Raw genomic sequence first — 230686 nt, forward strand, 5'->3', positions numbered from 1 at the left:
CGATGTAGAGGCCAAAAAAACGACATTGAGTCTTGATCTGGAAAGTCCGATCGAACAACTGCGACAAGATCAAGACGCTGCATCTACCGAACAAGCCACAAATGAAGCGGTTGCCCCGCCATTCGCCCAGATCGATAACGCAACCCCAGCGCCTACAGAAAAAGCAGAGGTCGAATCGACTCCTGCCGTCGCAGAAGAGCCCAAGGCTCCAGGTCATCGTGAAGTCCTTGTCGCCAAGGGCGATACTCTCTCGACGCTGTTCGAAAAAGTTGGCCTGCCAGCAACCGCCGTCCACGAAGTACTGGCCAGCGACAAGCAGGCCAAGCAGTTTTCTCAGCTAAAGCATGGCCAGAAGCTCGAATTCGAACTGACCCCCGATGGCCAGCTGAACAAACTCCACAGCAAGGTCAGCGACCTTGAGACCATTACCCTGACCAAGGGCCCGAAAGGCTTCGCTTTCGCCAAGGTCACCACCAAGCCGGTGGTCCGCTCCGCCTATGTCCACGGGGTCATCAACAGCTCCTTGTCACAATCGGCCGCTCGCGCAGGGCTCTCCCACAGCCTGACCATGGATATGGCGAACGTCTTCGGCTACGACATCGACTTCGCCCAGGATATTCGCCAGGGTGACGAGTTTGACGTGATCTACGAACAGAAGGTCGCCAATGGCAAGGTAGTAGGCACCGGCAACATCCTTTCTGCACGCTTCACCAACCGCGGCAAGACCTACACCGCCGTACGCTATACCAACAAACAAGGCTCCAGCAGCTACTACACCGCTGATGGCAACAGCATGCGCAAGGCGTTCATCCGTACCCCGGTAGACTTCGCCCGCATCAGTTCGCGTTTTTCGGCCGGTCGCAAACACCCGATCCTGAACAAGATCCGCGCCCACAAAGGCGTCGACTATGCGGCCCCACGGGGCACGCCGATCAAGGCAGCCGGCGATGGCAAAGTCCTGTTGGCAGGTCGTCGCGGCGGTTATGGCAACACCGTGATCATTCAGCACGGCAACACCTATCGCACTCTCTACGGCCATATGCAGGGCTTCGCCAAGGGCGTCAAGACAGGTGGTTCGGTGAAGCAGGGCCAGGTGATCGGCTACATCGGCACCACCGGCTTGTCCACCGGACCGCACCTGCACTATGAATTCCAGGTCAACGGCGTCCATGTCGACCCGCTGGGTCAGAAACTGCCAATGGCCGACCCGATCGCCAAGGCAGAGCGCCCACGCTTCCTCCAGCAGAGCCAGCCATTAATGGCCCGAATGGACCAGGAAAAGGCCACCATGCTGGCCTCGAGCAAGCGCTAAGCCATGGCGCTCTATATAGGCGTGATGTCCGGGACCAGTCTTGATGGGCTGGACATCGCCCTGATCGAGCAAAGCCCGGCGATCAAGTTGGTCGCCACCCACTACATCCCCATGCCCTCATCCCTGCGCGCCGAGCTCCTGAGCTTGTGCGCCAGCGGCCCCGATGAGATCGCTCGCTCTGCCATTGCCCAGCAACATTGGGTCCGACTGGCAGCCGAAGGTATCCACAGCCTCCTGCAACGCCAGCACCTGCAAGCCCGTGATATCCGCGCCATTGGTAGCCACGGGCAGACCGTACGCCACGAGCCGAGCCGTGGTTTCACGGTGCAGATAGGCAACCCGGCACTGCTCACCGAACTCACGGAAATCACTGTCGTCAGTGATTTCCGTAGTCGCGACGTAGCCGCAGGCGGACAAGGCGCCCCCCTGGTTCCTGCATTTCACGAAGCGCTGTTCGAACAACGCCCCGGCAACCGTGCGGTGTTGAATGTCGGAGGCTTCAGCAACCTGAGCCTGATCGAGACTGCCAAGCCAGTCGCAGGCTTCGACTGCGGCCCGGGCAACGTCTTGCTCGATGCCTGGATCCAGTTGCAACGAGGGGAAAGCTTCGATCGTGACGGTCAATGGGCGGCCAGCGGCCAAGTTGATGCCCCGCTACTGAAGACCCTGCTCAACGATCCGTTCTTCGCGACCCAGGGCCCCAAAAGTACCGGACGCGAAGTCTTCAATCTCCAGTGGCTGCAACAACATCTGGTACGGCACCCGGCAGTTCCGGCCGCGAACGTACAAGCCACCCTACTGGAGTTGACGGCCTTGACCATCGTCGAATCCCTACAGGCAGCCCAGGCCGAAACACAGGAACTGCTGGTGTGTGGCGGCGGGGCCCACAACGCAGCCCTGATGCAGCGCCTGGCGGCGCTATTGCCTGGAACCCAGGTCAACAGTACGGCGCTCTATGGTGTCGATCCAGACTGGGTCGAAGCCATGGCATTCGCCTGGCTAGCCCATTGCTGCCTGGAAGGCATAGCAGGCAATCGCCCCAGCGTTACTGGAGCCCGGGGCCCACGTATCTTGGGCGCGATCTATCCAGCTTGAGTGCCAGACAGCAAAACGCCGCAGGACCATGGGTCCTGCGGCGCTAGAGAAAGCTTTTGCTGCCTGACTAGATCGAGAACGAAGACCCGCAACCACAAGTAGTCGTGGCGTTAGGATTCTTGATCACGAAACGCGAGCCTTCCAGGCCTTCCTGATAATCCACCTCGGCACCTGCCAGGTACTGGAAACTCATCGGGTCGACAACCAGGCTCACACCTTCGCGCTCAACGATGGTGTCATCCTCGGCTACTTCTTCATCGAAGGTGAAACCGTACTGGAACCCCGAACAACCGCCGCCCGTAACGAATACGCGCAGCTTCAAGCGATCATTCCCCTCTTCATCGACCAGGGTCTTCACCTTGTGCGCTGCACCTTGAGTGAATTGCAAAGCCGTGGGGGTGAAGGATTCAACGCTCATGCTGACTATCTCCCGGCGTTACGCCGCCATACTGCGTGATGACGCGCATTATCCGCTTCTCCCAGAAAAGCGGTCAACTATTGTTACGGTATATCAATAGTCGTACAGCAATGCCCATGACGCAAAAAGGCCCGTCAAACGGGCCTTTTTCTCCAGCGCAGCAGCGACCTTAAGGCAGCATGCCCGCATGGGACAGGCCCAGGCGCTCGTCCAGGCCGAACAGGATGTTGAGGTTCTGCACCGCCTGGCCAGAAGCTCCCTTGACCAGGTTGTCGATCACCGATAGCACCACTACCAGGTCGTCACCCTGCGGCCGGTGCACGGCAATACGGCAGACATTGGCACCCCGCACGCTACGGGTCTCCGGGTGGCTGCCCGCGGGCATGACATCGACGAACGGTTCATTGGCGTAGCGCTTCTCGAACAGGGCTTGCAGATCGACCGACTTGTCCACGACGGTGGCATAAAGCGTGGAGTGGATACCACGGATCATGGGTGTCAGGTGCGGCACGAAGGTCAGGCCGACATCCTTCCCCGCCGCACGGCGCAGGCCCTGGCGGATTTCCGGCAGATGGCGATGCCCTTTGACAGCATAGGCCTTCATGCTCTCGGAGGTTTCGGAATACAGCGAGCCCACGCTGGCACCACGACCTGCTCCGCTGACACCCGACTTGCAGTCGGCGATCAGGCGGGACGTATCAGCCAGGCCGGCTTCCAGCAGAGGCAGGAAACCCAGTTGGGTCGCCGTTGGATAGCAACCCGGCACCGCAATCAGGCGCGCCTGCTTGATCTTTTCGCGATTGACTTCCGGCAAGCCATAGACCGCCTCGTCCAGCAGCTCGGGAGCGCCATGAGGCTGGCCATACCACTTGGCCCACTCATCGGCGTCTTGCAGGCGAAAGTCTGCCGACAGGTCGATGACCTTGGTTCCCGCCGCCAGCAGCTCGCCAGCCAAGGCATGGGCGACACCGTGGGGGGTGGCGAAAAACACCACGTCACAAGCGCCCAGGGTCTTGATATCCGGCACGCTGAAGGCCAGGCCGTCATAGTGACCGCGCAGGTTCGGGTACATGTCGGCAACGGCCAGGCCCGCTTCGGATCGCGAGGTGATGACCTCTACCCGTGCCTGTGGGTGTTGTGCCAACAGACGCAACAACTCGACCCCGGTGTAACCCGTGCCGCCGACGATACCGACCTTGACCATAAACCTTGCCCTCAACGAACCCACTGGAAAGCTGCCGATAATAGGGGCGGTAACCCCCTGCGACAACCGTCAAGGTGACGTATGGACGCTCTAGCCTCTACTATCGCGCCACCGTGAATCTGGGGGATAACCAAAATGCTCTATCTATGGCTCAAGGCCTTTCATATCGTCAGCGTGGTCTGCTGGTTTGCCGGCCTGTTCTACCTGCCGCGCCTGTTCGTTTATCACGCCCAAAGCGAGGACAGCATCAGCCGCGAGCGTTTCTGCGTCATGGAGCGCAAGCTCTATCGCTTCATCATGGGCCCGGCAATGATCGCGGCACTGGTCTTCGGCATCGGGCTGATCAGCCTCAACCCCGGAGCCTATTTCAGCCAAGGCGGCTGGATGCACGCCAAGCTCACCCTGGTCGTGATCCTGATCGGCTACCACCACATGTGCGGCGCGCAGGTTAAGCGCTTCGCCCGTGGCGAAAACGCCCGCAGCCATGTCTTTTATCGCTGGTTCAATGAAGTACCGGTTCTGCTATTGCTGGCTATTGTAATTCTGGTCGTCGTCAGACCGTTCTAACTCTATCTAGCTGCTTTCCCGGGGGTATACCGATGTCTCTGCCCGCTTTGCTCGAACAACGCTTGCGCCTGCCCGTGGTGGCGGCTCCGATGTTCCTGATCTCCAATCCAGAACTGGTCCTGGCCTGCTGTCGCAACGGCGTGGTCGGTAGCTTCCCGGCACTCAACCAACGCGAAAGCAGCGGTTTCAAGGCCTGGCTGGAGGAGATCGAAGCGGGCCTGGCCACCCTGGAGAATCCCGCGCCCTATGCCGTGAACCTGATCGTGCACAACAGCAACCCACGGCTGCAGGCGGATCTGGAAATCTGCATCGAGCACAAGGTACCAATCGTCATCACCAGCCTCGGGGCAGTCAAGGAGGTGGTGGATGCCGTACATAGCTACGGTGGCCTGGTATTCCATGACGTCACCACTCGCCGCCATGCCGAGAAGGCCGCACAGGCCGGAGTCGATGGCCTGATCGCCGTAGCCGCCGGTGCCGGTGGCCACGCCGGAACCTGGAGCCCATTCTCGCTGGTGGCCGAGATCCGCCAGTTTTTCGATAAAACCCTGCTACTGGCCGGCTGCCTGAACCACGGCCACGAGATTCTCGCCGCCCAGGTCCTCGGCGCCGACCTGGCCTACCTCGGTACCCGCTTCATCGCCACCACCGAGAGCCACGCCCCCCAAGGCTACAAGGACATGCTGTTGGGCTCACAAGCTGCCGATATCGTGCACACCGCCGCAGTCTCCGGGGTGCCCGCCAGCTTCATGCGTCAAAGCCTGGAGAACGCCGGCTTCGATATGGCCGCACTACAAGGCAAGGGTGAAATCAACTTCGGTTCCAAGCTCAAGCCCATCAGCGATGAAGCCAAGGCCTGGAAAACCGTTTGGTCAGCCGGCCAAGGCGTCGGTGAAATCGGCGACCTGCCCAGCGTCGACCAGTTGATCCAGCGGCTGGACAAGGAATATCGCAACGCCCTGGAACGCTCGGCACAGCTACCCAAACGCTGGCCACGATAACCAGTTCTCATAGTTTTTTGGCCAGCCAGGGGGCGCTGGCCTTAAACTACGTGTCTTTGCTGTAAGCCTTCATTTCAAGTGACAGGGATGCCCCCATGAGCGAAACCCGCTACAAAATCGTCTTCGACGGCACATTGTTGCCAGGTGTCGAAAAAACCACGGCACAACTGAACCTCGCCGAGCTGTTCAAAACCGACACGGCCGCAGTGGAACGCCTGTTCAACGGGCAACCGGTAGAGCTCAAGCGCGACCTGACCCAGGCCGATGCACAGCGCTATCTGGAAGCCCTGAAAAACGCAGGGCTCGATGCCCGGATCGAAGCCGAACCGACCCTGGAGCTGAGCCTGGAAGCGGTCACCCCGGCAGCTCCTCGTCCAGCCACCGTGGCGGACTCGCCTTATGCACCACCACAAGCCTCGGTCGGCGATGCCATCCCTCAATACGCGATGCTCAACGTCTTCAGTTTCGAAGGGCGCATCGGTCGCCTGCGCTACCTGGCCTGGACCCTGGTACTGACCGTCGCCTTGCTGGCCGTGATAGGGGTCGGCGCGCTGTTCGGAGCGATCACCGCGACCCTGCTCAACTCCACGCTGCTCATGGGGCTGGGCATTTTCGCCGGGGTAATCGTATTCATCGGTTTCATCGTCGTCAGCATCCAGATCAGCGTTCAACGCCTGCATGACCTGGGCTGGTCGGGCTGGCTGTGGCTGCTGAACTTCGTTCCCATCGTCGGCAGCATCTTCCCTCTGGTACTGATGGTCAGCCCCGGCAGCAACGTGGCCAACCGCTATGGTGCCCCGCCGCCGCCCAACACCACGGCAGTGAAAGTCCTGTCCTGGATGTGGGTAGTACTGCTGCTGGTGATCATCGTCGGCATGGTGGCCGGCGGCCTGAGCTCCCTGGAAGACCGCTATAGCGAAACCAGCTACAGCGAGTCCTACGACTCCAGCAGTGACGAGGCCGAAAGCGCTGCGACTGATGCAGCAGCGGCCGCCGCAGAAGCCGCCGAGGCCGCGAGCCCTGTAGAATCCGACGAAGAATAGACGCGTCCAAGCCTGCGACCCTCCCTGTCGCGGGCCGTCGGCCGTTGCGATGGAGAACTGCATGACCCGTTACGCTCTGATCACTGGCGCTTCCAGCGGCATAGGCCTGGCCATGGCCGAAGCCCTGGCCCGGCGTGGCCGCAACCTGCTCCTGGTGGCCCGCCAGCGTGATCAGCTGGAAAGTATTGCCCTGGAACTGACCCAGCGCTTCGGCGTCGAGGTTCTGTTCCGCGCCTGCGACCTGGGCGAACCCTTGAGGCTGTCCGGCTTCCTGCTGGAACTGGAAGAAGGCGACCGGCAGATAGACCTGCTGGTCAACTGCGCAGGCATAGGTACCAGCGGCCCGTTCCTGGCCCAGGACTGGATGACCGAGCAGGACCTGATCGAGGTCAACATCCTCGCCCTCACCCGCCTCTGCCATGCGTTGGGCAACAGCATGGCACTGCTGGGCGGTGGCCAGATCCTCAACGTCGCCTCGGTCGCGGCCTTCCATCCGGGCCCCTGGATGAGTACGTACTACGCCAGCAAGGCCTACGTCCTGCATTTCTCCGAAGGACTGCGTGAAGAACTGAAAAAGTGCGCGGTAAAGGTATCGGTGCTCTGCCCTGGGCCGACCCGCACTGGCTTTTTTCATAACGCGCACATGGATACCCAGAAGCTCAAAGACAGCAAATTGCTCATGAGCCCCGAGGAAGTCGCGCTGTATGCAGTACGAGCCCTGGAAAAGGATCGCGCCATCATTATCCCGGGGCGCTTAAACCGCTGGATGAGCCTGGCCAACCGCCTGAGCTCGCGCTGGCTGACCCGCAAGATCGTCGGCTACGTCAACCGGGCCTACTGCCCACGCTAGAGACCATCCGGGCTGGGCGCAGGGCTTGCGCCTGAGTAAACTCAGCCCGGACCAACCCAATGGAGAAACAGCTGTGGATACTCTGTTCACCAAGATCATCAACAGAGAAATACCCGCGAAGATCATCTACGAGGATGACCAGGTTCTGGCCTTCCACGACATCGCCCCGCAAGCGCCGGTGCATTTCCTGGTCATCCCGAAGAAACCCATCCGCACCCTCAACGACCTCACCGAGGACGACAAGGCCCTGGCCGGACATATCCTGTTCACCGCACAGCGCCTGGCCAAGGAGCAAGGCTGCGAGGACGGCTTCCGAGTGGTGATGAACTGCAATGAAATGGGCGGCCAGACCGTCTATCACATTCATATGCACGTCCTGGGTCAACGCCAGATGAACTGGCCTCCGGGCTGATCGACCCTTCCGGCGCCCTTTCGCCCAACCGAGGCGAAGGTGCGCTGATCCAGCGCAGGTTTCACCCCATCGATTGGAGTAAACTGGCCGCCGTAATACTTCCCGGAGATAAGCATGACTACCCAACGTCACTACTCGCCGATTGACCGCCTGCTGCTGCAAGCCGACATGGCCATGCGTACGCTGCTGCCGTTCAGTGGCCAACCTTATCGCCCGTCGCCGGCCATCGTGCAGCCGGAAGCGCAGATGAGTGACGAGGACACCCGGCACGTCGCCGGCCTGATGCGCATCAATCACACCGGGGAAGTCTGTGCCCAGGCGCTTTACCAGGGCCAGGCCCTGACAGCCAAACTGCCGCAGGTGCGCCAGGCCATGGAACATGCCGCCGAGGAAGAAATCGACCACCTGGCTTGGTGCGAACAACGCATTCGCCAATTGGGCAGTCATCCCAGCGTGCTCAACCCGCTGTTCTACGGTCTCTCATTCGGGATCGGCGCTGCCGCCGGCCTGATCAGCGACAAGGTCAGCCTGGGGTTCGTCGCCGCCACCGAGGACCAGGTCTGCAAGCACCTGAACGATCACCTGGAGCAATTGCCTGCGGAAGATGAAAAGTCCCGGGCCATCCTCGAGCAAATGCGCATCGACGAGGAACACCACGCCGAAACGGCCCTTGAGGCTGGCGGCTTCCGCTTCCCGGCACCGGTGAAGTTCGGCATGAGCCTGCTAGCCAAGGTCATGACCAAGAGTACCTACCGCATCTAAAGCCGCACTCCGGACACAAAAAAGGGCGCTTGAGCGCCCTTTTATTTTGTCCACGAAACCTGCCGGCGCTCAGCCCAGCTCGACAATCTCGTAATCGTGGGTAATGGCGACGCCCGCAGCGCCAAGCATGATCGAGGCCGAGCAGTACTTCTCGGCGGACAGCTCAACGGCGCGCTTGACCTGGGCCTCTTTCAAGCCGCGGCCCTTGACCACGAAATGCAAGTGGATCTTGGTAAAGACCTTCGGATCCTCGGTGGCACGCTCGGCCTCGAGGAAGGCCTCGCAGCTTTCAACTGCCTGGCGCGACTTCTTCAGGATGCTGACCACATCGAAGTTGCTGCAACCACCTACGCCCAGCAGAAGCATCTCCATCGGACGAACCCCCAGGTTACGCCCACCGGCTTCGGGCGGGCCATCCATGACTACCACATGGCCACTGCCCGACTCCCCGAGGAACATGGCTTCGCCAGCCCATTGGATGCGTGCCTTCATCGCCCAGACTCCACTGCTTTAAAAAAGGGTCGCCAGCTTAGCACAGGGTTTTGCACTGGCTGTGAGCTCCATCGTGATGCCAAAAGCAGCCCACATGTAAGAAAATTCTTAAATCTGCATGGGATGTGTCTGTTAAGCTGACGCCAAATGAATGGCGCATCGCCAGCTTTCGACGCCGATGCTTTCCGCCCCATAAGAAAACCACCCATACCGTGCAGGCTTTCCGGGATACAACCATGGTTGCCATTACCCCTACTCCCAAGATTAAAAATCTCGACAAGCTGCTGATGCATTGCCAGCGCCGTCGGTATCAGGCCAAAAGCAACATCATCTGCGCCGGTGATGTGGCCGATAGCCTGTACTTCATCATCAAGGGGTCGGTGACCATCCTCATCGAGGACGATGACGGTCGGGAAATGATCATCGCCTATCTCAACGCCGGGGACTTCTTCGGAGAGTTGGGGCTGTTCGAAGATCCCGGGCATGAACAGCTGCGCAGTGCCTGGGTGCGAGCCAAGGTGGAATGCGAAGTCGCCGAGATCAGCTACGCCAAGTTCCGCGAGCTGTCACAGAACGACCCCGACATTCTCTACGTCCTCAGCGGGCAGATTGCCCAGCGCCTGCGCAATACCACGCGCAAGGTCGGTGACCTGGCCTTCTTCGATGTAACTGGGCGAGTCGCCCGTTGCCTGCTGGAATTGTGCAAGCAACCGGACGCCATGACTCACCCGGACGGCATGCAGATCAAGGTCACCCGCCAGGAGATCGGCCGGATCGTCGGCTGCTCTCGGGAAATGGTCGGTCGCGTCCTCAAGGACCTGGAAGAACGCAACCTGGTACACGTCAAGGGCAAGACCATGGTGGTCTTCGGCACCCGCTAAACCGGCAGGAAGCCCCTGAGCATCTGCCGGTAGAGGCTGTCCAGGCGTGCGATCGCATCCGGGGCGGCAAAAGCCTCATGCAAGGCGATATGACTCTCGGCCCGACAACGCTGCTCCAGGCCGCAAGCCTGATTGAATGTATTGACAGCGCCCACCATCGACTCGCGCTCGTTCTCCAGCAGCAGCGCACCATGCACCAGGCCCACCGGCCTCTGGCCACCTTTGCTCTGGCGCCAGCGCTGGGCTGTACCGACCATCTTGCGGCCATCGAGATTGACGTTGAAGCGTCCGTCACAGAAGGCGCCGTCTACCTCTCCCAGCGAGGGGGTACCGCCCAGCTCACTGAGCAGGTCGCAGATCGGCTGGCACAAGCGGCGATAAGCGGTTTCGATCCGGCCCTGGTCCCCCTCGCTACGAGGCGGGGCATAGACCAATGCGATGTTCACCGTGGCGGCTGACTGAGGCACAGGCTCACCGCCGGTCTCGCGTAGCAAAACCGGCCAACCGTTAGCCTCCGAGGCCAGGCAGGCCTGTTCGAAACCGGTCAAGCGACTCAGGCGTCGAGGCATGACCAGCGCCCGATCGCTAGGCTGCCAGAACAGCAGGCCGAACTCCTGTTCGCCGGCACATACCTGGGCCAGCAGATCCTGCTCGGCCTGCAGGCCGGCTTCGACGCTAAGGGCAGTGGGTTGGATCATGGCAATGCAGATTCCTTGGCAATGGATATGAAAAAGCCGGCATCGCCGGCTCATTCATCGTCACAGTTTCAGTCCAGGGTCGACCCCGTGACCGGCAAACCACGCTCCGGGAAAAACAGGCGCTGCAACTCAGTACCCGGGTTCTCGGCACGCATGAAGGCTTCGCCGACCAGGAACGAATAGACATCGCTGATTTCCATCAGCTCGACATCGGCCCGGTTGAGAATACCGCTCTCGGTGATCACCAAGCGGTCGCGAGGAATCCGCGGCAGCAGGTCGAGAGTGGTTTCCAGATCGACATCGAAGGTGTGCAAGTTGCGGTTGTTGATCCCGACCAGCGGCGTATCCAGGGTTTTCAAGGCCCGTTCCAGCTCATCGCCGTCATGTACTTCCACCAGTACGTCCAGGCCAACGCCCTTGGCTACTGCCGCCAGCTCCGCCATCCGCACATCGTCCAGCGCAGCAACGATCAGCAGCACGCAGTCGGCACCCAGCGCCCGGGCCTCGACGATCTGGTACGGATCGATCATGAAGTCCTTGCGGATCACCGGCAGCTTGCATGCCGCCCGAGCCTGCTGCAGATAGCTATCAGCGCCCTGGAAGTAGTCCACATCGGTAAGCACCGACAAACAGGTGGCGCCGCCCTTCTCGTAGCTCCTGGCAATCTCGGCGGGAACGAAGTCCTCACGGATCACGCCCTTGCTCGGCGAGGCTTTCTTGATCTCGGCGATCACCGCAGGGTGCTTGAGCCTGGCCTGCTCTTGCAGGGCCCTGGCAAAACCTCGCGGGGCATCGGCCGCCCGCGCCAGGCTCTCCAGTTCGGCCAGGGTAGTGCGCGCGCTGCGCTCGGCAACCTCCTCGACCTTGCGGGCGAGGATCTTTTCCAGAACTGTCGGCACACTCATCCTTCATTCTCCTGCTTGAACACCGCGGTAAAGGCGCCCAGTTCCTCGAGCTTTTCCCGGGCCAGGCCGGTGTGCAAAGCGTCGTGGGCCAGGGCGACCCCTTCTTTGAGGCTACTGGCATGGTCCGCCGCATACAGGGCGGCGCCGGCATTGAGTACGATCATTTCAGCGGCCTTCTGGCCATGCTCGGTCTTGCGCCGCCCCAGGGCATCACGAATCAGCTCCAGGGACGCCGCCGGGCTTTCCACCACCAGGCCGAACAGGCTCTGGCTCTTGATGCCCAGGTCTTCCGGCTGCACCCAATACTCGGTGATCTGGTCGTTTTTCAGCTCCGCGACATAAGTCGGTGCCGCCAGACTGAACTCATCCAGGCCATCCTGGGAATGCACCACCAGTACATGCTTGCTGCCCATGCGCTGCAACACTTCGGCCAACGGCCGGCACAGGGCTTGGGTGAACACGCCCACCACCTGGTGCTTCACACCGGCCGGATTCGTAAGCGGGCCGAGCATGTTGAACAGCGTGCGCAGGCCCAGGTCCCGGCGCGGGCCGGCGGCATACTTCATGGCGCCATGGTGGGATTGGGCGAACATGAAGCCGATGCCGACGTTATCGATGCAGCGTGCCACCTGCACGGGCGTCAGGTTCAAATAGACCCCGGCCGACTCCAGCAAGTCGGCGCTGCCACTCTTGCCGGATACGGCACGGTTGCCGTGCTTGGCAACGGTGCAGCCCGCGGCCGACACCACGAAGGCCGACGCGGTGGAAACGTTGAAGATGTTGGCACCGTCGCCACCGGTACCGACCACATCCACCACACCGTCGAGGGTCTTGAGCTCGACCTTGTCGGCCAGTTCGCGCATCACCGATACGGCACCGACGATCTCGTCGATGCTTTCGCTCTTCATGCGCATGGCCATCATGAAAGCGCCGATCTGTGCATCGGTGCATTGACCGGTCATGATCTGGCGCATGACATCGCGCATCTCATCGGTACTCAGGTCCAGGTGGCCGACGATACGGCTCAGGGCAGTCTTGATATCCATGAAAAGTCCTTAGCGCGTGCCGCCGCTCTGTTTGAGGAAGTTGGCGAACAGCTCGTGGCCCTGCTCGGTGAGGATGGATTCAGGGTGGAATTGCACACCCTCGATATTCAGTGTCTTGTGGCGCAGGCCCATGATTTCGTCGACCGAACCATCTTCCAGCTGGGTCCAGGCAGTGACTTCAAGGCACTCGGGCAAGGTCTCGCGCTTGACCACCAGGGAATGGTAGCGAGTCACGGTCAACGGCATGTTCAGGCCACCGAACACGCCCAGGTCGCGATGGAATACCGGGCTGGTCTTGCCATGCATCACTTGCCGGGCCCGCACCACCTGGCCACCGAAGGCCTGGCCGATGGACTGGTGGCCCAGGCAAACGCCCAGGATCGGCAGCTTGCCGGCGAAATACTTGATCGCCTCGAGGGAAACGCCAGCCTCGGTCGGCGTGCAAGGGCCAGGCGAAACCACGATGCGCTCGGGCTTGAGCGCTTCGATCTCGGCCACGGTCAGCTCATCATTGCGCACCACCTTCACCTCGGCTCCCAGCTCGCCCAGGTACTGCACGACGTTGTAGGTAAAGGAGTCGTAGTTATCGATCATCAGCAACATAAGTGGAAACTCCTCAAGCCTTGGATGCGGGGGATTGTTCAGCCAGTGCCACGGCACGGAACATTGCTCGACGCTTGTTCAGCGTCTCTTCCCACTCCAGGGTCGGTACCGAGTCGGCGACGATGCCGCCACCGGCCTGCACATGCAGCTCGCCATCCTTGATCACTGCCGTACGGATGGCGATGGCGGTGTCCATGTTGCCGTTCCAGGCAAAGTAACCCACGGCACCGCCGTAGACCCCGCGCTTGACCGGTTCCAGCTCATCGATGATTTCCATGGCGCGGATCTTCGGCGCGCCGGACAGAGTGCCCGCCGGCAGGATCGCCCGTAGTGCGTCCATCGCCGTCAGGCCTTCCTTCATTTGACCGGTGACGTTGGAGACGATGTGCATCACGTTGGAATAACGCTCGATGACCATCTTCTCGGTGAGTTTCACCGAACCGATCTCGGAGACCCGCCCGGTGTCATTGCGGCCCAGGTCGATCAGCATCAGGTGCTCGGCGATTTCCTTGGCATCCGACAGCAGATCCTGCTCCAGGGCCTGGTCGGCTTCTTCGGTAGCACCCCGCGGGCGAGTACCGGCGATCGGGCGCACGGTGATCAGGTTGTCCTCGACCCTGACCAGTACCTCCGGCGAACTGCCCACAACGTGGAAGTCGCCGAAGTTGAAGAAATACATGTACGGCGTCGGGTTGAAGCAGCGCAGGGCCCGGTACAGGTCGATGGGCGCGGCCGTGAAGTCGATGGACATGCGCTGGGAGGGCACCACCTGCATGCAGTCACCAGCCAGGATGTATTCCTTGATGGTCTCCACCGCACGCTCGTAGTCGTCCTGGGTGAAACTGGAGCGAAACACCGGTTCGCCGGCAGGCGGTCGGTCCAGGTCCAGCCCACGGCGCGGCGCGATTGGCTGGCGCAGCTGCTCGAGCAGCTCTTGCAGGCGTGCCTGGCCAGACTCAAAGGCATCGTCCTGGCTCGGGTCGGCCAGCACGATCGTGTGCATCTTGCCCGCCAGGTTGTCGAACACCACCACGGCATCGGAGACCATCAGCAGGATATCCGGCACGCCAAGCGGATCAGGGTTCGGGCACTGGCCCAGGCGCGGCTCCACATAGCGCACACAGTCATAACCGAAATACCCCACCAGGCCGCCATTGAAGCGTGGCAGGCCGGCAATGGTCGGTACGTTGTAGCGCGCCTTGAATTCTTCGACGAAGGCCAGCGGATCAGCTACTTCGCGGCTTTCGATCTCGACGCCATCATGGGTCACGCTGATCCGGTAGCCGTGCACCCGCAGCACGGTGCGGCACGGCAGGCCGATAATCGAATAACGCCCCCATTTCTCGCCCCCCTGCACCGACTCCAGGAGATAGGAGTTGGGCTGGTCGGCCAGTTTCAGGTAGATCGACAACGGGGTGTCGAAGTCGGCAAGGGTTTCGCAGGCCAGCGGGATACGGTTGTAGCCGGCTGCTGCCAGGCGCAGGAATTCTTCGCGAATCATGGGATGCCTCGTGGCTGAGGGTCTAACAGTCAGGTATGCAAACGTGCCGGCAGGGCCGGCCAGACAAAAATCAGGCGCGCCAACGCCAACGGGCCAAGGCCTTGATGACTTTCATCCAGAGTTTGCGAGTGACCACCACGATGGAATTTCCAGAAGGGGATGGAACAGCGTCGGGCAACGTTATCTCAGCGGCAGGTTCTAAGCAACCGGGGATCAGCGCCCGCAGATCGTCGATCACCAGGGCTGGCGACTCCTCGGCGATAGGCCGCCCGTGGTTGTAGCCGTAGCTCAGGGCCACACACTTGACCCCAGCCGCCTTGGCCGCCAATACATCACTGCGCGAGTCGCCGACGAACAGCGATTGCGAAGCCGGAATACTGGCCATTTTCATGACGAAAAACAGCGCCGCCGGGTCGGGCTTCTTCTGTGGCAGCGTATCGCCGCCGATGATCCAGCGGAAATAGCGACCGATGCGCATCTGATCCAGCAAGGGCGCGACGAAGCGCTCCGGCTTGTTGGTGATCAGCGCCAGCTCGACCCCTTGCTTGTACAGCCACTTGAGGGTTTCCCGGGCACCGGGATAGACCACCGTCAGCTCGTGGCTCCCCTCATAAGCCGCATTGAACAGCTCCAGGGCATGCTCGGCCTCAGCATCATCGATCCCCTGGGGGTCCAGGCTATTGGCCAAGGCCCGGCGGACCAGCATCGGAGCACCGTTGCCGACCCAGTTGCGCACGGCCTCGACTCCCGCCGGAGGCCGCCCCAGCTTGAGCAGCATCTGATCCACGGCGGCAGCCAGGTCAGGCACCGAGTCGACCAGGGTGCCATCCAGGTCGAACATCACCAGCCGTGGCAGGTTCCCGCAGAACAGCTGCTCGAATGCACTCATGATCGAGCCAGCGCCAGCTCGGCGCGCATTTTCTCGATCACTTCCTGGTAGTTGGGCGCATTGAAGATCGCCGAACCGGCGACGAAGGTGTCCGCGCCGGCTGCGGCGATCTCGCGGATGTTGCCGACATTCACGCCGCCGTCGATTTCCAGGCGGATATCCCGACCGGAGGCATCGATCAGCGCTCGCGCTTCACGCAGCTTGTCCAGGGTGCCAGGGATGAACTTCTGCCCGCCAAAGCCCGGGTTCACGCTCATCAGCAAGACCATGTCGACCTTGTCCATCACATACTTGAGTACATCCAGCGGAGTCGCCGGGTTGAACACCAGGCCGGCCTTGCAACCGCCTTCGCGGATCATTTGCAGGGAACGATCCACATGCAGCGTGGCCTCCGGGTGGAAGGTAATGTAGGTGGCGCCCGCCTCGATGAAGTCGCCAATGATGCGATCCACCGGACTCACCATCAGGTGCGCATCGATAGGGGCGGTGATCCCATACTTGCGCAATGCCGCGCAGACCATCGGGCCGATGGTCAGGTTCGGCACGTAATGGTTGTCCATGACATCGAAGTGGACGATATCGGCCCCGGCGGCCAGGACATTGTCCACTTCCTCGCCCAGGCGGGCGAAGTCGGCGGAAAGAATCGACGGAGCAATAGCGAAGGGCTGCATGACGCACCTTTGTTGAGCAGAATCACGATGGCGCGCATTGTATACCTCATGCTTTGGAGCGCACACCGTAACCTCGATGATCAGTAGGCCGCTCGATAGATCTGCTCGATATCGGCGGGACTCAGCTTGCGCGGGTTATTGCGCATCAGCCGCTCGATACCCGCAGCCTCCTGGGCCATGCTCGCAAGTGCCTCCTCGGGCACGCCGAAACTACGCAAGCCCCTGGGTATCTCCACCGCGGCACACAGGGCACTCATCGCCTCCACCGCCCGGTCAGCGGCCTCGTTGGCACTCAAGCGCGCCGTACGCACCCCCATGGCTGCGGCGATATCCTGCATGCGCTCGACACAAGCCACCTTGTTCCAGGTCATGACATAGGGCAGCAGCAAGGCGTTGCTGCCCCCATGGGACACGTGAAAACGCCCGCCCAGGGGATAGGCCAGGGCATGCACCGCGCCCACTCCAGCATTTCCGAAGGCCATGCCGGCCATCAAGCTGGCGGTCGCCATGTCTTCCCGCGCCTGCAGGTTGGAAGGATTGGCAAAAGCCTTGGGCAGGGCCTTGGCGATCAAGCGAATGGCGCCGATGGCCAGGGAGTCGGTGATCGACGAAGCATTGAGTGAAAGGTATGCCTCGACAGCATGCACCAGGGCATCGACACCACTGGCTGCGGTCACGCTGCGCGGGCAGGTCAGGGTCATCTGCGGGCTGACCAGGGCCACGTCCGGCAGCAGATAGTCACTGACGATGCCCTTTTTCAACTGCGCGGCCTTGTCCGAGAGGATCGCCACGTTGGTCACCTCCGAGCCGGTGCCGGCCGTGGTGGGAATGGCGATCAGCGGCGGCCCCTTGCGTGGCACCTGGTCGACCCCGAACAGATCCTGCAAGGCGCCGTGATACCCGGCATAGGCCGCGACACTCTTGGCGATATCGATGGCGCTACCGCCCCCCAGGCCGATCAGGCCGTCATGTCCCCCTTCGCGATAGACCTGCATGCAGTCCTCGACGATGGCGATTTCCGGATCAGGCCGCACCCGGTCGAAAATCTCGTAGTCACGCCCTCCCAGGTGCGCCAGCGCCAGCCCCACCGTGCCGGACTCAAGCAGGATGGCATCGGTGACGATCAAGGGGTTATCCACATCCAGGCGGGTCAGTTCGGCGCCCAACTGTTCAATGGCGGTACTGCCGGTGAGCAGCTTATGGGCAATCTTGAAAGAGGAAATACTCATGTGCGCAGCCTCTTATATAAAGATGAAAGCTGGCACAAGCGTAGCTGGGGATTGCAAAACCGGGTCGCCGTGATGCCCGATCGGCATCACGACAGGGAAAGCCGGTGGTTCCTCGCTACGGCACGAGCCCTCACCATGGTCGGGCTGGAATGCCCCGCGCCCTTGCAGGCATCAGGCAATCCAGGTCCTTGGATGGAGCCATTGTGGTTTTCGGCGGCAACCAGACCCTTGCCGCAGATCAGGTTATCGCTCGGCCCAGGACTCAAACCTGGGCCGTACGCAGTTTTTCGCTGCGCCCACGCAGCCACTCCAGGGTCAGCAGCAGGATCACCGAGAAGGCGATCAGCAGCGTGGCCGCGGCGGCGATGGTGGGGCTGAGGTTCTCGCGAATACCACTGAACATCTGCCGGGGCAGCGTCGCCTGCTCGGGGCCGGCGAGGAACAGGGTCACCACCACTTCATCGAACGAGGTGGCGAAGGCGAACAACGCGCCACTGATCACCCCCGGGGCGATCAACGGCAGGGTCACCCGGCGGAAAGTGGTCAGCGGCGAGGCGCCCAGGCTGGCTGCCGCCCGCACCAGGTTGTGGTTGAAGCCCTGCAAGGTCGCCGAGACGGTGATGATCACGAACGGCACCCCGAGCACCGCGTGCACGATGATCAGCGACAAGAAGCTGTTACCCATGCCCAGCGGGGCGAAGAACAGGTAGCTGGCGACCCCGATGATCACCACCGGCACCACCATCGGCGAGATCACCAGGGCCATGACCAGCGACTTGCCGGGAAAATCGCCACGGGTCAGGCCGATGGCCGCCAGGGTGCCGAAGACCATGGCCAGCACTGTGGCCGCCGGGGCCACGATGATGCTGTTCTTCAGGGCGCGCATCCATTCGGCGGAAGCGAAGAAGTCCTGGTACCAGTGCAGCGAGAAGCCCTGCAGCGGATACACCAGGAAGCTGCCCGAGTTGAACGACAACGGGATGATCACCAGCACCGGCAGCACCAGGAACAACAGGATCAAGCCGCAGAGGATCCGCAAGCTGTAGAACCAGACCCGCTCGACGGGCGACATGTAGGGGCTCAGCATTTCGATTCTCTCCTTAGCTCAGGCGCAGGCGACTGGCGCCCACCAGCCAGCTGTAGATCAGGTACAGCACGATGGTCGCCAGCAACAGCAGACCGCCCAAGGCAGTGGCCATGCCCCAGTTGATGCTGGTGTTGGTGTAGAAGGCCACGAAGTAGCTGACCATCTGGTCGTTCGGGCTGCCCAGCAGGGCCGGGGTGATGTAGTAGCCGATGGCCAGGATGAACACCAGCAGGCAACCGGCGCCGACCCCGGCATAGGTTTGCGGGAAGTACACCCGCCAGAAGCTGGCGAACGGATGGCAGCCCAGGGAAATCGCCGCGCGCATGTAGGTCGGCGAGATACTCTTCATCACGCTGTAGATCGGCAGGATCATGAACGGCAGCAGGATGTGCACCATGGAGATGTAGACCCCGGTGCGGTTGAACACCAGCTCCAGGGGCTTGTCGATCACGCCCATGGCCAGCAAGGCGCTGTTGATCAGGCCGCCGGACTGCAGGAGCACGATCCAGGCCGCTACCCGCACCAGGATCGAAGTCCAGAACGGCAGCAAAACCAGGATCATCAGCAGGTTGCTCTTGCGCGCCGGCAGGTTGGCCAGCAGGTACGCCAGGGGATAGGCCAGCACCAGGCAGATGGCAGTGATCACCAGGCCCATCCAGAAGGTCCGGGCGAAGATATCCAGGTAAATGGACTGGTCCGGGGTCGCCGGGGCCAGCTCGCCCAGGTCGTCGATCCGGTGGTCCAGCGCCGCCAGCAGGTAGTAGGGGGTCAGGTTGCTGGTATTGCGCCGGATCGCCTGCCAGTAGGCCGGGTCGCCCCAACGCTCGTCCACCCCTTCCATGGCTTCTTTGTAGGATTCGGGCTCGGCCTTGAACGGCAAGGCGCGGGCAGTCTTGGTCAGTAGGCTGCGATAGCCGGCCAGTTCCATGTTCAGGCGCTTGGACAGGTCGCCCAGGCCCTGGTTCTTGCGAGCCTCGGCCAGGTCTTCGCTCAAGGCCTTGTAGGCGGCCTCGCCGGGCAGGCCACGGCCGTCCCAGGCATTCACGGCCACCACCGTGCGCGGCATGCCGCCGACCACTTCCGGGTTGCCGACGCTCTTGTACAGCAGCGCCACGATCGGTACCAGGAACACCAGCAGCAGGAACAGCACCAGCGGCGCGATCAGGGCCTGGGCCTTCCAGCGGTTGACCCGCTCGGCACGGGCCAGTCGCTGCTTGAGGGTCGGGCCGGCGACCGCGTCCAGGGGAACGGTGATGGTCATGACAAACTCCGCGAATCGATCTTTCGAATACACCACCGACAGGAGCGGGCCAGCCCGCCCCTGCCACTAGCGATGGTTACTTGGCCGCCCAGGCGTTGAAGCGCTGTTCCAGCTGCTCGCCGTTGTCAGCCCAGAAGCTGACGTCGATCTGCACCTGGTTGGCGATGTTCTCCGGAGTGGTCGGCATGTCCTTGAGGATGTCCTTGGCCAGCAACGGCACGGCCTGGGTGTTGGCCGGGCCATAGGCGATGTTTTCCGAGTAGGTCTTCTGCTGCTGCGGTTGCACCGAGTAGGCGATGAACTTCTTCGCCGCTTCGGCACGGGCCTTGTCCAGGCCCTTGGGGATGGCCCAGGCATCGAAGTCGTAGATGCCGCCGTTCCACACCACCTTCAGGTTGCTTTCCTTTTGCACCGCGGCGATCCGGCCGTTGTAGGCCGAGCTCATGACCACGTCGCCCGAAGCCAGGTACTGCGGCGGCTGGGCGCCGGCTTCCCACCACTGGATGTTGGGCTTGAGCTCATCGAGCTTCTTGAAGGCACGGTCCTGGCCATCCTTGCTCGCCAGTACCTTGTACACATCCTTGGGCGCGACGCCGTCGGCCATCAGGGCGAACTCCAGGGTGTACTTGGCCCCCTTGCGAAGGCCGCGCTTGCCCGGGAATTTCTGGGTGTCCCAGAAGTCAGCCCAGCTGCCTGGCGGCGCCTTGAGCTTGTCGGCGTTGTAGGCCAGCACCGTGGACCAGACGAAGAAGCCCACGCCACACGGCTGGATGGCGCCCTTGACGTAGTCTTCGCCCTTGCCGAACAGCGCCGGGTCGAGGGGTTCGAACAGGTCCTCGTCGCAACCGCGGGACAGCTCGGGGGACTCTACTTCCACCAGGTCCCAGGACACGCTCTTGGTGTCGACCATGGCCTTGACCTTGGCCATCTCGCCGTTGTATTCGCCGGCGACGATCTTGCCGTTGCCCGCCGCTTCCCACGGAGCGTAGAAGGCCTTGACCTGGGCCGCCTTGTTCGCCCCACCAAAGGACACCACGGTCAGGTCCGGTCCCGCCGCCAGGGCGTGCGCCGCCCCCAGCATGCCCAGCGTCAGGGCTGTGAGTTTCAGGGATCTCAGCATTTTATTGTGTTCTCCACGTGCAGGTTGGTGTTGCAGGGGGGGCGATCAATTCGCCTCTAGAAGCGGGTCGAGCGCACGAACGTGCTCGACTTGCCAGCCAAGCGGTACCACGTCACCCACCGCCAGCGCGGGATCGAGCTCGGCGATCGGCTGTTTCACGAAGAAGTCGCTCTTGCCGCAGACTTCCAGGCGTACCCGGACGTGGTCGCCCAGGTAGATGAACTCCGCCACCCGCCCGGAAAAGCGGTTGGCGCAGTGTTCGCTGGAACCGTTGAGGCTCACCCGCTCCGGGCGGATGGACAGGGTCACCGGGCCGCCGACCTGGCCGACGTTGACCGCCAATGCCTCGACTTTCTCGCCACGCCCCAGCTCCACCACGCAGCGCTCGCCGTCGTGGCTGTGCAGGCGGCCGCTGAGGCGGTTGTTCTCGCCGATGAAGTTGGCGACGAAGGTGTTCTTCGGTTCTTCGTAGAGGGTCCGCGGCGGGGCGATCTGCTGGATCTCGCCCTGGTGGAACACCGCCACCCGGTCGGACATGGTCAAGGCTTCGCCCTGGTCGTGGGTCACGTAGACCACGGTCACGCCCAGGCGCTGGTGCAGGTGCTTGATCTCCATCTGCATGTGCTCGCGCAGCTGTTTGTCCAGCGCCCCCAGGGGCTCGTCCATCAGCACCAGCTGCGGCTCGAACACCAGGGCCCTGGCCAGGGCCACCCGCTGCTGCTGGCCACCGGACAGCTGCGCCGGATAGCGCTGGGCGAAGGAGTCCAGCTGGACCATGCTCAGCACGCGCTTGACCCGCTCGCTGATGTCGGTCTTGCCCAGGCCCCGTACCGACAGCGGGAACGCCAGGTTCTCGGCCACGGTCATGTGCGGGAACAGCGCGTAGTTCTGGAACACCATGCCGATATCGCGCTTGTGCGGCGGCACATTGTTGATCGAGCGTCCGGCCAGCTGGATCTCGCCGGCAGTCGGGGTCTCGAAACCGGCCAGCATCATCAGGCTGGTGGTCTTGCCGGAGCCGGACGGCCCGAGCAGGGTGAGGAACTCGCCCTTGCGAATTTCCAGGTTGAGGTCTTTGACGATCAGGTTTTCGCCGTCGTAGCTCTTTTGCACACCACGAAAGCTGACCAGAACATCATTGGCCCCAGCGCTTGAATCGACCTCGCTCATACCCGCACCTTTTTGTTTTAGACGGCTGTAGGGCAAGCCTAGTGCAGCCCACAAGGCCCGGAAATCGGGGGGTAGGAGAGATTCGCCTCAGCCGCCTGGAAGGTCGCCTGTAGGGATTGCCCTACAAGAATGGCGGAAACAGACAAGAGCAGAGGCCAGCTTGAAGCAACAAGCCGCAAGAACAGGCAAAGGCCGGGAAGTGGCGATGTCGTAAACGGATATGCCCCGCCAATGCCTTGACCAGGACCATCGAGCTCGAGGCGTATCCATTGTGGCGGGGGAGCTGGCTCAGAGCAGCTTGTGTTCCATGGCGTACTTCACCAGTTCGGCCAGGGAGGTGACGTTGAGCTTTTGCATCAGCCGCGCCTTGTGGGTGCTGATGGTCTTGTTGCTCAAGGCCAGTTGCTGGGCGATGTCATTGACATTGGCACCCTGGGCCAAGCGCTCGAACACCGAGAACTCGCGCTCGGACAACAGCGAATGCAGTGGCCGGGCATCGGTGAGGCCGACCTCGAAGACCATGCGGTCCGCCAGTTCCGGATCGATGTAGCGCCCACCGGCGGCGACCTTGCGGATTGCAGTCAGCAGCAACGAAGGATCACTGTCCTTGGTGGCGTAGCCGGCGGCGCCGATCTTCAGGGCTCGGGCGGCCATCTGCGCCTCGTCATGCATCGACAGCACCAGGATCGCCGGCGGATCGCTCAGGGCGCGGATCCGTGGGATAGCTTCCAGGCCGTTCACCCCGGGCATGGAGATATCCAGCAGCACCACCTCGCAAGGCACCTGGCGCAGGGTCTCCAGCAGTTGCTCGCCATTGCTCGCCTCCCCCACGACCGTCAGGTCCTTGGCCAGGCCGATCAGTTGCTTGATGCCTTCGCGGACAATGGTGTGGTCTTCGGCTACCAGTACACGAATCACGCGGTTCTCCTCGTTATTGTTGTAGGTCCAGGGGCACACGGACGGTCAGGCTGGTGCCCTCCCCCGGCTCGCTGTGCAGCGCCAGGCTACCGCCCATGATCAGCACCCGCTCGCGCATGCCCACCAGGCCAAAGGAGGTCGGGCGCGTGGCCTTGGTATCGAACCCCAGGCCATCGTCGCTGATGCTCATGCACAACTGAGGTCCGTCCAGCACCAGGGACAGCTCCACAGTATGCGCCTGGGCATGGCGCATAACGTTGGTCAGGGCTTCCTGGAGAATCCGGAACAGGCCGATGGCCTTGGCGTCGCTCAGGCGCGGCAGGTTCTCCGGCACGTCCACCAGGCACGGAATCTGCGTGCGCGCCTCGAAACGCCGGGCCTGCCATTCAATGGCCGAGGCGATGCCGGCATCCAGGATCGGCGGGCGCAAGGCCGTGGCCACGTCCCGCACCAGTTGGAACAGTTGGGTGATCAGGCGCTTCATGCTGTTGAGGCGCTCATTCAGCCCAGGGTCGAGCTGGGCGTAGGCCAGCTCGCACATGGAGGTCTCCAGCTTGAGCACAGTGAGCATCTGCCCCAGTTCGTCATGGACCTCCCTGGCAATGCGGGCCTTTTCCTCTTCCCGCACGCTCTCCAGGTGCGCCGACAGCTCGCGCAGCTGCTCGCGGGAACTGGCCAGCTCCAACTCGATGCGCTTGCTCTCGCTGATGTCCCAGACGATGCCGTCCCAGACGAAGGTGCCGTCGTCCAGCTGCCGGGTAATCGCCTTGATCTCGGCCCAGCGCTGCTGGCCCTGGCGGGTGAGGATACGCCCCTGCCAGGACCAGTCACTGTCGGTGTCCAGGGCCTGGTCCTGGGTCTGGTGGTAACTGGCCTTGTCATCAGGGTGCACCAGGCTGCGCAGGCCCTTGTCCCGGTGGGCCAGCACCGCAGGCGAATAGCCCACCAGGGTCTGGCTGCCCTCGCTGATGTAGGCGAAGTCGATCTGCCCGCTGACCGGCGCCCGCTCCAGGCGGAACACCAGGCCCGGTACGTTGGCCGCGATGCCCTGCAGGCGCGCTTCGCTCTCACGCAACGCGGCCAGGGCGCGACGGCGCTCGGTGACGTCGGTGAGATAGACCACCAGGTACTCGCTCTGGCGAAAACGCAGGAAGCTCAGGGACACATCCGTCGGCAGGATGCTGCCGTCGGCCCGCACGCATTGAGTCTCGAAACTCTGTGCACCCTCCGCGCTGGCCCGGGCACGCCTCCAGAGATTGAGCCAGCGGTCCATGTGCAGGTTGGGCTCGAAATCGATCAGTGGCCGGTCGATCACCGCCCCCGGCGGATAACCGAGCATCTCCTCGGCGGCGCGATTGGCGTAGCGTATGTGGCTGTCCCAATTGACCCAGAGAATGCCCACGGTGCTCTGGTCGATGGAAAACTGGGTCAGGCGCAGCGCCTCTTCACTGGCCGCACGCAGGGCAATGTCTTCGCGCGCGGCCAACAGCCGTTGCTCCAGCCCGCGCTGCTGGCGCCGCTGCCAGAACACCGCCGCCAGGCTGGCCAACAGGCACAACGCCAGCAACAGGCTGAGACTACGCCAGTTGCCTGGAGACTCGCCCAGGCGCGAGTACTTGGGCTGCAACCAACGGTTATGCACCTGCTCCAGCTCCTTGGCCGGAATCGTCCGCAGGGCGATTTGCACGATGCTGGCCAGCTCCGGCCAATCGCGACGGGTGGCGACCCGCAGCAACTGCGGCAGACCGATATCCCCTACGACCGTCAACCCGGCGAACTCCGCTTGTGCCGATAAACGGCTGAGCTGGGCCTCATCCACCACCGCATAGCGGGCCTGCTGGCTGAACAGCAACTGCAACGCCTGGCGCTCCTGGGGCACGCCCTGCAAATTCAGGTTGGGGTAGGTCAGGCGCAGATAGTCAGCCACTGCACTGGGCATGCGCACCGCTACCCGGGCCTGGGCGTCGAGTTTTTCCAGCTCCACCGCACCGGAACCCTTCTGCTCCCCCACCACCAACTGCGGGACGCGCATGTAGGGATCGCTGAATAACCACAGGCGCAGCCCCGCCGGGGTCTGGGTCAAGCCCGGGGCCATATCGATCTCGCCATCGTGCAGGGCTTGTTCCAGCTGGGCCTGGTCGGGAAAGTTACGCCAGCTCAGCTCGATGCCCAGGGTCCGGGCCAGGGCCTGCATCAGTTCGACGTTGGCCCCGGACAACCGCTGCAGGCGCCGGTCGTATTGGGCGAAAGGCGCTTGCAGCACCAAGCCGACACGCAACTCGGGGTGCTGTTCCAGCCACTGGCGCAGCTCGTGGCCAAGCGGCGCGGTTGGCCCATGGGGCGCGGGTGCGGCCTTGCCTATCAAGGGAAGGCACAGGCAGCCGATAAGCAAAAGGCAGCGAAAGCGCATCATCCGAAGTCTCACACCCTGACAAATACTGACCAACCCATTAGGCTGCCGGAATTAATTCTGGCCTGGAATATCCGATGTCCCTTGTCCACCGCTCGGCACTGTCCGCATTGTGCCTGTCGCTGATCCTGCCTTGGACCTTTTCTGCACAAGCCGCCGATCCGGCTGAGCAGGCCAAGCCCACCGAGCCACAACCCGAGCAGCGCCAGCCGTTGCCCGAACGCAGCCTGGAAGAGGCCGCAGCCCTGGAGCGCCAGCTACCGGCCCAGGAACAACAGCAGTTGCAGGCTGGCGCCAGCAGCTTCCTGGCACTCTGGAAACCGGCCAATACCAGCGAACCCAAGGGCGTGGTGATCATCATTCCCGGGGCCGGCGAAAGCGCAGACTGGCCGCAAGTCATTGCGCCGTTGCGCAACAAGTTGCCGGATACCGACTGGGGCAGCCTGAGCCTGACCCTGCCGGACATGCAAAGCGAAGCAGCCCAGCCACGGATCGTCGAGACGACGCCTGCGCCGGTCGATACAGCCAATACCGCCAAGGACGCCAGCACCGAAGCCAAACCCATCGAGCAAGTCGCCGGCGGTGAAGCCGAGGTGGCCGATCATCCGGTCGCCGAAACCACCGAGGAGCAGGTCAAGGCCGACGCCGAGCGTATCTTCGCCCGGGTCGACGCGGCCCTGGCCTTCGCCGAACAGCAGAATGCCCGCAGCATCGTGCTGCTGGGGCATGGCACCGGTGCCTACTGGGCCGCTCGCTACTTGAGCGAAAAACAACCATCCCAAGTGCAAAAGCTGGTGATGGTGGCCGCACAGTCACCGGCCAATGGCAAACCGCAACTGGTGGAGCTGACCCAGACCTTGAAGTTGGCCACCGCCGACTTTTTCTATGTCGACCAGGCCTCCGCGCGCAAAGCGGCCCTGGAGCGCCTGCAGGCCAGCAAGCGCCTGAAGCACTCGAACTTCAGCCAGATTGCCCTCAAGGCCCTGCCTGGCAACAACAGCGCTCAGCAAGAACAGCTGTTCCGCCGGGTGCGTGGCTGGCTCAACCCACAAAACAGCGAGAGCTGAAGACGCCGGGCCGCTGCCGGACAGGCAGCGACCCTGGTGCATCGACCCTCAGCGAAAATCCCGGCGCTGGCGTACCAGCGCATAGGCGCTGTGCAGCTCCCGGGTCTTCTCCGTAGCCTCCCGTACCTGCTCCGGCGTAGCACCGCTGCCGGCGACCTTGTCGGGGTGGTGGCGGCTGAGCAACCGCCGGTAGGCACGCTTGATCTGCGCAGGCTCGGTGGTCGCCGCGACACCCAGCAGGCGTAGCGCCTCTTGGTAAGTCATGGCGCTTTCGACCGGATGTCTCCTGGCGGGACCATAGTCCTGGGCCAATGCCTGGATCTGCTCGCTGGTCCAACCCAGCCATTTGCCCCAGAGCTGGATCAGCTCGCGCTCCGCCGTACCCACTCGACCGTCGGCCCAGACCATGCGCCAGCAAGCACGCAACACGCCTTCGGCGGCATGGGGCTGCTCTCCCAGGCGACGCAAATAACCGCGCAGGCGGTCATTGCCCGACTTGCCCCGATTGAATGCAGCAATCGCCCGGCGTTGCGCGACTTCGCTCATCTCCAGCGAGCGCATCTCCTGGCGCGCCTGCTGGATATGCCCGTCGCCCACTCGGCCGTCGCTTTTCGCCAGGCGCCCAAGCAGTACGAACAGCAATTCATCGTTGCGCAGCGCCGGTCGACCACCCAGGCGCTCGCGTACATGGGCCCAGTTGTACAGTTGCAGGCGCCGATCCAGCGCCTGCCCCAATAATGCACCGAGCATGGCCCCCGGAATGCTGGCAATGGCAAAGCCCGCCCCGGCTCCTATCAGAGTCCCTGGCCACCACATATCAGCGCCCCGCTTGCAGCAGGTCTTCGACCTGCGCCAGGCGCTCGACGGTTCCTACATCGATCCATTGGCCGTGCATGTGCTCGCCGCTGACCTGGCCCTGGGCCATGGCTTCACGCAGCAGGGGCGCCAGCTTGAAAGCACCGCCAGCGCAATCCCGGAACAGTTGAGGATGCAGTACCGATATACCGCTGTAGGTCAGGGTCGCCGCTCCTGGCTGGCCATCGTGCAGCAGGCCGTTCTCCAGGCAGAAGTCGCCCCCCGTAGGGTGATGCGCCGGGTTGTCCACCATGACCAGATAGGCCAGGCCGGCCAGGGGGCGGCGCAGGGTTGCGAAGTCATAATCGGTCCAGATGTCGCCATTGACCACCAGGAACGGCTCTTCACCCAACAACGGCAACGCCTGGAAGATCCCGCCGCCGGTCTCCAGCGGCTGGCCTTCGGCCGAGTAACGGATGCTCAAGCCCCAGCGCTGGCCGTCGCCAAGAGCCGCCTCGATCTGCTCGCCGAGCCAGGCGTGATTGATGACGACCTCGCGAAAGCCCGCGGCCGCCAGGGCCCGCAGGTGATACTCGATCAGCGGTACGCCCGCCACCGGCAGCAAGGGCTTGGGCGTGGTCAGGGTTAAAGGGCGCATGCGCTCGCCCTTTCCAGCGGCCAGGATCATTGCCTTCATGCTTGGGCACCCCTTGGCTGCTCCAGGCTGCGCAGCAGTTGCTCCAACTCCGCCAGCTCGGGGCGACGGGCCAGAACAGCCTCTATATAAGCCAGGAAGCGGGGAACATCGGCCAGGTAGCGGGGCTTGCCGTCACGGTGGCAGATCCGCGAGAAAATACCGATCACCTTCAGGTGACGCTGGACCCCCATCAGGTCGCTGGCCCGCAGGAACTCCTCGAAGTCTTCCTGGACCGGGATACCCGCTCCCCGCGCCTGGTTCCAGTAGGTGTCCAGCCAGCCGCGCACACGAGGCTCCGGCCAGCTGAGGAATGCATCCTTGAACAGGCAGGTGATGTCGTAGGTGACCGGGCCGTAGACCGCGTCCTGGAAGTCCAGCACCCCTGGGTTCGGCTGGCTGAGCATGAGGTTGCGCGGCATATAGTCACGGTGTACCAGCACCTTGGGCTGGGCCAGGGCGCTGTCGATCAGCAGGTCGCTGGCTCGCTGCCACTGCTGGCGCTGTTGCTCATCCATGACAATCCCCAGCTCACGGCCGACATACCATTCGGGGAACAGCTCCAGTTCGCGGCGCAGCAGGGCGACATCGTAGCTGGGCAGTGGCGCGCTCATGGGCAACTGCTGAAACGCCAGCAACGCCTGCAATGCATCCTCGAACAACCCATCGGCATTGTGCTCGTCGATCACATCCAGATAGGTCTGGTTGCCCAGATCGTTGAGCAGAAGGAACCCGCGCGTCAGGTCCTGTGCATAAATTTTCGGCACGTTGATGCCGGAACTCGCCAGCAAACCGGCGATATCGACGAAGGGCTTGCAGTTTTCCTGGGGGGGCGGAGCGTCCATCACCACAAAGCTGCGGTCAGCGCCCTGCCAACGGAAATAACGGCGGAAACTCGCGTCGCTGCTGGCCGCGACCAATGTAGCCGGGGGGACTTCACCCCAGCCCTGTGCTGCATAAACGATCGCCAACTGCTCATCGAGCCAAACTTTCAGGTGTTGCAAGCGTACATCTTGGTCAGGCATTACAAGGGTCTCCGACGGCCCTAGCCGTCAAGCGGGTCATGCTTTATTATCCAGCATCTTTTTCAGACCATCGAGAGGCGTGCGGCCCACACCGCGGGCAGATGGCACGCAGGAAGCCCGGACTAATAAGATGGCATTGAAATCCCCCGCGTTTCGTAAAAAATTCCCGTTGCTGGTTACCGGCAGTTTGCTGGCCCTGCAACCTCTAGCCACTTCCTTCGTGGTCGCCGCGGAACAGTATGACTGCTCGGTCTCTGCGTCCGGCGGCTGGGCCTGTGCGCCAAAAACCAGTGCAGCCCAACTGCCTCCGCGCCCGGTCCATGACGCCAATGCCATCAGCTCCAGCGAAAGCGGGACTGCAGGCGAGGTTGCCGGCGACAAGCCGGTCCTGGTGACCGAAGCCAAGGGCCGCGGCCTGAAGTCCCGCAGCGCGGACTACAGCCACCTCGACTGGGTACCGCGCGAGAAGCTCACCGCAGCGCAACTGGCCGAGACCGGTCCTTACTGCTCTGGTGCCTATATCGAACCAATTCGTCCTGGCATGAATGATTCGACGAAGAAAAGTGATGCTCCGACCTTCATCGGCGCCAAGGCTTCGCGTTACCAGCAGGAGCAGCAGGTGGCGACCCTGGCCGGCGACGTGGTCATGCGCCAGGGCAGCATGCAGGTCGAGGCCGACGAGGCCAATCTGTACCAGGCGGAGAACCGTGGCGAACTGAGCGGCAACGTACGCATCCGCGACAACGGTACGCTGATGGTCGGCGACCACGCCGACGTGCAGCTGGACACCGGTGAGGCCAAGGTCGACAACGCCGAATACGTGATGCACAAGTCGCGGGTACGCGGTAGCGCGCTGTACGCCAAGCGTGCGGAAAACGCCATCATCCGCCTCAAGGACGGTACGTACACCACTTGCGAACCGAGCAGTAACGCCTGGCAGCTCAAGGGCAACAACATCACCTTGAACCCGGCCACCGGCTTCGGTACCGCGACCAACGTGACATTGCGAGTCAAGGACTTCCCGGTCCTCTACACCCCGTACATCTACTTCCCGATCGACAATCGCCGTCAATCCGGCTTCCTGCCACCAAGCTTCAGCACCGACAGCGATAGCGGCTTCACCCTGGTGACCCCGTACTACTTCAACCTGGCACCGAACTACGATGCCACGTTGTACCCGCGCTACATGGCCAAGCGCGGCATGTTGGTGGAAGGCGAATTCCGCTACCTGACCAAGAACAGCGAAGGGCAGTTCGGCGGCGCCTACCTGAACGACGAGAGCGACGATCGGCGGAAGCAGACCGACTCCGAAAAAACCCGCTACATGCTCAACTGGCAGCACAAGGGTGGGCTCGACTCGCGGGTGATGACCGAAGTCGACTACACCAAGATCAGCGACCCGTACTACTTCCAGGACCTGCAGACCGACCAGATCGGCGTGAAGTCCGCCGACTATGTCAACCAGCAAGGCGTCGTGACCTACCGTGGCGACAACTACACTGCACGCCTGAATGTACAGGCGTATCAGTTAGCTAGCGTCTCCAACATTACACCGTACGATCGGCTGCCACAGATCACCTTCAATGGTGCCTTGCCTTACCATCCACAAGGCCTGGACTTCACCTATGAAACCGAAGTGGTGCGCTTTGAGCGGGATCTGTTGAAAGGCAATTACTTCGATAAGGACGGTGGCCCATTCGTAGACGGAGTAGCCGTAGGCACTCCTCGACTGGATACCAACGTGGCCGGCCTGGCTCGGGCCAATGGCAATCGCCTGAACCTCAAGCCTGGCGTCAGCCTGCCGCTGAACTGGAGCTATGGCTACCTGACACCGTCTCTCAAGTACATGTACACCCAGTACGACCTAGACTTGGATAGCAAGGGCAAACAAGGCATTGTCGATGCTCGTAACTACGCAGCCTCGATCGGAGCCCGCTATGTCGGTGGAGACTACAGTCGCAACCAAAACCGCAGCGTACCGATCGCTAGCATCGATGGTGGCCTGTACTTCGACCGCCAGACCCAATGGTTTGGCAAGAACTACAATCAGACCCTGGAACCGCGCCTGTTCTATCTCTATGTTCCAGAGACGAACCAAGAAGACATTCCGGTATTCGATACCGGTGAATACACCTTCAACTATGCATCGCTGTTCCGCGACAACCGCTTCTCCGGCTCCGACCGCGTCGGCGACGAGAACAAGTTGTCCCTGGGCGTGACCAGCCGCTGGATCGAAGACAACGGCTTCCAGCGCCAGCGCATCAGTGTCGGCCAAGCCCTGTACTTCAGGGACCGTACCGTCCAGCTGCCGGGTATCGACTACCGTACCCGCGACGACGCCAAGTCCAACGTGTCGCCTTATGCTCTTGAGTACGAATACCGCTATAACCGCGACTGGCGCACCACTGCCGAGTACAACTGGGACCCGGACAGCCGCAGCCCGCGCTCCGGCAGCGCCATGCTCCACTACCAGCCGGAAGACAACCCGAACAAGGTGGTCAACGTCGGCTACCGCTATCGCAACGACCAGATCCGCTACGACCAGAACAGCGGTACCTGGAAAGTTGGAAGTGGCGACTACGGAGTCCGAGGCAAGCCTGGCTACGTGAAGGACTACTACAAGATCCAGCAGCACGACTTCTCGGTGATCTGGCCGATCGTGCCGCAGTGGAACGTCATCAGCCGTTGGCAGTACGACTACAACCGCAACCGCACGCTCGAGGCCTTCGGTGGTTTCGAGTACGACAACTGCTGCTGGAAACTGCGCCTGATCAACCGTTACTGGGTCAAGTACGACGAGTTCAGTCAGAACGCTCCGCAAAACGAAAGTGGCGACCGCGGCATCTTCCTCCAAATTGTTCTGAAGGGTCTCGGTGGCGTCATGGGCACCAAAGTAGAGAGCTTCCTCGACAAAGGCATCCAAGGTTATCGTGAACGTGAAGACCAAGCTTTCTGATTGTCTGCGCCCGCTGATGCTGGGCGCGCTGTTCCTGAGCATGAGCACTGCGGCCAGCGCTGCGGTGCAGTCCATCGACAAGGTGGTGGCGATCGTCGACAACGATGTCGTCATGCAGAGCCAGCTGGATCAACGAGTGCATGAAGTCCAGCAGACCATCGCCAAGCGTGGCGGTGGTGTGCCGCCTACCAGCGTCCTGGAACAGCAGGTCCTGGAGCGCCTGATCGTCGAGAACCTGCAATTGCAGATTGGCGAGCGCTCCGGCATCCGCATCACCGACGAAGAGCTGAACCAGGCCATCGGCACCATTGCCCAGCGCAACAGCATGAGCATCGAGCAGTTCCGCGCCGCCCTGGCCCACGATGGCTTGTCCTATGACGACGCCCGTGACCAGGTTCGCCGCGAGATGATCATCAGCCGTGTGCGCCAGCGCCGTGTGGCCGAACGCATCCAGGTATCGGAACAGGAAGTGAAGAACTTCCTGGCCTCGGACCTGGGCAAGATGCAGCTCTCCGAAGAACTGCACCTGGCCAACATCCTGATCCCGACGCCGGAAAGCGCCAGCTCCGAAGCGATCCAGAGTGCTGCCCGCCAGGCCATGGAGGTGTACCAGCAGCTCAAGCAGGGTGCCGACTTCGGCCAGCTGGCAATCGCCCGCTCCGGTAGCGACAACGCCCTGGAAGGCGGTGACATGGGCTGGCGTAAAGCCGCTCAACTGCCACCGCCCTTCGACCGTGAACTGAGTGCCATGGCCGTGGGTGACATTACTCAGCCAGCCCGCACTCCAGGCGGTTTCATCATCCTCAAGCTGGTAGACAAGCGTGGTGGCGGCAATCAGGTGCGCGATGAAGTGCACGTGCGCCACATCCTGATCAAGCCAAGCGAGATTCGCAGCGAAGAAGAGACCAAGCGCCTGGCGCAGAAACTCTACGACCGCATCAGCTCCGGTGAAGATTTCGCCGAACTGGCCAAGAGCTACTCGGAAGACCCGGGCTCGGCGCTCAACGGTGGCGATCTCAACTGGGTCGATCCGAACGCCCTGGTACCTGAGTTCCGCGAAGTCATGGCCAAGACTCCACAAGGCCAGCTGTCCAAGCCGTTCAAGAGCCCTTATGGCTGGCACGTCCTGGAAGTCCTTGGCCGTCGCGCCACCGACAGCACCAGCCAGGCTCGTGAACAGCAAGCCATGACCGTCCTGCGTAACCGCAAGTACGATGAAGAGCTGCAGACCTGGTTGCGGCAGATCCGCGACGAGGCCTACGTCGAGATCAAGCTGCCTGGCGCTGAACAGGCCGCGCAGTGAACCCCAGACGTTTTGCCCTGACACCCGGCGAACCGGCGGGTATAGGCCCTGACCTATGCCTGCTGCTCGCCTCGCAACTCCAGCCGCATCCCCTGATTGCCATTACCAGCCGCGACCTGCTCACCGAGCGGGCCGCGCAACTGGGAGTGGCCGTCAACCTGCTACCGGTGGACCCGAACCATCTACCGGATGCCCCCGCTCCGGCAGGCAGCCTGTACGTCTGGGATACTCCGCTGGGCAAGCCGGTGGTCAGCGGCCAGCTGGACCAGGCCAATGCGGCCTTCGTCCTGCAGACCCTGACCCGTGCCGGCCAGGGCTGCCTGGACGGGCACTTTGCCGGAATGATCACCGCGCCAGTACACAAGGGCGTGATCAATGATTCCGGGATCGCCTTCTCCGGGCACACCGAGTTTCTCGCGGACCTGACTCACACCCAGCAAGTGGTCATGATGCTGGCCACCCGAGGCCTGCGCGTCGCCCTGGTGACGACTCACCTGCCGCTGCGGGACATCGCCGATGCGATCACCAGCGAGCGCCTGGAACGGGTCACGCGGATCCTGCATGCCGACCTGCAGCAAAAATTCGGCATCGCCCAACCGCGCATCCTGGTCTGCGGGCTCAACCCCCATGCCGGCGAAGGCGGCCACCTGGGCCGCGAAGAAATCGACATCATCGAACCCACCCTGGAGCGTCTGCGCCAAGAAGGCATGGACCTGCGCGGTCCGTTGCCGGCCGACACTCTGTTTACCCCCAAATATCTGGAGCATTGCGACGCAGTGCTGGCGATGTACCACGACCAGGGCCTCCCCGTGCTGAAGTACAAAGGCTTCGGCGCGGCCGTCAATGTGACGCTCGGCCTGCCGATCATCCGCACCTCGGTCGACCATGGCACTGCCCTGGACCTGGCCGGCAGCGGCAGGATCGATACCGGCAGCCTGCAGGTCGCCCTGGAAACCGCCTACCAGATGGCCGAGAACCGTATATGACCGAGCAATACCAGCACCGGGCGCGCAAGCGCTTCGGCCAGAACTTCCTGCACGACGCCGGCGTCATCGACCGCATCCTGCGGGCCATCAACGCCAAGCCCCTGGACCGCATGCTGGAGATCGGCCCGGGCCAGGGCGCCCTGACCGAAGGCCTGCTGGGCAGCGGTGCACAACTGGACGTGGTGGAACTGGACAAGGACCTGGTGCCCATCCTCAACCAGCAGTTCGCTGGCCGGGACAACTTCAAGCTGCACCAGGGCGATGCCCTGAAGTTCGACTTCAACACCCTGGGTGCCGCTCCCGGCAGCCTGCGGGTGGTGGGCAACCTGCCCTACAACATCTCCACCCCGCTGATCTTCCACCTGCTGCATAACGCCGGCCTGATCCGCGACATGCACTTCATGCTGCAGAAGGAAGTAGTCGAGCGCCTGGCCGCCGGACCGGGCGGTGGCGATTGGGGCCGCCTGTCGATCATGGTCCAGTACCACTGCCGCGTGGAACATCTGTTCAACGTCGGCCCTGGCGCCTTCAATCCGCCCCCGAAAGTCGACTCGGCCATCGTGCGCCTGGTGCCCCATGCAGTGCTGCCGCATCCCGCCAAGGACCACAAGCTGCTGGAGCGTATCGTCCGCGAAGCCTTCAACCAGCGTCGCAAGACCCTGCGCAACACCCTCAAGGCGCTCCTGAGCAGCGCCGAAATCGAGGCCGCCGGCGTCGATGGCAGCCTGCGTCCCGAGCAGCTCGACCTGGCAGCCTTCGTACGCCTGGCCGACCAGTTGGCCGATCAGGTCAAGCCCGCCGCCAACTGACAATTACCGGCAAGCGACAGCGGGCAGAACGCCAGCCAGGATGGCTGGTCTACTACCCGCTACTTGACCTAGACTGACCGGCGTCAGCTTCTATCCCGCGTCCGCTTTGCTCTAAAGGCCCTTTGCATGTCCGATCCTCGCTATCAGGTCGACGTCAGCGTCGTCACCCACTTTCTGGCCGACCAATCGCAACCCGAACAGAATCGCTTCGCCTTCGCCTACACCATCACCGTCCAGAACAACGGCTCGCTACCCGCCAAGCTGCTGTCCCGGCACTGGGTGATCACCGATGGCGACGGCCATGTAGAAGAAGTGCGCGGCGCCGGCGTGGTCGGCCAACAGCCACTGATCGCCGCCGGCAAGAGCCACACCTACAGCAGCGGCACGGTGATGACCACCCAGGTTGGCAATATGCAGGGCAGCTATCAAATGCTGGCCGAGGACGGCAAGCAATTCGACGCCATCATCGCGCCGTTCCGCCTCGCGGTCCCCGGAGCGCTGCACTGATGGCCACCTACGCCGTTGGCGACCTGCAAGGCTGCCTGGAACCGCTGCAGTGCCTGCTTGAGCAGGTGGCGTTCGACCCTGCTCGGGATCGGTTGTGGCTGGTCGGGGATCTGGTCAATCGCGGCCCGCAGTCCCTGGAAACCCTGCGCTACCTGTACTCCATCCGCGACTCGCTGGTCTGCGTGCTGGGCAACCACGACCTGCACCTGCTGGCCGCCTGGCGCAATGTCGAGCGCCTGAAAAAGTCCGACACCCTGCGGGAAATCCTCGAAGCCCCGGACTGCGAGGAGCTGCTGCAATGGTTGCGCCAGCAAAAGCTGATGCACTACGACGAAGCACGCAAGACCGCCCTGGTACACGCCGGCATCGCCCCCCAGTGGTCACTGAAGAAAGCACAGAAATACGCCACCGAGGTCGAGCTCGCCCTGCAGGACGACAGCCTGTTCGAACCCTTCCTGGAGGGCATGTACGGCAACGACCCGGCGAAGTGGGACAACGACCTCAAGGGCATCACCCGCCTGCGAGTCATCACCAACTATTTCACTCGCATGCGCTTCTGCACCAGCGAAGGCAAACTCGACCTCAAGACCAAGGAAGGCCTGGACACGGCACCACCGGGCTACGCCCCCTGGTTCAGCCACAAGGAGCGCAAGACCCGGGAGATCAGGATCATCTTCGGTCACTGGGCAGCCCTCGAAGGCCAGAGCAACGAACCCGGGATCATTGCCCTGGATAGCGGCTGCGTCTGGGGCGGCTCCATGACCTTGATGAACGTCGACACCGGACTGCGCCTGAACTGCGACTGCGACGCCCATGGCCATGTGGCGCCCGCCTCCACCCAATCCCTGCCCGTCTGCTAGACGGAGCCGACCGACAAACCAGGAGTCCGCCATGAGCGAATTCAAACGTATCCCCCCCGAACAGGCCCAGGCACTGCGCGAACAAGGCGCCGTTGTAGTGGATATCCGCGACCCGCAAACCTATGCCCTGAACCACATCAGCGGCTCGGTGCACCTGGACAACCACTCCATTTCCGATTTCATTCGCGCAGCCGACCTGGATGCACCGCTAGTGGTCGTGTGCTACCACGGCAACTCCAGCCAGAGCGCCGCAGCCTACCTGGTCAGCCAGGGTTTCTCAGACGTTTACAGCCTCGATGGTGGCTTCGAACTGTGGCGCAACATCTACCCGGCCGAAATCGCCCAGGGCAACGCCGAATAATTTTTTTCTACCGCTCTAGCCCGTGATCTACGCGGGCTGACGCAACACCAGACGAACGGTAGCGCGCAACTAATCCGCCATCCGCCCTTGACCTCTGCGATTCCGAACTATCCTTAGCCACAGGCCATCCAAATCAGGGGAGAGCCGGTACACCGGCGAGCGGGTCATCGGTACTAGCTTTCAAGCTCGATAGCTTTGAAAGTGTTCTGGGGGGTAAACAGCAACTGGAACTTCATCAGTTGCATGCCAGCACTTGACTGACTGATCCGTAGCCGGCTCCACGTATCGAGCGAGGTGACGTCATGAGTATTTTTAGCCACTTCCAACAACGCTTCGAATCCACGCGCCAGGAAGAGTTTTCCCTGCAGGAATACCTCGAGCTGTGCAAGAAGGACCGCAGCGCCTATGCCTCGGCCGCAGAGCGCCTGCTATTGGCCATTGGCGAACCCGAACTGCTGGACACCTCGACCAACTCGAGGCTGTCGCGAATCTTTTCCAACAAGGTGATCCGGCGCTACCCGGCCTTTGAAGACTTCCATGGCATGGAAGAGTGCATCGACCAGATCGTTTCCTACTTCCGCCATGCCGCCCAGGGCCTGGAAGAGAAGAAACAGATCCTCTACCTACTGGGCCCGGTGGGTGGCGGTAAATCGTCCCTGGCCGAAAAACTCAAGCAGCTCATCGAGAAAGTCCCCTTCTATGCCATCAAGGGCTCACCCGTCTTCGAATCGCCACTGGGGCTGTTCAACGCCACGGAAGATGGCGCCATCCTCGAGGAAGACTTCGGCATTCCCCGGCGCTACCTGAACACCATCATGTCGCCCTGGGCGACCAAGCGCCTGTCGGAGTTCGGTGGCGACATCAGCCAGTTCCGGGTGGTGAAGCTGTATCCGTCGATCCTCAACCAGATCGCGGTGGCCAAGACCGAACCTGGCGACGAGAACAACCAGGACATCTCAGCCCTGGTGGGCAAGGTGGATATCCGCAAGCTCGAGGAATTCCCACAAAACGACGCCGACGCCTACAGCTATTCCGGGGCGCTGTGCCGGGCCAACCAGGGCCTGATGGAATTCGTCGAGATGTTCAAGGCGCCGATCAAGGTGCTGCACCCATTGCTGACCGCGACCCAGGAAGGCAATTACAACAGCACCGAGGGCCTGGGGGCGATCCCGTTCACCGGCATCCTGCTGGCCCACTCCAACGAATCGGAGTGGCACACCTTCCGCAACAACAAGAACAACGAGGCCTTCATCGACCGGATCTACATCGTCAAGGTGCCGTACTGCCTGCGCGTGACCGACGAGGTGAAGATCTACGACAAGCTGTTGTTCAACAGCTCCCTGGCCAAGGCCCATTGCGCCCCGGATACCTTGAAGATGCTGGCGCAATTCACCGTGCTCTCGCGCCTCAAGGAGCCGGAGAACTCCAACATCTACTCCAAGATGCGCGTCTATGACGGGGAGAACCTCAAGGACACCGATCCGAAGGCCAAGTCGATCCAGGAGTACCGCGACAGCGCCGGGGTCGATGAAGGCATGAACGGCCTCTCGACCCGCTTTGCCTTCAAGATCCTGTCCAAGGTCTTCAACTTCGACCCCCATGAAGTGGCGGCCAACCCGGTACACCTGCTGTACGTACTGGAACAACAGATCGAACAGGAGCAGTTCCAGGCCGAAACCCGCGAGCGCTACCTGCGCTTCCTCAAGGAATACCTGGCACCGCGCTACATCGAGTTCATCGGCAAGGAAATCCAGACGGCCTACCTGGAGTCCTACAGCGAGTACGGCCAGAACATCTTCGACCGCTACGTGCTGTACGCGGACTTCTGGATCCAGGACCAGGAATACCGCGATCCGGAAACCGGCGAGATCCTCAACCGCGTGGCGCTCAACGAAGAACTGGAAAAGATCGAAAAACCGGCGGGCATCAGCAACCCGAAAGACTTCCGCAACGAGATCGTCAATTTCGTGCTGCGCGCCCGGGCCAACAACAACGGCAAGAACCCCACCTGGCTCAGCTACGAGAAGCTGCGGGTGGTCATCGAGAAGAAGATGTTCTCCAACACCGAGGACCTGTTGCCGGTCATCAGCTTCAACGCCAAGGCCAGCAAGGAGGATCAACAGAAACACAACGACTTCGTCACCCGGATGGTGGAGCGTGGCTACACCGACAAGCAGGTACGCTTGCTGTCGGAATGGTACCTGCGGGTCAGGAAATCGCAGTAAAGCGGCAAGCGACAAGCCGCAAGCTGCAAGTCGTCCGGCGTCGGGCTCGAACCCGCGCCGCGGCTTGCAGCAGCGGTGGCTGCTCTTTCTTGCAGCATGAAGCTTGAGGCTTGCGGCTGCATCCAGTCACCGGAGGAATCATGAGCTACGTAATCGACCGACGCCTGAACGGTAAGAACAAGAGCACCGTGAACCGCCAACGGTTCCTGCGGCGCTATCGCGACCACATCAAGAAAGCCGTCGAAGAAGCCGTCAGCCGGCGCTCCATTACCGACATGGAGCATGGCGAGCAGATCAGCATTCCCGGGCGCGATATCGACGAGCCGGTGCTGCATCACGGCCGCGGCGGCAAGCAGACCGTGGTCCATCCAGGCAACAAGGAGTTCACCGCCGGCGAACATATCGCCAGGCCCCAAGGCGGCGGAGGGGGTGGAAGTGGTCGCGGCAAGGCCGGCAACTCCGGCGAGGGCATGGATGAATTCGTCTTCCAGATCACCCAGGAGGAGTTTCTCGAGTTCATGTTCGAGGACCTGGAGCTGCCCAACCTGGTCAAGCGCAACCTGACGGGCACCGATACCTTCAAGACAGTGCGGGCCGGGATCAGCAACGAAGGCAACCCATCGCGGATCAACATCATCCGCACCCTGCGCTCTGCCCATGCGCGACGCATCGCCCTGTCCGGCAGCAGCCGCGCCAAACTGCGCGAGGCCAAGGAGGAGCTGGCTCGCCTGAAACGCGAAGAACCGGACAACTTCGGCGACATACAAGAACTTGAAACAGAAATCGAACGCCTGAGCGCGCGAATTCATCGCGTGCCATTCCTCGACACCTTCGATCTGAAGTACAACCTGCTGGTCAAGCAACCCAATCCCAGCTCCAAGGCGGTGATGTTCTGCCTGATGGACGTTTCCGGCTCCATGACCCAGGCCACCAAGGACATCGCCAAGCGCTTCTTCATCCTTTTGTACCTGTTCCTCAAGCGCAACTACGACAAGATCGACGTGGTTTTCATCCGCCATCACACCAGCGCCCGGGAAGTGGACGAGGAAGAATTCTTCTACTCGCGGGAAACCGGCGGGACCATCGTCTCCAGCGCCCTGAAGCTGATGCAGGAGATCATGGCCGAGCGTTACCCGAGCAATGAATGGAACATCTATTCCGCCCAGGCCTCCGATGGCGACAACTGGAATGACGACTCACCCATCTGCCGCGATATCCTGATCAACCAGATCATGCCGTTCGTGCAGTACTACACCTACGTCGAGATCACGCCTCGGGAACACCAGGCCCTGTGGTTCGAGTACGAACGTATCGCCGAAGCCTTTCCCGAGACGTTTGCCCAGCAACAACTGGTTTCGGCCGGAGATATCTATCCGGTCTTCCGTGAACTCTTCCAGCGCAGGTTAGTGACATGACCGCCAGAGAGCAGAAACGCCAGCCCATCTCCACCGGCTCGGAATGGACCTTCGAGCTGATCCAGGCCTACGACCGCGAAATCAGCCGTATCGCGGCTCGCTATGCCCTGGACACCTACCCCAACCAGATCGAAGTGATCACCGCCGAGCAGATGATGGACGCCTATGCCTCGGTGGGCATGCCGCTGGGCTACCACCATTGGTCCTATGGCAAGCACTTCCTCAGCACAGAAAAATCCTACAGCCGTGGCCAGATGGGCCTGGCCTACGAGATCGTCATCAACTCCGACCCCTGCATCGCCTACCTGATGGAGGAAAACACCATCTGCATGCAGGCCCTGGTGGTGGCCCATGCCTGCTATGGCCATAACAGCTTCTTCAAGGGCAACTACCTGTTCCGCACCTGGACCGACGCCAGTTCGATCATCGACTACCTGGTGTTTGCCAAGCAGTACATTTCCCAATGCGAGGAACGCCACGGCATCGACGCCGTGGAGGATCTGCTCGACTCCTGCCATGCCTTGATGAACTACGGCGTCGACCGCTACAAGCGCCCTTATCCGATCTCCGCCGAAGAGGAACGGCGCCGGCAGAAGGATCGCGAAGAGCACCTGCAGAAGCAGATCAACGATCTGTGGCGCACCATTCCCAAGGGTGCGGACAAAAATAGCGACAAGGACAATGCGCGGTTCCCGGCAGAGCCCCAGGAAAACATCCTCTATTTCATCGAGAAACACGCTCCGCTGCTCGAGCCCTGGCAACGGGAGATCGTGCGGATCGTGCGCAAGATCGCCCAGTATTTCTATCCACAACGCCAGACCCAGGTAATGAACGAAGGCTGGGCCACCTTTTGGCACTACACGCTGATGAACGACCTGTACGACGAAGGCCTGGTCACCGACGGCTTCATGATGGAGTTCCTGGCCTCCCATACCAGCGTGGTGTTCCAGCCGGGATTCGATAGCCCCTACTACAACGGCATCAACCCCTACGCCCTGGGCTTTGCCATGTACCGGGACATCCGCCGCATGTGCGAAGAGCCCACTGAGGAAGACCGCCGCTGGTTCCCGGAACTGGCCGGCACCGACTGGCTGTCGAGCATCAAGTTCGCCATGAGCAGCTTCAAGGACGAGAGCTTCATCCTGCAGTACCTCTCGCCCAAGGTGATCCGTGACCTCAAGCTGTTCAGTATCATGGACGACGATCAGAAGGACGACCTGCTGGTCCCGGCCATCCATGACGAAAGCGGCTACCGCGTCATCCGCGAGACCCTGGCCGCTCAATACAACCTGGGCAACCGTGAACCCAACGTGCAGATCTGGAGCATCGACCGGCGCGGCGACCGCTCGCTGACCCTGCGCCACCAGCAACATGACCGCAAACCACTGGGAGAATCCACCGACGAGGTACTCAAGCACCTGCATCGGCTATGGGGCTTCGACATCCACCTGGAAACCCTGCAAGGCGACCAGGTGATGAAGACCCACCACGTGCCGCCCAAGAACGACCACGGCGAAAACGACTACGGGCGCCTGGACCTGGCAGTCATCCACCTCTAGGTGGCCCCACAAGCCTCCGTTAGGCCGCCACAAGGGGTATCCTGTCGCGCTAACGGAGGTTTTTTATGCGGATTTACAAAGTCGGCGGTGCGGTACGTGATCGCTTGCTCGGCAGGCCGGTTACCGATATCGACTGGGTCGTGGTCGGTGCGAGCGCCGAGGAAATGATCGACAAGGGCTTTCGCCCGGTCGGTGCGGACTTCCCGGTGTTCCTGCATCCCAAAAGTGGCGAGGAATATGCCCTGGCCCGGACCGAGCGCAAGAGTGGGCGCGGTTACGGCGGGTTCACCTTCCATGCCAGTCCCGAGGTCACCCTGGAAGAGGACCTGATCCGCCGCGACCTGACCATCAACGCCATGGCCGAGGACGAGCAGCAGGCCATCACTGACCCCTACAACGGCCAGAAGGATCTAGAAAACCGACTGCTGCGGCATGTTTCCCCGGCGTTCGCCGAAGATCCCCTGCGGGTTCTACGGGTTGCCCGCTTTGCTGCGCGCTATGCCGGGCTGGGTTTTCGCGTCGCGCCAGAGACCCTCGAACTGATGCACCAGCTCAGTCGTTCAGGCGAATTGCAGGCCCTGACGGCAGAACGCAGCTGGAAAGAGATCTCCCGCGCCCTGATGGAGGATCAGCCCCAGGTCTTTATCCAGATCCTGCATGATTGTAGTGCCCTGGCAGAACTGATGCCAGAGGTCGATGCGCTATTCGGGGTTCCCCAACCGGCGCTTCACCACCCGGAGATCGATACCGGGCTGCATACCCTGAGCGTCCTGCAACAAGCGGCCCTGCACCGGCAAGCGCTGAGCGTGCGCTGGGCCTGCCTGCTGCACGATCTGGGCAAGGGTGTTACGCCGCAGGAAGAATGGCCGCGGCACATCGGTCATGAGCAGGCCGGCCTGGAGCTGATCAAGGCAATCAACGAACGCTTCAAGGTGCCCAGGGAATGCCAGGAGCTGGCAATGCTGGTGGGCCAATATCACACCCACGCTCACCGCGCCCAGGAGCTCAAGGCCTCGACGCTGTTGGAGCTGCTGCAGAGCTTCGACGTCTTCCGACGCCCGCAACGCTTCGAGGAGTTCGTTGCTGCCTGCGAGATGGACGCACGCGGCCGGCTCGGCCTCGAATCCCGCCCCTACCCGCAAGCCGACTACCTGCGTGGCGCAGCCAGCGCCGCTCGTGCGGTAGCGGTGCAGCCCTTGTTGGAACAAGGCTTCAAAGGGCCGCAATTGGGAGAAGCACTGCGACTGGAGCGCCTAAAAGCACTCAAGGCCTACAAAGAGCAGTTCGCCCCTTGAAGACATGCGGACAAGGTTGCCTTGTCCGCATGGAATAGACCCCGGCCTAGAGGTCTGCCGGAGTCAATTGCACGCCACGCCACTCAAAAGCCACAGGCGCCAACACCTGGTCGATCTGCGCCTCTTCCCAGAGAGCCCCCAGGCTCTTGCCTGCCAGGGGATGCACTCGCTCTGGGGCCATCAGCGACAAAGGCCACAGCACAAAGGCGTTCTTCAGGATTTCCGCACGCGGCAAGACCAAGCCATCGAAGTTGCCGGTCAGGTCGCCGTAGAGCAGCACATCGATATCCAGCGGCAGCCCCTTGCGATCGGGGGCGTAGCGCCCGTTATCGGCCTCGATGAACTTCAAGCGACGATCCAGTTCGATCAGGGGCAGGTCGGTAAAAGCCGAGACCACCAGATTGAAGAATGGCCCGCTCTTGATTCCGACCGGTTGGCTTTCGAACACGGCCGAACAACGCATGTCCACCAGGAAGCCAGCCAATGCATCGAGTCCGGCCCGCAAATGGACTTCACGCTCGATATTGCTACCAAGTCCTAGAAATACCTGAGTCAGCGACATCCGCGCTCGATCTCCACGCCAACGCCCTTGGCGGCCGGGACGGCGCCGGGCTTGGTCAGCTTCAAATGCAGCCAGGGAATATTGAATTCGCCCATCAGCACCTCGGCCAGGCGCTCGGCAAAGGTTTCCACCAACTGATACTGGGCCTGCTCGGCAAACGCCTGGATCCGGGCCGATACGCTGGCGTAGTCCAGGGCCAGCGTCAGGTCGTCGCCAGCGGCGGCCGGGCGATTGTCCCAGGCAAAACTCAAGTCAAGGCGCAGGCATTGGCGAATGCCGCGCTCCCAGTCGTAGGCGCCAATCACGGTGTCGACTTCCAGTCCCTCGATAAACACTCTGTCCAAGCACTCTTCTCCGCAGCACGACAAGGGCGCAATGCGCCGTTAGAATCAGGGCGTCCTCGCCCGGAATAGTTAGCATGTTTTGGTCACTGGCGATTCTCGCCTACCTGCTCGGCTCTCTGTCCTTCGCTATCTTGCTCAGCCGCGTCACGGGCAATCCCGATCCGCGCATGAGCGGCTCCGGTAATGCCGGCGCCACCAACATGCTACGCCTGGCCGGCAAAAAGCTCGCGATCCTGACCCTGCTGGGGGACCTGTGCAAAGGCCTGGTCCCCGTGCTGATCGCCCATCTTGCCGGGCTGTCACTGCAACAACAGGCCTGGATCGGGCTCTACGCCGTGCTCGGGCACCTGTTCCCGCTGTACTTCCGCTTTCGTGGCGGCAAGGGTGTCGCCACCGCCGCCGGCATGCTGCTGGGGCTCTATCCCCCGGCCGCCCTGCTGGCCATCGCCGCCTGGGGACTGACCTTCTACCTGACCCGCACCAGCTCACTGGCCGCCTTGATCGCTACGCCCCTGACCCTGCCACTGCTGGCTTGGCAGGAACCCGAGGCGCTGTTGCCGATGAGCGTGCTCACGCTGCTGATCGTCTGGCGCCACCGCGGCAATCTACGCGACCTGTTCGCCGGGCGCGAACGGCATTTTTGAATCCCACCAATGAAACGCTTCAGCGGGCGATCTCGGCGCTGGGCCCTCACAAGGCCGACAATTGCTCCATGGGCCAGCGAGCCTGGACGCTGATCGCCAAGTCTTCCTTTTGCCCCGCCTGCAACCGCTGGCAGCCAGCGTAGGCAATCATCGCTCCGTTGTCGGTACAAAATTCCGGCCGGGCGTAGAACACATGACCCTTCATCTCGGCGAGCATGTTTTCCAGGGAAGCCCGCAAGGCCTTGTTGGCACTCACGCCACCGGCGATCACCAGGCTCTTGAGGCCAGTCTGCTTCAGGGCACGCTTGCACTTGATGGTCAGAGTGTCCACAACCGCCTGCTGGAAGGCGAGAGAGATGTCGCAACGGGTTTGCTCACCGTCGTCTCCAGCGCTGACGCATTGCTGCCAGGTGTTCAAGGCAAACGTCTTCAGGCCGCTGAAACTGAACTCCAGGCCTGGGCGGTCGGTCATCGGGCGCGGGAAGACAAAACGCCCCGGCACGCCCTGGGTCGCCAGGCGCGCGATCTCGGGACCGCCAGGGTAATTAAGGCCGATCAGCTTGGCGGTCTTGTCAAAAGCCTCGCCAGCGGCATCGTCCAGGCTCTCGCCCAACAGTTCGTATTGGCCGATGCCGTCGACCCTGACCAGCTGGGTATGTCCACCGGACACCAACAAAGCGACGAACGGAAACTGTGGCGGTTGTGCCTCCAGCATCGGCGCCAGCAAATGCCCCTCCATGTGGTGCACCCCCAGGGCCGGAATCCCCCAGGCAAAGGCCAGTGCCTGGGCACAGGAGGCACCTACCAGCAGGGCCCCCACCAGACCGGGACCGGCGGTGTAGGCGATGGCATCGATCTCTGTGGGCACGCAGTCGGCTTGCGCCAGGACCTGGCGAATCAGGGGCAGCATGCGCTTGACGTGGTCACGGGACGCCAGTTCTGGCACCACGCCGCCATAGACGCGATGCAGGTCGATCTGGCTGAATAGCGCATCGGCCAACAGGCCTCGCTCGCTGTCGTAAAGCGCGACGCCGGTTTCGTCGCAGGAAGTTTCTAATCCCAGTACTAGCATGGGTTTGCGCCTTGCAGGGGCTGAATTCGAAGGCGCGCATGATAGTCGCCACTCCCTCGCCCGACCAGCGGTTTTCGATCAGAGGCTTTGCATTCCTGGCGGCGAGGGGTTAACATCCGCAACCCTTAAAAACCGACGATCTTAGCCGCGATTTTTCACGACGAGAACGTTGACCCCGGTAATGAATGAAGGTAGCTCTGGATGCCAGCCGTCAAAGTTAAAGAGAACGAACCCTTCGACGTAGCTCTGCGTCGTTTCAAGCGCTCCTGCGAAAAAGCCGGTGTTCTGGCTGAAGTTCGTAGCCGCGAATTTTACGAGAAGCCGACTTCCGAGCGTAAGCGCAAAGCAGCTGCTGCTGTTAAGCGTCACGCCAAGAAAGTTCAGCGCGAACAGCGCCGCGCCGTACGTCTGTACTAATACACAGACGTTCGCTGCAAGCTTCTGCCAAGCCCGGCCTTCAGCCGGGCTAATGGCATTTGCGGATCATGCTTGATGCTTCACCGCCGAAGTCACCCTGGTGACCCAGGCAAATCTGCTTCATCACGTCAGACCTGGCTCTTGCCAGTGGTGCACGTCTTTTCTGACGAGCCTTCCAAGGCTACTGACGAGCACACCCTTACTGATTCCTGCGCCCAAGGCGCCCTCCCCGGTACTGGCCTGGTGAGCTTTGAAGCCCACTCGACGCTTGCTGCCGGAGCAACATCTTTCAGATACTCGAATACTGATTGAAGCTAACGTCAGTGGACGTTCGGCAGATACACTTCCCGACTGCGACCACGCCGAAGACCCGGGTCGAACCGCGCACGCCTCACGCCTCGCCCTAGATCTTTCGACGACATCGCCAGGGCTATTTTTCCCCGCAGTGATGACGAGAACGCCATGGCCGGGCTTATTCCCCAGAGCTTTATTGACGACCTTCTGAACCGCACCGACATCGTCGATGTCGTCAGCTCGCGCCTGCAGATCAAGAAGGCTGGCAAGAACTACACCGCCTGCTGCCCGTTCCACAAGGAAAAGACCCCCTCCTTCAGCGTCAGCCCCGACAAGCAGTTCTATTACTGCTTTGGTTGCGGCGCCGGCGGCAACGCCCTCGGCTTCATCATGGACCACGACAACCTGGACTTTCCCCAGGCCGTCGAGGAACTGGCGAAAACCGCCGGCATGGAAGTGCCGCGCGAGGAAAGCGGCCGTGGCCAGCGCAAGCCTCGCCAACCCACCGACTCGCCCCTGTACCCACTGCTCACCGCCGCCGCCGACTACTATCGCCAGGCCCTGAAAAACCACCCCGCACGCAAGGCAGCAGTGGATTACCTGAAGGGACGCGGGCTCACCGGCGAGATCGCCCGGGATTTCGGCCTGGGCTTTGCCCCTCCCGGCTGGGACAACCTGTTCAAGCACCTGAGCAGCGACACCCTGCAGCAGAAAGCCATGATCGATGCTGGCCTGCTGATCGAGAATGCCGAGACCGGTAAACGCTACGACCGTTTTCGCGACCGGGTCATGTTCCCGATCCGCGATACTCGCGGCCGGATCATCGCCTTCGGCGGCCGCGTGCTTGGAGACGACAAACCCAAGTACCTGAACTCCCCGGAAACCCCGGTGTTCCACAAGGGCCAGGAACTCTACGGCCTGTTCGAGGCCCGCAAGAACAATCGCAACCTCGACGAGATCATCGTCGTCGAGGGCTACATGGACGTAATCGCCCTGGCCCAGCAGGGCCTGCGCAATGCCGTCGCGACCCTGGGCACCGCCACCAGCGAAGAACACCTCAAGCGCCTGTTCCGCATCGTGCCCAATGTGCTGTTCTGCTTCGACGGCGACCAAGCCGGGCGCAAGGCCGCCTGGCGCGCCCTGGAGGCCACGCTATCCTGCCTGCAGGACGGACGTCGGGCGCGCTTCCTGTTCCTTCCGGAAGGAGAAGACCCCGACACCCTGGTTCGCTCGGAAGGCACCGACGCGTTCCTTGCCCGGATCAACCAGCACGCACAACCGCTGGCCGACTATTTCTTCCAGCAACTGATCGAGGAAGCCGATCCACGCTCACTGGAAGGCAAGGCCCACCTGGCAACGCTGGCAGCACCGCTGATCGAAAAGATTCCAGGGGCCAACCTGCGCATCCTGATGCGCCAGCGCCTCACCGAGATCACAGGCCTCAGCAACGAAACAGTCAATCAATTGGCCCACAATCCCGCGCCGCAAGCCTCGCCGAACTACGACGCAGGCATCGACTACGACGGCATGCCGGACTACGCCGACTACAATGAGCCGCACCAGGAAGCGTACGCCCCACAGCAGGAATGGACGCCGAAGAAGAGCGGCGGCAAGAAATGGGAAAACAAGCCCTGGGACAAGAACGGCAAGGGCAAGCGCCAGGGCGATCGCGACCAACCCCGCGCCCCGCGAACGCCTGCAACAGTGGAGCCGCCCATCCAGTCAGCCCTGCGAACCTTGCTGCACCATCCTCAGCTGGCAAAAAAAGTTGAAGATGCCGGGCACTTTGCCGATGACGACAACACCAATACACAGTTGCTGGTAGCCCTGATCGAAGCCGTGCAGAAAAATCCTCAGCTACGCTCTATTCATCAGCTGATGGCGCGCTGGCACGGCACCTCGCAAGGAAATCTACTTAACGCACTGGCGGAAAAAGAGTGGTTAATCGACGGAGATAACCTTGAACAACAGTTTTTCGACACCATTAACAGCTTGTCAGCTCGCCAACGCGAGCGTGTTTTAGACCAACTTCTCAGGAAATCGCGTCAAAGCGAGCTCAGCAGCGATGAGAAAAAACAGCTGGTTGAGCTTCTAAAACGCAATGTTCCCGCATCAAACCCGACCTCAACTGGCGCGTGAGGTCATAGCTCGGGTATAATCCTCGGCTTGTTTTTTGCCCGCCAAGACCTTCAGTGGATAGGGTGTTATGTCCGGAAAAGCGCAACAGCAGTCTCGCCTCAAAGAGTTGATCAGCCGTGGACGTGAGCAGGGTTACCTGACTTACGCGGAGGTCAACGACCACCTGCCGGAGGATATTTCAGATCCGGAACAGGTGGAAGACATCATCCGCATGATCAACGACATGGGGATCAACGTATTCGAGAGTGCTCCGGATGCGGATGCCCTTTTGTTGGCCGAAGCCGATACCGATGAAGCAGCAGCTGAAGAAGCCGCCGCTGCGTTGGCGGCTGTGGAAACCGACATTGGTCGCACTACCGACCCAGTGCGCATGTACATGCGCGAAATGGGTACCGTAGAGCTGCTCACACGTGAAGGCGAAATCGAAATCGCCAAGCGTATCGAAGAAGGCATCCGTGAAGTGATGGGCGCGATCGCGCACTTCCCTGGCACGGTAGACCATATCCTCGCCGAATACGCTCGCGTCACCAGCGAAGGTGGCCGCCTGTCTGACGTCCTCAGCGGTTATATCGACCCGGACGACGGCATTACCCCGCCCGCTGCCGAGATTCCTCCACCTGTCGACACCAAGTCGGCGAAAGAGGACGACGACAGCGAAGACGAAGACGGTGAAGCCTCCGAAGACGAAGAAGAAGCCGAAAGCGGTCCGGATCCGGTCGTCGCCGCACAGCGTTTCGGCGCCGTCGCCGATCAGCTGGAAGTCACTCGCAAGGCCCTGAAGAAGCATGGCCGCGAGAACAAGCAGGCTATCGACGAAATGCTGGCCCTGGCCGAGCTGTTCATGCCGATCAAGCTGGTACCGAAGCAATTCGAAGGCCTGGTCGAGCGCGTACGCAGCGCCCTGGATCGTCTGCGCCAGCAGGAACGCGCCATCATGCAGCTTTGCGTGCGTGATGCCCGCATGCCGCGTGCCGACTTCCTGCGCCAGTTCCCCGGCAACGAAGTGGATGAAAGCTGGACCGAGGCCCTGGCCAAAGGCAAGAGCAAGTACGCCGAAGCCATTGCCCGCCTGCAGCCGGACATCGTCCGTTGCCAGCAGAAGTTGACTGCGCTTGAGACCGAAACCGGCCTTAAGGTCGCCGAGATCAAGGAAATCAACCGTCGCATGTCGATCGGCGAGGCCAAGGCCCGTCGCGCGAAGAAAGAGATGGTTGAAGCCAACTTGCGTCTGGTGATCTCCATCGCCAAGAAGTACACCAACCGCGGCTTGCAGTTCCTCGACCTGATCCAGGAAGGCAACATCGGCTTGATGAAAGCGGTGGACAAGTTCGAATACCGTCGCGGCTACAAGTTCTCGACCTATGCCACCTGGTGGATTCGCCAGGCGATCACCCGTTCGATCGCCGACCAGGCTCGCACCATCCGTATCCCGGTGCACATGATCGAGACGATCAACAAGCTCAACCGTATTTCCCGGCAGATGCTCCAGGAAATGGGTCGCGAACCGACCCCGGAAGAGCTGGGCGAGCGCATGGAAATGCCTGAGGACAAGATCCGCAAGGTATTGAAGATCGCCAAAGAGCCGATCTCCATGGAAACCCCGATCGGTGATGACGAAGACTCCCATCTGGGCGACTTCATCGAAGACTCGACCATGCAGTCGCCAATCGATGTCGCCACCGTGGAAAGCCTCAAGGAAGCGACACGCGAAGTACTCTCCGGCCTCACCGCTCGTGAAGCCAAGGTATTGCGCATGCGCTTCGGCATCGACATGAATACCGACCACACCCTCGAGGAAGTTGGTAAGCAGTTCGACGTCACCCGTGAGCGGATTCGCCAGATCGAAGCCAAGGCGCTGCGCAAGCTGCGCCACCCGACGCGAAGCGAGCATCTGCGCTCCTTCCTCGACGAGTAAGCCCAAGACCCCCAGCCCTGCTGGGGGTTTTGCTTTTTGCCGCCCCTTCACCTTTCCCCGCCAAATACCCCGTCTACACTCGAAGCATTCATCCGCTCCATAACGAGACGGTTATGCCCAGACTGTCGGCCATGCTCCTGCTGGCGCTGCTTACCTGGACCGCAACGGCTGGCGCACTGACTCTCACCGACGAAGAACGTAGCTGGCTCAAGACTCACCCGGAACTGCGCCTGGGCGTGGATGCCTCCTGGCCACCTTTTGAGTTTCGCGACGAAGAAGGCCGCTACCAGGGCCTGGCGGCCGACTATATCCAGCTGATCCAGGAACGCCTGTCCATCAGCCTCAAGCCTATAGAACCTGCCAGCTGGACCGCCGTTCTCGAAGACGCCAAGCAAGGCAAGCTGGACCTGCTACCGGGGATCATGTCGATCCCCGAACGCCAGAGCTACATGGCCTTCACCCGCCCCTACCTCGACTTCCCCATCGTGATCCTGGCCCACAAAGGCGGGGCACAGCCCCGAAATCTCGATGACCTGTACGGCCTCAAGATTGCCGTAGTGGAGAACTACGCCCCTCACGAGCTGTTGCGCTCCCATCACCCGGACCTGAACCTGGTGGCCATGCCGAACGTCAGCTCGACCCTGCAAGCCCTGGCCACCGACAAGGTCGATGCCGTGGTCGGCGACCTTGCCTCCAGTGTCTGGAGCCTGCGCCAGCTCAAGCTCGAAGGCCTCTACGTCAGCGGCGAGACGCCCTACCGCTACCAGCTGGCCATGGGCGTGCCTCGGGACAGCAAGATCCTGGTAGGCATTCTCGATAAGGTCCTGGCCGATCTCAGCCCGGACGAAATCAGCACGATCCAGCAACGCTGGGTGGGCAGTGTGCTCGATCACCGGACATTCTGGCGGGACGTACTGGTCTATGGCCTGCCTGGCCTACTGCTGCTGGTCACCGTGCTGGCCGTGGTCATTCGTATCAACCGTCGCCTGAGCTCGGAAATCTCCCGCCGAGTCGCCCTGGAGCAGGAGTTGCGCAGCAGCGAATACCACTACCGCAGCCTGGTCGAAAGCCTCTCTGCCATCGCCTGGGAAGCCAATATCAGCGACTTCACCTACAGCTACGTCTCGCCCCACGCCGAGCCGCTGCTGGGTTACCCCCTGGCCCATTGGTTGATCCCCGGGTTCTGGCGCAACATCATCCACCCCGCCGACCTGACCCGCGCCCAGGCGTTTTGCGATCTGGCGGTACAATCCGGACGCGACCACAGCCTCGATTACCGGGTGATCACCGCCGATGGCCGCTGCCTGTGGGTCCGCGACATCGTCAGCCTGATCGAGCACGGCCATGAGCCGGTGATGCGCGGCCTGATGATCGATATCAGCGAAGCCAAGCACACCGAAGAGGCCCTGCGCCTGTCCGAACAAAAGTTCGCCTCGGTGTTCCAGCAGTGCCCGGACATCCTGGTCATCGCCCGCTTGTCCGATGGCTGCCTGCTGGAGGTCAACAAGGCATTCGAGGAACAGATCGGCCTGAGCGCCGCCCAGGTGATCGGCCAGACCGCCACCCAGCTCAACATCTGGGGCATCCCGGACGTCGGCCCCAGCCTGTTGCAGCGCCTGCAAGCCGGGAGTATCCGCAACCTGGAAATGTCCTTTCGGCGCCACAACGGCCAATTGTTCACCGGGCTGATTTCCGCCGAACCTTTCGATCTGGACACCACAGCGGCGCTGGTGGTGGTGGTCCGGGACATCAGCCAGCTCAAGGAAACCCAGCAGCGGCTGCAGACCTCGGAAGAAAAGTTCGCCAAAGCCTTCCACGCATCGCCGGACGGACTGCTCCTGAGCCGGCAGCAAGATGGCCTGCTGCTGGAGGTCAACGAGGGCTTCGGGCGCATCACCGGCTTCAACAGCGTCATGTCCCTGGACCGCTCGACCCTCGACCTGGGAATCTGGGTCAACCTCAACGAACGCAAGCGCATGCTCGAACTCTTGCAGCGGGACGGTTTCGTGCGTGACTTCACCTGCCATATCCGCCGCAGCGATGGCCAGATCCGCCTTTGCGAGCTCTCCAGCCGGCCGCTTCCCATCGGCGATGACGACTGCATGCTGACCATCGCCCGGGACATTACCGATCGCCAGCTGATGCAGGAGAAACTGCAACTGGCTGCCACCGTCTTCGAAAGCACCGCCGAAGGCGTCATGATCACCGACACCCAGCAACGCATCAGTGCAGTCAACCGAGCCTTCAGTGAAATCACCGGCTACAGCGAGAAAGAGGCCCTGGGACATACTCCGCGCCTGCTGGCTTCAGGGCTGCATGACAGCGCCTTCTATGCGGCGATGTGGCACCAGCTGACCCTGGAAGGACACTGGCAGGGGGAGATCTCCAACCGGCGCAAGAACGGCGAACTCTACCCCAACTGGCTGACGATCAACGCCGTGCGCAACCAGGAACAGCAGATCACCCACTTCGTCGCGGTGTTCGCCGATATCTCCAGCCTCAAGCACGCCCAGGCAAGGCTCGACTACCAGGCCCACCACGATCCGTTAACGGGCCTGCCCAACCGCACCCTGTTCGAAAGCCGGTTGCTGGCCGCACTCAATAACCAACAGGACAACGGCGGCCAGGGTGCGGTGCTGTTCCTCGACCTGGACCGCTTCAAGCACATCAACGACAGCCTTGGCCACCCCGTGGGGGACCTGCTGCTCAAGGGCATTGCCGTACGCCTCAAGGAGCAACTGCGTGACATCGACACGGTGGCCCGGCTGGGCGGGGACGAGTTCATCATCCTGCTGCCAGGCCTGCACCAAGCCAGCGACGCCGACCACATCGCCGGCAAGCTGCTGAACTGCTTCAACGCACCGTTCCAGGCCGGGGAGCACGAGTTCTTCATCAGTGCCAGCATCGGCACCAGCCTTTACCCCAAGGACGGCAGCGATGTCGCCACCCTGATCAAGAACGCCGATGCCGCGATGTACCGCTCCAAGGCCAAGGGGCGCAACCGCGTGGAACGCTACACCCGCGACCTGACCGCCCAAGCCAGCGAGCGCGTGGCCCTGGAACATGAACTGCGCCGGGCGATCGAGCGCAATGAACTGACCTTGTACTTCCAGCCCAAGATCAGCCTCCTCAACCACGAGCTGGTGGGCGCCGAAGCACTGATCCGCTGGCGCCACCCCAGCTTCGGCGAAGTACCGCCGGAACACTTCATCCCCCTGGCCGAAGAAAACGGCATGATCCTGCCAATCGGCGACTGGGTCCTGGAACAGGCCTGCCAATACCTGCACGACTGGAACCAGCGCTACGAGAACTTCGGACCGCTGTCGGTGAACCTGGCCGGCGCACAACTGCGCCAACCCAACCTGCTGGGGCGCATCGAGCAATTGCTGGACGACTACGACCTGCAACCTGGCCTGCTGCAACTGGAAATCACCGAAAACTTCATCATGAGCCAGGCCGAGGAAGCCCTGGAGGTCCTGCATCAGCTCAAGCGCCTGGGCGTGCAACTGGCCATCGACGACTTCGGCACCGGCTACTCGTCCCTGAGCTACCTCAAGCGCCTGCCCCTGGATTTCCTCAAGATCGACCAATCCTTCGTCCGCGGCCTGCCGGACGACCCCCACGACGTGGCGATCGTGCGCGCCATCATCGCCCTGGGCCGCAGCATGCAATTCACGGTGATCGCCGAAGGCGTGGAAAACCAGGAACAACAGACCTTCCTCACCCTGGAAGGCTGCGAACAGATCCAGGGCTACATCGTCAGCCTGCCCCTGGAAGCGGAGGAGTTCTGCGCCAGCTTCCTGCAGATCCGCGTTTCCGATTTTTCGGATAGCACAGCCGAGAAACCATCGTTATAATCCGCCGCCTACTGAGGGCCTATAGCTCAGTTGGTTAGAGCAGAGGACTCATAATCCTTTGGTCCACGGTTCAAGTCCGTGTGGGCCCACCATCTTCGAAGCCGCGCATTGCGCGGTTTTTTCATGCCTGAAATCTGCCTGCTTCACCCATGGCCACTGAATCGCCAGCTTAAATCCCGCTGTTTTCCCGCCGTCATATCGATGTCCAACCAGGACAAAAGACGCCTCGGGGTCTTTCACGATAAGAAAGGGATTTATCGATGGTTGAGATTACGCGCCGATCACTCATGGGGCTGGCATCCGCCCTGCCGCTGCTGTCACTGCCAGGCTGGAGCCAGGCTGCCGAACCCACCCCATCGTCGGTACCACCAACGGCCACCGATGTCCTGATCAACTTCAACGAGAGCCCCTGGGGCCCCTCTCCTGCCAGCCGCCAGGCCATGCAGCAAGGCATCGCCCTCAGCGGTCGCTATCCCTACAAGATCCAGTACCGGCTCAACGCGCTGTTCGCCCGCCAGCAGGGCATTCCCGAGGATCATGTGCAGAGCTTCTGCGGCTCCAAGGCCGCATTGCAGCACGCGGTCGTGGCTTTCACCCAGGACGCGAGCCTGGTCATGGCCACACCCTCCTACGAGGCTCCCAGGGAAGCTGCCGAGGGACGCCAGGCCAAGGTGCATGAGGTGCCGCTGGACGCCAACCACGCCCACGACCTGCAAGCGATGCTCGCCGTCGACCCGGCGCCGGGCCTGATCTACCTGTGCAACCCCAACAACCCCACCGGCACCCTGACACCACGCCAGGCCATCGAGCAGGCACTGACACGCCTGCCCAAGGGGGCGGTCATGCTGATCGACGAGGCCTACATCGACTTCTCCACGGCCAGCACCTGCATCCCGCTGGTCAAGGAGCACCCGCAGCTACTGGTGCTGCGCACCTTCTCCAAGATCTACGGCATGGCCGGGGCTCGCTTGGGGCTAGCCGTGGGCCAGCCGGCGCTGCTCGAGCGCCTGGAAACCTACGGCGGCTACAACGTGCCGGCGGCGTCGACCTTGCTGGGAGGGCTAGCCAGCCTGGAAGACCCGCACCTGCTGGCCGAGCGCAAGCGACACAACCAACAATTGCGCGACGCGACCATCGCCTGGTTGCAGCAACGCGGGTTCAACTGCACCGCCTCCCAGGCCAACTGCTTCATGGTCGATGTCCAGCGCCCGGCCCAGGACGTGGTGGATGCCCTGGCGGCACGCCAAGTGAAGATCGGTCGGGTCTGGGACAGCTGGCCGAACTGGGCACGGGTCAGCATCGGCGACGAGCAGGACATGCAGCGCTTTCGCCACGCCTTCGCCCAGGTCATTCCCGCCTGAGCCCGCGTCGCCCAAAGGCAGCTCCCGGCGACGAGCGGCGGGCCGTGGGAGACGCTAACATGTGCGCTCCCCGACCACCGCGCTGGAGCCCATCTTGTCCGATAGCCGTCCTCCCGTTCTCGACGAAGTCGACCGTCAGCTGATCGCCGCCCTGCAAATCAACGCACGCGAAAGCGTGGCGATGCTGGCCCGGCAACTGGGCATCGCCCGTACCACCGTGACCTCGCGCCTGGCGCGCCTGGAAAAGGCCCGGGTCATTACCGGCTATGGCGTACGCCTGGGCCAGCGGGTGATCGATGGCGGGTTGCAGGCCTATGTCGGCATCAAGGTCCAACCGCGCTCCGGCAAGGAAGTCCTGCGCCGCTTGAGTGGCATGGCCCAGGTCCAGCAACTGTGCGCGGTCAGTGGCGAATTCGACTACGTGGCCTGGCTGCGCACCGAATCCCCGGAACAGCTGGATCAACTGCTGGACCAGATCGGCAGTGTCGACGGCGTGGAAAAGACCACCACCTCGATCATCCTCAGCAGCAAGATCGATCGCGGGCATGCGCTCTAGGGCCTGGCAAGACTTCGTCAACATGCTCGAATAATTCGTCATATTGATAAATAACAATGCATAACGACGACAGTTTGCGTCTTATTTACGAGCACACCCCTCTCTAGAATGGCTGCCATCTTTTCCTATACTCAGCATTTCGCTGAGCCGCCCGCCAAGGTCAGCCATGAACAAGAACAATCGCCATCCTGCAGACGGCAAGAAACCGATCACCATCTTCGGCCCGGATTTCCCTTTCGCCTTCGATGACTGGATCGAGCACCCCGCCGGCCTGGGCAGCATTCCCAAGGCCCAGCACGGCGCCGAAGTGGCGATCGTCGGCGCCGGCATCTCCGGGCTGGTTGCAGCCTATGAATTGATGAAGATGGGCCTCAAGCCAGTGGTCTACGAAGCATCGAAAATGGGCGGCCGCCTGCGTTCGGAAACCTTCGAAGGCGCCGACGGCATCATCGCCGAGCTGGGTGGCATGCGCTTCCCGGTGTCCAGCACCGCCTTCTACCACTACGTCGACAAGCTCGGCCTGGAAACCCGTCCTTTCCCCAACCCGCTGACGCCAGCCTCGGGCAGCACCGTGGTCGACCTGGAAGGCACCAGCCACTACGCCGAGAAGATGGACGATCTGCCGGAAATCTTCCGCGAAGTGGCCCGGGCCTGGGCCGATGCCCTGGAAGACGGTGCACGCTTCTCACAGATCCAGGACGCCATCCGCGAGCGCGACACGCTCAAGCTCAAGGCCCTGTGGGACGAGCTGGTGCCCAAGTGGGACGACCGCACCTTCTATGACTTCGTCGCCACCTCCAAGGCGTTCTCGCAGTTGTCCTACCGCCACCGCGAAATCTTCGGCCAAGTAGGCTTCGGCACCGGCGGCTGGGACTCGGACTTCCCCAACTCCATGCTGGAAATCTTCCGCGTGGTGATGACCAACTGCGACGACCACCAGCACCTGGTGGTGGGCGGCGTCGAACAAGTGCCCCGCGGCATCTGGAGCCACATCCCGGAACAATGCGCCCACTGGCCGGCCGGTACCTCCCTGGCCAAGCTGCACAACGGCGCACCGCGCCCCGGCGTGAAGAAGATCGCCCGCGCCGCCGATGGCACCTTCGCCGTTACCGACTACTGGGGCGATACTCGCCACTACGCGGCGGTATTGGCCACTTGCCAGACCTGGCTGCTGACCACCCAGATCGAGTGCGAGGAAGCGCTGTTCTCGCAGAAGATGTGGATGGCCCTGGACCGCACCCGCTACATGCAATCGTCGAAGACCTTCGTCATGGTCGACCGGCCATTCTGGAAGGACAAGGACCCGCAGACCGGTCGCGACGTGATGAGCATGACCCTCACCGATCGCCTGACTCGCGGTACCTACCTGTTCGACAACGGCGACGACAAGCCAGGGGTGATCTGCCTGTCCTACTCCTGGATGAGCGATGCCATGAAGATGCTGCCGCACCCGGTGGAAAAACGTGTGCAGCTTGCGCTGGACGCATTGAAGAAGGTCTACCCGAAGGTGGACATCGCCGGCCACGTCATCGGCAACCCGATCACCGTCTCCTGGGAGGCCGACCCGCACTTCCTCGGTGCCTTCAAGGGCGCGCTGCCGGGCCACTACCGCTACAACCAGCGGATGTATGCACACTTCATGCAGGACGACATGCCGGCCGAGCAGCGCGGTATCTTCATCGCTGGCGACGATGTGTCCTGGACCCCAGCCTGGGTCGAAGGTGCGGTACAGACCTCCCTCAATGCGGTGTGGGGCATCATGAAACACTTCGGCGGCGCCTCCCATCCGGAGAATCCGGGACCGGGCGATGTGTTCAACGAGATAGGCCCTATTGCCCTGGCCGATTGAGCCACACCGGGGCCGGCCGACCCGGCGCCTGCAAAGGCGCCAAACGGGCTTGGCCCGAGCCTGTGGTAGCGGCGAAGATAGCCGCCACCGCAAGTCAGAGGAGTGAAGAACATGCGTGTCGCCCTGTATCAGTGCCCTCCACAGCCGCTGGACGTAGCCGCTAACCTGCATCGGCTGCAGCAGGTGGCCACGCAGGCCAGCGCAGTCGACCTGCTGGTGCTGCCGGAAATGTTCCTCAGCGGCTACAACATCGGCCTGGAGGCCGTCAGTGCGCTGGCCGAGCCCCAGGACGGCCCGGCGGCCCAACGTATCGCCGCCATCGCCCAGTCCACCGGGATGGCCATTCTCTACGGTTATCCGGAGCGCAGCGCCGATGGCCAGATCTACAACTCCGTGCAATTGATCGACGCCAGCGGCCAGCGCCTGTGCAACTACCGCAAGACCCATCTGTTCGGCGACCTGGACCATTCGATGTTCAGCGCCGGCGCAGACGACTTCCCCCTGGTGGAGCTCAACGGCTGGAAGCTCGGCTTCCTGATCTGCTACGACATCGAGTTCCCGGAGAACGCCCGGCGCCTGGCCCTGGCCGGCGCCGAACTGATCCTGGTGCCGACGGCGAACATGATTCCCTACGATTTCGTCGCTGATGTCACGATCCGTGCCCGGGCCTTCGAGAACCAGTGCTACGTGGCCTATGCCAACTACTGCGGCCAGGAAGACCAGATCCGCTACTGTGGCCAGAGCAGCATCGCGGCCCCGGATGGCAGCCGCATCGCCCTGGCCGGGTTGGACGAGGCCCTGATCATCGGCACCCTGGACCGAGCACTGATGAACGAATCCCGGGCGCTGAATCGCTACCTGGCCGACCGTCGTCCCGAGCTTTACACGGCGCTGGGCAAGCGCTGATCCCGGGATATCCGCTAGCATGGGCACCTCTCTGTCCTGGATGTGCCCATGCCCGCGCCGAACCACCCCCTGCCCCACCTGGAAACCCTGGCCAACGGCCTGCAGGTTTCCGTGCGCCATGCCCCTCACCTCAAGCGTTGCGCCGCAACGTTGCGGGTCGCCGCTGGCAGTCATGACGTACCACCGGCCTGGCCGGGCCTGGCGCACTTCCTGGAGCACCTGCTGTTTCTCGGCACCGAGCGGTTTCCTGCCGATCAGGGGTTGATGGCCTATGTTCGCGCCCAGGGCGGGCAACTGAACGCCAAGACCTGCGAGCGCAGCACCGAGTTCTTTTTCGAACTGCCGGCCAATGCCTTCGCCGCAGGACTGGAGCGCCTGTGCGACATGCTCGCCCGGCCCCGCCTGGACCTCGCCGAACAACGGCGCGAGCGCGAGGTGCTGCATGCGGAATTCCTCGCTTGGTCCCGCGATGCCACGGCCCAACGCCAGTTCGCCTTGTTCGACGGCCTGTCCGCGGCCCATCCGCTGCGGGCCTTCCATGCTGGCAATCGCTACAGCCTGAACCTGGCCAGCCCCGCCTTCCAGCAAGGCCTGCGGCAATTCCATGATGATTTCTACCAGGCCGGACAGATGACCTTGAGCCTGGCCGGGCCACAGCCTGTGGCCGAACTCAGGGCCCTGGCCGAACTTTACGGCGCAGGCTTGCCAGCGGGCCAACGCCGGGAGCAAGCGCCCCCACCGCCTTTGCTGGCCACTGGACCCAACCCTTATCAACGATTGAACGGCCAGCGCCTGGACCTGGTGTTCGCCCTTGAAGAGTTGCCGCAGGGCGCCGATACGGCGCTGGACTTCCTCTGTACCTGGCTGCAATCGGGCAAACCCGGCGGCTTGCTCGCCAAGCTCCAACAACAGTCACTGGCCCACAGCCTCAAGGCCCAGGCGCTGTATCAGTTTGCCGGCCAGGGGCTGCTGCACCTGGAATTGCAGTTGAACCAGGCAAGCTGCGAAGCGCAGCAACAGGTTCGCCAATTGTTGCTGGACTGGCTGGGGTTCTTCACCGCCCAGGGCGACTGGCCGCCATTGCGCGAGGAGTACGCCCTGTTGCAACAACGTCGCGTGCAGGTCGGCAGCGCCCTGGAACTGGCACGCCGGGATAGCAGCCATACCGCCCAGGACCTGGACGACTGCGGGCTTGCAGCCCTCAAGGCCTTGCTGCGGCAATTGCAGCCCCAGGCTGTGGACAGTTTCAGTGGCGATTGGCAGCTGCCACCTGCCAACCCCTTCCTGCGCAGCCCCACAGAGGCGCCCCCGGCGGGCCTGATTCGCGGACAGAGCAGCAAACACCGCGGGTTGCGCACCTTCGCCCAGGACCGTAGCCGAGGCCGACGCGAGCACTCGGCCCTGAGCTACAGCCAGGCATTGCCCGCCGATAGCGGCGAAGGGCAATTACTGTTGCGCTGGCGCCTGGCCACAGCAATCCCGAGCGGCTGGCACCAGCGCTTGCAGCGCAGCCTGGGGGCTCTGGCCGACGATTCCCGGCAAGCCGGGGTGGAGCTGAGCTTCACAGCCTCTGGCACAGACTGGCTACTGCAACTGCGCGGCCTGCACCAGCCCATGCCCGCAGTGCTGCAACAGGCCTTGCAGCAGTTGGCACAACCCGCGCCGGCGTTCTGGCAGGCAGGCCAAGGCAACGACGAGACGCCGCCAATGCCCCTGCGCCAACTGCTCAAGGCCTTCGCCGAACAACCCCTGCCCGACAGTGGCGAAGCCTTGACCGCCGAGGCCCTGCAAGCACTGTGGGACCAGGCCCGCTGGGACGGATTGGCGGTCGCCTTGCCGGCCCACATGCAAGATGCACTGGCCCGATCTCTACAACGAATGCCCGGCACCGCGGATACCCAGCTGAGCCAGGCGCTGCTGGCGCAAACCGGCCATGCCTGGCAGACGGTGTCCATGGACAGCGCAGAGCAGGCACTGCTGCTGTTCTGCCAAAGCCCATCGAGCCTGCTGGCCGACGAAGCGGCCTGGCGCCTGCTGGGGCAACTCTGCCAGACCCCGTTCTACCAGCGCCTGCGGGTCGAGCTGCAACTGGGCTACGGCGTCTTCAGCGCGGTGCGCCAACGCGATGGCCGCACCGGCCTGCTGTTCGGCGTGCAGTCGCCCAACAGCAGTCTCATCGAGATCCTGGGCCACCTGGAACAGTTCCTCCAGCAATTGCCCGAACGTTTGCAGGCTCTCGATGCCCAGGCCTGGGTCGAACAGCGCCAGGCCCTGGCCCAGCAGTTGCAGCCAGCCCAGCTGCCCCTGGAACAGGCGGCACAACTGCTGTGGCAAGCACGCCTGGCCGGCCATCCGTCGGACTATCTGCAACAACTGCAGGCCAGCATCGAAGCCCTGACGCCCACCGCGGTGATCCGGGCCGCCCAGCAATTGCAGCAGGCGACCGGAGGCTGGAAGGCCCTGGCCAACGGCCCTTGCCCGGGTTCGCCCTGGCAAGCGGCAACATGATCATTACCGGCGCTGTAATGAGCTTTCTTGAAGAATTGCGGACAACCCATTATGGGAATTTAGTAAGATAGCCGCCTAAGCATCTGAACATCTCCGCCCGGAGGTGGACTATATGTATAGGCAGCACCCGTCCCACCCACCTCAATGGAGCACTTTCATGACTTGGTCCAAACCTGCTTACACTGATCTGCGCATCGGCTTCGAAGTCACCATGTACTTCGCCAGCCGCTGATTTCTGACCTCGGTCGGAACATCCAGCGCAACGCCTCGGCCCGTCCGGGGCGTTTTCATTTTCAGTCGTCCACAATCTTCAAGTCACAGCCCAGGGAGCGTCCATGTTTGTCCAGATTCTAGGTTCCGCCGCCGGCGGTGGTTTTCCGCAGTGGAACTGCAACTGCGTGAACTGCGCGGGATTTCGCGACGGCAGCCTGCGCGCCCAGGCCCGTACCCAGTCGTCCATTGCAATCTCCGATGACGGGGTGAATTGGGTGCTGTGCAACGCCTCCCCGGATATTCGCGCCCAACTGCAGGGCTTTGCCCCCATGCAACCCGGCCGAGCCCTGCGCGATACCGGGATCAGCGCCATCATCCTCATGGACAGCCAGATCGACCACACCACCGGCCTGCTCAGCCTGCGCGAAGGCTGCCCGCATCAGGTCTGGTGCACCGACATGGTCCACGAGGACCTGAGCACCGGCTTCCCGCTGTTCAAGATGCTCAGCCACTGGAACGGCGGCCTGCAATGGAACCGCATCGAACTGGACCAGAGCTTCAGCGTGGCTGCCTGCCCCAACCTGCGCTTCACCCCACTGCCCCTGCGCAGCGCCGCACCGCCCTACTCGCCCCATCGCTTCGACCCGCACCCGGGCGACAACATCGGGCTGATCGTCGAGGACCTGCGCACCGGCGGCAAGCTGTTCTACGCACCGGGCCTGGGCAAGGTGGACGCGCCGCTGCTTCAGATCATGGCCGCCAGCGACTGCCTGCTGGTGGACGGCACCTTGTGGGAAGACGACGAGATGCAGCGCCGTGGCGTCGGCACCCGTACCGGCCGGGAGATGGGCCACCTGGCGCAGAACGGCCCCGGCGGTATGCTCGAAGTGCTGGAACAGCTGCCACGCCAGCGCAAGGTGCTTATCCACATCAACAACACCAACCCGATCCTCGACGAAGACTCCGCCGAACGTGCCGAACTGGTACGCCGAAAGGTGGAAGTGGCCTACGACGGAATGAGTATTGAGCTGTAGGGCCTATCCCCCACAAGCTCGGCCCCAGCGCCCTGGGGCCGTTTGCGCAACCGCGGGCCCGCCCGCGACCAGGCCAAGCCCCGGAGAACCCAGATGACCGACACCCCGCTGTCCCCCGCCGAATTCGAACAGGCCCTGCGCGCCAAGGGCGCCTATTACCACATCCATCACCCCTACCACGTGGCGATGTACGAAGGCCGGGCCAGCCGCGAGCAGATCCAGGGCTGGGTCGCCAACCGCTTCTACTACCAGGTGAACATCCCCATGAAGGATGCGGCGATCCTCGCCAACTGCCCGGACCGGGAAGTACGCCGCGAATGGATCCAGCGCCTGCTGGACCATGACGGCGCCCCTGGCGAGGACGGTGGCATCGAGGCCTGGCTGCGCCTGGGCCAGGCCGTGGGCCTGGACCCGGACCAGTTGCGCTCCCAGGAGCTGGTATTGCCGGGGGTGCGCTTCGCCGTGGATGCCTACGTCAACTTCGCCCGGCGCGCCAGTTGGCAGGAAGCCGCCAGCAGCTCCCTGACCGAACTGTTCGCCCCGCAGATCCACCAGTCGCGCCTGGACAGCTGGCCCCAGCACTATCCGTGGATCGACCCGGCCGGCTACCAGTACTTCCGCACGCGCCTGGGCCAGGCCCGGCGAGACGTGGAGCACGGCCTGGCCATCACCCTGCAGCACTACACCACCCGCGCGGGCCAGGAGCGCATGCTGGAAATTCTCCAGTTCAAACTGGACATTCTTTGGAGCATGCTCGACGCCATGAGCATGGCCTATGAACTGAACCGCCCGCCTTATCACAGCGTCACCGAGCAGCGGGTCTGGCACAAAGGGATCACCTTATGAGTTTCGATCGCAGCAAAACCCCACGCTGGCGCCCCGGCTACCGCTTCCAGTACGAGCCGGCGCAAAAGGGCCATGTCCTGCTGTACCCCGAGGGCATGATCAAGCTCAACGACAGCGCCGCCCTGATCGGTGGTTTGATCGACGGTGAGCGCGACGTGGCAGCGATCATCGGCGAACTGCAGGTGCAGTTCCCCGGGGTCGCCGAGCTCGGTGACGATATCGAGCAATTCATGGAGGTCGCCCGTGCCCAGCACTGGATCGAACTCGGCTGATTCCAACGTGCCCGCCAAGCCGGAGATCGGCCTGCCGCTGTGGCTGCTGGCCGAGCTGACCTATCGCTGCCCGCTGCAATGCCCGTACTGCTCCAACCCGCTGGACTTCGCGGCACAGGGCAAGGAGCTCGATACTGCCCAGTGGCTCAAGGTGTTTCGCGAGGCCCGGGAGATGGGCGCCGCGCAGCTGGGCTTTTCCGGCGGCGAACCGCTGGTGCGCCAGGATCTGGCCGAACTGATCGGTGAGGCGCGCAAGCTGGGGTTCTACACCAACCTGATCACCTCCGGCATCGGCCTCACCGAGCAGAAGATCAGCGACTTCAAGAAGGCTGGCCTGGACCATATCCAGATCAGCTTCCAGGCCAGCGACGAGCAGGTGAACAACCTGCTGGCCGGCTCCAAGAAGGCCTTCGCGCAGAAGCTGGAGATGGCCCGAGCGGTGAAGGCCCACGGCTACCCGATGGTGCTGAACTTCGTCACCCATCGGCACAACATCGACAAGATCGACCGCATCATCGAACTGTGCATCGCCCTGGAAGCCGACTTCGTCGAATTGGCCACCTGCCAGTTCTATGGCTGGGCCCAGCTCAATCGTGTTGGCCTGCTGCCAACCCAGGAGCAACTGGTGCGCGCCGAGCGCATCACCAACGAATACCGCGCCAAGCTGGAGGCCCAGGGGCATCCGTGCAAACTGATCTTCGTCACTCCGGACTACTACGAAGAACGCCCCAAGGCCTGCATGAACGGCTGGGGTAGCCTGTTCCTCACCGTGACCCCGGACGGTACGGCCCTGCCGTGCCATGGTGCCCGCCAGCTGCCGGTGCAATTTCCCAATGTGCGCGAGCACAGCATGCAGCACATCTGGTATGAATCCTTCGGCTTCAACCGCTTTCGCGGCTACGACTGGATGCCCGACCCGTGTCGCTCCTGCGACGAAAAGGAACAGGACTTCGGCGGCTGCCGTTGCCAGGCCTTCATGCTGACCGGCGACGCCAGCAATGCCGACCCGGTATGCAGCAAGTCGCCGCACCACGGGATGATCCTCAAGGCCCGGGAAGAGTCCGAAACCGCCACCCAGACCATCGAGCAATTGGCATTTCGCAATGAACGAAACTCACGCCTCATCGCCAAGGGTTGAACCCTTCAGTGCCAGCCAGGCCACCGCCGCTGGCGTCGACTTCGCCGAACTGCAACTGACGCCCCAGGGCCTGTTCTGGAATGAATATCGCCCAGAAGATGCCAGTTGCCGGATCTGGCACTGGCATCAGGGCCAGGCTCGTTGCCTGATCCCACCCGGCTTCAGTGCCCGCAGCCGGGTCTACGAATACGGCGGTGGTGCCTTCTGCATCGGCGCCGACAGCCTGCTGTTCGTCAACGACGAGGACCAGCAGCTGTATCGCCAGCCGCTGGCCGGTGGCACTCCCGTGGCGCTGACCCGGGGCGACTGCCGCTATGGAGATGTCCAGCATTACGCCGGCCAGGTCCTGGCCGTAGAGGAATGCGATGACCGCCATCGCTTGCTGGCCATCGATATCGAAACCGGGCACCAGCATCTGCTGGCCGCCGGTGCCGATTTTTATGCCGCGCCCACCCTGAGCCCCAATGGCCAGCGCCTGGCCTGGATCGAATGGGACCGCCCCCATCAGCCCTGGACCAGCACTCGCCTGATGCTCGCCGAACGCCAGGCCGACGGTCGCTGGGGAGCGCCGCGTTGCATGGCGGGCGACAACGCCCAGGAGTCGTTGCAGCAACCGCGCTTCGACCGCGATGACCGACTGTGCTGCCTCACCGATCGCCAGGGCTTCTGGCAACCCTGGATCGAGTCGGGCAACGGCCTGCGGGCCTTGCCCTGTGCAGCGGCGGACCATGCCCCGGCCCCGTGGCAATTGGGTGGCTGTACCTGGCTGCCCCTCGGCGAAGAGACCTGGCTGGCCAGCTGGACCGAAGCAGGCTTCGGCCGCCTCGGCTTGCACCGAGCGGATGGCTCGCACGATGATTTCACTGGCGACTACAGCCGTTTTCGCAGCCTGGCGGTGGATGCACACCACATCTATTGCATCGCTGCCTCGCCCATCAGTCCCTCGGCGGTGATCGCCATCGACCGCGAGACTCACCAGGTCCGGGTACTGGCCGGTGGCGTCGCCCCCTTACCGGCACACAGCATCAGTCGGCCGCAAACACTGTGCTACGCCAGTGGCGATGGCCAGGCCCATGGTTTCTTCTATCCGGCCATGAATGGCGTACAGCGCCCACCCCTGGTGGTGTTCATCCACGGTGGCCCGACGTCGGCCTGCTATCCGATGCTCGACCCTCGTATCCAGTTCTGGACCCAGCGTGGCTTTGCCGTAGCCGACCTGAACTACCGGGGCAGCACGGGTTATGGCCGTGCCTACCGCCAGGCGCTGCACCTGCGCTGGGGCGAAGTGGACGTGGAAGACGCCTGCGCCGTGGTAGCTCACCTGGCCGAGCAGGGCCTGATCGATCCGCGGCAGGCATTCATTCGTGGCGGCAGCGCCGGGGGCTATACCACCCTCTGCGCCCTGGCCTCGCGCCAGGTCTTCTGTGGCGGCGCCAGCTTGTATGGCGTCAGCGATCCCCTGGCCCTGGCCCGCACCACCCATAAGTTCGAAGGCGACTACCTGGATTGGTTGATCGGTGATCCCGAGCAGGATCGCGAGCGCTACCTGGCGCGTACGCCGTTGCTGCACGCCGGTCAGATCCGGGTACCCGTCGTGTTCTTCCAGGGCGAGCTGGACGCCGTGGTGGTCCCCGAACAAACCCGGGTCATGCTCAGGGCCCTGCAAGAGCAGGGGCTTGCCGCCGAGGCCCATTACTACCCGGAAGAACGCCACGGTTTTCGCAAGGCCGCAAACCAGGCCCACGCCCTGGAACAGGAGTGGCTGTTCTACCGCAAGGTGTTGCAGGCGCAGCACTGAATATCAGGCCCGCCTGGAGCGGGCCTGATGCTTTCTAGCGCTTGGCGATGATGTACACCGCATGCACGATACCGGGGATGTATCCGCACAAGGTCAACAGGATGTTCAACCAGAAGGCGCCGCCGAATCCCACTTGCAGGAACACGCCAAGGGGCGGCAACAGGATGGCGAAGATAATGCGGATCAGATCCATGGATGGCTCCAGACAGAAACGGCTCGGATGAGCCCTACCTGCAATCGACCCTGGCCTCTGGCCAGGGTTCAGCACAATTGCCAACCGGTCTATGGCCCGCTCAAGCGAGGACCTCGCCCCTGTGTTTGTGCACGGTGCCCAGCAGCTTGAGAGCCAGGCCACTGGGGGGGTATCGCCATTCGGGTCTGGAAAAAACAGAGACAAAAAAACGCCCCGTGCGAAAGATCGGACACGGGGCGATGCGTTATACCGCGAGACGGTTCAGGAATGCTGTTAGCGCAGGGTTGGGTGAGGTCCGGACAAATAGTCCAGCACCCGGAATAACGTCGGGGCCAGGCCGCTGCAATGAGGGATGCCAGCGAGGATCGCCTGGCGATCTTCGACACTCTCGGGGCCTGCATCCTGTTCGGCGCTCAACCACCCCTTGGGGCGCGACTGCAAGAGCGCCTCGATGCTTTGCAGGTCGCTCTGCAGCAAGCATTGCAAGCCAATGGCGCGCTCCTGCCAGATAAACCCCTGGTTGGCACAAGCCGCAGAGCGATACAGCGGCAAGGCGCCCTTGGGCAGATCGAAGCTCTCACCATGCCAATGGAACGCCATCAAGCGTTCCGGCAACGCCAGTCCCAGGGGCGAGTCCTGGGCGCTGGGGTACTTCTCCACGGGCCACCAGCCAATCTCGCTAGCAGCGCAGGGGCGGACCTGGGCGCCCAGGGCCTGAGCCAGGAGCTGGCCACCCAGGCCGATGCCCAGTACTCGTTTGCCGGCAGACAATGCCTTGCGCAGCAGGCGTTTTTCCGCAGCCAGCCAGGGCGCCTTCGCCTCATCATGGACACTCATGGGGCCGCCCAGGAGGATCAGCAGGTCGAAGCTGTCCAGTCGCGGCAAACGGGCATGGGCATGCAGGTGGCAGATGTGTACGGCCGTGGCTCGCTCCAGCAGCCACTGACTGATACGGCCCGGGCCAGCGGCCGGGGAATGCTGCAGGATCAGTACACGCATCAGACGGCCACTCCCTTGCGACATTGCAATTGTGCGGTGCGGACCCGGGCAAAGGCCCTGGACAGGCGCAGCAGCATCTCGTCGATATTGCCCTTGCTCACGGTCAGCGCCGGAGTGAAACGCAGGCAGTCCGGTTGCACGGCGTTGAGCAGCAGTCCTTCCTGCAATGCAGCCTTGACCACCGCGTGCGCCGAATCGTCTGCCAGGCTCATGCCCCAGAGCAGTCCCTGGCCACGGACCTGGCCCTGGGCGTAACGGCTGGCCAGGCGAGCCAGCCCCTGCCCCAGATACTGGCCATGGCTGCGCACCTGTTGCAGGAACCCCTGCTCCTGGAGGCAATCGAGCACCGCCAGGCCGGCCGAAGTCATCAGGGCATTACCGTGATGGGTGCCGTCGAGTTCGCCATGTTCGAAACAGCAGGCCTTGCCCCGGGCCAGCAGTGCCGCCAGCGGCACTCCACCGCCCAGGCCCTTGCCCAGGGCGATGATGTCGGCACGCACGCCATACAACTGCTCGGCGAGCAAGGTGCCGCAACGGCCGATACCGGTCTGGACTTCGTCGAAGATCAACAGGATGCCCAGCTCACGGCACAGCCGCTCCACGCCCTTGAGGTAATGCTCGGTGGCCGGTACGACCCCGGCCTCGCCCTGGATCGGTTCGAGCATGATCGCTACGGTTTGTGCGTCCACCGCTGCATGCAGGGCTGGCAGGTCATTGAACGGCACCTGGCTGAAACCCGGCAGGCGCGGTTCGAAACGATTGCCCGCGGCGCCACCGCCTGCCGCCGACAGCGCGGCAAAACCTCGACCATGGCAGGCCTGGCTGGCCGTGATGATCCCCGCCGCGCCACCACGATGGATCTGGCCCCACTTGCGGGCCAGCTTGATCGCCGCCTCGCAGGCCTCGCTACCACTGCCCAGCAGATAGGCCTGGTCGCTGCCGGTGCTGCGGCACAAGCGAGCGGCCAGTTTGAGCATGCCGCGGTTGTAGAACCCGGAGCCCGGGTTGATCAACGATTGCGCCTGGGCCGTCAGCGCATTGACCAGCACCGACGGGCTGTGGCCAAGGCTGTTGGCGGCTCCGGCCTGGGTGAAGTCCAGGTAGGTACGATCGTCGCTGTCCCAGAGCCAGGAACCCTGCCCCCGGACAAATACCGGCTGGGGGCGCTGGACGCTGGGCATCAGGCAATCGCTGGACAAGCTGTCGGCCATGGCGGCCGGGCTAGGGGCGATGGCCAGGTCGTCCAGGCTGGGCGGGGAGCGGCGCAGGCTGAACAGGTTCATGCCGGCAGCCCCTGGAGCCACATCCCAGGTCGGCTGGCAACTGGACGTTTGTCGCGGTTACCGAGCTGAGCACGGCCCGTATTTTTTGCCTTGCCTATGTAAATGCCATCGACCCGAACGGTACTCATCGCCTTGCGCGGCCCTGTAAGCCTTGTGAATAGGCGCTAGACTAGGCTTCCACGGGGCTTCGGGCCATTTCGATTTTTAAGCTTTTTCGATAAGAAATACTTATGGATTTTAAGCAACTGCGTTACTTCGTCGCGGTGTATGAAGAAGGCCATGTAGGGCGTGCCGCCGAGCGTCTTTCGATCTCCCAACCGGCGCTCTCCCAGCAGATCCGCCAGCTGGAACAGCACCTGGATGTCAGTCTGTTCGAACGCAGTAGCAAGCGCCTGTTGCCGACCCTCGCCGCCCATACCCTGTACAACCACGCACTGCCCCTGCTCGATGGCCTGCAACAGGCTCGCGAGGCCCTGCGCAACTTCAAGGGCCAGGCCCTGCGCACCCTGGCCATCGGCGTGCTGCAAACCGTGCACAGCAGCCTGGTACCACAAATGCTGGAACGGGTGCGCAAGGCCCAGCCACACCTGGTGGTGCAGATCTACGAATTGACCGGGCTGGAAATCGAACGGCGCCTGCTCAACGGTTCGCTGGACATCGGCATCAGCTATCTGCCACCGCGGCAACCGGGGTTGCATGGCGTTGCGCTGTACGAAGACGAGCTGACCCTGGTCATCCCCGAACAGCATCCCCTGCGCGAATTCAAGAAAGTATCCATGAGCCAGGCGGCCGAGCTACCGATGCTGTTGCTAGGGGAGGAATTCCAGATCCGCCAGATCTGGCAGGCACAACTGGCCAACCTGGGACGGCGTCCGCAGGTGCAAGCGGAATTGAATAATATGGCGGGGATTCTCGACAGCCTGCCTCATACCCGGCTGGCCACGGTCTTGCCGGGACGCTCCCAGCAGCAGCACGGCAACCGGGAATTGCTCTGGAAGCCCTTGAGCGAGCCCAGGGTGCCGCTGAAAGTCGGATTGGTGTGCCGTGACCTGCAGCGTCAGCAAGGAACGCTGGAATTGCTGCGTACGCTATTGGAGGACCCGCTGCATACCCAGGACGGACGCCTGAGTGGCCCGGCGCTGCCGGAAACCCTGGGCTGAAACAGCGAGAGGAAAAAATCCGGGCAAAAGAAAACCCCGCCGAAGCGGGGCTTTGCAGACTGTTTCCCTGACATCCATTTCACTCCACCATCCTGGCGGAATCCTACGTGTCCGTGTTGTTGCTTTGCGCTTCCTGCGCGACGTCCATGTAACGTAGATTAGCTGTACCCCTTATCCACCGATATGGGCGAACTGCAGCACGTGATGTAAGAGATGACTTACAGGCACTTTGCCCGATCAAAACTGCTCCGCAGGCAACAGGAACAGTGATTCGCTACCGGCCTTGACCGAAGCGCTCAGGGAATGAATACGCGGCAGCAGGCGAGCGAAGTAGAAACGCGCTGTTCCCAGCTTGCTGGCATAAAAATCATCGTCCTGCTCCTTGCCCAGGGCCGCCTTGGCCATCAGTGCCCACATGTAGGCATAGGCCGTGTAGCCGAATACCTGCAGGTACTCCACGGACGCTGCGCCAATCTCGTTGGAATTGGTCGCCGCGCGATCCAGCACCCAGGCGGTCAGCTCATCCAGGTTGTCCAGTGCCGCATTGAGCGGACGGACGAACTCATCCAGCGTGGCATCGGCGGTCGCGGTGAAGTGGCGGATCTCCTCGGCAAACAGCTTGTAGAACGCACCGCCGCTACCAACGATCTTGCGCCCTACCAGGTCCAGGGCCTGGATACCGTTGGTGCCCTCATAGATCTGGGTAATGCGCACGTCACGCACCAGTTGCTCCTGGCCCCACTCGCGGATGTAACCGTGGCCACCAAAAATCTGCTGGCCATGGACCGTGGTTTCCAGGCCCAGGTCCGTAAGGAATGCCTTGGCGACGGGGGTCAGCAGGGCCACCAGGCTCTCCGCACGCTTGCGGGTGTCGGTATCCTCGCTGAATTTGGCGGTATCCAGTTGCATCGCCACATAAGTGGAGAATGCCCGACCGCCTTCGTTGGCCGCTTTCATGGTCAGCAGCATGCGGCGCACGTCCGGGTGGACAATGATCGGATCGGCAGGCTTGTCCTTGGCTTGCGGGCCGGTCGGTGCACGGCTCTGCAGGCGGTCACGGGCGTACTCCACCGCGTTCTGGTAGGAACGCTCGCCAGTGGCCAGGCCCTGGATGCCCACCCCCAGGCGCTCGTAGTTCATCATGGTGAACATGGCCGCCAGGCCCTTGTTCGGCTCGCCCACCAGGTAACCCAGAGCCTGGTCGAAGTTCATCACACAGGTAGCGGAAGCCTGGATGCCCATCTTGTGCTCGATCGAACCGCAGCTCACCAGGTTGCGCTCGCCCAGGCTGCCATCGGCGTTGACCATGAACTTGGGCACCAGGAACAGCGAGATGCCCTTGGGACCAGCCGGTGCATCCGGCAGCTTGGCCAGCACCAGATGGATGATGTTTTCCGTCAGGTCGTGTTCGCCACCCGTGATGAAGATCTTGGTCCCGGTGATCGCATAGGCGCCATCGGCCCGTGGCTCGGCCTTGGTGCGGATGATCCCCAGGTCGGTACCGGCGTGAGGCTCGGTCAGGCACATGGAACCGGCCCAGACACCGGCATACATGTTCGGCAGGTAAGTGGCCTTGAGCTCTTCGCTGGCGTGGGCATTGATCGATAGGCACGCCCCGGCAGTCAGCATCGGGTACAGGCCAAACGCGAGGCTGGCGGAGTTGACCATTTCCTCGACCTGGGCCGATACCACCTTGGGCATGCCCATGCCACCGAACTCGGGATCACCACCGACCCCGACCCAGCCGCCCTCGGCGTAAGTCTGGTAGGCCTGTGGAAAACCTTCTGGAGTGGTGACCGTAGTATCGTTCCAGCGGCAGCCCTCTTCATCGCCACTGCGGCTCAGCGGGCCGATGCTCCTGGCGGTGACTTTGCCCGCTTCTTCCAGGATCGCCTCGACGGTCTCGGCATCCACCGTTTCTGCCAGCGCCGGCAACTGGCCCCAGAGTTTGTCGACCTCGAAGACTTCATTGAGGACGAAGCGCATATCGCGCAGGGGCGCTTTGTAGTCAGCCATGGCAAACCTCGCAAGATCTAAAGACAAGCGGGCCGGAGTGGGCCCATTTACGGAGAGTCGAGTGTACCCGAACAACTTTTGAGACACATAGGGTCATCTGGTGACCGTTTTGTAATTTTTAGTCAATAACTGGCAATAGCATGACAAGGCCGGCCGAGAGCGGGGCTTTTGACAGATGTGACCGTTTGTCTAACAGCTGAAAAGTGCTACCGGCAGACGGACCTTGGCCCCTGGCAGCAGTCGATGGAAATCAAGAAACGTTGGGGGCCGGCCTGGCCAGCGCACGGTGGTGCTGGGCGCACCGGCATCGGCGTTTGCGGCAACAGGTCATTGCAACCTACTGCCGCCATCCAGGCCTGCCAATGATCGTACGGGCGCTGAATACGCCGCCATCACCTAACCTGCGGCCGCGTCCATCCGCACTGCGCCGCGCCGGTTCTGCCCAAAGGCCATCACGCAGTTACGCCCCGCGCCCTTGGCGCTATAGAGCGCCTGGTCGGCAGACTTGAGCACTTCCTCGGGAGTCCGGTGCTCCATCAGCCGCTCGGCAACGCCGATACTGATGGTCACCGACACGCTGGAAGCCCCTGCGGCGCCACGGCGCTGGCGACCTTGCTGGTCGTCCTGGGGACGATTTTCCTGGTTGCGCAGCTGGATGTTATAGCCGGCGATGATCTCGCGGATCATCTCCAGGTGCGGCATGCATTCATCCAGGCTCTTGCCGGCGAACACCACGGCGAACTCCTCGCCGCCATAACGATAGGCCCGGCCGCCACCGGTGACCTTCGACAACTTGCTGGCCACCAGGCGCAGCACCTGGTCGCCTACGTCATGGCCATGGGTGTCGTTGAATTTCTTGAAGTGGTCGACGTCGGTCATGGCCAGCACGTAGTTGCGCCCCAGCCGCTGCATGCGTTCGTTCAGGGCTCGGCGCCCCGGCAGCCCGGTCAACTCATCCCGAAAGGCCATCTGGTAGGCCTCGTGGGCCACCGCAGAGGCAATCATCAACATCACCTGGCTGCACATGATGTTCAGGGTGAAGGGCAGGATGAACGTCTTGGGCAGCATCCAGAACAGCCCGAGCAAGCCCACCAGTTGTGCCGCATGCAGCGGCCGTGGGCTGCGCCAGTACTGGATCGCCAACAGCAGGAAGGCGGCGAAGAACACCGGATAGGACAACTGGATCAGGCTCATCCAGCTGCCATGCAGGGCTGGCCAGCGAATCTCTGCCAACCAGGCCAGCAGCGCCTGGGGATAACTTTGCTCCAGGCCCAGGGCCACGCTGCCGAAGGCGAGCAACACGGCGAAGCGCGCCACCATGTCCTGGAACAGATGCGTGCGCTCCTGCCAGGCAGCGAACAAACCGAACAACAAGGGCAGCAACAGGCAGCACAGGTGGAATACCACCGCGGCATCCTCACGGACCCGGCCATTGTCCCGGTAGAAGTCGGTCTGGGTATCGAGCAGGAAGTAGGCGATGTACACCGTGACCATCAGGAACAGCTCGCGCTGGCGTCGATACACCGCGCAATACGCCCCGCCGAGCAACAGCACCAGGGTCGGCAGCACGTTGAACAGCGAAGTGAAGAATACGTTGAGGTCCTTGACGTAGGCGGCCGCCAGCCCAGCAAGCAGAAGCAGTAAAGACGGAAGAAAGTGACTGAAACGTACAGCGGAAGAACGCGGCAAGGGTAAAACTCCAACCCGGCTTATCAGTAGATGGCATTGTGCCTTCATTACAGAAGTTAAGCACATGCGATGTGACAGGCGTCACATTGCCACCTCTGTAACGGCAGGGAATCGCTTCAGCTTAGCGTTTTAGTCGGGAATTTTTACCGAAGGTCCGCAGATGCAAAAAAGCCGCTCGCCCCGAGGGGCGAGCGGCTTCACAGTGGAGCCGGACAGGCTTAGTAAGCCAGGCCGAAATCCTCTTCCTTCATGTCCATCAGGTTGTTGGCGCCCGACAGCATGGTGGCGACATGAGTGCGAGTACGCGGCAGGATGCGCTGGAAGTAGAAGCGCGCGGTCTGCAGCTTGGCGGTGTAGAAGGCCTCTTCGGTGGTGCCGGCAGCCAGCTTCTCGGCCGCCAGGCGTGCCATGTCGGCCCAGAAGTAGGCCAGGCAGGCGTAACCGGAGTACATCAGGTAGTCCACCGAAGCAGCACCGACTTCTTCACGGTCCTTCATCGCGGCCATGCCCACTTTCATGGTCAGCTCGCCCCATTCCTTGTTCAGTGCCGCCAGCGGTGCCACGAATTCCTTCACGGCTTCGTTGCCTTCGTTGTTCTGGCAGAACTTGTGGACGATCTTGGTGAAGCCCTTCAGCGCCTCGCCCTGGGTCATCAGCACCTTGCGGCCCAGCAGGTCCAGGGCCTGGATACCGGTGGTGCCCTCGTACAGCATCGAGATGCGGCTGTCGCGAACGTTCTGCTCCATGCCCCACTCGGCGATGAAACCGTGGCCACCGTAGATCTGCACGCCGTGGTTGGCGGACTCGAAGCCCACCTCGGTCATGAAGGCCTTGGCGATCGGGGTCATGAAGGCCAGCAGGGCATCGGCCTTCTTCTTCTCTTCTTCATCCACACCGTACTTGACGATGTCCACCTGCTTGGCGGTGAAGTAGACCATGGCGCGGTTGCCTTCGGCGAACGCCTTCATGGTCAGCAGCATGCGACGTACGTCCGGGTGCACGATGATCGGGTCGGCAGCCTTGTCCGGTGCTTTCGGGCCGGTCAGCGAGCGCATTTGCAGGCGGTCGCGAGCGTATTTCAGGCCACCCTGGAAACCGATCTCGGCGTGGGCCAGGCCTTGCAGCGCGGTACCCAGGCGAGCGGTGTTCATGAAGGTGAACATGCAGTTCAGGCCTTTGTTCGCCGGGCCGATCAGGAAACCGGTGGCCGCGTCGAAGTTCATCACGCAGGTGGCGTTGCCGTGGATACCCATCTTGTGTTCCAGGGAACCGCAGCTCACGGCGTTACGCTGGCCGACAGAGCCATCGGCGTTGGGCAGGAACTTGGGCACGATGAACAGCGAGATACCCTTGGTGCCGGCCGGGGCGTCCGGCAGGCGAGCCAGTACGATGTGGACGATGTTGTCGGCCATATCGTGTTCACCGGCGGAGATGAAGATCTTGGTACCGGTGACTTTGTAGGAACCGTCGGCCTGAGGCTCGGCCTTGGTGCGCAGCATGCCCAGGTCGGTGCCGCAATGTGGCTCGGTCAGGCACATGGTGCCGGTCCACTCGCCGGTCACCAGCTTGGTCAGGTAGGCGTCTTGCTGCTCAGGCGTACCGTGGGCGGAAATGGTGTTCATCGCGCCATGGGACAGGCCTGGGTACATGCCCCACGACCAGTTGGCCTCGCCGACCATTTCGCTGACCGCCAGGCCCAGCGACTCAGGCAGGCCCTGGCCGCCGTGTTCGACGTCGTGGGCCAGGCTTGGCCAGCCGCCTTCGACGAATTGCTTGTAGGCTTCCTTGAAGCCGGTTGGGGTCTTAACGCCAGATTCACTCCAGGTGCAACCTTCCAGGTCGCCCACACGGTTCAGCGGCGCCAGCACCTGCTCACAAAACTTCGCACCTTCCTCGAGAATGGCGTCAACCATGTCCGGAGTGGCGTCCTGGCAAGCCGGGAGGCTCTGATAGTGCGCCTCATAACCAAGCAGCTCGTCACGAACGAAGCGAATATCACGCAAGGGGGCCTTGTAGTCAGGCATAGCGATAAACCTCTGCTGATGTAACCGGGAATGAACAACCGCGTTGAGTTTTTATAGCGGTCAAACAGTTGTTTGAAACATACGTTTACGCCCAAATCTTGTCAAGCGTCGGACAAATACCTTTCGTCATCGGCATGTAACACCCGCGTAGGCCAAGGCCCACGGCACTGCCATGAAGTGTAGAAGCCGGCTAGTCGGCAATCAGTCAGCGCAAGAATTCAGCCGAGGACATGGCATAAAGACAGGCATGAAAAAGCCCGGCCCCCGAAAACGGGGGCCGGGCTTCGACGAAAGGACAATCAGGCGTAGGTGTCGATCAGCGTACCGAGGGCTTCATCCGAGGCCTTGGCGACCTTGACGCCCAGTTCCACCTGGAACTTGCCGGCGGACATTTCCACCACGCTGCTGGCCACGTCCGACTCCTGGCTGCGGTCCACACCGCGCAGGCGGTTGACCTGAAGCTCCGACGACTGACTGCCCGCGGAGCGGTCGACAGCGGTGCTGGCAATCTGGCCAGCGGCTTGATCGACACGATTCTGCCCGGCCTGAATCGCGTTCAGCCCGGCGTAGAAAGCGCTGTTCCCGGAAATTTCCATGAGAGAACTCGACCTGGAAAATGAATGACGGGTGTCATTGAAGCAGACCCGTCAAGAAAACGCCCGTCAAAAACACTAATGGCCAAATGCCCTGCCATAGGCAAAATCTAGTCCAGCAGATCCAGTTGCAGGTGTTCGGCCACCGCCTCGGCCCCAGCCAGCCGGAGCCAGGGCACCTTACCCAGGCACGGCGCAGGAAGACGCTCGGCCAGGGTCGCCAGGTTCTCTTCCAGACGAGAGGTCTTCGGATCGACGATATTGGCCACCCAACCCGCCAGTTGCAGGCCGTCCCGGGCAATGGCTTCGGCAGTCAGCAAGGCATGGTTGATGCCCCCCAGCCGCACCCCCACCACCAGGATCACCGGCAACCCCAGGGCCATGGCCAGGTCCGAGAGATTGTCCTGGCCCGCCAGGGGTACGCGCCAACCACCTGCACCTTCGATCAGGGTGAAATCCGCGCCCTTGGCCAGGATGTGGCGCATGGGCAGCAGCAACGACTGCACCGTCAATGCCACGCCCGCCTCGCGTGCGGCCAGGTGCGGAGCGATGGCCGGCTCGAAGGCGATCGGGTTCACCTCCTCATAGCTCAGTGGCAACGACGCCTGCGCTTGCAACGCCAAGGCATCGGCATTGCGCAGGCCCTTGGCCGTCAGCTCGCAACCGGACGCCACCGGCTTGCCCGCCGCCGTGCTCAGCCCGGCCAGGCGCGCGGCATGCAGCAGGCCAGCGGCGATGGTGGTCTTGCCCACCTCGGTGTCGGTGCCGGTGATGAAATAGGCAGGACTCATAGTGGTTTCTCCAATACGGCATGGACTACCTGGTAAGTCGCCGGCAGCCCCTTGGCCTGGCGAAAGCCCTCATAGGCCGCGATCAACCCTGCGATCCGTGCCCGCCCAGTCAGGCCACCAGGGCGACCAGGATTGAGGTTGTGCGCGCCCAGGGCCTTGAGTTCATGGGTCAGGCTGCGCACGTCCGGGTAGTGCAGGACATGGGGTACCCGCTCCAGGCTCCGCACTCGCAAACCGCTGGCGTCGCACAATTGGCGATAGCGCTCGAACTCGCGAAAGCGATTGACGTGCACCTGCCCATCCACCTGTGCCCAGCTCTCGCGCAGCTCGTGCAAGGTGCCCACGCACAGGCTGGCGAAGGCCAGCACACCACCGGGCTTGAGGACTCGTCGCGCCTCGCTGAGCACCGCGGCGAAATCAGCGCACCACTGCACCGCCAGGCTGGAAAAGATCAACTCACAGCTGTCCGCCCGCAACGGCAGGCGCTCGGCGTCTCCCGCTATAAAATGCTCAGCGCCGCCCAGGGGCCTGGCATGCTCGAGCATACCCTCGGCAATATCCAGGGCCAGGCCCTGGCCATCAGGAAAGCGTGCGCCCAACGCCCGGCTGAAGTGCCCGGTGCCGCACCCCATGTCCAGCCAGCGTGCAGGGGCCCAGCCAATGGGCAAGCGCTCCAGCAATTGCTGGCCAACCGCTCGTTGCAACTCGGCAACGCTGTCATAGCTGGCAGCGGCACGGGAGAACGAGGCCGCAACCCGGCGCTTGTCAGGCAGGCCTGTAGGTGGGACGGGAACAGACAGGTCAGTCATCACCGGACTCATGCAAGAAAGCCTGGATCGCACCCGCCACTCCATGGGGGTCCTCCAGGAGAAAACCATGGCTGGCCTGTTCAATCAGGCCAACCTCTACATCCGGCAACAATGCCAGCAACTCACTCGCCGCCTCGGCAGGCACCAGGCCATCGAGCCCGGCGAACAGATGCAACTGCGGCCCACGAAAACCCTGCAAGGCCTCACGGGTGTCGAGCTGCGCCAGCAACTCCAGGCCAGCCATCAACACCTCGGGCTGGGTGACCGGCGCGCCACCGAGCAGCAACCGGGACAAACCTCGCGGATCGCCAGCACCCTGGGCGCAAAGCAGCGAGAAGCGCTTGAGGGTGGCACGCGGATCGCCAGCGCAGCCCGCCAGGAACCCATCGAAGGTCTCCCCGGCCATCGCGCTGGCCCAATGCTCATGGGCGACAAAACTGGGATTGCTGGCCAGGGTCAGCAGGCCGCAACAACGCTCGCCACGCCGTGCGGCCAACTCCGAGGCGAGCATGCCTCCCAAGGACCAGCCGCCCAGCCAGGCGTTATCGGGCAGGGCGTCATCGAGCTCATCCAGCCAGTCAGCCGGGTCGCTGGATACCAGTTCCGGCAACGGCTCGATCTCCACCCTCAGGTGCTCATCCAATCCTTGCAAGGCCGCTGCCAGGGGCTCCAGGGGTGACACGCCCAGGCCCCAGCCGGGCAACAGAATCAGTCGATCACGCATGGCTCGGTCCCGCCTGCCGTTCACTGAAGCAATCTGCCAATACGTCTAACAATAGCTGTACCTGACTTTCGCTGTGAGCGGCGGACAAGGTCACGCGCAACCGCGCGCTGCCGGCCGGGACCGTCGGCGGGCGAATAGCGGTGACCAGGATCCCGCGCTCGCGCAGCCTCTGCGACAGGCGCATGGCCCGGGCGCTGTCGCCGACCAGGATGGGCTGGATCGGAGTGAAGCTGTCCATCAGCTCCAGGCCGATCTGCTCGGCGCCCCGACGGAACTGGCGGACCAGGCTCGCCAGGTGCTCGCGGCGCCAGTGTTCGCTGCGCAGTAGCTCTAGGCTCTTCAAGGTGGCACAGGCCAACGCTGGCGGCTGGCTGGTGGTATAGATGTAGGGCCGGGCGAACTGGATCAGGCTCTCGATCAACTCCTCGCTCCCTGCGACAAAGGCCCCAGCGGTTCCGAAAGCCTTGCCCAGGGTCCCCACCAGCACCGGCACCTCATCCAGGCCCAGGCCGTAATGTTCTACCAGGCCCGCGCCGTTGGCACCCAGGGGACCGAAGCCATGGGCGTCGTCCACCATCAGCCAGGCGCCTCGGGCCTTGGTTTCACGGGCCAGGGCCGGCAGATCGGCCACATCGCCATCCATGCTGAATACCCCGTCGGTGACCACCAGGGTATTGCCGGTAGCCTTTTCCAGGCGCTTGGCCAGGCTGGCCGGATCGTTGTGCAGGTAGCGGTTGAAACGCGCGCCACTGAGCAGCCCGGCATCCAGCAGCGAAGCATGGTTGAGACGGTCTTCCAGCACCGTGTCGCCCTGCCCCACCAGGGCCGTGACCGCCCCGAGATTGGCCATGTAGCCGGTACTGAACAGCAACGCCCGAGGGCGGCCGGTGAGTTCTGCCAAGGCCTCTTCGAGGGCGTGATGCGGGCCGCTATGGCCCACCACCAAGTGCGAGGCGCCACCGCCCACGCCCCAGCGACTGGCACCGGCGCGCCAGGCTTCGATCACTTGCGGATGATTGGCCAGGCCCAGGTAGTCGTTGTTGCAGAACGCCAGCAATGGCTGGCCGTCGACCACCACTTGCGGCCCCTGGGGGCTATCGAGCAGGGGACGCTGGCGATACAGGTGTTCGGCACGGCGCGCAGCGAGGCGCGCGGCAAGATCAAAAGACATGCAGGCCTCGATGATCAAAAGATGAGCCGTCGCCTCTGCCCCTGGCCGCGACAGGTGTGCGAGATCGGGATGCACTCCTGATCCTCGCCCCCTTTCGGGTCGGTCGCGGCCTGTGGCAGCGGGCTACGGGTGGTCGGTCGCTCAGACGACAGCGTTGTAGAACTGCTCGCTGCTCTTTTGCTCCACCAGGGCCTGTTCGATGGCCGCCTGGTGCACTTCATCGGCATGCTCTTCGCGCGCTTCGGGCTGGATGCCCAGGCGGGCGAACAGCTGCATGTCCTTGTCGGCCTGCGGATTGGCGGTGGTCAGCAACTTGTCGCCATAGAAAATCGAGTTGGCGCCGGCGAAGAAGGCCAGGGCCTGCATCTGCTCGTTCATGGCCTCACGGCCAGCGGAGAGGCGCACATGGGATTGCGGCATGAGAATCCGCGCCACGGCGAGCATGCGGATGAAGTCGAACGGGTCAACGTCATCGGCATTTTCCAGCGGCGTACCGGCCACTTTCACCAGCATGTTGATCGGCACCGACTCCGGGTGCTCCGGCAGGTTGGCCAGCTGGATCAACAGCCCGGCACGGTCGTCCAGGGACTCGCCCATGCCCAGGATGCCGCCGGAACAGATCTTCATCCCGGCATCGCGCACATAGGCCAGGGTCTGCAGGCGTTCGCTATAGGTGCGGGTGGTGATGATGCTGCCGTAGAACTCCGGCGAGGTGTCCAGGTTGTGGTTGTAGTAGTCCAGGCCAGCCTGGGCCAGGGCCTCGGTCTGCTCCTGGTCGAGCTTGCCCAGGGTCATGCAGGTCTCCAGGCCCATGGCCTTGACCCCTTTGACCATCTCCAGCACGTAGGGCATGTCCTTGGCGGAAGGATGCTTCCAGGCCGCGCCCATGCAAAAACGCGTGGAGCCGATGGCCTTGGCCCGGGCAGCCTCTTCCAGGACCTTCTGCACTTCCAGGAGTTTTTCCTTTTCCAGGCCGGTGTTGTAGTGACCGGACTGCGGACAATATTTGCAATCTTCCGGGCAAGCGCCGGTCTTGATCGACAGCAGGGTGGAAACCTGGACCCGATTGGCATCGAAATGCGCGCGGTGCACCGTCTGCGCCTGGAACAGCAAGTCGTTGAACGGCTGGGTGAACAGGGCTTTGACTTCAGCCAAAGTCCAGTCATGACGCAAGGTGGCGGTGGTGCTGGCGCTCATGGGCGGTTCCTTGATTATGCTTGGCAGGCGGTGCGGGACAGGGAAAGTCCACAGCCGCAACACGGATGTTCGGCATATTTAAGGAAGCCGCCATGCACTGTCAACCAGAAAGAAAAGTACCGGTTTACATTTGGCTAAAAAACAAACAAACCTGTTTGCTCTGCGACGAACCCAGCGATTCAGCCATGGCCCTGTGCACGCCCTGCTTGCACGACCTGCCCTGGCTCGGGGCCCAGTGCCCGGTCTGCGCCCTGCCGTTGCCGGTCGCGGGATCGACCTGCGGCCAATGCCTGCAACGACCTCCGGCGTTCACCAAGGTCATCGCCCCTTGGCGCTACGACTTCCCGATAGACAGCCTGGTCAGCCGCTTCAAACACCATGAAAAGTGGCCTTTTGGCCGCCTGATGGCCGAGCTTCTCGGGCAGTTCCTGCATTATCGTTTCGACGAGGGGTTACCCCGGCCGGACTGCCTGGTGCCGGTGCCACTGTCCCGGCGCCGCCTGCGCCAGCGCGGTTTCAACCAGGCCGACATGCTGGCCCACTGGTTGGGTCGGCAACTGCAACTACCGGTCGAGCCACAGTGGGTCCGGCGCACCCAGGACACGCCTGCACAACAAGGCCTGGGGGCATGGGCTCGCCAGGGTAACTTGCGCCGGGCGTTCACCCTGGCAAGCGATGCCCAGGTCAGGGGCCGGCACCTGGCGCTGGTGGACGACGTCCTGACCACCGGCGCCACCGCCCAGGCCCTGGCTCGCCTGCTACTGGCAGCCGGAGCCCGCCAGGTGGACGTCTATTGCCTGGCCCGTACTCCCAGGCCCGAGGCCCCGGACTGACTTGACTCTCGTCGCTCAAGCCGCAAACTCCCAGTCCATCTTCCGTGCCCGAAGCGTCCCAGCCATGTCCCTGCCCACCCTGTTGACCCAACACATCGCCCGTCGCCCGCAGCGCATCGCGCTGTTGCAGCACATCGCCGAGCAGGGCTCCATCACCCGTGCAGCGAAAAGTGCCGGCCTGAGCTACAAGGCGGCCTGGGACGCCATCGACGAGCTCAACAACCTGGCCCAGAACCCGCTGGTGGAGCGCAGCGTTGGCGGCAAGGGCGGTGGCGGCGCCAGGCTGTCCGCCGAAGGTGAACGGGTCTTGCGCCTCTATCAGCGCCTGCAGGTGCTGCAGGCCCAGGTATTGGAAGCGGCTGAAGACGCCAGCGATTTCGACCTGCTGGGGCGCTTGATGCTACGCACCAGTGCGCGCAACCAGTTGCACGGCAAGGTCCATGAAATTGTCCCGCAGGGTTGCAACGACCTGCTCAGCCTGGAACTGCCCGACGGGGTCCAGCTCAAGGCGCAGATCACCCACGACAGCACCCAGCGCCTGGAACTGGCCCCCGGCACCGAGGTCGTGGCCCTGATCAAGGCGGGATGGCTGGACGTGCAGGCCGTCGGGGCCCCGGTAACAACTGGACACAATTGCCTCACAGGCACCATCGAGCGAATTCTCGATGCCGAGGACGGCCCTTGCGAAGTCCGGATCGCCCTGCCCAATGGCCAGGTTCTCTGTGCCCTGGCCGAGCCGCTGCTGTTGAAAACCCTGGGGCTGGCGCAAGACCGGCCGGTCCAGGTGCAGTTCTCCCCCTCCCATGTGCTCCTGGGAACTCCGCTCTGACCCTGGCCCCAAGCTCCCGGACGCCCCTTTTCAAGGTCTTGGGCCTGCAACAAATTCGTCATCGGTGCTCATTAAGGTGGCTGCAAAAACCCGCAGGGAGCCTGATATGAGCCTGTTAGAAGAAGACCAACCCACCGACCTGGAACAGATCGTCGGCCTCAGCCGCCGGGGCTTCATCGGTGCCGGCGCCCTGTGCGGCGCAGCCCTGTTCCTGGGCGGCAGCCTGCTGAGCCGCAGCGCCCTGGCTGCCGGTGTCAGCGCCGGCAACGGCCAACTGCTGGGTTTTGCCAGCATCCCCAGTGCCACCAGCGACACCATCACCCTGCCGCCGGGCTACAAGTCCTCGGTGCTGATCAGCTGGGGCCAGCCGTTGCACAAGAACGGCCCGGCCTTCGACCCGAGTGGCAATGGCACCGCCCAGGCCCAAGAAGTGCAATTTGGCGACAACAACGACGGCATGAGCCTGTTCGCCTTCCCGGATGACCGCAACCGGGCCCTGATGGCGATCAACAACGAATACACCAACTACCGCTACCTCTTCCCCCACGGCGGCCTGCCACAGTCGGCCGAGGACGCACGCAAGGCCCAGGCCAGCGAAGGCGTTTCAGTGATCGAGGTGCAACGCAAGAACGGCCAGTGGCAGTTCGTCCAGGGCTCGCGCTACAACCGGCGTATCCACGGCAACACGCCGATCCGCCTCAGCGGCCCCGCCGCCGGCCACGCGCTGCTCAAGACCAGCGCCGACCCCAAGGGCAAGAAAGTCCTCGGCACCTTCCAGAACTGCGCCAATGGCAAGACCCCGTGGGGCACCTACCTGACCTGCGAAGAGAACTTCACCGACTGCTTCGGCAGCAGCAACGCCGAGCACAAGTTCGACGCCGCCCAGAAGCGCTATGGCGCCTCGGTGGCCAGCCGCGACATCAACTGGCACCTGCACGATCCGCGCTTCGACCTGGCCAAGAACCCCAACGAGCTCAACCGCCACGGCTGGGTGGTGGAGATCGACCCTTTCGATCCGCAATCGACCCCGATCAAGCGCACCGCCCTGGGCCGCTTCAAGCATGAGAACGCCGCCCTGGCGCAAACCCGCGATGGCCGCGCCGTGGTCTACATGGGCGACGACGAACGCGGTGAGTTCATCTACAAATTCATCAGCCGCGACCGCATCAACCACCGTCATCCCAAGGCCAACCGCGACCTGCTGGACCACGGCACGCTGTATGTGGCGCGTTTCGATGCAGGCGATGGCAACCCGGACCACCCCAAGGGCCAGGGCCAGTGGATCGAGCTGACCCATGGCAAGAACGGCATCGACGCCAGCAGCGGTTTCGCCGACCAGGCCCAGGTGCTGATCCAGGCCCGCCTGGCCGCCAGCGTGGTCCAGGCCACACGCATGGACCGTCCCGAGTGGATCGTGGTCAGCCCCAAGGATGGCCAGGTGTATTGCACCCTGACCAACAACTCCAAGCGCGGTGAGGATGGCATGCCGGTGGGCGGCCCCAACCCGCGGGAGAAAAACGTCTATGGGCAGATCCTGCGCTGGCGCACCGGTGGCGACGACCATGGCTCGCTGAACTTCTCCTGGGACCTGTTCGTGGTCGCCGGCAACCCTGGCGTGCACGCCGGCAAGCCCAAGGGCGGCTCCTCCAACATCACCCCGCAGAACATGTTCAACAGCCCCGATGGCCTGGGTTTCGACAAGGCCGGGCGCCTGTGGATCCTCACCGACGGCGACTACAGCAACAGTGGCGACTTCGCCGGCATGGGCAACAACCAGATGCTCTGCGCCGATCCCGACAGCGGCGAGATCCGCCGTTTCATGGTCGGACCGGTGGGCTGCGAAGTCACCGGGATCGCCTTCGCCCCGGACCACAAGACCCTGTTCGTGGGCATCCAGCACCCGGGGGAAAACGGCGGCTCGACCTTCCCTGAGCACTTGCCCAACGGCAAGCCGCGGTCCTCGGTGATGGCCATTACCCGGGAAGATGGCGGCATCATCGGCGCTTGATCCAAGCGCGTGCCGAACCGGCGCCTGCCTCTGGCCGAGGCAGGCGCCATAGCGCCCTCCACCGGCCTGCCCGTCTGCGTTACCATGCTGGGCCGGACGCGGCAGCCTGCTGCGCGCAGGAGTAAGCATGTCGCACCCGTTTGATACCCTCACCCCCGACCTGGTCCTGGACGCCGTGGAAAGCATCGGCTTTCTCAGTGATGCCCGGGTCCTGGCCCTCAACAGCTACGAGAACCGCGTCTACCAGGTCGGCATCGACCAGGGCGAGCCACTGGTGGCCAAGTTCTACCGCCCCCAGCGCTGGAGCGACGAGGCCATCCTCGAAGAACACAGCTTCACCTTCGAACTGGCCGAGTGCGAGGTGCCGGTAGTGGCGCCGATCGTCCATGAAGGGCGCAGCCTGTTCGAGCATGCGGGGTTTCGTTTCGCCCTGTTCCCAAGGCGTGGTGGCCGCGCCCCGGAACCGGGCAACCTCGACCAGCTCTATCGCCTCGGGCAACTGCTGGGCCGCCTGCACGCCGTCGGTGCCAGCCGCCCGTTCAGCCACCGCGAGGCCTTGGGCGTGCAGAACTTCGGCCACGACTCCCTGGCGACTCTGCTGCAAGGCAACTTCATTCCCAAGAGCCTGTTGCCGGCCTATGAGTCCGTCGCCCGCGACCTGCTCAAGCGCGTGGAAGCCCTCTATCAGTCCACTACGCACCAGAACATCCGCCTGCATGGCGACTGCCACCCGGGCAACATGATGTGCCGCGACGAGGTGTTCCATATCGTCGACCTGGACGACTGTCGCATGGGCCCTGCGGTGCAGGACCTGTGGATGATGCTCGCGGGGGACCGCCAGGAACGCCTCGGCCAGTTGTCCGAGTTGATGGACGGCTACAGCGAGTTTCACGATTTCAACCCTCGCGAACTGGCACTGATCGAGCCGCTGCGGGCCCTGCGCCTGATGCACTACAGCGCCTGGCTGGCCCGGCGCTGGGATGACCCGGCGTTCCCCCGCAGCTTCTCCTGGTTCGGTAGCGAACGTTATTGGGGCGACCAGGTACTGGCCCTGCGCGAACAATTGGCGGCGCTCGACGAAGAACCCCTGCGGCTGTTCTGAAGCCCCGGGCGGGAACGGCAGGCCATGCACGGAAAAGCCAGGACAGGTATAGACAATTATCCTTACAATCGCGCCTTTGATAGTTGCCTAAGCAAGGATTCTCCATGCAAGCCGCCAACCCGCGCCGCGGGTACATCCTGGGCCTGACCGCCTACATCATCTGGGGTCTGTTTCCGCTCTATTTCAAAGCCATCGCCAGCGTGCCCGCCGTGGAAATCATCGTCCACCGAGTGCTCTGGTCAGCGCTGTTCGGCGGCCTGCTGCTGGTGGTCTGGAAGCACCCCGGCTGGTGGCGGGAACTGCGGGACAACCCACGGCGCCTGGCGATCCTGGCCCTGAGCGGCACCCTGATCGCCGCCAACTGGCTGACCTATGTCTGGTCGGTAAACAACGGGCGCATGGTCGAGGCCAGCCTGGGCTACTACATCAACCCGCTGATCAACGTACTGATGGGCATGCTGATCCTCGGCGAGCGCCTGCGCCGCCTGCAGTGGCTGGCGGTGCTGCTGGCGGCGGTCGGGGTGGCCCAGCAGGTCTGGCAGTTGGGCAGCCTGCCCTGGGTCTCGCTGGCCCTGGCGCTGAGCTTCGGTTTCTATGGCCTGATCCGCAAACAGGCTCCAGTGAAGGCCTTGCCGGGGCTGGTGGTGGAAACCTGGATGCTGGTGCCCATCGCAATGGCCTGGCTGCTGTTGCACCCGGACGCCAGCAGCGCCCATGCGGCCTTCTGGACCAGCTCAGAAGCCTGGTGGCTGGTGGCGGCCGGCCCGGTGACGCTGATCCCGCTGGTGTGCTTCAACGCCGCCGCCCGGGACCTGCCCTACACCACCCTGGGGTTCCTGCAATACCTGGCCCCGACCCTGGTGCTGCTCCAGGCCGTGCTGCTGTTCGGTGAGCAACTGTCCTCCAGCACCCTGGTGGCTTTCATGTTCATCTGGGCGGGCCTGGCGGTGTACAGCGTGGATGCCTGGCTGAGCCTGCGCGGACGTAACTGATCAATAAACAATCAATCATCTGCAGGCCACGTCCCCTGTGGCCTGCGGCGGTTCTTCCCAAGCTTATCCACAAGCTGGTCCCCGCCGTTTGTGCACAAGCCCTTGAAATTGCCGGTTTTTTGATCAATTCACGGGAAGCCGCGACACCCCTGGGCCAGCGCCGGGTCTCTACAGGTTATCCACAGGCGCATGCACGCTTTACTGGGATAACCCATCCAACGGCCCTCAGCCTTCGCTGCGCAGCACCAACTCCACCATCAGGTCGTCCGCCAGGGTTTCCAGGCGTGCCTGCAAGACCTCAAGGGACAGGGTCAGGGGCACTGCCAGGATGGCCTCGGCATGGAACAGCGGCTCGCTGCTCATGGGCGCCGGCCGCACTTCCGTCACCAGCCGCTCCAGATTGACCCCCTGCTCCGCCAGCAAGCGGGTGATGTCCCGGACAATCCCCGGTCGGTCGTTACCCACCAGTTCCATGGCAATGGGTTTCCAGGTGCAAGATTGCTCGATGCTGCTTTGCGCGATCAACACCCGGATGCCCTGGGCCGAAAGCCCCTGCAAGGCGTCCACCAGCTCATCGTAGGCTTCGGCCGGCACCGCCACCCGGAGAATGCCGGCGAACTGCCCGGCCATGCGCGACAGGCGGCTTTCCAGCCAGTTGCCACCGTGGGCGGCGATGCACTGGGCAATGCGTTCGACCTGCCCGGCCTTGTCCGCAGCGAATACCGTGAGAACGAGATGGTCCATGGCGCAGCCCTCTTTTACGGGTGGAAGAGCAATTATAGGCAGCCTCGCCAGCAGCGCCCGGTGCCCCTGGTCGAGGCCAGGCAAATGGACCGGTAGCCCAAAAATACAAATCGTGTACAACTTTTTGTATTTATATGGAACAATCCATCGGCTTTTTGCGAACACCAAGCTTCCCAGCGTGACCGCACTGCATTATTGAGTCGCGAAACGACGTATTTAGTCTAATTTTCACAACCGCAATTCATCATGTAGTATGCCGCAGCGCGCACTACATAATGTTGGAACGATGTCTGCCAAGGCTTGATCACAACCCCCGCAATCCCCGTCAGCAAGGCTCCGCCGTTGATTGGAAGCACCCAGCCGCCAGCGATGGCATGTACTGGTGATCAGGGTTGTGCTTTAAATGGCCGCCGGCTTCATTGTTAATTTGAAGAGCTGAAAAGCGAAATAGCTGAGCAGAGTGAGGCAAGCAATGACTGAACACGTTCAAGTCGGTGGCCTGCAGGTCGCCAGAGTCCTGTTCGACTTCGTGAACAACGAAGCCATTCCCGGTACCGGCCTCACCGCCGACGCGTTCTGGGCCGGGGCCGACAAGGTCATCCACGACCTGGCCCCGAAGAACAAAGCCCTACTCGCCAAGCGCGACGACTTCCAGGCCCGGATCGATGCCTGGCACCAGTCTCGTGCCGGCCAGGCGCATGACGCCGTGGCTTACAAAGCCTTCTTGCAAGACATCGGTTACCTGCTGCCAGAAGCAGCGGATTTCCAGGCGACGACCCAAAACGTCGATGAAGAGATCGCCCGCATGGCAGGCCCGCAGCTGGTAGTGCCGGTGATGAACGCCCGCTTCGCCCTCAACGCCTCCAACGCCCGCTGGGGCTCGCTGTACGACGCGCTGTATGGCACCGACGCCATCAGCGAAGCCGATGGTGCGCAAAAGGGCAAAGTCTACAACAAGGTCCGCGGCGACAAGGTCATCGCCTTCGCCCGCGCCTTTCTCGATGAATCCGCCCCCTTGACCGCTGGCTCCCACGTGGATTCGGTGAGCTACAAGATCGTTGGCGGCAAGCTGGTGGCAGGCCTCAAGGGCGGCAGCAACAGCGGCCTGCGCGACGATGCCCAGCTGATCGGCTACCAGGGCGATGCCGCGGCACCGACCGCGATCCTGCTCAAGCACAACGGCCTGCACTTCGAGATCCAGATCGACGCCGCAAGCCCCGTCGGCCAGACCGACGCCGCCGGGGTCAAGGATCTGCTGATGGAAGCGGCCCTGACCACCATCATGGACTGCGAAGACTCGGTCGCCGCGGTCGATGCCGACGACAAGGTAGTGATCTACCGCAACTGGCTGGGCCTGATGAAAGGCGACCTGGCCGAAGAAGTGGCCAAGGGCGGCAAGACCTTCACCCGCACCATGAACGACGACCGCGAGTACACCGGCGCCGACGGCAAGTCCGTGAAGCTGCATGGTCGTTCGCTGCTGTTCGTGCGTAACGTCGGCCACCTGATGACCATCGACGCGATCCTCGACCAGCACGGCAACGAAGTGCCGGAAGGCATCCTCGACGGCCTGGTCACCAGCCTCGCGGCGATCCACAACCTCAACGGCAACACCTCGCGCAAGAACAGCCGTACCGGCTCGGTGTACATCGTCAAGCCGAAGATGCACGGCCCTGAAGAAGCCGCGTTCACCAACGAGCTGTTCGGCCGCATCGAAGAGGTGCTGAACCTGCCGCGCAACACCTTGAAAGTCGGGATCATGGACGAGGAGCGCCGTACCACGGTCAACCTCAAGGCTTGCATCAAGGCGGCCAGCGAGCGCGTGGTGTTCATCAACACCGGCTTCCTCGACCGCACCGGCGACGAGATCCACACCTCCATGGAAGCCGGCGCCATGGTGCGCAAGGCCGACATGAAGGCCGAGAAATGGATCGGCGCCTACGAGAACTGGAACGTCGATATCGGCCTGAGCACCGGCCTGCAAGGTCGTGCGCAAATCGGTAAAGGCATGTGGGCGATGCCCGACCTGATGGCAGCGATGCTCGAACAGAAAATCGCCCACCCGCTGGCCGGTGCCAACACCGCGTGGGTGCCGTCGCCGACTGCCGCCGCCCTGCACGTGCTGCACTACCACAAGGTCGACGTATTCGCCCGCCAGGCCGAACTGGCCAAGCGCGCCCGTGCTTCGGTGGATGACATCCTGACCATCCCGCTGGCAGTCAACCCGAGCTGGACGCCGGAGCAGATCAAGAACGAACTGGACAACAACGCCCAGGGCATCCTTGGTTACGTGGTGCGCTGGATCGACCAGGGCGTGGGCTGTTCCAAGGTGCCGGACATCAACGATGTCGGCCTCATGGAAGACCGCGCCACCCTGCGGATCTCCAGCCAGCACATCGCCAACTGGCTGCGCCATGGCGTGGTGACCCAGGAGCAGGTGCTCGAAAGCCTCAAGCGCATGGCTCCAGTCGTTGACCGGCAGAACGCCGCCGACCCACTGTACCGCCCACTGGCCCCGAACTTCGACAGCAACATCGCCTTCCAGGCTGCCCTGGAACTGGTGATCGAAGGCACCAAGCAACCCAACGGCTACACCGAGCCGGTCCTGCACCGTCGGCGCCGTGAGTTCAAGGCCAAGAACGGCCTGTAACGGCGCAGCACCAGCAACAAAAAAGCCCCGGTCCATGACCGGGGCTTTTTCATTTCGGCTCGCTGCCCCCTTGGCGCTACAGCACCACGCCCAGCTCGTGCTTGACCAACGCCAACAGCTTGCCGGTGTCGATGGGCTTGAGCAGGAAGTCCACCACGCTCAGGTGCATGGCGGCGATGGCGTCGCGCACATCGGCATCGCCGGAAATGATGATGATCGGCAACGCCGCCCGTTCCGATTCACGCACCTGGCGAATCAGGTCCAGGCCACTGCAAGGTGCCATGCGCAGGTCGGTGATCAACAGGCCGATGGACTTGTTCGACTCGAGCATTTCCAACGCAGCCTTGCCACTGGCCGCGGTCATGCAACGAATGCCATCAAGACCGAGGATCTCCGAAAGCAATTCGCGGGCATCCTTGTCGTCATCGGCGATCAACACCCGCTGCGCCGGCAGATCGGGCTCCAGCATGACGGCACTCAGCGCCTCGCGCTCGGCATCGCTCAAGATATCGTGGTCGGACATACAGTTCTCTACAGGATCGAATCACCTAGCACAGTGGTCAGACATCGCCAGGCAGGCCTCCAATGTGCACTTCGTCGGAAAAATTGCCAAGAGCCTTGATCAGAGCTTTTTTGCATCGATGGCCTGTGGCTCAAAGCCAAATGTCCGGCCCCCGGTAGCCGAACCGGCCAAGCCCGAAGCAACGCGACCCAAGAGCACGGCAATAGCGAGGCGCCTCCTAGACTTACGTCCAATGGGCACCTGCCAGTCCCTGGGCCGACCATTGCCCTGATCCGAACACAACAAATCCAAAAAGCTTGCGGTAATCGTCATGAGTAAAGCGGACGCCTTCATCCAGGCAGGGAAGACCGCGGTGTTGCAGAACATCCAGGGCACTGTGCAGTTCCTGCAACGTTTCCCCCCTTTCAACCAGATGGAAAACCTGCACCTGGCCTATCTGGTAGAACAGTGCCAACTGCGCTTCTACGGCCCCGGCGACAGCATCATCAAGCCCGCCGACGGCCCGGTGGAGCACTTCTACATCGTCAAGCAGGGCCGTGTGGTGGGTGAGCGCACCCACGCCGCCAAGGGCAGCACCGAAACCACCTTCGAGATCACCACCGGTGAGTGCTTCCCCTTGGCCGCGCTGCTGGGCGAACGCGCCACCCGTACCGAACACCGGGCCGCCGAAGACACCTTCTGCCTGCAATTGAACAAGAATGCCTTCATCAAGCTGTTCGCCCTCTCGGCGGAGTTTCGCGACTTCGCCCTGCGTGGGGTCAGCAGCCTGCTCGACCAGGTCAACCAGCAGGTCAAGCGCAAGGCTGTCGAAACCCTCGGTACCCAATACTCGCTGAACACCCGCCTGGGCGAGCTTGCCATGCGCCACCCCGTGACGTGCTCCCCGGCCACGCCGCTGCGCGAAGCCGTGGCGCAGATGCATGAACAACAGGTAGGCAGCATCGTGGTGGTGGACGAACGCAAGGCGCCCCTGGGGATCTTCACCCTGCGCGACCTGCGCCAGGTGGTGGCCGACGGCAGCCAGGACCTCAACCAGCCTATCGAACGCCACATGACCCAGGCGCCGTTCTTCCTCAGCCCGGACCACAGCGCCTTCGACGCCGCCATCGCCATGACCGAGCGCCATATCGCCCACGTCTGCCTGGTCAAGGAGCAACGCCTGTGCGGCGTGGTGTCCGAGCGCGACCTGTTTTCCCTGCAACGGGTCGACCTGGTGCACCTGGCACGCACCATCCGCAACGCGCCGCGAGTGGAACACCTGGTGGCGCTGCGCGGCGAGATCGGCCAACTGGTGGAACGCATGCTGGCCCATGGCGCCTCATCGACCCAGATCACTCACATCATCACCCTGCTCAACGATCACACCGTGTGCCGGGTGATCGAGCTGACCCTGGCCGACAAGGGCGACCCCGGCGTGCCCTTCAGCTGGCTGTGCTTCGGCAGCGAAGGCCGGCGCGAACAGACCCTGCACACCGACCAGGACAACGGCATCCTGTTCGAGGCCCGGGACGCGGCCCACGCCGCCGAGATCCGCGGCAAGCTGCTGCCCATCGCCCAGCAGATCAACCAGAGCCTGGCCCTGTGCGGCTTCACCCTGTGCAAGGGCAACATCATGGCCGGCAACCCCGAGCTGTGCCTGTCCCGAGCCGAATGGGCCCGGCGCTTCGCCGCCTTCATCCGCGAGGCGACCCCGGAGAACCTGCTGGGCTCGAGCATCTATTTCGATTTGCGGGTGGTCTGGGGCGACGAGCAAGGTGCCGAGCAGTTGCGCCGCGGCATCCTCGACCAGGTGGCCGACAATCGCCTGTTCCAGCGCATGCTGGCAGAAAACGCCCTGCGCCAGCGCCCGCCGGTGGGTCGCTTTCGCGAGTTCGTACTGGCCAAAAAGAACGGCGAGAAAGCCACCCTCGATCTCAAGGTCCAGGGCCTCACGCCCTTCGTCGACGGTGCCCGGCTGCTGGCCCTGGCCAACGGCATCGGCGCCATCAACACCTTGGAGCGCCTGCGCCAACTGGTGTCCAAGCAAGTCATCGAGCCGCTGGACGGCGCCGCCTATGAAGAGGCCTACCACTTCATCCAGCAAACCCGCATGCAACAGCACCAGCGCCAGACCCGGGACAACCAGCCCTACTCCAACCGGCTCGACCCGGACAGCCTCAATCACCTGGACCGGCGCATCCTGCGCGAGTCCCTGCGCCAGGCCCAGCGCCTGCAGAGCAGCCTGGCCCTGCGGTACCAGCTATGAGCCTGTTCAACTGGTTCCGCCCTGCCGCCAGCGTCCTGGACAGCACCCAGCAACAGCGCCGCGATCGCCTGCCGGCATTCTCCCCGCTGGATGAGCGCAGCCTGCGCGAACAACGCTGGGTGGTGGTGGACGTCGAGACCAGCGGCCTGAACCTCAATCGCGACCAGGTGCTGTCCATCGGGGCCGTAGTGATCGAGGACGGGGCCATCGACTTCAGCCAGCAGTTCGAACGCACCCTGCAGCGCGAGGGGCACAAGCTCAGCCCCAGCGTGCTGATCCACGGCCTGGGCCCCAGCGCCATCGCGGCCGGCAGCGATCCGCTGGAGGCCCTGCTGGACTTCATGGAGTTCGTTGGCGACAGCCCGCTGCTGGCCTTCCACGCCCCGTTCGACCAGCACATGCTTGGCCGCGCACTGAAGGACAGCCTGGGCTACCGCTTGCAGCACGACTTCCTCGATGTGGCGGACATGGCCCCGCTGCTCTGCCCACAAGCGCCTATCCGCGAGGCCGGCCTGGATGACTGGGTCGACTGGTTCAAGCTACAGGTGGTGGAACGCCACCATGCCGCGGCCGATGCCCTGGCCACTGCCGAACTGGCGCTGATCCTGTTCAACCGCGCGCAACAGCAACAAATCCACAGCCCCTTGAGCCTGCAACAGCGCCTGGGCCAGTGGAGACGCCGCCGGCAGGCTCCCTCCTTCTAGGTTTCGCGGGTGAGGGAGCTCGCGACCTCACCGCAACCGGCCCCACCCCATGGATCGATTGCCGACCAGCGTCAATTGCGCCACTGTTTCGCCTCTGCCACAATCGCGAATAATTCTCGTTATTTGAAACTTCCCCCTGGTGATTCCCGTTGTCGTCAGTCCAAAGTCCCCGCAATGAGCTGGTTGATACCCTGTATCGCGACCATCGTGGCTGGCTGCTGGCCTGGCTACGGCGCAACGTGGCCTGTGCACAACGGGCCGAAGACCTGAGCCAGGACACCTTCGTGCGCCTGCTGGGGCGCGATGAGCTCAAGGCCCCCCGTGAGCCCCGGGCCTTCCTGGCGGCCATCGCCAAGGGCCTGCTGTTCGATCATTTCCGCCGTGCCGCCCTGGAGCAGGCCTATCTCAACGAGTTGCTGCTGATCCCCGAGGCCGAACAACCCTCGCCGGAAGAACAGCAAATGATCCTCGAAGACCTCAAGACTATCGACCGCCTGCTCGATAAACTGTCGAGCAAGGCCCGCGCGGCCTTTCTCTACAACCGCCTCGATGGCCTGGGCCACGCCGAGATCGCCATCCGCCTGGGGGTCTCCGTACCCCGGGTCCGCCAGTACCTGGCCCAGGGCATCCGCCAATGCTACATCGCCCTCTACGGGGAGCCGACATGACCCCCATCAGTTCCAAGCCGGTGTCCGCCCGGGTGCTGGACGCCGCCATTGCCTGGCAACTGTCGCTGGACGGCGGCGCCAGCGCCCTGGAGCACGAAGAGTTCGCCAAGTGGCACTGCGCCCATGAAGAACACGCCCGTGCCTGGCGCCAGCTGGGCATGCTCGACCAGCGCTTCAACCTGGCTCCGGGCCCGGCCCGCAATGCCCTGGTGCAATCGCGCGAAGGCCTGCGCCGGCGCGTGCGCAAGCTGGGCCGCGGGATCGCCAGCGTGGTGCTGGTGGGAGGCCTGGGGCTGTTCCTCGAGCAGCACTACCTGCCGCTGGACTACTGGCTGGCCGACCAGCGCACCGGCACCGGCGAGCAACTCATGCTGCGCCTGTCCGACGGCACCCTGATCAACCTCAATACCCACAGCGCGCTGGACGTACGCTTCGACGACAAGCAGCGGCGCCTCATCCTGCAGGAAGGCGAAGTCCTGATCGAGACCGGACACGGCGACAGTCGCCCGTTCATCGTCGAGACCCGCGACGGCCGGCTACGGGCCCTGGGTACGCGGTTCCTGGTCAAGCGCGAGGACCAGGGCACGCGCCTGGGCGTGCTGCAGTCGGCGGTGGCGGCGCGGCCCCAGGAAGGCCAGGACGAAAAAGTCTTCAAGGAAGGCCAGCAGGTGCTGATGCAGCGCGATGGCCTGCAAGCGCCGCAGGCCCTGGCCATGGGTGCCGATGCCTGGAGCCTGGGCATGCTGGTGGTGGACAACGCCCGACTGGGCGACCTGATCAAGGAACTGGGCCGCTATCGCCACGGCTACCTGGGTGTCGCCCCCGAAGTGGCCGACCTGCGCATCACCGGCAGCTTCCCGCTGCACAACACCGACCTGGCGCTCGACGCCCTGCTGCCGACCCTGCCAGTGCAGATCGAGCGACGTACCGACTGGTGGGTCAACGTCGTCGCCAAGGCCGATCCCAAGCCCTGACATCCCCTTTCCCGCCGACTCCAACCTGCCTTGGAGCCGGCGGGCGACTGCCCTTCTTTCGCAAATCTAAATTATTTTCAATTCGCCCTATCACTTTTCGAATCTCATCCGGCTCATAGGCAATTGCGAAACATTTCCATCCAGGAGCCGCCGTATGTCCCGCCCGCTAGACACCCTGTTGCGCCCCAGCCTGCTGGCCATTGCCATTGCCCTGAGCGCCCCCCTGGCCAGCCCGTTGCTGATGGCGGCCGAGCAGTCCTCCAGCGTGCGCGCCTACAACCTGCCGGCGGCGCCCCTGGCCAGCACCTTGAACCAGATCGCCAGCCAGGCCGGCCTGGCCCTGAGCCTGAATCCGTCCCTGGCCGCCGGCAAGACCTCGGCCCCGGTCCAGGGCCAGTTCGACGCCGCCGGCGCCCTGCGCGAAGCCCTGCGCGGTACTGGCCTGCAACTGGAGCACAGCGGCGCCGGCACCTACAGCTTGGTGGCTGCACCGGAGGGCGTCGTGGCCCTGCCGGAAACCAATATCAGTGGCCAGCAGGCCTATGAAAGTGCCTGGGGGCCGGTGGAAGGCTACGTCGCTACCCGTACTGCCGCTGGCACCAAGACCGATACCTCGCTAGTAGAGGCGCCGCGTTCGATTTCCGTTGCTACCCGCCAACAGATGGAGGATCGCAACGTCCAGAACCTCGACGACGCGGTGCGCTACATGCCCGGCATCGTCTCCGCCAGCTACGGCAGTGACACCCGTTACGACTGGATGCTGGTGCGCGGCTTCGAACCCACCCAGTTCCTCGACGGCCTGCCACTGCCACGGGGCGCGTACGCCAACCCGAAAGCCGAGACCTGGAACCTAGACCGCCTGGCCTTGCTGCGCGGCCCGGCATCCTCGGTCTATGGCCAGACGCCTCCGGGCGGCTTGCTGGACATGGTCAGCCGGCGCCCCAGTGCCGAAGCCAGCCACTCCATCCAGTTGCAATACGGCAGCGACAACTATCGCCAGCTCAACTTCGCCAGCACCGGCAAGATCGATGACGAAGGCCGGTTCCTGTATGGGCTCAGCGGTGTCATCCGCGATGCAGGGACCCAGGTCGACCACATCGACAACAAGCGCTACAACATCGCTCCCAGCCTGACCTGGAACATCGACACCGACACCAAGCTGACCCTGCTGTCGCAGTTCACTCGCGACGATACCGGCGCCACCAGCCAGTTCATGCCGATCGTGGGTACCAAGATCAAGTCGCCGCTGGGCAAGGTCTCCCACCACAAGAACCTGGGTGATCCGGACTACGAGTTCTACGACCGTACCTACTACGCCCTGGGCTACGCCTTCGAACATCGCATCAACGATGTCTGGCAGTTCCGCCAGAACCTGCGCTACACCAAGTCGGAGCTGTCCTTCCAGCAATTGACAGTGGGCCCTTACGCATACGCCCCAGTCGATGCAGAGGGCAACATGAATCGCATATCGACCAACGTCAACGAAGACATCGGCCAGTTCGCAGTGGATAACAATTTCCAGGCCGACTTCACCACCGGCGATATCAGCCATACCGTCCTGCTCGGGCTGGACCACCAGCGTTCCGACACCTCTTATCTGTCGATTTACGACGAGGTCAGCAAAACCAACATCTTCAACCCGGTCTATGGCCAGCCGATCGTGCGCCCGGCACGCTCCGGCGCCTTTTACGACTACAACCAGAAAACTGTCCAGACCGGCCTCTACGTGCAGGACCAGATGGCCCTGGACAACTGGCGCCTGACCCTCGGAGGACGTGAAGACTGGGTGCACCAGGGCACCACCTACTTCAACAAGAAGGACGTGACCAATACGGATCGCAACAAGAACTTCAGCGGCAACGCAGCGCTCAGCTATGTATTCGATTCAGGCTTCGTGCCGTACCTGTCCTATGCCGAATCCTTCCAGCCAGCGAGCAACGCCAGCGCCAACCCGCTCGAGTCGTACAAACCCACCGAAGGCAAGCAGTGGGAGCTGGGCATCAAGTATCAGCCGCCAGGCTCGAACACCCTACTGAGCGCGGCGGTCTACGACCTGACCCAGAAGAACGTCCAGGTAACCAGCATCGGCGCAGGTGGCCAGTCGATCACCAGCCAGACCGGCGAAGTGAAGGTCAAGGGCCTGGAGCTCGAAGCAGTCTCCGACGTGACCGACAACCTCAAGGTCATCGCCGCCTATAGCCTGGCCAAGTCCGAGATACAAAAAGGCATCTACAAGGGCAACCGCCTGCAACGGATGCCGAACCAGCAAGCCTCGCTGTGGGCCGACTACACCTGGCACGACGGCGTACTGGATGGCTTCGGCATCGGTGCCGGCGCTCGCTATACCGGCAACACCTATGGTGACGAGGGCAATACCTGGCTTGGCAAGGCCAACGCCTACACCGTGTTCGATGCCGCTGTGCACTACGACCTCGGCCGCCTGGACAAGAGCCTGAAAGGGGCGTCGTTGAAACTCAATGCCACCAACCTGTTCGACAAGGACTACATCTCCACTTGCGATGGGTCGTACTGTTACTTCGGCGATCAGCGCAGCGTGGTCGCCAGCGCCACCTACCAGTGGTAACCCGCTGAGTTAACGACCGGGCCGTCCGCCAGGACGGCCTTCGCGTGTCTGAAGGCTAATGAATGAAAAGCACAACCATCCGCCGCTGGTCCTTCATCCACACCTGGACCAGCCTGATCTGCACGGTGTTCCTGCTGATGCTGGCGCTCACCGGGCTGCCGCTGATCTTCCACCACGAGATCGACCACCTGCTGGGCAATGCCCCCGAGTTGCGGGAAATGCCCGCCGATACACCGCGCCTGGACTTGCAGCAACTGGTCAAGGCCGCCGAGGCCCATCGGCCGGGCGAGGTCCTGCAGTACTTCGGCTGGGAAGATGACGAGCCCAACGGCGTGACCACCATCATGGCCAAGACCGCCGGCACCGACCCCAACCTCTCCTATACCTTCATGCTCGACGCCCGTACCGGCGAGGCACTGGAGACGCCCTCGGCCAACGACGGCCTGATGATGTTCATCCTGCGCCTGCACGTGGACATGCTCGCCGAGTTGCCGGGCAAGTTGCTGCTGGCCTTCATGGGCGTGCTGTTCGTGCTGGCGATCGTCTCCGGCACCGTGCTCTACCTGCCGTTCATGCGCCGCCTGAAATTCGCCACCGTGCGCCAGGACAAGTCCCGCCGCCTGCGCTGGCTCGACCTGCACAACCTGATCGGCGTGGTGACCCTGACCTGGGCCCTGGTGGTGGGAGTGACGGGGGTGATCAGCGCCTGTGCCGACCTGATCATCGCCGCCTGGCGCAACGACAGCCTCGCGGCGATGGTCGCGCCCTATCGCGATGCGCCGCCGCTGCAAACGCTGGCGCCGGCCAGTCGCCTGCTGGACATCGCCCGGGACGCAGTCCCAGGCATGCAACCGGACTTCATCGCCTTCCCCGGCACGCGCTTCTCCAGCGAGCATCACTATGCAGTGTTCCTCAAGGGCGACAGCCACCTGACCTCGCACCTGCTGACCCCGGTGCTGATCGACGCCAGCACCCTGGAAGTCACTGCCGTGGCCGGCCGCCCCTGGTACATGGATGCCATGGGCATGTCGCAACCGCTGCACTTCGGTGACTACGGCGGCATGCCGATGAAGGTGCTGTGGGCCGTAATGGACGTGCTGACCATCATCGTCCTGGGCAGCGGCCTGTACCTGTGGATCGTCCGCCGTCGAGCCGCCAGGCCGTTACCGGAGGCGCGCCCATGAAACGCCGTCAAGCGAGCTTCTGGAAGGTCTTCGCCGCGCCCCTGGCCATCGGTCTGCTCAGCGCCGCCGGGCTGTTCGCGGCATTGTTGGGCGACGGCCTGTGGGACAGCCTGAGCTGGATCGGCCTGGGCCTGCCGGCACTGATCGCCCTGCGTGGCCTGTTCAAGCGCCAGGGCGCGGCTTGACCCCGGCAGCTGGGAAACCGCGCCACAGGTACATGGACAGCACCAGGCCGACCAGCATCACCGGGATGAACCCGTGGTTTTCCTGCAGCGCCTCGATGGCCACCAGCACGCTGAACAGTGCCAGCCCCAGCAACGGTACATAACTGGCCGCCAGGCCCCAGCGCCAGGGGCGGGTCACCCGGGCCGGGCCGCGCAGGCCCAGCAGGGCACAGCCCAGGGCCGGCAGCGTCAGCGCCGGCAAGGCCCAGTACCAGGCCATGTAGGCGAATGCCATGATCAGCTCCGGTTCGCCCTCGCCCTTGCGGCGAAACTCGTACTGCAGGGCCAGGTACACCGCCAGGGCCCCCAGCAAGGTCAGGGCCAGGCTGATCAGCCCGTGCCGAAGATAAGACCTGCGCATCCACTACTCCTTGTCCATAGCCCATGCACACCTGTGGCCTGTGCCACCGGCTGCGCTAAGATCCTCGGGCGAGAGCCTGTGCTCCCCTATCCACGAGGAATATTCATGTCCACCCCAAGCATGACGCTGTTCCACAACCCGGCATCACCCTATGTACGCAAAGTCATGGTGCTGCTGCATGAAACCGGGCAGCTGGATCGAGTCGCCCTGCACGACTGCCAGCTGACCCCGGTCAAGCCCGATGCCACGCTGAACCAGGACAACCCCCTGGGCAAGATCCCCGCCCTGCGCCTGGCCGACGGCCAAGTGCTGTACGACAGCCGGGTGATCCTCGACTACCTCGACCAGCAGCACGTCGGCAACCCGCTGATCCCCCGCGAGGGCTCGGCCCGCTGGCGGCGCCTGACCCTCGCGGCCCTGGCCGACGGCATCATGGATGCTTCGCTGCTGGTGCGCTACGAACTGATCCTGCGTGCGCCCGAACAGCAGTGGGAGCCATGGATCGAGGGCCAGCGCGACAAGATCCGTCGGGGCCTGGCAGAGCTCGAGGCCCACGCCATTGCCGAGCTGGCCAGCCACTTCGACATCGCCGCCATCAGCGTCGCCTGTGCCCTGGGCTACCTGGATTTCCGCCACCCCGACCTGGAGTGGCGCCAGGCCCAGCCCCGGCTCGCCGCCTGGTACGCCGAGATCAGCGAGCGCGCCTCGATGCTCGACAGCCAGCCGCGTTAATCGGTCAACCGGTCCGAACGGTAGCGGTGCCTTGCCATACGCACCGCCGGTTTGCCTAAGCCTGCCTGCTGGCGTTCCAGCCAGCAGGCATCCGGTACGAACAGTCCGGCAATCCGCAGCGCCAGGGTCTGCCCCAGGCGCTGGTCCTCACGCAAACCCAGCGACCTACTCACGGATCACCCCCAGGTCGAAGTGCAGCGGTTGCGCCTCCTTGCGCTGGCCAACGCCATACCAGTCCAGCTTGCGGGTCAGCACCATGAACACCCCCAGCAGGCCGAACAGCAGCAACGAGCCCATCAGCAGCGCGTAGTCCTCGGCGCTCAGCAAGCCGTAGAGCAGGCCGTACAAGGCAGCCAGGGCGCCTGCGAACATCGCGCCGTTACGCCAACTGCGCAGCACATGGCTGACATAGAAACCGATCAACCCCACACAGGCCGCAGCCGACACGCCATAGGCCAGCTCGAAGCCCAGGTGCTCGGACAACGACAGCAGCAACAGGTAGAAGAACGCCAGCGCCACGCCCACCAGGCCGTACTGTATCGGGTGCACCGCCAGGCTCTTGAGCACTTCGAAGAGGAAGAAGCCGGCGAAGGTCAGGCCGATGAACAGCAAGGCGTATTTGATCGCCCGGTCGCTCTTGAGGTACTGGTCCACCGGATCGATGAAACTCACGCCGAAGCTGCGGCTGTTGAAACCCTGGCACTGCGTGCCGGATGCGCAACGCTCCATGGCCTGTTCCAGGTTGGTGGAGAAGAACGAGGTCTGCCAGATGGCCGAGAAGCCTTTCTCGGTGACTTCCCGACGTACCGGCAGGTAGTTGCCGATGAAACTCGGGTGCGGCCAGTTGGCCGTCAGCAGGACCTTGCTGGTCTTGCCCACCGGCAGCACCGCCAACTGGCCGGTACCCTGCAGGCGCAGGTCGAAGGCGAAGTCCAGGCGACTGGCCTTTCTCAGGTCCAGGGGCGGCAGCATCACATGCACCCCTTCATCCAGCCAATTGACGAAAGTGCCCGGGGCAAAATCCAGGACCTGGCCGTTGAGTTGCAGTTGCAGGGCATTCTCGATCCCACGGATATCACTGATGCCCACGGCCAGGAATGGCTGGTCGAACTGGTAGTCGGCAAAATCCTCCTTGATCCCGTATTGCTCGGGCACCACGAACTGGCCGCTGATGTGGTTGTCGGCGTGGAACAGCCGCGCCTCGTAGATACCCCGGGCGCGCAGCTCGGTCTGGACCTTGCCGTCCAGCTCGAACTGCTCCGGCAGGAAGAACAGGCGCCCCTGCTCTTCGCCCACCTCCTGATAGCGCTTCTTGGTCTTTTCGTCGGTCTTCCAGGTGCGCACGGTCTTGCGGTAGTCCACCACCAGCACCGGGCCGCGAAGCTGTTGCTGGGTGCTGGAACTGCGGGCGATATCCTCGAGCACGCCATCGCGCAATTGCTGGCGTTCGCTGATCAGCCCGCTGATCATCAGCAGCGGTATCAGCAACAGCATGATCAAGAGGCCGATGGCCCCGAGCTTGAAAGTCAGATTGCGGTTCATGGGGCTCTCCGTGTGTGAATGCAGGAGAGTCTGGGCCCCCGCCATGGGGGTTTTATGGAGCCCGTGTGGAGACTCTGTGGAGAATCCCCAAGGCCTTTGTGGCAAGAGGGCTTGCTCCCTCGCCACATCCGCAGGTCAAGGCAGGCGCAACGTCACCTGGACACCACCGGGCACGTTGTCGATCCGCAGCTGGCCGCCATGCAGCTGCACCACCTCGTCGACGAAGTTCAGCCCCAGGCCCGTGCTCTTGCGCCCGCTGTCCGGGCGCGGCAGGGAGTAAAAGCGCTCGCACAACCGTGGCAGGGCGTAGTCCGGAATCGGCTCGCCCTGGTTGAACAGCGCCAGCTCCACACCCTCCTCCGTGTGCCGGGCCGCGAAGCGCAACACACCCTGGGCCGGGCTGAAGTCCAGGGCGTTGGCCAGCAGGTTGCCCAGGGCCTGGCGCAGCAGGAAGGGTTCGCCGGACCAGGCCAGGTCCGCCGGCACCTGTTGCTCCACCTGCAACTGCTTGCCTTCGATACGCCCGTGCTGGCTGTCGAGCAAGTCCTGGACCAGGGGCGCCAGCGGCACCTTGACCCGCTCCTCCAGGCCCTGGCGTTGCTCCACCTGGGCCAGGTTCAGCAGGCGCTCGATCAATTGCTGCATGCGTGCGCTTTCGCTGTCGATATTGCCGACGAAACGCTGGCGCTGGGCCTGGGGCATGTCTTCCTGGAGCAGTTCCGCCGCGCCACGGATCGCCGCCAGCGGGCTTTTCAGTTCATGGGTCAGGGTGTGCACGTAGCGCTCGACGTAGGCCTTGCCCTCCAGCTGGGTGCGCATGCGCTCCACCGCCGTGGCCAGTTGCTCCATCTCGCCGCCGCGATAATGCGGCAACTCGGCCCGCCGCCCTTCGCTTACCGCCAGCGCATAACCGGTCATGCGACGCAGCGCGGCACTCAACCACCACGACAGCAAAGCGCCGAACAACAGGCCCATGGCGATCAGCCCGGCGCCGTACCACAGCAAGCGCCGCTCGGTACGGTCGACATAGGGCTGCAACGAACTGTTGGGCTTGGCCACCGTCACCACGCCGATGATCTGGCCGTTGTCGCGAATCGGCGCGCCCACGTGCATCACCGAAGAATTCGGGTCATCGGCCACCGCCCGTGACGAACGTGCGCCGTATTGCCCGCGCAAGGTCAGGTAGACGTCGTTCCAGCGCGAATAGTCCTGGCCCACCGCCAGGCCGCTGGAGTCCAGGACCACGATGCCCCGGGCGTCGGTCACGTAGATCCGGTGGTTGACCTGGTTCTTCGGCAGGCCCCAGATGGTCGCCGCAGGCTGGCGCTCGCCGTAGGCCCGCAGCAGTTGCGGCCAGCGATTCTCGCTGAGGGTGCCGGCCTTGAAGTCGTCGCGCAGGATCTCCGCCAGCAGGTTGGCGGTGTCCACCAGGGTTTCCTCGGTGGATTGGCGCACCCCGGGACGGATCTCCTTCATCACCGTGCTCAGCACGAAATAACCGGTGAAGCTGATGAACAGCAGGTAGACCAGGAAGATCCGCAGGCCCAGGGTCATCAGGCGTGACTCGGGCTGTAGCTGTAGCCCAGGCCGCGATGGGTCTGGATCGGTTCGGCCTGGGGCGCCACCAGGCGCAGCTTGGCCCGCAGGCTCTTCACATGGCTGTCGATGTTGCGCTCGTAACCCACGTCCGCCATCACCCCCAGGGCATCGAGCAGTTGCTCGCGGCTGAACACCCGCTCGGGTTGCTCCAGCAGGCATTGCAACAGGCGGAACTCATGCCGGGTCAGGCTCAGGGCCTGGCCGCGATAGCTGATCTGCACCCGCTCGGGATCGATGGTGAACAAGGCCGCCGCTTCCGGCTCCAGTGCCGGGCGCGGCGCGATGCGCTTGAGGATGGCCTTGACCCGGGCCGCCACTTCCCGCGGGCTGAAGGGCTTGACCACGTAGTCGTCGGCGCCGATCTCCAGGCCCACCACCCGGTCGATCTCGCCATCCCGGGCGCTGAGGAACATCACCGGCACTTCGCTGAAGCGCCGCAGTTGCTTGCAGGTTTCGAAGCCGCTGATATCCGGTAGGCCGATGTCGAGGATGATCAGGTCCGCCGGGGTCGCCTGCTGGTACTCCAGGGCGGCCTGCCCAAGGCTCAGCCAGGTGGTGCTGAAGCCTTCGCCCTGCAGGGCAAAAACCAGGGTGTCGGCAATCGCCGCTTCGTCTTCGACAATCAGGATATGGGGCATGGCATCCAAGCACGCAAATTCAATGGGCGAACGGTGCCGGATGCCTTATGGACAGTCAATCGGAGCTTGCACCGCCGCGCGCGGCAGCCCCATCAGCAGTCAGGCTTGTCGGCGGTGTAGCGCCGTGCCGGGTTCACTGCCGCGCCGAATTCACGCAGGGCCTTGGCGCCGATCAGCAGCGGATAGTTGAAGCTGCTGCGGTCGGTGAGGTTGACCTCCACCGTGCGCTTGACGTTGCCCAGGCACATTTCCAACTCCACCACCGGGCGCTTGGCCGCCTGGGGCTCCTCACGCTCGTCGTCTTCGTCGGAGCGGCTCTTGATCTTGCTGATCCGCGCCACCTTGTGTTCGTAGACCTTGTCGCCGGCATCCTTGGTGGCCAGGCGGAAGCGCACCCATGTCTGGCCATCGCGGGTGAAGGTCTGGATGTCCCTGGCCGACAGCGACGCAGTCAGGGCCCCGGTATCCATCTTGGCCTGCAAGGTTTCGCCGATCTCCGGCAAACGGATGTTTTCGTAGCGACCGTACAGGGTCGGTTCGGCGGCCAGGACCGGCAACGCCACCAGAGACAGCAGAGCAAGGACGGATTTCACGACGCAGGATTCCTCGAGGAAAGGGACAGCGGGATTTTAGACCGCCGCCAAGTAATTGGTTCGCACGATATCGCGCTATCGCGGCAAACGTCTGTAGCCCCAGCCTGGGACTCTGCGGACAACGACTCCCCACCCACCGGATAGCCCGTCCCCCACCCCCGGCGCACCATTGACTGGCGCCGGCCAGCGCGTCCCGCTGCCTCGCTTACTCAATCGCAAAGGAACGACACCATGCAGACCGTGCACCTGAACGATGTCCTGATGACCTATACCGAAACCGGCGACTCCGAAGCCCCGAGCCTGTTGCTGCTCAGCGGCTGGTGCCAGGATCGCCGGCTGTTCAAGAGCCTGGCGCCACTGCTGGCCGAGCGCTTTCATGTGATGTGCCTGGACTGGCGCGGCCACGACCCGAAGCAGACAGACGGCGGCGACTTCAGCGCCCTGGACCTGGCCGACGACTTGCTGGCCTTCATTGACTTCAAGGGCCTGGACTCAGTGCGCCTGGTCTCCACGTCCCACGGCTGCTGGGTCAACCTGGAGGTCTGCGAACGCCTGGGTAGCAAACGCCTCCCCAAGACCGTGGTGGTCGACTGGCTGATGCATCCCCATGAGGGCTTCTGGCAGCAGCTCGCCCAAGGCCAGCACCCCACCGACTATGCCACCGGTCGCCAGAGCTTCTTCGACGAGTGGGCCGCCAGCACCGACAACGCCGATGTGCTCCAGCACCTGCGCCACGAAATGCCCTGGTTCGACGGCACCATGTGGCGCCGCGCCTGCCGCGAGATCGAGATCTGCTACCGGCGCTGGGGCAGCCCGCTGGAGCGCATGTCGAGCATCGCTGACAAGCCCCTGGTGCGGCATATCTATTCGCAACCGCTGGACCCGGGCTACCGGCGCATGCAGCAGGACTTCGCCGCCGAACACAGCTGGTTCGACCCCTGCCACATCCCCGGCAATACCCACTTCCCGACTCTGGAGAACCCCCAGGCCGTGGCCCGGGCCATCGATGAATTCTTCTGCGCTTGAATAGGAGCGATCCCATGAACAAGGGTTTCAACGCGATCATCGCCGGCGGAGGTTTCGGTGGCCTCGCCGCCGCCACAGCCCTGGCGCAGCGAGGTTGGTCGGTGACCATTTACGAACGCCAGGCCGAACTGCGGGCCCAGGGTTCGGGCATCTACATCTGGGAAAACGGCCTGCGTATCCTCGAGGCCCTGGGCGTTAAGGCGATTGCCGCCGATGCCTTCCATGGCCGGGCCATGGAGCAGCGCGACGGTGCCGGACGAATACTCGAGGCAGGCCAGCTACCGTCCGGGATACGCCTGGTGACAGTGGCCCGTAGCGCCTTGCTGGCGGGCCTGAGGGACGCGGCACTGGCCGCCGGGGTAAATATCCGCACCGGCTGCGAAGTGCTCGGCGCCAGCGCTGCTGGCGAATTGTTGTTCGCCGGTGCCCGACACGAGCAAGCGGACCTGGCCATCGGTGCCGATGGCGTGTGGTCGGTGGTACGACGAACGCTGGGGCTGGAACAGTTCCACCAGCAGACCGACGAAGGCGCCCTGCGCGCCATCATTCCCGGTACCCAGCAGGAGCTCGGCCCGGACGGCCAGGGCAAGTACCTGGAGTGCTGGAGCGGCAACCGCCGCCTGCTGATCACCCCGCTGGACGGAAAACGCATCTACCTGGCGTTGACCTGCCAGAAGGACGACATCCGGGGCAAGGCCTCGCCGCTGGATCATGCGACCTGGTGCGAGGCCTTTCCGACCTGGGCGCACCTGATCGAACGGGTGGACGAAGTGCTGCCCTGGGCGCAATACAGCATCGTCAAGGTCCGAGCCTGGTCGGCGGGGCACACGGCGCTGATCGGCGATGCCGCCCATGCCCAGCCACCGCACCTGGGCCAGGGCGGCGGCATGTCGATGCAAACCGGGCTGGCCCTGGCCCATTACCTGGAAGGCTTGCAGGATCGCCGCGATATCCCGGCGCGCCTGGCGGCCTGGGAAGCCGGCGAGCGGGAGCTGGCCGAGCACTGCCAGCGCTGGTCGTGCCTGTACGGCGAGGTCTCGACCCTACCGGACGAAGCCCGGCAACGGGTGCTGCAACATGGCATGGGGGATGAGTGGGTACGCCGGCAGTTCCTGCGGGCCGCGTGCAGCCAGCCAACGGGCACCCCGAGCTAGAAGCCCATCTGCCAGCGCGGCGCGGCGTTAGTGGCCGCCCCGCCGCGCCACCAGGCGTTGCAAGGTCGCGCTGGGCGTCTCGCCGAACAGCTTGCGGTACTCGCCAGAAAACCGCCCCAGGTGGAAAAATCCCCAAGACATGGCAATCGCCGAGATATTGCCCGGGCAACCGTCCTCCAATAGTTGCTCGCGCACGCCATTCAAGCGATAGCGCTTGAGGTAGATCATCGGCGGTACCCCCAGGTACCGGCCAAAACACTCGAACAACTTGGAGCGCGACACCCCAGCGGCCGCTTCGATCGCGTCCAGGTCCAACGCCTCCCGGGCATGGGCATGGATGAACTCCCGGGCCCGCACCAGGTAATGCGGCAGGTGGCGCTCCTGATCCTGGCGTAACCTGACGCTGTAGTTGTTCGGCTGGGCCAGGAGCAGGCCCTTGATCAATGCATGCTCCAGGTCCCGGGTGAACCCGGGCTGGTCATACAGGGCGATGCTGGTGCGCAGGTCCTGTACCAGATGCTCGACCATGCGCCACCAGCTGCCGGAGGCGCCCTGCACGGCATCGATCGAAGGCTCGAAGCGCAGCGGCTCCTGCATCGGTCGCTGCAGCAGATGCTCCAGGCCCTGCTCCATGGCCTGGCGCGGGATCGCTATGTGCAACTGCAGGCAATTGGCGGCGATATCCAGTTGCTGGGCCCCATAGGGCGAAAGAATCACCCCACGGTTGCGATCCGAGCCCAGGGTGCATCCGCCGACATTGACCTGCTGCTCGCCGCTCAAGGGCAGGCTCAGGCTGTAGCAGTCCAGGCCCACGCCATCTTCGATGCTGACACTGACCTCGGCACCGTGGTGCATCAGGCCCAAGGTCATGGCCGTCGAGCGCAGTACCGTACCGCGATGGCTGAAGCGCACCTGGCCAGGGCCACGAGAGCTCAACTCATGGGGCCCACAAATGGCGGTCATCCAATGCTGGGCGTAGACAAGGTCGCGGCCCTCAGTGCAAATGTCTCGAATGGAATTGATGGTGTTCATCGCACGGCACCTTGGAATGCAAGATCGGACGCACGCTCTTGTGGCGTACTCCAGGTCGCTGAGGCACGCTCCATGCCAGCTTGACCGGCACCCGTCGGCCAGGGCAGCCGGTGGATAACATTGGCGGTTTTTCCGGATAACTCGCGGGCGGGCAGCCCGCCTGCCGCCTTTGGTTCCCGTCGCCCGGCGTTACCGCCGGCAACGGGTGTTACCGCACGTCCAGCCCCATGAGCCGGCACAGCGCCTGGTAAAGCGGTGTACCGGGCTGGCCCAGTTCGAGCACCACATCGAAGTGGTTCTTGTGGGGCGCCGGTACCATCCGTCCGGTAAATCCGCTATCCCTCCAGGCCTTGAGAAAGCTTGCGGACTGCCAGGCGAACTCCGCGCTTTCCAGGCCCCCGTGGCTGATCACCAGCTCCCCTGCACCACTGCTTGGCAAATGGAGCAGCGGGCTGTTGCGCCGGGCATCCTCGACGCTCAACTGCATCCACTCATTGATATGGGTACTGCGCAGCGGCTCCAGGTCGAACAGCCCGCTGATCGGCAGCGCACCACGCAGCACATCGTCCGGTACGCCCAGGCCAGCCTGCCAGCCTCCGGCCATCAGCATGCCCACCAGATGGCCACCCGCCGAACTGCCACTGGCATAGAGCCGCTGAGGATCGCCACCGAATTCGCTGGCGTGCCGGTAGAGCCAGGCCAATGCACGGCGGGCCTGGTCGACGATCTGGTCCAGGGTCACGGCGGGCGCCAGGTCGTAGTCCAGCACCACCACACAGGCCCCGGCAGCGGTGAGTGCCGGAGCCATGAACGCCGAGTCGGCCTTCGACAGCGCGCGCCAGTAACCGCCATGGATGAACAGCAGCACCGGTGCCCCGCTCTGCGCTGCCGGAAAGATATCCAGTCGCTCGTTGGCTCCACTGCCGTAGGCCACATCGCGATGACAAGGTGTACGGGCATGGGCGGCGTCCGATAGCGCTCGGTACAGGCGCGGGTACTGGGCATAATCGGCGACGCTGGCCCGGGCGTTGTATTGGCTATCGAAATAGGCCGCCAGGGCGGCTGGGTCCAGGGGGCGGTTCATGGGACAGGCTCCGATTGAGGGTATCGGCCGATTAGGCGCCTGTGGCGAAACAGGGAAAATCCGTAAAGTCGGCAAAGGCTATCCGCTTCCTCGGGCACGATCGGCCCGTTCCGAGCGTTACTGTAAAAAGCTTGTCACAGCGCAGGTGAAACATTCGCCAGCACACTAGAATTTGGCCTGCTCGCCGAAGCTGCTTATCATTACGCGCCCCAAAAATTGTAAAGAGTGCCTTATGCGCCGACTGCTCACCGGCTGTCTCGTCACCCTGCTGCTTCTGCTCAACACCCTGGTGCTGTTCGGGCCCCTGATGGTGTTCGCCCTGCTCAAGCTGGTCCTGCCGGGCCGCCTGCGGGACTATGCCTCCGGCGCGGTGATGTGGATCGCCGAGACCTGGGCCGAGATCGACAAGCTGATCTTCGCCTCCTGCATCCCCACCCGCTGGGACATTCGCGGTGGCGAAGGCCTGCGTGAAGACACCTCGTACCTGGTGGTCAGCAACCACCAATCCTGGGTCGACATCCCGGCCCTGATCCAGACCCTCAACCGGCGCACGCCGTTCTTCAAGTTCTTCCTCAAGAAGGAACTGATCTGGGTGCCGTTCCTGGGCCTGGCCTGGTGGGCGCTGGACTACCCCTTCATGAAGCGCTACAGCAAGGCCTTCCTGGCCAGGCACCCGGAACTGCAAGGCAAGGACCTGGAGATCACCAAGGCCGCCTGCGAGCTGTTCAAGCGCCAGCCGGTGACCGTGGTCAACTACCTGGAAGGCACCCGCTTCACCCCGGCCAAGCGCGAGCAGCAAGCCTCGCCCTTGCGCCACCTGCTCAAGCCCAAGGCCGGCGGCGTGGCCTTCGTCCTGGCCGCCATGGGCGAACAGCTGGACGCCATGCTGGACGTCACCGTGGTCTACCCCCAGGAACGCATTCCCGGCTTCTGGGACTTGATCAGCGGCAACGTGCCCAAGGTGATCATCGATATCCGCACCCGTGAGCTGGACCCGGCCCTGTGGCACGGCGACTACGAGAACGACCCGGCGTTCCGCCAGCAGGTCCAGGACTGGGTCAACCAGCTGTGGACCGACAAGGACCAGCGTATCGACGCGTTGCTGGCCGGGGCCGACTGAGCCCCATCCCGCTACCCTGGGGGCGCCGCCCCTAGGGCTTGAGCACCTGCCCGAGGATCAACAGCCCGGGAATCCAGCCGGTACCGATCGCGCACACCAGGGTCAACAACGCCACCTGGCGCTGGATCTTGCGCGACAGCCCCAGCAGCAGGAAGAAGGTGAACCACAGCAGGGTCCAGGCCAGCCAGTTGAGCGCGTTCCACACCCCGAAAGCCCCGCCCAGATCGCCCAGCGCCTGGATCGCCACCGTGGCCGCGGTGAGGCTGACGAACAGGCAGAACCAGCCTAGCCCCCGACCGTCGTTGCCCAGCCACTGGTTGGCCGCCACCCACAGGTAGGTGAACGCGAACAGCAGGGTCAGCGCCCCGCCCCGCACCTCGCCGGCGAGAAAGATCATGTACAGGGCCACCAGCAGGCTCAGGCTGCCGACCAAGGCATTGATCACCGCGACCTCCCTGCCACTGATGCGCTCCATCAGCCAGATGCCGTTGACGAACAGCACGGCGCCCACGTACAGCAGAATCAATCCAAGCAGCATGACGATACCCTCGCGTTATTGTTGTTCTTGGTTCATTTGTCCGGGTGCTGGCGCAGCAGGTCCTGGGCGACCTTGAGAATCGGCTCCCGGGTCTTCATCGCCTCCTGGCAGAGGAATCCATGGGCCTGGCCTTCCTCCCAGCCGTGCAGTTGCATCAACAGCACCTTGGCCCGGTTGATATCCACCTGGCTGGCCAGGCGTTCCTGCAACTGCGCGTGCTTCTGCTTGAGCTTGAACAGCTCTTCGCTGACCCGGCGCGCGGCGACCAGCGCCGGCAGGATCTTGTGCGCGTCCAATAGCTGGAGGATCACCCCGTGGCACTCCAGCTCGATGATCTGCGACAGCACCGCCGGGCTCTCGTACTCCACCAGGGCCACCACGGTGGTGCGCGGCGAGCCGCTGCCGACCAGCGCACTGATCTGCTCGTGGTGATGGTTCTGGAAGATACCGGTGAAGATCACATCCACCGGCACGTCGAAGTGCTTGGGTGGCGGCCAGATCTGGCGCACCGAACAACCGATGCGGATCAGCTGCAACACCAGGGCATCGCTCAAGGCCCCGGGCGGGTTCAGCACCATCACCTGCAGCTCGCGCAGGGAACCGAGGATCGAGTTGGCGCTCATCGGTGCGAGCCCTCGCCCATGCTGGCGGACCAGTCGTCCAGGTTGTGCACCACCACGTAGGGGTCCGGCCGGATGGGCTCGGGGGATTGCCAGCGCACCTGGAACGTCCCGCGCGAATCGATTTCGGCGATGCGCGAGGTCAAGTGGCTGTGGTTGTTCTGCTGTTCCACCCAGATCGGCCCCTGGGGGGCGTCCAGGCGCTGGCGGTAAAGCTCGGGCTGCACCTGCTCCACCCGCCAGCCCTGGGCCGCCTGCATGGCCCGGCCGAGCATCAGGGTCTGGCAGTAGGCCGCCTCGGTCCACGCGGTGATGCTGACGTCCTCGGGAAAGAAGGCATTGCAGGCGCGGACGAACTCGCGGCTGGCCGGGGTATCGATGCTGGAGAAATACGGCGCGACCACCACATGCCCCTCGGCCACCTCGCTGCCCATCTTGGCGATCTCCGCCTCGCTGGTGGTCAAGCTGGCGATCCGGGGCCGGGGGGCGTCGCCATAGCGCCGGGCAATGGCCCGGTACAGCTCGGCGGTGCCGGTGCCCACCACGGTGGAGAACACCACGTCGGCCTGGGCCTTGACGATCAGGTCCACGGCTCGCGCCAGGTCCTCGTCCGAGGGATACAGCGGGATGTAGATCTCCTCCAGCACTGTGCCGCCATGCTGGCGGTACAGGTGGCGCATCACATGGTTGCTCTCCCGGGGGTAGATGTAGTCCGAGCCGATGAACACCACCCGTTCCCCATAGTGGCGGATCAGGTAGGCCGCCAGCGGCGCGCTGTTCTGGTTCGGGGCCGGGCCGCCGTAGATGATGTTCGGCGAATACTCGAAGCCCTCGTAGGGCGTCGGGTAGCAGAGCAGCGCGTCGGTGCGCTCCACCACCGGCATCACCGCCTTGCGCGTGTGGGACATGTAGCAGCCCACCAGCAGACGTATCCCGTGGTTGCGGATGAACTCATCGGCGTACAGACGATAGCGATCCGGATCGCCGCCGGGGTCCCGCGCCAGTGCCTGGATCGGCTGGCCGGCCACGCCGCCCTGGCGGTTCAGTTGCTCGATAGCCAGCAAGGCGCCGTAGCGCTGCGAACGCTCGATGTCGGCGGTGACGCCGGTCTCGGAAAACAGCAGCCCGATCTGGGGCTGGTCCGGATGTGAAACCATGAATGACATCTCCTAATTCAACGCAGCTACTGGCGGCTGAACCCGATCCTGCCCTGCGCCATGTGCGCCGCATAGACCACCGGCGGCTCGCCCATGAGCGGAGCGTGGTACTCCAGGAGGAATTCGGCCAGGGGCACTTCCAGATGCTGGCGCACGCTGCGGCGCAACGCACGGGCGCCGAACTGCCGGTCGAAACCGGCACGGGCCACATGGGCCAGCACCTGGGGCGTGGCCACCAGGCTGCAGCGGTGTTTCTCCAGGCGCCGGTTGAGCCGCTGCACCTCAAGCGCCACCAACTGCTCCACCAGGCCGCGCTCGATCCAGTTGAAGGTAATGATGTTGTCGATACGGTTGACGAACTCCGGGGCGAAAGCCTTGAGCAAGCGGGCCCTGACCAGCTTCTCCACCGCCCGATGCCGTGAAGCCGCGGTGGAGGGCAACAACCAGCCCAGCCAGCCCTTGCGGCGCTGGTCGTAGCCCTGGATCTCCCGGGCCGCGAGGTTGCTGGTCATGAAAATCAGGCTGTTGCGAAAACTGTAGCTGCGCTCGCCCGAGGCCACCGTGAGCATGCCGTTGTCCAGCACGTTGAGCAGGGCCTGGACCACCTGCGGGCTGGCCTTTTCCAGCTCGTCGAAGAGCACGATGCCGGGGCGCCCGAGGCTGCCGTCGAGCTTGTCCTGGTCGAACAGGGTGTTGCCCTCCTTCGCCCCCACGTAGCCGGGCGGCGCCCCGGTGAGCGCGGCGGCATAGTGCTCCTGGGACAGGGTGTTCATGTCGATGCGGCAGAAGGCATCGGCATCGCCATGCAGGGCCCTGGCCAGGGCCCGCACGATCTCGGTCTTGCCCACCCCGGTGGGCCCCAGGAACAACGCGGTGTAGAGCGGGCGGCGTGGATCGGTGATGTCTGCGCGCACCACCCGGAGCATGTCCTGGACACTGTGCAAGGCCTGGTCCTGGCCGAGGATCTCGGCGCGCAAACTGGCCATGATGGCCTCGATATCGAAACGGTAACGGCTGTGCAGCGCCGCCTGGCTGGCCAGGTGGGCCTGGGCCAGCGGCGCATCGGCGCGGTTCTCGCTGGCCAGGGCCTGGTCCTGGGCCTGGCGACGCTGCGACTGCTCCAGCATGTCGGTCAGGAAGGGCATGGGAATGACTCCATCTTGCGCTGGGAAGAAAAGGACGCGGGCCGCCCGGCAGCAGCCCGCCGCTCAACCTGCAGCGCAGGTCAGGCCTCTTTCTCCAGCCCCTCGTAGGGCAGCCGCCCCACCGGGCACTGCGCAACGCCCGAGGTCGAGCGAGTGATCTTCTCGACGTTTTCCCGGGCCTTCTCGGCGTCGGTCACCCAGGTCTTGTAGAACTCGAAGGGGCACTCGGCCAGGCCACGATCGCCCTCGCCGGAGTTGTTCAAGCCGGTGTAGCCGCGATGGAGGATCTTGTACAGGTGGTTCTGCGACTGGTCGTTGGCCCGGGCATCGCGGATCTGCGAGATCGACAGCTGGGCGTACTGGATGCCCATTTCCTCCTCGCCGCATTCGCCGAGGGTACGGCCATCGAAGCCGATGATCGCCGAGTGGCCGAAGTAGGAATAGACGCCATCGAAGCCTGCGGCATTGGCCACCGCCACGTAGGTGTTGTTGGCCCAGGCCATGGCCTTGGCCATCAGCACCTGCTGCTCCTTGGCCGGGTACATGTAGCCCTGGCAGCGCACGATCAGTTCGGCGCCCTTCATCGCGCAATCGCGCCAGATCTCCGGGTAATTGCCGTCGTCGCAGATGATCATGCTGATCTGCATGCCCTTGGGCCCTGTGCTGACGAAAGTCTGGCCGCCGGGGTACCAGCCCTCGATCGGGCACCAGGGGATGATCTTGCGGTACTTCTGGACCACCTCGCCCTTGTTGTCGATCAGCACCAGGGTGTTGTACGGCGCCTTGTTCGGGTGTTCTTCGTGGCGCTCGCCGGTCAGCGAGAACACCCCCCAGACGTTGGCCTTGCGACAAGCCCGGGCCAGCAGCTCGGTCTCGTCGCCGGGGATGGCGACCGCCGTCTCCATCATTTGTGCCGGGTCGTACATGATCCCCTGGAGGCTGTACTCGGGGAAAATCACCAGGTCCATGCCCGGCAGGCCCTGCTTCATGCCGACCACCATGTCGGCGATCTTCTGCGCGTTGGCCAGGACCTCGGCGCGGGTGTGCAGGCGTGGCATCTTGTAGTTAACCACTGCGACGCCAACGGTATCGTTGCTACTGGAAATATCGCCATGACGCATATCTGATACCTCTATTTTTATTTTTTGCGGACGAAAAAAAGCCCTCCCGGGGATAACCCCGGGAGAGCTCATTTGCTCTTTGGCATGTACAACCTGGGTGGATCGGCGACATCGACGCTGATGCGCTTTTCCTGATGGGGCTTATCTAAGCGCCGCGCCAGAAACCTTGTCAAGCACCGCGCAACCCCCGGCGCGCCAGCAGGATCGGCCCATGCCCAAAAGAGCCCTCTAGTTCGGCACTTGCAGCGCCAGGCCTAGCGGGGATTTTTTTGTAAGCGACGACACGTCCCCTGCGAAGCGGTATCGGACAGGGTTCAGTCGAGGATCACATGGGGCAGGAAACGGCTGCTGTCCTTGGTGATCGGCGAATTGTCCTCGCGAATGCCGATCCCCGCCGGCCGGTCGCCGATCACCCAGCTACCGATCACGGTGTGGTTGCCGGCGAAGTTCGGCAACGGCTGGAACTGCTGGCGAATGCTCGGGCCCGCGCCGTAGGGCCCGGCCTCGCTCAACCGTTCGCCAGCGTTTGTACGGATCTGCACATTGGCGCCCTCCCGGGAAAAGAACGGCTTGCGTACCCAGCCCGGTTGCAGGTCGCCGGTCGGCTGCTCGTCGATGAACGCCGGCAACAGGTTCGGATGCCCCGGATGACGCTCCCAGAGCAGGGCCATGGCGCCCTTGTTGGAGAGGATCGCCTTCCATGGCGGCTCGACGAAGCCGGTGCGGCTAGCGGCGATGGCCCGGCCATAGTCTTCGTTGAACATCTGCTCCCACGGATAGAGCTTGAACAGGTTGTCGATGGGCGTGCCCTGCAGGTCGACGAAACGCCCGCCAGCATCGAGGCCGATGTCCTCGATATCGATCATCCGCGTGCGCAGGCCGGCCTGGCGGGCGATGTCGCGCAGGTATTCGACAGTGCCCCGGTCTTCCACCGAGCCACGGACCGAGGAAAAGTACAACGGCGAGCCGAAGCCGCCTTGCACGAAGGCTTGCAGCAGCTTGTCCTCGATGCTGTTGAACTGGTCGCACCCCGCCGGTAGCTGGCCACGCTGCATCTGCTGTTCGAGCCAGACGTACTGGAAGAAGCTCGCCTCATACAGCGAGGTCGGGGTGTCGTAGTTGGTCTCCAGCAGCTTGGCCGGGCCGTGGCCGTCGTAGCACAGGTCCATGCGTCCATAGAGGTGCGGATCGCGGCGCTTCCACGAGCTGCGGACCAGCTCGTGGAACGCCTCGGGAATGGCCAGGCGCTGCAGCAGCGCTTCGCTCTCCACCACCTCGGCCACCAGCTCCATGCACAACTCATGCAGCGCCTGGGTCGGGTCCTCCAGGTGCTCCTCGATCTGCCGCAGGCTGAACTGGTAGTAGGCCGACTCGTCCCAATAGGGCTCGCCATCGAAGGTGTGGAAGCCGAACCCCAGTCGCTGCGCCGTGGCCTGCCAGTCCGGGCGCGGCGTGCTGTGGACCCGCTTCAAGAACCGAACCCCCAGCTGCTGTGGCCGGAGCTGGAGCTGGAGCCGAAGCCGCCGCGACTGACCACCTCATGGGCACCGGAGAAGGAGCTGCCTGTGCTGGTGAAGTGCTCGGGGCTGGAGATAGCGAAACGTCCACTGCTGGCGCCAGGGAAGCTCTTGCCGCCCTCGACCTGCTGGCCGAGGGTACTCAGGCGTTCACCGCCCTGGGCGTCACGCTCCTTGTACAGGCCTTCTGTGAAGTAGCGTGGCTCAGGCGTCGAGTCCAGGCCGATCCAGCGCCAGAAACTCGAACCCGAGGAGCTCGAACTGTGACCACCACCACCACCACCACCACCACCACCACCACCACCACCACCACTGACCGAGCTACTGCCACTACTGGAGCCAGTGCTACTGGAGCTGCTGCTGGAACTATCGGTCGCCGCCTGCTGCTCGTCCTCTGGAGTAACCGGCACCGTGCGATCAGTGGTCAGGGCGAACCCGTAGAACATCGGCACATAGGCCCGGCCATCGCTGGAGAGGGTGCAAGCGCCCGGCAGGAAATCCGCCTCGCAACGCTTCAGGTCCCAATAACGCGGGCCGTCCTCTTGGCCATATGCCCAGGCATCGTGACGGGCGTCCAGGCAGATATCCATGGGAACCTGCGCCTGGGCGCACTCCTCTGGGGTGCTGAAATGCTGGACCTGGCGCACGACCCGGGTCGCCTGGGGTTGCCCATCACAGGCCGCCAGGGCGAACGGCACACTGCCCAGCAGTACCAGGCGCACGCTTCTACTGCGTTTCATCGCTGCGCCCTCAGGTCGATGGGGTCATGCAGGCCGCATTCAGCAGGCCGACACCGACGGAAACCGCAGCCACCAGGATCGCCGCGGCGTTCTCCTGGTCGACGATGCGCTGGGACAAGCCCTTGAGCGTCAGGCTCACGGCCAATAGCGCCAGCAGTTGCACCACGGCGGCAATCGCCGCCCAGAGCAGGAAGTCGATGATCGAGATGGAGTGGGAAATGGCGCTGGCCACCGGGATCGCGAAGCCCAGCAAGGCACCGGCCAGGGCGATGGCCGCCGCACTGTTGCCCTGGCGGATCAGGGCGAATTCGTTATGGGGCGTCAGGCGGGTGTAGATGAAGGCGTAGAGGGCGAAGACCAGGGCCGCGCCCAGCATGTAGAGGGTAAAACCAAGCACCGCATTGGCGGGCAGAGACATCTTCAGTGCATCCATGAACATCGCGTTCGGGCTTCCTTGGAAAACGGGGCGCGAGATATATCACAGGCCCGATTCGCCGAACACTGGAGGATTGGCCCCGGCGCGCTGGCACCGGGGCCCGTCGCCTTACTTGGCCACGCCCCAGATGCTGCTCAGGCTTTGCAGCAGCGAGCCGCCCACCCCTTGCTGGCCCAGGTACTGCAGGATCACCGGGGCGAATTGCCCGACCATGCCGCTGTCCATGCCCAGGGCGCCGAACGCATTGTTCAGGTCACTGGTGTTCTTGACGTTACCCAGTGCGCTGTCCAGGCCGGAGTTCTGCCCCGAAGACTGGCCGAGCACACCGCTCAAGGCCCCCAGGCTGCCCAGCGCATTGCTGCCCGACAGCTTGTCCAGGCCCGGCACGCTCTTGCTCAGTTGCGAGTAGTCCGAGCCGCTCAGTTGGTTCTTCGCCAGGCCGAGCATGGCGCCGGTACCACCGATGGCTTGTTGGGGGGTGACATTGAGCTGCGAGCCCAGGGCCCCCAGCAGGCCGGCGGTCTGCGAGGTTGGCGCCGTGGCGGCGGCCTTGTCGCCGCCTTGCATGCTGGAAATGGCATTGGCCGCATCATTCAGGCTGAAACCGCCGGCAAAAGCCGAACCGGCTGCCAGGGTCATCAGGGTAGCCAGGGCGAAACCGCGTGGAATATTCATCGAAACAACCTCATGGGGCGAGAAACCACCCGGAATCGAGTGGCGGGAAAACAGCCGTTGGACTCAGTGCAGCCACGAATGTTCCAAGCGACCTCAAGATCCATGGCTGCTTGAAATCTAGTCGAAAAAAGCTGCATCCAAGTGCCGGTGGTCTGCGTATACCCCACACGGGCAGAAATTGTCTGGCCGTACTCTCACAAGGATCACCATCATGAAGCGCCACTCGATCAAAGCCCCATTGATTGCCAGCCTGTTGAGCCTGACCTTGGGCACCGCCATGGGCCTGGCCAGCGTCCAGGCCGCCGAAATGAACCACGACACCGTCATGGTTGGCGGCCAGGCCATGCTGCCGACCAAGGACATCATCGACAATGCGGTCAATTCCGCCGATCACACCACCCTGGTAGCAGCGGTGAAAGCGGCCGGGCTGGTCCAGACCTTGAAGGGCAAAGGTCCGTTCACCGTGTTCGCCCCAGTCAATTCAGCCTTCGCCGCGCTTCCTGCCGGCACTGTCGACACCCTGCTCAAGCCGGAGAACAAGGCAGCCCTGACCCACGTGCTCACCTACCACGTGGTCGCTGGCAAGCTGGACATGATGGAGCTGTCCAAGCGGATCCAGGCGGGCGGCGGCAAGGCCGAACTGACCACCGTGTCCGGTGGCAAGCTGTGGCTGATGATGAATGGCCCGCACAACATCCAGATCAAGGATGAAAAAGGGGGTGTCGCCGACATCACCACCTATGACGTCAACCAGTCCAACGGCGTGATCCAGGTGATCGACAGAGTGCTCTTGCCCAAAGGCTGAGTCCCGAGTGCCGGCCCGTCCGTCGGGACCGGTACAGCCATGAGGTGGACGAAGGTGAATGGAACAACGACCGACCCTGGACTAACCTCAGGCTGCATGCCCTGTCGTCGGTCGTCATTTGCCCTCTTCCCGCTTGTCTGGAGAACCGCCATTTCCAGCCTCGATCCTGATCCTCTCAGACACTTGCTGGCCCAGTGTTCACTGGGAGACCGCCACGCTTTCGAGACGCTGTACCACAACGTTGCCCCGCGCCTGCATGGCATTGCGCTGCACTTCATGGGGCGGCGGGACCTGGCCGAGGAGGTTCTTCAGGAAAGCTTCGTACGCATCTGGAACAACGCCACCCACTATCAGCCGCACCTGTCGGCCCCCATGACCTGGATGATCAACATCACTCGCAACCAGGCCATCGACCAGCTGCGTAAACAACGTGAACGCCCCTTGCAGGATCACGAAGAACAGCAGTTGCTGGACGAGACGGCCTCGGCCCTCGACCAACTGGACAGTGCCCGACAAGCCAAGGCCCTGAACCGCTGCCTGGAAAGCCTAGAGGGGATGCAGCGCCAGTCCATTACCGTGGCCTATTTCCGGGGCCTGTCCAGCTCGGAGCTGGCCGAGTACCTGGCTGCGCCCCTGGGCTCGGTGAAGTCCTGGATTCGCCGTGGCATGGAACGCCTGCGCCGGTGCCTGGAATCATGAACTACCAAACCCCTGGGCGACGTCGCGCCCTGGCTGGCGACTACGCCATCGGCCTGATGCGGGGCGCTGCCCGGCGGCGTTTCGAGACGCTGTTGCTGGACGATCCGGCACTGCGCCAAGAGCTGGCGCAATGGCAGGAGAGCCTGGGCACGCTAACGGACGCCTTACCGGAGAAGGATGTGCCGGAGCGTGTGTGGCACAACATCCAGGCACGCATCGAACCACAAGTGCTGCACCTGCCGAAAAAGAATCCATTGTGGATGCGCCTGCGCCTGGCTCTTGCCGCCTGTGCCGTGCTGGCAACCTTGTACATCGGCTTTATCCAGCAGCACGACCAGGTGCGCTACAGCGCCACGTTGCTCAGTGCCGAGCAGCAACCGGCATTGCGCATCCTGGCCCACGCCCAGTACCTGCAAGTCGAGCCATTGACCCTCCCGGCGCTGGGTCTGGATCGTAGCCTGGAGCTGTGGGCGATTACCGCCGACGGCAAGCCAATCTCCCTTGGCGTGGTGCCGGTCGGAGGCAAGGGCAGGATCAACCTGAGCCAAGCCCAGCGCACTCTGCTGGGCGCGCCGATTGCCCTGGCCGTGAGCCTTGAGCCCTCAGGTGGCTCGCCGACCGGGCAACCGACTGGACCGGTGCTGTACCAGGGGCAGTTGGCAGCGCTCTGACGTGCCCCTGTACCGGCAGGGCCCCTTGTTGCATCCGACTTGCCAGCAAAACGGCGCACGGTACACTTCGCACGCCAAAACCAGGGCCATGGTTCCATGTGCCTGGTTCCAGACTGGCCAACGCCGCACGGAAGCGCCCAATGAAACCCATGCTCTATTGCTGCACCCTGCTAGCCCTCACGGCATGCGTGGCCATCTGGCGCATCGGCACCCCGGTCGATAGCGCCTCATGCCCGGGGTCGCCCGTGGCCTCCGGCCCCTTGAGCGGCTTCATCGACCAGCATGTCAACGACAGCCAGGGCGCCGACTGGCGAGACGACGGCGGCCCCTTGGGCATTCTTCAAGACCCGGCGGCCCAGGCGATCGTCCAGCATCCCGAGGCCTATTACTGCGAAGCGCTGGCGCTGCTGGCCGATCCGCAGCGCAGCGAGACGCAAAAGGTGCATGCCACGGCCTTGATGCTCTCGCTGCCCATCGATCACTACCTGGGCTGGATGGACGCCACCCACGGGCTGTACCAGCGCGGCGCCATCGACCAGGCCGTCATGCAGCTTGTGGTGTTCCCAAGGAGTACGGCGCTCGACTATTGGTGGCTGCCGCAATGGCGTTCGCGTTTCCAGCGCGATGCGCCGGGCTTGTATGACCCGGCCTTCGTCAGCCAGGCGCTCAACGGACAACACTGGTTCAGCTATCCCGGCCAAGGCTATTGATCCTGTGGCCGGAACGAACTGGCGATAACCTCGCTTCGTGTAGCCGCTGCCGCAGGCTGCGCACGGGCCGCCAGGCCTGAGTCCAGGGTGTGACTGATGCAACGCGGGGGATGGTTGGCGGGCGCTGCGCACCCGTACGCAGCCTCGCTGGTGCTCGACAGCGGCGACAGGGTTCGGCAACGAAAAAGGGCGACCGAGGGTCGCCCTTTTTCGCTATCGCAGGGTTCAGGCCGCGCTGAACAGCTTGTGCGGATCGATGACGAATTTCTTCGGCACGCCGGCATCGAACTCGCCGTAGCCACGTGGCGCGTCGTCGAGGCTGATGACCTGCACGCCCACCACTTCGGCGATGTTGATCCGGTCCCACATGATGGCCTGCATCAACTGGCGGTTGTACTTCATCACCGGGGTCTGGCCGGTGTGGAAGCTATGGGACTTGGCCCAGCCCAGGCCGAAGCGAATGCTCAGGCTGCCCAGCTTGGCGGCGGCATCCACCGCGCCCGGATCTTCGGTGACGTACAGCCCGGGAATACCGATCTTGCCCGCGACCCGCACCACGCCCATCAGCGAGTTGAGCACGGTGGCCGGGGCCTCGTGCTGGGCACCGGCATGGCCATGGCCACGGGCTTCGAAGCCCACCGCATCCACCGCGCAATCCACTTCCGGCTCGCCCAGTAAGGCGGCGATCTGCTCGTGCAGCGGGGTGTCCTTGGACAGGTCGGCGATCTCGAAACCCTGGGCCTTGGCATGGGCCAGGCGCACTGGGTTGACGTCACCGACGATCACCACTGCCGCTCCCAGCAGGCGCGCGGAAGCCGCCGCTGCCAGGCCCACCGGGCCAGCACCGGCCACATACACAGTGCTACCGGGGCCGACACCGGCGGTCACCGCGCCGTGGTAGCCGGTAGGCAGGATGTCGGACAGGCAGGTCAGGTCGCGGATCTTCTCCATGGCCTTGTCGCGGTCCGGCAGCTTCAGCAGGTTGAAGTCGGCATAAGGCACCAGTACGTACTCGGCCTGGCCACCGGTCCAGTCGCCCATGTCGACGTAGCCATAGGCACCGCCGGCGCGGGCCGGGTTGACGGTCAGGCAGACCCCTGTGTGCTGCTCCTTGCAGGAACGGCAGCGCCCGCAAGCCACGTTGAACGGCACAGAGACCAGGTCGCCGATCTTCAGGTTCTCGACATCGCTGCCCTTCTCGATCACCTCGCCGGTGATCTCATGGCCCAGCACCAGGCCGACCTGGGCAGTGGTGCGGCCACGGACCATGTGCTGGTCCGAACCGCAGATGTTGGTGGAAACCACGCGCAGGATGACACCGTGCTCGATCTTCCTGCCGCGTGGGTCCTGCATTTTCGGATAGTCGATCTTCTGTACCTCGACCTTGCCGCTGCCCAGATACACCACACCACGATTACCAGACATGCTTGTCACCTCTGTAGTTGTTGTTGTGACGAAAGTGGAGCCAGCTTCAAGCGGCAAGCTTCGAGCCGCAAGAAGAGTACACACCGCGTTCTTGCGGCTTGGAGCGTGTCGCTTTTTTGCTTGTCGCCTCTCGCTTGCAGCTTGCCGCTTGAGGCTTGTCGCTTGGTTTAAAGCACTACCGTGCGGTTGCTGTTGAGGAACACCCGGCGCTCGATGTGGTAACCCACCGCCCGGGCCAGGGTCAGGCATTCGATATCGCGGCCCTTGGCGATCAGGTCCTCGGGGTAGTAGCTGTGGTCCACCACCTCCACGCCCTGGGCGATGATCGGGCCCTCGTCCAGGTCGTTGTTGATGTAGTGGGCGGTGGCCCCCACCAGCTTCACGCCCTTGTTGTAGGCCTGGTGGTAGGGCTTGGCACCCTTGAACCCCGGCAACAGCGAGTGGTGGATGTTGATCGCCTTGCCGTCGAGCTTGCGGCACAGGTCCGGCGACAGCACCTGCATGTAGCGGGCGAGGATCACCAGCTCGGCGCCGGACGCCTCGATCACCTGCCACACCTGGCGCTCCTGGCCCGGCTTGTCGTTGGGATCGAGGGGGAAATGGTGGTAGGGAATCTGGTGCCAGTCGGCCAGGGGCTTGAGGTCCGGGTGGTTGGACACCACCGCCACCACGTCCATGGGCAACTGGCCGATGCGCTGGCGATAGAGCAGGTCGTTGAGGCAGTGATCGGCCTTGGAGACCATGATCACCACCTTTGGCCGGTAATGCGGGGCCGTCAGCTCAAAGTTCATCTCAAAGGCCCTGGCGCGCTCGGCCAGGCCCTCACGAAAGCCCTCCTCGTCGAGGCCATCGGGCTGGCGGAACTCCACGCGAATGAAGAACCTCCCCGAAAGCCGGTCGTCGAAGGAGTGGTGCTCGGTGACGTAGCAGCCCTGCTCGAACAGGAAGCGGGTCACCGCGTCCACCGTGCCGAGCACGCTGGGGCAGTCGGCGGTCAAGATCCATGTGTCGGGGGCGCGGCTCATGCTGGACAACTCCTGTTCTTGATAGGCAACCGCTACGCGGTCGAATCGCGGGCAAGCCTCGCTCCTACAATCCTGGCGCAGGCGCGAGGCATGCTGGCGACAAGGGTTCAGGCCTGAACGCTGAGGCCGTATTCGGCCGCGGCATCCTGCAACCACAGCCACCAGTAGTCGGAGAAGCTGCGGCGCACCAGCAGCTCCCAGGTTTCCTCACCGGTACGGCGGATCACCAGCTGCGACTTGGCGAACACCGTACCCACCGCCTTGCCCACCGGGAAGTTGCTGGGGTGCACGTCGTAACTGGTGGATTTCATCAGCACCCGGCGCACATCGGGGCCGGACAGCTCGAGGATCTGCTGGCCACCGCTGACGTTGACGATCTGGATATGCAACTCGCCCAGGGCCTCGCGCAGCTTCTGCTCGGCAGCGAACTCCTCGCCACCGGGCACGATCAACAGCCACTCGTCCGGCCCCAGCCATTGCAGGCTGGTCTCGCCCTTGCTCACCAGGGTCAAGGCGGCCGGCAGTTCCAGGCCCAGGGCCTTGTGCACCCCCGCGGCGAAGGCCGGGTCATGGCCATCGCCACGCAGGGTCAGGTGACCGAGGAGTTTTTTCTCGCGCAGGATCACCCCGGCGTTCTTGCGGCCCTTGCCCACCAGGCTCGGCAGGTCGGCGTGGTGCAATGGCGATTGCGCCTTGGCTTCGTCGTTCGGGCGCTGTTGGTAAACGTTGACTGCGGTCATAGAGCACCTGTCTTCAAATTCTTGCATCACACCCGTAGGAGCGGAGCTTGCCAGCGATGAGCACAACGCGCTCTGGCTGAGGCGCTGCGCCTATCGTTTCGCGGGCAAGCCTCGCTCCTACGGGATCTGGTTAGACGTTCTGCCGATCGCCCTTGGGATCGAAGAACACCGAAGAAACGATTTCCGCCTCGATCACCCGGCCATCGGCCAGGGGCGCGAAGACCCGCTCGCCCAAGCGCTTGAGGCCACCCTTGACCACCGCCAGGGCGAAGGAATACCCCAGGGAGTTGTGGGCGTAGCTGGAAGTCACGTGACCGACCATGCTCATGGGGATCGCCTGCTTGGGGTTGAACACCAGCTGCGCGCCCTCGGGCAGCCACTGGGTCGGGTCCAGCGGCTTGAGGCCCACCAGTTGCTTGCGTTCCTCGCGCACGCAGTCCTCGCGGTTCATCCCGCGCCAGCCGATCCACGAGAACGGCTTGGTACGGCCCACGCACCAGCCCATGTTCAGGTCGTCCGGGGTCATGGAGCCGTCGGTGTCCTGGCCGACGATGATGAAACCCTTCTCGGCCCGCAGCACGTGCATGGTCTCGGTGCCGTAAGGGGTCAGGTTGTACTTCTTGCCCGCCTCGACGATCTGCTCCAGCACGCCCATGGCGTAGTTGGCCTGGACGTTGACCTCATAGGACAGCTCGCCAGTGAACGAAATTCGGAACACCCGGGCCGGCACGCCGCCCACCAGGCCTTCCTTCCAGGTCATGAACGGGAAACCGTCCTTGTCCAGGTCGATGTCGGTCACTTCGCTGAGCAGCTTGCGGCTGTTGGGGCCGGACAAGGTCAGGGTGGCCCAGTGGTCGGTGACCGAGGTGAAGTACACCTTCAGGTCCGGCCATTCGGTCTGCTGGTAGATCTCCAGCCATTGCAGCACCCGGGCCGCGCCACCGGTGGTGGTGGTCATCAGGAAGTGGTTGTCGGCCAGGCAGGCGGTGACGCCGTCGTCGAAGACCATGCCGTCTTCCTTGCACATCAGGCCGTAGCGGGCCTTGCCCACGTCGAGTTTGGTCCAGGCATTGGTGTAGATGCGGTTGAGGAACTCACGGGCATCCGGCCCCTGGATATCGATCTTGCCCAAGGTCGAGGCGTCCAGCAGGCCGACGCTGTCGCGCACGGCCTGGCATTCACGCTTGACCGCGGCATGCAGGTCTTCGCCGTTCTTCGGGAAGTACCAGGGACGCTTCCACTGGCCGACGTCCTCGAACTCGGCGCCGTTCTGCACATGCCAGGCATGCAGCGCGGTAAAGCGCACCGGCTCGAAGATATGCCCGCAATGACGACCGGCCACGGCGCCAAAGGTGATCGGCGTGTAGTTCGGGCGGAACATCGTGGTGCCCATCTGCGGGATGCTGACGTTCAGCGAACGGGCGGCGATGGCCAGGCCGTTGACGTTGCCCAGCTTGCCCTGGTCGGTACCGAAGCCCAGGGCGGTGTAGCGCTTGACGTGCTCCACCGACTCGAAGCCCTCGCGGGTCGCCAGTTCGATGGCGGCAGCGGTGACGTCGTTCTGCAGGTCGACGAACTGCTTGGGCGCCCGTGCGGTGCCTTTTTCATGGGGCACCTGGAACAGCGCCAGGGTGGGCTCTTCATGCCGGGCCAGGGCCTTGGGCAACACACCCTCGACTACCTGGAACCCAGCCTCGCTGGCCGCGCGCACGCCGCCTTCGAAACCATCGGCCAGGGAGTCGCCCAGGCTGTAGACACCATTGATGCCGCCCACGCACACGCGTTTCTGCGGCGCTTCGCCCGGCACGAAACCGAGGATATCTTCGCGCCATACCGGCTTGCCGCCCAGGTGCGAAGCCAGGTGGACCACCGGGCTGTAGCCGCCGGAGCTGGCGATCAGGTCGCAGTCGAGCCACTCGCCGGGGCTGGTGACCTTGTGCGCCTTGACGTCGATGGCCGCCACCCGGGCGCCGGTCACGTGCTTGCTGCCGCGGGCCTCGATCACCGCGCTGGACGTCAGGATACGAATGCCCTTGGCCCGCGCTTCCTCCACCAGGGCACCACGGGGGTTGTGCCGGGCATCGGCGATGGCCACCACGTTCAGGCTGGCGTCGAGCCAGTCCAGGGCCACGCGATAGGCATGGTCGTTGTTGGTGGACAGCACCAGTTTCTTGCCCGGGGCCACGCCGTAGCGACGCACGTAGGTGGAAACCGCGCCCGCGAGCATGTTGCCCGGCACGTCGTTGTTGCCGTATACCAGCGGCCGCTCGTGGGCGCCGGTGGCCAGCACCACACGCTTGGCCCGCACCCGGTGGATGCGCTGGCGCACCTGGCCGATGGGCGCACGGTCCCCCAGGTGGTCGGTGAGGCGTTCGTGAATGGTCAGGAAGTTGTGGTCGTGGTAGCCGTTGACCGTGGCCCGCGGCAGCAGGATCACTTCCGGCAGGGCCTTGAGCTCGGCCAGGGCGCTGGCCACCCACTCGGCGGCAGGCTTGCCGTCCAGGCTCTCGCGGCTGTCCAGCAGGCTGCCGCCGAACTCTTCCTGCTCATCGGCGAGGATCACTCGCGCACCGCTGCGAGCGGCGGCCAGGGCGGCGGCCAGGCCCGCAGGCCCGGCACCGACCACCAGCACGTCGCAGTGGTGGTTCATGTTGTCGTAGCTGTCCGGATCGTTCTCGGTGGGCGAGCGGCCCAGGCCGGCGGCCTTGCGGATGTACTTCTCGTAGGTCATCCAGAACGACTGCGGATACATGAAGGTCTTGTAGTAGAAGCCCGGCGGCATCAGCTTGCCGCCGACCTTGCCGAGAATCCCCATCATGTCGTTGTTGACGCTGGGCCAGCCGTTGGTGCTGGTGGCCACCAGGCCCTGGTACAGCGCCTGCTGGGTGGCCCGCACGTTGGGGACCTGGGTCGCTTCGGTGGCGCCGATCTGCAGCACCGCGTTGGGCTCCTCGCAACCGGCGGCGAAGATGCCCCGGGGCCGCGAGTACTTGAAGCTGCGGCCGATGATATCGACCCCATTGGCCAGCAGCGCCGAGGCCAGGGTGTCGCCCTCGAAGCCCTTGTAGCTCTGGCCGTTGAAGGTGAAGGTCAGGACCTTGTTGCGGTCGATGCGTCCGCCGTTGGACAGGCGATTGGTCTGGCTCATACCTTCTCTCCCGCAGCCTTGGCGGTGAATTGCGGCTTGGTACCGATCTTGTAGGTTTCGAGGATTTCGTAGGTCACGGTGTCGCGGGTGGCGTTGAAGTACTGGCGGCACCCGGCGGCGTGGATCCACAGCTCGTGGTGCAGGCCACGGGGGTTGTCACGGAAGAACATGTAGTCGCCCCACTGCTCGTCGGTGCAGGCATTGGGGTCCAGCGGCCGAGGGATATGGGCCTGGCCGGACGAATGGAATTCCTCTTCGGAGCGCAGCTCGCCGCAGTGAGGACAGAAGATATGCAACATGGGATTTTCTCCTCGGACCGCTGATTAGTGGGCGACGGCCGCAGCGCCATGTTCGTCAATGAGGGCGCCGTTGTGGAAACGGTCGATGGAGAACGGCGCGGCCAGCGGATGCATCTCGCCCTTGGCCAGGCTGGCGGCGAACACGTTGCCCGAGCCCGGGGTGGCCTTGAAGCCGCCGGTACCCCAGCCACAGTTGAAGAACATGTTCGGCACCGGGGTCTTGGAAATGATCGGGCAGGCGTCCGGGCTGGTATCGACGATGCCGCCCCACTGGCGGTTCATGCGCACCCGGGAAAGGATCGGGAACATCTCGACGATGGCCTGGATGGTGTGCTCGATCACCGGATAGGAACCGCGCTGGCCATAACCGACCCAGCCGTCGATGCCGGCGCCGATCACCAGGTCGCCCTTGTCTGACTGGCTGATGTAGCCGTGCACCGCGTTGGACATGATCACGCTGTCGATAATCGGCTTGATCGGCTCCGATACCAGCGCTTGCAGCGGGTGCGACTCGATCGGCAGGCGAAAGCCCGCCAGCTTGGCCATGTGCCCGGAGTTACCGGCGGTGACCACGCCCACGCGCTTGGCCCCGATGAAGCCCTTGGTGGTCTCGACGCCGATGCAGGCGCCGTTTTCCTTGCGAAAGCCGATCACTTCGGTCTGCTGGATCAGGTCCACGCCCAGAGCGTCGGCGGCCCGGGCGAAACCCCAGGCCACGGCATCGTGCCGGGCCACGCCGCCACGGCGCTGGACGGTAGCGCCGAGGATCGGATAACGGGTGTTCTTCGAGCAGTCCAGGTAGGGAATCTCGTCCGCCACCTGCTGGGTGTTGAGCAGCTCGCCATCGATGCCGTTGAGGCGGTTGGCGCTGACCCGGCGCTCGGAGTCACGGATGTCCTGCAGGGTGTGGCACAGGTTGTAGACCCCGCGCTGGGAGAACATCACGTTGTAGTTCAGGTCCTGAGACAGGCCTTCCCAGAGCTTCATCGCATGCTCGTAGAGCTGCGCCGACTCGTCCCACAGGTAGTTGGAACGCACGATGGTGGTATTGCGCGCGGTGTTGCCGCCGCCCAGCCAGCCCTTCTCCACCACCGCGACGTTGGTGATGCCGTGTTCCTTGGCCAGGTAATAGGCCGTGGCCAGGCCATGGCCGCCACCGCCGACGATGACCACGTCGTAGACCTTCTTCGGGGTCGGCGTGCGCCACATGCGCTGCCAGTTTTCATGGTGGCTCAGAGAGTGCTTGAAGAGGCCGAAGCCCGAGTAGCGTTGCATAGTCATTGCTCCAATGGCGGCTCTCAGCGGTAGACCGGGAAATCGGCGCACAGGGTCGCCACCTGGCGGGCGACATTGGCCTCGACATCGGCATCGCCGAGGTGATCGAGGATGTCGCAGATCCAGCCGGCCAGCTCGGTGCACTGGGCGACCTTGAAGCCACGGGTGGTGACCGCCGGGGTACCGATGCGCAGGCCGGAGGTGACGAACGGCGACTGCGGGTCGTTGGGCACGGCGTTCTTGTTCACGGTGATATGGGCGCGGCCCAGGGCGGCATCGGCATCCTTGCCGGTCAGGCCCTGGCGGATCAGGCTGACCAGGAACAGATGGTTATCGGTGCCGCCGGACACTACATCGTAGCCACGTTTGACGAACACGCCGGCCATGGCCTGGGCGTTGTCGATCACCTGCTTCTGGTAGGCCTTGAAGCCAGGCTCCAGGGCCTCCTTGAAACACACCGCCTTGGCGGCGATCACATGCATCAGCGGGCCGCCCTGGGCGCCGGGGAACACCGCAGCGTTGAGCTTCTTCTCGATCTCTTCGTTGGCCTTGGCCAGGATCAGCCCGCCACGGGGACCGCGCAGGGTCTTGTGGGTGGTGGTGGTGACCACGTCGGCGAACGGGATCGGGTTGGGGTACAAGCCAGCCGCCACCAGCCCGGCAACGTGGGCCATGTCGACGAACAGCAGCGCCCCGACCTTGTCGGCGATCTGCCGGAAGCGCGGGAAGTCCAGGGTCTTGGAATAGGCCGAGAAGCCGGCGACGATCATCTTCGGCTGGTGCTCCACGGCCAGGCGCTCGACCTCGTCGTAGTCGATCAGCCCGGTGTTGGTGTCGATCCCGTATTGCACCGCGTTGTACAGCTTGCCCGAGGACGACACCTTGGCCCCGTGGGTCAAGTGCCCGCCGTGGGCCAGGCTCATGCCGAGGATGGTGTCGCCAGCCTGCAGCAAGGCCAGGTACACGGCGCTGTTGGCCGACGAACCGGAATGCGGCTGGACGTTGGCGTAGTCGGCGCCGAACAACTGCTTGGCCCGCTCGATGGCCAGGGCCTCGACCTTGTCCACATACTCGCAACCGCCGTAGTAGCGCTTGCCCGGATACCCTTCGGCGTACTTGTTGGTCAAGCCGCTGCCCTGGGCCTGCATCACTCGCTTGCTGGTGTAGTTCTCCGACGCAATCAGCTCGATGTGGTCTTCCTGGCGCTGCTCCTCGGCATTGATCGCCGCCAGCAGTGCATCGTCGTAGCCCTGGATCTGGTCTTGCTTGCTGAACATCACGTCTCTCCCAGCGGCGGCGCTGCGCCTTTCGTCTCGGTGAGGCCAGCCCTGAAGCTGCGCCCTTTGGATGCGATGGTATGACCGCCACGCAGAGCCCAGATGCCTATGGACGCCACGCAAAGATGCGTTTACGACATACCCCGGCGCCCACAGACAAATGCACCGGACAAAGGCTCTAGCCCCAGCCTCCCACCCCCACACCCCACGGCCGCTACGCGCCCGTAAGCAGCCTGCGGCAGCGGCTACACGAAGCGCACCTGTAGCCGCTGTCGAGCCACGGCGAGGCTGCGATAAGGGCCGAAGGACCTTCAGCGGATTCAAGATCCAGCGGCCGCTGCGCGCCCGTGCGCAGCCTTCGGCAGCGGCTACACGAAGCGAGTTGCACCCCACCCCGCGATGCGCCGCCCGGTAGGGCGCGCCGTGGGGCTGGTGATCTTGACCCACCCGCCCCCTGGGAAGGCCGAGTGCAGGTACTTATCAGGGGAATGGCGCGCAGCGCCCCTCGACGCAGTCGAGGACATCGCTGGAAGCGATGCCCCCTGAGAAGTACCGGAACGAGGGAACCCGAGCGCAGCGAGCGGCCGGACGTGGGGGCAAGCGTTTTTGGTTACTTTTTTGGCGTTTGAAAAAAGTGACCCGCCGTAAGGGCGGAACCATAAGCAAGCCACCCCACCGCCAACGGATATGTACTCCATCCCCAGGGCACCTGGCCGGCTACCAGGCCGCCACGCCCCAAGGCCGATCCTACAAAACTTGCAGAACCGTCTAGCTTGCCACCCACACCCCCTCCCCCCATGCTCCCCATTCGCCCAAACGGCGACCGGGTTTGGCGACCTGGAACTCAGCTACGAACAGATACGCTTGCACCGCTTATCTACGACGGAGCCTTCGCCATGACTCATCAATACATCCCCATCACCGGCATCGACTGCACCATCCCCTGCCTGTTCATCGACAAAACCGCCCCACTGGACGTCCTCCACGCCAACGGCACCACCCGCCTGCTGGCCATCACCCAGCTGTTCGAAAGCCTCTCGCGCACCGAGCTGAAACACGCCGACCACACCGACCTGCAACACATCGCCCACGTCGCCGCTATCCTCCTGCGCGACAGTTGCGACCTGCTAGGCGTGATGGGCTGGCGGCTCCAGGCCTGAACCGAATACGCTCCGCCCCCGACAGGGTGCGGAGCATCCTCATGGCGCAACGCCCTCCAACACCTGCCTCACCCCCAACAACAACAAAAAATGCCCCGGATACAACCAATAGGCCCACCGCCGCATCGCCGGCACCCACCCTCCACCACGCATCCCCCGCAACAGCCACATCCCCAGCCCCGGCGCCAGCAGACAAGCGACCAACCCCCAACCCGCCAGCGGATTACCCAGGCGCGCCGCCGCAAACAGCACCTCCCACTGATTGCCCGCCAGGCACACCACCCCCGTCAGCACGGCGAAATACCAACGCCGGCGCAGCACCAACAGCAAGGCCAATGGCAGCAGCACCCCGAACGCACCGAACATCAGCCACCGCGAAAACCCCACCGCCAGCCCCAGGGCTACCACCCCCAAAACCAGGTCAAGACCACTACGCCGCTGCCAGCCCCGCGCCACCAGCAACCCCAGGGCCAGGGTCGGCAGCACGTTCAGGGTGTCGGGCTCGGGAACGAACAACCGGTAGGGAATTTCACTGAGCCCGCTGAAGGCCAGCAGCCAACCCAGGTAGCGCCACTGCCCGGGTCGCCGCGCAGCGCCAACGCGCCAAAGATTGGCCGCCATCGCCAGGCAGAACCAGGGAAACGCCAGGCGTCCGGGCACATACAGCCAGTCCAGCTCCAGGCCCACATAGCGCAAGTGGTCCAGGACCATGCTCAACAGCGCCAGCCACTTCAGCGCATCCAGTGCGCCGTCGCGGTTCGGGGGAACAGGGGTCAATATCGCGTCACGCATAAATCCTCATGTGCCATGCATTATTACGCGCTAACAGAGCGTGTGCGGGGCCGTTATTCTTGGGTAAAGTGCGCACCATAATCGACCACGGAACCCTCTCATACGGAAGCCGGCCATGACCGACAAGAGCCAACAATTCGCCAGCGACAACTACTCCGGTATCTGCCCCGAGGCCTGGGCCGCCATGGAACAGGCCAACCATGGCCACGACCGCGCCTACGGCGACGACCAGTGGACCGCCCGCGCGGCAGATCATTTCCGCCGCCTGTTCGAGACCGACTGCGAAGTGTTCTTCGCCTTCAACGGCACCGCCGCCAACTCCCTGGCCCTGTCGTCGCTGTGCCAGAGCTATCACAGCGTGATCTGCTCGGAAACCGCCCACGTCGAGACCGACGAATGCGGCGCCCCGGAATTTTTCTCCAACGGTTCCAAGCTGCTGATCGCCGGCACCGAGAACGGCAAGATCACCCCGGCTTCGATCCGCGAAGTGGCCCTCAAGCGCCAGGACATCCACTACCCCAAGCCCCGGGTCGTGACCCTGACCCAGGCCACCGAAGTCGGCAGCGTCTACACCCCGCAAGAAGTACGCGCCATCAGCGACACCTGCAAGGAACTGGGCCTGAACCTGCACATGGACGGCGCGCGGTTCTCCAACGCCTGCGCCTTCCTCGGCTGCTCGCCCGCAGAGCTGACCTGGAAGGCCGGGGTCGATGTGCTGTGCTTCGGCGGCACCAAGAACGGCATGGCAGTGGGTGAGGCGATCCTGTTCTTCAACCACAAGCTGGCCGAAGACTTCGACTACCGCTGCAAGCAGGCTGGCCAGCTGGCCTCGAAGATGCGTTTCCTCTCGGCGCCCTGGGTCGGCCTGCTGGAGAACGATGCCTGGCTCAAGTACGGCCACCACGCCAACCACTGCGCGCAACTGCTGGCCAAGCTGGTGGAAGACATCCCCGGCGTGGAACTGATGTTCCCGGTGCAGGCCAACGGCGTGTTCCTGCAACTCTCGGAGCCGGCCCTGGCCGCGCTGACCGCCCGGGGCTGGCGCTTCTACACCTTCATCGGCAAGGGCGGCGCGCGCTTCATGTGCTCCTGGGACACCGAGGAAGAGCGCGTGCGCGAGCTGGCGGCGGACATCCGCACCGTGATGAGCGCCTGAGCCACGCGCCTGGCGAGGCAGCCCGCGCCTCGCTAAAAAGCCGGCCCCTGCGCGGGGCCGGCCATCAGTTCACAAATTCCTGAACTGATTATTTGCCTTCACTGATTCAACATCCGCGTCCTATATCAGAGACTCCGGGGTCGTCCTATAAAAACAAAGGCACCGCCCCATGACGACCACCTCCTGCGCTACCGCGAAAGCCCCGCCTGCGTCCCTCAAGATCGAAACCCGCTCCATCGACTATGTGCCGCGCAACGAGCGCCACGGCAAGGTCTGGCACCAGGGCCCGTTCTGGTTCACCGGCAACTTCGTACTCACCACCATGGTCACCGGCTTCACCGGCGCGGCCCTGGGCCTGGCCCTGCAATACGCGATCCTGGCCATCGTCATCGGCGTCTGCCTGGGCACCTTCTGCATGGCCTTCCATGCCAACCAGGGGCCACGCATGGGCCTGCCGCAGATGATCCAGTCCCGCGCCCAGTTCGGCCTGCGCGGCGCCATCGTACCCTTCACCGCCGTGGTGTTCGTCTACATCGGCTTCAACGTGTTCAACGTGATCCTGGCCACCGACGCCATCAACACCGTGATCCCCGGCGCACGAGCGCCCTGGTACTCGCTGATGATCGCCATCGCGGTGCTGATCGCGGTGGTCGGCCACGACCTGCTGCACAGCGTGCAGCGCTGGCTGACCTACGTGATGATCAGCGTGTTCGCAGTGCTCACCGTCAGCGCCCTGATGACCCTGCAAGCCGACTCGGCGGTGGCCGATGCGCACTTTTCCTGGTCGGCATTCCTGATCCAGCTGTCGGCCGCCGCCGGCTACCAGATCAGCTATTCGGTGTACGTCTCCGACTACTCGCGCTACCTGCCGCACCAGACGCCGTCGCGCCAGGTGATCTTCTGGACCTACCTGGGCGCCGCCGGCTCGGCCCTGTGGCTGATGTCCCTGGGCGCGTTCCTGGCCTCGGCCCTGCCCTCGCCGGACGCCATCGCCAGCGTGCGCGACGTCGGCAACCGGTTGATCCCGGGCTTCGGCACCTTCACCGTGCTGATCGCGGTGCCGGCGCTGGTGGGCATCATGGCGGTCAACTGCTACGGCGCCATGCTCACCGGCATCAGCGCCATCGACGGCTTCAAGTCGATCAAGCCCGACCTCAAGAGCCGGGTCGCCGGAATCCTGCTGGTGGCGGCGGTGATCTTCCTGATCGCCCTGAACATTCCCGAGAGCTACCTGGGCAGCTTCAACACCTTCGTGCTGCTGATGCTGTACTTCCTGGTGCCCTGGACCGCCGTGAACCTGGCGGACTTCTACCTGGTACGCAAAGGCCACTACGCCATCAGCGACATCTTCAACCCCGCCGGCATCTACGGCCGCTGGTCCGCCGCCGGGCTCACCGCGTACTTCCTCGGCCTGCTGGCGATGGTGCCGTTCATGTCCCTGAGCTTCTACCAGGGCCCGCTGGCCCTGGCCCTGGGCGGCGCCGACATCGCCTTCGTGATCGGCCTGGCGGTGGCCGGGCTGATCTACTGGGCCCTGACCCGCAACCTGGACCTGGCCGCTGAAGAACGCGCCATCCAGGCCAGCGAACGAACCCTGGAAGGAGCGGCCCGATGAATACCCCGAGCACCTTGAAAGTAGCCTGCCAGCAACTGGCGCCACGCATCGGCGAGCTGGACTACAACCGCGAGCTCGGCGCCACGGCGATCCGCCAGGCCGCCGCCCGGGGCGCCCAGGTGGTGGTGCTGCCGGAGCTGGTGCAGAGCGGCTACCTGTTCCACGACCGGCAGGAGGCCCTGGCCCTCTCGGAGACCCTGGACGGCCCCACCCTTAGCCTGTGGAAGGCGTTGGCCGAAGAGCTGCAGGTGGTGATCGTCGGTGGCTTCTGCGAGCGCCTGGAGCAAGGCCAGGTGGCCAACAGCGCGGCCCTGGTCGAGCCGGAAGGGGCTGTCACCCTGTACCGCAAAGCCCACCTGTGGGATGGCGAGAACCTGATCTTCACCCCCGGCAACGAGCCACCGCCGGTGGTGGCCACGCGCTTTGGGCCGATCGCCGTGATGATCTGCTACGACCTGGAGTTTCCCGAGTGGGTGCGCCTGCCAGCCCTGGCCGGGGCGGCGCTGCTGTGCGCGCCGGTGAACTGGCCCAATGGGCCGCGACCGGCCGGCGAACGCCCGGCGGAGATGGTCCGGGTGCAGGCCAATGCGGCGGTCAACCGGATGTTCATCGCCGCCTGCGACCGCTGTGGCGAGGAACGTGGAGTGGACTGGGTCGGTGGCTCGACCATCGTCGACGCCGATGGCTATCCGCTGGCCGGCCGCGAGCGCCAAGCCAGTGCACAGTTGCTGCTGGCGGAGCTGGACCTGGGCCAGGCCTGGCACAAGTCCATCAGTGAACATAACCATGTGCACCTGGACCGCCGCCCGGCGTTGTATTGAGCGCAAGGCCTGGTTGCGAGAGCGAGCCGCCTGTGGCGAGGCAGCTTGCTCCCGCGCCACGAAAGCCGATCAGAACTCCACGCGCACATCGCCCTTGGGCACGCTGCAGCACGACAGGATGTAGCCTTCGGCTTCGTCTTCCTCGGTGATCCCGCCGTTGTGCTCCATTTCCACCTCGCCCCCCAGCTTGAGCACCTTGCAGGTGCCGCAGATACCCATGCCGCAGGCCTTGGGGATCATCAGGCCAAGCTTGGCCGCCGCCGCGTGCACGGTCTCCCCCGGGGCCACGCGGATGCTCTTGCCCGAGGCGGTGAACTCCACCTGGTGCAGGTCGGCGGCATCCACCTCCGGTGCCTCGGCGGCCTGTTCGGCCTGCTCCACCGCATCGGCCCGGGCATCGGCCGGCGTCGCGCCGAACGACTCCTCGTGGTAGCGGGTCATGTCGAAGCCGGCGGCCTCCAGCAGGCGCTTGACCGCGTGCATGTAGGGCGTAGGACCGCAGCAGAACACCTCCCGCTCGAGGAAGTCCGGCGCCATCAGCTCCAGCATCTTGTGGTTGAGATAGCCGCGATAACCGGCCCAGGGCTCGCCCAGGCCGTGGCGTTCGCAGATCAGGTGCAGGCTGAAGTTGTCGATCCGCGAGGCCATGTGCTCCAGCTCGCGGTGGTAGATGATGTCCTTGGGCGAGCGGGCGCTGTGGATGAACACCATGTCGACATTGGCGTTGGTGTCGTAGAACCAGCGCGCCATGGACATCACCGGGGTGATGCCGACCCCGCCGCTGAGGTAGAGGATCTTAGGGTTGGGGAAGTCGATGGCGTTGAACAACCCCACTGGCCCGTGTACCGCCAGCTCCTGGCCCTCGTGCAGGGTGTCGTGCAGGTGGTTGGAGACCTTGCCGCCGGGCACGCGCTTGATGGTCACCGAGAAGCTGTAGGGCACCGACGGCGAACTGGAGATGGTGTAGGAGCGCATCACCGGCTGGCCTTCGATCTCCAGCTCCAGGGTGACGAACTGCCCCGGCTTGAAGAAGAACATGATCGGCTGGTCGGCCATGAAGCAGAAGGTCCGTACGTCCCAGGTTTCCTGGATGACTTTGACGCAACGGACGATGTGACGACCATTGGCCCAGGTCTGGGTGGTTACCGGGTTGAGGAAGGTGTTGGACATGCTGTTCTCCACGGCCGACTGTCGGCGTCTTGCCAGCGATTCTGCGTAAGGCGCCCAGGGCCTGTTTACCTATCCGCGACATTCACATGCTTATCGCGACCAGGCCCCGGCTACAGGGCCTACGGCGTCGGGAACAGATTGGGCCATGTCGCCCATGGATAAGGTTCGCGGCGCCTGCGGACCCACACTCGGCCCCACGACAACAGCTGCTTTTTTCGTGACTTGCGTAGCACCGACCGTAGCCACTCCCTAATACGCCGGCCGCACCGAACGGCCATGAGGACCTGAACGATGGACGTCACCACCCTGAGCCTGGGCGATCCACTGGAACCCGCACGCAAGGCCACCGCGCAGATGCTGCAGGAACGCGAGCGGACCTTCTCCCTGCCGCAACCCTTCTACTGCGACCAAAGGCTGTTCGAAATCGACATGCAGGAGATCTTCCACAAGGAATGGCTGATCGCCGGCATGACCTCGGAAATTCCCACCAAGGGCAACTTCATCACCCTGCAAATCGGCAAGAACCCGATCATCGTCATCCGCGGCGCCGACGGCGTGGTCCACGCCTTCCACAACGTCTGCCGGCACCGTGGCTCGCGCTTGTGCACCAGCGACAAGGGCAAGGTGGCCAAGCTGGTCTGCCCCTACCACCAGTGGACCTACGAAGTGGACGGCCGCCTGCTGTTCGCCGGCACCGAGATGGGCGCCGACTTCGACATGAAGCAGTACAGCCTCAAGCCGGTGCAGGTGAAGACCGCCGGTGGCTACATCTTCATCTCGCTGGCCGAGAACCCGCCGGCCATCGATGACTTCCTGGCGACCCTGGCCCACTACATGGAGCCCTACGACATGGAGAACACCAAGGTGGCGATTACCACCACCTTGATGGAAAAGGCCAACTGGAAACTGGTGCTGGAGAACAACCGCGAGTGCTACCACTGCAATGCCTCGCACCCAGAGTTGCTCAAAACCCTGCTGGAATGGGACGACGTCACCGACCCACGGGCCGACCAGGCCTTCAAGGACCACGTAGCCGCCTCCGCCGCTGCCTGGGAAGCCGAGAAGATCCCCTACGCCCACGCCAGCTTCGGCCTGCGCAACCGTATCGTGCGCATGCCGCTGCTCAAGGGCACCGTGTCCATGACCCTGGACGGCAAGCAGGGCTGCAAGAAACTCATGGGCCGGATCAAGAACCCGGACCTGGGTTCGATGCGCATCCTGCACCTGCCCCATTCGTGGAACCACTGCATGGGCGACCACATCATCGTGTTCACGGTGTGGCCGATCAGTGCCCAGGAAACCATGGTCACCACCAAGTGGCTGGTGCACAAGGACGCCGTGGAAGGCGTGGACTACGACGTGGAGCGCATGCGCCAGGTGTGGGACGCCACCAACGACCAGGACCGGCGCCTGGCCGAGGAGAACCAGCGCGGCATCAACTCCACCGCCTACCAGCCCGGGCCCTACTCCAAGACCTACGAGTTCGGCGTGGTCAACTTCATCGACTGGTACAGCGAGCGCCTGCTCAACAACCTCGGCGCCGAACCGGCGCCCTACCTCAAGGGCGTACCGGTCACCGGCTGAACTGCACTCGAGCGCAGATCCTGACGGCCTGGCAAGCTTGGCAGCGGCTACATGAAACCCATCGGTAGCCGCTGCTGAGCACCAGTGAAGCTGCGCACGACCGCAACGCGGGCGCCAACCCGCGATGTCAGGCCTTGGGCTTGAGCTTGGGCCAGGGCACCCCACCCTTCTCGTTCACGAACTGCTCGGTGATCTGCGCCCCCAGCAGCCTCACCCGGGCATAACCGTTGAACACCCGTAACGGATAGTTGGCATCGCCGGCTCTCTGGGTTTCCGACCACAACACCCCGGGCGCGCCATCCAGCTCGCTGGCATCGCCATAGGGGATCGCCCCGTGGCCGACGCAACGCCCATTCATCACCCCCATGCCCTGGGGATCGGTCTTGGGCGCGTAGAAAATACCGTTGTGCAGGTGCCCCCAGTACCAATAGTCCGGCACGCGATTGCCCAGGGCCTTGCACACCTGGCCGTACAGCGCGGTCGGGGTCTTGCCGGTGATGTCCAGGCCCTGGTGATGGCTGAGCAGGATGATCTTGCGGCCCTGGCCGTGGCTGGCCATCAGGTCGCTGAGCCATTGTTCCTGGACGGCATTGAGGTTGCCGTCCATGTACAGCTGCATCTCATCGGAGGCGTAGGCGCTGTCCAGGCCAATGATCAGCCAGTGGGTGTTGAACAGGGCGAAGTAGCTGGTGTTCTGCTGGTCCGGGAACAGCGTCTGGATCTCGTCGAAGTAGCCATGGGCGCCGCTGTACATCTCATGGTTGGAGTTGAGACTGAACGAGGCCTTGCTGCCCATGGGCCAGGACGCCAGGTTGTTTCTCTCGTCACTGTCGGTACCGGCGTAGTACACATCGCCCAGGTGGATGGTCACGTGCGGCTGGTCCGCAGTGATCAGGTCGGCCACCCGCTGCGCCGCCGACTGGGGCTCGAAGTAGCCGGTGCCCCAATCCCCGGCCAGGTCCAGCAGGACCTCATCGGGGATCTGCAGCAACGCCGGGGTGGTGCCGAAGGTGGCGTGATCGCGCAGGTTCTCGATCCAGGCCACCAGGGCTTCGCTCCACTTCAGGTCCAGCAGTTCCCACTTGCGACAGCCCAGCAGGCTGCCGTCCTTGAGCACCTGGGTCGCCAGCTGGTCCACCGATTGCGGCAGGGGCTGGGCCGTGCCCAGGTGCAGCACCGACATGCCATGGGCCAGCTCCCAGGGCACCGGGGGCTGGCCCGGCGGCAAGTCGCCGTGGGCGATGGTGTATTGCGCCTGGTCGTGGGCGCGCTGTACCAGGTCGAGAATGGCTTGCAGCTCCTTGGGCTCGAGTTGGTTGCGCAGATTCTTCCAGGCCAGGTCGAACCGGGCGATCAGGCCATCGACCCGGGCTTTCACCCGGCCGAATTCCTCTTCCACACTACTTGCCAGTGACATAGCGGTGTCCCTCCTGATAGTCCTGCGGCGGCACGGGTTGCTCGCCTCACAGGGTCTTCATGTATTCGATCAACTGCCATTTCTGCTGCTCGGAAAGCTGCGTGCCATACAGGTGGCCGCCATTGCCGTTGCCTTCTTGGCGGGTGTCGTACTTGAAGTAGGCCGGCCCCTTGGGTGCCGGGCCGTTGGTGATGAACCCGACCTTCTGCGGGTCGTAGATATCCGAGCCGGTGTAGAACACCTGGGGCCGTTGCTCCGGCACCTGCAGCAGGTCCCACAGGCTGGGCACCGAGCCGTTGTGCAGGTAGGGCGCGCGCAGCCAGATGCCATCGGTGGGGGTGTTGCTGTAGCTCTGGGTCTTGCGATAGGCGCCAAAGTCGAAGGGCGGTTTCTTGAAGCCGTGGAAGGCCTGGACCAACCCGGTGGTAAAGGAGTCCAGGCGATGCGGGTCGGTGCCCAAGACCTGGATATCGGTGGTCACCTGGCCGGTGTCGGCCTTGCCGAAATCATGGCAGCCGGCGCAATTGGCCTCCCACAGCGGTTTGCCCTGGGCCACCTTGGCCTGGTCGATGGCGAAGGGCCAAGCCGGCGGCTTGTGCCCCAGCAGCCAGTTGGTGACCCGGTTGAAACTTGCCGGCAACACCGACTCCGGCGTCGCCCCCACGGCCATCGCCGCGGCGTAGTTGCGCTCGCGGATCTGGTTGTTGTTGCCATCCCAGTGCAGGTACATCGACTCCCGGGGCTTCTGGTTCCAGATCTGCGGCAGGTCCACGGTGCCGATGGTGGAGTCGTCGGGGAAACCGAACACCACCATCTTGGTCGGGTTGAAGGTGTCGGTGCGCCCCGGCCCCTGCGCCGGCCGCAGTTTCTGCCAGGCATAGGCCTGCTTCTGCTTGAGCAGCGCGCTCTTGGCCATGGGCATGATCAGGTAGCGGTTGTACAGGCGCTCGACCAGGCCCAGCTGGAACTTGGCGTTGATCGCGTTCATCAGCGCATCGATGGTGAATTTCGGATCGCTGGCGCAATCGTAGGCAAACCACTGGAAGGCCTGGAGCTGCATCAGGTTGGCCGGGGCGGTGGGCACTACCTGGGACACATCGCCGGCACTGGCCCGGTAGGCCCCGGTATGGCACAGGGCGCAATTGGGCTCCACCGTCGGATAGCCCAGCTGCCGCTTGGCCATGCCCACCGGCAGGTCGCGGCCATGTTCATAGAGGAAGCCGAAAACCTCGTAGCCACCGGGCCGGGGCATCTTCTCCGGGCACAGCTGCGGCAGCACGGCGAACAGGTAGTAGGGAATCCGCGCCTCGATCCCCAGGCCGATGGCCGCGTACTTGAAGTGATCCTCGTCGGAGGCTTCCGGCGGTTGCGGCACCTCACGCAGCATGTTGACCCAGGTTGCATAACCCACCAGCCCCAGGGCCAGCAGCACCACCAAGGTCGCCACGCGAAAGCCCTGCCGCCGCCACCGACTCTCCCAGCCCTGGCACCCGGCGTGCAGCCCGGCCTTGAGCAGGGCCCAGGGCCGATTGGCCGGGGCACTGCCCAGGTACAGCAAGATGCCCAGCACCAGGAACATGCCCAGGTCGCCCATGAGCATGGGCACGAATACCTGGGACTGGTTGCTGGTGTCGATCAGGTAGATCCAGAACACCACCGCCACCAGCCGCGACAACACGCATAGCCAGGAATGCACCACGTAGCGCGGCGCATTGAAGCCCGAGGGCATGTAGAACAGGCTGATGCCTACCAGCAGCATGCCGGCGTTCTCCAGCCAGGGATCGGACAGCACCGGAGGCAGGCCGACCACGGCAGTCAGCAAGGCCGGGGCGAACAGCGCTGGCAGGGCGAACACCATATTCATGGCGATGCCCAGCCAGATGAAGCGTTGGAACCAGCGGATATATGCGTTCATCCCTCTCACCCTCGCCTGGATATCCCTGAAGCCGCCGTTGTCGAGCGTGCCGGGAGGCTCAACCCAGGGCGGTCTTCTCCAGGTGCGCGAGGATCAGCGGGTACACATCCACCACCGCGTTCTGGCCGAAGATGCAGTCGATATGCCCGTAGCCCGACACCACATGCCGGCTGAACAGCTCGGGGCCATGCAGTTGGCACAGGCGCTCGTAGGTCTTCTGGGTACTCAGCGGCAGGTAGCACTGGTTGTCGGCGCCGCTGATGAAGCAGATCGGCAGCTTCAGCCGATCGAAATGCGGCATGTAGACGTCCTGTCCCTTGAAGTCCACCAGGTGGCCCTTGCGGCAGATCAGCGCCAGGTGCTCGAAGGTCTGGATATTGGACTCGCCGAACAGCTCGTGCAGGTTGTCGTGCAGGTTCTGGTTGAGGGTGTCGTGACGATACAACGAGGCGTACATGAAGGTGATGCGATGGCACACCGGGTTGGTGCAGTAGCCCTGGGCCTCGATCCGCGCATAACCGTTGAGCGCCTTGTCGTAGAGCTTGTTGAACCAGCTTTCCTTGCTGTCGGCATAGGCCGTCAGCGACTTGATGCCGATGGCGTCGAGCATGCCCGGCAAGTGCAACCCGGCCTTGATCCCGGTGGCGGTGGCCACCACGGTGTCGGCAGCGATCTGCGAACAGACCACCGAGCGCACATGCTCCAGGCCCGCCAGCAGCGACATGAAAAAGGTGGTGGCGCCATAGCAGTGCACCACGCATTGCACGTCCCGGGCGCCGGTGGCCTGGCGAACCTGGGCGATGGCGGCCTTGAAGTCGTACGCGGCGATCTGGTCGCCATTGCATTCCTGCTTGCTGGCCGGCAACAGGATGCTGACCCGGAAATCCAGGAGCCAGACGTCATAGCCGTACTTGCACAGGTACTCCAGCAAGTTGGTCTGGATGGTGTCGGTGGAGAAGATGTTGGAGCCCACGCCCAGGCCATGGACCAGCATCACCGGGCCCTTGCCGCCGGCCCGGTAGCGGGTCAGGCGCAGTTGCACGTGGTCTTCGGTCTCGAAGAACTGCACGCTCGGCACCGGCGCGGCCAGCGGCCGCTTGACCCGCGGCGGAGCGTCGGGATTGAAGTAGATATCGCCGGCGAACACCCCGCCGTAGCTTTCCCAGAGAATCCCGGCGAAGAACTGGCCGAAACGCGCCAAGGCCTCGATGCGCTCACGCTCGTTGCGGGCGTTGAGCACCTTCATGGTGGTCATCTGCCGGGCGAAATCCGCAGGCTGGATGTGCATCACTCCCGAGCCCAGCACCGGCCCATTCTTGTCCTGGCCCCGGTACAGGGTCACGTAGAGGGTGCTGGTATCGGGCCAGATGTTCAGCACGCCGTGGTCCTCGGGCACGGTCTTGAAGGCGCTGAAGTAGTAGTCGCTACCGTCCTCGGCGCAAAGGCGCATGTCGTAGTTCATGTGCCGCACGCCCACTTGCTGCTGGTATTGCTCGAACAGGTTGAACACCCCATGGCTGGCCACCAAAGGCTGAGGCGACAGCATCGGCGCCTCCAGGGTGCCCACCAGGGTCGCGGCGTGCTCGGGCTCCTTGATCATCCGGTTGAGATCGGCCGCGGTGATGGTCAGGGTGAACTCGATGGACGAGTTCTGTTCTTCGCCGCGCTTGGCCGCTGCTTGATAGAGCGCCAGGTCGGTGCCCTGGGGCTGGGTGAAGGCCGTGGAGAAGAAACCCTTCATGGTCTCGGTGAACTGCACGCCCAGGGTCGGCGCCGCAGCCGGCTTGCCAGGGGCCGAGGGCAGGCGGTAGTCGATCTTCCAGCCGCGATCCTCGGCCAGCAGTTGCATGGTGCGTTCACTCACCGCCGAGATGGTCAGCAGTGGATTGACCGCCAGGGAGGTAGGGATCACCGCGCCATCGGCCACATAGAGCCCGGGATAGACATCGGTGCCCTGGGTGCCGCTGAACACCTGGCCCTTGTGGTTGACCACGCCCTGGCCCGCGTCCTCGCCCATCACGCAGCCGCCCAGGGGATGGACCGAGACGATGCTGTGCTTGAGCAGCTTGGTCCAGATCGGGTTCTCCACCCAGACCCCGCCCAGGGCCCGGGTGCTCTGGTGCAGGCGCTCGTTGCCCAGCACCACGTTGGGTTGCTCGCCCACCCCCGGCCAGTCGATGCGCAACTGGTCCTGGGCGTCCAGCAGCATGCGCCCGCGACCGTTGTCGTGGCTCATGATCAGGTAGGTCTGCATGTTGTGCAGGGCGCCATGGTAGGGCCCGCGCAGGAAGCTTTCGGCCTCGCGTTCCTTGTAGCCCAGCTTGCCGCTCAAGCTGTTGTCGGTGGCCTGGCCCAGGGTGCTGGCGAACAGCGCCATGCTCGGCACCATGGCCTGGCCGAGGGCGCCGGGGATCGAGCCCTCCTCGATGACCATGCGGCTGGTGCGGTCGCCTTCGGTGCGCATGTCGATCACCGAGGTGATGCATGGGCCCACGGGTTTCAACTCGCTGGCCGGATGAGTGCCGAAGCCGATGCCGTTGATCGGTTGCTCGCAGTTGTGGCCAAAACCGAGGATGTCGCCGTTGCCGCTCATGTGCTCGCCCAGTTGGGCCGAAGTGGCCAGGCCCTTGGCCCGCGAACGCAGGAGGATCTCGGTGGAACCCAGGGTGCCAGCGGACAGCACGACGATATCGGCCTTGACGAACAGGGTCGGCGCCGAGAACTTCTCGCGACCGCTGTCCAGGTACTGGAAGTGCACGATCCAGCCGTCGCCGTCGCGCTCCAGGTGGCGCACCTGGGCCTGGCAGAAAATCTCGGCGCCGTGGTTGCAGGCGTCGGGCAGGTAGTTCATCAAGGTGGTGTTCTTGGCCTTGTTGTTACAGCCCGAGACGCAGTCACCGCATTGGTTGCAGGGCAGTTGCTCGACCCCGACATGGTTGAGGTTGTTGGGCAGCTTGTCGAAGGTCACGTTGATCGGCGGCTTGTAGAAATGCGCGCCCTGCTTGAGGTAGTCCGCGGACTTGCGGTGGGCCTTGAGCTTGTCCAGGGCCGGCGCCGAATCGGGATAGGGATTGGGCTTGAGCATCTCCCGGGCCAGGGCAAAGCCCTGCTTGAGCAAGGTATCGCGGTGGTCGCGCACCGCCTGGGGCCAGCGTGGGTCGTCGAACACCCCGGGCTCGGGCTCCAGGGCGACGTTGGCGTTGATCAGCGAGGTGCCGCCCAAACCGCAACCCACTACCACGTTCTGCTGGGCGTTGACGTGCAGGTCGAACAAGCCGGTGCGCGAACCGATATGCCCATCGGGATCGTGCACCTGCAATTCCTCGGTGGCGCTGACCAGGGTGTTGGGAAACTCCCCGGGGCGAATCTCCCGCCCACGCTCCAGCAGGCACACCCGGCGCCCGGCCCGGGACAACCGCGAAGCGGCGATGCCGCCGCCATAGCCGGAGCCGATGACGACGACGTCGTAGTGTTCCTGGATCTCGCTGATGGGGGTGGCGATCCGAGTCATGGCGGGGTTCCTCTCAGGCAGATGGGGCGACTCTCATGGCCGCTTCCTTCAGGTGAAGCCGATCACGCAGGCAGCCGCACGGGCCGGCCGCTGCGCCAGAAACGCAAACCGTGGAAATCAGGGTCGGGATCGAACAGCCGCTGGGGCTATAGGCGTGCGCGCTGGTTGGCGGCACGGCGGCGGGTGCGCCGGGGGAAGGTCCCGCGGCTGGAAGCCTGTGATGAACGACAATCCATTGCCTGCGCTCCCTGGACCGGATGTGGATAAGTGACGAACCGGTCCCAGTGGAATCAGTCAAGTCAGGCCGCTTACCACTGTCAAGGCGGACATTAGAACTGTATGAAATTTGATCTATTGCCGTACACGCTATGAATTACAAGGCCTGTAGCGGTTGGCGAACAACTTATCCACATCTTGGCCCACAGCAATTGTGGGCAAGTGCACTGGGGATGGGGATATTACCCCGGGGATTCCCAGGAAAATCCGCGGGTTAGGCAAAAACAGCCGTTTGACGCGCGCCTGATCAATTATTGAACAAAACCCTGCAAGCCTTGCTACACATGGCCTACAGCGCGAGACGAACACCTTACCCACAGATCGGCCAACAGACTTTGGGGGCAACTGCAGCCGCTACCCGCGGTTTCTGTGGAAAAGCCCTCCAGGCCAGGAAAATTCCGCCTTGCAAGCGCCCGGACAGCGCCAGAAGCAAGATTTGGGTGTTTTTTGATCAGATCGCGCCAAGCCTTGTCCTGCAAGGGCTACAGCCCTGAGCGAACATCTTATCCACAAAAGCGCCAACAGACTTTGGGGGCAACTGCTGTGCACAACTGCCCCCTTGAGGAGTTCGACACCGCGGAAAAAAGCCAGGAAAAACCACAAGTTAGCCTGATCAAATTTCGTACAGATGGCTACAGGCCTTGTTCTGCATGGGTTGGAGCAAGGCGCGAACATCTTATCCACAGAGCCGCGCACAGGGATTGTGAGTAACCGTGCAAACAGGACTGCAAGCCAGGCTCCCGCAGGATCAGCCGGTCGACGCTCGATTGCTCGCGATAGCACTAGTACGACGGGGGCGGCTCTAGCGGAGCACCCCCTCCTCCACCAACAACTTGAAGATGGCCTCGGCCCCGGCTTGCGCGCTGACGTCCTTGAGCACCTGGCCGGTGCCGCCGCTGGCCTTGGCGGTGGCGGCCTTCATGCGGTCGGCGCCGCTCTTGGCCTTGATCACCTTCAAGCGCTTGGGCCGTGGCCTGGCCGGCTGCAGGCTGGCGCCGGTGAACAGCTCGTCCTCCACCACCATGACCTGATCGGCGCGCAACACCCCGCGCCGTGCCGGGCCATAGGCACTCTGGCGAGGCTTGGGCGCGGCGTTATCCACAGTGGCCAGGAACGGCAGGCGCACCTTGAGCCGGCGCCGCTGGCCCCGGGGCAAGGCTTGCAGCACATGGGCCACGCCATCTTCCAGGGATTCCACCTCGGCCAGCCCCACCACCAGCGGCCAACCCAGGTTCTCGGCCAGCAGGAACGGCAGCATGCCCGAGCCTTCGCCGGTTTCCGCCTGGCTGCCGGTCAACACCACTTGGGCCCCGGCATGGCGCAGGTACTGGGCCAAGGCTGGCAAGGCATCGGCGCCGGCTGGCTGCTCCAGCACATGCAGTTGCTCCAGGCCCATGCCCAGGTAGGCGCGCAGGGCCGGCTCGGCGGCATCGCCGGCGTGCAGCACCTGCAGTTGTCCACCGGCCAGTTGCAGGCCCAGTTCCACGGCCCGGGCGTCCTGTTCGGCACGCCGTGGCCGACCGGAGGTCGGATGCGCGCCGATGGAGACCAGGCTGATTACATGACTGTTCATGAGTGCTCCCTCAAGCTGCATCGCGCTTGGCGGCGCTGCGGTAGGCTTCGACGGCGGCGATCAGCGCCTCGAGGATCGCGGCGCTGTCGCCGATCACCGCCAGGTCGGCGCGCTTGATCATGTCGCAGCCCGGGTCCATGTTGATCGCCACCACCTTGTCGCAGGCACCGATGCCCTGCAGGTGCTGGATCGCTCCGGAGATCCCCACCGCCACGTAGACACGCGCGGTCACCCAGGTGCCAGTGGCGCCCACCTGGCGGTCGCGGGGCATGAAGCCGTCGTCCACCGCCACCCGCGAGGCGCCCTCGGTGGCCCCCAGGGCCTGGGCCGCGCGATGGAACAGCGCCCAGTCCTTGACCCCGTTGCCCCCGGACAGGATGAACTCGGCCTCGGCCATGGGAATCGCCGCCGGGTCCACCGCCACCGCGCCCAGATCCTCGATTCGTGCCAGGCTGCGGGCCACGCTTGTGGATAACTCCACCGGCAAGGCTTCGTGGCGGGTTTCGCTGACCGGCTCGGCACATTCGGCCGCCGCCAGGATCAGCCGTGGCAGAGGCCGTGCCAGATCCTCCAGGCCCGCACCGGCGCGGCCGATGCATTGCCCTTCCTTGACCTGCCAGACCCGGGTCGCCGGGCGTTCGCCCAGGGCCGCGGCAAAGCGCCGACCCAATTCGCCACCGCCGCTGCGGCTGTCGGGCAGCAGCCAATGGCGCGGGCTGAACTGGTTATCCACAGCCCGCAGGCCCTGGACCCGCTGCTCCGGTGCATAACCGTCGAACTCGCTGCCCGGCAGCACCAGCAGACGGTCGACCCCCGCCGTGGCGAAATTCGATTCCTTGTGCTCGCCGAACACCACCGCCAGCACCGCGCCGTCCTGGCCGGCCAGTTGCCGGGCCAGGCCCAGCAAGTCGCGGTCGTGGCTGCTCAGGCGACCACCGACCATGTCCGGCACCACGTTGATGTAGAACGTTGGCTGCGCCAGCTGGTGCAGCGGCAATTGCACCTCGACCGCCGCCGTGCGCTTGTGGCTGCTGCCACCTTGCTGGGCGCCGCTGCGATCGATGCGCTTGAGCCCGTTGGGACCGACAAAGCCCATGCCGTGGGGGTTCTTGCGCACCAGGCCATTGGGGCCCATCCAGCTGTGCTGCGCCGGTTGCATGGCCGCATGCAGCGGGTGCAGGCGGTTGCGGGCGATCCATTCGGCGCGGGGATCGCGGCGGATAATCTCGCTCATCAGTGCACCTCCGCAGGTTCGGCTTTCACCACTGGCGCCTTGCTCGGGGCCGCGCTTTCCAACAGGGCCTCGGCCACCAGTTCGGCGATGTCCTTGATCATCGGTCGGGGCTCCACCACCCCTTCGAGCATTGCCGTGCATTGCGGACAACCCACCGCCACCAGCTCGGCGCCGGTCTCGCGGATGTCTTCCATGCGCATGTCGGGAATCCGCTGCTTGCCGGGAATGTCGGTGATCGGCGCACCACCGCCACCGCCACAGCAGCGGGAGCGGAACCCTGCGCGCTGCATTTCCTTGACCTCGATCCCCAGGGCGCGCAGCACCTGGCGCGGGGCTTCGTACTCACCGTTGTAGCGGCCCAGGTAGCAGGGGTCGTGATAGGTCACGCTGCCACCCTTGTGCCGGCCAAGATCGAGTTGGCCGGCGGCGATCAGCTCGGCGATGTAGGTGCTGTGGTGCTGCACCTGGTAGTCACCGCCCAGGGCGCCGTATTCGTTTTTCAGCACATGGAAGCTGTGGGGATCGCAGGTGACGATGCGCTGGAACCGGTACTTGGCCAGGGTCTGGATATTGCGCCGGGCCAGTTGCTGGAAGGTCGCCTCGTCACCCAGGCGCCGGGCCACGTCGCCACTGTCGCGTTCTTCCAGGCCAAGCACGGCGAAATCCACGCCCGCGGCCTTCAGCACCTTGACGAAGGCCCGCAGGGTACGCTGGTTGCGCATGTCGAAGGCGCCGTCGCCGACCCAGAACAGCACCTCGGTGCTCTTCACTTCAGGCAGCAGCTTGAGGTTGAGGTCGGCCGCCCAGTTCATTCGTCCGCCGGGGTTGAAACCGCCCGGGTTGTCGGTGGCAATCAGGTTCTCCAGCACCTCGGCGCCCTTGTTCGGTGTGGCGCCTTTTTCCAGGGTCAGGTGGCGGCGCATGTCGACGATGGCATCGACGTGCTCGATCATCATCGGGCATTCCTCGACGCAGGCCCGGCAGGTGGTGCACGACCACAGAGTCTCGGCATCCACCAGGGCCTTGCCCTGCAGCGCGACGATCGGCAGGTGCGGGCCGCCGTGGTGTTCGCCCAGCGGCTGACCGCGACCGTCGAGGGACGGATAGGGGCTGCCGGCGAAGTGGGCATCGCTGCCACCGGCCAGGCCGACGACCATGTCCTGGATCAGCTTCTTGGGGTTCAGCGGCTGGCCGGCGGCGAAGGCCGGGCAAGCCGCCTCGCACTTGCCGCACTGCACGCAGGCATCGAAGCCCAGCAGTTGGTTCCAGGTGAAGTCCACGGGTTTTTCCACGCCCAGGGGCGCGCTGGGGTCTTCCAGGTCCAGCGGCTTGAGGCCGGTGGAGCGGCCGCCGCCGAAGCGTTCGGCACGGCGGTGCCAGGCCAGGTGCAAGGCACCGGCGAAGGCGTGTTTCATCGGTCCGCCCCAGGTCATGCCGAGGAACAGCTCCGACACGCCCCAGAGCACGCCCAGCGCGAGGATCGCCGCCAGCAGCCAGCCACCGAACTGCTCCGGGAGGATCCCGGCCACCGGCAGGGTCACCAGGAAGAAGCTCGCGGAAAACGCCAGCAGGCTCTTGGGCAGGCGCATCCACGGGCCCTTGGACAAGCGCGACGGCGGATTGCGCCTGCGTCGGTAGACGAAGATCGCCCCCACGAACATCAGCGCCGACATCAACAGCAAGGCATAGGCCAGCACGCGGTTGTGCAGGCCGAAGCCGTGTACCAGCAGCGCCAGGACGATGGAAGCCACCGCGCCACCGGCGGTGGCCACGTGGGTGTTGGCGATGTACTTGTCGCGGGCCACCACATGGTGCAGGTCCACCATGTAGCGCCGGGGCATGGCCAGCAGGCCGCCGACCAGGTCGACCTTGGAGGCTCGCCCCCGGCGCCACATGGCCGCGCGCCGCAACGCGCCGAGGACCGCCAGGCCCAGGGCAGCGAACAGCAGGATGGGAAGAAGGGTATTCAACATCACAGTCACCTTAAGGTCAGCTGCAAGCGGCTAGCTTCAAGCGGCAAGAAAAAACAAGGCTGGGCATTCGCTCTGGCTGGCCGCTCAAAACCTGCAACGGCGGCTAAAAGCCCTTACAGAACGCCAGGGGCAAGCGACAAGCAAAAGCACTGCCGAACACCTGCTTCAACTTGCCGCTTGCAGCTTGAAACTTGTCGCTGCCGTCAAAAGTCCTTGCACAGGCGCAGGGCGTCGTAGATCGCGGCATGGGTGTTGCGCTGGGACACGCAATCGCCGATGCGGAACAGCAGGTAGCCGTCGCCCGCTTCGCCCAGGCAAGGCTGCGGCTTGATCGCGAACAGCGCCTCGACATCGATCTGGCCCTTGTTGCGCGAGCCGTCCTTGAGCCCGTAGTACAGCGCCTCGTCGGGACGCACGCCGTTCTCCACCACCACCTGGTCCACCACCCGCTCCTCGCGGGCGCCGGTGTATTCGTTCTCCAGTACCGCCACCAGCTTGTCGCCCTCGCGGTAGACCTTCTCCAGGGTCAGGTCCCCGGTCATGATCACTTCCTTGGGGTACAGGCTGCGGTAGTAGGTGGGGAACGAGGTGCCGCCGATGGCGATGCCGGGCTTGATGTCATCGGTGACGATCTCCACCTGCGAGCCCTTGTCGGCCAGGTAGTCGGCGACCGACATCCCGGTGAATTCGCAGATGGTGTCGTACACCAGCACGTTCTTGCCCGGGGCGACCCGGCCATCGAGGATGTCCCAGCTGCTGACCACCAACCCTTCGGCGGCGCCCCAGTGTTCGTTCTGCTCGATGAACGGATGGCCGCCCACCGCCAGCACCACCACGTCGGGACGCAGGTCGAGGATGGTCGCCGCGTCCGCCGCGGTGCCCAGGCGCAGGTCGACCTTCAGCCGCGCCAGCTCCAGTTGGTACCAGCGGGTGATGCCGGCGATCTGGTCGCGCTGCGGAGCCTTGGAGGCGGTGGTGATCTGTCCGCCGATCGCCTCTTTCTTCTCGAACAGGGTCACGTCGTGGCCGCGCTCGGCCGCCACCCGGGCAGCCTCCATGCCCGCAGGACCGGCGCCGACTACCACCACCTTGCGCTTGGCGCCGGTGGTCTTCTCGATGATGTGCGGCACGCCCATGTATTCACGGGAAGTGGCGGCGTTCTGGATGCACAGCACGTCCAGGCCCTGGTACTGGCGGTCGATGCAGTAGTTGGCACCCACGCACTGCTTGATCTGGTCGATCTGGCCCATCTTGATCTTGGCGATCAGGTGCGGGTCGGCCATGTGCGCGCGGGTCATGCCGACCATGTCGACGTAGCCGCCCTCGAGGATGCGCGTGGCCTGGTTCGGGTCCTTGATGTTCTGTGCGTGCAGCACCGGGACCTTGACCACTTCCTTGATGCCTGCCGCCAGGTGCAGGAACGGCTCCGGCGGGAAGCTCATGTTGGGGATGACGTTGGCCAGGGTGTTGTGGGTGTCGCAACCGGAACCGACCACGCCGAGGAAGTCGAGCATGCCGGTGTCGTCGTAGTACTTGGCGATCTGCTTCATGTCCTCGTGGGACAGGCCATCGGGATGGAATTCGTCGCCGCAGATGCGCATGCCGACGCAGAAATCGTCGCCGACCTCGGCGCGCACCGCCTTGAGCACCTCCAGGCCGAAGCGCATGCGCTTCTCGAAGGTGCCGCCCCATTCGTCGGTCCGCTTGTTGACCCGCGGGCTCCAGAACTGGTCGATCATGTGCTGGTGCACCGCCGACAGCTCCACGCCGTCCAGGCCACCTTCCTTGGCGCGACGGGCGGCTTGGGCGTAGTTGCCGATCACCCGCCAGATTTCTTCCACCTCGATGGTCTTGCAGGTGGCGCGGTGCACCGGCTCACGAACCCCGGACGGCGACATCAGGGTCGGCCAGTTGAAGCCGTCCCAGCGCGAGCGCCGGCCCATGTGGGTAATCTGGATCATGATCTTGGCGCCGTGCTTGTGCATGGCGTCGGAGAGGTTCTGGAAGTGCGGGATGATGCGGTCGGTGGACAGGTTCACCGAGCTCCACCATTCCTGGGGACTGTCGATGGCCACCACCGAGGAGCCGCCGCAAATCGCCAGGCCGATGCCGCCCTTGGCCTTTTCCTCGTAGTACTTCACGTAGCGCTCGGTGGTCATGCCGCCGTCGGTGGCGTAGACCTCGGCGTGGGCGGTACTGAGCACGCGGTTGCGGATGGTCAGTTTGCCGATCTGGATCGGCTGGAACATCGCTTCGAAAGCCATTGTCTTGAACTCCGCTTACAACGCTTTGACGACGAACAGGCCGTCGTCGTGCCCTTCTTCGGAACCACCGTAGACCTGCTCTGCCACGGTGCGGATCTTGCTGCCACGGGCCGCCAGGATCTGGTCCATGGCGCCGGCGAACCAGCCGGTGAACATGTAGTCCACCTTGCGCCCGCACTTGCCGTAGACGTAGACGAAGGCCGAGTGCTCGAGCTTGACGCTGGCGGTGCCCTGCTCGAGGTCGATGTCCTGGATCTTGAACAGGCCCCAGCCGCGCTGGGAGAGGCGCTTCATGTAGTGCTCGAACACCGCCACGCCTTCCAGGCCATGGCATTGGGCTTCTTTCTCGCACCAGTGCCAGGCGGACTTGTAGCCGGCCTTGTAGAGGATCTCGGCATAGGCGTCGGCGCCCAGCACTTCCTCGATGCCCATGTGGTTGTTGACGAAGAAATGCCGCGGCACGTACAGCATCGGCAGGGCATCGGACGTCCAGACGCCGGTCTCGCTGTCGACTTCGATGGGCAGTTGCGGGGCGATCTTGGCCATGGAAACTTGACTCCAGAAATTCATTCTTGGCTTGGCAAAGCCTTGGCTTTGCATGGAAAAAATTCGCGTGAATACCGCTGGAGCCGTCGCGAGCACACCGAGAGCAAGGAGACCCGCAGCGACAGGCGAGAGCAGTACGCATGTACGGCGAGCCTGTCGCGAGGACGCGACGCAGCTATCGGTGGGCGCAGCAGGCTCCGGGGATGTTCATCACTCGCCCCAGACGTCCTTGAGCACATTGACCCAGTTTTCGCCCATGATCTTGCGTACCACGCGCTCGGAGTGGCCGCGCTTGAGCAGGGTCTGGGTGAGGTTGGGGAATTCGCCCACGGTGCGGATGCCCAGCGGGTTGATGATCTTGCCGAAGTTGGTCAGGCGCCGGGCGTAGCCCTTGTCGTGGGTCAGGTACTCGAAGAAATCCTGGCCGTGGCCCTGGGTGAAGTCGGTGCCGATGCCGATGGCGTCTTCACCGACGATGTTCATGGTGTACTCGATGGCCTCGGCGTAGTCGTCGATGGTCGAGTCGATGCCCTTGGCCAGGAACGGCGCGAACATGGTCACGCCGACGAAGCCGCCGTGGTCGGCGATGAACTTCAGTTCGGCATCGGACTTGTTGCGCGGGTGTTCTTTGAGGCCCGAAGGCAGGCAATGGGAGTAGCAGACCGGCTTCTTCGATTCGAGGATGACTTCCTCGCTGGTCTTGGAACCGACGTGGGACAGGTCGCACATGATGCCGACGCGGTTCATCTCGGCGACGATCTCGCGGCCGAAGCCCGACAGCCCGCCGTCGCGCTCGTAGCAGCCGGTGCCCACCAGGTTCTGGGTGTTGTAGCACATCTGCACGATGCCCACGCCCAGCTGCTTGAACACGTCCACATAACCGATCTGGTCCTCGAAGGCATGGGCGTTCTGGAAGCCGAAGAGGATGCCGGTCTTGCCCAGTTCCTTGGCTCGGCGGATGTCGGCGGTGGTGCGCACCGGCATCACCAGGTCACTGTTCTCGCGGATCAACTTCTGGCTGGCGGCGATCTGGTCGACCGTGGCCTTGAAGCCTTCCCAGACCGACACCGTGCAGTTGGCCGCGGTCAGGCCGCCCTTGCGCATGTCCTCGAACAGCTCGCGGTTCCATTTGGCAATGATCAGGCCGTCGATAACGATGCTGTCGGCGTGTAGTTCGGCTGGGCTCATCAGGCTGTCCCCTTTTATCTGGCGATTCCTGCGCCGAATCGTCTGCCGGCGCTTTGGGGCCAGCATATGCCTGAGGGCCAGGGCGCCCCGATGCAAAAACGACAGGGGGTTTGCCGAAAGCGTCAAGCGCCGACAAAGCAGCGGATAGAGGGTTATCCGGGCCTCTGTTCTTTACCGGGGCCTTGCGCCAGAATTCGCCGCTTCAACGAAAGCTTCATTGGATTTGGGGGCAGCGCTGCAATGAAGAAACCGATCTTCCTGGCCTTGGTACTCTTGGCGAGCGGCGCACAGGCGGCCGAAGAAACCGACAACTCTCCCTGCGATGGTGTCGAAAACGACGTGCAGACCCTGGAGTGCGCGACCTATAACAGGACCACCGCCGAGCAGTTGCTCAATGACAATGTGCAGAGCCTGCTGGAACGCCTGGGCACCGTGTATGGCAACGACAAGGCTCAGCTGGGCGACATCACCGCCAAGGTCAAGAACGCCCAGCAGCTGTGGCAGAAGCAGCGCGACGCCGACTGCGCCGTGGAATCCTTCCCGGCCAAGCCCGGCAGCAAGGCCTACAACATCGCCAGCAACGACTGCCTGGCGCGCATGAGCGACGAGCGTTCGGAGTTCATCGAGTCCATCGCCCAGGAGTGATCCACCCCTGGCGCCGATCCGGGGGCGAGCCCTCGCCCCCCTCTCTCATGGGCCGCCAAGGCTCGCCAGCCTGTGCTTGACTACCCTGCTAAGCCTGGCTGGCCATCGTTCTCAATGGTGGACCGGGTCACTTTGCCCAGGGATTGGGGGACGCCATGGATTTTTCGCTGGATCAATTGCAGATGTTCGTACAGGCCGCGCGGACCGGCTCGTTCTCGGCCGCCGCGCGTCGGCTGGGCAAGACCCAGTCCACCGTCAGCCTGGCCATCGCCAACCTGGAAGACGACCTGAAGGTGGAGCTGTTCGATCGCAGCACCCGCAGCCCGGCGTTGACCGCCACTGGTCGGAAAATCCTGCTGCAGGCCGAGGCAGTACTGGAACGCTGCCAGGACCTGCAAGCCAGCGCCGATGGCTTGTCCCAGGAGCCGGAGCCGCAACTGACGCTGGTGATCCAGGCACCGTACGGTCCGCTGCTGCCGCTGTTGCATGAGTTCGAGCAGGCTTTCCCCCAGGTCGACCTGTTGCTGCGCCAGCCTCACTCCAGCAGTGCCAGCGAACTGGTAGCCCGGGGTGAGGCGGCTCTCGGCCTGGCCCCCTCAGCGCCTGGTTACCCCCAGGCGCTGGAGTTCCAGCAAGTGGGCCGCTTGCACCTGGTGCATGCCTGCCACCCGGACCATCCCCTGGCGCAGCGCAACCCTCTGAGCGCCGACGACTTGCAGCAGCACCGGCGCCTGTGCGCCTCCAGCCTGCCCAGCCAGCAGCCCCCCAGCAGCGAGTACCTGCGTTGCCTGCGGCTGTGGCAGGTACAGGACCAACACGCACTGCTGGAGATGCTGCGTGCCGGGCTCGGCTGGGCCGCCCTGCCCCGGCAACTGGTCCAGCGCGAGCTGGCCAGGGGCGAACTGGTGGAGCTGCACCTGGCCGACCCGTTCCACGGCGACTGGCAGGTCGGCATCGACCTGCTCTGGGCACGCCAAAACACCTTGGGCCAGGCCGGTACCTGGCTCAAGGAACGCCTGCTGCACAGCCGGGTGTACGAAATGGACCGTCGCGGACCGCCGCCCGCCCGCTAGTGAGAGGGGCAACAAAGGGACAAGCTTCTGTCGTGGAGGAAATACAAGTCTCGGTCGCGCCGCGGCATTCGGCATTCGGCATTCGGCATTCGCGCCGACCAGCTGGAGCTGTAAGCTGCGCACCAGCCAACGACTTTCACAAGGATTCCCCATGAGCATTTGCGGTATCGAGATCAAGGGCAGCGAAGCCATCTTCGCCCTCGCCTCCCTGCAAGGCGGCACGCTTGAACACCAGGCCATCGCCGTGAAGAAGATCGCCCTGGAAGACGACGATGAAGCAGCCAACGTGCGCACCTTCGCCGCCCAGGTGCGAGATTTTGTTCGCAAGCAGGGCATCACCCGGATCGCCATCAAGAAGCGCAGCAAGAAAGGCGAGTTCGCCGGTGGCCCTACCACCTTCAAGATCGAGGGCGTGTTCCAGTTGCTGGAGAATTGCGAGGTGACCCTGCTGTCGCCCCAGACCCTCACCGCCCAGCACAAGAAGCACGGCTACGAGCTGCCGGCGAGCCTCAACAAGTACCAGCACGAGGCGTACAAGGCGGCCTGCGCGGCGCTGCTGAAAAAGTAGTCCGCGTATCTGTAGGAGCGAGCGGGCGGCGATCCGACTGGCCCGCGAGGCGTACGGCCTGACCCAACGGGTTGCCTGCATCGCGAGCCAGTTTCGCTCCCACCAATAGGGCAGCTCAGAACCTGCTCACGGTCTAGCGAGCGACGCTCAGGCCAGGCAAAAATGGCTGAGAAAGCGCAATTCAGGGTCCTGAATGAGCATTTCGAAGCCTTTTTTAACGCCCCATGGGCTAAGCGCAGCAGATCGTGAACAGGCTCTCAGGCCTTCTGGCTGTGTTGCCGATCCTCCCGTGGGCAGCGAGTGAACCGCGCGCGGTAGCTGCGGGTGAAATAGGACGGCGATTCGAAACCGCAGGCGATGCTCACTTCCAGCACGCTCAGGTCGCTCTGGCGCAATAGCTGGCGGGCCTTGTCCAGGCGCAGCCCGAGGTAGAAATTGCTCGGCGTGTCGTTGAGGTGCAGGCGAAACAGCCGCTCCAACTGGCGTCGGGTGATGTTGACCGACTCGGCCAGGGCCAGGGTGCTCAAGGGCGGCTCGCTGTGCTGCTCCATCTCGCCGATCACCTGCACCAGTTTCTTGTTGTTGATGCCGTAGCGGCTGGCGACCTCCATGCGCTGGTGGTCCTTGCGCGGACGGATGCGCCCCAGCACGAACTGCTCGCTGACCTGGATCGCCAGCTGCGGGCCGTGGGCCTGGCCGATCAGGTCGAGCATCATGTCGATGGACGCCGTGCCACCGGCCGAGCTGATGCGCCGCCGGTCGATCTCGAACAGTTCCTGGGTGACGCTCAGCTGTGGATAAGACTCCTTGAAGGCGTCGATCGCTTCCCAGTGCAGGGCCACCCGGTGCCCTTCCAGCAGGCCGGCCTCGGCCAGCACCACGCTACCGGTGTCGATCCCGCCCAGGGTCACCCCGTCCCCATCCAGGCGCCGCAGCCAGTGCTCCAGGGCCGCGCCGAAGGAGCGCAGTGGCTCGAACCCGGCCACCACCAGCAAGGTGGCGCCCTTCTTCAACGGCTCCAGCGCGGCATCGGCGTTGACCGACATGCCGTTGCTGGCCAGCACCGCCCCGCCATCCACACTCAATACATGCCAGCGATACAGCCCGCCGCGAAAGCGGTTGGCCACCCGCAAAGGCTCGATGGCCGAGATGAAGCCGATGGCCGAGAACCCCGGCAGCAGCAAGAAGTAGAAATCCTGGGACATGGGACGCACTCGGAGGACGGGCGGCGTGGCCAATGTGATACGCCGTTTCCCGGGCGGCTTCAAGACACGAGGTCGCTGCAGTGCAAGAGCCGGTCGCCGCTGTGCGTTTTCGCAACCCGCCAGCTGCGTAACGTGGCATCACCGGCGCACGAAGACGCCGGGCCCACAATAACGACCTGCCGAGGAAACCCTCATGAAACGACTGATCAGCCGTTGCGTCCTGGCTCTTAGCGGTACCCTCCTGTTCAGCTCCGGGGCCATGGCCGCCGATGCCGCCAGTTGCCAGAACGTGCGCCTGGGCGTGGTCAACTGGACCGACGTGATCGCCACCAGCGCCATGGCCCAGGTCCTGCTCGACGGCCTCGGCTACAAGACCAAGCAGACCAGCGCCTCGCAGCAGATCATCTTCGCCGGCATCCGCGACCAGCGCCTGGACCTGTTCCTGGGCTACTGGAACCCGCTGATGACCCAGACCATCACCCCGTTCGTCGAGGCCGGCCAGGTCAAGGTCCTCGACCAGCCCAGCCTGAAAGACGCCCGCGCCACCCTCGCCGTGCCCACTTACCTGGCGGACAAGGGCCTGAAGAGCTTCGCCGACATCGCCCGGTTCGAGAAGGAGCTGGGCGGCAAGATCTACGGCATCGAGCCCGGCTCCGGTGCCAATACCCAGATCAAGGCGATGATCGCCAAGAACCAGTTCGGCCTCGGCAAGTTCCAGCTGGTGGAGTCCAGCGAGGCCGGCATGCTCGCCGCGGTGGACCGCGCGGTACGGCGCAAGGAGGCGGTGGTGTTCTTCGGCTGGGCGCCACACCCGATGAACGTCAACGTGCAGATGACCTACCTCTCCGGCAGCGACAACGCCCTGGGGCCCGATGAAGGCCGGGCCACGGTCTGGACGGTCACCGCCCCCAGCTACGCCCAGCAGTGCCCCAATGTCAGCCGGCTGCTGGCCAACCTGACCTTCAGCGCCGAGGACGAGAGCCGCATGATGCAGCCGCTGCTGGACCACAAGGACGCCCTGGAATCCGCCCGGCAGTGGCTCAAGGATCACCCGCAAGACCAGCAGCGCTGGCTCGACGGGGTGACCACCTTCGACGGCAAGCCGGCCATCGAGCACCTGCAACTGACCCGCCAATAACCTGAATACCTGTGCCGTCGCGCCGCCCGCCAGGGCCGCGCACGGCAGCGCCACGCCCCCAGCAAACACGCCTGTAAGGAAATTGCACCATGAACCACGACGTCATCATCACTTGCGCACTCACCGGGGCCGGCGATACCACCGCCAAGAGTCCCCATGTACCCATCACCCCCAAGCAGATCGCCGCCGCCGCGGTAGAAGCCGCCAAGGCCGGGGCCACCGTGGTCCACTGCCACGTCCGCGATCCGCAGACCGGCAAGTTCAGCCGCGACGTGGCGCTGTACCGCGAAGTCATGGAGCGCATCCGCGAGGCCGACGTCGACATCATCGTCAACCTCACTGCCGGCATGGGCGGCGACCTGGAAATCGGCCCGGGGGAACGCCCCACCGAGTTCGGCCCCAATACCGACCTGGTCGGCCCGCTGGCGCGCCTGGCCCACGTCGAGGCGCTGCTACCGGAGATCTGCACCCTGGACTGCGGCACCCTGAATTTCGGCGACGGCGACACCATCTACGTCTCGACCCCGGCCCAACTGCGGGCCGGCGCCAAGCGTATCCAGGAACTGGGGGTGAAGGCCGAGCTGGAGATCTTCGATACCGGCCACCTGTGGTTCGCCAAGCAGATGATCAAGGAAGGCCTGCTGGACGACCCGCTGTTCCAGCTGTGCCTGGGCATTCCCTGGGGCGCCCCGGCCGATACCACCACCATGAAGGCCATGGTCGACAACCTGCCGCCGGACGTGGTCTGGGCCGGCTTCGGCATCGGCCGCATGCAGATGCCGATGGCCGCCCAGGCCGTGCTGCTGGGCGGCAACGTACGGGTCGGCCTGGAAGACAACCTGTGGCTGGACAAGGGCGTGCTGGCCACCAACGGCCAGTTGGTGGAGCGCGCCAGCGAGATCCTCAGCCGCCTGGGAGCAAGGGTCCTGACCCCGGCCGAGGGCCGCCAGAAGATGGGCCTGAACAAACGCGGATAACCACTCCGGCCTTGTACGAGGCTGCGCACGGCGGCAACGCAGCCGCCAAAACAGCAACCATGAGTGACCGGGCACACCGCGCCGTCCGGCTTCACGACGGCTACGCCGCCGAACGCAGCCTTGCAGGCTCGGCAGCGGCTACAGATACCTCCATTTTTTGACCATCAGGACATTGCCATGCGTTTTATCACCGACATCAAGACCTTCGCTGCCCTGGGCAGTGGCGTGATCGGCAGCGGCTGGGTAGCCCGCGCCCTGGCCCATGGCCTGGACGTGGTGGCCTGGGACCCGGCTCCAGGCGCCGAGGCGGCGTTGCGCCAGCGGGTGGCCAATGCCTGGGGCGCACTGCAGAAGAACGGCCTGGCGCCCGGTGCCTCCCAGGACCGCCTGCGCTTCGTGGCGACCATCGAGGAATGCGTGCGTGACGCGGACTTTATCCAGGAAAGCGCCCCGGAACGCCTGGAACTCAAGCTGGAGCTGCACAGCAAGATCAGTGCGGCGGCCAAGCCCGATGCACTGATCGGCTCCAGCACCTCGGGGCTGCTGCCCAGCGAATTCTACGAAGGCTCGACTCACCCGGAACGTTGCGTGGTGGGCCACCCGTTCAACCCGGTGTACCTGCTGCCGCTGGTGGAGGTGGTGGGCGGCAAGCGTACCGCGCCAGAGGCCGTGCAAGCGGCGATCCAGGTCTACCAATCCCTGGGCATGCGCCCGTTGCACGTGCGCAAGGAAGTCCCCGGGTTCATCGCCGACCGTCTTCTCGAAGCGCTGTGGCGCGAGGCCCTGCACCTGGTCAACGACGGCGTGGCGAGCACCGGGGAAATCGACGATGCGATCCGCTTTGGCGCCGGCCTGCGCTGGTCGTTCATGGGCACCTTTCTCACCTACACCCTGGCGGGCGGCGACGCTGGCATGCGCCACTTCATGGCCCAGTTCGGCCCGGCGCTGCAACTGCCCTGGACCTACCTGCCAGCCCCGGAGCTGACCGACAAGCTGATCGACGACGTGGTCGAAGGCACCGCCGAGCAGTTGGGCACGCACAGCATTGCGGCCCTGGAGCGCTATCGCGACGACTGCCTGCTGGCGGTGCTGGAGGCGGTGAAAACCACCAAGGCCAGGCACGGCATGAGTTTCAGCGAATAACGCCTCCTGCAAGCCACTGCCGGGCGCCTTGGGGCCTTCGGCAGCGGCCCCGGGATTCCACTGCCCCTTGCCCGAGCCCCTGCCATGCCTGCACTGACTACCTACAACACCCGCATCATCAGCGACTGGGTCGATTACAACGGCCATCTGCGCGATGCCTTCTACCTGCTGATCTTCAGCTACGCCACCGATGCCCTGATGGACTGCCTGGGGCTGGACAGCGACAACCGCGAAGCCAGCGGCCACTCGCTGTTCACCCTGGAGCTGCACCTGAATTACCTGCACGAGGTGAAGCTCGACACCGAGGTGCAAGTACGCACCCAGATCATCGGCCACGACCACAAGCGCCTGCACCTGTACCACAGCCTGCACCAGGTCGGTGATGCCCGGGAGCTGGCCGGCAACGAACAGATGCTGCTCCACGTCGACCTCGCCGGGCCGCATTCGGCGCCGTTCACCGACGCCGTGCGGCAACGGCTTGCGGCCCTGCAAACCGCACAGGCGGACCTGCCACCTCCGGCCTGGATCGGCCGGGTGATCGGCCTGCCCGCGCAGAAGTAATCCCCAACCCGAAAAGGAGATCGCCGTGCACACCGCCGCCTTTGCCGACTACCGCAGCTATCCGTTGATCAGCGCGCTGGCCACCGTCCAGGCCTTGCCGGACCAGGTCCTGGTGCAGTGGGCGGACGGTCGCTGGAGCCCCTTCCACCACCCCTGGCTGCGGGACAACTGCTCCTGCCCCCAATGCGTCTATCCGGTGACCCGCGAGCAGGTACTGGAGATCCTCGATGTGCCCGAGGACCTGGCGTGCTCCAGCGCGCAAATCGACCACCAGGGTTGCCTGCAAGTGATCTGGCAGGACGGCCACCAGAGCCGTTTCGACCCAGGCTGGTTGCGGGCCCACGCCTATGACCCGCAGTCGCGCGAGGAGCGCCGCGTGGCCAGGGCCCACAGCCGGTTATGGGACAGCAGCCTGCAACTGCCAGTCTTCGAATACCAGGCGGTGATGGACGATCCCCAGGCGTTGTTGCAATGGCTGCTGGCGGTGCGCGATATCGGCCTGACCCAGGTCCGGGGAGCACCGACCGAACCTGGCGCGCTGGCAGCGATCGCCCGGCGGATCTCGTTCATCCGCGAAAGCAACTTCGGTGTGCTGTTCAACGTGCAATCCAAGGCCGATGCCGACAGCAATGCCTACACCGCCTTCAACCTGCCGCTGCACAGCGACCTGCCCACTCGCGAATTGCAACCGGGCTTGCAGTTCCTGCACTGCCTGGTAAACGACGCGGCAGGCGGCGAAAGCATCTTCGTCGACGGTTTCGCCATCGCCGATGCCCTGCGCCGGGAAGACCCCGAGGCGTTTCGCACCCTGTGCGAAATCCCCGTGGAATTTCGCAACAAGGACCGCCACAGCGACTACCGCTGCCTGGCGCCGATCATCGCCCTGGACGCCCTGGGCCAGGTGGCGGAGATCCGCATGGCCAACTTCCTGCGCGGCCCCTTCGACGCACCGCCAGAACAGATGCCGCCCCTGTACCACGCCTATCGAAGCCTGATCGCCCTGACTCGCCAGGCGCGCTTTCGCTTGGTGCGGCGCCTGGAACCGGGGCAGCTGTGGTGCTTCGACAATCGGCGCACCCTGCATGCGCGCAATGCCTTCGATCCGGCCAGCGGCGCTCGGCACTTCCAGGGCTGCTACATCGACCGCGACGAACTGCTCTCCAGAATCCTGGTGCTACAGCGCTGATCCTCACCCCTCCCGCCCCGGCTCCGCCGTAGGAGCCGGCTTGCCGGCGAAGCTTGCCGGAGAGCTTTCCACAGGCAAAAAAAAGCCCCGATCAAGCCGTGACAGGATCGAGGCAGGGACTACTGCTGAGGAGCTGCGGTGAGAAGGTGACCAAACCGACACGACGCGAGCTGGTTTCAGTCTGCCCACTCTGCCTTCCCGCGAGTTAGCCAAGAGCGACCTGCTCATAGGTAATAGGGCCACAGCCACGCCTTCAGATGTCCTCGGTATACAGCACCACCGTCACATAGAAATAGCCGATCTTGTGCCAATCCTGGCGCTGGTTGTAGGGCGTCTCTTCAGAGCCCATGCCAATCTGGTAATTACGCCCGGTCTTTTTATCCCTATAGGAAATGAAACCCTTCGTTTCCCAGCCGCAGCAGACAAACCTGAGCCCCTCCTGAACCCCCAACTCCCGCTGCAGATAGCGCTCTACCTCATGGGCATCCTTACCTTTGACCCGGTAACTGGCGGTCAGCGGTGCGCCCTGATCCTGGGGCTTCGACTCACAGCGGAAAAACTCCAGGGACTTCGGTGGATCGGTCATGGCCTTCAGAAAATCGCCACACTCGGGAGCTGCCAGAGCAGCGCTGGAAACCATCAACAACAAACAGGCGAACCCCATTCTGAACATCACTTTCATCCACTCCAGCTCCATGGTTTGCCACTCGGCGGCCATCCTACCGAACACCCAGCGCATGCACAGAGTGTCTTTGCGCGGCAGGAGCGCTCATTACCCCACCCTTAAGGCAAGCCCGAAGCCTCACAAGCAAGCGCCGCAAGACTTGATTGCGCCGCCTTTTCCCAACGCTGTGGCAACCGGCCATGGCCATCGACTTAGCCGAAAACGACCTGTTCATAGGTAAACGGGCCATCGCGACAATCTGCCCTTGCCGCCATCGGGACGGCCTACCAGAATCGGCTGGCGACCCCACTCCCTGAACAAGGATAAGCGCCATGATGCACGCGGATTTGATTGACCAGGACGACCTGCTGGGGCAACTCCGGGCCCTGGGTTTCGAGATGCCCGCAGGCGCCAGTGCCGAGCAGGCCTGCGAATGCGCAGTCAGGGGCCTGAGCGATGCCCGGGCCAAGGCACTCAAGGGCATGGTCGAGCAGATGCTCACCGGCAACGCGACCATTCTTCCTGCCGTGCGCCAGGCCCTCGACCGCCAGCTGTTGCCGGCATTGGCCGAGTACCAGCAGCAAAAACGCGCCTGAATCGCCCCGGTGCCATGGGCCGGTTGCTAGAGTACGCACCTCTTTGTACTGCACAGGCGACTGCCCATGATCCGTATCCTGCCCGGCCAAGCCGCCGATCCCGGCCATTGGCTGCAATTGCGCCTGGGCCTGTGGCCCCACTGCCCCCCCGAGGAACACCGGGAAGAAATCCGCCAGATGCTCGCCGAGCCCGCTCGCTACGGCTGCTGGCTGGCCCAGGCCGCCAGTGGTGAAACGCTGGGCCTGGCTGAGGCGTCGTTGCGCCGCGACTACGTCAATGGCACCGACAGCTCGCCGGTGGTGTTTCTGGAAGGTATCTACGTCGCTCCCGAACACCGGCGCCAAGGCATAGCCCAGCGCCTGATCGAACAGGTCAGCCAGTGGGGGCGGCAGCAGGGCTGCGTGGAGATCGCCTCGGACGCCAGCCTGGACAACCTGGTCAGCCATGCCCTGCACCACGCGCTCGGCTTCGAGGAAACCGAGCGCGTGGTGTATTTCAAGAAGGCGCTGTGACCGGGGCGGCCTGCGACCGCGCCTAGAGACGCACGCTGGCGAAGGTGGATTCGTTGCGCGCCTGGCTCAGGGCCGACAGTGGCCCGGACAGTGGCGCCAGGACCATGGCCTGGGGCAGCGGCATCATCGCCACCTGCTGGGTGGTGTTGGAACCGATGCGCTCGTCCCGTGGCGGAATGCCGAAATACTCGCGGTAGCACTTGGAGAAGTGCGGGGTGGAGACGAAACCGCAGACCGAGGCCACTTCGATGATCGACATCGGCGTCTGCTTGAGCAGTTGCCGGGCGCGGATCAAGCGCAGCTTGAGGTAGTAGCGCGATGGCGAGCAGTGCAGGTACTTCTGGAACAGGCGCTCCAGTTGCCGGCGCGATACCGCGACGTACACCGCCAGTTCGTCGAGGTCGATCGGCTCCTCCAGGTTGGCTTCCATCAGCGCGACGATTTCCTGCAGCTTGGGCTGGTTGGTGCCCAGCATGTGCTTGAGCGGTACGCGCTGGTGGTCCTGCTCGTTGCGGATGCGCTCGTAGACGAACATCTCCGAGATCGCCGCCGACAGCTCGCGGCCGTGATCGCGGCTGATCAGGTGCAGCATCATGTCCAGCGGCGCGGTGCCTCCGGAGCTGGTGAAGCGGTTGCGATCGAGGGTGAACAGGCGGGTGCTCATGGCCACCCGGGGGAAGGCTTCCTGCATCGCCGCCAGGCACTCCCAGTGCACGCTGCAATCGAAGCCGTCCAGCAGGCCGGCGCAGGCCAGCGCCCAGCTGCCGGTGCACACGGCGCCAAGGCGTCGGGACTGACGGGCCTGGCTCTGCAACCAGGACACATGCTCACGGGTCACGGTGCGCTGGATGCCGATACCGCCGCAGACGATCACGGTATCCAGGCTGGGGGCTTTGTGCATGGAAGCGTCGGGAGTGATTTGCAGGCCATCACTGGCCCAGACCTGGCCGCCATCGACGCTGAGGGTGGTCCAGCGATACAGCTCGCGGCCGGACAGTTGGTTGGCCATGCGCAGGGGTTCGACTGCGGAGGCCAGGGAAATCAGCGTGAAATTGTCCAGCAGCAAAAAGCCGATGGATTGAGGCGCACGGTTCTGGGGCTGGGCCCCGGAGTTGAACGACGTCATCGCGATATCTCCTCACACAAAGCGGGTGATGGCCTCAGGCGGAGGCTCTTTTTATTGGTGCCCTGTCACTCGAGGGAAACGGGCTTGGTCATCACAGAGCAATTGCCATGCCTAAAGTTGAATGGGCATTCAATAACTCCTGAAAACGACGTCGCGAAGCCTCTACATAGCCCTTGCCTGTGTGCGGATTAAAGACATGCAGAACGAAAGTCGCCGGCGGGCGCCGGCGAGGGTGAGCAGTTAGGTAGCACTCGTAGAGCCGTCGCGCGTGCAGGCCACAGCCGAGTGTCACTCAAAGCGCAACGCAGCGACGAACGGGAATGCCCGTCGGCTCCGTGGGCCACTTGTCTAATCACGACGCGCTAAAAGGTGGCGTCCTCCCGCGCCGATGGGCCGTTTGCGCGCAGCGGCGGGCGGCTCAGCATTCCACGGCGCTTACGGCCAGGCCGCCGCGGGAAGTTTCCTTGTATTTGTCATGCATGTCGGCCCCGGTATCGCGCATGGTGCGAATCACCCGGTCCAGGGAGATGAAGTGCTGGCCATCGCCACGCAGGGCCATCTGCGCGGCATTGATCGCCTTCACCGCGGCGATGGCGTTGCGCTCGATGCAGGGCACCTGGACCAGGCCGCCCACCGGGTCGCAGGTCAGTCCAAGGTTGTGTTCCAGGCCGATCTCCGCAGCGTTGCACAATTGTTCCGGGGTAGCACCGAGGATCTCCGCCAGTCCCGCCGCCGCCATGGCGCAGGCCGAGCCGACCTCGCCCTGGCAACCGACCTCGGCACCGGAGATGGAGGCATTCTTTTTACACAGGATGCCGATGGCCGCCGCACCGAGGAAGAAGTCCACCACATGGGCGTCGGTCACCTCCTCGCTGAACTTCATGAAGTAGTGCAGCACCGCCGGGATGATCCCCGCCGCACCGTTGGTGGGCGCGGTGACCATGCGCCCGCCGGCGGCATTCTCTTCGTTGACCGCCAGGGCATAGAGGTTGACCCACTCCATGGCGCTCAGGGTCGAGCCGATCACATTGGGCTTGTTCAGCTCCTGCAGGCTGCGGTGCAGCTTGGCCGCCCGGCGCCGTACATGGAGCCCGCCCGGCAGCGTGCCCTCGTGCTTGAGGCCTTGTTCCACGCAGTCCTGCATGGCGCGCCAGAGCGCCATCAGCCCACTGCGGATTTCTTCCTCCGAGCGCCAGGTCTTCTCGTTGGCCAGCATCAGCTCGGCCACCCGCAGGTTGTGCCTGCGGCACAGATCCAGCAACTCCACCGCACTGGAGAAATCGTAGGGCAGCTCGCTGCGATCCAGGTCCGCCACGCCACTGTCGGCCTGGGCCTGGTCGACGACAAAACCGCCGCCGACCGAATAATAGGTGTCGCGATGCAGTTCCCCGCCCTCGCCTTCGGCCACCAGGGTCATGGCATTGGGGTGGAACGGCAGGTTCTCGTCGAGCAGGCGCATGTCCCGGGACCAGATGAACGGCACCGGCAGGCGCCCGTCCAGCAACAAGGTAGAGGTCTGTCGCAGCAGGTCGATGCGGGTGCCGATCAACGAGGGGTCGATCGCATCGGGCCACTCGCCCATCAGCCCCATGATCACCGCGTTGTCGCTGCCATGGCCGATACCGGTGGCCGACAGCGAGCCATAGAGCTGGACCTCGATCCGGCGCACCTGATCCAGCAGCTGTTTTTCACCCAGCGCCTGGGCGAACAGCGCGGCTGCGCGCATGGGGCCGACGGTGTGGGAACTGGAGGGGCCGATACCGATTTTGAACAAGTCGAAAACACTGATAGCCATGCCTGGGTGACTCCTCGATGAGCACAGTCCGGACGCCGAAAACGCCCACTGACGGAGCTGCTACGCTCAAGCTGCAATCCGCCGAGAAGGGCGCATCATCAGGCTTTTGCCGGGTTTGCCGACGTCTGACACCGACTCGTTCATGTCCACCAACGCCGCTTGGCGACAGGGCCTGATTCCGGGCGTTTTTTACGCCCCGGATGAAGGAAAAATTGCGGAAAAACGCTGTAAGCGACGTCACCGACACTGGATGCGACCCTCCCTGTACTGGATACGACGCACCCCGTAGGCGACAGATTTTCACTGGTACATGATCAGTCTCGACTCGATTGCAAGGGGCTGTTGACGTTTGGTGGCAGGCCGCGACGGCGGTCCACTTGGCAAACGTCAACAGCCCCTGGGGTGGTAGAGCTGTTCCCGACACACCAACCGCCACACTTAATAAGCGCGGTCCAAACGCCGCCAAGAAGAACATCCAGGAGTCTCCCCTCTATGAAAGGTTCCCCCTCGTTGTTGCTGGCCGCCATGCTGGGTCTGCCGCTTCTGGCACACGCTGCAGAACCGGCACAGTGCGGTACCGTGAACTTCTCCGATGTCGGCTGGACCGACATCACCGTGACCACCGCCACCACCAGCGTCGTGCTCAACGCCCTGGGCTACAAGACCAAGACCACGATGATTTCCGTGCCGGTGACCTACAAGTCCCTGGCCGACGGCAAGAACATGGACGTCTTCCTGGGTAACTGGATGCCGACCATGGAAAACGACATCAAGGCCTATCGCGAGGCCGGTACTGTGGAGACCGTGCGCGCCAACCTGGAGAACGCCAAGTACACCCTGGCCGTTCCCGAGGCCTTGTATGACAAGGGCCTCAAGGACTTCGCCGACATCGTCAAGTTCAAGAAGGAACTGGACGGCAAGATCTATGGCATCGAGCCGGGCAACGACGGCAACCGCACCATCCAGAGCATGATCGACAAGAATGCCTTCGGCCTGAAGGACGCCGGTTTCAAAGTGGTGGAATCCAGCGAGGCGGGCATGCTCAGCCAGGTGGAGCGCGCCCAGCGCCGCGACACCGCGGTGGTGTTCCTGGGCTGGGAACCGCACCCGATGAACACCCGCTTCAAGATGAAGTACCTGACCGGCGGCGACGAGTTCTTCGGCCCCAACTTCGGCCAGGCGACCATCTACACCAACACTCGCAAGGGCTACGCCCAGGAGTGCAGCAACGTCGGCCAACTGCTGAAGAACCTGTCGTTCACCCTGAACATGGAAAGCACCCTGATGGGGAACGTGCTGGACGACAAGATGAAGCCCGACGCGGCCGCCAAGGCCTGGCTGAAGAACAATCCTCAAGTGCTCGATACCTGGCTCGCCGGAGTCACCACCATCGATGGCAAACCAGGCCTGGAGGCCGTCAAAGCCAAGCTGGCCCAGTAAGTCGCTTACGCCGGGCGGGTTCGCCCGCCCGGGCTGTTTTTCCATTGCATGCGGACGTTCAATACCATGCTCACTGATCAGAAAATCCCCCTGGGCCAGTACATCGCGGCCTTTGTAGAGTGGCTGACGAAACACGGCGCCAACATCTTCGATGCGATCGCCACCAGCCTGGAAGCCATGATTCACGGCGTGACGTTCGCGCTGACCTGGTTCAACCCCCTGGCCCTGATCGGCCTGATCGCCCTGCTGGCCCACATGATCCAGCGCAAATGGGGCCTGACCGTATTCGTCATCCTGTCCTTCCTGCTGATCCTCAACCTGGGGTACTGGCAGGAGACCATGGAGACCCTGGCCCAGGTGACCTTCGCCACCCTGGTCTGCGTGGTCATCGGCGTGCCGCTGGGCATCCTCGCCGCGCACAAGCCGATGTTCTATACCGCCATGCGCCCGGTGCTGGACCTGATGCAGACCGTGCCGACCTTCGTCTACCTGATCCCAACCCTGACTCTGTTCGGCCTGGGCGTGGTCCCGGGGCTGATTTCCACCGTGGTGTTCGCCATCGCCGCGCCGATCCGCCTGACTTACCTGGGTATCTGCGACGTGCCACAGGAGCTGCTGGATGCCGGCAAGGCCTTTGGTTGTTCACGCCGCCAGTTGCTGACCCGTATCGAATTGCCGCACGCGATGCCGAGCATCGCCGCCGGCGTGACCCAGTGCATCATGCTGTCGTTGTCGATGGTGGTGATCGCGGCCCTGGTGGGCGCCGATGGCCTGGGCAAACCCGTGGTCAACGCACTGAACACCGCCGATATCTCCCTGGGCTTCGAAGCAGGCCTGGCGATCGTGTTGCTGGCAATCATGCTCGACCGTATCTGCAAGCAGCCGGAACTGCCGGCAAGGGGTGAGGCATGAGCATCATTCGTTTCGAAGACGTCGACGTCATCTTCTCCAACAAGCCGCGCGAGGCCCTGGCACTGCTGGACAAGGGCCAGACCCGCGAGCAGATCCTCAAGCAGACCGGCCTGGTGGTCGGTGTGGAAAAGGCCAACCTGGACATCAACAAGGGCGAGATCTGCGTGCTGATGGGCCTGTCCGGTTCGGGCAAGTCGAGCCTGCTGCGCTGCATCAACGGCCTCAATACCGTGAGCCGCGGCAAGCTGTTCGTCGAGCATGAAGGCAAGCACATCGATATCGCCCACTGCTCCCCGGCCGAGCTGAAGATGATGCGCACCAAGCGCATCGCCATGGTGTTCCAGAAGTTCGCCCTGATGCCCTGGCTGACGGTGCGCGAGAACATCAGCTTCGGCCTGGAGATGCAGGGCCGCCCGGAGAAGGAGCGGCGCAAGCTGGTGGACGACAAGCTGGAGCTGGTGGGCCTGACCCAGTGGCGCAACAAGAAGCCGGACGAGCTGTCCGGTGGCATGCAGCAACGCGTGGGCCTGGCCCGTGCCCTGGCCATGGACGCCGACATCCTGCTGATGGACGAGCCCTTCTCGGCCCTCGACCCGCTGATTCGCCAGGGCCTGCAGGACGAGTTGCTGGAGCTGCAGCGCAAGCTGAACAAGACCATCGTGTTCGTCAGCCACGACCTGGACGAAGCCCTGAAACTGGGCAGCCGCATCGCCATCATGAAGGACGGGCGGATCATCCAGTACAGCAAGCCCGAAGAGATCGTGCTCAACCCGGCGGACGACTACGTGCGGACCTTCGTCGCCCATACCAACCCGTTGAACGTACTGTGCGGGCGCAGCCTGATGCGCAGCCTGGACAACTGCAAGCGGGTCAACGGTTCGGTGTGCCTGGACCCGGGTGGCGACTCCTGGCTGGACCTGGCCGAAGGCAACACCATCAAGGGTGCCCGACGCAACGGCTCGCAGCTGGACCTGCAGAACTGGGTGCCCGGACAGTCGGTGGAAGAGCTGGGCCGGCGCCCGACCCTGGTGGATTCCAATATCGGCATGCGCGAAGCCCTGCAGATCCGCTACCAGACCGGCAACAAGCTGGTGCTCCACGATAACCACAAGGTGGTGGGGATCCTTGGCGACAGCGAGCTCTACCACGCACTGCTCGGCAAGAACCTGGGCTGATGGACACAAACGACAACGCCGCGACCTGGGTCGCGGCGTTGTCGTTTGAGCGGGAATAGAGGTGCGAATTGCACCTGTTGCAGGAGCGGATGTGGCGGTACGCCACACATCGCTTCGCGGGCGACGCGGTACCCGGTGAGCCCGGGCCCGCGTCTACTTCAGGACTTAGCTATAAACCCGGCCCAGGAGCTGCCGATGGCTTTCGAACTGATCGAGCACGTCACGGGTGATCTGCTCTTGGGTGAAGCCCATCAAGTCGTATTCCTGGCTGCCGTTGTGCAGGTAGACCTCGGCACGGTAGTAGCGTGCTCGCTCCTCCGGTGCATCGGCCGACTCGCTCGGCGCCGCCAGGTAACCGTCCAGGCTCACTTCATAGACGAAAGGGTTGCCCTCTTCCATCTCGATCCGCACACCCATGCAGCGCTTGGACTTGCCCAGCAGGGTTTGCACGTCCAGCCCCTGGTTGCGCAACTGGGTCGCGGCCTCTTCCAGGGCCGGGGTCACGTGCTTGTCCATGAAGCGCTGGACCACTGCCTGGGTCGGCTGCAGGTCCAGTTGGGTCAGGCGCTCGCTGAAACCGCGACGGCCACGGGCCGCCAGTTCCGCTTGTTCCTGCTCGACCCGGGTGTCCTGGGCCATGGCCTTGTACAGGCCGAACATGAAGCACACCAGCACCACCGAGAATGGCAGGCCAGCCAGCACCACCATGGTCTGCATGGCTTGGAAGTTACCGGCGAACAGCAGGCCGACGGTCACCAGGGTGATCACGACCGACCAGAAGATCCGCAGCCAGTGCGGGGCGTCTTCGTCGACGTTACCGCCCTTGCAGGACAGGTTGGCCATCATCACCGCGCCGGAGTCGGCCGGGGTCAGGAACAACACGAAGCCCACGAAGATCGACACACCGATGACGATCTTCGACGCCGGGTAATGCTCGAGCAGTTGGTAGATCGCCATGGACGGCTGTTCCAGGGCGGTCTTGCCCAGTTCCACCGCGCCCTGGTTGAGCACCAGATCCAGCGCCGAGTTGCCGAAGATCGACAGCCAGGCCAGGGTGAAGCCCAGCGGGATCAGCAGTACGCCAGCCACCAGCTCGCGCACGGTACGACCACGGGAAATACGAGCGATGAACATGCCCACGAAAGGTGCCCAGGAAATCCACCAGGCCCAGTAGAACAGGGTCCACAGGCCCAGCCAGCGATCGGACTTGGCGCTGTCGCCTTCGTACACATAGAGGTCGAACGTCTTGAGCACCACGCCGTTGAGGTAGTCGCCGATGTTCTGCACGAAGCCGTTGAGCAGGTGCAGGGTCGGGCCGAACAGCAGGACGAAGATCAGCAAGCCGCTGAACAGCACGATGTTCAGGTTGGACAGGCGGCGAATGCCGTTCTCCACCCCGGACACTGCGGCGATGGTGGCCACCGTGCTCATGACGATGATCACGATCAGCAGGTTGGTGTTGCTGTGTTCCATGCCAAACAGGTTTTCCAGGCCGGACGATACCTGCATCGAGCCGATGCCCAGGTTGGTCACCAGGCCCAGCAGGGTCACGAACATGCCGAAACCGTCCACCGCGTGGCCGGCCGCGCCCTTGACCCAGCGCTCGCCCACCAATGGGTACAGCGCCGAGCGCAGTGCCAATGGCTGGTTATGCCGGTAGGCGAAGTACGCCACCGCCAGGCCCACCAGGGCATAGATCGCCCAACCGTGCAGGCCCCAGTGCAGGAACGTCAGTTGCAGCGCCTGGCGCGCGGCCTGGTTGCTGGCTGGCACGCCTTCGGGCGGATTGAAGTAGTGGTCCAGGGGCTCGGACGCACCGAAGTACAGCAGCGAGATGCCGATGCCGGACGAGAACAGCATCCCGGCCCAGGCGCCATAGCTGAAGTCCGGGGTGTCTTGCTTGGTCCCCAGCTTGAGCTTGCCGTAGGAAGAGAACGCCAGGCCCACCACGAACACCAGGTAGGCGGCGATCACCAGCATGTAGTACCAGCCGAAACTGCGGGACAACCAGGCCTGGGCAACGTCCAGCATTTTGCCGGCCTCTTGCGGGGCGATGATCAGGATCGCAGTCAACAACAGGATCAGCGCGGTCGAGGTGTAGAACACCCAACCGTTGACCCGCACCTTTTCCGGCGGGGTCTTTATAAGAGAGGCAGAACTCATTGCACAGATGCTCCAGGCAGTGCGAGAGAAGGACACAAGGCAACACGGCACCCGACCAATCGGTTAGTTGGCAGCCGATCGTCGGGTGATATAAAGACACCCCGAAAAAAGCCCGGACCCACGGCGGCTGCGTTGCGAACCAGCGTCCCCGACCTCGGCTCGAACCCATGGTTCGGCGTCAGGCCTGAAGCGTCTTGCCCATTCAACACGTCCGTCCTTACCGGTTCACGCCATGCCATCCCTGGGGTGCGGTCTTTTTCGGAGGTCGTTTTCCGCCGTCTACATGCGGGACGAATCCGTAGGCAGCGACGATTTGTCGCAGATCTTATTCTTTGTTGATTGAACGTTCAATCAAAACAAAATAGACTGGCCCGCAAGCCGACAGCCGTCATGCGTCTGCCGGCGGGCCTAAGGAGAGGTATCAGATGCCCAAGGTCGGTATGCAACCCATACGCCGCCAGCAGTTGATCGAAGCCACGCTACAAGCGGTCGATCAGGTCGGAATGGGGGACGCCAGCATTGCGCTGATCGCCCGTTTGGCCGGAGTGTCGAACGGCATCATCAGTCACTACTTTCGGGACAAGAACGGCCTGATCGCAGCGACGATGGGTTACATCATGAGCATGCTCAACGAAGGCGTCAGAGCACGCCGTCAGGCCCTGACGGACGACAGCCCGCGCGCTCACCTGAAAGTGATCATCGAGGGCAACTTCGATGCCAGCCAGGTGAACGGCCCGGCAATGAAAACCTGGTTGGCGTTCTGGGCTTCCAGCATGCACCAGCCCGATTTGCACAGGTTGCAGCGGATCAACGACCACCGCTTGTATTCCAACCTGTGTTGCCAGTTCCGCCGCGCCCTGCCGCTCTACCATGCGCGCAAGGCAGCCCGCGGCCTGGCGGCTTTGATCGACGGTTTGTGGCTGCGTGGCGCCCTGTCGGGTGATGCGTTCGACACCGACCAGGCGATACGGATCGCTTACGAATACATGGATTTACAACTGGCTAAGCAGGAGCGCTAGAGCACAACCAAGACGCTCGGCCTCTGCACGCCACTGATCAGCGTGCCCGAATCCAAGGGCACGCCCGGTGGACAAGCCCATTACTCAATGCACTTGCGAGGACACTATGGCCCGTTTTGAACTGCAAAAACTCTACATCGACGGCGGCTACACCGATGCCGGCAGCGACGCCACTTTCGATGCCATCAACCCGGCCAACGGTGAAGTTCTCGCACAAGTGCAGCGTGCGACCAAGGAAGACGTGGAACGCGCCGTGGTCAGCGCCGAGAAAGGCCAGAAGATCTGGGCCGCCATGACCGCCATGGAGCGTTCGCGCATCCTGCGTCGCGCCGTGGACATCCTGCGTGAGCGCAACGACGAGCTGGCCGCCCTGGAAACCCTGGATACCGGCAAGGCCTACTCCGAAACCAAGTATGTCGACATCGTCACCGGCGCTGACGTGCTGGAATACTACGCAGGCCTGGTACCGGCCATCGAAGGCGAGCAGATCCCACTGCGCGACACTTCCTTCGTCTACACCCGCCGCGAGCCACTGGGCGTGGTCGCCGGTATCGGCGCCTGGAACTACCCGATCCAGATCGCCCTGTGGAAATCCGCCCCGGCCCTGGCCGCTGGCAACGCGATGATCTTCAAGCCAAGCGAAGTGACTTCGCTGACCACCCTGAAACTGGCCGAGATCTACACCGAGGCTGGCGTACCGGCTGGCGTGTTCAACGTCCTGACCGGCAGTGGCCGTGAAGTCGGCACCTGGCTGACCGAGCACCCGCGCATCGAGAAAGTCTCCTTCACCGGCGGCACCGACACCGGCAAGAAAGTCATGGCCAGCGCTTCGAGCTCCTCGCTCAAGGAAGTGACCATGGAACTGGGCGGCAAGTCGCCGCTGATCATCTGCGACGACGCCGACCTGGATCGCGCCGCCGACACCGCGATGATGGCCAACTTCTACAGCTCGGGCCAGGTCTGCACCAACGGCACTCGCGTGTTCGTACCGAGCCACCTGAAGGCCGCCTTCGAAGCCAAGATCGTCGAGCGCGTTGCCCGCATCCGCGTTGGCAACCCAGAGAACGAGAACACCAACTTCGGTCCGCTGGTGAGCTTCGCCCACATGGAGAACGTGCTGGGCTACATCGCCAAGGGCAAGGAAGAAGGTGCCCGCGTACTGTGCGGCGGCGATCGCCTGACCGACGGCGAATTCGCCAAGGGCGCTTTCGTGGCACCGACCGTGTTCACCGACTGCACCGACGACATGACCATCGTGCGTGAAGAAATCTTCGGCCCAGTGATGAGCATCCTCACCTACGAGACCGAAGAAGAAGTGATCCGTCGTGCCAACGACACCGACTTCGGCCTGGCCGCCGGTATCGTCACTCGCGATCTGAACCGCGCTCACCGCATCATCCACCAGCTCGAAGCCGGTATCTGCTGGATCAACGCCTGGGGCGAATCCGACGCCAAGATGCCAGTCGGCGGCTACAAGCAGTCGGGCGTGGGCCGTGAGAACGGCATCAGCTCGCTGAACAACTTCACCCGCATCAAGTCGGTGCAGGTCGAGCTGGGCGACTACAGCTCAGTATTCTGAGCAGCGGCAAGTAGCTAGCTATCAGCGGCAAGCCAAGGCATTAGCCCGGCTTGCCGCCTGCCCCTCATTCAATGCCAAGCCCGCTTCGCTGCCTTTTCTCGCAGCTTGAAGCTTGAGGCTTGCAGCTCTCCACGGAGGCTCTAATGGCCCAAGAATACGACTACATCATCGTTGGTGCCGGCTCTGCCGGTAACACCCTGGCGACCCGTCTGACCGAAGACGAAGGCGTCACCGTCCTGCTGCTGGAAGCCGGCGGCCCGGACTACCGTTTCGATTTCCGTACCCAGATGCCTGCGGCACTGGCGTTCCCCCTGCAAGGCCGTCGCTACAACTGGGCCTATGAGACCGATCCAGAGCCGCACATGGACGGCCGCCGCATGGAATGTGGCCGTGGCAAGGGCCTGGGCGGCTCCTCGCTGATCAACGGCATGTGCTACATCCGCGGCAACGCCATGGACTACGACGGCTGGGCCAAGCTGCCAGGCCTGGAAGACTGGTCGTACCTGGACTGCCTGCCGTACTTCCGCAAGGCCGAAACCCGCGACATCGGCCCTAACGACTACCACGGTGGCGAAGGCCCGGTACGAGTGACCACGCCCAAGGCTGGCAACAACCCGCTGTTCCACGCCATGGTCGAGGCCGGCGTACAGGCCGGTTACCCGCGTACCGAAGACCTCAACGGCTACCAGCAGGAAGGCTTCGGTCCGATGGACCGCACCGTGACCCCTGAAGGCCGTCGCTCCAGCACCGCCCGCGGTTACCTGGACGTGTCCAAGAAGCGCTCCACCCTGACCATCGTCACCCACGCCCTGACCGACAAGGTCCTGTTCGAAGGCAAGCGCGCCGTAGGCGTGAGCTACCTGCAAGGCAGCACCGAAGAGCGCGTGGAAGCCCGTGCGCGCAAGGAAGTCATCGTCAGCTCCGGCGCCATCGCCTCGCCACAGCTGCTGCAACGCTCCGGCGTCGGCCCGCGTGCCCTGCTGGAAAGCCTGGACATCCCGGTGGTCCACGACCTGCCGGGCGTCGGTGAGAACCTGCAGGACCACCTGGAGCTGTACCTGCAATACGCGTGCACCCAGCCGGTATCGCTGTACCCATCGCTGCTGTGGTGGAACCAGCCGGCCATCGGCGCGCAGTGGCTGTTCAAGGGCACCGGCATCGGCGCCAGCAACCAGTTCGAAGCCGGTGGTTTCATCCGTACTCGCGAAGAGTTCGAATGGCCGAACATCCAGTACCACTTCCTGCCGGTAGCGATTAACTACAACGGCTCCAACGGCGTGAAGGAACACGGCTTCCAGGCCCACATGGGTTCCATGCGTTCGCCAAGCCGTGGCCGTGTGCAGGCCAAGTCGAAAGACCCGCGCCAGCACCCGAGCATCCTGTTCAACTACATGGCCACCGAGCAGGACTGGCAGGAATTCCGCGACGGCATCCGCCTGACCCGCGAAATCATGCAGCAGCCGGCACTGGACGCCTACCGCGGTCGCGAGATCAGCCCGGGCATCGAAGTGCAGACCGATGAGCAGCTGGACACCTTCATCCGCGAGCACGCCGAGACTGCGTTCCACCCATCCTGCTCGTGCAAGATGGGCACCGACGACATGGCCGTGGTCGATGGCCAGGGTCGCGTGCACGGCATGCAGGGCCTGCGTGTGGTGGATGCCTCGATCATGCCGATCATCACCACCGGCAACCTCAACGCGCCGACGATCATGATGGCCGAGAAAATCGCCGACAAGATCCGTGGCCGCCAGCCGCTGCCACGCAGCAAGGCCGCCTACTACGTGGCCGGCGAAGCTCCGGTACGTGGCAAGCCGGTACGCGACGTAGCCGCGAACGCGCAGTAAGCACCATTGGCGCCGACCGCAAGGGTCGGCGCCATTTCCACGATTCCCCCCGCCTCTCTCCTCTCCTCGACATTGCCTCTACGGCGTCCTTGATCGCAGTCGCAGGCTACGGCTAAAGTTTCATCCGCCTTACCCCCTTCGCTCCACGGACTTTATCCCGAGCCCTGCGCGACCTATACCTGTAGGAGCCGGCCCGCCGTCGATAAGACCTGCAAGCCCCAGCTCTTCATACAAGGAGGTCATTCATGTTCGACTTTCACCCCCAGCTCAAGCAGCGCTTCGCTGCCTTGCGCACGGGCGCCGAATTCTTTTCCCTGCGCTATGTGCGCGAGTCCGACCAGTACCTGTCGGTGCGCAAGAACATTGCTGAGCCACCCTGCCTGGGCCATGACGAAGGCGCGATGTTGACCGTACGGGTGCGTGGCGTGGAAACCTACGCCGCCACCAACGACCTGTCGCAAGGCGGCTTGCAGGCGGCCCTCGACCGCGCCGAACGGCAGGCCCGGGTGATCGCCGCACACTCCCTGCTGGACCTGCGCGAGCAGCCGGTCTCCAGCCATCGCGCCGACTACCTGTCGCCCAACCTCGAACACGCCTTCCCATCCCTGAGCGACTGCTACCAGCTGCTGGGTGACGAATCGGCCTCGGTGCCCAAAGACGAGCGCCTGGTGAACTGGCAAGTGGGCATCGGCGTGACCCAGGTCGAGCAGATCTACCTCAACAGCGCCGGGGCCGAGCTGCGCCAGGCCCAGCGCTTCGTCTACCCGGGCCTGGACGTCACCGCCTACGACGGCAGCGACAGCCAGACCCGCAGCCTGGGCCGGGAGAATTTCGGCCAGCAAGGCGCCGGCGACGTGATCAGCCGCTGTGGCCTGCTGGGCGCCGCGCCGCGGGTTGCCGACCAGGCCCTGCAACTGCTGCTGGCTCCCAATACGCCCCAAGGCCAGCGGGACCTGCTGCTGATGCCGGACCAGATGATGCTGCAGATCCACGAGTCCATCGGTCACCCGCTGGAGCTGGACCGCATCCTCGGCGACGAACGCAACTACGCCGGTACCAGCTTCGTCAAACAGGCGGACTTCGGCCATCTGCAATACGGCTCGCGGCTGCTCAACGTGACCTTCGACCCGGACATTCCCGAGGAGCTGGCCAGCTATGGCCATGACGACGAGGGCACCGCCGCCAGCAAGCAGTTCCTGATCCGCGAAGGGTTGCTGGTACGCCCCCTGGGCGGCGCCCTGTCGCAGTACCGCAGCGGCCTGGACGGCGTTGCCAACAGCCGCGCCAGCAGCTGGAACCGTGCGCCCATCGACCGCATGGCCAACCTCAACATCGAGCCGGGCGAGCAGTCCCTGGAACAACTGATCGGCGGCATCGAACACGGCATCCTGATGTCCACCAACCGCTCCTGGTCCATCGACGATGCGCGCAACAAGTTCCAGTTCGGCTGCGAATGGGGCCAACTGATCGAGAACGGCGAGCTCAAGGGCGTGGTCAAGAACCCCAACTACCGGGGCATTTCCGCGCAGTTCTGGCGCAACCTCAGCGCCGTCGGCAACCGTGGCACCTTCCAGGTCCTGGGCACGCCCAATTGCGGCAAGGGCGAACCCAATCAGGTGATCCGGGTTGGCCACGCCTCGCCAGCCTGTGTCTTCAGCAAGATCGATGTATTCGGAGGAGATGCCTGATGACCAGGACGACCGATCAGGCCCAGCCATTCAAGGCGCTGGTGCAGTGGCTCAAGGACGAGATCCGCGAGTCGGAACAATTCACCCTCAGCTACGCCGCCGAATCTTCGGAATTCATCCGCTTCAACCACGCCAAGGTGCGCCAGGCCGGGCAGGTGCAGCAGGCCAGCCTGAGCTTCAAGCTGATCGACGACGGGCGCCACGCCGACCTCGGGATCACCCTGAGCAACGATCCCGAGGTGGATCGCCAGCGCCTGGCCGAAAGCTTGCAACAGCTGCGCGAAACCCTGCCGTTGCTGCCGGCCGACCCCTACCTGATGCTCAACCACACCCACTGGCAATCCCAGAGTGTGCAAGAACACCCGCTGCCGGACAGCGAACAGGTAGTGAATGAGATCGGCCACGCGGCCACCGGCCTGGACCTGGTGGGCATCTATGCCGCCGGTTCCATCAGCCGCGGCTTCGCCAGCTCCAGCGGGGCGTTCGGCTGGCACCAGGCCAACAGTTTCAACTTCGATTTCAGCCTGTTCCACGACAATGGCGAAGCGGTGAAAGCCAGCTATGCCGGGCATGCCTGGAGCAGCGAAGCCTTCGCCCAGCGCTTCGACCAAGCCCGCCAGCAACTGGAGTTCCTCGGCAGGCCGCTGCGCACCCTGGCTCCCGGGCAGTACCGCGCCTACCTGGCCCCCGCGGCCCTGGAGGAAATCATGAGCATGCTGGCCTGGGGCGGGTTCTCGGCCCAGTCCATCGCCAGCAAGCACAGCGCCCTGCAGAAGCTCTATGCCGGCGACGCCGCCCTCAGCCCGTTAGTGTCCCTGCGCGAGCAGGTCAGCGGCTCGCTCAGCCCGGCGTTCTCCGACGAGGGCTACCCGCGCAGCGACCTGGCGCTGATCACCGCCGGCAACGCCGACGCCCGCCTGATCAACTCCCGCAGCGCCGCCGAGTATGGACTGGCCACCAATGGCGCCGGCAGCAGCGAGTACCCCAGCGCCTTGAACATGGCCGGCGGCCAGTTGGCCCAGCAGGACATCCTCAAGCAACTGGGCACCGGCCTGTACATCAGTAACCTGTGGTACCTGAACTACTCGGACCTGCCGGCAGCACGCCTGACCGGCATGACCCGCTTTGCCACCTTCTGGGTGGAGAACGGCGAGATCCAGGCACCGGTGAACACCATGCGCTTCGATGACAGTGTCTACAGCCTGCTGGGTTCGCAACTGGAGGCACTCACCGAGCAGCGCGAACTGCTGCTTTCGGCCAGTACCTACGGCCAGCGCCAGACGGCCTCGATGCATCTGCCCGGGGCCTTGGTCAGCCGCCTGACGCTGACCTTGTAAACCGGCCTCAAGTTGCAAGCCTGGAGCTTGCAACTTTCCGCTGCCCTTGTTGAGGTCCCATGCCCGAACGCACGCCACTCGACGCTACCACCACCCGCTGGCTGCCCTGGGTGGTGGCCATCGCCTTCTTCATGCAGTCCCTGGACGGCACCATCCTCAATACGGCGCTGCCGGCCATGGCCCAAGACCTGGCGGAAGACCCATTGCGCATGCAAGGCGTGGTCATTGCCTACATGCTCACCGTGGCGCTGCTGATCCCGGCTTCGGGCTGGATCGCCGATCGCTTCGGCACCAAGAAGATCTTCTTCGGGGCCATCCTGCTGTTCAGCATCGGTTCACTGTTGTGCGCCCTGTCCAGCTCGCTGGGCATGCTGGTCGGCGCACGGGTGATCCAGGGCCTGGGCGGCGCCTTGATGCTGCCAGTGGGACGCCTGGTGGTGCTGCGCGCCTACCCCCGCTCGGAGCTGGTACGGATCATGGGTTTCATCACCATTCCCGGACTGCTGGGCCCGTTAATCGGCCCGACCATGGGCGGCTGGATGGTGCAGTACCTGACCTGGCACTGGATCTTCCTGATCAACCTGCCGGTGGGAGCCATAGGCTGCTACGCGGTCTGGCGCTTCATCCCCGACCTGCGGGGCAGCGAGCGCACGCGCTTCGATGGCCTGGGCTTTTTGCTGTTCGGCGCGGCGATGGTGCTGATCACCATCGCCATGGAGGGCCTGGGCGAGCTGCACCTGCCGCACTTGCGGGTGATGTTGCTGCTGTTCGGCGGACTGGCGTGCCTGGCGGCCTACTGGCTGCGAGCCGGGCACATCGACAACCCGCTGTTCGCCCCTTCGCTGTTCAAGGTACGGACCTTCGCCGTGGGCATCCTCGGCAACCTGTTCGCCCGCCTGGGCAGCGGTGCCCTGCCATTCTTGGTGCCACTGCTGCTGCAGGTCGCCCTGGGCTACTCACCGTCCCAGGCCGGGATGAGCATGCTGCCCCTGGCGGCGGCCGCCATGCTGGCCAAGTCCATTGCCCGGCCATTGATCGAACGCCTGGGCTATCGCATCGTGCTCACCGGCAACACCCTGGCCCTGGGCATCATGCTGGCAAGCATGGGCCTGGTCAGCGAGCAGACGCCTTATCCGCTGCTGCTGTGCATGCTGGCGGTGCTGGGGGCCATCAACTCATTGCAGTTCACCGCCATGAATACCGTGACCCTGATCGATCTGGACGATGCGGCCGCCAGCAGTGGCAACAGCCTGTTGTCGGTGGTGGCGCAACTGTCCCTGAGCCTCGGGGTCGCTTGCGCTGGCGCCTTGTTGGGCGGCTTCACCGCCTCCGTGGGCAACGACGGGGTCGACACGGTACTCGGCGCCTTCCAGCTGACATTCCTCACGGTCGGGATCATGGCGATGCTGGCAGCGGCGATCTTCCTCCAGCTATCGCCCAACGATGGCCGCCGGGCGAGCAAGGTCGAGGAGCATATCGAGCACTGACTGAACATCTCCTACGTGGGGACTGGGAGATCCCTGGCGACTTTTCGTCCAGAAATTGCAGGAAGAGGAAGCGGGGCTGATACACTGCGCGACATTTTGTTTTGCAGGCCCGTCCCGTGACCACCATCGCCACCGCTTTCAACACCCTGCCCTTGTCCGCCGCCATGCTGGCCAACCTCGACTCCCTCGGGTATGCCCAGATGACGCCGATCCAGGCGCAAAGCTTGCCGGTGATCCTCAAGGGCCTGGACCTGATCGCCCAGGCCAAGACCGGCAGCGGCAAGACCGCCGCCTTCGGCATCGGCCTGTTGAACCCGATCAACCCGCGCTACTTCGGCTGCCAGGCCCTGGTGATGTGCCCGACCCGCGAACTGGCCGACCAGGTCGCCAAGGAGCTGCGTCGCCTGGCTCGCGCCGAGGACAACATCAAGGTCCTGACCCTGTGCGGCGGCGTGCCCTTCGGCCCGCAGATCGCTTCCCTGGAGCACGGTGCCCATATCATCGTCGGCACCCCGGGCCGCATCTCCCAGCACCTGGACAAGGGCACGCTGAAACTCGACGGCCTCAACACCCTGGTGCTCGACGAAGCCGACCGCATGCTCGACATGGGCTTCTACGATGCCATCGAGGCCATCATCGGCCAGACCCCGGCACGCCGGCAGACCCTGCTGTTCTCCGCCACCTACCCGGCGGGCATCAAGCAGTTGGCGTCGAAGTTCATGCGCGATCCGCAGCAGGTAAAAGTCGAGACGCTGCACAGCGACAGCCAGATCGAGCAGCACTTCTACGAAATCTCTCCGGAAGATCGCATGGATGCGGTGGTCAAGGTGCTCAACCACTTCCGCCCGCAGTCTTGCGTAGCCTTCTGCTTCACCAAGCAGCAGGTGCAGGAAACCGTCGACCACCTGACCGCCAAGGGCATGTCCGCAGTGGGCCTGCACGGTGACCTGGAACAGCGCGACCGCGACCAGGTGCTGGCGATGTTCGCCAACCGCAGTACGTCTGTGCTGGTAGCCACCGATGTCGCCGCCCGGGGCCTGGATATCGACGCCCTGGACATGGTGATCAACGTCGAGCTGGCGCGGGATTCGGAAATCCACATCCACCGGGTCGGCCGTACCGGTCGCGCCGGCGAGAAAGGCATCGCCATCAGCCTGGTGTCGCCGTCCGAGGCCCACCGTGCCCAGGCCATCGAGCAGTTGCAGAAAGCTCCGCTGAACTGGGAGCAGATCGACGGCCTGAAGAGCCAGGGCGGCGGTCCGCTGCTGCCAGCCATGAGCACCCTGTGCATCGCCGCCGGGCGCAAGGACAAGGTGCGGCCGGGCGATATCCTCGGCGCGCTGACCGGCGAGGCCGGCATCCCCGGCGCCCAGGTCGGCAAGATCGCGATCTTCGACTTCCAGGCCTACGTGGCCGTGGAGCGCGGCATCGCCAAACAGGCCCTGCAACGCCTCAACAGCGGCAAGATCAAGGGCCGTTCGCTGCGCGTACGTATCCTGTAACCCACCCGCTCGATCTGTAGCCGCTGCCGCAGGCTGCGAACGTCTCCGAAGGAGGCGCCGCTCTTGAGGCCATGAAGCCCCTGGGGGCTTGTCGCAGCCTTCGGCAGCGGCTACAGGTTCATTTGCCTGCACTCTCGAGGACACCGTTTTGCGCTCTACCGAAGTCGTGATCATCGGCGCCGGCGCCGCCGGCTTGATGTGCGCCCTGACCGCCGCCGGCCGTGGGCGCCAGGTGCTGTTGCTGGACCATGCCAACAAGGCCGGGAAGAAGATCCTGATGTCCGGTGGCGGGCGCTGCAACTTCACCAACATGTACACCGAGCCGGCCAACTTCCTCTCGCAGAACCCGCACTTCTGCAAGTCGGCCCTGGCCCGCTACACCCAGTGGGACTTCATCGGCCTGGTGGCCAAGCACGGCGTGCCGTATCACGAGAAGAAGCTCGGCCAGCTGTTTTGCGACAACAAGTCCAGCGATATCCTCGCCATGCTCCTGGCCGAATGCGACCAGGTTGGGGTCGAACTGCGCCTGGACACCTCGATCCAGCAGATCGAGAAACTGGAGTCGGGCTACCTGCTGCAGACCACCCTGGGCCAGGTGCGCTGCCAGTCCCTGGTGATCGCCACCGGCGGCCTGTCGATCCCGACCCTGGGCGCCACCGGCTTCGGCTACCAGGTGGCCAGGCAGTTCGGCCATGAACTGCTGCCGACCCGTGCCGGACTGGTGCCCTTCACCATCACCGACCAGCTCAAGGAGCTGTGCGGCGAGCTGTCCGGGACCTCGGTGGACTGCCTGGTGAGCTGCAACGGCCAGAGCTTTCGCGAAAACATCCTGTTCACCCACCGTGGCCTCAGTGGCCCGGCGATCCTGCAGATTTCTTCCTACTGGCAGCCCGGCGACAGCGTCGAGATCAACCTGCTGCCGGACCACGACGCCCTGGGCTGGCTGCACCAGCAACAGGCCGAGCGCCCCAACAGCGAGCTCAAGACCCTGCTGGGGGAGATCTTCACCAAGAAGATGGCTGGCCTGCTGGCCGACCACTGGTTCGTCTCCAAGCCGATGAAGCAGTACACCCCCGCGGAATTGGCCGACGTCGCCGACAAGCTCGGCAACTGGCAACTGGTGCCGGCGGGCACCGAGGGCTACCGCACCGCCGAAGTAACCCTGGGCGGGGTCGACACCCGCGAAGTCTCGTCCAAGACCATGGAGTCGCTGAAAAGCCCGGGCTTGTATTTCATTGGCGAGGTGCTGGATGTCACCGGCCACCTGGGCGGTTTCAATTTCCAATGGGCCTGGGCCTCGGGCTACGCCGCCGCGCAATACGCCTGAAGCGGCGGCGCACCCACGGCGGATCGCCCCCTTGGCGGAACGACGGCACATGCCGATGAGCCTCGCCGGGAACAGAATTTGCTGTCGGATGTGACGGCGGCATTGCGCCGTCGTCAATACTGGCTCAATTTAGCTGCATCGCCCGGAAGGCTCGCCCCAATCCATGTCATCGACCTCTTTTCGCCAGTCCCTGCGTCGCCTCTGGGCGCTGGACAAGTTCAGCTACAGCGTGCGGGTGTTCGTCGCCCTGACCGGCAGCATGGCGCTGTGCTGGTACCAGGACGAAATGAGCCTGCTGATCCCATTATTCCTCGGCATCATCGCCAGCGCCCTGGCGGAAACCGACGACAGCTGGCAGGGCCGCCTCAATGCCCTGGCAGTGACCCTGGTGTGCTTCAGCATCGCCGCGCTGTCGGTGGAACTGCTGTTCCCCTACCCCTGGATCTTCGCCATCGCCCTGGCCCTGGCCAGCTTCGGCCTGACCATGCTCGGAGCCCTGGGCGAGCGCTACGGCGCCATCGCCTCGGCAACCCTGATCCTTTCGGTCTACACCATGATCGGCGTCGACCAGCGCGGCGGCGCGGTGATCGACTTCTGGCACGAACCGGTGCTGCTGGTGGCAGGGGCTGCCTGGTATGGCCTGCTCTCGGTGCTCTGGCAGGCGTTGTTCTCCAACCAGCCGGTGCAGCAGAGCCTGGCACGGCTGTTTCGCGAACTGGGCTATTACCTCAAGCTCAAGTCGTCGCTGTTCGAGCCAATTCGTCAGCTGGACGTGGAAGCCCGGCGCCTGGAACTGGCACGGCAGAACGGCAAGGTGGTGGCCGCGCTCAACAGCGCCAAGGAGATCATCCTGCACCGGGTCGGCAACGGCCGCCCGGGGTCGAAGGTCAGCCGCTACCTGAAGCTGTACTTCCTGGCCCAGGACATCCATGAGCGCGCGAGCTCCTCGCACTACCCCTACAACGCCCTGGCCGATGCCTTCTTCCACAGCGACGTGCTGTTCCGCTGCCAGCGCCTGCTGCGCCAACAGGGCAAGGCCTGCCGGGCCCTGGGGGAATCGATCCAGTTGCGCCAGCCGTTCGTCTACGACACCGGGTTCACTGAGGCCCTGGGCGACCTGGAAGCCTCCCTTGAACACCTGCGCATCCAGAGCAACCCCGCCTGGCGTGGGCTCTTGCGCTCGCTGCGGGCACTGGCGGCCAACCTCAGCACCCTCGATCGCCTGCTCAGCGATGCCAGCAATCCCGATGCCCTGGCCGATGCTACCGATAGCAGTCTGCTGGACCGCTCGCCACGCAATCTCAAGGATGTCTGGACCCGCCTGCGCACCCAGCTGACGCCCACCTCGCTGCTATTCCGCCACGCCCTGCGCCTGCCCCTGGCGCTGAGCATCGGCTATGGCATGGTGCACCTGATCCACCCCTCCCAGGGCTACTGGATCATCCTCACCACGCTGTTCGTCTGCCAACCCAACTATGGCGCCACCCGGCGCAAGCTGGGCCAGCGGATCGTCGGCACGGCCATCGGCCTGACCATCGCCTGGGCGCTGTTCGACCTGTTCCCCAGCCCGCTGGTGCAATCGCTGTTCGCCATCGCCGCAGGCGTGGTGTTCTTCACCAACCGCACCACCCGCTACACCCTGGCCACTGCCGCCATCACCCTGATGGTGCTGTTCTGCTTCAACCAGGTAGGCGACGGTTATGGCCTGTTCCTGCCGCGACTGTTCGATACCCTGCTGGGCAGCCTGATCGCCGGCCTGGCGGTGTTCCTGTTCCTTCCCGATTGGCAAGGGCGGCGCCTGAACCAGGTACTGGCCAACACCCTGGCGTGCAACAGCATCTACCTGCGCCAGATCATGCAGCAGTACGCCGCCGGCAAGAGCGACGACCTGGCCTACCGCCTGGCCCGGCGCAATGCCCATAACGCCGATGCGGCGCTGTCCACCACCCTGGCCAACATGCTCATGGAACCTGGGCACTTTCGTAAGGAAGCGGACGTGGGCTTTCGCTTCCTGGTGCTGTCCCACACCCTGCTCAGTTACCTCTCGGGCCTGGGCGCGCACCGTGGCACCCAGCTGCCGGACGAGGTGCGCGAGCACCTGATCGGTGGCGCCGGCACCAGCCTCGCGGCCAGCATCGACGAGATCGCCCAGGGCCTGGCCAACAAGACTCCGATCGTCATCCACAGCGATGCCGAGGAGGCCTTGGCCAACGAGCTGGAGCAGATGCCGGACGAGATCGATGAGGGACAGCGCCTGGTGCAGACCCAACTGGGGCTGATCTGCCGCCAGCTGGGCCCCTTGCGAACCCTGGCGGCCCACCTGATCAAAGGGACCGAACAGCCGCAAGCCTAGCTTGCCGCTGCCCCTCCTACATGCCGTGCTGGCGCAGCAGCCGGGCGTAGCTGCCGTCGGCCTTCATGGCGGCGATCTCCCGATCGAACCTGGCGACGATCTGCGCATGCTCGGGATTCTTCAGGCTCACCAGGATATGCAGGCTGTTCTCGCTCAAGGGCTTGGGCAGGAACTCCACCGCATTGCGCACCCTGGGCGACTCCCGGGCCAGGTAGTAGCGGGCGACGTATTCATCCTCCAGGGTCAGCTTGACCCGGTCCGCCGCCAGCATGCGCACGGCCATGGCGAAGTTGTGCACCGGCACCTTCTGCAAGTCCGAGTCGTTGTCGAATTCAGAGGAGTAGGCGTAGCCGCGTACCACGGCAATCGGATACTCATGCAACTGCTTGAGGTTGTGGTACTCCAGGGGCGCGTCCTTGCGCTTGAGGAAGCGGATACGGTTGACCAGATACTCGGAGGAGAACTGCCCAAGCCGGGTACGTTCATCGTTGTACCAGGCGTTGACCAGCACGTCGTAGCGCCCCTCGCCGATTCCCAGCAGCGCCCGGGCCCAGGGCACCTGCTCGAACTCACTGGCGTAGCCGGCGCGGGCCAGTGCGGTACTGACGATATCGGTGGCCACGCCGCCATTGACCAGGGTTGCGTCGGTAAACGGAGGCCAGGCATCAGCGACCAGCCGCAACTTCTCTGCAGAAGCGCCCTGGCCCAGCAACAGCAATCCGATCAAAGCCAAAGCCCGATGCAGTCGCAGCATGCTTAAAGATCCTTAGCGGGCACAGGGCCCAGCGCGTTCCAGCCTACACTCGAGGGCCCATGCAGCGACCGCCCAGGTCCTAACATTAGCTCATCGCAGCCAATGCACAGGACTTGCAAAACAGATTACACAAAGAAGGGAAAAGCCAGTGAACGGAGTGATGGCATTTTGACCCATCTCACAGAAACAAACTCCATACATCTGCCAGCAAGACATCCGCTGGCGATGTGCTTAGTATTTCGCGCAGCTCTTTTCACAGGATAAGAAAATGACCGTCGAATGGGTCTGCAAACACCACACCGATCTGGGCAAGGAACAGCTCTACGCCATCTTGCAGCTGCGCACCGAGGTCTTCGTCGTGGAACAGAAGTGCCCCTATCAGGAGGTCGATGGCCGTGACCTGGAAGGCGACACCTGCCACCTGATGGCCTGGGACGGCGACCGCCTGGTGGCGTACCTGCGCCTGCTGGACCCCATCTCCCAGGGCGGCGACGTGGTCATCGGCCGGGTGGTGATCGCCGAGCAGGCCCGGGGCCAGGGCCTGGGCCACGTATTGATGGAGCAGGCCCTGAAACAGGCGCAATGGCACTGGCCCGAGACACCGATCTACCTCTCGGCCCAGGCCCACCTGCAGGCCTACTATGGTCGTTACGGGTTCAGCGTGGTGGGCGAGCAATACCTGGAAGACGACATCCCGCACATTGGCATGCGCCGTAACTGACGCCTCAGGGATAGCCCAGCACGGCCTTGATCTGCCGCAAGTTGGGCTCGATCCAGCCCTTGTCGATGGCACCCCAGCTGTGGATCCGATAATGCCCGGCGTGATTGCGCGCGCCGTCCTCTTGCTCGAACTGGCAGACGATGTCCAGGTCGGCCAGGGCGGCGATGGTGTCCTGGGCGGTACGTCGAGGCATGCCCGTGAGTTCCGTCAGCGCCGGCACGCTGCTGGCCTGGCCGCTGTCGATCAGGTACGCCACGTACAAGCGGCGGTAGAAACTGCTCTTGGTCTTGCTCACATCCATCGCCCACTCCTTTCTAGGCCGTTGCGCCCGCCTTCGCCTGCAGGTCGCGCCAGGTGAGGTAGACCCGCAGGTCGAATTCCAGTTGGTGATAGCCCGGCAGCATGTGCTCGCAGAGCTTGTAGAACGCCTTGTTGTGGTCCGACTCCTTGAAGTGCGCCAACTCGTGGACCACGATCATGCGCAGGAACTCCGGCGCCGCCTCCTTGAACAGCGAGGCGATGCGGATCTCTTTCTTGGCCTTGAGCTTGCCCCCCTGCACCCGCGACACCGTGGTGTGCAGGCCGAGGGCACGATGGGTCAGGTCCAGGCGATTATCGAACAGCACCTTGTCGATGGCTGGTGCGTTGCGCAGGTATTCCTGCTTCAGCTCCAGGGCGTAGCTGTACAGCGCCTTGTCGCTCTGCACACCGTGCTTGCCCGGATAGCGGCGCTCCAAATAGTCCCCCAGGCGATCCTCGACAATCAGCTGGCGCACCTGCTCTTGCAGGGCAATGGGATAGGCCTGGAGGTATTTCAGTGCGGTCATGGGGGTGGCAACGCCAGATACGAAGGCTGCCAGTGTAGCGAACTCAGGCCTGCAGCGCGCTCCAGTCGAACGGCTGGGCGAACTGGCTGGCGCTGCTGGCGGTCAGCGGTCGGGCCACCAGGAAACCCTGTACATACTCGCAACCGGCGTCCTTGAGCCACTGATACTGCTCGTGGGTTTCCACGCCCTCGGCGATCACCAGGAGGCCGAACTGCCGGCACAGGTCGATCACGCTGCGCGCGATCGCGGCGTCCCGCGGCGAAGTGAGCAACCGCGCGATCAGGTGCCGGTCGAGCTTGAGGGTGTCGAGCTGCAAGTCACGCAGGTACGCCAGGCAACAGCCGCCCGAGCCGAAATCGTCCAGAGCCACCCGCACCCCCAAATGATGCAACTGCTGCAGTTGCTTGCGGGTCTCGTCCAGGTTCTGGGTCAGTGCTGCCTCGGTGACTTCGACTTCCAGCTGGCGCGGCTGCAGGCCATTGCGTATCAGGACCTGGCGCAGCTCCGCCGCCAGGTTGGGCATGCTGAACTGGGTAGCGCTCAGACTGATCCCGAGCACCAGGTCAGGGCTGAACACTTGCTCCCAGTCCTTGCGCTGGGCAGCCCCCTGTTGATAGATCCAGCTCCCCAGCAGGCTGATCAACCGCGCCTCTTCGAGCAATGGCAGGAACAAACCCGGCGGGACGTCGCCGACACTTGGATGACGCCAGCGCAGCAGGGCCTCGAAACCGCGCAGGCGGCCATCGGCAATGGCCACCTGGGGCTGGTACACCAGGGTGAACTCCTTGCGCTCCACCGCGCTGCGCACGCTTTCCTCGAGCATCAGCCGGGAGCGTTCGCGGCCATTCATTTCATGGTCGTAGTACCGGTACTGCTGGCGGCCGGCGCGCTTGGCCTCGTACATGGCGATATCCGCCGAACGCAACAAGCCATCGAGGTTGGAACCGCAGTCGGGATAGATGGCGATGCCGATGCTGGCCCCCAGCGCCACTTCCAGGCCGTCGATCTGCTGGTTGATGGACAACCGCTCGATCAGCCGTTCGGCCACTTTCGCCGCCTGCTCGGGAAACCCCAGCTCCAATAACGCAGTGAACTCATCGCCCCCCATGCGCCCGATGATGTCGAACGAGTGCAGGCAATCCTTCATCTGCTCGGAGACCCAGCGCAGTACCCGGTCGCCGGCGTCGTGTCCCAGGGAGTCATTGACCCGCTTGAATCCATCCAGGTCCAGGTAGAGCAGGACCAGGGACTTTCCCGGGCGCTCACCACGCACCAGGATGCTGTCCACCGTCTGCTGGAAACCTCGCCGGTTGAGCAACCCGGTCAAGGGATCGGTAACCGCCTGGTACTCCAGTTGCTGGTGCAGGTGCCGCACTTCCGACATATCCAGCAAGGTGACCACCATGGCCTTCTGGTCGCTCGGTAGCGGGGCACAGGACAGCGCCACGCTGATCTGCTGGCCTGGAACAGTGCGCAACAGGGCGTCATGCAGGCGGAAGGTTTCACCGCGACGGTAACTGGCATACAGCTCGCAGGCGTGCCAGTCGGGAATATGGGGTTTTTGCAGGTAATCGAGGAATGCCGAGCCTTCCAGTTCCTTCACCTGGGCATTGAGCAGGCGTGAAACCGCGGGGTTGGCGAAACGTATCCGCCCCTCTTCGTCCACGACCAGGATGCCTTCGGCGGCGTTGTCCAGCACCGAGGCATTGAATGCCCGGGCCACTTCCAGGTCATGGCTCAGGTGCTGCAAGGCGCGTCGGTTGCGCTGGTGCTCCAGCAGCGCCTGGACCTTGGGCTTGAGGATCTGCGGGTCGAAGGGCTTGAACAGGTAGTCCACCGCGCCATTGGCATAGCCCTTGATCACGGCATCCTGGGATTGTTCATTAGCGGTCAGGAAGATAATCGGTGTCAGGCGCGTGCGCTGGCTGCCGCGCATCAAGCGGGCCACTTCGAAACCATCCATGCCTGGCATCTGCACATCGAGCAGAACCAGATCGATTTCATGCTGGAGCAACAGGTCCAGGGCCTCGATACCTGAAGCGGCGGTCATCACCCGCCAGTCCTGGCGCTGTAGCAACGCCCGCATGCTCAGGAGATTTTCAGGATAGTCATCGACGATCAGAAGAGTGGAGTGACCCTCGACTGCCTCCGGTTGCACGCATTCCATGCTGCTTCTCTTGTCTGTAATAAGACTGAACGGGTGAGAAACCCGACAAAACCTGAGGTTTCACTCTAGCCCCGGATCCTGAAAAGCAGAAGCTGTCATCAAGCCATCACTCTGCCAATGCCCATGCCTCCCGACTAACGGTCACACTTTTCATTCACACGAAGCATAAAGAATGGCACTTAGGCATTTTGCTGGCGCCATATATCCGCCATACGGTACCCATTGGTGATGTTCCCTAGGCTATAAAGATGCCCGAGAGGTGCAGCCTAAAGCCCTCGGCAGGCTGCACCAGGCACATCCTTGCGGAATTTCCCTACATGATCGACCTGGCAACCTGGAACCTCAGCGTTCCTGTCGGCAGTCCGCCGGCAACCATCGATACCCCGGCCCTGGTCAAGGGCTTCAAGAACCAATACTTCCATTCCGACAGCGGCACCCTGTTCTTCTGGTCGCCGGTCACCGGCTCGAAGACCGAGAACGCCATCTACCCACGTACCGAATTGCGCGAAACCTACGCCAACGGCACCCTGCGCAACTGGACTTATCCCGAAGCCGACAACCTGTTGCAGGCCACCCTGGCGGTCAACCAGGTGCCATCGTCAGGCAAGATCGTCATCGGCCAGATCCATGCCTACAACAGCACCAGGCCGTTGGTGAAACTGGAGTACCAGTACAAGGCCAACCAGGGCCGCGGCAACATCGTGGCCAAGGTGCGCATGCGCCCGGGCGACACTCGGTCCCGGGTCATCGGCATCGCCAAGAACGTGCCCATGGACCGGCGGTTTTCCTACCTGATCCACCTGAGCCCCGGAGGCGTCCTGGGCGTCAGCGCCGCTGGTTATCAGTGGAACACCCAACTGAGCGCCACCTGGCGTGACAAGCCGCTGTACTTCAAGGCTGGGGTCTATGTGCAGGACAACACCGGCTACACCAGCGAAGGTGGCAAGGTGACGTTCTCCAAGCTGGACATCGACCACAACAAGAGCTGAGCCGGCATACAGGCACAAAAAAGCCCGCATCGCTGCGGGCTTTTTCATTCACCACCGAGGCTTAGTTGACCTTGGCGTTCAGCTCACCCTTGAGGTAGCGCTGGAACATCGCTTCCAGGGAGATCGGCTTGATCTTCGAAGCATTGCCAGCAGTACCGAAGGCTTCGTAACGAGCGATGCACACATCACGCATTGCAGTCACGGTAGCGCCGAAGAACTTGCGAGGGTCGAATTCGCTCGGGTTCTGTGCCATCAGGCGACGCATGGCACCGGTGGATGCCAGGCGCAGGTCGGTGTCGATATTAACCTTGCGTACACCGTACTTGATGCCTTCGACGATCTCTTCGACCGGCACGCCGTAGGTTTCCTTGATGTCGCCACCGTACTGGTTGATGATCGCCAGCCACTCTTGTGGAACCGAGGACGAACCGTGCATCACCAGGTGGGTGTTGGGGATGCGCTTGTGGATTTCCTTGATGCGGTCGATGGCCAGCACGTCGCCGGTAGGCGGCTTGGTGAACTTGTAGGCACCGTGGCTGGTACCGATGGCGATGGCCAGGGCGTCGACCTGGGTCTTCTTGACGAAGTCGGCGGCCTCTTCCGGATCGGTCAGCATCTGGCTGTGGTCCAGTACGCCTTCGGCACCGATGCCGTCTTCTTCACCGGCCATGCCGGTTTCCAGGGAACCCAGGCAGCCCAGCTCGCCTTCTACCGACACGCCGCAGGCGTGGGCCATGGCTACGGTCTGCTGGGTAACGCGGACGTTGTACTCGTAGTCGGTCGGAGTCTTGCCGTCTTCGCCCAGGGAGCCGTCCATCATGACCGAAGAGAAGCCCAGCTGGATGGAGCGCTGGCAAACGTCGGGGCTGGTGCCGTGGTCCTGGTGCATGCACACCGGGATGTGCGGGAATTCTTCGATCGCGGCCAGGATCAGGTGACGCAGGAACGGCGCACCGGCGTATTTGCGGGCACCGGCCGAAGCCTGGACGATCACCGGGGAGTCAGTCTTGTCAGCGGCTTCCATGATGGCGCGCATCTGCTCAAGGTTGTTGACGTTGAAGGCTGGAACGCCGTAGCCGAACTCGGCTGCGTGGTCCAGCATCTGGCGCATGCTGATGAGTGCCATTGTGTGTGTCTCTCCCGGTCGAGGGTCGTTAATCGTGCAAGCCTGCCGTAGCGGCGACTGCTATTCAAGTGATTGCAGATCGGGGGTCAACCCGGCCTGCGGATTCGTTACTTCATCAATTCCAAGGGCCCTGCGTCCCTGCAGGAGCGAGGCTTGCCCGCGATAGCGATCGGCCTGGCGACATCCATCACCAATGTCCGGGCCGCATCGCGAGCCAGCTTCGCTCCCACAGGTTCAGCATCGGTTCCCGGCCTACGGCGCTTTACAGCCGCGGCCGATCAAGTCATTGGTGGCGACCCAGTAGACCAGGCCTTCCTCACCCTTGACGTGAAACGCCAGCATGTCGTCGCTGTACAGCGTGCCCGAACCGCTAGGCTCGAGCTTCAGGCGGCGAACCTGATCGTCACCCCCCAGGCGTACGTCGACAGCCTTGCGGCTATCATCGGCGTAGCGCCAGAGCACCTGTGCCTGGCTATCGCATACCCAGGTGGTCCATTCATCGGTGGTCGGTGACTTGAGCAGGTGCAGATCAGCGCACCCGGCAAGCAGCCCCAGCATCGCCGCGGCGATCAAAGCTTTCATCGATGTTCCTCGGCCGGTGACCCAAGGGTCCCGGCCCTTCGCGTTATCCAATCTGACCCGTCAAGGGCAACCCTGTTCCCTGGCCTTTGACGGTGTCTCGTACTTCTCCAGCCCTTCAGGCCCCAGGCGCTTGTTGATCACCGGAGCCGTCTCGGCCTGCCAGTCGGCCTGGTAGCAGCCCTTTCCCGGAGGCCCGTCCTCGTCCGCCGGCTTTACCTGCGAACTGGCCGAACACCCCACGAGCCAGGCCGTGGCGAACAGCAGTGGCAATGTCTTGACCATCAGAACACTCCTTTGCCCGGCCAACGGGAGGCTCAGGCCTTGGCCCGGGCTTCCAGGACTTCGACTGCCGGCAGGACCTTGCCTTCGACGAACTCGAGGAAAGCACCGCCACCGGTAGAAATGTAGGAAATCTGCTGAGCAACGCCGTACTTGTCGATGGCGGCCAGGGTGTCGCCACCACCTGCGATGGAGAATGCCGAGCTATCGGCGATGGCCTGGGCCAGTACCTTGGTGCCGTTGCCGAACTGATCGAACTCGAACACGCCCACCGGACCGTTCCAGAGGATGGTCCTGGAGGACTTGAGCAACTCGGCGAACTGCGCCGCGGTCTGCGGACCGATGTCCAGGATCATGTCGTCGGCCGCCACGTCGGCGATCGCCTTGACGGTAGCGGCGGCAGTCTCGGCGAATTCCTTGGCCACTACCACGTCCACCGGCAGCGGTACGCTGACCTTGGCGGCAATGGCGCGGGCGGTGTCCAGCAGGTCAGGCTCGTACAGCGACTTGCCCACCGGGTGGCCGGCGGCGGCCAGGAAAGTGTTGGCGATACCCCCCCCAACGATCAGCTGGTCGCAGACCTCGCTCAGGCTGTTGAGCACGTCCAGCTTGGTGGACACCTTGGAGCCGGCGACGATCGCCGCCATCGGCTGGGCCGGGGTATCCAGGGCCTTGCCCAGGGCATCCAGTTCGGCAGCCAGCAGTGGGCCCGCGGCCGCTACCTTGGCGAACTTGGCCACGCCGTGGGTCGAACCCTCGGCACGGTGCGCGGTACCGAAGGCATCCATCACGAACACATCGCACAGGGCAGCGTACTGCTGGGCCAGCTCGTCGGCGTTCTTTTTCTCGCCCTTGTTGAAACGCACGTTTTCGAACAGCACGACGTCGCCGGCCTTGACCTCGACACCACCCAGGTAGTCGGCCACCAGCGGCACTTCGCGGCCCAGGGCGCGGCTCAGGTAGTCAGCCACCGGCTTGAGGCTGTTCTCGGCCGAAAACTCACCTTCGGTCGGACGGCCCAGGTGCGAGCAGACCATCACCGCCGCGCCTTTTTCCAGGGCCAGCTTGATGGTCGGCAGCGAAGCCAGGATCCGCGCGTCGCTGGTGACTACACCGTCCTTGACTGGGACGTTGAGGTCTTCGCGGATCAGCACGCGCTTACCTTGCAGATCGAGGTCGGTCATCTTCAACACGGTCATGGGTCGCAATTCCTGGGTTACTGAATATTAGAAGCAGGGAGTGGAGCGGCTATTTGCAGGTAATGTCCGGCAACGTCCAGCATCCGGTTGGCAAAACCCCATTCGTTGTCGAACCAGGCCAGGATGTTCACCAGCCGGGGGCCGGAAACGCGGGTCTGACTGGCATCGACGATCGCCGAATGGGGGTCATGATTGAAGTCGCAGCTGGCGTGCGGCAACTCGGTGTAGGCCAAAAGTCCCTTGAGCGGACCGCTGGTAGCGGCCTCGCGCAAGATCCGGTTGACCTCTGCGGTGTCGGTATCGCTTACCGTCTGCATGGTGATATCCAGGCAGGATACGTTGACCGTCGGCACCCGTACGGCTTTGGCCTGAATCCGCCCGGCAAGTTCCGGCAACAGTCGTTCGATACCACGGGCCAGGCCTGTGGATACCGGGATCACCGACTGGAACGCCGAACGGGTGCGGCGCAGGTCCTCGTGGTGATAGGCATCGATCACTGGCTGGTCATTCATCGCCGAATGGATGGTGGTGATCGACACGTATTCCAGGCCGATGGCCTGGTCCAGCAGGCGCAACAGCGGGACACCGCAGTTGGTGGTACAGGAGGCATTGGATACCAGCAGCTCGTCGCCGCTCAGGCAATCCTGGTTCACGCCGTAGACGATGGTGGCGTCGACATCCGACTCGCTGGCCATCGGCTGGGAAAACAGCACCCGTGGCGCGCCAGCATCGAGAAAGCGCTGGCCGTCCTCACGGGTGTGATAGGCGCCGGAACACTCCAGCACCAGGTCGATGTCCAGGGCCGCCCAATCGATGCCTTCGGGGGTGGCACTGCGCAGCACTTTCACGCAGTTGCCATTGATATGCAGACAATCGCCATCGACCGTCACCTCGCCGGGAAACCGGCCGTGGGTGGAGTCGAAGCGTGTCAGGTATTCGACGCTGGCCATATCGGCCAGGTCGTTGATGGCCACGATCTCGAACCCTGCCGCGGCCCCTCGCTCGAACAGAGCACGCAAGACGCAACGACCAATACGGCCGTAGCCGTTGAGTGCAACTTTATAGCGACGCGATTGAGGCATGGGGTTCTCGATGACCGGGGTGAATCCATCAGTGCAGCGTTAGCGGTTCGATTGTAATCGCGGGCAAGCCCCGCTCCTACAGGATCTCAGTGATCTGTAGGAGCGGGGCTTGCCCGAGAAGAACAGCAGACAACGCAACCAGCGGACTTAGTCTTCCAGCAGCTCTTCAGCCTGGCCCAGGATGTTTTCCAGGGTGAAGCCGAACTCTTCGAACAGCGCAGGCGCAGGGGCCGACTCACCATAGGTGGTCATGCCGATCACGCGGCCTTCCAGGCCCACGTACTTGTACCAGAAGTCGGCATGGGCGGCTTCGATGGCGATCCGCGCACCGACCTGCAACGGCAGTACCGATTGCTTGTAGCCGGCGTCCTGGGCGTCGAACACGCTGGAGCATGGCATGGACACCACGCGCACCTTGCGGCCTTGCTCGGTCAGCTTGTCGAAGGCTTGTACCGCCAGGCCCACTTCCGAACCCGTGGCGATCAGGATCAGTTCAGGCTCGCCTGCGCAGTCCTTCAACACGTAGCCACCGCGGCTGATGGCAGCGATCTGGGCATTGTCACGAGCCTGGTGCTGCAGGTTCTGGCGAGAGAAGATCAGCGCCGATGGGCCGTCCTTGCGCTCCAGTGCGTACTTCCAGGACACCGCCGATTCCACGGCGTCGGCTGGACGCCAGGTATCGAGGTTCGGGGTGCTGCGCAGGCTGGTCAGCTGCTCGATCGGCTGGTGGGTCGGGCCGTCTTCGCCCAGGCCGATGGAGTCGTGGGTGTAGACGTGGATGACGCGTTGCTTCATCAGCGCCGACATGCGCACCGCGTTGCGGGCGTACTCCATGAACATCAGGAAGGTCGCGCCGTAAGGCACCAGGCCGCCGTGCAGGGCCACGCCGTTCATGATGGCGGTCATGCCGAATTCGCGCACGCCGTAGTACATGTAGTTGCCGCTGGCGTCTTCGGCGCTGACGCCTTTGCAGCCTTTCCACAAGGTCAGGTTGGAACCGGCCAGGTCAGCCGAACCGCCCAGCACTTCCGGCAGCAGCGGGCCGAACGCGTTCAGGGCGTTCTGGCTGGCTTTACGGCTGGCGATGGTTTCGCCTTTGGCCGCGACTTCAGCGATGTAGGCATCGGCCTTCTCGGAGAAGTCGGCCGGCAGCTCGCCGCTCAGGCGACGGATCAGCTCGTTGGCTTCGGTCGGGAACGCGGCGGAGTAGGCAGCGAAACGCTGGTCCCACTCGGCTTCGACAGCGCGACCGGTTTCCTTGGCGTCCCACTCGGCATAGATGTCGGCAGGGATTTCGAACGGACCGTGGTTCCACTTCAGGGCTTCGCGGGTCAGGGCGATTTCCTCGGCGCCCAGTGGCGCGCCGTGGCAGTCTTCCTTGCCTTGCTTGTTCGGCGAGCCGAAACCGATGGTGGTCTTGCAGCAGATCAGGGTTGGCAGCGGGCTCTTGCGTGCAGTCTCGATGGCGGTCTTGATCTCTTCCGGATCGTGGCCATCGACGTTGCGGATCACCTGCCAGTTGTAGGCTTCGAAGCGCTTGGGGGTGTCGTCGGTGAACCAGCCTTCGACTTCGCCGTCGATGGAAATACCGTTGTCATCGTAGAAGGCGATCAGCTTGCCCAGGCCCAGGGTGCCGGCCAGGGAAGCGACTTCGTGGGAAATGCCTTCCATCATGCAGCCATCACCCAGGAACACATAGGTGTGGTGGTCGACGATGTTGTGGCCAGGGCGGTTGAACTGCGCCGCCAGGACTTTTTCCGCCAGGGCGAAGCCCACGGCATTGGCCAGGCCCTGGCCCAGCGGTCCGGTAGTGGTTTCCACGCCCGGGGTGTAGCCGAATTCCGGGTGGCCCGGGGTACGGCTGTGCAGTTGGCGGAAATTCTTCAGGTCATCGATCGAAAGATCGTAGCCGGTCAGGTGCAGCAGCGAGTAGATCAACATCGAGCCGTGGCCATTGGACAGTACGAAACGGTCGCGGTCGGCAAAGGATGGATTGCTCGGGTTGTGCTTGAGGTAGTCACGCCAAAGTACTTCGGCGATATCCGCCATGCCCATGGGGGCACCTGGATGGCCGCTGTTGGCTTTTTGCACGGCATCCATGCTGAGGGCACGAATGGCGTTGGCACGCTCACGACGGCTTGGCATCGCTGATCTCCTGGAGATTGAGTGAAAACAAAACGGAAAAAAGGCCTGCATTTTCCCTCAGGCGCCAGGCGGGGGCAATCACAGATAGTCACTCAGCAGCGTTTTTCCCACGGACATTGGCGCCAGCGACCGGCCAAACCCTGACAGCACGGCCTATAAAAGTGTCCCGCTGCTCTGGCATGGGCACCGAGCGCTGCAATATCAAAACTTTTTGATATTGGCCTTGCAGGCTGTTTCGGGCATCACTAGACTGCGTTTCCATGAACCTGCACGCACCCTCCATTGGCCAAGACGATTGCGATGACCTGGCAGCCTTGTGCAAGGCTGGCGGCGATCCCTTACGTCTCAATGTATTGCGTGCCCTGAGCAACGATTCATTCGGCGTGCTGGAACTGGCGCAGATTTTCGCCACCGGCCAGTCGGGCATGAGCCATCACCTGAAGGTCCTGGCCCAGGCCGGCCTGGTGGCCACCCGCCGCGAAGGCAATGCGATTTTCTATCGCCGTGCCCTGCCCCACACCGAACTGCTGGGTGGCAGGCTGCATTCAGCGCTGTTGGATGAAGTCGACCAATTGGCGCTACCGACCGACGTCCAGTCACGGATCGGCCTGGTGCATGGGCAGCGGGCCGCCGCCAGTGAAGATTTCTTTTCCCGGGTAGCGGAGAAATTCCGCGCCCAGCAGGACCTGATCGCGGGACTGCCCCAGTATCGCGAGAGCGTCCTGGCCTTGCTGGACAAACTGGGCTTCAAGCCCTCGGCCACGGCCATCGAGGTCGGCCCCGGCGACGGCGGCTTCCTCCCCGACCTGGCTCGGCGCTTTGCCCAGGTGACTGCCCTGGACAACAGCCCGGCGATGCTGGAACTGGCACGCCAGCTGTGCGAACGCGAAACACTGGCTAACGTCAATCTGCAATTGGCCGATGCATTGAAGGGTGTGCAGCTCAAGGCCGACTGCGTCGTGCTGAACATGGTCCTGCACCACTTCGCCGCGCCAGCCGAAGCCCTCAAGCAGATGGCGCAATTGCTGCAAGCAGGCGGCAGCCTGCTGGTAACAGACTTGTGCAGCCACAATCAGAGTTGGGCCAGAGAGGCCTGTGGTGATCTCTGGCTAGGGTTCGAACAAGATGATCTGGCCCGTTGGGCCACCGCTGCGGGACTGACTCCCGGGGACAGCCTCTATGTGGGCTTACGTAATGGTTTCCAGATCCAGGTCCGTCATTTTCAGCGACCGGCTGGCAACACTCACCATCGGTAAATTTAGGAAACCGTCGAGATGAGCGAATACTCCCTTTTCACCTCCGAGTCCGTGTCCGAAGGGCATCCGGATAAAATCGCCGACCAGATTTCCGATGCGGTACTGGACGCCATCATTGCCCAGGACAAGCACGCCCGTGTAGCGGTCGAGACCCTGGTCAAGACCGGCGTCGCCATCGTCGCGGGTGAAGTCACCACCAGTGCCTGGGTCGACCTGGAGCAGATCGTTCGCGACGTCATCTGCGACATCGGCTACACCAGCTCCGATGTCGGCTTCGACGGCGCCACTTGCGGTGTGATGAACATCATTGGCAAGCAGTCCCCCGACATCAACCAGGGGGTCGATCGCGCCAAGCCTGAAGACCAGGGCGCTGGCGACCAGGGCCTGATGTTCGGCTATGCCAGCAATGAAACCGCGGCGCTGATGCCAGCACCGATCGCTTTCTCCCACCAGCTGGTGCAACGCCAGGCCGACGCTCGCAAGTCGGGCCTGCTGCCATGGCTGCGTCCGGACGCCAAGTCCCAGGTCACCTGCCGCTATGAAAACGGCATCGTGGTGGGCATCGACGCGGTCGTGCTGTCGACCCAGCACAACCCGGAAGTTTCCTATAGCGACCTGCGCGAAGGCGTCATGGAACTGATCGTCAAGCACGTGCTGCCAGCCGAGCTGCTGCACAAGGACACCCAGTTCCACATCAACCCGACCGGCCAGTTCATCATCGGTGGCCCAGTGGGCGACTGCGGCCTGACCGGCCGCAAGATCATCGTCGACAGCTACGGCGGCATGGCCCGTCACGGCGGTGGCGCGTTCTCCGGCAAGGACCCATCCAAGGTCGACCGTTCGGCAGCCTATGCCGGTCGCTACGTGGCCAAGAACATCGTCGCTGCCGGCCTGGCCGAGCGTTGCGAGATCCAGGTGTCCTACGCCATCGGCGTCGCCCAGCCGACTTCGATCTCGCTGAACACCTTCGGCACCGGCAAGATCAGCGATGACAAGATCATCAAGCTGGTACGCGAGCACTTCGACCTGCGTCCTTACGCGATCACCACCATGCTCGACCTGCTGCACCCGATGTACCAGGAGACTGCAGCCTACGGTCACTTCGGCCGCGCTCCGCAGACCAAGACCGTGGGCGAAGACACCTTCACCACCTTCACCTGGGAAAAGACCGACCGCGCCGAGGCCCTGCGCGCCGCAGCCGGCCTGTAATCTCCCAACGCGACACCCAAGCCCCGCCCGGCTCGCCCGGCGGGGCTTTTTGTTGCCACAGATTTCCCTATCGGCTTTGAAACCCCGGCCAATACGGGACCACCTGGGCAAAACCCTCTCGCACCAGAGTGATGAAACACCCCGCAAACACCTGCTGGCGATGCCCTTTGCGCAGCCACCTAACCTTCAGGCATGACCACTCCGGGCAAGGACGCTCGCCATGCCGACCATACTCCTGCTGCTGATCTTCCTATCGACACTGGCCCAGGCCCGCTGCCCTGATTGGCCAGTACCGCAGGCTGAGCGGGAAATAGCGGCCCTGCGCCAGCAGCTCCAGCATTGGGATATCAGCTATCACCGTGATGGCCTGTCGTTGGTAGCCGACGAGCTGTACGACCAATCACGCCAGCGCCTGGAGGCCTTGCGGCGCTGCTTCCCAGGCATGCCCCTGACCCAGGAGTCGCCCCTGGCCAGCGCCCGGGGCAGCATGGCCCATCCCATTGCCCATACCGGGGTGGAAAAGCTACCCGACGCCAATGCCGTGCAGCTCTGGCTCAAGCCACGCAAGGATGTCTGGGTACAACCGAAGATCGACGGTGTCGCCGTGACCCTGATCTACCGCCAAGGCCGGCTCCAGCAGATGCTGAGCCGGGGCGATGGCCTCTACGGCCACGACTGGAGCACTGCGGCACGACGGATCCCGGCCATTCCCCAACGCTTGCCCGCCCCCCGGGACCTGGTCCTGCAGGCAGAGCTGTATCAGCGCCTGGATGATCATGTGCAAGAACGCAGCGGGAGCCGCAACGCACGCAGCCAGATAGCGGGCTGGATGGCACGCAAGCACCTGTCGAGCGCGGAGGCGGCACAAGTCGGCCTGTTCGTCTGGGATTGGCCACAAGGCCCCGATACCCAGGAAGAGCGCCTGGAGCGCCTGGCAAGCCTGGGGTTTCCCGAAGGGCGCAAGTACAGCCAGCCCATCGACGGATTCGACGAGGCCCGACAGTGGCGCGAGCATTGGTACCGCTCACCCCTTCCCTTCGCCAGCGACGGCATCATCCTGCGCCAGAGCCGGCGCCCGCCAGCCGAGCGCTGGCAGCCTCGGGCACCTCATTGGATCGCCGCCTGGAAATACCCCTATGCCCAAGCGCTGGCCAGCGTGCGCCAGGTGCAATTCAGGATTGGCCGTACCGGGCGCATTACCCCGGTACTGGAGATCGAACCGGTGACCCTGGATGACCGGCAGATCCGCCGGGTCAGCGTAGGTTCGCTGCAACGCTGGCGCACCCTGGACATCGCGCCTGGCGATCAGGTCGCGATCAGTCTCGCTGGGCTGACCATCCCGCGACTGGACGCCGTGATGCTCAGAAGCACGCAGCGCCAGGCGGTCCAGGCCCCCGCCCAGGAAGACTTCCATGCCTTGAGCTGCTGGCATCCCTCTGCCGGCTGCGAGAGCCAGTTCCTGGCGCGCCTAGGCTGGCTCAGCGGCAAGCATGGCCTTGATTTGCCCAATATCAGCGAACAGACCTGGGCCAGGCTCGTGGAAACAGGACGTATCAAGGGCCTGCTGGATTGGTTGACCCTCGATCAGGCAGAGCTTGTTAACATGGCCGGCTTCGGTGAACGCAGTGGCACTCGCCTGCTCGAAAGCCTGGCCAGCGCAAGACAAAGACCCTTCGCCCGCTGGTTGAAGGCCCTGGGCCTACCGCCCAGCGGCTCCGCCGACCTGAGTCGCCCATGGTCGGAACTGGCGCTCAAGAGTCGCCAGGATTGGCAAGGCGAAGCCATGGTTGGCGCACATCGGGCCGCACAGCTGGAGGCGTTCTTTCGCGCCCCTCACGTGCTGGCCTTGCGTGCCGTACTGAACACTGCAGGAGTCGAAGGTTTTTAACCTGTCATCCCGGGCCTGTTGAACCGCCCAGCCAGGAATGAGCTCCAACAACTCATTCCGGCATGAACCCAGTATTTTCAATTGGTTACTTTTTGATCATCTTTACCTGGAGCCTTCAATGAAAGTTTTCTCATCGCTTGCCGCCTTGAGCTTGTTCTGCCTGATGAGCGCCCCCTTGCTGGCTGCGGAGCAAACCCCGGAGTTGACCGGCTGCGCGGCCAAGCGCCAGGCCATTTCGGCCCAGATCGAACAGGCCAAGGCCCACGGCAATAGCGAGCAGCAGGCTGGCCTGGAGCGTGCCCTGGACGAGGTCACGACCCACTGCACCGATGCCTCGCTGAAAAAAGAACGGGAAAACAAGGTCCTGGATGCCAAGCACGAAGTCAGCCGACGTCAGGCAGACCTGGAAAAGGCCATGAAGAAAGGCGACTCGGAGAAGATCAACAAGCGCAAGGACAAGCTCGCCGAGTCACGCAAGGAACTGCAGCAAGCCCTGGAGGAACTGGACAAGTAATCGAGTTGATCGTGGCCACGCAGGCTGCCAGTGCAAGGCCCCATCGCGGTCCTTGCACCGAGACCTGCGGTCAGTGATTGCGGAACTCCTTATGACAGGCACTGCAGGCATCCTCGACCTTCTGTACTGCCGGCCCCAGGTTGCTGGCCTTGTAGGGCTGGACCTGGCTGACCGTCACCAGCTCACCGGTGGCCGCCTCCAGGGTGCGGGCCAATTCCTGGAACCGTGCCTGCCGACGCCAGACATCATCAGTAGCGCTGGTGTGGTCCTCTTCCTTGACCGCAGGGAAATGCTTCCAGGGCTCATGGGACAGGCTGTCCAGCTTCACGGCACCCTCGGCGAAACGCGCACCATCGAATGCAATGCGCCCGCGGAGCATGCCTCCCAGGTCCTCGCCGGTCTTGAGCATCTGCTTGAAGATTGCCTTGCGCTGACCCAAGGGGGAGTTGGGATCGACACCGCCACAGGCGGAAAGCGTCAGGCAGGCCAGCAATACAACAGAGAGTCTTTTTAACGTCATGGTGGCTTCAGGTCAGGTCACGGGAACGGCGGCCAGTATCCTCGCCTCCCGGATAAAGACCAATAGCCCTATTAACAATATGGTTTGTCCCCCGCCACAGGCGTGGGCCTTTCCCCGAAGGAAACACAGCATGAACCCGAGCTTTTCCCACTGGCGCCGCCACTGGCTCTGGACCATTCCGGCCCTGGCGCTGCTTGCCGGGTGCAATGGTGGCGGCAGCGACCAGCCACCGGCGCAACCGCAGACCCATGCACTGGCAACCTATAACAGCGCGCCCTGGGAATCACTGCCGGAGGTTGCCGACAACGACCTGCTGGCCGGCTTCGGTTCCTGGCGCAGCGCCTGCACCCGGCTCAAGGCCGATCAGGTCTGGGGCGCGACCTGCGCCGCAGCGACCAACGTAGCGCAGACCCCAGAAGCGATCCGTAGCTTTCTCAAGGAGCACCTGCAGATCTACGGCCTGCGCTCCGGAAGCGGGAGCACCACAGGCTTGATCACCGGCTATTACGAGCCGGTGTATCCCGGCAGCCTGACCCAGACCCAGGTGGCCAACGTGCCGGTCTATGGCGTGCCGGACGACATGATCGTCGTTGCCCTGGACAGCATCTACCCCGAACTCAAGGGCAAGCGCCTGCGCGGTCGTCTCGAAGGTCGGGTACTCAAGCCCTATGACGATGCCGCGAGCATCGAGAGCAAGGGCGTCAAGGCACCGGTCATCGCTTGGCTGACCGACCCCATGGACCTGCAGTTCCTGCAAGTCCAGGGCTCCGGGCGCATCCAGCTGGCTGACGGTCGCCAGCTGCGGATCGGCTATGCCGACCAGAACGGCCACCCCTACCGCCCGATCGGTCGCTGGCTGGTGGACCAGGGCGAGCTGAAGAAAGAAGACGTGACCATGGGCACCATCGCCGCCTGGGCCAAGGCCCATCCGGCACGGATTCCCGAGTTGCTGGGGAGCAACCCGAGCTATGTGTTCTTCAACCGCAACCCGGACAGCAACGAGGGGCCACGGGGGTCGCTGAACGTCCCCCTGACCTCGGGCTACAGCGTCGCCGTGGACCGCAAGGTGATTCCCCTGGGCAGCCTGTTGTGGCTGTCCACCACCCGCCCCGACGGCAGTAGCCTGGTACGCCCGGTAGCCGCCCAGGACACCGGCGGTGCGATCACCGGCGAGGTGCGCGCCGACCTGTTCTGGGGCACCGGCGATGCGGCCGGGCAACTGGCCGGCGACATGAAGCAGCCAGGCCAGATCTGGATGCTCTGGCCCAAGGGCATGCCGCTGCCCCAGGTACCGGAAGTCGCCAACGCTCCATGACGCCAGGATAACCGGCCTGCCGACAACGCGATCGGCAGGCCGGACCTGACTCACACCGAGACGAAGAAGAAGCTGGCGATCAGCCCCATGCCCACGAACCACACCAGGGAACGCAGCACGGCCCAGTCTGCCAGGTAGCAGATGATGTACAGCAGGCGACTGGTGATGAACAGCACCGCCAGCACGTTGATCGTCACCAGCTGGGCATTGCCCGCCACATGGGCCACGAGTACTGCGGCAGCAAACGCCGGAGTCACCTCGAAGCTGTTGAGCTGCGCGGCATTCGCACGCCTTGCGACGCCTTCCAGGCCGTCCAGGAAGTCACGGGGGTCATGGTTGTCCCGCAGTCCATAACGGCCAGTACCCTTGGCGACGGCCGTCCCCAGGTAAGGCAGGAAAATGGCGATCAATACACACCAGAACGCGACAGTCATTGCGCAAATCCTTTTTTAGAGTTTTTTAGGAAGTGTCTACAGCTTCATCACCAACATGCCGATCAGCACCAGGCCACAAGCCAATAGCCTGGGCCGGCCGAAGGGTTCCTTCAGGTAGCGCATGCCGAACAGCACCACCAAAATCACACTGACCTCACGCAACGCAGCGGCTTCGGCAATGGAGCCCAACTGCATGGCCCAAAGCACCAGAGCGTAGCTCAATAGCACACAGAGGCCGACGCTCAGCCCCAGCCGCCATTGCTCACGCCAGAACAGGACAAAGGCCGGACGCTTCCAGACCACCGCCACCAGGGGAAAAGGCCAGGCACTGAGCAGCGTGACCCAGGCCAGGTAATCCAGCGGACGGGACCAGCGACGCAGGGCCTGGCCGTCGATATAGGTGTAGCAACCGATACACAGGCCAATCAGCGCCACCACCGGCAACATGCTCCACGGCAAGCGTGCACCGCCACCACCCTGCCAGAGCAGGCAAAGCATGCCGAAGGGAATCAACAGGATGCCGAGTATCTGCTGGGTGCTCAGTTCCTCGCCGGCAAAAACCAGGGTCAGCGCCAGCACCACCAAGGGTGAAAGCCCGCGCATCAGCGGATAGACCAGGCCCAGGTCGCCTACTCGGTACGCCTGGATCAACAGATAGCGATATAGGAGCTCGAAGGCTGCGGAAGCCAGGATCCAGGGCCAGATCTCCATGGGCGGCCACTGCATGAACAGCACCATGACCGCCACGAACAGCAGCGCCACGCAATCCATGCAGGCCACCACCAGCACACGCTCACCACTGAACTTGATCAGGGTGTTCCATGTGGCATGCAGCAATGCTGCTATCAAGACCAGAGTCGTCGCCAACACCCCACTCCCTATCTGTCCTGGGCGCGATCACCGAAAGCCTGGGATCCTCGCATGCCCCCGGACCCGGGTGCACGGACTATTGTTCTTTTGGCAACGCTACTGCCAGGTTCGTCAGCATGGCCTTGTGCCGCGACTTTTCTTGACGCACCTGCAACGTCGCGGCCTGGCTGCGGTCAATGTGTCGATTGAACGCCAATGCCTTGTAGCGAGACCTTCTCGCCGCAGCCAACTGTGCCCCTCTCAGGCACCGGGACATCAAACCCTTGGCCTGAAAGACTTCAGGCTGTTTTTCCTGTGATCATCCAAAGGAGTCCGGATGCTTGAACTTGTCGCTGCCTTCATCTGCCTGACGACGCTGCTGACGTACGTCAATTTCCGCTTTATCGGCCTGCCGCCGACCATCGGCGTAATGGTCACCGCACTACTTTTTTCCCTGCTATTGCAGGGCCTGACCTTCCTTGGCTATCCCGGCCTCGAGGAACACATCGAGGAGTTGATCGGCAAGATCGACTTCGGCGACCTGCTGATGAACTGGATGCTGTCGTTCCTGCTGTTCGCCGGCGCCTTGCACGTCAACCTCAACGACCTGCGCAGCTATCGCTGGCCCATCGGCCTGCTGGCGACTGTCGGGGTGCTGATCGCCACGTTCGTCATCGGCAGCCTGGCCTACTGGGTCTTCGGCCTGTTCGGCTGGCACGTGAGTTTCCTCTACTGCCTGCTGTTCGGCGCGCTGATTTCCCCCACCGACCCGATCGCGGTCCTTGGGGTACTGCGTACCGCTAACGCTTCCAAGCCGCTGAAGACCACCATCGTTGGCGAATCGCTGTTCAACGACGGTACGGCGGTGGTGGTCTTCACCGTGCTGCTGGGCATCGCGCAACTGGGCGAAACCCCCACCGTAGGCGCCACCGCCTGGTTGTTCGTGCATGAAGCCATTGGCGGCGTACTGTTCGGCGGCCTGATCGGCTACCTGGTGTACCTGATGATCAAGAGCATCGAGCAGCACCAGATCGAGGTGATGCTGACCCTGGCCCTGGTGATCGGTGGGTCGGCCATGGCCAGCGAGATCCATGTCTCGGCGCCCATCGCGATGGTGGTAGCCGGCCTGATCATCGGCAACCTGGGACGCAACCTGGCGATGAACGACATGACCCGGCGCTACCTGGATGGTTTCTGGGAATTGCTGGACGACATGCTCAATGCATTGTTGTTCGCACTGATCGGCCTTGAACTGTTGCTGCTGCCATTCAACTGGCTGCACCTGGCGGCTGCCAGCCTGCTGGCAGTGGCCATCATCGCCTCGCGCCTGCTTACCGTGGCCCCGGCGATCCTGCTGTTGCGCCGCTGGCGCAGCGTGCCCCGCGGCACCATCCGCGTGCTGACCTGGGGTGGCCTGCGCGGCGGCGTCTCGGTGGCCCTGGCCCTGGCATTGCCTGCCGGCCCGGAGCGCGATTTGGTGCTGAGCATCACCTACATCGTGGTGCTGTCGTCGATCCTGCTGCAGGGCCTGACCATCGGCAAGCTGGTACGCCATGTCACCAGCGACGCGCCGAAGGCACAGGCCGAAACCCACTGACCGACGGTCCATGCGTAGCGGGCGAGCGGGTCCGCTGCGCATGGGCAAGAGGCGTCAGGCGACGGGGGCGTCGTCCTTGAACTGGTCTTTGACGTACTTGATCTCGGTACGACCATGGGGCGCCGGCAAACCATCTTCCCCCAGGTTGACGAAGACCATTTTCTCCACCGTGAGGATCGACTTGCGGGTGATCTTGTTGCGCACTTCGCACGTCAGGGTGATGGAGGTCCGGCCGAACTCGGTGGCGGTGATGCCCAGTTCGATGATGTCGCCCTGGCGCGAGGCGCTGACGAAGTTGATTTCCGAAATGTACTTGGTGACCACGCGCTGGTTGCCCAGCTGGACGATGGCGTAGATCGCCGCCTCTTCGTCGATCCAGCGCAGCAGGCTGCCGCCGAACAGCGTGCCGTTGGGGTTGAGGTCTTCGGGTTTTACCCACTTGCGGGTGTGGAAATTCATGTTCACTCCTGACCGTCCTGCCATTTGATGCCCGGCATGATGGCAGACCGGGCAGCCGTGCTCTATGCAACCTCGACTATGGTCTCGATTGAGGAACTTCATCCAGGCCGCAGAAACACTTTGGGAAGTCTGGCCCAGCCAGCTATAATCGCCACCGTTTCGAAACGGTCATCTACCCTTGATACCGTTTTCCCGCCACCTGTCCGAGGGGCGCTGCAGCAGGCTCGGCCTGTCAGGCTCGGATGGGGCGTTGTCGGCACGGGACTTCCCGTACGGACACTAAACGCACAACGGCGCCCATTCGCACATTACGAATGGAGGCTCTTCATGAGCGCTGTCAACACGCCTGCAGATTTTACCGATTACAAAGTCGCCGACATTTCCCTGGCTGCCTGGGGCCGCCGCGAAACCATCATCGCCGAGTCGGAAATGCCGGCCCTGATGGGTCTGCGTCGCAAGTACCTGGCTGAACAGCCGCTCAAGGGTGCGAAAATCCTCGGCTGCATCCACATGACTATCCAGACCGCCGTGCTGATCGAGACCCTGGTTGCCCTGGGTGCCGAGGTTCGCTGGTCGTCCTGCAACATCTTCTCGACCCAGGACCAGGCCGCTGCCTCCATCGCCGCCGCCGGTATCCCGGTCTTCGCCTGGAAAGGCGAGACCGAGCAAGAGTACGAGTGGTGCCTGGAGCAGACCATCCTCAAGGACGGCAAGCCTTGGGACGCCAACATGATCCTCGACGACGGCGGCGACCTGACCGAGCTGCTGCACAAGAAATACCCTGCCGTCCTGGAACGCGTCCACGGCGTGACCGAAGAAACCACCACCGGCGTGCACCGCCTGCTGGACATGCTGGCCAAGGGCGAGCTGAAGGTTCCTGCGATCAACGTCAACGACTCGGTGACCAAGAGCAAGAACGACAACAAGTACGGCTGCCGTCACAGCCTGAACGACGCCATCAAGCGTGGTACCGACCACCTGCTGTCCGGCAAGCAAGCCCTGGTGATCGGCTACGGTGACGTGGGCAAAGGCTCGGCCCAGTCCCTGCGCCAGGAAGGCATGATCGTCAAGGTCACCGAAGTCGACCCGATCTGCGCCATGCAAGCCTGTATGGACGGTTTCGAGCTGGTCTCGCCGTTCATCGACGGTATCAACAACGGTACCGAAGCGAGCATCAACAAAGACCTGCTGGGCAAGATCGACCTGATCGTGACCACCACCGGTAACGTCAATGTTTGCGACGCGAACATGCTCAAGGCCCTGAAGAAGCGCGCCGTGGTCTGCAACATCGGTCACTTCGACAACGAGATCGACACCGCTTTCATGCGCAAGAACTGGGCATGGGAAGAAGTGAAGCCGCAGGTACACAAGATCCACCGTACCGGCCACGGCGATTTCGACCCACAGAACGATGACTACCTGATCCTGCTGGCCGAAGGTCGCCTGGTGAACCTGGGTAACGCCACCGGCCACCCAAGCCGCATCATGGACGGTTCGTTCGCCAACCAGGTCCTGGCCCAGATCTTCCTGTTCGGCCAGAAGTACGCCGACCTGTCGCCAGCCCAGAAAGCCGAGCGCCTGACTGTTGAAGTGCTGCCCAAGAAGCTCGACGAAGAAGTGGCCCTGGAAATGGTTCGCGGCTTCGGTGGCGTGGTCACTCAGCTGACCAAGCAACAGGCCGACTACATCGGCGTAACCGTCGAAGGCCCGTTCAAGCCGCACGCTTACCGGTACTAAGAGCAGCTGCAAGCTTTGAGCTTCAAGCGGCAAGTAAAGGCCAAAAGCCGACCTTGCCGCACGAAGCCCGCGGCTTCGCCCCAATTTGCCAAAACAGTGTCAGGCTCCAGGCTCCAGGCACAAGAGACGAGCGCACCTCCGCTTCTCTTGCCGCTCGCAGCTTGCAGCTTGTAGCTGGAGGTTCCCTCCATGTCCCAAGACCGTCGCTACAGCTTCGAGTTCTTCCCCACCAAGACCGATGCTGGACATGAAAAACTGCTCGCCACTGCCCGCCAGCTGGCCAGCTGCAATCCTGACTTCTTCTCCTGCACCTACGGTGCCGGCGGCTCGACTCGCGATCGTACGGTCAATACCGTGCTGCAGCTGGAGAGCGAAGTAAAAGTCCCCTCGGCACCACACCTGTCCTGTGTCGGCGACAGCAAGGACGACCTGCGCGGCCTGCTGCAGCAATACCAGGCGGCCGGCATCAAGCGCATCGTCGCCCTGCGCGGCGACCTGCCTTCGGGCATGGGCATGGCCAGCGGCGAGCTGCGCCACGCCAACGACCTGGTGGCGTTCATTCGCGAAGAGACCGGCAGTCACTTCCATATCGAAGTCGCGGCGTACCCGGAAATGCACCCGCAGGCCCGCAATTTCGAGGACGACCTGCAAAATTTCGTGCGCAAGGCCAACGCCGGTGCCGACAGCGCGATCACCCAGTACTTCTTCAACGCCGACAGCTACTTCTACTTCGTCGATCGTGTACAGAAGATGGGGGTTAACATCCCGATCGTGCCGGGCATCATGCCGATCACCAACTACAGCAAGCTAGCGCGTTTCTCCGACGCCTGCGGCGCCGAGATCCCCCGCTGGATCCGCAAGCAACTGGAGGCCTACGGTGACGACAGCGCCAGCATCCAGGCGTTTGGCGAGCAAGCCATCAGCGAAATGTGCGAGCGCCTGCTGCAAGGTGGCGCACCAGGGTTGCACTTCTACACCCTGAACCAGGCTGATCCGAGCCTGGCGATCTGGAACAACCTGAAGCTGCCACGCTGACCCGCAATACCCGATGAGGCCCCAGTGTGAACAGGGGCCTTTTCATTGGTGCCAGGCCTGCTCTAGAGCGCCTGGAACCGCCCCTAGCATTTGCATGATCTCTCGGCGTACTCTCCAGCAATGTCCGTTATCGCCCAATTGCTGACAGCCCTACTCTGCGCTTGCCTGAGCCTTACCGCCCATGGCGAGAAGCTGCGCATCGTCACCGAACCCTGGGCCCCTTATGTCTATGAGGAAAACGGCAAGACCCTGGGGCTGGACTACGAAACCACCGCCATTGTCTTCCAGCGCCTGGGCATCGAGGTGGAATGGCAGTTCCTGCCCTGGAAACGCTGCCTGGCGATGCTGGAGACCGGCCAGGCCGACGGCGCCCTGGACATTTTCCACAGCGACCAGCGCGACAGCACCCTGCTCTACCCCAGCGAAGCGCTGTCCGAAGTCGAATTCGTGATGTTCTACGCCAACCGGTATCCGCATCCGTTCAAGCAACTCAAGGAACTCAAAGGCCTGACCATCGGCACCTCGCCCGGCTACCTGTACAGCGACGACTTCAGCAACTCCACCCTGTTCAATCGTGAACCTGCACCGACCCACGAGGCCAACTTCGGCAAGTTGCTGCTGGGACGGATCGACCTGCTGATCACCGACCGACGGGTTGGCCAACACCTATTGGACACCCTGGGCATCCGCGACCAGATCAGCCAGAATCCGCTGGTCATCAGCCGTCAGAACCAATACCTGGCCGTACGCCGCAACGCTGGCATGGATCTGCTGGTGCAACGCTTTGGCGCCGAACTCAAGCGGTTCAAGCGCGAACCGGCCTACGCTGAATTGAGAGCCAAGTACGGGGCGGAACCCGTCTTGCCACCGGTCAGATCGTCTTCGACTCGCGAGTCGGGAAAAACCGTTGAGCAGCAGGAAAGCAGCGGACACTAAATGCTCTGCTATACTCCGGCCTCCCGCCAGGCTCACGCCCGGACGCTGGACCCTGTTCAAGGCATCTCCACCACGCTACGGCGCAGCCAGCCGGCCCCGCGCGAGCCTTTGGTGGATGGCTCTTCAGGCCAGCAGGACCGGACGGGATTGCGTCCTCTTGAACGCCATTCGCGCCAGGCAAGATTATCCCTTTGGGCCAAGCCCTCACTAAAACAGGATTACTCATGTCCTTTGCTTCCCTCGGTCTCTCCGAGGCTTTAGTCGGCGCTATCGAAGCAGCCGGCTATACCCAGCCTACTCCGGTGCAACAGCGGGCCATTCCCGCCGTGTTGCAAGGTCGCGATCTGATGGTTGCGGCACAGACAGGTACTGGTAAAACCGGCGGTTTCGCCCTCCCGATCCTGGAGCGGCTGTTTCCCAACGGTCATCCGGACAAATCCCAGCGCCATGGCCCACGCCAACCCCGCGTCCTGGTCCTGACCCCGACCCGCGAACTGGCCGCGCAGGTGCATGACAGCTTCAAGCTGTACGCCCGCGACCTGAAGTTCGTCAGTGCCTGCATCTTTGGTGGTGTCGGCATGAACCCGCAGGTCCAGGCCATGGCCCGTGGCGTCGACGTGCTGGTGGCGTGCCCCGGCCGCCTGCTGGACCTGGCAGGCCAGGGCAGCATCGACCTGTCCCACGTGGAAATCCTGGTCCTGGACGAAGCCGACCGCATGCTCGACATGGGCTTCGTCCATGACGTCAAGAAGGTCCTTGCCCGCCTCCCGGCCAAGCGCCAGAACCTGCTGTTCTCCGCGACCTTCTCCAAGGACATCACGGACCTGGCCAGCAAGCTGCTGCATGACCCGGAGCGGATCGAAGTCACGCCGCCGAACACCACGGTCGAGCGGATCGAGCAGCGGGTCTTCCGTTTGCCGGCCAGCCACAAGCGGGCACTGCTGGCACACCTGATCACCGCTGGTGCCTGGGAACAGGTCCTGGTGTTCACCCGTACCAAGCACGGCGCCAACCGCCTGGCCGAGTACCTGGACAAGCATGGCCTGAGCGCCATGGCGATCCACGGCAACAAGAGCCAGAACGCCCGCACCAAGGCCCTGGCCGACTTCAAGGCCGGCGAAGTGCGGATCCTGGTGGCCACCGATATCGCCGCCCGCGGCCTGGATATCGACCAACTGCCCCACGTGGTCAACTTCGAACTGCCCAACGTCGATGAAGACTACGTCCACCGCATCGGCCGTACTGGCCGGGCCGGTCGTTCGGGCGAAGCCATCTCGCTGGTGGCCCCGGACGAAGAGAAGCTGCTCAAGAGCATCGAGCGCATGACCAAGCAGAAGATCGCCGACGGCGACCTGATGGGCTTCGATGCCAGCGCGGTGGAAGCCGAGAAGCCGGAAGTGCGCGAGCGTCCGGACACCCGTAATTCGCGCAGCGCCCGCGCCCCTCGCGGCGATAACCCGAACGGTGGCGGCGGTGGCCGCAAGGACAAGGGCAAGGACAAGGGCGGTAAAGACAAACCAGCCCGCGGAGAACGCCAGCCCCGCGAGCAGAAGCCTCGCGAGAATGCCGCTTCGCGCGAGCAGCGCCAGCCGACTCCTCGCCCTGACCGGGCACCGGACGAATTCCTCGACGACGACGTGGACAACTTCGGCAACCGCGCCGACTACGTCAGCCCCTACCAGAACAAGGGCAACCAGCAAGGCCGCGGCCGTCGTCCCGGTGCCCCGAGCCAGGGCCAGGGCGCCGGAGGCAATGCCCCCCGTGGTGGTGGCCAGGGTCGCAGTGGCAACCCGCGCAATGGTGGTGGCGGTGGTAGTGCCAGCAACAGCAACGGCGGCACGCCGGCCAAACGCAACGGCCCGCGCAGTGGCGCTTCCCGTGATGGCCAAGGCCGTCGCGACGAATCGCGTAACCGTCGTGGCCGTGACGACCAGGGCCGCCAGGAGCCAGCGGTGCAGAACCCTCGGAGCGTCCAGCCGAAGATCATGCACAAGGAGTCCAAGGTCGATCGCTTCCCGACGCCTGAACAGCTCGACCAGCTGCCAAGCCGCCCACGGGGCGAAAAACCAGCGCTGCTGACGCGTAACCGCTAAGCGAGCTGCAATGCAAAACGCCCCGGTTCGTGAGATCCGGGGCGTTTTTGCTGGTGTACGGGAAACTACGGCCAGGCGATAAAAAACGCCCCCGGTTTTGGGCCGGGGGCGTTTTCTTGTGCGTGCCATGGGGGCGAACGCGCCAATGGCAACAGCCTGCAGCAGCGGCTACAGGCGAAGCATTACTTGGCTTTCACACCTTCGAAGGTGATGTACAGGTCGACGTTGTTGGACGCCGGGCCCAGGTCCATCATCTTGCCGAAGTCCTGGCGATTGATGCTGGTGGTGCCTTCGAAGCCAGCGCGGTAGCCGCCCCATGGATCCTTGCCTTCACCCAGGAAGGTGGCCTTGACCACTACAGGCTTGGTCACGCCATGCAGGGTCAGGTCGCCGGCTACGTCAGCGGTCAGCTTGCCATCGGCGTTCTTGCCGGTAGGCTTGACGCTGGTGGAGACGAACTTGGCGTCGGCAAACTTGCCAGCGTCCAGGAAGTCCTTGCTGGTGATGTGCTTGTCGCGCTCGGCGTGGTTGGTGAACACGCTGGCGGTGCGCACGTTGACTTCGATCTTGGCGTCTTCAGGCTTGGCCGCGTCGAAGCTGAACTTGCCGTCCAGGTCCTTGAAGGTACCGGTGATGAAGCTGTAGCCCAGGTGGCTTATCTTGAAGTCGACGAAGGCGTGCTGGCCTTCCTTGTCGATTACGTAGTCCGCTGCCATCACTTGACCGGCCGCCAATACAGCAGATCCGATTGCCAGAGCGGCGAGAGTCTTTTTCAACATGCTTTCTATTCCTTTCGAGTCAAGGTTGAACATCAGGCTTTGCGGCCCAGCATACGAGTCAGGGTCGCATCACGATCGATAAAGTGGTGCTTCAAGGCAGCCAGTCCATGGATGCCGGCAAAGACTACCAGCACCCAGGCCAGGTACAAATGCACCACACCTGCTACATCTGCCTGGTCCGGTAGTCCGGATACCAGGGCAGGAATTTCGAACAAGCCGAACACCGGGATACCCACGCCGTCGGCAGTGGAGATCAGGTAGCCGGCGATCATCACCGCGAACAGGCCCAGGTACAGGAACGCATGTCCCAGCTTGGCCCCCAGGCGCGTCAGAGGTCCATGATTGGCCGGTGCCGGTGGCGGTGGGCTGACCAACCGCCACAACACCCGCAACAACATGATTGCAAACAGTGTCAGGCCAATGCTCTTGTGCAGGTCCGGTGCGTCTTTGCGCCAGGTGCTGTAGTAGTCGAGGCCGACCATCCACAGGCCCAGGGCAAACAACCCGAACACCGCCAGGGCAACGCCCCAGTGCAGCACAATGCTGACCCAGCCGTAGCGCGAAGAAGAATTACGTAACTGCATTGACTTGCATCCTGTAAGAAACGCTGACCAAGACTAGCGATTTACCTATCGAATTAAAGCGGAAATTTTCGCTTTGAAATATCGAGAAAAACGATCGATAGTCTGGACTGAGCGAGTTAAGTAAAGATTAAGCCCCCCACGTGCCTTGCCGGCCACCTCCTCTTCCAGTGCCTTGTCCCCTTTTGCCTGCGTCTTTGCTCGAGTGCACCACCTCGCACAACAGGTTGTCCCACGGCCATGCATTGCATAGGCTTGCCCGATCGTTTGCCCGCGTTTTTCGCGAGCGCCTCCAGGAGACTGTACATGGGCCTGAATAACCAGTGGATGCAACGCGACCTCGCGGTGTTGTGGCATCCCTGCACCCAGATGAAAGACCACGAACAACTGCCGTTGATCCCGATCCGGCGTGGCGAAGGCGTCTGGCTGGAAGATTTCGAGGGCAAACGCTACCTGGACGCCGTCAGCTCCTGGTGGGTCAACGTGTTCGGCCACGCCAACCCGCGCATCAACCAACGCATCAAGGACCAGGTCGACCAACTCGAACACGTGATCCTGGCGGGCTTCAGCCACCAACCGGCGATCGAGCTGTCCGAGCGCCTGGTGGCCATGACTCCCGCCGGACTGGACCGGGTGTTCTATGCCGACAACGGCTCGTCGTGCATCGAAGTGGCGCTGAAGATGAGCTTCCACTACTGGCAGAACACCGGCAAACCGGCGAAGAAGCGCTTCGTCACCCTGACCAACAGCTACCACGGCGAGACCATCGCCGCCATGTCGGTGGGCGACGTGCCGCTGTTCACCGAGACCTACAAGGCCCTGCTGCTGGACACCATCAAGGTGCCCAGCCCCGACTGCTACCACCGCCCCGAAGGCATGGGCTGGGAAGAACACTCGCGCAACATGTTCGCCGCCATGGAACAGACCCTGGCCGAACACCACGAGACGATCTCGGCAGTGATCGTCGAGCCGCTGATCCAGGGCGCCGGCGGCATGCGCATGTACCACCCGGTGTACCTCAAGCTGCTGCGCGAGGCCTGCGATCGCTACGACGTGCACCTGATCCATGACGAGATCGCCGTGGGCTTCGGCCGCACCGGCACGATGTTCGCCTGCGAGCAGGCCGGCATCCGTCCGGACTTCCTGTGCCTGTCCAAGGCCCTGACCGGCGGCTACCTGCCCCTGGCCGCCTGCCTGACCACCAACAAGGTGTACCAGGCGTTCTACGACGACTACCCGACCCTGCGGGCCTTCCTCCACTCCCACAGCTACACCGGCAACCCGCTGGCCTGTGCTGCGGCGCTGGCGACCCTGGATATCTTCGAACAGGACAACGTGATCCAGGCCAACCAGGCCCTGGCTGCGCGCATGGCCAGCGCCACCGCGCACCTGGCCGATCACGCCCACGTCGCCGAGATCCGCCAGACCGGCATGGCGCTGGCCATCGAGATGGTCCAGGACAAGGCCAGCAAGGCCGCCTACCCCTGGCAGGAACGCCGTGGCCTGAAGGTCTTCGAGCACGCCCTGAGCCGTGGTGCCCTGCTGCGCCCGCTGGGCAGCGTGGTGTACTTCCTGCCGCCCTACGTGATCACCCCGGAGCAGATCGACTTCCTCGCCGAAGTAGCCAGCGAAGGCATCGACATCGCCACCCGGGACAGCGTCAGCATGGCAGTGCCCAAGGACTTCCACCCGGGCTTTCGCGACCCGGGCTGAGACCCGCCCGAGCGTGGCCGCACAGGCCACGCACCCGCACACCCCATCGATCCGACTTCAACAGAGACCGCAGATGAGATTGTCCCGCTTCTTTATCGACACCCCCCTGAGCCTTGGCGAGCACGAGCTGCCCGAAGCCCAGGCCCACTACATCGCACGGGTGCTGCGCATGGCCGAGGGCGATGCGTTGCAGGTGTTCGACGGTTCGGGGCAGGAATTTCGCGGCACCCTGGTGGAGGTGGGCAAGAAGCGCGTGCGGATCAGCCTCGACGAGAGCTTCGCCGGCCAGCCCGAGTCGCCGCTGCATATCCACCTGGGCCAGGGCCTGTCCCGTGGCGAACGCATGGATTGGGCGATCCAGAAAGCCACCGAGCTGGGTGTCGACCAGATCACCCCGATCTTCAGCGAACGCTGCGAGGTGCGCCTCAAGGATGAACGGGCCGACAAGCGCCTGCTGCATTGGCGCCAGGTGGCCATCAGCGCCTGCGAGCAATGCGGGCGTTCCAAGGTCCCGGTGATCCACCCGCCACTGTTGCTGGCGGACTGGCTCAAGCAGACCGCTGCCGACCTCAAGCTGGTGCTGCACCCAGTGGCCCAGCCACTGGAAAGCCACGCCCGCCCGGGGACCCTGGCCTTCCTGATCGGCCCCGAGGGCGGCCTGTCCGACGCCGAAGTCGAACAGGCCCAGGGCACCGGTTTCCTGCCGGCGCGCCTGGGTCCACGGGTACTGCGTACGGAAACCGCGCCAGTGGTAGCCCTAGCCGTGGCCCAGCAGCTCTGGGGCGACTTCTAGCCCGTTCTCGGCCCATCGCCGGTAAGCCTGGCTCCTACAAGAAGCCAACTAGCAGCAACCCCGATCCCGGTGCGGCGTTTACTGCACCGGATCGCTGGTGGGCTTGGCGATGATCGCCTTCAGCTCGCTGGTCATGGGGAATTCCAGGTTCAGCCCCTTGGGCGGAATCGGCTGCTCGAACCAGCGCTGGTAGATCCCGTTGATCTCGCCGGAGCGGTACAGGTCCCCCAGGGCGGTGTTGACCAGGGCCAGGAACTGCGGGTCGTCCTTGCGCACCATGCAGCTGTAGATCTCCCGCGACTGCTCCTCGCCCACCACGATCCAATTGTGCGGATCACGGGCCTTGGCCCGCTCGCCATAAAGCAGCGCATCGTCCATGTAGAACGCCGCCGCGCGCCCCGACTGGAGCATCTGGAAGGCTTCGCCGTGGTCCTTGGCGCTGATCACGAACATGTCGATCTTGTGCTCGACGTTGTAGCTCTTGAGAAAGCGCTCGTTGGTGGTGCCGGCGGTGGTCACCACGTTCTTGCCCCGCAGGTCGGCAAAGCTCTTGATCCCGCTGTCCTTGGCGGTCAGCAACTGGCCCTTGACGTAGATGAAGCCATAGGAGAAGGCCACCTGTTTCTGGCGCTCGGCCGTCACTCCGGTGGAACCGCACTCCAGGTCCACGGTGCCGTTCTGCACCAGCGGGATGCGGGTCTGGGAGGTCACCAGGTTGTACTTCACCGCCAGCTTGGGCAGCTGCAGCTGCTGCTGGATACGCTCCACCACCTTGCCCGCCAGCTCCACGGAATAACCCATGGGCTTGCCGCTGTTGTCCCCCACGTAGGAGAACGGCACCGAGGCATCGCGATAACCCAAGGTAATACTGGCGCTGTTGGCGATCTTGGCCAGGGTTCCCTCCAGGGGCGCCTCGTTGGCCTGGGCCATGGCGCTGAACAGCAGGCCCAGGGTGCAGCCGAGCAACGTGATCTTGTGCATTGTTATTCTCCGTTGGGGTTGAAGGTGCTTCAGCGACGGGTGGCGATGATACTGATTTCGACGAGGATTTCCGGGCGCGCCAGGGCCGCCTGCAAAGTCGTGCGCGCCGGTGCCAGGCCGGGGGACAGCCAGGCCGACCACACCTCGTTCATGCCGGCGAAATCCGCCTGGATGTCCTTGAGGTAGATGGTGGCGTTGAGCACGTGGTCCTTGTCGCTGCCGACCTCGGCCAGCAGCGCATCGATCTTCTCCAGGACCTCGCGAGTCTGCCCGGTGATGTCCTGGCTGGCCCCCGGCACCTGGCCGGAAAGGAACACCAGTTCGGCGAAGGTCACGGCGCCACTCAGGCGGTTGTTGCTATGCAGACGCTGGATACTCATTGGAAACACTCCTGGTGATGACTCAGGCGGCGCGTGGCGCCAGGCCCTGCATGTCGATACTGGTGGGACGCTGGCCGATCAGTTCGCCCAGCAACTGGCCACTGCCACAGGCCAGGGTGAACCCCAGCGCGCCATGGCCGAGGTTGAGCCACAGGTTGCGGTAGGCAGTGCCCCCCACCAGTGGCACGCCGCTGGGGGTCGCCGGGCGCATGCCGGCCCATTCCACGGCGGCCTGGTAATCGCCGGCATGGGCGAAGGTCTGCGCCGCCTGGTGCCGCAGCAGGGCCAGGCGCCCGGGGTCCGGGGCCGGGTCGAAGCCGACGATATCGACCATGGCCGCGACCCGTAGCTGCTGGCCGATCCGCGCGTAGACGATCTTGCGGTTGTAGTCAGTGATGCTGATCTCCGGCGCCCGGTGCTGCGGACCGATGGGCGCACTGAGGCTGTAGCCCTTGAGCGGGTACAGCGGCAACTTGAGCCCGGGCAGCTGCAGCTCGGGGCTGCGGTGCCCGGCGGCCAGCACCAGGTGGTCCACCGCCAGCTGGCGCTCGCCCAGGTCCATGGCCTGCACCCGGTCGCCCTGGTGCCGGATACCGCGGACCCGCTGCCCGAGGAGGATCTCGCAACGTCCGGACGCCCGCAGGCGCGCCGCCAGCTGCTGGCAGAAGGCGTGACAGTCGGCCACCTCTTCGTCCGGGGTATAGATGCCACCGATGAAGGGTGCATCGCCCAGGGCCGGCTCCAGGCTGGCGCACTCGGCTCCCGTCAGCACCTGCTGCTGGCGCGGGTCGGACAGGTTGTGCCGGGCGTGCTCGAAACTGCCGGCCTCGCGGAAGGTCACCAGCTTGCCGTTGCGCCGCCAGTCGAAATCCGTCAGGCCGTCGGCTTCGCGCCAGGTCTTGAGGGTCTCCTGGCTGAGCAGCGCCAGGCGCAGCAAATGGGCGCCATTGCGCTGGTTCACCGAGTGCCGGCAAGCCCCCAGGAACCCCGCCAGCCAGCGCCACTGCGCCGGGTCCAGGCGTGGCCGCAGGCGCAGCGGCGAATCGCCCTTGAGCATCCAGCCCAGGGCCTGCCAGGGCACACCGGCATCGGCCAGCGGTGCCACGTAGCGATAGGACAGCTGGCCGCCGTTGGCGAAGCTGGTCTGGCTGCCCAGGCTGTCCTGGGCTTCCACCAGGGTCACCTCCAGGCCTTGGCGGACCAGGGCATAGGCGCTGGCCAGGCCGATGACGCCACCACCGATGATGCAAACCCGCTGACTCATGACTGCCCCTGAGCTGATGTTCGATGGCCCAAGGTTAGGGGCAGGTGACAGGCGCCGGACAATGAATAAAGATGGACCACCCATAAACAAAGGTTATGGACTTGCCATGCGCCTTCGTCATATCGAGATCTTCCAGGCCATCCGCCAGACCGGCTCCATCAGCGGTGCCGCGCAACTGCTGCACGTCTCGCAACCGGCAGTGACCAAAGTGCTGCAGCACGCCGAGCTGCAGCTGGGTTTCCCGCTGTTCCTGCGGGTGCGCGGCAAGCTGCAACCGACCCCGGAAGCCCTGGAGCTGGAGCGGGAAGTGGACAAGGTCAGCGAGAGCCTGCAGGGCGTGCGCCGCCTGGCCCAGAACCTGCGCCGGGCGCCGGGCCACAGCCTGCGCATCGGCGCCACCCCGGCCCTGGCCCTGGCCTTGTTGCCGCCGGCCATCAGCGAGTGGACCCGGCGCTACCCGGACAGCCTCTGCGAGCTGTCCAGCGCCCACAGCCGCGAACTGGTACAGAACCTGTTGATGCGCGAAATCGATGTAGCCCTGACCCTGCAACGCCCGGATCACCCCGGCCTGAACGGCCAGCCCCTGGCCCAGGGTGTGCTGGTGGCCCTGGCCCCACGCGGCTATTGGCCCGATGGCAGCCTGGGCCAGCCCCTGGCGCTGCAAGAACTGGCGGACGCACCACTGATCGGCCTGAGCAGCGCCGACCCGCTGTCGGCCCGGCTCGACGGCTATCTCAAGGCCGTGGAGCCACCACCACGGGTAAGCATCGCGGTGCAGACCTACTCCCTGGCCCGGGCCATGGTGGAGTCCGGCGCCGGCCTGGCGCTGATCGATCCGTTCACCGCCCTGGGCGCCTCCTCGGCCAGCACCGCGATCCGCCCCCTGAGCCCGTCGCTGCCCATCACCCTGTATGCCGTGACCCGGGCCGCCGAACCGCCGCCCCACACCTTGAGCAGCTTGCTGGAGATCTTTGGCGGGCAGGCCCAGGAACAACTGGATCGGTTGATGGCCGCCGATTGAGGCGGCCGGTCAGGACCTCATCGCGAGCAAGCTTCGCTCCTACACAGAGATCGCCGTACCTGTATGAGCGAGGCTACCCGCGCTGAACGATGAGGCGCGCGCCGATCACAACACATAGAACAGGATGGCGACGAAGTGCAGCAGGCTGCCGGCGATGACGAACAGGTGCCAGATGCCGTGGGCGTGGCGCAGGCGGTTGTCGAGGGCGAAGAAGATGATCCCCACGGTGTACAGCACCCCGCCCGCCGCCAGCCAGGTGAAGCCCGCCGGCCCCAATGCCGCGAGCAGCGGCTTGACCGCCACCAGCACGATCCAGCCCATCACCGCGTAGATCACGATGGACAGGACCCGCGCTTCGGAACGCGGCTTGATCTCCTGCAGGATGCCGATCAAGGCCAGGCCCCAGACGATGCCGAACAGGGTCCAGCCCCAGGGCCCGCGCAAGGTCACCAGGCAGAACGGCGTATAGCTGCCAGCGATCAGCAGGTAGATCGAGAAGTGATCGACCTTCTGCATGATGTTTTTCGCCCGCCCGCGCACACTGTGGTAGACCGTGGACACGCTGTAGAGCACCAGCAAGGTGAAGGCGTAGATCGCCACTCCGACGATCTTCCACGGGCTGCCGTCGAGGCTGGCCAGCACCACCAGCCAGATACCGCCGATAAACGCCGCGACCGCTCCCAAGAGGTGGGTCCAGGCGTTGAGTCTTTCTCCGTGATACATCGGTCACTCACCCTGAAAACATAAAAGTACGCAGGCTCGGCCTGCAGCTTGAACACGCTATATGTCCATTGGGGCAGCGCTGTAAAAAAACCAGCGGCCACATTCTGACTCATCGGGCATCATCACTTCCTCGCCAACAGAGTCCGGACCATGCTCATCGACGAAGAGTTGACCCTCAAGAAGCTCGAAGTGTTTCTGGCTTTCATGCGCACCGGCAACCTGGCTCGCGCCGCCAGCGAACTGCAGACCAGCAATGTCAGCGTGCACCGGGCCATCCATTCCCTGGAAAACGCCCTGCGCTGCCCGCTGTTCAAGCACGAAGGACGCAACCTGACTCCGCTGGAAAGCGCCTACGTGCTGGAAGAGCGGGCGCAGAAGCTGGTGCAGGACGTGGTCGAGAGCGTGCGCCTGACCCGGGAAGCCGCTGGCTTCTCGGCAGAACGTTTCAAGCTCGGCGCGCTTTACTCCCTGACCGTGAAAACCGTGCCGCAACTGATCATGGGCCTGAAGCTGCGGCGCAGCGAGCTGAACATCGACCTGATCCTGGGCTCCAACATCGATCTCTTGTACAAGCTCAAGAACATGGAAGTGGATGCGATCCTGGTGTCCCTGGACGACAGCGTCAGCGATCCGGACTGCGAACAGCTGCCGTTGTTCTCCGACGATATCTTCCTCGCCACCCCGGCCGACTCGCCCTTCGCCCAAGAGCGCGAAGTGGACCTGGCGGCTGTGCGCGACGCCACGTTCATCACACTGACCCAGGGTTTCGCCACCCACCAGGACGGCGTGCGGGTGTTCAAGCAAGCAGGGTTCGAGCCGAAGGTGGCGATGCAGGTCAACGATATCTTCACCCTGCTGAGCATGGTCAGCTCAGGGGTGGGTTATGCGCTGCTGCCGGGCAGGATCGCCGCAGTCTACGAGAACCGCGTGAAGCTGATACCGCTGCAGGCACGCTATCGCCTGCAACAGCATATCGGCGTGGTGTTCCTCAAGGCCAAGGAGCGCGACCCGAACCTGCTGGCGCTGCTGGCCGAATGCCGGATGTATTCGCGGGGGTCATAAGACGCAATCGCGGGCAAGCGGCGATCCAACTTGCCCGCGATAACCTCAGGTCAGATCAGCCCACCAGCCCGCGCACGATGAAAAACAGCAACGACGGCCCCAGCAAGCACCCCAATCCCGTATGGAAGGTCGCCGTCAACGCACCGTAAGGCACCAGGCGCCGATCGGTCGCCGCAAGCCCGGCGGTGACCCCGCTGACGGTCCCGGCCAAGCCACCGAACACCATGGCCGAACGCGGGTTGTCCAGGCCCATCCAGCGGGCCGCCATGGGCGTGCCCACCATCACCAGGATCGCCTTGATCAGGCCGGTGGCGATCGACAGCGCCACCACATCGGAGCTGGCGCCGATGGCTGCGCCGGTCACCGGGCCGACGATGTAGGTCACGGCACCAGCACCGATGGTGGTCATGCTCACCGCATCGCGATAGCCAAAGCTCCAGGCGATGCTCGCTCCGACGATGAACGGCAGCACCGTGCCCAGCAGCAGCGCCACGGCGCCGATCAACCCGGCCTTGCGGGCTTCGGTGGCCTGGACTTCGAAAGCCGTGGCGACGATGGCGAAATCCCGCAGCATGGCGCCGCCCATCAGGCCGATGCCGGAAAACAACGCCAGGTCCGCCAGGCCTTTCTGGCCGCCGGTCAGGGTGCCGCCAAGCCAGGCCAGGGCCAGGCCGATGACGATGGCGATCGCCGATCCATGCACGCGACCGAAAGTCAGGTGCCGGGACAGCAGCACCGAGACCCACATGATCACGCCAACGAAGGCGAAGGCGGTGACCAGGCCATTGTGCTCCAAGCCTTTCTCGATCAAGTCCCACATCTCAACGCCCTCCCGCCGGTGCGGCTTCTATGCCCGGCTCCTGCGGTAGCGGATCGCCCTTGTGGGTCCGGCTGATCAGGGCGATGGTGCAGCCGCACACCAGCACCGAGCCGATGGCCGCCAGCACCGCCACCGGTCCGCCATGCAGCGCGGTGACCACGTTCTGCTGGGCAGCCATGGCCACCACCACCGGGATGTACAGGGCGCCCCAGAAACCGACGCCCATTTCACAGTCCTTGGTCATGCCGCCATGGCGCTGCATCCACAAGCGCGCGCAAATCAGCAGGATCATGGCGATGCCGACCCCGCCGACGTTGGATTTCACCCCCAGCAACACGCCGAGCATGTCGCCGATAATCACTCCCGCCAGCGTGCAGATCGCCAGCAATGCCACACCATAGATAATCATTGTCGTTGTCCTCGCAGTGCATCGTCGAAGTTGTTGTTCTTGTGCTTCGCCAGCCTGGGTCGCGGTTCTATCGGTCGCGGCGGCCCTCCTCGCGCAATAGCGCCTGCAAGGTGTCCGGGCGGGCGCCATCGAAGGCGATCACCGAACCCTGCTCGAACACCCGGCGCGCCAAGCCGCTGAGCACCGCCCCGGGCGGCAGTTCGATCTGTAACCGTACGCCGCGCTCATAGGCGCCCTGCACGGTGCCGCGCCAATCCACCAGCCGGCACATGTTGAAGGCCAGGTCGTGGCGCAATTGCTCCACCGTGCGCAATGGCCGCGCGCGGCTACCGCTCAGGTACCCCAGCCGGGGCGGCTCCATCGGCACCCTGGCGAATGCCTCGGCCAGCCGTTGGGCCGGCTGCTCCAGCAATGGGCAATGGGACGGCACGCTGACCGCCAGGCGCCTGGCCACCCCGGCGCCACATGCCCGGGCCAGTTCGGCCACGGCCTGCATCGCCGCCTCGCTGCCGGCGATCACCACCTGGGTGTCGGCGTTGATATTGGCCAGGTACACCGGCGATTCGGGGCCATGGACCCGGGCCAGCAACGCCTCCACCGTGCCCAGGTCCAGGCCCATCAGCGCGGTCATGCCGTAGCCCTGTGGATAAGCCTGCTGCATCAGCTCCCCGCGCAAACTCACCAGGCGCAGGGCATCGGCGAAATCCAGGGCCCCGGCCACCACCGCCGCCGGATAGGCGCCGATGGACAGGCCCGCTACGTAGTCCACCGGACAATCCGCGTGCAGCAGGGTCCGGGCACAGGCCACTCCGGCAATCAGCAGGCACAGCTGCACCGCCCAGGTCCCGGCCAGGGCCTGGGGCGAATCCAGGGCCAGTGCGTCCTGCCCCAGCACATCACTGGCCTCGCGCAGGCAGGCCGTGACCTCCGGCCGCTCTGGCAGCCGCCGGAGCATCCCCGGCTGCTGCGCCCCCTGGCCCGGGAACACCAGCAAGCTGCTCATGCCGCCAACTCCCCAGGGCACCAGGGATCGCGTACCAACCGCGCTCCGCTGGCGCTCTTGAGCAATACCCGCGAGGCGCTCCCGGCCCACTCACGCAGGGCCAGGCCCCCGGTCGGCAGTTGCAATTGCAGGTCGACCCGGCACACGGCGCCATCGAGCAGTGCCAGCAGCTCCCGGGCCTGGGCCCGAGGCAGCGGCTCAGGTACCCGGAGAATCAGGTCCAGGTCGCTGCCTTGGTGCAATGCACCAACTCCGCTGGCCAGCTCGAAGCCAGCGCTGCCGCCCACGCCCCAGGCCATCCCCAGGGCATCCAACGGGCCACGCAACTGGCCCAGGGCCTGGAGTGCAGGCCAGGCACGGCTGGACGGCACGTGGCGCAACGCCTCCGGGCGGACTCCACGCTGCACCGCGTCCAGCGCCAGCAACGCCGGGTAACGCTGCTCCCGGGACGGGCCACGCAGCCCCACGGCGATCGAGCCGGCAGCGCTCACTGCCCGGCGCACCACCACCGGCTGCCCCTGCTCCAGCACCTGCCGCGCCCACTGCGGCGCATCGGCTGCCAGTTGTCCGGGCTCCAGGCCCCACAGCAGGTCATGGGGCAGCCAGGGGGAGCAAGCGCTCACCATTGCTCCCGCAGCAGTTGGCGGACCCGGCTCGAGGCCTCACGGTTCGCCGCCCCCAGGCGCCCTTCGAGCCCAACGCCACCGGCCCGTACATCGGCAATGGCTTGCAGCAGGCACCCGCTGACGAGGTCCAGGTCTTGGGGGGTCGGCTGTTCGATGCACTCCACCGGTAGGGTTTTCCACAAGAGGCCCAGGCCGGCATAGCTGTCGATGTCGTAGGCCATGGGCGGCACGCTGGCAGCCAGGGCTTCCAGTTCCTCGACGCTGCGCAGTGTGACCCGCGCCGCCGAGGCCTTGCCCATGGCGTGCACCATCACACCCGGGTCGCGCAGGGCGATCAGCCGGTTGGCCTGGTAGCCGTGGGCCAGGAACGCACCGGACATGGCCTTGCCCACCAGCAAGCCGATCACCGGATGCCCCGCCAGGCGGGCCCGGGCGTAGCTATCGGCAGCGCCGGCCAGGGCCTGGTGGATGCCCAGGGCTTCTTCGCGCCGGCCATAGGCCTGGCTCGGCACATCGACAATGGCAATCAGTGCTCGCTTGTGGGGCTGATCGCGGTCGGCGTCGATCACTTCATCCACCGCTTTGGCCAGGCCCCAGCCCTCCAGCAGGCCGACCTCGCCCTGGCGGGCGCGGGGAAAACGATTCTCCGGGTCGGCCACCACAGCGATAAAACGAGTCGATTGCCCCGCCAGTTCACCATCGGCCACCCGCAGCGACGGCGGCAGGCCGGCCACCGAAGCGGCGCCGTCCCTCAGGGCGTTGAACCAGTTCAGGCCCCGCAAAGAACTTGCACTCATGAGCGGTCTCCTTGATACAGATCGCGAACCGTCGCCGCATCGATTTGCGGCGTCGCGTCCAGGCGGGCCAGGCATTGCAGATAGTGTTCGGCCTGATGGCTGCGTTGCCGCTCGGGCAGGCCGAGGGCCAGCAATTCGCGAACCTGGGCCTGGATCTGCGCCACGTCATCGGTCACATAGCGATCCACCAGGCCGCTGGCGAAACGCTGCTCGCCGCCGGTCAGGCTCCAGATGAAAGGCCGGTCGCGGGCGTCGTACTCCTCGATCCCGGCTTCCTGCTCGATCACCTGCGGGCCGTTCAGGCCCAGCCGCGCTTCTTGGGTCACCAGCAGGTAGCTGCACAGGCCGGCGGCGATCGACATGCCACCGAAGCAGCCAACGCTGCCAGCCACTACGCCGATCACCGGCTGGTATTGGCGCAGGTCGACGATCGCGGCATGGATATCGGCAATCGCCGCCAACCCCAGGTTGGCCTCCTGCAACCGCACGCCGCCGGTTTCCAGCAGCAGCACGGCACGGGTGGCGATGCCCTGGCGGTTGTCCTCGGCCGCCAGCTCAAGGGCGCCGGCGATCTTCGCCCCGCCCACCTCGCCTAGGCTGCCGCCCTGGAATGCGCCTTCGATGGCGGCGATCACCACCGGCAACCCGGCGATGCTGCCCTTGGCAATCACCACCCCATCATCGGCCTGGGGCACCACGCCCTGGCGCGGCAGCCAGGGCGACATGACGCGCTGGAAAGGGTCGAGCAGTTCGCGAAAGGTGCCGGCGTCCAGCAACGCCCGGGCCCGCTGCCGGGCCCCCAGTTCGACGAAGCTGTGCTGGTCGAGCAAGCGTGCGCTGTCAGTCATGGGCGATTTCCTCCAGGCCCTGTTCAAGGCGTAGGCGCACCACCCCCGGGGTGGCGCCGAAGTCATGGATGTCGATCAGCAGCGCCGGTGGCGTCTGCCCGGCGAACATGCGTTGGAACAAGTGCTGCCAGCGTGCGGCGCTGCCGTTGACCGAGGTCTGGACCTGGATCTTCAAGGTGCCGGCCGGCGCCGGTTCCAGCAGTACTTCGAGGTCACCGGAGCCGACACAGCCCACCAGAGCACGGCCGCGGCCGGAAGGGCCGGCGGGAAATTCAAAGGACAAGGTTTCCATCAGTTCGCTCCCTGGTCGGTGGCGGCCTCGATCCGGTCGAGCAACAGGCAGGCGGCCAGCAGATCGGCGGCGCCACCGGGCGAGGCATTCAAGGTCAGAAGTTGCAGGTCCAGCTGGTGCAGGCGCCGGCGTCCGGCCAGGCTGGCGCTGCCACCGGCCTCCAGCACCGCCCGGGCGCCGTCCTGCATAGCCTGCAGGCCCGCTTCGCCCGCGCGGTAGAGCACGCAGGTGTCGGCCAGCCGGGTCATGATCGCCAGCAGCGCATCGAGCCGGGCATTCTGTTCGCCATGGCCCCGGGCACGACTGCGCCGCAGTTGCGGCAGGCCCCATTGCAGCACCGCGGGAAAGCCCTGCTGGGCCTCCTCCCGGGCGCCGCCTACGCCGTAGCGCTGCGCCACCTGGGCACCATGGCTCAAGGGCCGTGGCGCATGCCGGTCTTCCAGCAGCGCCAGGCGCGCGGCGCGCAGGGCGACGCTGCCGGCCGCCCTGGAGCCAGGTTCCAGGGCGGCGGCGGCCACCAGCAGGCCCAGGGCCCAGATCGCCCCACGATGGGTGTTCACTCCGCCGGTGGTGGCCAGCATCGCCCGCTCGCCTTCGCGACCGCTGCGCCCCAAGGCTTCGCGCAGCGGCAAGTCGATACAGGCGAGTTGCTGCGCGGCCTCGGCCATGTCCTTGAAGGCCGGCCACAGGCTCAGGGCCGAGGCGTGCATCAGGCCCAGGTGC

At 63.7% G+C, this 230686-nt stretch carries 207 protein-coding genes, 1 tRNA gene and 1 riboswitch (2 of these 209 cut by a window edge); of the genes, 103 read left to right on the plus strand and 105 right to left on the minus strand.

Translation table 11 applies throughout. The features are described 5' to 3' along the window. Positions 1-1312: the 3' portion of a peptidoglycan DD-metalloendopeptidase family protein gene (locus tag ATY02_RS33375; protein WP_068575540.1), read on the plus strand. It extends 110 nt beyond the left edge of the window; only the last 1312 of its 1422 coding nucleotides appear in the window; its start codon lies off the left edge, out of view; the stop codon is at positions 1310-1312. A 3-nt stretch (positions 1313-1315) separates the two neighbouring features. Beyond that, on the plus strand, positions 1316-2407 hold the full coding sequence (locus tag ATY02_RS33380) for an anhydro-N-acetylmuramic acid kinase (protein ID WP_068575541.1): 1092 nt from the start codon (positions 1316-1318) through the stop codon (positions 2405-2407). Positions 2408-2474: 67 nt separating this feature from the next. Here ATY02_RS33380 and erpA read toward each other — a convergent pair whose 3' ends face one another. Continuing rightward, entirely contained in the window at positions 2475-2825 is a 351-nt protein-coding gene (gene erpA / locus ATY02_RS33385; RefSeq protein ID WP_011063789.1) for an iron-sulfur cluster insertion protein ErpA, read from the minus strand. Between the two features lie 169 nt (positions 2826-2994). Beyond that, positions 2995-4029, minus strand: coding sequence for an N-acetyl-gamma-glutamyl-phosphate reductase (gene argC / locus ATY02_RS33390; RefSeq protein WP_068575543.1), 1035 nt, complete (start codon positions 4027-4029; stop codon positions 2995-2997). A gap of 135 nt (positions 4030-4164) precedes the next feature. Between argC and hemJ the strand changes: the two genes are divergently transcribed. The 6 genes from hemJ to coq7 all read left to right on the plus strand — a co-directional run bounded on the left by hemJ (position 4165) and on the right by coq7 (position 8664). Continuing rightward, positions 4165-4596, plus strand: a complete 432-nt coding sequence (gene hemJ, locus ATY02_RS33395; protein WP_053137565.1) for a protoporphyrinogen oxidase HemJ — start codon at positions 4165-4167, stop codon at positions 4594-4596. Between the two features lie 32 nt (positions 4597-4628). Beyond that, positions 4629-5597 carry an NAD(P)H-dependent flavin oxidoreductase gene (locus ATY02_RS33400; protein ID WP_068575544.1) on the plus strand — a complete coding sequence of 323 codons (969 nt, stop codon included), beginning with the start codon at positions 4629-4631 and terminating at the stop codon, positions 5595-5597. A gap of 95 nt (positions 5598-5692) precedes the next feature. Next, the gene (locus tag ATY02_RS33405; RefSeq protein ID WP_068575547.1) at positions 5693-6640 is read left to right on the plus strand and encodes a DUF805 domain-containing protein; all 948 of its coding nucleotides are present in this window, start codon (positions 5693-5695) and stop codon (positions 6638-6640) included. Positions 6641-6701: 61 nt separating this feature from the next. After that, positions 6702-7490 (plus strand): SDR family NAD(P)-dependent oxidoreductase, encoded by a 789-nt coding sequence (locus ATY02_RS33410; protein ID WP_068575549.1) that lies wholly within the window; start codon positions 6702-6704, stop codon positions 7488-7490. A 73-nt stretch (positions 7491-7563) separates the two neighbouring features. Then, positions 7564-7902 carry a histidine triad nucleotide-binding protein gene (locus tag ATY02_RS33415; protein ID WP_022641395.1) on the plus strand — a complete coding sequence of 113 codons (339 nt, stop codon included), beginning with the start codon at positions 7564-7566 and terminating at the stop codon, positions 7900-7902. Positions 7903-8016: 114 nt separating this feature from the next. Next, positions 8017-8664, plus strand: a complete 648-nt coding sequence (coq7, locus tag ATY02_RS33420; protein ID WP_068575551.1) for a 2-polyprenyl-3-methyl-6-methoxy-1,4-benzoquinone monooxygenase — start codon at positions 8017-8019, stop codon at positions 8662-8664. Between the two features lie 69 nt (positions 8665-8733). Here the strand turns inward: coq7 and ATY02_RS33425 are convergent, their stop codons facing one another. After that, on the minus strand, positions 8734-9156 hold the full coding sequence (locus ATY02_RS33425; protein ID WP_058434063.1) for an OsmC family protein: 423 nt from the start codon (positions 9154-9156) through the stop codon (positions 8734-8736). Between the two features lie 236 nt (positions 9157-9392). Here ATY02_RS33425 and crp point away from each other — a divergent pair, with 236 nt between their 5' ends. Further along, the gene (crp, locus tag ATY02_RS33430) at positions 9393-10037 is read left to right on the plus strand and encodes a cAMP-activated global transcriptional regulator CRP (protein ID WP_068575553.1); all 645 of its coding nucleotides are present in this window, start codon (positions 9393-9395) and stop codon (positions 10035-10037) included. Here the strand turns inward: crp and ATY02_RS33435 are convergent. The 14 genes from ATY02_RS33435 to ATY02_RS33500 form a co-directional block, all read right to left on the minus strand. Next, positions 10034-10735 carry a lipoate--protein ligase family protein gene (locus ATY02_RS33435; protein ID WP_068575555.1) on the minus strand — a complete coding sequence of 234 codons (702 nt, stop codon included), beginning with the start codon at positions 10733-10735 and terminating at the stop codon, positions 10034-10036. The genes crp and ATY02_RS33435 overlap by 4 nt on opposite strands. Before the next feature lie 68 nt (positions 10736-10803). Then, positions 10804-11640: an indole-3-glycerol phosphate synthase TrpC gene (gene trpC / locus ATY02_RS33440; RefSeq protein WP_068575557.1), complete on the minus strand. Its 837-nt coding sequence runs from the start codon at positions 11638-11640 to the stop codon at positions 10804-10806. Next, complete coding sequence (gene trpD, locus ATY02_RS33445) at positions 11637-12686, minus strand: anthranilate phosphoribosyltransferase (RefSeq protein WP_068575558.1); 1050 nt, start codon at positions 12684-12686, stop codon at positions 11637-11639. The genes trpC and trpD overlap by 4 nt, the downstream gene beginning before the upstream one ends. A 9-nt stretch (positions 12687-12695) precedes the next feature. Beyond that, positions 12696-13289 carry an aminodeoxychorismate/anthranilate synthase component II gene (locus ATY02_RS33450; RefSeq protein ID WP_068575560.1) on the minus strand — a complete coding sequence of 198 codons (594 nt, stop codon included), beginning with the start codon at positions 13287-13289 and terminating at the stop codon, positions 12696-12698. 13 nt (positions 13290-13302) lie between these two features. Further along, positions 13303-14790, minus strand: a complete 1488-nt coding sequence (gene trpE, locus ATY02_RS33455) for an anthranilate synthase component I (protein ID WP_068575562.1) — start codon at positions 14788-14790, stop codon at positions 13303-13305. Positions 14791-14860: 70 nt separating this feature from the next. Continuing rightward, positions 14861-15679: a phosphoglycolate phosphatase gene (locus tag ATY02_RS33460; RefSeq protein ID WP_068575564.1), complete on the minus strand. Its 819-nt coding sequence runs from the start codon at positions 15677-15679 to the stop codon at positions 14861-14863. Then, the gene (rpe, locus tag ATY02_RS33465; protein ID WP_022641405.1) at positions 15676-16350 is read right to left on the minus strand and encodes a ribulose-phosphate 3-epimerase; all 675 of its coding nucleotides are present in this window, start codon (positions 16348-16350) and stop codon (positions 15676-15678) included. The genes ATY02_RS33460 and rpe overlap by 4 nt, the downstream gene beginning before the upstream one ends. An 80-nt stretch (positions 16351-16430) precedes the next feature. Continuing rightward, entirely contained in the window at positions 16431-17579 is a 1149-nt protein-coding gene (locus tag ATY02_RS33470; RefSeq protein ID WP_068575566.1) for an iron-containing alcohol dehydrogenase, read from the minus strand. Positions 17580-17841: 262 nt separating this feature from the next. After that, entirely contained in the window at positions 17842-18666 is an 825-nt protein-coding gene (locus ATY02_RS33475; protein ID WP_068575567.1) for an ABC transporter permease, read from the minus strand. 13 nt (positions 18667-18679) lie between these two features. Then, positions 18680-19927, minus strand: a complete 1248-nt coding sequence (locus ATY02_RS33480; protein ID WP_022641411.1) for an ABC transporter permease — start codon at positions 19925-19927, stop codon at positions 18680-18682. A gap of 76 nt (positions 19928-20003) precedes the next feature. Further along, on the minus strand, positions 20004-21047 hold the full coding sequence (locus ATY02_RS33485) for an ABC transporter substrate-binding protein (RefSeq protein ID WP_068575569.1): 1044 nt from the start codon (positions 21045-21047) through the stop codon (positions 20004-20006). A gap of 45 nt (positions 21048-21092) precedes the next feature. After that, the gene (locus ATY02_RS33490; RefSeq protein ID WP_068575571.1) at positions 21093-22217 is read right to left on the minus strand and encodes an ABC transporter ATP-binding protein; all 1125 of its coding nucleotides are present in this window, start codon (positions 22215-22217) and stop codon (positions 21093-21095) included. A gap of 288 nt (positions 22218-22505) precedes the next feature. After that, positions 22506-23135, minus strand: a complete 630-nt coding sequence (locus ATY02_RS33495) for a response regulator transcription factor (protein ID WP_068575573.1) — start codon at positions 23133-23135, stop codon at positions 22506-22508. A 13-nt stretch (positions 23136-23148) separates the two neighbouring features. After that, on the minus strand, positions 23149-25548 hold the full coding sequence (locus ATY02_RS33500) for a PAS domain S-box protein (RefSeq protein WP_068575575.1): 2400 nt from the start codon (positions 25546-25548) through the stop codon (positions 23149-23151). Positions 25549-25622: 74 nt separating this feature from the next. On the opposite strand from ATY02_RS33500, the gene ATY02_RS33505 reads away from it, so the two are divergent. Further along, positions 25623-26612 (plus strand): alpha/beta hydrolase family protein, encoded by a 990-nt coding sequence (locus ATY02_RS33505; RefSeq protein ID WP_068575577.1) that lies wholly within the window; start codon positions 25623-25625, stop codon positions 26610-26612. A gap of 48 nt (positions 26613-26660) precedes the next feature. Here the strand turns inward: ATY02_RS33505 and ATY02_RS33510 are convergent, their stop codons facing one another. The 3 genes from ATY02_RS33510 to ATY02_RS33520 are packed head-to-tail and all read right to left on the minus strand — an operon-like array spanning position 26661 to position 29126. Further along, positions 26661-27428, minus strand: a complete 768-nt coding sequence (locus tag ATY02_RS33510; protein ID WP_068575579.1) for a TerB family tellurite resistance protein — start codon at positions 27426-27428, stop codon at positions 26661-26663. Between the two features lies 1 nt (position 27429). Further along, a complete protein-coding gene (gene murU, locus ATY02_RS33515; protein ID WP_068575581.1) occupies positions 27430-28104 on the minus strand; it encodes an N-acetylmuramate alpha-1-phosphate uridylyltransferase MurU in 675 nt (224 codons plus the stop codon). Continuing rightward, positions 28101-29126, minus strand: a complete 1026-nt coding sequence (locus ATY02_RS33520; RefSeq protein ID WP_068575583.1) for an aminoglycoside phosphotransferase family protein — start codon at positions 29124-29126, stop codon at positions 28101-28103. Before ATY02_RS33520 ends, murU begins: the two co-directional genes overlap by 4 nt. 130 nt (positions 29127-29256) lie before the next feature. Here ATY02_RS33520 and ATY02_RS33525 point away from each other — a divergent pair, with 130 nt between their 5' ends. From ATY02_RS33525 to ATY02_RS33575, 11 genes are all read left to right on the plus strand, one after another. Beyond that, positions 29257-32082: an LPS-assembly protein LptD gene (locus ATY02_RS33525; protein ID WP_068575585.1), complete on the plus strand. Its 2826-nt coding sequence runs from the start codon at positions 29257-29259 to the stop codon at positions 32080-32082. Further along, entirely contained in the window at positions 32063-33385 is a 1323-nt protein-coding gene (gene surA / locus ATY02_RS33530) for a peptidylprolyl isomerase SurA (protein WP_141698194.1), read from the plus strand. Before ATY02_RS33525 ends, surA begins: the two co-directional genes overlap by 20 nt. Then, a complete protein-coding gene (gene pdxA, locus ATY02_RS33535) occupies positions 33382-34371 on the plus strand; it encodes a 4-hydroxythreonine-4-phosphate dehydrogenase PdxA (protein WP_068575589.1) in 990 nt (329 codons plus the stop codon). Before surA ends, pdxA begins: the two co-directional genes overlap by 4 nt. Then, positions 34368-35180: a 16S rRNA (adenine(1518)-N(6)/adenine(1519)-N(6))-dimethyltransferase RsmA gene (rsmA, locus tag ATY02_RS33540; protein WP_068575591.1), complete on the plus strand. Its 813-nt coding sequence runs from the start codon at positions 34368-34370 to the stop codon at positions 35178-35180. The genes pdxA and rsmA overlap by 4 nt, the downstream gene beginning before the upstream one ends. Before the next feature lie 126 nt (positions 35181-35306). After that, positions 35307-35687, plus strand: coding sequence for a Co2+/Mg2+ efflux protein ApaG (gene apaG / locus ATY02_RS33545; RefSeq protein ID WP_068575592.1), 381 nt, complete (start codon positions 35307-35309; stop codon positions 35685-35687). Continuing rightward, positions 35687-36547, plus strand: coding sequence for a symmetrical bis(5'-nucleosyl)-tetraphosphatase (locus ATY02_RS33550; protein ID WP_068575594.1), 861 nt, complete (start codon positions 35687-35689; stop codon positions 36545-36547). The genes apaG and ATY02_RS33550 overlap by 1 nt, the downstream gene beginning before the upstream one ends. Before the next feature lie 31 nt (positions 36548-36578). After that, the gene (glpE, locus tag ATY02_RS33555) at positions 36579-36908 is read left to right on the plus strand and encodes a thiosulfate sulfurtransferase GlpE (RefSeq protein ID WP_068575596.1); all 330 of its coding nucleotides are present in this window, start codon (positions 36579-36581) and stop codon (positions 36906-36908) included. 302 nt (positions 36909-37210) lie between these two features. Then, complete coding sequence (locus tag ATY02_RS33560) at positions 37211-39133, plus strand: PrkA family serine protein kinase (protein ID WP_011063831.1); 1923 nt, start codon at positions 37211-37213, stop codon at positions 39131-39133. 140 nt (positions 39134-39273) lie between these two features. Next, entirely contained in the window at positions 39274-40548 is a 1275-nt protein-coding gene (locus ATY02_RS33565; protein ID WP_068575597.1) for a YeaH/YhbH family protein, read from the plus strand. Next, positions 40545-42107, plus strand: a complete 1563-nt coding sequence (locus tag ATY02_RS33570; protein ID WP_068575598.1) for a SpoVR family protein — start codon at positions 40545-40547, stop codon at positions 42105-42107. The genes ATY02_RS33565 and ATY02_RS33570 overlap by 4 nt, the downstream gene beginning before the upstream one ends. A 65-nt stretch (positions 42108-42172) precedes the next feature. Then, positions 42173-43402 carry a multifunctional CCA addition/repair protein gene (locus tag ATY02_RS33575; RefSeq protein ID WP_068575599.1) on the plus strand — a complete coding sequence of 410 codons (1230 nt, stop codon included), beginning with the start codon at positions 42173-42175 and terminating at the stop codon, positions 43400-43402. Positions 43403-43448: 46 nt separating this feature from the next. Here the strand turns inward: ATY02_RS33575 and folK are convergent, their stop codons facing one another. Further along, positions 43449-43964 (minus strand): 2-amino-4-hydroxy-6-hydroxymethyldihydropteridine diphosphokinase, encoded by a 516-nt coding sequence (gene folK, locus ATY02_RS33580; RefSeq protein ID WP_068575601.1) that lies wholly within the window; start codon positions 43962-43964, stop codon positions 43449-43451. Next, the gene (gene folB, locus ATY02_RS33585; RefSeq protein ID WP_068575603.1) at positions 43955-44308 is read right to left on the minus strand and encodes a dihydroneopterin aldolase; all 354 of its coding nucleotides are present in this window, start codon (positions 44306-44308) and stop codon (positions 43955-43957) included. The genes folK and folB overlap by 10 nt, the downstream gene beginning before the upstream one ends. Before the next feature lie 74 nt (positions 44309-44382). Here folB and plsY point away from each other — a divergent pair, with 74 nt between their 5' ends. Continuing rightward, a complete protein-coding gene (gene plsY / locus ATY02_RS33590) occupies positions 44383-44952 on the plus strand; it encodes a glycerol-3-phosphate 1-O-acyltransferase PlsY (protein WP_068575605.1) in 570 nt (189 codons plus the stop codon). Between the two features lie 46 nt (positions 44953-44998). Here the strand turns inward: plsY and tsaD are convergent, their stop codons facing one another. Further along, positions 44999-46024, minus strand: coding sequence for a tRNA (adenosine(37)-N6)-threonylcarbamoyltransferase complex transferase subunit TsaD (tsaD, locus tag ATY02_RS33595; protein ID WP_068575607.1), 1026 nt, complete (start codon positions 46022-46024; stop codon positions 44999-45001). A gap of 201 nt (positions 46025-46225) precedes the next feature. On the opposite strand from tsaD, the gene rpsU reads away from it, so the two are divergent. The 16 genes from rpsU (at position 46226) to ATY02_RS33675 (ending at position 67127) form a co-directional block, all read left to right on the plus strand. Continuing rightward, positions 46226-46441: a 30S ribosomal protein S21 gene (gene rpsU / locus ATY02_RS33600; protein WP_002551877.1), complete on the plus strand. Its 216-nt coding sequence runs from the start codon at positions 46226-46228 to the stop codon at positions 46439-46441. 462 nt (positions 46442-46903) lie between these two features. Beyond that, positions 46904-48874, plus strand: coding sequence for a DNA primase (gene dnaG, locus ATY02_RS33605; RefSeq protein WP_068575609.1), 1971 nt, complete (start codon positions 46904-46906; stop codon positions 48872-48874). 67 nt (positions 48875-48941) lie between these two features. Then, positions 48942-50789 (plus strand): RNA polymerase sigma factor RpoD, encoded by a 1848-nt coding sequence (gene rpoD / locus ATY02_RS33610; RefSeq protein ID WP_068575611.1) that lies wholly within the window; start codon positions 48942-48944, stop codon positions 50787-50789. Between the two features lie 113 nt (positions 50790-50902). Next, positions 50903-54646 (plus strand): bifunctional diguanylate cyclase/phosphodiesterase, encoded by a 3744-nt coding sequence (locus ATY02_RS33615; RefSeq protein WP_068575613.1) that lies wholly within the window; start codon positions 50903-50905, stop codon positions 54644-54646. 15 nt (positions 54647-54661) lie between these two features. Then, a tRNA-Ile gene (locus ATY02_RS33620) sits at positions 54662-54738 on the plus strand. A 168-nt stretch (positions 54739-54906) separates the two neighbouring features. Next, positions 54907-56007 carry a pyridoxal phosphate-dependent aminotransferase gene (locus ATY02_RS33625; protein ID WP_068575615.1) on the plus strand — a complete coding sequence of 367 codons (1101 nt, stop codon included), beginning with the start codon at positions 54907-54909 and terminating at the stop codon, positions 56005-56007. A 94-nt stretch (positions 56008-56101) separates the two neighbouring features. Then, positions 56102-56563 carry an Lrp/AsnC family transcriptional regulator gene (locus ATY02_RS33630; RefSeq protein WP_068575617.1) on the plus strand — a complete coding sequence of 154 codons (462 nt, stop codon included), beginning with the start codon at positions 56102-56104 and terminating at the stop codon, positions 56561-56563. Between the two features lie 166 nt (positions 56564-56729). Continuing rightward, positions 56730-58412: a flavin monoamine oxidase family protein gene (locus tag ATY02_RS33635; protein ID WP_068575619.1), complete on the plus strand. Its 1683-nt coding sequence runs from the start codon at positions 56730-56732 to the stop codon at positions 58410-58412. A gap of 111 nt (positions 58413-58523) precedes the next feature. Beyond that, positions 58524-59318 (plus strand): carbon-nitrogen hydrolase family protein, encoded by a 795-nt coding sequence (locus tag ATY02_RS33640; protein WP_068575621.1) that lies wholly within the window; start codon positions 58524-58526, stop codon positions 59316-59318. Between the two features lie 48 nt (positions 59319-59366). Next, positions 59367-61826 carry a pyrroloquinoline quinone biosynthesis protein PqqF gene (gene pqqF, locus ATY02_RS33645; RefSeq protein ID WP_068575623.1) on the plus strand — a complete coding sequence of 820 codons (2460 nt, stop codon included), beginning with the start codon at positions 59367-59369 and terminating at the stop codon, positions 61824-61826. A 157-nt stretch (positions 61827-61983) separates the two neighbouring features. Further along, positions 61984-62058, plus strand: a complete 75-nt coding sequence (pqqA, locus tag ATY02_RS33650) for a pyrroloquinoline quinone precursor peptide PqqA (protein WP_003194766.1) — start codon at positions 61984-61986, stop codon at positions 62056-62058. Between the two features lie 103 nt (positions 62059-62161). Further along, a complete protein-coding gene (gene pqqB, locus ATY02_RS33655) occupies positions 62162-63073 on the plus strand; it encodes a pyrroloquinoline quinone biosynthesis protein PqqB (protein ID WP_022641450.1) in 912 nt (303 codons plus the stop codon). Between the two features lie 93 nt (positions 63074-63166). Continuing rightward, positions 63167-63919 (plus strand): pyrroloquinoline-quinone synthase PqqC, encoded by a 753-nt coding sequence (gene pqqC / locus ATY02_RS33660; protein WP_053137658.1) that lies wholly within the window; start codon positions 63167-63169, stop codon positions 63917-63919. Beyond that, positions 63916-64191, plus strand: coding sequence for a pyrroloquinoline quinone biosynthesis peptide chaperone PqqD (gene pqqD, locus ATY02_RS33665; RefSeq protein ID WP_022641451.1), 276 nt, complete (start codon positions 63916-63918; stop codon positions 64189-64191). The genes pqqC and pqqD overlap by 4 nt, the downstream gene beginning before the upstream one ends. After that, on the plus strand, positions 64163-65329 hold the full coding sequence (pqqE, locus tag ATY02_RS33670; RefSeq protein ID WP_068575626.1) for a pyrroloquinoline quinone biosynthesis protein PqqE: 1167 nt from the start codon (positions 64163-64165) through the stop codon (positions 65327-65329). Before pqqD ends, pqqE begins: the two co-directional genes overlap by 29 nt. Then, positions 65295-67127, plus strand: a complete 1833-nt coding sequence (locus tag ATY02_RS33675; protein WP_068575628.1) for a S9 family peptidase — start codon at positions 65295-65297, stop codon at positions 67125-67127. Before pqqE ends, ATY02_RS33675 begins: the two co-directional genes overlap by 35 nt. 34 nt (positions 67128-67161) lie before the next feature. Here the strand turns inward: ATY02_RS33675 and ATY02_RS33680 are convergent, their stop codons facing one another. The 3 genes from ATY02_RS33680 to ATY02_RS33690 all read right to left on the minus strand — a co-directional run bounded on the left by ATY02_RS33680 (position 67162) and on the right by ATY02_RS33690 (position 69602). Next, positions 67162-67320: a YqaE/Pmp3 family membrane protein gene (locus ATY02_RS33680; protein WP_011063854.1), complete on the minus strand. Its 159-nt coding sequence runs from the start codon at positions 67318-67320 to the stop codon at positions 67162-67164. A 273-nt stretch (positions 67321-67593) separates the two neighbouring features. Next, on the minus strand, positions 67594-68319 hold the full coding sequence (locus ATY02_RS33685) for a type 1 glutamine amidotransferase (protein ID WP_068575632.1): 726 nt from the start codon (positions 68317-68319) through the stop codon (positions 67594-67596). Next, a complete protein-coding gene (locus tag ATY02_RS33690) occupies positions 68319-69602 on the minus strand; it encodes an aspartate aminotransferase family protein (protein ID WP_068575634.1) in 1284 nt (427 codons plus the stop codon). Before ATY02_RS33690 ends, ATY02_RS33685 begins: the two co-directional genes overlap by 1 nt. 230 nt (positions 69603-69832) lie before the next feature. Between ATY02_RS33690 and ATY02_RS33695 the strand changes: the two genes are divergently transcribed. After that, positions 69833-70762 carry a LysR family transcriptional regulator gene (locus ATY02_RS33695; RefSeq protein WP_068575636.1) on the plus strand — a complete coding sequence of 310 codons (930 nt, stop codon included), beginning with the start codon at positions 69833-69835 and terminating at the stop codon, positions 70760-70762. 237 nt (positions 70763-70999) lie between these two features. Here ATY02_RS33695 and ATY02_RS33700 read toward each other — a convergent pair whose 3' ends face one another. From ATY02_RS33700 to bioB, 9 genes are all read right to left on the minus strand, one after another. Continuing rightward, positions 71000-72778: an acyl-CoA dehydrogenase C-terminal domain-containing protein gene (locus ATY02_RS33700; protein ID WP_068575638.1), complete on the minus strand. Its 1779-nt coding sequence runs from the start codon at positions 72776-72778 to the stop codon at positions 71000-71002. Between the two features lie 396 nt (positions 72779-73174). Continuing rightward, positions 73175-74467, minus strand: a complete 1293-nt coding sequence (locus ATY02_RS33705; protein WP_068575639.1) for a GGDEF domain-containing protein — start codon at positions 74465-74467, stop codon at positions 73175-73177. A gap of 218 nt (positions 74468-74685) precedes the next feature. Then, positions 74686-76491 carry a phenylacyl-CoA dehydrogenase gene (locus tag ATY02_RS33710; protein WP_053137672.1) on the minus strand — a complete coding sequence of 602 codons (1806 nt, stop codon included), beginning with the start codon at positions 76489-76491 and terminating at the stop codon, positions 74686-74688. A gap of 299 nt (positions 76492-76790) precedes the next feature. Next, the gene (locus ATY02_RS33715; protein WP_068575641.1) at positions 76791-77087 is read right to left on the minus strand and encodes a pyrroloquinoline quinone biosynthesis protein PqqE; all 297 of its coding nucleotides are present in this window, start codon (positions 77085-77087) and stop codon (positions 76791-76793) included. A 107-nt stretch (positions 77088-77194) separates the two neighbouring features. Continuing rightward, positions 77195-77875, minus strand: a complete 681-nt coding sequence (gene bioD, locus ATY02_RS33720) for a dethiobiotin synthase (RefSeq protein ID WP_068575644.1) — start codon at positions 77873-77875, stop codon at positions 77195-77197. Next, positions 77872-78684 carry a malonyl-ACP O-methyltransferase BioC gene (bioC, locus tag ATY02_RS33725; RefSeq protein ID WP_068575646.1) on the minus strand — a complete coding sequence of 271 codons (813 nt, stop codon included), beginning with the start codon at positions 78682-78684 and terminating at the stop codon, positions 77872-77874. The genes bioD and bioC overlap by 4 nt, the downstream gene beginning before the upstream one ends. Further along, the gene (locus tag ATY02_RS33730; protein ID WP_068575648.1) at positions 78677-79408 is read right to left on the minus strand and encodes an alpha/beta fold hydrolase; all 732 of its coding nucleotides are present in this window, start codon (positions 79406-79408) and stop codon (positions 78677-78679) included. Before ATY02_RS33730 ends, bioC begins: the two co-directional genes overlap by 8 nt. After that, the gene (gene bioF / locus ATY02_RS33735; protein ID WP_068575649.1) at positions 79401-80579 is read right to left on the minus strand and encodes an 8-amino-7-oxononanoate synthase; all 1179 of its coding nucleotides are present in this window, start codon (positions 80577-80579) and stop codon (positions 79401-79403) included. The genes ATY02_RS33730 and bioF overlap by 8 nt, the downstream gene beginning before the upstream one ends. Positions 80580-80720: 141 nt before the next feature. Continuing rightward, complete coding sequence (bioB, locus tag ATY02_RS33740) at positions 80721-81776, minus strand: biotin synthase BioB (protein WP_068575651.1); 1056 nt, start codon at positions 81774-81776, stop codon at positions 80721-80723. Positions 81777-81868: 92 nt separating this feature from the next. Between bioB and ATY02_RS33745 the strand changes: the two genes are divergently transcribed. The 5 genes from ATY02_RS33745 to rarD all read left to right on the plus strand — a co-directional run bounded on the left by ATY02_RS33745 (position 81869) and on the right by rarD (position 87540). Next, a complete protein-coding gene (locus ATY02_RS33745; protein WP_068575653.1) occupies positions 81869-82609 on the plus strand; it encodes a ComF family protein in 741 nt (246 codons plus the stop codon). Between the two features lie 64 nt (positions 82610-82673). Further along, positions 82674-83438, plus strand: coding sequence for a TOBE domain-containing protein (locus ATY02_RS33750; protein WP_068575655.1), 765 nt, complete (start codon positions 82674-82676; stop codon positions 83436-83438). A 106-nt stretch (positions 83439-83544) separates the two neighbouring features. After that, positions 83545-85446, plus strand: coding sequence for a PhoX family protein (locus ATY02_RS33755; RefSeq protein ID WP_068575657.1), 1902 nt, complete (start codon positions 83545-83547; stop codon positions 85444-85446). Between the two features lie 127 nt (positions 85447-85573). Next, the gene (locus tag ATY02_RS33760; protein WP_068575659.1) at positions 85574-86548 is read left to right on the plus strand and encodes a serine/threonine protein kinase; all 975 of its coding nucleotides are present in this window, start codon (positions 85574-85576) and stop codon (positions 86546-86548) included. Between the two features lie 104 nt (positions 86549-86652). Next, a complete protein-coding gene (gene rarD, locus ATY02_RS33765) occupies positions 86653-87540 on the plus strand; it encodes an EamA family transporter RarD (RefSeq protein ID WP_068575660.1) in 888 nt (295 codons plus the stop codon). A gap of 225 nt (positions 87541-87765) precedes the next feature. Here rarD and ATY02_RS33770 read toward each other — a convergent pair whose 3' ends face one another. Then, a complete protein-coding gene (locus tag ATY02_RS33770; protein WP_068575662.1) occupies positions 87766-88284 on the minus strand; it encodes a glycine cleavage system protein R in 519 nt (172 codons plus the stop codon). 472 nt (positions 88285-88756) lie between these two features. On the opposite strand from ATY02_RS33770, the gene ATY02_RS33775 reads away from it, so the two are divergent. Further along, the gene (locus ATY02_RS33775; RefSeq protein WP_068575664.1) at positions 88757-90934 is read left to right on the plus strand and encodes a malate synthase G; all 2178 of its coding nucleotides are present in this window, start codon (positions 88757-88759) and stop codon (positions 90932-90934) included. A gap of 76 nt (positions 90935-91010) precedes the next feature. Here ATY02_RS33775 and ATY02_RS33780 read toward each other — a convergent pair whose 3' ends face one another. Continuing rightward, entirely contained in the window at positions 91011-91457 is a 447-nt protein-coding gene (locus ATY02_RS33780; RefSeq protein WP_068575666.1) for a response regulator, read from the minus strand. Positions 91458-91767: 310 nt separating this feature from the next. On the opposite strand from ATY02_RS33780, the gene ATY02_RS33785 reads away from it, so the two are divergent. The 7 genes from ATY02_RS33785 to ATY02_RS33815 all read left to right on the plus strand — a co-directional run bounded on the left by ATY02_RS33785 (position 91768) and on the right by ATY02_RS33815 (position 100001). Further along, positions 91768-93702, plus strand: a complete 1935-nt coding sequence (locus tag ATY02_RS33785; protein ID WP_322708448.1) for a putative nucleotidyltransferase substrate binding domain-containing protein — start codon at positions 91768-91770, stop codon at positions 93700-93702. Beyond that, on the plus strand, positions 93699-94406 hold the full coding sequence (locus ATY02_RS33790) for a PolC-type DNA polymerase III (RefSeq protein ID WP_068575670.1): 708 nt from the start codon (positions 93699-93701) through the stop codon (positions 94404-94406). Before ATY02_RS33785 ends, ATY02_RS33790 begins: the two co-directional genes overlap by 4 nt. Before the next feature lie 149 nt (positions 94407-94555). Beyond that, the gene (locus tag ATY02_RS33795) at positions 94556-95074 is read left to right on the plus strand and encodes an RNA polymerase sigma factor (RefSeq protein ID WP_068575672.1); all 519 of its coding nucleotides are present in this window, start codon (positions 94556-94558) and stop codon (positions 95072-95074) included. Further along, positions 95071-96048 carry a FecR domain-containing protein gene (locus ATY02_RS33800; RefSeq protein WP_068575674.1) on the plus strand — a complete coding sequence of 326 codons (978 nt, stop codon included), beginning with the start codon at positions 95071-95073 and terminating at the stop codon, positions 96046-96048. Before ATY02_RS33795 ends, ATY02_RS33800 begins: the two co-directional genes overlap by 4 nt. A gap of 154 nt (positions 96049-96202) precedes the next feature. Beyond that, positions 96203-98632 (plus strand): TonB-dependent siderophore receptor, encoded by a 2430-nt coding sequence (locus ATY02_RS33805; RefSeq protein WP_068575676.1) that lies wholly within the window; start codon positions 96203-96205, stop codon positions 98630-98632. A gap of 62 nt (positions 98633-98694) precedes the next feature. Then, positions 98695-99816: a PepSY-associated TM helix domain-containing protein gene (locus tag ATY02_RS33810; RefSeq protein WP_068575679.1), complete on the plus strand. Its 1122-nt coding sequence runs from the start codon at positions 98695-98697 to the stop codon at positions 99814-99816. After that, positions 99813-100001 (plus strand): hypothetical protein, encoded by a 189-nt coding sequence (locus ATY02_RS33815; protein WP_022641477.1) that lies wholly within the window; start codon positions 99813-99815, stop codon positions 99999-100001. The genes ATY02_RS33810 and ATY02_RS33815 overlap by 4 nt, the downstream gene beginning before the upstream one ends. Here the strand turns inward: ATY02_RS33815 and ATY02_RS33820 are convergent. Continuing rightward, positions 99979-100401: a hypothetical protein gene (locus ATY02_RS33820; protein ID WP_068575683.1), complete on the minus strand. Its 423-nt coding sequence runs from the start codon at positions 100399-100401 to the stop codon at positions 99979-99981. The two genes, ATY02_RS33815 and ATY02_RS33820, sit on opposite strands and share 23 nt — an antisense overlap. A 105-nt stretch (positions 100402-100506) precedes the next feature. Here ATY02_RS33820 and ATY02_RS33825 point away from each other — a divergent pair, with 105 nt between their 5' ends. Next, positions 100507-101133, plus strand: a complete 627-nt coding sequence (locus ATY02_RS33825; RefSeq protein ID WP_068575685.1) for a glutathione S-transferase — start codon at positions 100507-100509, stop codon at positions 101131-101133. Here ATY02_RS33825 and ATY02_RS33830 read toward each other — a convergent pair. The 5 genes from ATY02_RS33830 to ATY02_RS33850 form a co-directional block, all read right to left on the minus strand. Then, positions 101130-101306, minus strand: a complete 177-nt coding sequence (locus ATY02_RS33830; RefSeq protein ID WP_164487256.1) for a hypothetical protein — start codon at positions 101304-101306, stop codon at positions 101130-101132. The two genes, ATY02_RS33825 and ATY02_RS33830, sit on opposite strands and share 4 nt — an antisense overlap. Beyond that, entirely contained in the window at positions 101299-102675 is a 1377-nt protein-coding gene (gene creD / locus ATY02_RS33835; RefSeq protein ID WP_068575687.1) for a cell envelope integrity protein CreD, read from the minus strand. The genes ATY02_RS33830 and creD overlap by 8 nt, the downstream gene beginning before the upstream one ends. A 135-nt stretch (positions 102676-102810) precedes the next feature. Next, positions 102811-104229, minus strand: a complete 1419-nt coding sequence (creC, locus tag ATY02_RS33840) for a two-component system sensor histidine kinase CreC (protein WP_068575689.1) — start codon at positions 104227-104229, stop codon at positions 102811-102813. Next, positions 104229-104912: a two-component system response regulator CreB gene (gene creB / locus ATY02_RS33845; protein ID WP_068575713.1), complete on the minus strand. Its 684-nt coding sequence runs from the start codon at positions 104910-104912 to the stop codon at positions 104229-104231. The genes creC and creB overlap by 1 nt, the downstream gene beginning before the upstream one ends. A gap of 92 nt (positions 104913-105004) precedes the next feature. Next, positions 105005-105505 carry an ATP-dependent zinc protease gene (locus tag ATY02_RS33850; protein WP_068575691.1) on the minus strand — a complete coding sequence of 167 codons (501 nt, stop codon included), beginning with the start codon at positions 105503-105505 and terminating at the stop codon, positions 105005-105007. A 231-nt stretch (positions 105506-105736) separates the two neighbouring features. Here ATY02_RS33850 and ATY02_RS33855 point away from each other — a divergent pair, with 231 nt between their 5' ends. Beyond that, positions 105737-106531: an alpha/beta fold hydrolase gene (locus ATY02_RS33855; RefSeq protein ID WP_068575692.1), complete on the plus strand. Its 795-nt coding sequence runs from the start codon at positions 105737-105739 to the stop codon at positions 106529-106531. A 14-nt stretch (positions 106532-106545) separates the two neighbouring features. Continuing rightward, the gene (locus ATY02_RS33860; RefSeq protein WP_068575694.1) at positions 106546-107685 is read left to right on the plus strand and encodes an FAD-dependent oxidoreductase; all 1140 of its coding nucleotides are present in this window, start codon (positions 106546-106548) and stop codon (positions 107683-107685) included. Positions 107686-107712: 27 nt separating this feature from the next. Here ATY02_RS33860 and ATY02_RS33865 read toward each other — a convergent pair whose 3' ends face one another. Further along, positions 107713-108717 carry an AraC family transcriptional regulator gene (locus tag ATY02_RS33865; protein ID WP_068575696.1) on the minus strand — a complete coding sequence of 335 codons (1005 nt, stop codon included), beginning with the start codon at positions 108715-108717 and terminating at the stop codon, positions 107713-107715. 208 nt (positions 108718-108925) lie between these two features. Beyond that, complete coding sequence (locus ATY02_RS33870) at positions 108926-109801, minus strand: alpha/beta hydrolase (protein ID WP_068575698.1); 876 nt, start codon at positions 109799-109801, stop codon at positions 108926-108928. A 232-nt stretch (positions 109802-110033) separates the two neighbouring features. Here ATY02_RS33870 and ATY02_RS33875 point away from each other — a divergent pair, with 232 nt between their 5' ends. Then, entirely contained in the window at positions 110034-110921 is an 888-nt protein-coding gene (locus ATY02_RS33875; protein ID WP_068575700.1) for an acyltransferase, read from the plus strand. A 31-nt stretch (positions 110922-110952) separates the two neighbouring features. Here ATY02_RS33875 and ATY02_RS33880 read toward each other — a convergent pair whose 3' ends face one another. The 9 genes from ATY02_RS33880 to ATY02_RS33920 form a co-directional block, all read right to left on the minus strand. After that, complete coding sequence (locus ATY02_RS33880; protein WP_068575702.1) at positions 110953-111459, minus strand: AmiS/UreI family transporter; 507 nt, start codon at positions 111457-111459, stop codon at positions 110953-110955. Positions 111460-111491: 32 nt separating this feature from the next. Continuing rightward, the gene (locus tag ATY02_RS33885) at positions 111492-112082 is read right to left on the minus strand and encodes an ANTAR domain-containing response regulator (RefSeq protein ID WP_068575704.1); all 591 of its coding nucleotides are present in this window, start codon (positions 112080-112082) and stop codon (positions 111492-111494) included. Continuing rightward, positions 112079-113236 carry an aliphatic amidase expression-regulating protein AmiC gene (gene amiC, locus ATY02_RS33890; RefSeq protein ID WP_068575706.1) on the minus strand — a complete coding sequence of 386 codons (1158 nt, stop codon included), beginning with the start codon at positions 113234-113236 and terminating at the stop codon, positions 112079-112081. Before amiC ends, ATY02_RS33885 begins: the two co-directional genes overlap by 4 nt. A 26-nt stretch (positions 113237-113262) precedes the next feature. After that, on the minus strand, positions 113263-114381 hold the full coding sequence (locus ATY02_RS33895; RefSeq protein ID WP_068575708.1) for an AAA family ATPase: 1119 nt from the start codon (positions 114379-114381) through the stop codon (positions 113263-113265). An 80-nt stretch (positions 114382-114461) separates the two neighbouring features. Beyond that, entirely contained in the window at positions 114462-115502 is a 1041-nt protein-coding gene (locus tag ATY02_RS33900) for an aliphatic amidase (RefSeq protein ID WP_068575710.1), read from the minus strand. 314 nt (positions 115503-115816) lie between these two features. Then, entirely contained in the window at positions 115817-116974 is a 1158-nt protein-coding gene (locus ATY02_RS33905; RefSeq protein WP_068575712.1) for a glutathionylspermidine synthase family protein, read from the minus strand. Continuing rightward, positions 116971-117759 carry a DUF1190 domain-containing protein gene (locus ATY02_RS33910; RefSeq protein ID WP_164823739.1) on the minus strand — a complete coding sequence of 263 codons (789 nt, stop codon included), beginning with the start codon at positions 117757-117759 and terminating at the stop codon, positions 116971-116973. The genes ATY02_RS33905 and ATY02_RS33910 overlap by 4 nt, the downstream gene beginning before the upstream one ends. Before the next feature lie 10 nt (positions 117760-117769). Then, positions 117770-118198, minus strand: coding sequence for a DUF350 domain-containing protein (locus ATY02_RS33915; RefSeq protein ID WP_068583169.1), 429 nt, complete (start codon positions 118196-118198; stop codon positions 117770-117772). Between the two features lie 105 nt (positions 118199-118303). Continuing rightward, complete coding sequence (locus ATY02_RS33920) at positions 118304-118870, minus strand: DUF2780 domain-containing protein (protein ID WP_068583170.1); 567 nt, start codon at positions 118868-118870, stop codon at positions 118304-118306. Positions 118871-119081: 211 nt separating this feature from the next. Here ATY02_RS33920 and ATY02_RS33925 point away from each other — a divergent pair, with 211 nt between their 5' ends. The 4 genes from ATY02_RS33925 (at position 119082) to ATY02_RS33940 (ending at position 121755) form a co-directional block, all read left to right on the plus strand. Then, positions 119082-119675 (plus strand): fasciclin domain-containing protein, encoded by a 594-nt coding sequence (locus ATY02_RS33925; RefSeq protein WP_083235772.1) that lies wholly within the window; start codon positions 119082-119084, stop codon positions 119673-119675. A gap of 54 nt (positions 119676-119729) precedes the next feature. Then, positions 119730-120374, plus strand: a complete 645-nt coding sequence (locus ATY02_RS33930) for a sigma-70 family RNA polymerase sigma factor (protein WP_068583173.1) — start codon at positions 119730-119732, stop codon at positions 120372-120374. Continuing rightward, on the plus strand, positions 120371-121045 hold the full coding sequence (locus ATY02_RS33935; protein WP_068583176.1) for an anti-sigma factor domain-containing protein: 675 nt from the start codon (positions 120371-120373) through the stop codon (positions 121043-121045). The genes ATY02_RS33930 and ATY02_RS33935 overlap by 4 nt, the downstream gene beginning before the upstream one ends. A 140-nt stretch (positions 121046-121185) precedes the next feature. Then, positions 121186-121755, plus strand: coding sequence for a hypothetical protein (locus tag ATY02_RS33940; protein WP_068583179.1), 570 nt, complete (start codon positions 121186-121188; stop codon positions 121753-121755). A 225-nt stretch (positions 121756-121980) separates the two neighbouring features. On the opposite strand, the gene fdhA is transcribed toward ATY02_RS33940, so the two are convergent. From fdhA to ATY02_RS33975, 7 genes are all read right to left on the minus strand, one after another. Continuing rightward, positions 121981-123180 (minus strand): formaldehyde dehydrogenase, glutathione-independent, encoded by a 1200-nt coding sequence (fdhA, locus tag ATY02_RS33945; RefSeq protein ID WP_031320644.1) that lies wholly within the window; start codon positions 123178-123180, stop codon positions 121981-121983. 167 nt (positions 123181-123347) lie between these two features. Then, positions 123348-124205 (minus strand): formyltetrahydrofolate deformylase, encoded by an 858-nt coding sequence (purU, locus tag ATY02_RS33950; RefSeq protein ID WP_068583182.1) that lies wholly within the window; start codon positions 124203-124205, stop codon positions 123348-123350. A 107-nt stretch (positions 124206-124312) separates the two neighbouring features. Continuing rightward, entirely contained in the window at positions 124313-124945 is a 633-nt protein-coding gene (locus ATY02_RS33955) for a sarcosine oxidase subunit gamma (protein ID WP_068583186.1), read from the minus strand. Positions 124946-125075: 130 nt separating this feature from the next. Then, a complete protein-coding gene (locus ATY02_RS33960) occupies positions 125076-128093 on the minus strand; it encodes a sarcosine oxidase subunit alpha (RefSeq protein ID WP_068605451.1) in 3018 nt (1005 codons plus the stop codon). Further along, positions 128090-128392, minus strand: coding sequence for a sarcosine oxidase subunit delta (locus ATY02_RS33965; RefSeq protein WP_022641500.1), 303 nt, complete (start codon positions 128390-128392; stop codon positions 128090-128092). Before ATY02_RS33965 ends, ATY02_RS33960 begins: the two co-directional genes overlap by 4 nt. Before the next feature lie 24 nt (positions 128393-128416). Then, positions 128417-129667, minus strand: a complete 1251-nt coding sequence (locus ATY02_RS33970; protein WP_022641501.1) for a sarcosine oxidase subunit beta — start codon at positions 129665-129667, stop codon at positions 128417-128419. Between the two features lie 23 nt (positions 129668-129690). Continuing rightward, positions 129691-130944 (minus strand): serine hydroxymethyltransferase, encoded by a 1254-nt coding sequence (locus ATY02_RS33975; RefSeq protein WP_068583163.1) that lies wholly within the window; start codon positions 130942-130944, stop codon positions 129691-129693. Between the two features lie 896 nt (positions 130945-131840). Between ATY02_RS33975 and ATY02_RS33980 the strand changes: the two genes are divergently transcribed. Next, the gene (locus tag ATY02_RS33980; protein ID WP_053134083.1) at positions 131841-132104 is read left to right on the plus strand and encodes a hypothetical protein; all 264 of its coding nucleotides are present in this window, start codon (positions 131841-131843) and stop codon (positions 132102-132104) included. Between the two features lie 39 nt (positions 132105-132143). Here the strand turns inward: ATY02_RS33980 and ATY02_RS33985 are convergent, their stop codons facing one another. Continuing rightward, complete coding sequence (locus tag ATY02_RS33985) at positions 132144-132896, minus strand: TraX family protein (RefSeq protein WP_068583158.1); 753 nt, start codon at positions 132894-132896, stop codon at positions 132144-132146. A 115-nt stretch (positions 132897-133011) separates the two neighbouring features. On the opposite strand from ATY02_RS33985, the gene ATY02_RS33990 reads away from it, so the two are divergent. From ATY02_RS33990 to ATY02_RS34000, 3 genes are all read left to right on the plus strand, one after another. Next, the gene (locus tag ATY02_RS33990) at positions 133012-134052 is read left to right on the plus strand and encodes a low specificity L-threonine aldolase (RefSeq protein ID WP_068583155.1); all 1041 of its coding nucleotides are present in this window, start codon (positions 133012-133014) and stop codon (positions 134050-134052) included. 169 nt (positions 134053-134221) lie between these two features. After that, positions 134222-135667, plus strand: coding sequence for a purine-cytosine permease family protein (locus tag ATY02_RS33995; RefSeq protein ID WP_068583152.1), 1446 nt, complete (start codon positions 134222-134224; stop codon positions 135665-135667). Beyond that, positions 135664-136488 (plus strand): nitrilase-related carbon-nitrogen hydrolase, encoded by an 825-nt coding sequence (locus tag ATY02_RS34000; RefSeq protein WP_068583149.1) that lies wholly within the window; start codon positions 135664-135666, stop codon positions 136486-136488. Before ATY02_RS33995 ends, ATY02_RS34000 begins: the two co-directional genes overlap by 4 nt. Before the next feature lie 69 nt (positions 136489-136557). Here ATY02_RS34000 and gbcB read toward each other — a convergent pair whose 3' ends face one another. Then, complete coding sequence (gene gbcB / locus ATY02_RS34005; protein WP_022641507.1) at positions 136558-137658, minus strand: glycine-betaine demethylase subunit GbcB; 1101 nt, start codon at positions 137656-137658, stop codon at positions 136558-136560. A gap of 291 nt (positions 137659-137949) precedes the next feature. On the opposite strand from gbcB, the gene gbcA reads away from it, so the two are divergent. Continuing rightward, entirely contained in the window at positions 137950-139242 is a 1293-nt protein-coding gene (gbcA, locus tag ATY02_RS34010; protein ID WP_022641508.1) for a glycine-betaine demethylase subunit GbcA, read from the plus strand. Positions 139243-139369: 127 nt separating this feature from the next. Here the strand turns inward: gbcA and ATY02_RS34015 are convergent, their stop codons facing one another. From ATY02_RS34015 to ATY02_RS34055, 9 genes are all read right to left on the minus strand, one after another. Further along, the gene (locus ATY02_RS34015) at positions 139370-140659 is read right to left on the minus strand and encodes a metallophosphoesterase (RefSeq protein ID WP_068583146.1); all 1290 of its coding nucleotides are present in this window, start codon (positions 140657-140659) and stop codon (positions 139370-139372) included. A gap of 46 nt (positions 140660-140705) precedes the next feature. Further along, the gene (locus ATY02_RS34020; protein WP_068583143.1) at positions 140706-142574 is read right to left on the minus strand and encodes a hypothetical protein; all 1869 of its coding nucleotides are present in this window, start codon (positions 142572-142574) and stop codon (positions 140706-140708) included. 58 nt (positions 142575-142632) lie between these two features. Beyond that, positions 142633-146085, minus strand: a complete 3453-nt coding sequence (locus ATY02_RS34025; RefSeq protein WP_068583140.1) for an alpha/beta fold hydrolase — start codon at positions 146083-146085, stop codon at positions 142633-142635. Between the two features lie 1078 nt (positions 146086-147163). Beyond that, the gene (locus ATY02_RS34030; RefSeq protein WP_068583137.1) at positions 147164-147934 is read right to left on the minus strand and encodes an electron transfer flavoprotein subunit beta; all 771 of its coding nucleotides are present in this window, start codon (positions 147932-147934) and stop codon (positions 147164-147166) included. Between the two features lie 10 nt (positions 147935-147944). Next, a complete protein-coding gene (locus ATY02_RS34035) occupies positions 147945-149168 on the minus strand; it encodes an electron transfer flavoprotein subunit alpha/FixB family protein (protein WP_068583133.1) in 1224 nt (407 codons plus the stop codon). Next, positions 149168-151141: a dimethylglycine demethylation protein DgcB gene (dgcB, locus tag ATY02_RS34040; RefSeq protein WP_068583130.1), complete on the minus strand. Its 1974-nt coding sequence runs from the start codon at positions 151139-151141 to the stop codon at positions 149168-149170. Before dgcB ends, ATY02_RS34035 begins: the two co-directional genes overlap by 1 nt. A 203-nt stretch (positions 151142-151344) precedes the next feature. Next, positions 151345-153405 (minus strand): dimethylglycine demethylation protein DgcA, encoded by a 2061-nt coding sequence (dgcA, locus tag ATY02_RS34045; protein ID WP_068583127.1) that lies wholly within the window; start codon positions 153403-153405, stop codon positions 151345-151347. Positions 153406-153420: 15 nt separating this feature from the next. Beyond that, a complete protein-coding gene (locus ATY02_RS34050) occupies positions 153421-153951 on the minus strand; it encodes a DUF5943 domain-containing protein (protein WP_068583124.1) in 531 nt (176 codons plus the stop codon). Between the two features lie 210 nt (positions 153952-154161). Continuing rightward, positions 154162-155139, minus strand: coding sequence for a dipeptidase (locus ATY02_RS34055; protein WP_068583121.1), 978 nt, complete (start codon positions 155137-155139; stop codon positions 154162-154164). 240 nt (positions 155140-155379) lie between these two features. Here ATY02_RS34055 and ATY02_RS34060 point away from each other — a divergent pair, with 240 nt between their 5' ends. The 3 genes from ATY02_RS34060 to ATY02_RS34070 all read left to right on the plus strand — a co-directional run bounded on the left by ATY02_RS34060 (position 155380) and on the right by ATY02_RS34070 (position 157425). Then, positions 155380-155784, plus strand: coding sequence for a lysozyme inhibitor LprI family protein (locus ATY02_RS34060; protein WP_068583118.1), 405 nt, complete (start codon positions 155380-155382; stop codon positions 155782-155784). Between the two features lie 155 nt (positions 155785-155939). After that, on the plus strand, positions 155940-156857 hold the full coding sequence (locus ATY02_RS34065; RefSeq protein ID WP_068583115.1) for a LysR family transcriptional regulator: 918 nt from the start codon (positions 155940-155942) through the stop codon (positions 156855-156857). Between the two features lie 151 nt (positions 156858-157008). Beyond that, the gene (locus ATY02_RS34070; RefSeq protein WP_068583113.1) at positions 157009-157425 is read left to right on the plus strand and encodes a DUF3010 family protein; all 417 of its coding nucleotides are present in this window, start codon (positions 157009-157011) and stop codon (positions 157423-157425) included. Positions 157426-157682: 257 nt separating this feature from the next. On the opposite strand, the gene ATY02_RS34075 is transcribed toward ATY02_RS34070, so the two are convergent. After that, complete coding sequence (locus tag ATY02_RS34075; protein WP_068583111.1) at positions 157683-158630, minus strand: GlxA family transcriptional regulator; 948 nt, start codon at positions 158628-158630, stop codon at positions 157683-157685. A gap of 193 nt (positions 158631-158823) precedes the next feature. Between ATY02_RS34075 and ATY02_RS34080 the strand changes: the two genes are divergently transcribed. The 5 genes from ATY02_RS34080 (at position 158824) to ATY02_RS34100 (ending at position 163635) form a co-directional block, all read left to right on the plus strand. Further along, positions 158824-159768 (plus strand): choline ABC transporter substrate-binding protein, encoded by a 945-nt coding sequence (locus ATY02_RS34080; protein WP_068583108.1) that lies wholly within the window; start codon positions 158824-158826, stop codon positions 159766-159768. A gap of 89 nt (positions 159769-159857) precedes the next feature. Continuing rightward, positions 159858-160745, plus strand: coding sequence for a 3-keto-5-aminohexanoate cleavage protein (locus tag ATY02_RS34085; protein ID WP_068583106.1), 888 nt, complete (start codon positions 159858-159860; stop codon positions 160743-160745). Between the two features lie 177 nt (positions 160746-160922). Beyond that, positions 160923-161888 (plus strand): L-carnitine dehydrogenase, encoded by a 966-nt coding sequence (locus ATY02_RS34090; protein WP_068583103.1) that lies wholly within the window; start codon positions 160923-160925, stop codon positions 161886-161888. An 84-nt stretch (positions 161889-161972) separates the two neighbouring features. After that, positions 161973-162449, plus strand: coding sequence for a thioesterase family protein (locus tag ATY02_RS34095; RefSeq protein WP_068583099.1), 477 nt, complete (start codon positions 161973-161975; stop codon positions 162447-162449). Positions 162450-162474: 25 nt separating this feature from the next. Next, positions 162475-163635: a gamma-butyrobetaine dioxygenase gene (locus ATY02_RS34100; RefSeq protein ID WP_068583097.1), complete on the plus strand. Its 1161-nt coding sequence runs from the start codon at positions 162475-162477 to the stop codon at positions 163633-163635. A 253-nt stretch (positions 163636-163888) separates the two neighbouring features. Here the strand turns inward: ATY02_RS34100 and ATY02_RS34105 are convergent, their stop codons facing one another. Further along, a complete protein-coding gene (locus ATY02_RS34105; protein WP_228022244.1) occupies positions 163889-164374 on the minus strand; it encodes a DUF4952 domain-containing protein in 486 nt (161 codons plus the stop codon). A 257-nt stretch (positions 164375-164631) separates the two neighbouring features. On the opposite strand from ATY02_RS34105, the gene ATY02_RS34110 reads away from it, so the two are divergent. After that, positions 164632-164895, plus strand: a complete 264-nt coding sequence (locus ATY02_RS34110) for a hypothetical protein (protein WP_068576789.1) — start codon at positions 164632-164634, stop codon at positions 164893-164895. Between the two features lie 66 nt (positions 164896-164961). Then, positions 164962-165408, plus strand: coding sequence for an aminoglycoside 6'-N-acetyltransferase (gene aac(6') / locus ATY02_RS34115; RefSeq protein WP_068576787.1), 447 nt, complete (start codon positions 164962-164964; stop codon positions 165406-165408). A gap of 22 nt (positions 165409-165430) precedes the next feature. Here the strand turns inward: aac(6') and ATY02_RS34120 are convergent, their stop codons facing one another. Both ATY02_RS34120 and ATY02_RS34125 read right to left on the minus strand, forming a co-directional pair. Beyond that, entirely contained in the window at positions 165431-166534 is a 1104-nt protein-coding gene (locus ATY02_RS34120; protein WP_022641528.1) for a GlxA family transcriptional regulator, read from the minus strand. A gap of 418 nt (positions 166535-166952) precedes the next feature. Next, positions 166953-168329, minus strand: a complete 1377-nt coding sequence (locus tag ATY02_RS34125) for an L-serine ammonia-lyase (RefSeq protein ID WP_068576786.1) — start codon at positions 168327-168329, stop codon at positions 166953-166955. Positions 168330-168821: 492 nt separating this feature from the next. Between ATY02_RS34125 and ATY02_RS34130 the strand changes: the two genes are divergently transcribed. The 3 genes from ATY02_RS34130 to choV all read left to right on the plus strand — a co-directional run bounded on the left by ATY02_RS34130 (position 168822) and on the right by choV (position 171856). After that, on the plus strand, positions 168822-169769 hold the full coding sequence (locus ATY02_RS34130; RefSeq protein WP_068576784.1) for a choline ABC transporter substrate-binding protein: 948 nt from the start codon (positions 168822-168824) through the stop codon (positions 169767-169769). Between the two features lie 66 nt (positions 169770-169835). Beyond that, positions 169836-170681, plus strand: coding sequence for a choline ABC transporter permease subunit (gene choW, locus ATY02_RS34135; protein WP_068576781.1), 846 nt, complete (start codon positions 169836-169838; stop codon positions 170679-170681). Beyond that, positions 170678-171856: a choline ABC transporter ATP-binding protein gene (gene choV, locus ATY02_RS34140; RefSeq protein WP_068576779.1), complete on the plus strand. Its 1179-nt coding sequence runs from the start codon at positions 170678-170680 to the stop codon at positions 171854-171856. Before choW ends, choV begins: the two co-directional genes overlap by 4 nt. 165 nt (positions 171857-172021) lie before the next feature. On the opposite strand, the gene betT is transcribed toward choV, so the two are convergent. After that, the gene (betT, locus tag ATY02_RS34145) at positions 172022-174019 is read right to left on the minus strand and encodes a choline BCCT transporter BetT (RefSeq protein WP_031320648.1); all 1998 of its coding nucleotides are present in this window, start codon (positions 174017-174019) and stop codon (positions 172022-172024) included. Between the two features lie 425 nt (positions 174020-174444). On the opposite strand from betT, the gene betI reads away from it, so the two are divergent. The 9 genes from betI (at position 174445) to yccS (ending at position 188158) form a co-directional block, all read left to right on the plus strand. Next, positions 174445-175038, plus strand: coding sequence for a transcriptional regulator BetI (gene betI, locus ATY02_RS34150; protein WP_011063941.1), 594 nt, complete (start codon positions 174445-174447; stop codon positions 175036-175038). Between the two features lie 106 nt (positions 175039-175144). After that, positions 175145-176617, plus strand: coding sequence for a betaine-aldehyde dehydrogenase (betB, locus tag ATY02_RS34155; protein WP_068576777.1), 1473 nt, complete (start codon positions 175145-175147; stop codon positions 176615-176617). Positions 176618-176760: 143 nt separating this feature from the next. Beyond that, positions 176761-178464 (plus strand): choline dehydrogenase, encoded by a 1704-nt coding sequence (gene betA, locus ATY02_RS34160; RefSeq protein ID WP_022641537.1) that lies wholly within the window; start codon positions 176761-176763, stop codon positions 178462-178464. Between the two features lie 245 nt (positions 178465-178709). Beyond that, positions 178710-180152: a TldD/PmbA family protein gene (locus ATY02_RS34165; RefSeq protein WP_068576775.1), complete on the plus strand. Its 1443-nt coding sequence runs from the start codon at positions 178710-178712 to the stop codon at positions 180150-180152. Next, complete coding sequence (locus ATY02_RS34170; protein WP_068576773.1) at positions 180152-181489, plus strand: TldD/PmbA family protein; 1338 nt, start codon at positions 180152-180154, stop codon at positions 181487-181489. Before ATY02_RS34165 ends, ATY02_RS34170 begins: the two co-directional genes overlap by 1 nt. 59 nt (positions 181490-181548) lie before the next feature. After that, positions 181549-182976, plus strand: coding sequence for a multidrug transporter subunit MdtD (gene mdtD, locus ATY02_RS34175; protein ID WP_068576771.1), 1428 nt, complete (start codon positions 181549-181551; stop codon positions 182974-182976). A 164-nt stretch (positions 182977-183140) separates the two neighbouring features. Continuing rightward, a complete protein-coding gene (dbpA, locus tag ATY02_RS34180; RefSeq protein ID WP_235777334.1) occupies positions 183141-184478 on the plus strand; it encodes an ATP-dependent RNA helicase DbpA in 1338 nt (445 codons plus the stop codon). A gap of 148 nt (positions 184479-184626) precedes the next feature. Further along, complete coding sequence (locus tag ATY02_RS34185; protein WP_068576769.1) at positions 184627-185805, plus strand: NAD(P)/FAD-dependent oxidoreductase; 1179 nt, start codon at positions 184627-184629, stop codon at positions 185803-185805. A gap of 163 nt (positions 185806-185968) precedes the next feature. Continuing rightward, positions 185969-188158: a YccS family putative transporter gene (yccS, locus tag ATY02_RS34190; RefSeq protein ID WP_068576767.1), complete on the plus strand. Its 2190-nt coding sequence runs from the start codon at positions 185969-185971 to the stop codon at positions 188156-188158. 16 nt (positions 188159-188174) lie between these two features. Here yccS and ATY02_RS34195 read toward each other — a convergent pair whose 3' ends face one another. Beyond that, positions 188175-188912 carry a substrate-binding periplasmic protein gene (locus ATY02_RS34195; RefSeq protein ID WP_068576764.1) on the minus strand — a complete coding sequence of 246 codons (738 nt, stop codon included), beginning with the start codon at positions 188910-188912 and terminating at the stop codon, positions 188175-188177. Between the two features lie 268 nt (positions 188913-189180). Between ATY02_RS34195 and ATY02_RS34200 the strand changes: the two genes are divergently transcribed. Then, positions 189181-189633: a GNAT family N-acetyltransferase gene (locus ATY02_RS34200; RefSeq protein WP_068576763.1), complete on the plus strand. Its 453-nt coding sequence runs from the start codon at positions 189181-189183 to the stop codon at positions 189631-189633. A gap of 4 nt (positions 189634-189637) precedes the next feature. Here ATY02_RS34200 and ATY02_RS34205 read toward each other — a convergent pair whose 3' ends face one another. From ATY02_RS34205 to ATY02_RS34215, 3 genes are read right to left on the minus strand one after another with little or no spacing between them, the layout of a single operon-like run. After that, entirely contained in the window at positions 189638-189934 is a 297-nt protein-coding gene (locus tag ATY02_RS34205) for a winged helix-turn-helix domain-containing protein (RefSeq protein ID WP_068576761.1), read from the minus strand. Positions 189935-189947: 13 nt separating this feature from the next. Next, the gene (locus tag ATY02_RS34210) at positions 189948-190460 is read right to left on the minus strand and encodes a M48 family metallopeptidase (RefSeq protein WP_068576759.1); all 513 of its coding nucleotides are present in this window, start codon (positions 190458-190460) and stop codon (positions 189948-189950) included. Positions 190461-190503: 43 nt separating this feature from the next. After that, positions 190504-192627 carry a putative bifunctional diguanylate cyclase/phosphodiesterase gene (locus ATY02_RS34215; protein ID WP_068576757.1) on the minus strand — a complete coding sequence of 708 codons (2124 nt, stop codon included), beginning with the start codon at positions 192625-192627 and terminating at the stop codon, positions 190504-190506. Between the two features lie 317 nt (positions 192628-192944). Between ATY02_RS34215 and ATY02_RS34220 the strand changes: the two genes are divergently transcribed. Next, positions 192945-193616: a polysaccharide lyase family 7 protein gene (locus tag ATY02_RS34220; protein ID WP_068576754.1), complete on the plus strand. Its 672-nt coding sequence runs from the start codon at positions 192945-192947 to the stop codon at positions 193614-193616. A 61-nt stretch (positions 193617-193677) separates the two neighbouring features. On the opposite strand, the gene fba is transcribed toward ATY02_RS34220, so the two are convergent. The 6 genes from fba to tkt all read right to left on the minus strand — a co-directional run bounded on the left by fba (position 193678) and on the right by tkt (position 200029). Next, entirely contained in the window at positions 193678-194742 is a 1065-nt protein-coding gene (fba, locus tag ATY02_RS34225; protein WP_068576753.1) for a class II fructose-bisphosphate aldolase, read from the minus strand. A gap of 252 nt (positions 194743-194994) precedes the next feature. After that, complete coding sequence (locus ATY02_RS34230; protein ID WP_068576751.1) at positions 194995-195324, minus strand: MliC family protein; 330 nt, start codon at positions 195322-195324, stop codon at positions 194995-194997. A gap of 60 nt (positions 195325-195384) precedes the next feature. After that, positions 195385-195606: a hypothetical protein gene (locus ATY02_RS34235; protein ID WP_068576749.1), complete on the minus strand. Its 222-nt coding sequence runs from the start codon at positions 195604-195606 to the stop codon at positions 195385-195387. A 32-nt stretch (positions 195607-195638) separates the two neighbouring features. Further along, positions 195639-196802 (minus strand): phosphoglycerate kinase, encoded by a 1164-nt coding sequence (locus tag ATY02_RS34240; protein WP_068576747.1) that lies wholly within the window; start codon positions 196800-196802, stop codon positions 195639-195641. A gap of 17 nt (positions 196803-196819) precedes the next feature. Beyond that, a complete protein-coding gene (gene epd / locus ATY02_RS34245; protein WP_068576746.1) occupies positions 196820-197884 on the minus strand; it encodes an erythrose-4-phosphate dehydrogenase in 1065 nt (354 codons plus the stop codon). Positions 197885-198031: 147 nt separating this feature from the next. Then, the gene (gene tkt, locus ATY02_RS34250; protein WP_068576743.1) at positions 198032-200029 is read right to left on the minus strand and encodes a transketolase; all 1998 of its coding nucleotides are present in this window, start codon (positions 200027-200029) and stop codon (positions 198032-198034) included. Positions 200030-200289: 260 nt separating this feature from the next. Here tkt and ATY02_RS34255 point away from each other — a divergent pair, with 260 nt between their 5' ends. The 4 genes from ATY02_RS34255 to ATY02_RS34270 all read left to right on the plus strand — a co-directional run bounded on the left by ATY02_RS34255 (position 200290) and on the right by ATY02_RS34270 (position 204896). Continuing rightward, the gene (locus ATY02_RS34255; RefSeq protein ID WP_068576741.1) at positions 200290-201285 is read left to right on the plus strand and encodes an ArsR/SmtB family transcription factor; all 996 of its coding nucleotides are present in this window, start codon (positions 200290-200292) and stop codon (positions 201283-201285) included. An 18-nt stretch (positions 201286-201303) separates the two neighbouring features. After that, positions 201304-202494, plus strand: a complete 1191-nt coding sequence (metK, locus tag ATY02_RS34260) for a methionine adenosyltransferase (protein WP_068576739.1) — start codon at positions 201304-201306, stop codon at positions 202492-202494. 220 nt (positions 202495-202714) lie between these two features. Then, entirely contained in the window at positions 202715-204382 is a 1668-nt protein-coding gene (ligB, locus tag ATY02_RS34265; protein WP_068576738.1) for an NAD-dependent DNA ligase LigB, read from the plus strand. 118 nt (positions 204383-204500) lie between these two features. After that, on the plus strand, positions 204501-204896 hold the full coding sequence (locus ATY02_RS34270) for a DUF1090 domain-containing protein (protein WP_068576736.1): 396 nt from the start codon (positions 204501-204503) through the stop codon (positions 204894-204896). Between the two features lie 70 nt (positions 204897-204966). Here ATY02_RS34270 and ATY02_RS34275 read toward each other — a convergent pair whose 3' ends face one another. Continuing rightward, complete coding sequence (locus ATY02_RS34275; protein ID WP_068576734.1) at positions 204967-205416, minus strand: c-type cytochrome; 450 nt, start codon at positions 205414-205416, stop codon at positions 204967-204969. 130 nt (positions 205417-205546) lie between these two features. On the opposite strand from ATY02_RS34275, the gene ATY02_RS34280 reads away from it, so the two are divergent. Beyond that, positions 205547-206731 carry a murein transglycosylase A gene (locus ATY02_RS34280; protein WP_068576732.1) on the plus strand — a complete coding sequence of 395 codons (1185 nt, stop codon included), beginning with the start codon at positions 205547-205549 and terminating at the stop codon, positions 206729-206731. 50 nt (positions 206732-206781) lie between these two features. Here the strand turns inward: ATY02_RS34280 and ATY02_RS34285 are convergent, their stop codons facing one another. Then, on the minus strand, positions 206782-207165 hold the full coding sequence (locus tag ATY02_RS34285) for an MAPEG family protein (protein WP_068576730.1): 384 nt from the start codon (positions 207163-207165) through the stop codon (positions 206782-206784). A gap of 36 nt (positions 207166-207201) precedes the next feature. Beyond that, positions 207202-208035 carry an EamA family transporter gene (locus ATY02_RS34290; protein ID WP_068576728.1) on the minus strand — a complete coding sequence of 278 codons (834 nt, stop codon included), beginning with the start codon at positions 208033-208035 and terminating at the stop codon, positions 207202-207204. Positions 208036-208351: 316 nt separating this feature from the next. Here ATY02_RS34290 and ATY02_RS34295 point away from each other — a divergent pair, with 316 nt between their 5' ends. Next, positions 208352-209611 carry a cation:proton antiporter gene (locus ATY02_RS34295; RefSeq protein ID WP_068576723.1) on the plus strand — a complete coding sequence of 420 codons (1260 nt, stop codon included), beginning with the start codon at positions 208352-208354 and terminating at the stop codon, positions 209609-209611. Positions 209612-209665: 54 nt separating this feature from the next. Here the strand turns inward: ATY02_RS34295 and ATY02_RS34300 are convergent, their stop codons facing one another. Continuing rightward, positions 209666-210070 (minus strand): acyl-CoA thioesterase, encoded by a 405-nt coding sequence (locus tag ATY02_RS34300; RefSeq protein WP_068576722.1) that lies wholly within the window; start codon positions 210068-210070, stop codon positions 209666-209668. Between the two features lie 199 nt (positions 210071-210269). Next, a riboswitch (S-adenosyl-L-homocysteine riboswitch) is annotated at positions 210270-210376 on the plus strand. Positions 210377-210397: 21 nt separating this feature from the next. On the opposite strand from ATY02_RS34300, the gene ahcY reads away from it, so the two are divergent. The 4 genes from ahcY to ATY02_RS34320 all read left to right on the plus strand — a co-directional run bounded on the left by ahcY (position 210398) and on the right by ATY02_RS34320 (position 215871). Beyond that, entirely contained in the window at positions 210398-211807 is a 1410-nt protein-coding gene (ahcY, locus tag ATY02_RS34305; RefSeq protein WP_068576721.1) for an adenosylhomocysteinase, read from the plus strand. A 189-nt stretch (positions 211808-211996) separates the two neighbouring features. Continuing rightward, positions 211997-212842 carry a methylenetetrahydrofolate reductase [NAD(P)H] gene (gene metF / locus ATY02_RS34310; RefSeq protein ID WP_068576719.1) on the plus strand — a complete coding sequence of 282 codons (846 nt, stop codon included), beginning with the start codon at positions 211997-211999 and terminating at the stop codon, positions 212840-212842. Positions 212843-212962: 120 nt separating this feature from the next. Continuing rightward, positions 212963-213778 (plus strand): substrate-binding periplasmic protein, encoded by an 816-nt coding sequence (locus tag ATY02_RS34315; RefSeq protein ID WP_068576718.1) that lies wholly within the window; start codon positions 212963-212965, stop codon positions 213776-213778. 224 nt (positions 213779-214002) lie between these two features. Next, on the plus strand, positions 214003-215871 hold the full coding sequence (locus tag ATY02_RS34320) for a DEAD/DEAH box helicase (protein ID WP_068576716.1): 1869 nt from the start codon (positions 214003-214005) through the stop codon (positions 215869-215871). 182 nt (positions 215872-216053) lie between these two features. On the opposite strand, the gene ATY02_RS34325 is transcribed toward ATY02_RS34320, so the two are convergent. Next, the gene (locus tag ATY02_RS34325) at positions 216054-216650 is read right to left on the minus strand and encodes a YceI family protein (RefSeq protein ID WP_031320659.1); all 597 of its coding nucleotides are present in this window, start codon (positions 216648-216650) and stop codon (positions 216054-216056) included. A 32-nt stretch (positions 216651-216682) separates the two neighbouring features. Beyond that, positions 216683-217234 (minus strand): cytochrome b, encoded by a 552-nt coding sequence (locus ATY02_RS34330; RefSeq protein ID WP_068576713.1) that lies wholly within the window; start codon positions 217232-217234, stop codon positions 216683-216685. Between the two features lie 303 nt (positions 217235-217537). Between ATY02_RS34330 and ATY02_RS34335 the strand changes: the two genes are divergently transcribed. Together ATY02_RS34335 and ATY02_RS34340 are read left to right on the plus strand one after the other, a co-directional pair. Continuing rightward, the gene (locus tag ATY02_RS34335; RefSeq protein WP_068576712.1) at positions 217538-218944 is read left to right on the plus strand and encodes an adenosylmethionine--8-amino-7-oxononanoate transaminase; all 1407 of its coding nucleotides are present in this window, start codon (positions 217538-217540) and stop codon (positions 218942-218944) included. A 73-nt stretch (positions 218945-219017) separates the two neighbouring features. Further along, positions 219018-219737 carry a 16S rRNA (uracil(1498)-N(3))-methyltransferase gene (locus ATY02_RS34340; protein ID WP_068576710.1) on the plus strand — a complete coding sequence of 240 codons (720 nt, stop codon included), beginning with the start codon at positions 219018-219020 and terminating at the stop codon, positions 219735-219737. A gap of 78 nt (positions 219738-219815) precedes the next feature. Here ATY02_RS34340 and ATY02_RS34345 read toward each other — a convergent pair whose 3' ends face one another. Genes ATY02_RS34345 through ATY02_RS34355 form a run of 3 tightly spaced genes read right to left on the minus strand, consistent with a single transcriptional unit; the run spans position 219816 to position 222362 of the window. After that, a complete protein-coding gene (locus ATY02_RS34345) occupies positions 219816-220718 on the minus strand; it encodes a transporter substrate-binding domain-containing protein (RefSeq protein WP_068576707.1) in 903 nt (300 codons plus the stop codon). A gap of 29 nt (positions 220719-220747) precedes the next feature. Beyond that, positions 220748-221098, minus strand: a complete 351-nt coding sequence (locus ATY02_RS34350) for a RidA family protein (RefSeq protein WP_068576705.1) — start codon at positions 221096-221098, stop codon at positions 220748-220750. A gap of 22 nt (positions 221099-221120) precedes the next feature. Continuing rightward, the gene (locus ATY02_RS34355; RefSeq protein ID WP_068576703.1) at positions 221121-222362 is read right to left on the minus strand and encodes a D-amino acid dehydrogenase; all 1242 of its coding nucleotides are present in this window, start codon (positions 222360-222362) and stop codon (positions 221121-221123) included. A 106-nt stretch (positions 222363-222468) separates the two neighbouring features. Between ATY02_RS34355 and ATY02_RS34360 the strand changes: the two genes are divergently transcribed. Then, complete coding sequence (locus tag ATY02_RS34360) at positions 222469-223383, plus strand: LysR family transcriptional regulator (RefSeq protein ID WP_068576701.1); 915 nt, start codon at positions 222469-222471, stop codon at positions 223381-223383. A gap of 105 nt (positions 223384-223488) precedes the next feature. Here ATY02_RS34360 and trhA read toward each other — a convergent pair whose 3' ends face one another. Next, complete coding sequence (gene trhA, locus ATY02_RS34365) at positions 223489-224106, minus strand: PAQR family membrane homeostasis protein TrhA (RefSeq protein ID WP_031320660.1); 618 nt, start codon at positions 224104-224106, stop codon at positions 223489-223491. A gap of 150 nt (positions 224107-224256) precedes the next feature. Here trhA and ATY02_RS34370 point away from each other — a divergent pair, with 150 nt between their 5' ends. Continuing rightward, positions 224257-225168 (plus strand): LysR substrate-binding domain-containing protein, encoded by a 912-nt coding sequence (locus ATY02_RS34370; protein ID WP_068576699.1) that lies wholly within the window; start codon positions 224257-224259, stop codon positions 225166-225168. Between the two features lie 55 nt (positions 225169-225223). On the opposite strand, the gene madM is transcribed toward ATY02_RS34370, so the two are convergent. From madM to ATY02_RS34410, 8 genes are all read right to left on the minus strand, one after another. Next, positions 225224-225988, minus strand: coding sequence for a malonate transporter subunit MadM (gene madM / locus ATY02_RS34375; protein ID WP_068576697.1), 765 nt, complete (start codon positions 225986-225988; stop codon positions 225224-225226). Position 225989: 1 nt separating this feature from the next. Further along, on the minus strand, positions 225990-226397 hold the full coding sequence (gene madL / locus ATY02_RS34380; RefSeq protein ID WP_022641597.1) for a malonate transporter subunit MadL: 408 nt from the start codon (positions 226395-226397) through the stop codon (positions 225990-225992). A gap of 67 nt (positions 226398-226464) precedes the next feature. Then, positions 226465-227400, minus strand: coding sequence for a malonate decarboxylase subunit epsilon (gene mdcH / locus ATY02_RS34385; protein WP_068576695.1), 936 nt, complete (start codon positions 227398-227400; stop codon positions 226465-226467). Continuing rightward, positions 227397-228023 (minus strand): malonate decarboxylase holo-ACP synthase, encoded by a 627-nt coding sequence (locus ATY02_RS34390; protein WP_068576793.1) that lies wholly within the window; start codon positions 228021-228023, stop codon positions 227397-227399. Before ATY02_RS34390 ends, mdcH begins: the two co-directional genes overlap by 4 nt. Beyond that, positions 228020-228823 carry a biotin-independent malonate decarboxylase subunit gamma gene (gene mdcE / locus ATY02_RS34395; protein WP_068576693.1) on the minus strand — a complete coding sequence of 268 codons (804 nt, stop codon included), beginning with the start codon at positions 228821-228823 and terminating at the stop codon, positions 228020-228022. The genes ATY02_RS34390 and mdcE overlap by 4 nt, the downstream gene beginning before the upstream one ends. Continuing rightward, entirely contained in the window at positions 228820-229671 is an 852-nt protein-coding gene (locus ATY02_RS34400; protein ID WP_068576690.1) for a biotin-independent malonate decarboxylase subunit beta, read from the minus strand. The genes mdcE and ATY02_RS34400 overlap by 4 nt, the downstream gene beginning before the upstream one ends. Beyond that, positions 229664-229963: a malonate decarboxylase subunit delta gene (locus ATY02_RS34405; protein WP_022641603.1), complete on the minus strand. Its 300-nt coding sequence runs from the start codon at positions 229961-229963 to the stop codon at positions 229664-229666. Before ATY02_RS34405 ends, ATY02_RS34400 begins: the two co-directional genes overlap by 8 nt. After that, positions 229963-230686 carry the 3' portion of a triphosphoribosyl-dephospho-CoA synthase gene (locus tag ATY02_RS34410; RefSeq protein ID WP_068576689.1) on the minus strand. Its footprint extends 146 nt past the window's final position, so the window shows 724 of its 870 coding nt (coding positions 147-870); its start codon lies off the right edge, out of view — the gene reads right to left on this strand; the stop codon is at positions 229963-229965. Before ATY02_RS34410 ends, ATY02_RS34405 begins: the two co-directional genes overlap by 1 nt.

Origin of the sequence: Pseudomonas sp. BIOMIG1BAC, assembly GCF_001705995.2 — a bacterium.
Classification (GTDB): Bacteria; Pseudomonadota; Gammaproteobacteria; order Pseudomonadales; family Pseudomonadaceae; genus Aquipseudomonas; species Aquipseudomonas sessilinigenes.

Excerpts from the sequence above, each read along its gene's own strand:
- ATY02_RS34200 (WP_068576763.1), top strand. The coding sequence starts at position 189,181 with ATGACCGTCGAATGGGTCTGCAAACACCACACCGATCTGGGCAAGGAA.
- ATY02_RS33995 (WP_068583152.1), top strand. The coding sequence starts at position 134,222 with ATGACGACCACCTCCTGCGCTACCGCGAAAGCCCCGCCTGCGTCCCTC.
- ahcY (WP_068576721.1), top strand. The coding sequence starts at position 210,398 with ATGAGCGCTGTCAACACGCCTGCAGATTTTACCGATTACAAAGTCGCC.
- ATY02_RS33775 (WP_068575664.1), top strand. The coding sequence starts at position 88,757 with ATGACTGAACACGTTCAAGTCGGTGGCCTGCAGGTCGCCAGAGTCCTG.
- ATY02_RS34080 (WP_068583108.1), top strand. The coding sequence starts at position 158,824 with ATGAAACGACTGATCAGCCGTTGCGTCCTGGCTCTTAGCGGTACCCTC.
- creC (WP_068575689.1), bottom strand. The coding sequence starts at position 104,229 with ATGACCCTGGGCCTGCGGATCTTCCTGGTCTACCTGCTGTTCATCAGC.
- ATY02_RS33405 (WP_068575547.1), top strand. The coding sequence starts at position 5,693 with ATGAGCGAAACCCGCTACAAAATCGTCTTCGACGGCACATTGTTGCCA.
- ATY02_RS33885 (WP_068575704.1), bottom strand. The coding sequence starts at position 112,082 with ATGAGCGCCAACTCGATCCTCGGTTCCCTGCGCGAGCTGCAGGTGATG.
- ATY02_RS33615 (WP_068575613.1), top strand. The coding sequence starts at position 50,903 with ATGCCCAGACTGTCGGCCATGCTCCTGCTGGCGCTGCTTACCTGGACC.
- ATY02_RS34235 (WP_068576749.1), bottom strand. The coding sequence starts at position 195,606 with ATGGTCAAGACATTGCCACTGCTGTTCGCCACGGCCTGGCTCGTGGGG.
- ATY02_RS34405 (WP_022641603.1), bottom strand. The coding sequence starts at position 229,963 with ATGGAAACCTTGTCCTTTGAATTTCCCGCCGGCCCTTCCGGCCGCGGC.
- ATY02_RS33685 (WP_068575632.1), bottom strand. The coding sequence starts at position 68,319 with ATGCGTGTACTGATCCTGCAGCATTCCCCGGCCGCTGGCCCGGGCCGT.
- ATY02_RS34270 (WP_068576736.1), top strand. The coding sequence starts at position 204,501 with ATGAAAGTTTTCTCATCGCTTGCCGCCTTGAGCTTGTTCTGCCTGATG.
- folK (WP_068575601.1), bottom strand. The coding sequence starts at position 43,964 with ATGTCGCTGACTCAGGTATTTCTAGGACTTGGTAGCAATATCGAGCGT.
- ATY02_RS33760 (WP_068575659.1), top strand. The coding sequence starts at position 85,574 with ATGTCGCACCCGTTTGATACCCTCACCCCCGACCTGGTCCTGGACGCC.
- ATY02_RS33920 (WP_068583170.1), bottom strand. The coding sequence starts at position 118,870 with ATGAATATTCCACGCGGTTTCGCCCTGGCTACCCTGATGACCCTGGCA.
- bioB (WP_068575651.1), bottom strand. The coding sequence starts at position 81,776 with ATGAGCGCCAGCACCACCGCCACCTTGCGTCATGACTGGACTTTGGCT.
- gbcB (WP_022641507.1), bottom strand. The coding sequence starts at position 137,658 with ATGTCCAACACCTTCCTCAACCCGGTAACCACCCAGACCTGGGCCAAT.
- ATY02_RS34035 (WP_068583133.1), bottom strand. The coding sequence starts at position 149,168 with ATGAGCGAGATTATCCGCCGCGATCCCCGCGCCGAATGGATCGCCCGC.
- ATY02_RS34090 (WP_068583103.1), top strand. The coding sequence starts at position 160,923 with ATGCGTTTTATCACCGACATCAAGACCTTCGCTGCCCTGGGCAGTGGC.
- ATY02_RS33400 (WP_068575544.1), top strand. The coding sequence starts at position 4,629 with ATGTCTCTGCCCGCTTTGCTCGAACAACGCTTGCGCCTGCCCGTGGTG.
- creB (WP_068575713.1), bottom strand. The coding sequence starts at position 104,912 with ATGCCCCATATCCTGATTGTCGAAGACGAAGCGGCGATTGCCGACACC.
- ATY02_RS33825 (WP_068575685.1), top strand. The coding sequence starts at position 100,507 with ATGTCCACCCCAAGCATGACGCTGTTCCACAACCCGGCATCACCCTAT.
- ATY02_RS34085 (WP_068583106.1), top strand. The coding sequence starts at position 159,858 with ATGAACCACGACGTCATCATCACTTGCGCACTCACCGGGGCCGGCGAT.
- ATY02_RS34325 (WP_031320659.1), bottom strand. The coding sequence starts at position 216,650 with ATGTTGAAAAAGACTCTCGCCGCTCTGGCAATCGGATCTGCTGTATTG.
- ATY02_RS34170 (WP_068576773.1), top strand. The coding sequence starts at position 180,152 with ATGACCAGGACGACCGATCAGGCCCAGCCATTCAAGGCGCTGGTGCAG.
- ATY02_RS34165 (WP_068576775.1), top strand. The coding sequence starts at position 178,710 with ATGTTCGACTTTCACCCCCAGCTCAAGCAGCGCTTCGCTGCCTTGCGC.
- madM (WP_068576697.1), bottom strand. The coding sequence starts at position 225,988 with ATGTGGGACTTGATCGAGAAAGGCTTGGAGCACAATGGCCTGGTCACC.
- ATY02_RS33745 (WP_068575653.1), top strand. The coding sequence starts at position 81,869 with ATGCACTGTCAACCAGAAAGAAAAGTACCGGTTTACATTTGGCTAAAA.
- ATY02_RS33410 (WP_068575549.1), top strand. The coding sequence starts at position 6,702 with ATGACCCGTTACGCTCTGATCACTGGCGCTTCCAGCGGCATAGGCCTG.
- ATY02_RS34275 (WP_068576734.1), bottom strand. The coding sequence starts at position 205,416 with ATGACGTTAAAAAGACTCTCTGTTGTATTGCTGGCCTGCCTGACGCTT.
- ATY02_RS33965 (WP_022641500.1), bottom strand. The coding sequence starts at position 128,392 with ATGTTGCATATCTTCTGTCCTCACTGCGGCGAGCTGCGCTCCGAAGAG.
- dgcA (WP_068583127.1), bottom strand. The coding sequence starts at position 153,405 with ATGGCTTTCGAAGCGATGTTCCAGCCGATCCAGATCGGCAAACTGACC.
- ATY02_RS33805 (WP_068575676.1), top strand. The coding sequence starts at position 96,203 with ATGTCCCGCCCGCTAGACACCCTGTTGCGCCCCAGCCTGCTGGCCATT.
- ATY02_RS34095 (WP_068583099.1), top strand. The coding sequence starts at position 161,973 with ATGCCTGCACTGACTACCTACAACACCCGCATCATCAGCGACTGGGTC.
- creD (WP_068575687.1), bottom strand. The coding sequence starts at position 102,675 with ATGAACCGCAATCTGACTTTCAAGCTCGGGGCCATCGGCCTCTTGATC.
- rpsU (WP_002551877.1), top strand. The coding sequence starts at position 46,226 with ATGCCAGCCGTCAAAGTTAAAGAGAACGAACCCTTCGACGTAGCTCTG.
- betT (WP_031320648.1), bottom strand. The coding sequence starts at position 174,019 with ATGAGTTCTGCCTCTCTTATAAAGACCCCGCCGGAAAAGGTGCGGGTC.
- purU (WP_068583182.1), bottom strand. The coding sequence starts at position 124,205 with ATGAGCCGCGCCCCCGACACATGGATCTTGACCGCCGACTGCCCCAGC.
- ATY02_RS34320 (WP_068576716.1), top strand. The coding sequence starts at position 214,003 with ATGTCCTTTGCTTCCCTCGGTCTCTCCGAGGCTTTAGTCGGCGCTATC.
- dbpA (WP_235777334.1), top strand. The coding sequence starts at position 183,141 with ATGCTGGCCAACCTCGACTCCCTCGGGTATGCCCAGATGACGCCGATC.
- ATY02_RS33935 (WP_068583176.1), top strand. The coding sequence starts at position 120,371 with ATGAACTACCAAACCCCTGGGCGACGTCGCGCCCTGGCTGGCGACTAC.
- ATY02_RS33635 (WP_068575619.1), top strand. The coding sequence starts at position 56,730 with ATGAACAAGAACAATCGCCATCCTGCAGACGGCAAGAAACCGATCACC.
- ATY02_RS34345 (WP_068576707.1), bottom strand. The coding sequence starts at position 220,718 with ATGCACAAGATCACGTTGCTCGGCTGCACCCTGGGCCTGCTGTTCAGC.
- ATY02_RS34300 (WP_068576722.1), bottom strand. The coding sequence starts at position 210,070 with ATGAATTTCCACACCCGCAAGTGGGTAAAACCCGAAGACCTCAACCCC.
- ATY02_RS34060 (WP_068583118.1), top strand. The coding sequence starts at position 155,380 with ATGAAGAAACCGATCTTCCTGGCCTTGGTACTCTTGGCGAGCGGCGCA.
- fba (WP_068576753.1), bottom strand. The coding sequence starts at position 194,742 with ATGGCACTCATCAGCATGCGCCAGATGCTGGACCACGCAGCCGAGTTC.
- ATY02_RS34130 (WP_068576784.1), top strand. The coding sequence starts at position 168,822 with ATGAAAGGTTCCCCCTCGTTGTTGCTGGCCGCCATGCTGGGTCTGCCG.
- madL (WP_022641597.1), bottom strand. The coding sequence starts at position 226,397 with ATGATTATCTATGGTGTGGCATTGCTGGCGATCTGCACGCTGGCGGGA.
- ATY02_RS34030 (WP_068583137.1), bottom strand. The coding sequence starts at position 147,934 with ATGAACAGTCATGTAATCAGCCTGGTCTCCATCGGCGCGCATCCGACC.
- bioD (WP_068575644.1), bottom strand. The coding sequence starts at position 77,875 with ATGAGTCCTGCCTATTTCATCACCGGCACCGACACCGAGGTGGGCAAG.
- ATY02_RS33960 (WP_068605451.1), bottom strand. The coding sequence starts at position 128,093 with ATGAGCCAGACCAATCGCCTGTCCAACGGCGGACGCATCGACCGCAAC.
- ATY02_RS33985 (WP_068583158.1), bottom strand. The coding sequence starts at position 132,896 with ATGCGTGACGCGATATTGACCCCTGTTCCCCCGAACCGCGACGGCGCA.
- ATY02_RS33520 (WP_068575583.1), bottom strand. The coding sequence starts at position 29,126 with ATGCCTGACCAAGATGTACGCTTGCAACACCTGAAAGTTTGGCTCGAT.
- ATY02_RS34015 (WP_068583146.1), bottom strand. The coding sequence starts at position 140,659 with ATGTCACTGGCAAGTAGTGTGGAAGAGGAATTCGGCCGGGTGAAAGCC.
- pqqF (WP_068575623.1), top strand. The coding sequence starts at position 59,367 with ATGCCCGCGCCGAACCACCCCCTGCCCCACCTGGAAACCCTGGCCAAC.
- ATY02_RS34105 (WP_228022244.1), bottom strand. The coding sequence starts at position 164,374 with ATGCGCTGGGTGTTCGGTAGGATGGCCGCCGAGTGGCAAACCATGGAG.
- ATY02_RS33380 (WP_068575541.1), top strand. The coding sequence starts at position 1,316 with ATGGCGCTCTATATAGGCGTGATGTCCGGGACCAGTCTTGATGGGCTG.
- ATY02_RS34330 (WP_068576713.1), bottom strand. The coding sequence starts at position 217,234 with ATGCAGTTACGTAATTCTTCTTCGCGCTACGGCTGGGTCAGCATTGTG.
- ATY02_RS33860 (WP_068575694.1), top strand. The coding sequence starts at position 106,546 with ATGAACAAGGGTTTCAACGCGATCATCGCCGGCGGAGGTTTCGGTGGC.
- ATY02_RS33810 (WP_068575679.1), top strand. The coding sequence starts at position 98,695 with ATGAAAAGCACAACCATCCGCCGCTGGTCCTTCATCCACACCTGGACC.
- gbcA (WP_022641508.1), top strand. The coding sequence starts at position 137,950 with ATGGACGTCACCACCCTGAGCCTGGGCGATCCACTGGAACCCGCACGC.
- ATY02_RS34110 (WP_068576789.1), top strand. The coding sequence starts at position 164,632 with ATGATGCACGCGGATTTGATTGACCAGGACGACCTGCTGGGGCAACTC.
- ATY02_RS33915 (WP_068583169.1), bottom strand. The coding sequence starts at position 118,198 with ATGTTCATGGATGCACTGAAGATGTCTCTGCCCGCCAATGCGGTGCTT.
- ATY02_RS33880 (WP_068575702.1), bottom strand. The coding sequence starts at position 111,459 with ATGCTGCTTGGATTGATTCTGCTGTACGTGGGCGCCGTGCTGTTCGTC.
- ATY02_RS33870 (WP_068575698.1), bottom strand. The coding sequence starts at position 109,801 with ATGAACCGCCCCCTGGACCCAGCCGCCCTGGCGGCCTATTTCGATAGC.
- ATY02_RS34370 (WP_068576699.1), top strand. The coding sequence starts at position 224,257 with ATGCTCATCGACGAAGAGTTGACCCTCAAGAAGCTCGAAGTGTTTCTG.
- ATY02_RS34195 (WP_068576764.1), bottom strand. The coding sequence starts at position 188,912 with ATGCTGCGACTGCATCGGGCTTTGGCTTTGATCGGATTGCTGTTGCTG.
- ATY02_RS33980 (WP_053134083.1), top strand. The coding sequence starts at position 131,841 with ATGACTCATCAATACATCCCCATCACCGGCATCGACTGCACCATCCCC.
- ATY02_RS34075 (WP_068583111.1), bottom strand. The coding sequence starts at position 158,630 with ATGTCCCAGGATTTCTACTTCTTGCTGCTGCCGGGGTTCTCGGCCATC.
- ATY02_RS33925 (WP_083235772.1), top strand. The coding sequence starts at position 119,082 with ATGAAGCGCCACTCGATCAAAGCCCCATTGATTGCCAGCCTGTTGAGC.
- ATY02_RS33790 (WP_068575670.1), top strand. The coding sequence starts at position 93,699 with ATGAGCCTGTTCAACTGGTTCCGCCCTGCCGCCAGCGTCCTGGACAGC.
- ATY02_RS34400 (WP_068576690.1), bottom strand. The coding sequence starts at position 229,671 with ATGACTGACAGCGCACGCTTGCTCGACCAGCACAGCTTCGTCGAACTG.
- ATY02_RS33475 (WP_068575567.1), bottom strand. The coding sequence starts at position 18,666 with ATGCTGAGCCCCTACATGTCGCCCGTCGAGCGGGTCTGGTTCTACAGC.
- ATY02_RS34230 (WP_068576751.1), bottom strand. The coding sequence starts at position 195,324 with ATGAAAGCTTTGATCGCCGCGGCGATGCTGGGGCTGCTTGCCGGGTGC.
- choW (WP_068576781.1), top strand. The coding sequence starts at position 169,836 with ATGCTCACTGATCAGAAAATCCCCCTGGGCCAGTACATCGCGGCCTTT.
- betA (WP_022641537.1), top strand. The coding sequence starts at position 176,761 with ATGGCCCAAGAATACGACTACATCATCGTTGGTGCCGGCTCTGCCGGT.
- trpC (WP_068575557.1), bottom strand. The coding sequence starts at position 11,640 with ATGAGTGTGCCGACAGTTCTGGAAAAGATCCTCGCCCGCAAGGTCGAG.
- mdcE (WP_068576693.1), bottom strand. The coding sequence starts at position 228,823 with ATGAGTGCAAGTTCTTTGCGGGGCCTGAACTGGTTCAACGCCCTGAGG.
- ATY02_RS33480 (WP_022641411.1), bottom strand. The coding sequence starts at position 19,927 with ATGACCATCACCGTTCCCCTGGACGCGGTCGCCGGCCCGACCCTCAAG.
- ATY02_RS33565 (WP_068575597.1), top strand. The coding sequence starts at position 39,274 with ATGAGCTACGTAATCGACCGACGCCTGAACGGTAAGAACAAGAGCACC.
- ATY02_RS33460 (WP_068575564.1), bottom strand. The coding sequence starts at position 15,679 with ATGAGTGCATTCGAGCAGCTGTTCTGCGGGAACCTGCCACGGCTGGTG.
- ligB (WP_068576738.1), top strand. The coding sequence starts at position 202,715 with ATGCCGACCATACTCCTGCTGCTGATCTTCCTATCGACACTGGCCCAG.
- glpE (WP_068575596.1), top strand. The coding sequence starts at position 36,579 with ATGAGCGAATTCAAACGTATCCCCCCCGAACAGGCCCAGGCACTGCGC.
- ATY02_RS34215 (WP_068576757.1), bottom strand. The coding sequence starts at position 192,627 with ATGGAATGCGTGCAACCGGAGGCAGTCGAGGGTCACTCCACTCTTCTG.
- yccS (WP_068576767.1), top strand. The coding sequence starts at position 185,969 with ATGTCATCGACCTCTTTTCGCCAGTCCCTGCGTCGCCTCTGGGCGCTG.
- ATY02_RS34360 (WP_068576701.1), top strand. The coding sequence starts at position 222,469 with ATGCGCCTTCGTCATATCGAGATCTTCCAGGCCATCCGCCAGACCGGC.
- ATY02_RS33425 (WP_058434063.1), bottom strand. The coding sequence starts at position 9,156 with ATGAAGGCACGCATCCAATGGGCTGGCGAAGCCATGTTCCTCGGGGAG.
- ATY02_RS33640 (WP_068575621.1), top strand. The coding sequence starts at position 58,524 with ATGCGTGTCGCCCTGTATCAGTGCCCTCCACAGCCGCTGGACGTAGCC.
- ATY02_RS33575 (WP_068575599.1), top strand. The coding sequence starts at position 42,173 with ATGCGGATTTACAAAGTCGGCGGTGCGGTACGTGATCGCTTGCTCGGC.
- metK (WP_068576739.1), top strand. The coding sequence starts at position 201,304 with ATGAGCGAATACTCCCTTTTCACCTCCGAGTCCGTGTCCGAAGGGCAT.
- ATY02_RS34335 (WP_068576712.1), top strand. The coding sequence starts at position 217,538 with ATGGGCCTGAATAACCAGTGGATGCAACGCGACCTCGCGGTGTTGTGG.
- ATY02_RS33785 (WP_322708448.1), top strand. The coding sequence starts at position 91,768 with ATGAGTAAAGCGGACGCCTTCATCCAGGCAGGGAAGACCGCGGTGTTG.
- ATY02_RS33820 (WP_068575683.1), bottom strand. The coding sequence starts at position 100,401 with ATGCGCAGGTCTTATCTTCGGCACGGGCTGATCAGCCTGGCCCTGACC.
- tsaD (WP_068575607.1), bottom strand. The coding sequence starts at position 46,024 with ATGCTAGTACTGGGATTAGAAACTTCCTGCGACGAAACCGGCGTCGCG.
- betI (WP_011063941.1), top strand. The coding sequence starts at position 174,445 with ATGCCCAAGGTCGGTATGCAACCCATACGCCGCCAGCAGTTGATCGAA.
- ATY02_RS33815 (WP_022641477.1), top strand. The coding sequence starts at position 99,813 with ATGAAACGCCGTCAAGCGAGCTTCTGGAAGGTCTTCGCCGCGCCCCTG.
- ATY02_RS33500 (WP_068575575.1), bottom strand. The coding sequence starts at position 25,548 with ATGATGCGCTTTCGCTGCCTTTTGCTTATCGGCTGCCTGTGCCTTCCC.
- trpE (WP_068575562.1), bottom strand. The coding sequence starts at position 14,790 with ATGATTCGCGAAGAATTCCTGCGCCTGGCAGCAGCCGGCTACAACCGT.
- ATY02_RS34220 (WP_068576754.1), top strand. The coding sequence starts at position 192,945 with ATGATCGACCTGGCAACCTGGAACCTCAGCGTTCCTGTCGGCAGTCCG.
- epd (WP_068576746.1), bottom strand. The coding sequence starts at position 197,884 with ATGCCTCAATCGCGTCGCTATAAAGTTGCACTCAACGGCTACGGCCGT.
- coq7 (WP_068575551.1), top strand. The coding sequence starts at position 8,017 with ATGACTACCCAACGTCACTACTCGCCGATTGACCGCCTGCTGCTGCAA.
- ATY02_RS33695 (WP_068575636.1), top strand. The coding sequence starts at position 69,833 with ATGGATTTTAAGCAACTGCGTTACTTCGTCGCGGTGTATGAAGAAGGC.
- ATY02_RS33780 (WP_068575666.1), bottom strand. The coding sequence starts at position 91,457 with ATGTCCGACCACGATATCTTGAGCGATGCCGAGCGCGAGGCGCTGAGT.
- apaG (WP_068575592.1), top strand. The coding sequence starts at position 35,307 with ATGTCCGATCCTCGCTATCAGGTCGACGTCAGCGTCGTCACCCACTTT.
- ATY02_RS33470 (WP_068575566.1), bottom strand. The coding sequence starts at position 17,579 with ATGAGTATTTCCTCTTTCAAGATTGCCCATAAGCTGCTCACCGGCAGT.
- ATY02_RS34205 (WP_068576761.1), bottom strand. The coding sequence starts at position 189,934 with ATGGATGTGAGCAAGACCAAGAGCAGTTTCTACCGCCGCTTGTACGTG.
- ATY02_RS34315 (WP_068576718.1), top strand. The coding sequence starts at position 212,963 with ATGTCCGTTATCGCCCAATTGCTGACAGCCCTACTCTGCGCTTGCCTG.
- ATY02_RS33450 (WP_068575560.1), bottom strand. The coding sequence starts at position 13,289 with ATGTTGCTGATGATCGATAACTACGACTCCTTTACCTACAACGTCGTG.
- ATY02_RS34340 (WP_068576710.1), top strand. The coding sequence starts at position 219,018 with ATGAGATTGTCCCGCTTCTTTATCGACACCCCCCTGAGCCTTGGCGAG.
- ATY02_RS34295 (WP_068576723.1), top strand. The coding sequence starts at position 208,352 with ATGCTTGAACTTGTCGCTGCCTTCATCTGCCTGACGACGCTGCTGACG.
- pqqD (WP_022641451.1), top strand. The coding sequence starts at position 63,916 with ATGAGTTTCGATCGCAGCAAAACCCCACGCTGGCGCCCCGGCTACCGC.
- ATY02_RS33675 (WP_068575628.1), top strand. The coding sequence starts at position 65,295 with ATGAACGAAACTCACGCCTCATCGCCAAGGGTTGAACCCTTCAGTGCC.
- ATY02_RS33525 (WP_068575585.1), top strand. The coding sequence starts at position 29,257 with ATGGCATTGAAATCCCCCGCGTTTCGTAAAAAATTCCCGTTGCTGGTT.
- dgcB (WP_068583130.1), bottom strand. The coding sequence starts at position 151,141 with ATGTTGAATACCCTTCTTCCCATCCTGCTGTTCGCTGCCCTGGGCCTG.
- ATY02_RS33710 (WP_053137672.1), bottom strand. The coding sequence starts at position 76,491 with ATGCCTGACTACAAGGCCCCCTTGCGTGATATTCGCTTCGTTCGTGAC.
- rpoD (WP_068575611.1), top strand. The coding sequence starts at position 48,942 with ATGTCCGGAAAAGCGCAACAGCAGTCTCGCCTCAAAGAGTTGATCAGC.
- ATY02_RS33990 (WP_068583155.1), top strand. The coding sequence starts at position 133,012 with ATGACCGACAAGAGCCAACAATTCGCCAGCGACAACTACTCCGGTATC.
- bioC (WP_068575646.1), bottom strand. The coding sequence starts at position 78,684 with ATGACTGACCTGTCTGTTCCCGTCCCACCTACAGGCCTGCCTGACAAG.
- rsmA (WP_068575591.1), top strand. The coding sequence starts at position 34,368 with ATGACCGAGCAATACCAGCACCGGGCGCGCAAGCGCTTCGGCCAGAAC.
- betB (WP_068576777.1), top strand. The coding sequence starts at position 175,145 with ATGGCCCGTTTTGAACTGCAAAAACTCTACATCGACGGCGGCTACACC.
- trhA (WP_031320660.1), bottom strand. The coding sequence starts at position 224,106 with ATGTATCACGGAGAAAGACTCAACGCCTGGACCCACCTCTTGGGAGCG.
- ATY02_RS34355 (WP_068576703.1), bottom strand. The coding sequence starts at position 222,362 with ATGAGTCAGCGGGTTTGCATCATCGGTGGTGGCGTCATCGGCCTGGCC.
- ATY02_RS34285 (WP_068576730.1), bottom strand. The coding sequence starts at position 207,165 with ATGACTGTCGCGTTCTGGTGTGTATTGATCGCCATTTTCCTGCCTTAC.
- rpe (WP_022641405.1), bottom strand. The coding sequence starts at position 16,350 with ATGCAGCCCTTCGCTATTGCTCCGTCGATTCTTTCCGCCGACTTCGCC.
- ATY02_RS33800 (WP_068575674.1), top strand. The coding sequence starts at position 95,071 with ATGACCCCCATCAGTTCCAAGCCGGTGTCCGCCCGGGTGCTGGACGCC.
- ATY02_RS34065 (WP_068583115.1), top strand. The coding sequence starts at position 155,940 with ATGGATTTTTCGCTGGATCAATTGCAGATGTTCGTACAGGCCGCGCGG.
- ATY02_RS33940 (WP_068583179.1), top strand. The coding sequence starts at position 121,186 with ATGAAACCCATGCTCTATTGCTGCACCCTGCTAGCCCTCACGGCATGC.
- ATY02_RS33690 (WP_068575634.1), bottom strand. The coding sequence starts at position 69,602 with ATGAACCTGTTCAGCCTGCGCCGCTCCCCGCCCAGCCTGGACGACCTG.
- ATY02_RS33490 (WP_068575571.1), bottom strand. The coding sequence starts at position 22,217 with ATGAGCGAGGTCGATTCAAGCGCTGGGGCCAATGATGTTCTGGTCAGC.
- ATY02_RS33435 (WP_068575555.1), bottom strand. The coding sequence starts at position 10,735 with ATGATCCAACCCACTGCCCTTAGCGTCGAAGCCGGCCTGCAGGCCGAG.
- ATY02_RS34255 (WP_068576741.1), top strand. The coding sequence starts at position 200,290 with ATGAACCTGCACGCACCCTCCATTGGCCAAGACGATTGCGATGACCTG.
- ATY02_RS33755 (WP_068575657.1), top strand. The coding sequence starts at position 83,545 with ATGAGCCTGTTAGAAGAAGACCAACCCACCGACCTGGAACAGATCGTC.
- ATY02_RS33510 (WP_068575579.1), bottom strand. The coding sequence starts at position 27,428 with ATGTGGTGGCCAGGGACTCTGATAGGAGCCGGGGCGGGCTTTGCCATT.
- ATY02_RS33700 (WP_068575638.1), bottom strand. The coding sequence starts at position 72,778 with ATGGCTGACTACAAAGCGCCCCTGCGCGATATGCGCTTCGTCCTCAAT.
- ATY02_RS33770 (WP_068575662.1), bottom strand. The coding sequence starts at position 88,284 with ATGGACCATCTCGTTCTCACGGTATTCGCTGCGGACAAGGCCGGGCAG.
- ATY02_RS34020 (WP_068583143.1), bottom strand. The coding sequence starts at position 142,574 with ATGAACGCATATATCCGCTGGTTCCAACGCTTCATCTGGCTGGGCATC.
- mdtD (WP_068576771.1), top strand. The coding sequence starts at position 181,549 with ATGCCCGAACGCACGCCACTCGACGCTACCACCACCCGCTGGCTGCCC.
- ATY02_RS34050 (WP_068583124.1), bottom strand. The coding sequence starts at position 153,951 with ATGGCCAAGATCGCCCCGCAACTGCCCATCGAAGTCGACAGCGAGACC.
- ATY02_RS33485 (WP_068575569.1), bottom strand. The coding sequence starts at position 21,047 with ATGCTGAGATCCCTGAAACTCACAGCCCTGACGCTGGGCATGCTGGGG.
- bioF (WP_068575649.1), bottom strand. The coding sequence starts at position 80,579 with ATGTCTTTTGATCTTGCCGCGCGCCTCGCTGCGCGCCGTGCCGAACAC.
- ATY02_RS34055 (WP_068583121.1), bottom strand. The coding sequence starts at position 155,139 with ATGAGCCCAGCCGAACTACACGCCGACAGCATCGTTATCGACGGCCTG.
- ATY02_RS33560 (WP_011063831.1), top strand. The coding sequence starts at position 37,211 with ATGAGTATTTTTAGCCACTTCCAACAACGCTTCGAATCCACGCGCCAG.
- pqqB (WP_022641450.1), top strand. The coding sequence starts at position 62,162 with ATGTTTGTCCAGATTCTAGGTTCCGCCGCCGGCGGTGGTTTTCCGCAG.
- trpD (WP_068575558.1), bottom strand. The coding sequence starts at position 12,686 with ATGGATATCAAGACTGCCCTGAGCCGTATCGTCGGCCACCTGGACCTG.
- ATY02_RS33895 (WP_068575708.1), bottom strand. The coding sequence starts at position 114,381 with ATGCCCTTCCTGACCGACATGCTGGAGCAGTCGCAGCGTCGCCAGGCC.
- ATY02_RS33855 (WP_068575692.1), top strand. The coding sequence starts at position 105,737 with ATGCAGACCGTGCACCTGAACGATGTCCTGATGACCTATACCGAAACC.
- ATY02_RS33975 (WP_068583163.1), bottom strand. The coding sequence starts at position 130,944 with ATGTTCAGCAAGCAAGACCAGATCCAGGGCTACGACGATGCACTGCTG.
- ATY02_RS33955 (WP_068583186.1), bottom strand. The coding sequence starts at position 124,945 with ATGACCGCAGTCAACGTTTACCAACAGCGCCCGAACGACGAAGCCAAG.
- ATY02_RS33750 (WP_068575655.1), top strand. The coding sequence starts at position 82,674 with ATGTCCCTGCCCACCCTGTTGACCCAACACATCGCCCGTCGCCCGCAG.
- plsY (WP_068575605.1), top strand. The coding sequence starts at position 44,383 with ATGTTTTGGTCACTGGCGATTCTCGCCTACCTGCTCGGCTCTCTGTCC.
- murU (WP_068575581.1), bottom strand. The coding sequence starts at position 28,104 with ATGAAGGCAATGATCCTGGCCGCTGGAAAGGGCGAGCGCATGCGCCCT.
- tkt (WP_068576743.1), bottom strand. The coding sequence starts at position 200,029 with ATGCCAAGCCGTCGTGAGCGTGCCAACGCCATTCGTGCCCTCAGCATG.
- ATY02_RS34240 (WP_068576747.1), bottom strand. The coding sequence starts at position 196,802 with ATGACCGTGTTGAAGATGACCGACCTCGATCTGCAAGGTAAGCGCGTG.
- metF (WP_068576719.1), top strand. The coding sequence starts at position 211,997 with ATGTCCCAAGACCGTCGCTACAGCTTCGAGTTCTTCCCCACCAAGACC.
- rarD (WP_068575660.1), top strand. The coding sequence starts at position 86,653 with ATGCAAGCCGCCAACCCGCGCCGCGGGTACATCCTGGGCCTGACCGCC.
- ATY02_RS34280 (WP_068576732.1), top strand. The coding sequence starts at position 205,547 with ATGAACCCGAGCTTTTCCCACTGGCGCCGCCACTGGCTCTGGACCATT.
- ATY02_RS34210 (WP_068576759.1), bottom strand. The coding sequence starts at position 190,460 with ATGACCGCACTGAAATACCTCCAGGCCTATCCCATTGCCCTGCAAGAG.
- ATY02_RS33550 (WP_068575594.1), top strand. The coding sequence starts at position 35,687 with ATGGCCACCTACGCCGTTGGCGACCTGCAAGGCTGCCTGGAACCGCTG.
- ATY02_RS33970 (WP_022641501.1), bottom strand. The coding sequence starts at position 129,667 with ATGCAACGCTACTCGGGCTTCGGCCTCTTCAAGCACTCTCTGAGCCAC.
- ATY02_RS33865 (WP_068575696.1), bottom strand. The coding sequence starts at position 108,717 with ATGAACACCATCAATTCCATTCGAGACATTTGCACTGAGGGCCGCGAC.
- dnaG (WP_068575609.1), top strand. The coding sequence starts at position 46,904 with ATGGCCGGGCTTATTCCCCAGAGCTTTATTGACGACCTTCTGAACCGC.
- amiC (WP_068575706.1), bottom strand. The coding sequence starts at position 113,236 with ATGGTTTCACATCCGGACCAGCCCCAGATCGGGCTGCTGTTTTCCGAG.
- fdhA (WP_031320644.1), bottom strand. The coding sequence starts at position 123,180 with ATGTCTGGTAATCGTGGTGTGGTGTATCTGGGCAGCGGCAAGGTCGAG.
- ATY02_RS34025 (WP_068583140.1), bottom strand. The coding sequence starts at position 146,085 with ATGACTCGGATCGCCACCCCCATCAGCGAGATCCAGGAACACTACGAC.
- argC (WP_068575543.1), bottom strand. The coding sequence starts at position 4,029 with ATGGTCAAGGTCGGTATCGTCGGCGGCACGGGTTACACCGGGGTCGAG.
- erpA (WP_011063789.1), bottom strand. The coding sequence starts at position 2,825 with ATGAGCGTTGAATCCTTCACCCCCACGGCTTTGCAATTCACTCAAGGT.
- ATY02_RS33715 (WP_068575641.1), bottom strand. The coding sequence starts at position 77,087 with ATGGAAATTTCCGGGAACAGCGCTTTCTACGCCGGGCTGAACGCGATT.
- ATY02_RS33505 (WP_068575577.1), top strand. The coding sequence starts at position 25,623 with ATGTCCCTTGTCCACCGCTCGGCACTGTCCGCATTGTGCCTGTCGCTG.
- ATY02_RS33900 (WP_068575710.1), bottom strand. The coding sequence starts at position 115,502 with ATGCGTCATGGCGATATTTCCAGTAGCAACGATACCGTTGGCGTCGCA.
- ATY02_RS33875 (WP_068575700.1), top strand. The coding sequence starts at position 110,034 with ATGCGCCGACTGCTCACCGGCTGTCTCGTCACCCTGCTGCTTCTGCTC.
- ATY02_RS33730 (WP_068575648.1), bottom strand. The coding sequence starts at position 79,408 with ATGCGTGATCGACTGATTCTGTTGCCCGGCTGGGGCCTGGGCGTGTCA.
- ATY02_RS33910 (WP_164823739.1), bottom strand. The coding sequence starts at position 117,759 with ATGAAACGCAGTAGAAGCGTGCGCCTGGTACTGCTGGGCAGTGTGCCG.
- ATY02_RS34350 (WP_068576705.1), bottom strand. The coding sequence starts at position 221,098 with ATGAGTATCCAGCGTCTGCATAGCAACAACCGCCTGAGTGGCGCCGTG.
- ATY02_RS34120 (WP_022641528.1), bottom strand. The coding sequence starts at position 166,534 with ATGACGTCGTTCAACTCCGGGGCCCAGCCCCAGAACCGTGCGCCTCAA.
- ATY02_RS33680 (WP_011063854.1), bottom strand. The coding sequence starts at position 67,320 with ATGGATCTGATCCGCATTATCTTCGCCATCCTGTTGCCGCCCCTTGGC.
- ATY02_RS34070 (WP_068583113.1), top strand. The coding sequence starts at position 157,009 with ATGAGCATTTGCGGTATCGAGATCAAGGGCAGCGAAGCCATCTTCGCC.
- ATY02_RS33570 (WP_068575598.1), top strand. The coding sequence starts at position 40,545 with ATGACCGCCAGAGAGCAGAAACGCCAGCCCATCTCCACCGGCTCGGAA.
- hemJ (WP_053137565.1), top strand. The coding sequence starts at position 4,165 with ATGCTCTATCTATGGCTCAAGGCCTTTCATATCGTCAGCGTGGTCTGC.
- choV (WP_068576779.1), top strand. The coding sequence starts at position 170,678 with ATGAGCATCATTCGTTTCGAAGACGTCGACGTCATCTTCTCCAACAAG.
- crp (WP_068575553.1), top strand. The coding sequence starts at position 9,393 with ATGGTTGCCATTACCCCTACTCCCAAGATTAAAAATCTCGACAAGCTG.
- ATY02_RS34000 (WP_068583149.1), top strand. The coding sequence starts at position 135,664 with ATGAATACCCCGAGCACCTTGAAAGTAGCCTGCCAGCAACTGGCGCCA.
- ATY02_RS33625 (WP_068575615.1), top strand. The coding sequence starts at position 54,907 with ATGGTTGAGATTACGCGCCGATCACTCATGGGGCTGGCATCCGCCCTG.
- mdcH (WP_068576695.1), bottom strand. The coding sequence starts at position 227,400 with ATGAGCAGCTTGCTGGTGTTCCCGGGCCAGGGGGCGCAGCAGCCGGGG.
- ATY02_RS34125 (WP_068576786.1), bottom strand. The coding sequence starts at position 168,329 with ATGGCTATCAGTGTTTTCGACTTGTTCAAAATCGGTATCGGCCCCTCC.
- pqqC (WP_053137658.1), top strand. The coding sequence starts at position 63,167 with ATGACCGACACCCCGCTGTCCCCCGCCGAATTCGAACAGGCCCTGCGC.